187 protein-coding genes, 2 tRNA genes, 1 other RNA gene and 1 riboswitch (2 of these 191 running past the window's edge) are annotated in these 230,686 nt (G+C 48.6%); of the genes, 78 read left to right on the top strand and 112 right to left on the bottom strand.

Annotated elements, in window-relative coordinates:
- Both EL628_RS09660 and EL628_RS09655 read right to left on the bottom strand, forming a co-directional pair.
- Positions 1-558: the beginning of a serine/threonine protein kinase gene (locus tag EL628_RS09660; protein ID WP_161975383.1), read on the bottom strand. It extends 1,074 nt beyond the left edge of the window; only the first 558 of its 1,632 coding nucleotides appear in the window; its start codon is at positions 556-558; the stop codon falls past the left edge of the window.
- Between the two features lie 196 nt (positions 559-754).
- Entirely contained in the window at positions 755-2,350 is a 1,596-nt protein-coding gene (locus EL628_RS09655) for a serine/threonine protein kinase (protein WP_126579745.1), read from the bottom strand.
- Between the two features lie 523 nt (positions 2,351-2,873).
- On the opposite strand from EL628_RS09655, the gene EL628_RS09650 reads away from it, so the two are divergent.
- Both EL628_RS09650 and EL628_RS09645 read left to right on the top strand, forming a co-directional pair.
- The gene (locus EL628_RS09650; protein WP_161975382.1) at positions 2,874-3,671 is read left to right on the top strand and encodes a sensor histidine kinase; all 798 of its coding nucleotides are present in this window, start codon (positions 2,874-2,876) and stop codon (positions 3,669-3,671) included.
- Positions 3,672-3,775: 104 nt separating this feature from the next.
- Entirely contained in the window at positions 3,776-4,432 is a 657-nt protein-coding gene (locus tag EL628_RS09645) for an ATP-dependent Clp protease proteolytic subunit (RefSeq protein WP_126579743.1), read from the top strand.
- 79 nt (positions 4,433-4,511) lie between these two features.
- Here the strand turns inward: EL628_RS09645 and EL628_RS09640 are convergent, their stop codons facing one another.
- The 4 genes from EL628_RS09640 to EL628_RS09625 all read right to left on the bottom strand — a co-directional run bounded on the left by EL628_RS09640 (position 4,512) and on the right by EL628_RS09625 (position 9,394).
- A complete protein-coding gene (locus EL628_RS09640) occupies positions 4,512-6,764 on the bottom strand; it encodes a sodium-translocating pyrophosphatase (protein WP_126579742.1) in 2,253 nt (750 codons plus the stop codon).
- A 214-nt stretch (positions 6,765-6,978) separates the two neighbouring features.
- Positions 6,979-7,245 (bottom strand): hypothetical protein, encoded by a 267-nt coding sequence (locus EL628_RS09635; protein ID WP_126579741.1) that lies wholly within the window; start codon positions 7,243-7,245, stop codon positions 6,979-6,981.
- A 194-nt stretch (positions 7,246-7,439) separates the two neighbouring features.
- Positions 7,440-8,576 carry an AI-2E family transporter gene (locus tag EL628_RS09630; RefSeq protein WP_126579740.1) on the bottom strand — a complete coding sequence of 379 codons (1,137 nt, stop codon included), beginning with the start codon at positions 8,574-8,576 and terminating at the stop codon, positions 7,440-7,442.
- A 221-nt stretch (positions 8,577-8,797) separates the two neighbouring features.
- The gene (locus EL628_RS09625) at positions 8,798-9,394 is read right to left on the bottom strand and encodes an HdeD family acid-resistance protein (protein ID WP_161975381.1); all 597 of its coding nucleotides are present in this window, start codon (positions 9,392-9,394) and stop codon (positions 8,798-8,800) included.
- A 288-nt stretch (positions 9,395-9,682) separates the two neighbouring features.
- Between EL628_RS09625 and EL628_RS09620 the strand changes: the two genes are divergently transcribed.
- The 3 genes from EL628_RS09620 to EL628_RS09610 all read left to right on the top strand — a co-directional run bounded on the left by EL628_RS09620 (position 9,683) and on the right by EL628_RS09610 (position 14,388).
- Entirely contained in the window at positions 9,683-10,501 is an 819-nt protein-coding gene (locus EL628_RS09620; protein WP_161975380.1) for an HNH endonuclease, read from the top strand.
- A 1,254-nt stretch (positions 10,502-11,755) separates the two neighbouring features.
- On the top strand, positions 11,756-13,543 hold the full coding sequence (locus EL628_RS09615; RefSeq protein WP_126579737.1) for a 2-oxoacid:acceptor oxidoreductase subunit alpha: 1,788 nt from the start codon (positions 11,756-11,758) through the stop codon (positions 13,541-13,543).
- A complete protein-coding gene (locus EL628_RS09610) occupies positions 13,540-14,388 on the top strand; it encodes a 2-oxoacid:ferredoxin oxidoreductase subunit beta (protein ID WP_126579736.1) in 849 nt (282 codons plus the stop codon). The genes EL628_RS09615 and EL628_RS09610 overlap by 4 nt, the downstream gene beginning before the upstream one ends.
- A gap of 80 nt (positions 14,389-14,468) precedes the next feature.
- On the opposite strand, the gene EL628_RS09605 is transcribed toward EL628_RS09610, so the two are convergent.
- Positions 14,469-14,702 carry a hypothetical protein gene (locus EL628_RS09605; protein WP_126579735.1) on the bottom strand — a complete coding sequence of 78 codons (234 nt, stop codon included), beginning with the start codon at positions 14,700-14,702 and terminating at the stop codon, positions 14,469-14,471.
- Positions 14,703-15,133: 431 nt separating this feature from the next.
- Positions 15,134-15,385, bottom strand: coding sequence for a hypothetical protein (locus tag EL628_RS09600; RefSeq protein ID WP_126579734.1), 252 nt, complete (start codon positions 15,383-15,385; stop codon positions 15,134-15,136).
- Positions 15,386-15,658: 273 nt separating this feature from the next.
- On the opposite strand from EL628_RS09600, the gene EL628_RS29775 reads away from it, so the two are divergent.
- Positions 15,659-15,829, top strand: coding sequence for a hypothetical protein (locus tag EL628_RS29775; protein WP_161975379.1), 171 nt, complete (start codon positions 15,659-15,661; stop codon positions 15,827-15,829).
- A 152-nt stretch (positions 15,830-15,981) separates the two neighbouring features.
- Here EL628_RS29775 and EL628_RS09595 read toward each other — a convergent pair whose 3' ends face one another.
- From EL628_RS09595 to EL628_RS09580, 4 genes are all read right to left on the bottom strand, one after another.
- Complete coding sequence (locus EL628_RS09595) at positions 15,982-16,737, bottom strand: hypothetical protein (protein WP_126579733.1); 756 nt, start codon at positions 16,735-16,737, stop codon at positions 15,982-15,984.
- A 134-nt stretch (positions 16,738-16,871) separates the two neighbouring features.
- Positions 16,872-17,888 (bottom strand): carbohydrate ABC transporter permease, encoded by a 1,017-nt coding sequence (locus EL628_RS09590; protein ID WP_161975378.1) that lies wholly within the window; start codon positions 17,886-17,888, stop codon positions 16,872-16,874.
- 111 nt (positions 17,889-17,999) lie between these two features.
- Entirely contained in the window at positions 18,000-18,929 is a 930-nt protein-coding gene (locus tag EL628_RS09585; RefSeq protein ID WP_126579731.1) for a carbohydrate ABC transporter permease, read from the bottom strand.
- Between the two features lie 139 nt (positions 18,930-19,068).
- A complete protein-coding gene (locus EL628_RS09580; RefSeq protein WP_126579730.1) occupies positions 19,069-20,787 on the bottom strand; it encodes an ABC transporter substrate-binding protein in 1,719 nt (572 codons plus the stop codon).
- A gap of 726 nt (positions 20,788-21,513) precedes the next feature.
- Here EL628_RS09580 and EL628_RS09575 point away from each other — a divergent pair.
- The 3 genes from EL628_RS09575 (at position 21,514) to EL628_RS09565 (ending at position 26,019) form a co-directional block, all read left to right on the top strand.
- On the top strand, positions 21,514-22,611 hold the full coding sequence (locus tag EL628_RS09575) for a LacI family DNA-binding transcriptional regulator (protein WP_161975377.1): 1,098 nt from the start codon (positions 21,514-21,516) through the stop codon (positions 22,609-22,611).
- A gap of 122 nt (positions 22,612-22,733) precedes the next feature.
- The gene (locus tag EL628_RS09570) at positions 22,734-24,338 is read left to right on the top strand and encodes an alpha-amylase family glycosyl hydrolase (RefSeq protein ID WP_126579728.1); all 1,605 of its coding nucleotides are present in this window, start codon (positions 22,734-22,736) and stop codon (positions 24,336-24,338) included.
- Positions 24,339-24,558: 220 nt separating this feature from the next.
- Positions 24,559-26,019, top strand: a complete 1,461-nt coding sequence (locus tag EL628_RS09565) for a DUF4032 domain-containing protein (RefSeq protein ID WP_126579727.1) — start codon at positions 24,559-24,561, stop codon at positions 26,017-26,019.
- Positions 26,020-26,436: 417 nt separating this feature from the next.
- Here EL628_RS09565 and recA read toward each other — a convergent pair whose 3' ends face one another.
- The 7 genes from recA to tyrS form a co-directional block, all read right to left on the bottom strand.
- Complete coding sequence (recA, locus tag EL628_RS09560) at positions 26,437-27,498, bottom strand: recombinase RecA (RefSeq protein ID WP_245994226.1); 1,062 nt, start codon at positions 27,496-27,498, stop codon at positions 26,437-26,439.
- Positions 27,499-27,999: 501 nt separating this feature from the next.
- Entirely contained in the window at positions 28,000-28,611 is a 612-nt protein-coding gene (gene recR / locus EL628_RS09555; RefSeq protein ID WP_126579725.1) for a recombination mediator RecR, read from the bottom strand.
- A gap of 3 nt (positions 28,612-28,614) precedes the next feature.
- On the bottom strand, positions 28,615-28,917 hold the full coding sequence (locus EL628_RS09550; protein ID WP_126579724.1) for a YbaB/EbfC family nucleoid-associated protein: 303 nt from the start codon (positions 28,915-28,917) through the stop codon (positions 28,615-28,617).
- 10 nt (positions 28,918-28,927) lie between these two features.
- Complete coding sequence (gene dnaX, locus EL628_RS09545; RefSeq protein WP_126579723.1) at positions 28,928-31,234, bottom strand: DNA polymerase III subunit gamma/tau; 2,307 nt, start codon at positions 31,232-31,234, stop codon at positions 28,928-28,930.
- A 117-nt stretch (positions 31,235-31,351) separates the two neighbouring features.
- An RNA gene (gene ffs, locus EL628_RS09540) (signal recognition particle sRNA small type) lies at positions 31,352-31,451 on the bottom strand.
- A 97-nt stretch (positions 31,452-31,548) separates the two neighbouring features.
- Positions 31,549-32,424: an S-methyl-5'-thioadenosine phosphorylase gene (mtnP, locus tag EL628_RS09535; protein WP_126579722.1), complete on the bottom strand. Its 876-nt coding sequence runs from the start codon at positions 32,422-32,424 to the stop codon at positions 31,549-31,551.
- 89 nt (positions 32,425-32,513) lie between these two features.
- A complete protein-coding gene (tyrS, locus tag EL628_RS09530; protein ID WP_126581912.1) occupies positions 32,514-33,665 on the bottom strand; it encodes a tyrosine--tRNA ligase in 1,152 nt (383 codons plus the stop codon).
- A gap of 348 nt (positions 33,666-34,013) precedes the next feature.
- Here tyrS and EL628_RS09525 point away from each other — a divergent pair, with 348 nt between their 5' ends.
- Positions 34,014-34,445, top strand: a complete 432-nt coding sequence (locus EL628_RS09525; RefSeq protein WP_126579721.1) for an Hsp20/alpha crystallin family protein — start codon at positions 34,014-34,016, stop codon at positions 34,443-34,445.
- A gap of 452 nt (positions 34,446-34,897) precedes the next feature.
- Positions 34,898-35,485: a lytic transglycosylase domain-containing protein gene (locus EL628_RS09520; protein WP_218028892.1), complete on the top strand. Its 588-nt coding sequence runs from the start codon at positions 34,898-34,900 to the stop codon at positions 35,483-35,485.
- 86 nt (positions 35,486-35,571) lie between these two features.
- Here EL628_RS09520 and EL628_RS09515 read toward each other — a convergent pair whose 3' ends face one another.
- Complete coding sequence (locus tag EL628_RS09515) at positions 35,572-36,867, bottom strand: dihydroorotase (RefSeq protein WP_126579720.1); 1,296 nt, start codon at positions 36,865-36,867, stop codon at positions 35,572-35,574.
- A gap of 296 nt (positions 36,868-37,163) precedes the next feature.
- Between EL628_RS09515 and EL628_RS09510 the strand changes: the two genes are divergently transcribed.
- The 4 genes from EL628_RS09510 to EL628_RS09495 all read left to right on the top strand — a co-directional run bounded on the left by EL628_RS09510 (position 37,164) and on the right by EL628_RS09495 (position 42,954).
- A complete protein-coding gene (locus EL628_RS09510; RefSeq protein WP_126581910.1) occupies positions 37,164-38,213 on the top strand; it encodes a quinone-dependent dihydroorotate dehydrogenase in 1,050 nt (349 codons plus the stop codon).
- Positions 38,214-38,528: 315 nt separating this feature from the next.
- Positions 38,529-40,145: a hypothetical protein gene (locus EL628_RS09505; RefSeq protein WP_126579719.1), complete on the top strand. Its 1,617-nt coding sequence runs from the start codon at positions 38,529-38,531 to the stop codon at positions 40,143-40,145.
- Between the two features lie 213 nt (positions 40,146-40,358).
- Positions 40,359-40,766 carry an Hsp20/alpha crystallin family protein gene (locus tag EL628_RS09500; RefSeq protein ID WP_126579718.1) on the top strand — a complete coding sequence of 136 codons (408 nt, stop codon included), beginning with the start codon at positions 40,359-40,361 and terminating at the stop codon, positions 40,764-40,766.
- A gap of 271 nt (positions 40,767-41,037) precedes the next feature.
- Complete coding sequence (locus EL628_RS09495) at positions 41,038-42,954, top strand: bifunctional homocysteine S-methyltransferase/methylenetetrahydrofolate reductase (RefSeq protein WP_126579717.1); 1,917 nt, start codon at positions 41,038-41,040, stop codon at positions 42,952-42,954.
- 111 nt (positions 42,955-43,065) lie between these two features.
- Here the strand turns inward: EL628_RS09495 and EL628_RS09490 are convergent, their stop codons facing one another.
- A complete protein-coding gene (locus EL628_RS09490; protein WP_126579716.1) occupies positions 43,066-44,673 on the bottom strand; it encodes a DUF255 domain-containing protein in 1,608 nt (535 codons plus the stop codon).
- A 504-nt stretch (positions 44,674-45,177) separates the two neighbouring features.
- Between EL628_RS09490 and infC the strand changes: the two genes are divergently transcribed.
- On the top strand, positions 45,178-45,858 hold the full coding sequence (infC, locus tag EL628_RS09485; RefSeq protein ID WP_245994038.1) for a translation initiation factor IF-3: 681 nt from the start codon (positions 45,178-45,180) through the stop codon (positions 45,856-45,858).
- Between the two features lie 309 nt (positions 45,859-46,167).
- Positions 46,168-47,586, top strand: coding sequence for a S41 family peptidase (locus EL628_RS09480; protein WP_126579714.1), 1,419 nt, complete (start codon positions 46,168-46,170; stop codon positions 47,584-47,586).
- A 46-nt stretch (positions 47,587-47,632) separates the two neighbouring features.
- On the opposite strand, the gene EL628_RS09475 is transcribed toward EL628_RS09480, so the two are convergent.
- The 3 genes from EL628_RS09475 to glmU are packed head-to-tail and all read right to left on the bottom strand — an operon-like array spanning position 47,633 to position 51,433.
- Entirely contained in the window at positions 47,633-48,556 is a 924-nt protein-coding gene (locus EL628_RS09475; protein ID WP_126579713.1) for a hydroxymethylglutaryl-CoA lyase, read from the bottom strand.
- Between the two features lie 2 nt (positions 48,557-48,558).
- On the bottom strand, positions 48,559-49,992 hold the full coding sequence (locus EL628_RS09470; protein WP_126579712.1) for a hemolysin family protein: 1,434 nt from the start codon (positions 49,990-49,992) through the stop codon (positions 48,559-48,561).
- 16 nt (positions 49,993-50,008) lie between these two features.
- Positions 50,009-51,433, bottom strand: coding sequence for a bifunctional UDP-N-acetylglucosamine diphosphorylase/glucosamine-1-phosphate N-acetyltransferase GlmU (glmU, locus tag EL628_RS09465; RefSeq protein ID WP_126579711.1), 1,425 nt, complete (start codon positions 51,431-51,433; stop codon positions 50,009-50,011).
- Between the two features lie 296 nt (positions 51,434-51,729).
- Here glmU and EL628_RS09460 point away from each other — a divergent pair, with 296 nt between their 5' ends.
- The 6 genes from EL628_RS09460 to EL628_RS09435 all read left to right on the top strand — a co-directional run bounded on the left by EL628_RS09460 (position 51,730) and on the right by EL628_RS09435 (position 60,096).
- Positions 51,730-53,280, top strand: coding sequence for a serine/threonine protein kinase (locus EL628_RS09460; protein ID WP_126579710.1), 1,551 nt, complete (start codon positions 51,730-51,732; stop codon positions 53,278-53,280).
- A 222-nt stretch (positions 53,281-53,502) separates the two neighbouring features.
- Complete coding sequence (locus tag EL628_RS09455; RefSeq protein WP_126579709.1) at positions 53,503-55,110, top strand: carboxyl transferase domain-containing protein; 1,608 nt, start codon at positions 53,503-53,505, stop codon at positions 55,108-55,110.
- A 109-nt stretch (positions 55,111-55,219) separates the two neighbouring features.
- The gene (corA, locus tag EL628_RS09450) at positions 55,220-56,206 is read left to right on the top strand and encodes a magnesium/cobalt transporter CorA (RefSeq protein ID WP_126579708.1); all 987 of its coding nucleotides are present in this window, start codon (positions 55,220-55,222) and stop codon (positions 56,204-56,206) included.
- A gap of 57 nt (positions 56,207-56,263) precedes the next feature.
- Positions 56,264-57,067: an enoyl-CoA hydratase-related protein gene (locus EL628_RS09445; RefSeq protein WP_126579707.1), complete on the top strand. Its 804-nt coding sequence runs from the start codon at positions 56,264-56,266 to the stop codon at positions 57,065-57,067.
- A gap of 69 nt (positions 57,068-57,136) precedes the next feature.
- Entirely contained in the window at positions 57,137-59,140 is a 2,004-nt protein-coding gene (locus tag EL628_RS09440; RefSeq protein ID WP_126579706.1) for an acetyl/propionyl/methylcrotonyl-CoA carboxylase subunit alpha, read from the top strand.
- A 56-nt stretch (positions 59,141-59,196) separates the two neighbouring features.
- On the top strand, positions 59,197-60,096 hold the full coding sequence (locus EL628_RS09435; RefSeq protein WP_126579705.1) for an NAD(P)-dependent oxidoreductase: 900 nt from the start codon (positions 59,197-59,199) through the stop codon (positions 60,094-60,096).
- A gap of 798 nt (positions 60,097-60,894) precedes the next feature.
- On the opposite strand, the gene EL628_RS09430 is transcribed toward EL628_RS09435, so the two are convergent.
- Together EL628_RS09430 and EL628_RS09425 are read right to left on the bottom strand one after the other, a co-directional pair.
- Positions 60,895-62,007: a site-2 protease family protein gene (locus tag EL628_RS09430; RefSeq protein WP_126579704.1), complete on the bottom strand. Its 1,113-nt coding sequence runs from the start codon at positions 62,005-62,007 to the stop codon at positions 60,895-60,897.
- 87 nt (positions 62,008-62,094) lie between these two features.
- The gene (locus EL628_RS09425; protein WP_126579703.1) at positions 62,095-63,336 is read right to left on the bottom strand and encodes a competence/damage-inducible protein A; all 1,242 of its coding nucleotides are present in this window, start codon (positions 63,334-63,336) and stop codon (positions 62,095-62,097) included.
- A gap of 303 nt (positions 63,337-63,639) precedes the next feature.
- On the opposite strand from EL628_RS09425, the gene EL628_RS09420 reads away from it, so the two are divergent.
- Positions 63,640-68,313 (top strand): ribonucleotide reductase barrel domain-containing protein, encoded by a 4,674-nt coding sequence (locus EL628_RS09420; protein ID WP_126579702.1) that lies wholly within the window; start codon positions 63,640-63,642, stop codon positions 68,311-68,313.
- Positions 68,314-68,458: 145 nt separating this feature from the next.
- Here the strand turns inward: EL628_RS09420 and EL628_RS09415 are convergent, their stop codons facing one another.
- The 6 genes from EL628_RS09415 to larE all read right to left on the bottom strand — a co-directional run bounded on the left by EL628_RS09415 (position 68,459) and on the right by larE (position 77,098).
- Positions 68,459-71,659: a DEAD/DEAH box helicase gene (locus EL628_RS09415; RefSeq protein ID WP_126579701.1), complete on the bottom strand. Its 3,201-nt coding sequence runs from the start codon at positions 71,657-71,659 to the stop codon at positions 68,459-68,461.
- The gene (locus EL628_RS09410) at positions 71,656-72,492 is read right to left on the bottom strand and encodes a Hachiman antiphage defense system protein HamA (RefSeq protein WP_126579700.1); all 837 of its coding nucleotides are present in this window, start codon (positions 72,490-72,492) and stop codon (positions 71,656-71,658) included. The genes EL628_RS09415 and EL628_RS09410 overlap by 4 nt, the downstream gene beginning before the upstream one ends.
- Before the next feature lie 386 nt (positions 72,493-72,878).
- On the bottom strand, positions 72,879-74,054 hold the full coding sequence (locus EL628_RS09405; RefSeq protein ID WP_126579699.1) for an aminotransferase class I/II-fold pyridoxal phosphate-dependent enzyme: 1,176 nt from the start codon (positions 74,052-74,054) through the stop codon (positions 72,879-72,881).
- Between the two features lie 195 nt (positions 74,055-74,249).
- The gene (nifS, locus tag EL628_RS09400) at positions 74,250-75,401 is read right to left on the bottom strand and encodes a cysteine desulfurase NifS (protein ID WP_174719957.1); all 1,152 of its coding nucleotides are present in this window, start codon (positions 75,399-75,401) and stop codon (positions 74,250-74,252) included.
- Between the two features lie 116 nt (positions 75,402-75,517).
- Entirely contained in the window at positions 75,518-76,198 is a 681-nt protein-coding gene (locus EL628_RS09395; protein WP_126579697.1) for a hypothetical protein, read from the bottom strand.
- A 12-nt stretch (positions 76,199-76,210) separates the two neighbouring features.
- Positions 76,211-77,098, bottom strand: a complete 888-nt coding sequence (gene larE, locus EL628_RS09390) for an ATP-dependent sacrificial sulfur transferase LarE (RefSeq protein ID WP_245994037.1) — start codon at positions 77,096-77,098, stop codon at positions 76,211-76,213.
- 337 nt (positions 77,099-77,435) lie between these two features.
- On the opposite strand from larE, the gene EL628_RS09385 reads away from it, so the two are divergent.
- The 3 genes from EL628_RS09385 to EL628_RS09375 all read left to right on the top strand — a co-directional run bounded on the left by EL628_RS09385 (position 77,436) and on the right by EL628_RS09375 (position 80,471).
- Positions 77,436-78,095, top strand: coding sequence for a nucleotidyltransferase family protein (locus EL628_RS09385; RefSeq protein ID WP_126579696.1), 660 nt, complete (start codon positions 77,436-77,438; stop codon positions 78,093-78,095).
- Entirely contained in the window at positions 78,092-78,475 is a 384-nt protein-coding gene (locus EL628_RS09380; RefSeq protein ID WP_126579695.1) for a tetratricopeptide repeat protein, read from the top strand. The genes EL628_RS09385 and EL628_RS09380 overlap by 4 nt, the downstream gene beginning before the upstream one ends.
- 118 nt (positions 78,476-78,593) lie before the next feature.
- Positions 78,594-80,471, top strand: coding sequence for an ABC transporter ATP-binding protein (locus tag EL628_RS09375; protein WP_126579694.1), 1,878 nt, complete (start codon positions 78,594-78,596; stop codon positions 80,469-80,471).
- 174 nt (positions 80,472-80,645) lie between these two features.
- Here EL628_RS09375 and tmk read toward each other — a convergent pair whose 3' ends face one another.
- The 4 genes from tmk to EL628_RS09355 form a co-directional block, all read right to left on the bottom strand.
- Positions 80,646-81,308, bottom strand: coding sequence for a dTMP kinase (tmk, locus tag EL628_RS09370; protein WP_126579693.1), 663 nt, complete (start codon positions 81,306-81,308; stop codon positions 80,646-80,648).
- Between the two features lie 5 nt (positions 81,309-81,313).
- Positions 81,314-81,904 (bottom strand): dCTP deaminase, encoded by a 591-nt coding sequence (dcd, locus tag EL628_RS09365; RefSeq protein WP_126579692.1) that lies wholly within the window; start codon positions 81,902-81,904, stop codon positions 81,314-81,316.
- Positions 81,905-82,140: 236 nt separating this feature from the next.
- Entirely contained in the window at positions 82,141-84,216 is a 2,076-nt protein-coding gene (locus EL628_RS09360) for an exonuclease domain-containing protein (protein ID WP_161975375.1), read from the bottom strand.
- Between the two features lie 124 nt (positions 84,217-84,340).
- A complete protein-coding gene (locus EL628_RS09355) occupies positions 84,341-85,792 on the bottom strand; it encodes a glycoside hydrolase family 76 protein (protein WP_126579690.1) in 1,452 nt (483 codons plus the stop codon).
- Between the two features lie 204 nt (positions 85,793-85,996).
- Here EL628_RS09355 and EL628_RS09350 point away from each other — a divergent pair, with 204 nt between their 5' ends.
- On the top strand, positions 85,997-86,851 hold the full coding sequence (locus EL628_RS09350) for an alpha/beta hydrolase family protein (RefSeq protein WP_126579689.1): 855 nt from the start codon (positions 85,997-85,999) through the stop codon (positions 86,849-86,851).
- A 441-nt stretch (positions 86,852-87,292) separates the two neighbouring features.
- On the opposite strand, the gene EL628_RS09345 is transcribed toward EL628_RS09350, so the two are convergent.
- The 6 genes from EL628_RS09345 to EL628_RS09320 all read right to left on the bottom strand — a co-directional run bounded on the left by EL628_RS09345 (position 87,293) and on the right by EL628_RS09320 (position 92,027).
- Positions 87,293-87,937, bottom strand: a complete 645-nt coding sequence (locus EL628_RS09345) for a hypothetical protein (RefSeq protein WP_126579688.1) — start codon at positions 87,935-87,937, stop codon at positions 87,293-87,295.
- Positions 87,938-88,623: 686 nt separating this feature from the next.
- Positions 88,624-89,262, bottom strand: coding sequence for a DUF4291 domain-containing protein (locus EL628_RS09340; RefSeq protein ID WP_126579687.1), 639 nt, complete (start codon positions 89,260-89,262; stop codon positions 88,624-88,626).
- Between the two features lie 15 nt (positions 89,263-89,277).
- Positions 89,278-89,787: a hypothetical protein gene (locus EL628_RS09335; RefSeq protein WP_126579686.1), complete on the bottom strand. Its 510-nt coding sequence runs from the start codon at positions 89,785-89,787 to the stop codon at positions 89,278-89,280.
- A 258-nt stretch (positions 89,788-90,045) separates the two neighbouring features.
- Positions 90,046-90,483 (bottom strand): hypothetical protein, encoded by a 438-nt coding sequence (locus tag EL628_RS09330; protein WP_126579685.1) that lies wholly within the window; start codon positions 90,481-90,483, stop codon positions 90,046-90,048.
- A 37-nt stretch (positions 90,484-90,520) separates the two neighbouring features.
- The gene (locus tag EL628_RS09325; protein ID WP_126579684.1) at positions 90,521-91,204 is read right to left on the bottom strand and encodes a hypothetical protein; all 684 of its coding nucleotides are present in this window, start codon (positions 91,202-91,204) and stop codon (positions 90,521-90,523) included.
- A 583-nt stretch (positions 91,205-91,787) separates the two neighbouring features.
- Complete coding sequence (locus tag EL628_RS09320; protein ID WP_126579683.1) at positions 91,788-92,027, bottom strand: hypothetical protein; 240 nt, start codon at positions 92,025-92,027, stop codon at positions 91,788-91,790.
- 84 nt (positions 92,028-92,111) lie between these two features.
- Between EL628_RS09320 and EL628_RS29760 the strand changes: the two genes are divergently transcribed.
- Positions 92,112-92,270: a hypothetical protein gene (locus EL628_RS29760; RefSeq protein WP_161975374.1), complete on the top strand. Its 159-nt coding sequence runs from the start codon at positions 92,112-92,114 to the stop codon at positions 92,268-92,270.
- A 9-nt stretch (positions 92,271-92,279) separates the two neighbouring features.
- Here the strand turns inward: EL628_RS29760 and EL628_RS09315 are convergent, their stop codons facing one another.
- From EL628_RS09315 to EL628_RS09260, 12 genes are all read right to left on the bottom strand, one after another.
- A complete protein-coding gene (locus EL628_RS09315) occupies positions 92,280-92,924 on the bottom strand; it encodes a hypothetical protein (RefSeq protein ID WP_126579682.1) in 645 nt (214 codons plus the stop codon).
- A 92-nt stretch (positions 92,925-93,016) separates the two neighbouring features.
- Positions 93,017-93,625, bottom strand: a complete 609-nt coding sequence (locus tag EL628_RS09310) for a DUF6585 family protein (RefSeq protein ID WP_126579681.1) — start codon at positions 93,623-93,625, stop codon at positions 93,017-93,019.
- Positions 93,626-93,836: 211 nt separating this feature from the next.
- Positions 93,837-94,391, bottom strand: a complete 555-nt coding sequence (locus EL628_RS09305) for a hypothetical protein (RefSeq protein ID WP_126579680.1) — start codon at positions 94,389-94,391, stop codon at positions 93,837-93,839.
- Between the two features lie 256 nt (positions 94,392-94,647).
- Positions 94,648-95,118, bottom strand: coding sequence for a hypothetical protein (locus tag EL628_RS09300; protein ID WP_126579679.1), 471 nt, complete (start codon positions 95,116-95,118; stop codon positions 94,648-94,650).
- 214 nt (positions 95,119-95,332) lie between these two features.
- Positions 95,333-96,280 (bottom strand): HEAT repeat domain-containing protein, encoded by a 948-nt coding sequence (locus EL628_RS09295; RefSeq protein WP_126579678.1) that lies wholly within the window; start codon positions 96,278-96,280, stop codon positions 95,333-95,335.
- 379 nt (positions 96,281-96,659) lie between these two features.
- Entirely contained in the window at positions 96,660-97,091 is a 432-nt protein-coding gene (locus tag EL628_RS09290) for a hypothetical protein (protein WP_126579677.1), read from the bottom strand.
- 819 nt (positions 97,092-97,910) lie between these two features.
- On the bottom strand, positions 97,911-98,138 hold the full coding sequence (locus EL628_RS09285) for a hypothetical protein (protein ID WP_126579676.1): 228 nt from the start codon (positions 98,136-98,138) through the stop codon (positions 97,911-97,913).
- Between the two features lie 1,128 nt (positions 98,139-99,266).
- Entirely contained in the window at positions 99,267-100,250 is a 984-nt protein-coding gene (locus EL628_RS09280) for a WD40 repeat domain-containing protein (RefSeq protein WP_126579675.1), read from the bottom strand.
- 325 nt (positions 100,251-100,575) lie between these two features.
- Positions 100,576-101,571: a WD40 repeat domain-containing protein gene (locus tag EL628_RS09275; RefSeq protein ID WP_126579674.1), complete on the bottom strand. Its 996-nt coding sequence runs from the start codon at positions 101,569-101,571 to the stop codon at positions 100,576-100,578.
- A gap of 262 nt (positions 101,572-101,833) precedes the next feature.
- A complete protein-coding gene (locus EL628_RS09270) occupies positions 101,834-102,520 on the bottom strand; it encodes a hypothetical protein (protein WP_126579673.1) in 687 nt (228 codons plus the stop codon).
- Positions 102,521-102,632: 112 nt separating this feature from the next.
- Entirely contained in the window at positions 102,633-103,010 is a 378-nt protein-coding gene (locus tag EL628_RS09265) for a hypothetical protein (RefSeq protein WP_126579672.1), read from the bottom strand.
- A gap of 247 nt (positions 103,011-103,257) precedes the next feature.
- Positions 103,258-104,298, bottom strand: a complete 1,041-nt coding sequence (locus tag EL628_RS09260; protein ID WP_126579671.1) for a hypothetical protein — start codon at positions 104,296-104,298, stop codon at positions 103,258-103,260.
- 247 nt (positions 104,299-104,545) lie between these two features.
- On the opposite strand from EL628_RS09260, the gene EL628_RS09255 reads away from it, so the two are divergent.
- Entirely contained in the window at positions 104,546-105,541 is a 996-nt protein-coding gene (locus tag EL628_RS09255; RefSeq protein ID WP_126579670.1) for a HEAT repeat domain-containing protein, read from the top strand.
- A gap of 121 nt (positions 105,542-105,662) precedes the next feature.
- Here EL628_RS09255 and EL628_RS09250 read toward each other — a convergent pair whose 3' ends face one another.
- From EL628_RS09250 to EL628_RS09225, 6 genes are all read right to left on the bottom strand, one after another.
- Positions 105,663-105,950: a hypothetical protein gene (locus tag EL628_RS09250; protein WP_126579669.1), complete on the bottom strand. Its 288-nt coding sequence runs from the start codon at positions 105,948-105,950 to the stop codon at positions 105,663-105,665.
- Between the two features lie 379 nt (positions 105,951-106,329).
- Positions 106,330-108,432: a WD40 repeat domain-containing protein gene (locus EL628_RS09245; RefSeq protein WP_126579668.1), complete on the bottom strand. Its 2,103-nt coding sequence runs from the start codon at positions 108,430-108,432 to the stop codon at positions 106,330-106,332.
- 380 nt (positions 108,433-108,812) lie between these two features.
- On the bottom strand, positions 108,813-109,499 hold the full coding sequence (locus tag EL628_RS09240; RefSeq protein WP_126579667.1) for a hypothetical protein: 687 nt from the start codon (positions 109,497-109,499) through the stop codon (positions 108,813-108,815).
- An 803-nt stretch (positions 109,500-110,302) separates the two neighbouring features.
- Positions 110,303-110,968, bottom strand: coding sequence for a hypothetical protein (locus tag EL628_RS09235; RefSeq protein ID WP_126579666.1), 666 nt, complete (start codon positions 110,966-110,968; stop codon positions 110,303-110,305).
- Positions 110,969-111,157: 189 nt separating this feature from the next.
- Positions 111,158-111,604 carry a BRCT domain-containing protein gene (locus tag EL628_RS09230; protein WP_126579665.1) on the bottom strand — a complete coding sequence of 149 codons (447 nt, stop codon included), beginning with the start codon at positions 111,602-111,604 and terminating at the stop codon, positions 111,158-111,160.
- A 1,154-nt stretch (positions 111,605-112,758) separates the two neighbouring features.
- Positions 112,759-119,640, bottom strand: a complete 6,882-nt coding sequence (locus EL628_RS09225; protein WP_126579664.1) for an RHS repeat domain-containing protein — start codon at positions 119,638-119,640, stop codon at positions 112,759-112,761.
- Between the two features lie 688 nt (positions 119,641-120,328).
- Here EL628_RS09225 and lon point away from each other — a divergent pair.
- The 4 genes from lon to prfB all read left to right on the top strand — a co-directional run bounded on the left by lon (position 120,329) and on the right by prfB (position 126,305).
- Positions 120,329-122,803: an endopeptidase La gene (gene lon / locus EL628_RS09220; protein WP_126579663.1), complete on the top strand. Its 2,475-nt coding sequence runs from the start codon at positions 120,329-120,331 to the stop codon at positions 122,801-122,803.
- Between the two features lie 98 nt (positions 122,804-122,901).
- Positions 122,902-123,681 carry a zinc ribbon domain-containing protein gene (locus EL628_RS09215; RefSeq protein WP_126579662.1) on the top strand — a complete coding sequence of 260 codons (780 nt, stop codon included), beginning with the start codon at positions 122,902-122,904 and terminating at the stop codon, positions 123,679-123,681.
- A 287-nt stretch (positions 123,682-123,968) separates the two neighbouring features.
- Positions 123,969-125,141 carry a hypothetical protein gene (locus EL628_RS09210; protein ID WP_126579661.1) on the top strand — a complete coding sequence of 391 codons (1,173 nt, stop codon included), beginning with the start codon at positions 123,969-123,971 and terminating at the stop codon, positions 125,139-125,141.
- 47 nt (positions 125,142-125,188) lie between these two features.
- Positions 125,189-126,305 (top strand): peptide chain release factor 2 gene (gene prfB / locus EL628_RS09205; protein ID WP_126579660.1). Its coding sequence is split into 2 segments (ribosomal slippage): positions 125,189-125,254 and positions 125,256-126,305, totalling 1,116 coding nucleotides; the frame shifts between segments, so codons are not numbered across the junction.
- 69 nt (positions 126,306-126,374) lie between these two features.
- Here the strand turns inward: prfB and EL628_RS09200 are convergent.
- Positions 126,375-127,382 (bottom strand): sigma-70 family RNA polymerase sigma factor, encoded by a 1,008-nt coding sequence (locus EL628_RS09200; protein ID WP_126579659.1) that lies wholly within the window; start codon positions 127,380-127,382, stop codon positions 126,375-126,377.
- 1,133 nt (positions 127,383-128,515) lie between these two features.
- On the opposite strand from EL628_RS09200, the gene ftsY reads away from it, so the two are divergent.
- The 3 genes from ftsY (at position 128,516) to EL628_RS09180 (ending at position 131,512) form a co-directional block, all read left to right on the top strand.
- Complete coding sequence (gene ftsY / locus EL628_RS09190; protein ID WP_126579658.1) at positions 128,516-129,544, top strand: signal recognition particle-docking protein FtsY; 1,029 nt, start codon at positions 128,516-128,518, stop codon at positions 129,542-129,544.
- Positions 129,545-129,558: 14 nt separating this feature from the next.
- On the top strand, positions 129,559-130,437 hold the full coding sequence (gene accD / locus EL628_RS09185; protein WP_126579657.1) for an acetyl-CoA carboxylase, carboxyltransferase subunit beta: 879 nt from the start codon (positions 129,559-129,561) through the stop codon (positions 130,435-130,437).
- 67 nt (positions 130,438-130,504) lie between these two features.
- Entirely contained in the window at positions 130,505-131,512 is a 1,008-nt protein-coding gene (locus EL628_RS09180) for an acetyl-CoA carboxylase carboxyltransferase subunit alpha (RefSeq protein WP_126579656.1), read from the top strand.
- A gap of 109 nt (positions 131,513-131,621) precedes the next feature.
- Here EL628_RS09180 and dnaK read toward each other — a convergent pair whose 3' ends face one another.
- Positions 131,622-133,523 (bottom strand): molecular chaperone DnaK, encoded by a 1,902-nt coding sequence (gene dnaK, locus EL628_RS09175; protein WP_126579655.1) that lies wholly within the window; start codon positions 133,521-133,523, stop codon positions 131,622-131,624.
- A 331-nt stretch (positions 133,524-133,854) separates the two neighbouring features.
- Positions 133,855-134,226: a MerR family transcriptional regulator gene (locus EL628_RS09170; RefSeq protein ID WP_126579654.1), complete on the bottom strand. Its 372-nt coding sequence runs from the start codon at positions 134,224-134,226 to the stop codon at positions 133,855-133,857.
- Between the two features lie 561 nt (positions 134,227-134,787).
- Here EL628_RS09170 and EL628_RS09165 point away from each other — a divergent pair.
- Positions 134,788-137,808 carry an ATP-binding protein gene (locus EL628_RS09165; protein WP_161975373.1) on the top strand — a complete coding sequence of 1,007 codons (3,021 nt, stop codon included), beginning with the start codon at positions 134,788-134,790 and terminating at the stop codon, positions 137,806-137,808.
- A gap of 90 nt (positions 137,809-137,898) precedes the next feature.
- Positions 137,899-138,300 carry a response regulator gene (locus EL628_RS09160; RefSeq protein WP_126579652.1) on the top strand — a complete coding sequence of 134 codons (402 nt, stop codon included), beginning with the start codon at positions 137,899-137,901 and terminating at the stop codon, positions 138,298-138,300.
- A gap of 81 nt (positions 138,301-138,381) precedes the next feature.
- On the opposite strand, the gene cobT is transcribed toward EL628_RS09160, so the two are convergent.
- The 6 genes from cobT to EL628_RS09130 form a co-directional block, all read right to left on the bottom strand.
- Positions 138,382-139,437, bottom strand: coding sequence for a nicotinate-nucleotide--dimethylbenzimidazole phosphoribosyltransferase (cobT, locus tag EL628_RS09155; RefSeq protein WP_126579651.1), 1,056 nt, complete (start codon positions 139,435-139,437; stop codon positions 138,382-138,384).
- 53 nt (positions 139,438-139,490) lie between these two features.
- A complete protein-coding gene (cobO, locus tag EL628_RS09150) occupies positions 139,491-140,129 on the bottom strand; it encodes a cob(I)yrinic acid a,c-diamide adenosyltransferase (protein WP_126579650.1) in 639 nt (212 codons plus the stop codon).
- Positions 140,130-140,412: 283 nt separating this feature from the next.
- Entirely contained in the window at positions 140,413-141,396 is a 984-nt protein-coding gene (locus EL628_RS09145) for an ABC transporter substrate-binding protein (RefSeq protein WP_126579649.1), read from the bottom strand.
- 120 nt (positions 141,397-141,516) lie between these two features.
- Positions 141,517-141,723: riboswitch (cobalamin riboswitch) on the bottom strand.
- Positions 141,724-141,860: 137 nt separating this feature from the next.
- Positions 141,861-142,526, bottom strand: a complete 666-nt coding sequence (gene cobU, locus EL628_RS09140; protein WP_126579648.1) for a bifunctional adenosylcobinamide kinase/adenosylcobinamide-phosphate guanylyltransferase — start codon at positions 142,524-142,526, stop codon at positions 141,861-141,863.
- Between the two features lie 66 nt (positions 142,527-142,592).
- Positions 142,593-143,504, bottom strand: a complete 912-nt coding sequence (gene cobS / locus EL628_RS09135; protein WP_161975372.1) for an adenosylcobinamide-GDP ribazoletransferase — start codon at positions 143,502-143,504, stop codon at positions 142,593-142,595.
- Between the two features lie 42 nt (positions 143,505-143,546).
- Complete coding sequence (locus EL628_RS09130; RefSeq protein WP_126579646.1) at positions 143,547-144,251, bottom strand: histidine phosphatase family protein; 705 nt, start codon at positions 144,249-144,251, stop codon at positions 143,547-143,549.
- Between the two features lie 872 nt (positions 144,252-145,123).
- Here EL628_RS09130 and EL628_RS09125 point away from each other — a divergent pair.
- The 4 genes from EL628_RS09125 to EL628_RS09110 all read left to right on the top strand — a co-directional run bounded on the left by EL628_RS09125 (position 145,124) and on the right by EL628_RS09110 (position 150,602).
- Positions 145,124-148,060: a sugar-binding protein gene (locus tag EL628_RS09125; RefSeq protein WP_126579645.1), complete on the top strand. Its 2,937-nt coding sequence runs from the start codon at positions 145,124-145,126 to the stop codon at positions 148,058-148,060.
- A gap of 175 nt (positions 148,061-148,235) precedes the next feature.
- Positions 148,236-149,330: a GntR family transcriptional regulator gene (locus EL628_RS09120; protein ID WP_161975371.1), complete on the top strand. Its 1,095-nt coding sequence runs from the start codon at positions 148,236-148,238 to the stop codon at positions 149,328-149,330.
- Positions 149,331-149,645: 315 nt separating this feature from the next.
- Positions 149,646-150,140 (top strand): DUF4395 domain-containing protein, encoded by a 495-nt coding sequence (locus EL628_RS09115; protein ID WP_161975370.1) that lies wholly within the window; start codon positions 149,646-149,648, stop codon positions 150,138-150,140.
- Between the two features lie 6 nt (positions 150,141-150,146).
- Positions 150,147-150,602 (top strand): thioredoxin family protein, encoded by a 456-nt coding sequence (locus EL628_RS09110; RefSeq protein WP_126579642.1) that lies wholly within the window; start codon positions 150,147-150,149, stop codon positions 150,600-150,602.
- Between the two features lie 125 nt (positions 150,603-150,727).
- Here the strand turns inward: EL628_RS09110 and EL628_RS09105 are convergent, their stop codons facing one another.
- Both EL628_RS09105 and EL628_RS09100 read right to left on the bottom strand, forming a co-directional pair.
- Positions 150,728-151,129 carry a VOC family protein gene (locus EL628_RS09105; RefSeq protein ID WP_126579641.1) on the bottom strand — a complete coding sequence of 134 codons (402 nt, stop codon included), beginning with the start codon at positions 151,127-151,129 and terminating at the stop codon, positions 150,728-150,730.
- A 6-nt stretch (positions 151,130-151,135) separates the two neighbouring features.
- Entirely contained in the window at positions 151,136-151,585 is a 450-nt protein-coding gene (locus tag EL628_RS09100) for a DUF8617 domain-containing protein (protein ID WP_126579640.1), read from the bottom strand.
- Between the two features lie 207 nt (positions 151,586-151,792).
- Between EL628_RS09100 and yqeK the strand changes: the two genes are divergently transcribed.
- The 10 genes from yqeK (at position 151,793) to EL628_RS09050 (ending at position 166,184) form a co-directional block, all read left to right on the top strand.
- Complete coding sequence (gene yqeK / locus EL628_RS09095; RefSeq protein WP_126579639.1) at positions 151,793-152,437, top strand: bis(5'-nucleosyl)-tetraphosphatase (symmetrical) YqeK; 645 nt, start codon at positions 151,793-151,795, stop codon at positions 152,435-152,437.
- A gap of 160 nt (positions 152,438-152,597) precedes the next feature.
- Positions 152,598-154,343: an ABC transporter ATP-binding protein gene (locus tag EL628_RS09090; RefSeq protein WP_126579638.1), complete on the top strand. Its 1,746-nt coding sequence runs from the start codon at positions 152,598-152,600 to the stop codon at positions 154,341-154,343.
- A complete protein-coding gene (locus EL628_RS09085) occupies positions 154,340-156,127 on the top strand; it encodes an ABC transporter ATP-binding protein (RefSeq protein WP_126579637.1) in 1,788 nt (595 codons plus the stop codon). Before EL628_RS09090 ends, EL628_RS09085 begins: the two co-directional genes overlap by 4 nt.
- 207 nt (positions 156,128-156,334) lie before the next feature.
- Positions 156,335-157,453: a helix-turn-helix domain-containing protein gene (locus EL628_RS09080; protein ID WP_126579636.1), complete on the top strand. Its 1,119-nt coding sequence runs from the start codon at positions 156,335-156,337 to the stop codon at positions 157,451-157,453.
- Positions 157,454-157,947: 494 nt separating this feature from the next.
- Positions 157,948-160,089 (top strand): molybdopterin oxidoreductase family protein, encoded by a 2,142-nt coding sequence (locus tag EL628_RS09075; protein ID WP_126579635.1) that lies wholly within the window; start codon positions 157,948-157,950, stop codon positions 160,087-160,089.
- The gene (gene nirB / locus EL628_RS09070; protein WP_126579634.1) at positions 160,086-162,554 is read left to right on the top strand and encodes a nitrite reductase large subunit NirB; all 2,469 of its coding nucleotides are present in this window, start codon (positions 160,086-160,088) and stop codon (positions 162,552-162,554) included. Before EL628_RS09075 ends, nirB begins: the two co-directional genes overlap by 4 nt.
- A 2-nt stretch (positions 162,555-162,556) precedes the next feature.
- On the top strand, positions 162,557-162,925 hold the full coding sequence (locus EL628_RS09065; RefSeq protein WP_126579633.1) for a Rieske (2Fe-2S) protein: 369 nt from the start codon (positions 162,557-162,559) through the stop codon (positions 162,923-162,925).
- 66 nt (positions 162,926-162,991) lie between these two features.
- Positions 162,992-163,816, top strand: a complete 825-nt coding sequence (locus tag EL628_RS09060) for a uroporphyrinogen-III synthase (RefSeq protein WP_126579632.1) — start codon at positions 162,992-162,994, stop codon at positions 163,814-163,816.
- Between the two features lie 163 nt (positions 163,817-163,979).
- Positions 163,980-165,197: a nitrate/nitrite transporter gene (locus EL628_RS09055; RefSeq protein ID WP_218028891.1), complete on the top strand. Its 1,218-nt coding sequence runs from the start codon at positions 163,980-163,982 to the stop codon at positions 165,195-165,197.
- 9 nt (positions 165,198-165,206) lie between these two features.
- A complete protein-coding gene (locus EL628_RS09050) occupies positions 165,207-166,184 on the top strand; it encodes a type IV pili methyl-accepting chemotaxis transducer N-terminal domain-containing protein (RefSeq protein ID WP_126579630.1) in 978 nt (325 codons plus the stop codon).
- A gap of 13 nt (positions 166,185-166,197) precedes the next feature.
- Here the strand turns inward: EL628_RS09050 and EL628_RS09045 are convergent, their stop codons facing one another.
- Entirely contained in the window at positions 166,198-167,166 is a 969-nt protein-coding gene (locus tag EL628_RS09045) for a hypothetical protein (protein WP_126579629.1), read from the bottom strand.
- A gap of 558 nt (positions 167,167-167,724) precedes the next feature.
- Positions 167,725-169,152: an IS66 family transposase gene (gene tnpC / locus EL628_RS09040; protein WP_126579628.1), complete on the bottom strand. Its 1,428-nt coding sequence runs from the start codon at positions 169,150-169,152 to the stop codon at positions 167,725-167,727.
- Positions 169,153-169,598: 446 nt separating this feature from the next.
- Here tnpC and EL628_RS09035 point away from each other — a divergent pair, with 446 nt between their 5' ends.
- The 3 genes from EL628_RS09035 (at position 169,599) to EL628_RS09025 (ending at position 172,466) form a co-directional block, all read left to right on the top strand.
- A complete protein-coding gene (locus EL628_RS09035) occupies positions 169,599-170,981 on the top strand; it encodes an MFS transporter (RefSeq protein WP_126579627.1) in 1,383 nt (460 codons plus the stop codon).
- 99 nt (positions 170,982-171,080) lie between these two features.
- Positions 171,081-171,536 (top strand): MerR family transcriptional regulator, encoded by a 456-nt coding sequence (locus EL628_RS30760; RefSeq protein WP_281276526.1) that lies wholly within the window; start codon positions 171,081-171,083, stop codon positions 171,534-171,536.
- An 18-nt stretch (positions 171,537-171,554) separates the two neighbouring features.
- A complete protein-coding gene (locus EL628_RS09025; protein WP_126579626.1) occupies positions 171,555-172,466 on the top strand; it encodes an SDR family NAD(P)-dependent oxidoreductase in 912 nt (303 codons plus the stop codon).
- A gap of 132 nt (positions 172,467-172,598) precedes the next feature.
- Here EL628_RS09025 and EL628_RS09020 read toward each other — a convergent pair whose 3' ends face one another.
- Complete coding sequence (locus EL628_RS09020; RefSeq protein WP_126579625.1) at positions 172,599-173,075, bottom strand: Lrp/AsnC family transcriptional regulator; 477 nt, start codon at positions 173,073-173,075, stop codon at positions 172,599-172,601.
- Positions 173,076-173,199: 124 nt separating this feature from the next.
- On the opposite strand from EL628_RS09020, the gene EL628_RS09015 reads away from it, so the two are divergent.
- Positions 173,200-174,177, top strand: coding sequence for an alpha/beta hydrolase (locus tag EL628_RS09015; RefSeq protein ID WP_126579624.1), 978 nt, complete (start codon positions 173,200-173,202; stop codon positions 174,175-174,177).
- A 661-nt stretch (positions 174,178-174,838) separates the two neighbouring features.
- Here the strand turns inward: EL628_RS09015 and EL628_RS29755 are convergent.
- On the bottom strand, positions 174,839-174,997 hold the full coding sequence (locus EL628_RS29755) for a hypothetical protein (RefSeq protein ID WP_161975369.1): 159 nt from the start codon (positions 174,995-174,997) through the stop codon (positions 174,839-174,841).
- Between the two features lie 130 nt (positions 174,998-175,127).
- Between EL628_RS29755 and EL628_RS09010 the strand changes: the two genes are divergently transcribed.
- Entirely contained in the window at positions 175,128-175,487 is a 360-nt protein-coding gene (locus EL628_RS09010; RefSeq protein WP_126579623.1) for a DoxX family protein, read from the top strand.
- Here the strand turns inward: EL628_RS09010 and EL628_RS09005 are convergent.
- Positions 175,480-175,722: an SRPBCC domain-containing protein gene (locus EL628_RS09005; protein ID WP_126579622.1), complete on the bottom strand. Its 243-nt coding sequence runs from the start codon at positions 175,720-175,722 to the stop codon at positions 175,480-175,482. The two genes, EL628_RS09010 and EL628_RS09005, sit on opposite strands and share 8 nt — an antisense overlap.
- Here EL628_RS09005 and EL628_RS09000 point away from each other — a divergent pair.
- Entirely contained in the window at positions 175,717-176,991 is a 1,275-nt protein-coding gene (locus tag EL628_RS09000; RefSeq protein ID WP_126579621.1) for an MFS transporter, read from the top strand. The two genes, EL628_RS09005 and EL628_RS09000, sit on opposite strands and share 6 nt — an antisense overlap.
- Positions 176,992-177,146: 155 nt before the next feature.
- On the opposite strand, the gene EL628_RS08995 is transcribed toward EL628_RS09000, so the two are convergent.
- From EL628_RS08995 to EL628_RS08955, 9 genes are all read right to left on the bottom strand, one after another.
- Positions 177,147-177,908, bottom strand: a complete 762-nt coding sequence (locus EL628_RS08995) for an SGNH/GDSL hydrolase family protein (protein ID WP_126579620.1) — start codon at positions 177,906-177,908, stop codon at positions 177,147-177,149.
- A 284-nt stretch (positions 177,909-178,192) separates the two neighbouring features.
- On the bottom strand, positions 178,193-178,609 hold the full coding sequence (locus tag EL628_RS08990) for a tautomerase family protein (protein ID WP_126579619.1): 417 nt from the start codon (positions 178,607-178,609) through the stop codon (positions 178,193-178,195).
- Between the two features lie 143 nt (positions 178,610-178,752).
- A complete protein-coding gene (locus tag EL628_RS08985; protein ID WP_126579618.1) occupies positions 178,753-179,361 on the bottom strand; it encodes a nitroreductase family protein in 609 nt (202 codons plus the stop codon).
- A 22-nt stretch (positions 179,362-179,383) separates the two neighbouring features.
- Positions 179,384-180,349 carry an ornithine cyclodeaminase family protein gene (locus EL628_RS08980; protein ID WP_126579617.1) on the bottom strand — a complete coding sequence of 322 codons (966 nt, stop codon included), beginning with the start codon at positions 180,347-180,349 and terminating at the stop codon, positions 179,384-179,386.
- Positions 180,346-181,251 (bottom strand): PhzF family phenazine biosynthesis protein, encoded by a 906-nt coding sequence (locus tag EL628_RS08975; RefSeq protein WP_126579616.1) that lies wholly within the window; start codon positions 181,249-181,251, stop codon positions 180,346-180,348. The genes EL628_RS08980 and EL628_RS08975 overlap by 4 nt, the downstream gene beginning before the upstream one ends.
- Positions 181,248-181,589 carry an ArsR/SmtB family transcription factor gene (locus EL628_RS08970; protein WP_126579615.1) on the bottom strand — a complete coding sequence of 114 codons (342 nt, stop codon included), beginning with the start codon at positions 181,587-181,589 and terminating at the stop codon, positions 181,248-181,250. The genes EL628_RS08975 and EL628_RS08970 overlap by 4 nt, the downstream gene beginning before the upstream one ends.
- A 125-nt stretch (positions 181,590-181,714) precedes the next feature.
- Positions 181,715-182,353, bottom strand: a complete 639-nt coding sequence (locus EL628_RS08965; protein WP_126579614.1) for a CGNR zinc finger domain-containing protein — start codon at positions 182,351-182,353, stop codon at positions 181,715-181,717.
- Between the two features lie 126 nt (positions 182,354-182,479).
- Complete coding sequence (locus EL628_RS08960) at positions 182,480-183,193, bottom strand: class I SAM-dependent methyltransferase (protein WP_161975368.1); 714 nt, start codon at positions 183,191-183,193, stop codon at positions 182,480-182,482.
- A gap of 133 nt (positions 183,194-183,326) precedes the next feature.
- Complete coding sequence (locus EL628_RS08955; protein ID WP_126579612.1) at positions 183,327-183,986, bottom strand: TetR/AcrR family transcriptional regulator; 660 nt, start codon at positions 183,984-183,986, stop codon at positions 183,327-183,329.
- Between the two features lie 295 nt (positions 183,987-184,281).
- Here EL628_RS08955 and EL628_RS08950 point away from each other — a divergent pair, with 295 nt between their 5' ends.
- The 3 genes from EL628_RS08950 (at position 184,282) to EL628_RS08940 (ending at position 187,574) form a co-directional block, all read left to right on the top strand.
- A complete protein-coding gene (locus tag EL628_RS08950) occupies positions 184,282-185,082 on the top strand; it encodes an MBL fold metallo-hydrolase (RefSeq protein ID WP_126579611.1) in 801 nt (266 codons plus the stop codon).
- A 330-nt stretch (positions 185,083-185,412) separates the two neighbouring features.
- Positions 185,413-186,105 (top strand): response regulator transcription factor, encoded by a 693-nt coding sequence (locus EL628_RS08945; RefSeq protein WP_126579610.1) that lies wholly within the window; start codon positions 185,413-185,415, stop codon positions 186,103-186,105.
- Complete coding sequence (locus EL628_RS08940; protein WP_126579609.1) at positions 186,102-187,574, top strand: sensor histidine kinase; 1,473 nt, start codon at positions 186,102-186,104, stop codon at positions 187,572-187,574. The genes EL628_RS08945 and EL628_RS08940 overlap by 4 nt, the downstream gene beginning before the upstream one ends.
- A gap of 434 nt (positions 187,575-188,008) precedes the next feature.
- Here the strand turns inward: EL628_RS08940 and EL628_RS08935 are convergent, their stop codons facing one another.
- The 5 genes from EL628_RS08935 to EL628_RS08915 all read right to left on the bottom strand — a co-directional run bounded on the left by EL628_RS08935 (position 188,009) and on the right by EL628_RS08915 (position 193,070).
- A complete protein-coding gene (locus EL628_RS08935) occupies positions 188,009-188,803 on the bottom strand; it encodes a DUF6220 domain-containing protein (protein ID WP_281276553.1) in 795 nt (264 codons plus the stop codon).
- A gap of 23 nt (positions 188,804-188,826) precedes the next feature.
- Positions 188,827-190,602, bottom strand: coding sequence for an alpha/beta hydrolase (locus EL628_RS08930; RefSeq protein WP_126579607.1), 1,776 nt, complete (start codon positions 190,600-190,602; stop codon positions 188,827-188,829).
- Between the two features lie 118 nt (positions 190,603-190,720).
- Positions 190,721-191,122, bottom strand: coding sequence for a hypothetical protein (locus EL628_RS08925; RefSeq protein WP_126579606.1), 402 nt, complete (start codon positions 191,120-191,122; stop codon positions 190,721-190,723).
- A 70-nt stretch (positions 191,123-191,192) separates the two neighbouring features.
- On the bottom strand, positions 191,193-192,077 hold the full coding sequence (locus tag EL628_RS08920) for a TIGR03621 family F420-dependent LLM class oxidoreductase (RefSeq protein WP_126579605.1): 885 nt from the start codon (positions 192,075-192,077) through the stop codon (positions 191,193-191,195).
- 159 nt (positions 192,078-192,236) lie between these two features.
- Positions 192,237-193,070, bottom strand: a complete 834-nt coding sequence (locus EL628_RS08915; RefSeq protein ID WP_126579604.1) for a phytanoyl-CoA dioxygenase family protein — start codon at positions 193,068-193,070, stop codon at positions 192,237-192,239.
- Positions 193,071-193,234: 164 nt separating this feature from the next.
- Between EL628_RS08915 and EL628_RS08910 the strand changes: the two genes are divergently transcribed.
- Entirely contained in the window at positions 193,235-193,588 is a 354-nt protein-coding gene (locus EL628_RS08910) for a hypothetical protein (protein ID WP_126579603.1), read from the top strand.
- A gap of 145 nt (positions 193,589-193,733) precedes the next feature.
- On the opposite strand, the gene EL628_RS08905 is transcribed toward EL628_RS08910, so the two are convergent.
- The 4 genes from EL628_RS08905 to EL628_RS08890 form a co-directional block, all read right to left on the bottom strand.
- Positions 193,734-193,805: transfer RNA gene (locus tag EL628_RS08905), tRNA-Gly, on the bottom strand.
- A gap of 4 nt (positions 193,806-193,809) precedes the next feature.
- Positions 193,810-193,882 (bottom strand) — tRNA-Pro (locus tag EL628_RS08900).
- 112 nt (positions 193,883-193,994) lie between these two features.
- The gene (locus EL628_RS08895) at positions 193,995-194,450 is read right to left on the bottom strand and encodes a hypothetical protein (protein ID WP_126579602.1); all 456 of its coding nucleotides are present in this window, start codon (positions 194,448-194,450) and stop codon (positions 193,995-193,997) included.
- A gap of 204 nt (positions 194,451-194,654) precedes the next feature.
- The gene (locus tag EL628_RS08890; RefSeq protein WP_126579601.1) at positions 194,655-195,020 is read right to left on the bottom strand and encodes a response regulator; all 366 of its coding nucleotides are present in this window, start codon (positions 195,018-195,020) and stop codon (positions 194,655-194,657) included.
- 207 nt (positions 195,021-195,227) lie between these two features.
- Here EL628_RS08890 and EL628_RS08885 point away from each other — a divergent pair, with 207 nt between their 5' ends.
- Positions 195,228-196,241, top strand: coding sequence for a GAF domain-containing protein (locus EL628_RS08885; protein WP_161975367.1), 1,014 nt, complete (start codon positions 195,228-195,230; stop codon positions 196,239-196,241).
- Between the two features lies 1 nt (position 196,242).
- Here the strand turns inward: EL628_RS08885 and EL628_RS08880 are convergent, their stop codons facing one another.
- Both EL628_RS08880 and EL628_RS08875 read right to left on the bottom strand, forming a co-directional pair.
- Positions 196,243-197,640 carry a sigma-54-dependent transcriptional regulator gene (locus tag EL628_RS08880; protein WP_161975366.1) on the bottom strand — a complete coding sequence of 466 codons (1,398 nt, stop codon included), beginning with the start codon at positions 197,638-197,640 and terminating at the stop codon, positions 196,243-196,245.
- Positions 197,615-200,071 (bottom strand): GAF domain-containing sensor histidine kinase, encoded by a 2,457-nt coding sequence (locus tag EL628_RS08875; RefSeq protein WP_126579598.1) that lies wholly within the window; start codon positions 200,069-200,071, stop codon positions 197,615-197,617. Before EL628_RS08875 ends, EL628_RS08880 begins: the two co-directional genes overlap by 26 nt.
- A gap of 396 nt (positions 200,072-200,467) precedes the next feature.
- Between EL628_RS08875 and EL628_RS08870 the strand changes: the two genes are divergently transcribed.
- Positions 200,468-201,151, top strand: a complete 684-nt coding sequence (locus tag EL628_RS08870; protein ID WP_126579597.1) for a hypothetical protein — start codon at positions 200,468-200,470, stop codon at positions 201,149-201,151.
- A 25-nt stretch (positions 201,152-201,176) separates the two neighbouring features.
- Here the strand turns inward: EL628_RS08870 and EL628_RS08865 are convergent, their stop codons facing one another.
- Both EL628_RS08865 and EL628_RS08860 read right to left on the bottom strand, forming a co-directional pair.
- The gene (locus tag EL628_RS08865; protein WP_126579596.1) at positions 201,177-202,466 is read right to left on the bottom strand and encodes a cytosine deaminase; all 1,290 of its coding nucleotides are present in this window, start codon (positions 202,464-202,466) and stop codon (positions 201,177-201,179) included.
- A 133-nt stretch (positions 202,467-202,599) separates the two neighbouring features.
- Positions 202,600-203,988, bottom strand: a complete 1,389-nt coding sequence (locus EL628_RS08860) for a purine-cytosine permease family protein (protein WP_126579595.1) — start codon at positions 203,986-203,988, stop codon at positions 202,600-202,602.
- 440 nt (positions 203,989-204,428) lie between these two features.
- On the opposite strand from EL628_RS08860, the gene EL628_RS08855 reads away from it, so the two are divergent.
- Entirely contained in the window at positions 204,429-206,528 is a 2,100-nt protein-coding gene (locus EL628_RS08855; protein WP_126579594.1) for a GAF domain-containing protein, read from the top strand.
- 94 nt (positions 206,529-206,622) lie between these two features.
- On the opposite strand, the gene EL628_RS08850 is transcribed toward EL628_RS08855, so the two are convergent.
- The 3 genes from EL628_RS08850 to EL628_RS08840 form a co-directional block, all read right to left on the bottom strand.
- Complete coding sequence (locus EL628_RS08850) at positions 206,623-207,249, bottom strand: TetR/AcrR family transcriptional regulator (protein WP_126579593.1); 627 nt, start codon at positions 207,247-207,249, stop codon at positions 206,623-206,625.
- Between the two features lie 118 nt (positions 207,250-207,367).
- Positions 207,368-208,363, bottom strand: coding sequence for a cation diffusion facilitator family transporter (locus EL628_RS08845; RefSeq protein ID WP_126579592.1), 996 nt, complete (start codon positions 208,361-208,363; stop codon positions 207,368-207,370).
- Entirely contained in the window at positions 208,360-208,791 is a 432-nt protein-coding gene (locus tag EL628_RS08840) for an ArsR/SmtB family transcription factor (RefSeq protein WP_126579591.1), read from the bottom strand. Before EL628_RS08840 ends, EL628_RS08845 begins: the two co-directional genes overlap by 4 nt.
- 157 nt (positions 208,792-208,948) lie before the next feature.
- Between EL628_RS08840 and EL628_RS08835 the strand changes: the two genes are divergently transcribed.
- Positions 208,949-210,928 carry a sensor histidine kinase gene (locus tag EL628_RS08835; protein ID WP_126579590.1) on the top strand — a complete coding sequence of 660 codons (1,980 nt, stop codon included), beginning with the start codon at positions 208,949-208,951 and terminating at the stop codon, positions 210,926-210,928.
- 16 nt (positions 210,929-210,944) lie between these two features.
- Here the strand turns inward: EL628_RS08835 and EL628_RS08830 are convergent, their stop codons facing one another.
- Together EL628_RS08830 and EL628_RS08825 are read right to left on the bottom strand one after the other, a co-directional pair.
- Positions 210,945-211,724: a helix-turn-helix domain-containing protein gene (locus tag EL628_RS08830; protein WP_126579589.1), complete on the bottom strand. Its 780-nt coding sequence runs from the start codon at positions 211,722-211,724 to the stop codon at positions 210,945-210,947.
- A gap of 36 nt (positions 211,725-211,760) precedes the next feature.
- On the bottom strand, positions 211,761-212,744 hold the full coding sequence (locus EL628_RS08825; RefSeq protein WP_126579588.1) for an ROK family protein: 984 nt from the start codon (positions 212,742-212,744) through the stop codon (positions 211,761-211,763).
- A 450-nt stretch (positions 212,745-213,194) separates the two neighbouring features.
- On the opposite strand from EL628_RS08825, the gene EL628_RS08820 reads away from it, so the two are divergent.
- A complete protein-coding gene (locus EL628_RS08820) occupies positions 213,195-213,737 on the top strand; it encodes a hypothetical protein (RefSeq protein WP_126579587.1) in 543 nt (180 codons plus the stop codon).
- Positions 213,738-213,813: 76 nt separating this feature from the next.
- Positions 213,814-214,230 (top strand): PleD family two-component system response regulator, encoded by a 417-nt coding sequence (locus EL628_RS08815; protein ID WP_126579586.1) that lies wholly within the window; start codon positions 213,814-213,816, stop codon positions 214,228-214,230.
- Between the two features lie 232 nt (positions 214,231-214,462).
- Here the strand turns inward: EL628_RS08815 and EL628_RS08810 are convergent, their stop codons facing one another.
- The 4 genes from EL628_RS08810 to EL628_RS08795 form a co-directional block, all read right to left on the bottom strand.
- Positions 214,463-214,672, bottom strand: coding sequence for a hypothetical protein (locus EL628_RS08810; protein ID WP_126579585.1), 210 nt, complete (start codon positions 214,670-214,672; stop codon positions 214,463-214,465).
- A 170-nt stretch (positions 214,673-214,842) separates the two neighbouring features.
- Positions 214,843-215,244, bottom strand: coding sequence for an iron-sulfur cluster insertion protein ErpA (erpA, locus tag EL628_RS08805; RefSeq protein WP_126579584.1), 402 nt, complete (start codon positions 215,242-215,244; stop codon positions 214,843-214,845).
- Between the two features lie 147 nt (positions 215,245-215,391).
- The gene (locus EL628_RS08800) at positions 215,392-217,026 is read right to left on the bottom strand and encodes a S8 family peptidase (RefSeq protein WP_161975365.1); all 1,635 of its coding nucleotides are present in this window, start codon (positions 217,024-217,026) and stop codon (positions 215,392-215,394) included.
- Between the two features lie 468 nt (positions 217,027-217,494).
- A complete protein-coding gene (locus tag EL628_RS08795) occupies positions 217,495-218,115 on the bottom strand; it encodes a CGNR zinc finger domain-containing protein (RefSeq protein WP_161975364.1) in 621 nt (206 codons plus the stop codon).
- Positions 218,116-218,263: 148 nt separating this feature from the next.
- On the opposite strand from EL628_RS08795, the gene EL628_RS08790 reads away from it, so the two are divergent.
- From EL628_RS08790 to EL628_RS08780, 3 genes are read left to right on the top strand one after another with little or no spacing between them, the layout of a single operon-like run.
- Positions 218,264-218,722: a VOC family protein gene (locus EL628_RS08790; protein WP_126579581.1), complete on the top strand. Its 459-nt coding sequence runs from the start codon at positions 218,264-218,266 to the stop codon at positions 218,720-218,722.
- 40 nt (positions 218,723-218,762) lie between these two features.
- Positions 218,763-219,683: a pyridoxamine 5'-phosphate oxidase family protein gene (locus EL628_RS08785; RefSeq protein ID WP_126579580.1), complete on the top strand. Its 921-nt coding sequence runs from the start codon at positions 218,763-218,765 to the stop codon at positions 219,681-219,683.
- Between the two features lie 49 nt (positions 219,684-219,732).
- A complete protein-coding gene (locus tag EL628_RS08780; RefSeq protein ID WP_126579579.1) occupies positions 219,733-220,491 on the top strand; it encodes an MBL fold metallo-hydrolase in 759 nt (252 codons plus the stop codon).
- Between the two features lie 60 nt (positions 220,492-220,551).
- On the opposite strand, the gene EL628_RS08775 is transcribed toward EL628_RS08780, so the two are convergent.
- Genes EL628_RS08775 through EL628_RS08765 form a run of 3 tightly spaced genes read right to left on the bottom strand, consistent with a single transcriptional unit; the run spans position 220,552 to position 221,787 of the window.
- Positions 220,552-220,983 carry an SRPBCC family protein gene (locus EL628_RS08775; protein ID WP_126579578.1) on the bottom strand — a complete coding sequence of 144 codons (432 nt, stop codon included), beginning with the start codon at positions 220,981-220,983 and terminating at the stop codon, positions 220,552-220,554.
- Positions 220,964-221,329, bottom strand: coding sequence for an ArsR/SmtB family transcription factor (locus tag EL628_RS08770; RefSeq protein ID WP_126579577.1), 366 nt, complete (start codon positions 221,327-221,329; stop codon positions 220,964-220,966). The genes EL628_RS08775 and EL628_RS08770 overlap by 20 nt, the downstream gene beginning before the upstream one ends.
- Positions 221,330-221,331: 2 nt before the next feature.
- Complete coding sequence (locus tag EL628_RS08765; RefSeq protein WP_245994034.1) at positions 221,332-221,787, bottom strand: SRPBCC domain-containing protein; 456 nt, start codon at positions 221,785-221,787, stop codon at positions 221,332-221,334.
- Positions 221,788-222,115: 328 nt separating this feature from the next.
- On the opposite strand from EL628_RS08765, the gene EL628_RS08760 reads away from it, so the two are divergent.
- The 4 genes from EL628_RS08760 (at position 222,116) to EL628_RS08745 (ending at position 226,437) form a co-directional block, all read left to right on the top strand.
- Positions 222,116-223,210 carry a M20/M25/M40 family metallo-hydrolase gene (locus EL628_RS08760; protein ID WP_126579576.1) on the top strand — a complete coding sequence of 365 codons (1,095 nt, stop codon included), beginning with the start codon at positions 222,116-222,118 and terminating at the stop codon, positions 223,208-223,210.
- Between the two features lie 118 nt (positions 223,211-223,328).
- Positions 223,329-223,766 (top strand): MarR family winged helix-turn-helix transcriptional regulator, encoded by a 438-nt coding sequence (locus EL628_RS08755; protein ID WP_126579575.1) that lies wholly within the window; start codon positions 223,329-223,331, stop codon positions 223,764-223,766.
- A gap of 181 nt (positions 223,767-223,947) precedes the next feature.
- Complete coding sequence (trxB, locus tag EL628_RS08750; RefSeq protein WP_126579574.1) at positions 223,948-224,898, top strand: thioredoxin-disulfide reductase; 951 nt, start codon at positions 223,948-223,950, stop codon at positions 224,896-224,898.
- Between the two features lie 213 nt (positions 224,899-225,111).
- Positions 225,112-226,437: an MFS transporter gene (locus EL628_RS08745; protein ID WP_126579573.1), complete on the top strand. Its 1,326-nt coding sequence runs from the start codon at positions 225,112-225,114 to the stop codon at positions 226,435-226,437.
- Between the two features lie 138 nt (positions 226,438-226,575).
- Here the strand turns inward: EL628_RS08745 and EL628_RS08740 are convergent, their stop codons facing one another.
- Positions 226,576-227,499 carry a class I fructose-bisphosphate aldolase gene (locus EL628_RS08740; RefSeq protein WP_126579572.1) on the bottom strand — a complete coding sequence of 308 codons (924 nt, stop codon included), beginning with the start codon at positions 227,497-227,499 and terminating at the stop codon, positions 226,576-226,578.
- Between the two features lie 449 nt (positions 227,500-227,948).
- Between EL628_RS08740 and EL628_RS08735 the strand changes: the two genes are divergently transcribed.
- A complete protein-coding gene (locus tag EL628_RS08735) occupies positions 227,949-228,533 on the top strand; it encodes a hypothetical protein (protein WP_126579571.1) in 585 nt (194 codons plus the stop codon).
- Between the two features lie 190 nt (positions 228,534-228,723).
- Here the strand turns inward: EL628_RS08735 and EL628_RS08730 are convergent, their stop codons facing one another.
- Positions 228,724-229,422 carry a DUF4397 domain-containing protein gene (locus EL628_RS08730; RefSeq protein ID WP_161975363.1) on the bottom strand — a complete coding sequence of 233 codons (699 nt, stop codon included), beginning with the start codon at positions 229,420-229,422 and terminating at the stop codon, positions 228,724-228,726.
- 590 nt (positions 229,423-230,012) lie between these two features.
- Between EL628_RS08730 and EL628_RS08725 the strand changes: the two genes are divergently transcribed.
- Positions 230,013-230,686, top strand: partial view of a TolB family protein gene (locus tag EL628_RS08725; RefSeq protein ID WP_126579569.1) — the 5' portion only. It continues 589 nt past the right edge of the window; 674 of the gene's 1,263 nt are visible here — the first part of the coding sequence; it begins with the start codon at positions 230,013-230,015; its stop codon lies beyond the right edge, outside the window.

Raw genomic sequence — 230,686 nt, 5'->3', positions numbered from 1 at the left:
TCCAGGAGAACAACGCCGAATCGCAGTCGTTGTAGCATCCATATCGTATTCTTTGGCAATGCCAAAATCAACCAGTACTGCCCCCTCACCAGTACCAGGAATAATAATATTCGAAGGCTTAATATCTCTGTGAACAATGGGGGGCTCGAGATGGTGCAGATAAGAGACGGCCTCAATAATCGGAGCCATCGTTCCCATGACCATTGAGAGGGATAAACGATGCTCGGGCATCTCTTTTCGCACAATCTCAAGGTTCGGGCCCGCAATATAATCCATCAGAATATAGGCCCGACGCCTCTTCTCATCCTCAAATGTCCGATAAACCGCCGGTAAAGAGGGATGATTCAGGCGCTTTAACAGCTCGCCTTCTAAAGTAAAGCTCTCCCGTTCCCTCTGACTGGCATCAACAATCTCTTTCAGAGCAAAAACATTGCCCTCGAGCCGTGTATCTCGTACAAGATAGACAGCTCCAAAGCCCCCTTTGCCCAAGAGCTCTTCCACACGGTAGCGTCCCTGCACTACACTACCATTCTGTAGCGTCATTTTGACATCTTGCACGTTCTCAAACCTCATCAATATCATTTTTTATGGTTAAAAGTCAAAAAGCTTTTCCTGGTTTTTCGCAAACATAACGGAGACAGACCCAATAGGAGAAGTCTCATCTTATACGTACTATAGAACAACACGGGTGGAAGCTCTATGCAGTTTCAGCATTCGAGCAGGTAGGAAGAGAAGAACATCCGACGGAGAGTATTCAGGGGGAGACGCTCCAGTTGCCATAGCCCCCTTTCGTATAATTGCAATGATTATTCTCCATGCTACAATACGCACCGCTGATACTTCCATCCGCTTGAATCCGCCCCGCAAAGACAAGTGGAAGCATGGTATTTTGTATCGACACACGAAATTGAATCTTCCGGTCATTTCCGACAGTGCCAGTGAATTTCCCATCACTCATCAGATTGAGTCCCGCAGAGAAATATCCGCTGATGAGCGAACCACTCTGTTGAATCAGCGAAAGAGCCATCGTTGAATCACTGGCCGCTGGTGCATCATGAATATTTCCATAATAGCTTGTCTGTAACTGAGGGTAGACCGTCTGGTCTGAAGCAGGCGGAGATGGAGTGAGAGCAGGAGATGGCTGCTTCAACAGCGGTGAGGAAGACGAGGAATGGGTAGGGACAGAGACTGGAGCACGTGAAACTTGCAAATGATGTTTGTCCCACCACGCATTTGTCCCCAGAGCAAGCCCTAGACTTAAAGCAACAAGCATCACGACCAGCATCATTGCAATGAGCGATGTCGTTCGTAACACAACCTGACCGCGTGGGCGAGAGGGCCGAACAAGCAAGGGTGGAAGTGACAAAGGCGTTGCAGGAGCACAAGTGGGCGAAGCAATCAAAGACAAGATATCGCTCTGTTCAAGAGAATGAGCCTGAGTTTCAAGCTCAAGATCAAGGCCAGGATCGGTAATGGGGTCCTCTTTAGGTACTAACGGAAGATGAGGCACATTCTGAAGGGCGTCCCAGAACTCCTCTACCGTCGCAAAACGATCCTGGCTATTTACAGCCATCGCACGCTGAAGGATCTCCGCAACAGCCGGGGGCAACGTAGGTACCACAGCCGTCGCCAGATCAAGAGGATCCGCGCCACGACCACTCAGACGGGTAATTCGATACAAAGCATCAATAGGAACGACTCCCGTTAAAAGCGCGTAAAAGGTCGCCCCCAGTCCATAAATATCGGTCTGTGTGCTGGTCCCATGAACATACTGTTCAGGAGCACCATAACCAGGAGAGCAGTGCCGAATGGCAGTCGTTGTGGAATCCTGATCATATTCCTTCGCGATACCAAAATCAACAAGCACTGCCCCTGCTTCATTGACGAGCGGAACAATAATATTTGACGGCTTGATATCACGATGAATAATCGGTGGCTGCTGGGCATGCAAATACTTCACGGCTTCAATAATCGGGGCCATGAGCTGCATAACCTGGGAAAATGAGAAACGCTGCAACGGTTGACGCTGACGCAGATGCTCTAGATTTGGACCATCGATATAGTCCATTAACATGTACAGACGATTATTTTTTGTATCCTCAAACACACGATAGACATGAGGGAGAGCCGAATGGTCTAAACGTCTTAAAATCTCGCCTTCGAAGGCAAAGCTAGCCCGCTGATGCACATTGGGCTCGACCACTTCTTTCAGGGCAAAGAGATTGCCTTTTACCCGCCGATCCCTTACCCGATACACAGCCCCAAAACCACCCTGGCCGAGTAGCTCCTCTACCGTATAGCGCTCTCTTACCACTTTCCCTCGTGGAAATCTCGTCTGTACTACTCGCATCCCATTACCTCAACTTTACATTGCGCACCTACCTTGATTATATGCGAAAGCAGTGGTGATCAGCAAGATCTACTACAAGATGTTTTTTTATCTCAACCAGATTACAACTTTCTTTCCCACCAGTTCGAATTTTATCGATTTATGATTGTGGAGAGCGGTGAACATGCTCTAATGACAAAACAAAATCATCGTCTTCGTCTATCCGCTCTGTAAACGGTGAAAGAAAAGGTACCTGATCTCTTTATCTCATAAGTCTTCTCTCTCAATAAAGGCTCTCTCCTCCAGGCGTTTTCATAGGGCTACTTTTACCTGACAATGTCTCGACTTGACAACGATGGTACGTATCATAAGAAAGGCAAAACAAAACATACCTTTAACAACTTTTACTACTGTGATCGATTACTTTATGTGGGGTATTGGTGGAATTATGCGAATTTTCTTCTCACAATTGAGGAAACTGACATGGCGCTTCTTTAAGGTGTGTCTAAAGCTTCTCATCATGTTGCTTGGACAAGAGTTGTTTATGAACAAAAAAACCGAGCTAAAAATGCGTACGATCGCCCGTCAAGAATCGCAATTGCGCATAAGTGAATTTGTAAGTACTGTCGGGCATGATATCAAGACTCCTCTGACAAGCATTAAAGGGAACATTCAGTTGCTCCGTCGCCGGCTCAGTACCAATCGGCTCTCAGAACGGCCAACCGAGATCAATCAGGCGCTCACTGAGGCACGAGAGTTGTTAGAACGTACAGATATACAGATCAATCGGCTCACCCAATTTGTCAACAATCTTCTGGAAAGCTCTAAAATCTCCAATAATACTATGGATCTGCTCTTTGAGGTGGGAGAGCTTACAGAGCTTGTGAATGAGGTGCTTACCAATCCACATTATTGCCAGCCCGAGCGAACTATTCACACTCATCTGCCCGCAGAACAGAATATCTTTATCCTGGCCGATGTCAATCGCATTAAACAGGTGATTATTCACTATCTCTCTAATGCCCATAAATATTCAGAGCTTCATCAGCCCATTGATATTACCCTTTCTGAAGATGGAAAGATGGCCTGTATCGCAGTACAGGACTATGGACCTGGTATTGCTGCTCGCGAGCAGCAAAAAATCTGGGAGCGCTACTACCGTATTCCCAATACATTTACCTTCAACGGAAGCGAGGTTGGGCTGGGGCTGGGGCTGCATATTAGTGCTCAGATTATTAAACAGCATCGTGGTCAAGTGGGCCTGACAAGCAAGTTGGGACAAGGCTCAACGTTCTGGTTCAAGATCCCTCTGGCCGAGACAAGCCTGAACCATCTCACATAACTCCAACTCCATCAATGGAACTTGCTATGCAGAACAGTTCAAAAAAGTTGTATACTTTAAGAACTAGATTCAACAAAGTTTCCCTTGATCAGGAGTCGATATTGATGACAAATTTCAACCCACGTGATCCAAAATGGATCAAAGAGTCGCGCGAGTTCCTGGAGCCTCGAGGTATTATTCCTCAAGTGGTGGAGACCTCCGCTCGTGGCACGATTGGCCAGGACCTTTTCTCTCGCCTCTTAAAAGAGCGCATCATCTTTATTGGTACCCCCATCAATGATATGGTGGCCAATAGCGTTGTTGGTCAGCTCCTCTATTTGCAGAGTGAGGATGCCACCAAAGATATTAGCATGTATATCAATAGCCCCGGCGGCGTTATCTATTCCGGTCTGGCTATCTATGATACTATGCAATATCTCCGTCCAGATGTCTCAACAATCTGTATGGGAATGGCCATGAGCATGGGAGCTGTGATCCTGGCGGCTGGCGCCAAAGATAAGCGCTATACGCTGGCCAACTCTACCATTCTGATCCATCAGCCACTTGGTGGTGCCGAGGGTCAGGCGACCGATATTGAGATCACTGCTCGCGAGATTCTCCGTTTACGCCAATCGCTCTACGATATTCTTGCCAAACACACTGGTCAACCCATTGAGCGCATCAAACAGGACTCAGATCGCAACTACTATCTGAGTGCCGAACAGGCCGTCGAATATGGTCTGGTAGACGAAGTTATTACCAAAGAGCAGACCTCTCTGTAACAAGAAGGCAGCTTCAATACAGCAGACGGCGGCACCACTTTGTGATGCCGCCGCTCTCTTGCCTTCTGAGAAGATGAACTTAGTGGTGCAAGAAGTAATAAAGGGGGGCGAGCACCAGGGTGATGGTACTCAATAACTTGATCAAGACATGGAGTGAGGGGCCAGCAGTATCCTTGAAGGGATCACCAACGGTATCGCCAATAACGCTGGCTTTATGGGCTTCGCTCTTCTTTCCAAGTACAATTCCCTGAGGGTCATCGCGTCCCACGACCAATCCTTTGACATCAACCCGCAAGAAACCCGCCTCTATATACTTTTTCGCATTATCCCAGGCTCCCCCACCATTATTGAGGAAGAGAGCCATCACAATACCTCCCATGGTACTGACCATTAACATACCAGCGGCAGCCTGAGGCCCCAGGATAACGCCAACCAGAATGGGCGTGAAAACGGCAATTGCTCCAGGCAAAATCATGGCTCTGAGAGCTCCATTTGTACTGATATCCACACAACGAGCATAATCTGGATCAACACGCTGCGCTGGATCTTCCGCCATGATGTTGGGATTCTCTTCAAATTGGCGTCGAACCTCTTCAATCATACGCTTGGCCGCCGTTCCTACTGCACGAATGGCCAGTGAGCAGAAGAAGAAGATGAGTGTAATCCCAATCAAAGCTGCAATAAAGATTGCAATATTGGCCAGATTGACGCTGTAGACGCTTGCATTGTGGTTGAAACCATACAAGACATCTAGATAGGCACTAAAGAGCAAGAAAGCTGCCAGAGCGGCTGAACCCAGTCCATATCCCTTGGTTAGAGCTTTTGTCGTATTCCCAACACTATCAAGGGCATCGGTTACCGCGCGTACAGACTCAGCCTGACCTCCCATCTCACTGATACCACCTGCGTTATCTGTAATCGGCCCAAACGTATCCATTGCCAGGACATACGCACAGCTCATCAGCATTCCTACCGTTGCAACTGCGGTCCCAAAGATGCCTCCAAGATTGATCTCACCTGTATGCAAGGTATTGGGAATCTGGACCTGGCTACCGCAAAAATACGAGAATCCCAGGGCAATACAGATTGCGAAGACTGGCATGACGACACACTCAAACCCAATGGTAATTCCACTCAGGATCGTGGTCGCAGGGCCAGTAAGGGACGATTCGGCGATCTCACGCACCGGTCGCCACGTTCCGGCAGTGTAATACTGCGTGATAAACACAAAGGCAATACTCAAGACAATTCCTGTACACCCTGCAAAACTATACCAGAGCCAGCCAGGAATCCCGTAGTTCCCTGGAATAGTGTTCCCCAGTAAGAGATAGCATCCAAGAAAGATGCCAACCACGGAGATAGCACAGGTGATATAGTAGCCAAGGTTCAATTGCTGCATTGCAATCTCACTCGGATCACGGCCAGCAGCTTGCTCGGGCTCAATGACACGCTGAGGACGAATGGAGAGAACACCCACTGAAGAAGCAATAATACCAAACGCTCCTAAGACCAGTGGGAAAAGCATCCAACCTATATTGCGCGTGGCAAGGTAGAGGGTTGCGCCCAGAATCATCGTGCCTATATTCTCTGCTGCTGTAGATTCGAAAAGGTCTGCACCACGTCCAGCACAATCACCGACATTATCTCCCACCAGGTCGGCAATAACCGCCGGATTACGAGGATCATCCTCAGGAATACTGGCTTCGACTTTCCCAACAAGGTCAGCTCCAACATCAGCCGCTTTCGTGTAGATACCACCGCCAAGCTGGGCAAAAAGAGCCACAAAACTGGCACCAAACCCAAATCCAACCAATAAAGAGGGCGCGAGATCCGGATTGGTAAAACCGCCAAAGAGCATAAACAGGAGCGTGACGCCCAGGAGAGAGAGTGCCACGACAAGAAAACCTGAGACCGCGCCACCTCGTAAAGCTACAACCAGTGCCTCGCCAAGACTGCGTGTTGCAGCACTGGCCGTTCGACTGTTGGATTGTACTGCGACGTACATTCCAATATACCCTGAGACGCCAGAACAAAAGGCTCCAACGAGAAACGCAGATGCCGTATGCCAGGCCAGATTGATCTTATCTGCCTGTGATCCCTGACCCAATAGCGCCAGGACAATCCCTACGACGATGGCAGCTACAAGCGCTAAAAGCGCAATTGTTCGATATTGTCGATGTAAAAAAGCTGTCGCTCCTGCAAAAATAGCATTCGCGATCTTCTGCATTCCCGGCGTTCCCCTATCTTTTTGCAACACATACCTTACCAGATAGATGGCAAAAAGAACTGCCAGAAGGCTCACTATAACAGGCACCCAGATGTAATTGACCATGAGCTAATCTTCCTCCTACGACAGTTGGCACTTATCAACACTGATTTTCGACCAGGCCATCAACACAGTTCACTGTCCAGGCCCTCCCAGAAAGAGATCTTGCAAGACAGTGACATCGGAACTGTATCGCCAACTAACATATTATCATATAATTTATGATACTTCGCACGCGATCAAAGCGCGGCGGCTTCTTCCACTCCGGGGTATGCAACCTTCAGAGTAGATGTCTCGAAGGGATATCCTGTGCGATCTCGCATAGAGGCATGATCGGGTCTGTATTCACCTTCGTGTGATGCGTCAGCTTTTCCAGTGCCGGTAATGCATCTTTGTTCGAAAGCTGGAGCAGGTTCTCATGAGCATTGATTACGTCAAAGTAAAAGTTCACGACACGGTTAAATAACGCCTGATTAGCAGCAAACCATTCCAGATGGTTCGACTGACAGGTGAACTTTTGCCTCAACGTGATCGTCACCTTTGCCATGCCTGAGAATCCTTTCGATAGAGAAAGAGAACATATTCGCCATTTTTATTTTTCAGGATAGCAAATAGTGTCTCATTTGTCAATTATGTGAAAAATCAGCAAAAAACAATATGGGGCTGAAGCCAGAAGAAACTCGCATTACTGTATGGGTTCAGACCGCAACTGCTTGCGGCGGGTTTTACTTGTCACGGCCACTAAGAGGAAGATTCAGTCGCTTTCTCTGGCGCTTCTTCTGCAAACTGTTCGGGGTGTTCTTGCTTCCAGGAATAATAGGCTGCACCGACAAAAATCTGAAGAATGCCTGCGACCGGGGCCGAAAAAAAGGCTCCTGCCAATCCAAATAGATCTGTACCGACTAATAGCGCCAGAATCGAGATAATCGGATTCAGTCCAACGGCATGGCCAATAATGCGAGGTGCTAAAATCTGTCCATCCAGAATGGCCTGAACAAAAGAGCTCATGATAGCTACAGTCAAGCCAATCTGCCAACCTCGAGTAACAAGGGCCACTACGACAATGATTGTCCCTGAAATATAAGGGCCAATCTGGGGGATAAACTCTAACACAAACACGACCAATGCCAGCAGTACTGCATAGGGAACGCCCAGAAAGAAGAGCCCGAGTCCGATCAAGCCGCTCATCAATGTTCCCAGAAAGAGTTGACCCCGAATAAAGCCGCCCATCGTTCGATCTAAGGTCTGTACAAAGAAACTGATTGATTCTCGATTAGCCCTGGGAGTCCTTGTACGCAACCAGTTTAAAAAACGTGGACCATCAATCACAAAATAAATGCTCAATGTGGTGACGAGAATCGAATCTAAGAAAAGGGTGAACAGATTAACTAAGAGAGGCTGGATATCTCCTACAAGGTGGAGAAAGTAGTTGAGAATCTGCTGGCCCGAACTTTTCAGATCGTCAGAGGTGATCCCAATGCGCTGAAGATAGCGGAGAGCTGGCTGTATATTGCCAAAAAACTGAGGCAGATACTGCTGAATACTCGTTACAAGCCCCAGGAGCTGACCAAAAGCAGTCAATCCAACAACATACAGAAAAAACAATAAGAGGCCAAATACGACAATATAAGTGAGAAAAATAGCCACAAATGTCGGAAGGAAGCGCTTAAGGAGCCCTACCAGGGGATAGATAACATACGCCAGAAGCATTGAAACAATAAAAATCAAGAGAGCATGAGCAATCCGCGAGAAAAACCAGGCCACAACCCCCAGCAGAGCGACACCCCCCAACAAGGTCATGACAATCAAAAAACGCCGGACCCATTGCGCTATATCCGAGGGCTTACCTGAAGGAGGAGAACCAAAGAGAGATGCCATACAGCCCTCTCCTTTCTAACTATAACGCAGCCACAACACGCTCTAAAGCCATCATAGAGTAGAGAAAGTATATGGAGAAAGACAACATGAAGAGATCAACCAAAAGGAGGATCTTTTGCATTGTGTTGAACATTCACGGATAAAGAATCTGCTGATGCTTGGAGAGGAAGGGTCCTGCTCCCCAGCAGGACCTTCTTCTCCAAACATCGCTAGCAACTGTGTCAGGATAAGAATGGGGAGTGAGGCGTATACTGATCTGCGGTCGAAACATAGGCACTACGCACACGAAACGCCGCTGCAATAGCCAGTATGCCACCAACAACAGCAAAGACGCCAAGAACATAAGGGAAGACGGCCAGCGCAATGAGAGGTCGCAGCACCAGGATCAGACCAAAAATGATATTGACTCCGCCTAGCACTCCCATCCCAATACCACCACCCTGAAAGGCATGCCACAGCTTTAATACTCCATTAATCAGGCCTTGAATGCCCAATAAGAGGATTAAAAGCGTTGGAAGAAGAACAAGGCTCCACAGTGGGTTGCGAATGACTGCAAAGCCAGCCAGGATCCCTAAAATGCCCGCAAACAATTTCAAGCCCCAAAACGTCTGATCGACAAACAGACTTACCAGGGCAAGAATGCCGCTAATCAGCCAGTAGAAACCAACCGTCTGGACCAGCACGAGAAGAGTGAGGCCAGGCGAGAACAAGAGCAGAAGTCCAATGATTAAGAGAGCAACTCCCTCTAGGAGCGCCAGCCACCAGGGAGTCCCACCAAACCCCAGTTCATGAGACGAAGAGGTTGATCTTATCATCATCGCACCATCCTTCCAGCCAATAGAACTAATAAACCTTCCCATTCCTCTCCACACACTACCAGATCCACCTCCTAGAATCATCCATCGGAAGGAGGAGAAAACCAGATTTATTCGTTGGAAGAGACATCTATGGTCATTGCATTCCCCATAGACAGAGCAACAAAATAGTCAACAAAAAATGCTTACAGACGTGATAAAATATGCCTATCTATGCTGATTGCTCGTTTACCTGCTTCTATACATACTTTTCTAGAATTCATCTCTCACAATGCAGGGAGGCGCAATCCTATGTTTACATCTGCCCAACTCACTGAAGGGAATCTCTACAGTCGCAATGATCTGAGTACCATCTTCGCTATTACAGATGCAACTATTAATACTGGTATCTTCCAACCTAAAGGTACCCAATCGATCTGGCTCTTTATTACTGAAGAGAAAGCAAAAGACCGACCGCAACTTGTTGACCTGCTTGTTGGAGATACGCTTTACTGGGATGGGCAGCCTCAAGGCGGCAAAGATGCTCTTATTATCGAACACAAGAAAAGAGGTCTGGAGATACTTGTGTTTTATCGTAAGCGGAAAGATGAGTACTTGCCTGGCTATAAATTTAAGTATGAAGGCCGCTTTTCCTATCAAAGTCATTCTGGTGTACACCCCACACAATTTGTGCTGAAGAAGATCGATGATCTCCTCCTCACTGTAGAGAAGGATCTAGAAGCCATCGAGGTTGAGGAAGAAACTCCAACAAAGACTGGAGAAAAATCTTTTACGCCAGGACTCCTCAAAGAAGGGAAACTCATCTCCAGGCTTGTCAACACGCATGAACGCAATCCTCGCTTGCGAGCTGATGCGATCAAGTTTCATGGCACCATCTGCCAGATCTGTGGCTTCTCCTTCACAGAGACGTATGGAGAGCTTGGTGCAGGCTTCATCGAAGTTCATCACTTAAAGCCCGTCAGTTCTTATGAAGGAGAAACACATGTTGACCCACAAGAAGATATGGCCGTTCTCTGTGCAAATTGCCACCGCATGCTGCATCGTAGACCAGATAACCCCTTAACTATAAACGAGTTAAAGAATATCATCAAAAAATGCAAGACACACTAATACCTACTTTTTTATCTACGACATTGAGGGGTGGGTATAAAAGAAGGGACCAGTTCTCAACGAAAAATGAGAACTGGTCCCTTCTTTTGTGGGAAATGGGCCCAGTTGGATTTGAACCAACGACCAATCAGGTAGAGTAGATAGCCAGCGCGCCGCATTGTGTGGTCGACCTATCACAATGTGCGTTTCCAACTGCCCCTCTCCGAACCGTGCATGCACCTTTCAATGCACACGGCTCTCCAGAGATGCGGTTCATCTTCCCAGGGCTAATGCACCATCCGGTACACCCTGGTACATAGCTTCCGCCTTCTCCTGCGTCCCTTCCCCGTGTATCGAGCATTACCTCGATCATTTGAGTACTATGGACGCTCCGTCGCCATGAGACTCTCGTCTTTTAGGCGATCCTCAAGTTCCTACAAGTTCCTGTTCCGTACTTAGGTTCCCCGTTCGTCGGTTTCCGCCCTCGTTGGGCGCGGCTGCAAAGAGGGATGTTCACCAGGTCTCATAACTTTACCCGGTGATCTTTGCACATCGGCAATAACAGGTTCCGATGAAACGTCGGACAAGTCCGCCTCGACTAGGGTTCAAACAGTTTAGTCTTAACCATATACGGCCTAGCTGCCTGTCCTATTGGTCCTCCTGATAGGCCCGCAACAGACTTTTACAACCATGCTAGTTTCCCCTTTGAGTTTCCCCATCAGGTAAGGTTGCGCTTTAGGTACATTCATCCCTGTACCGCCTCATCTTCTGAGGCAAGGGACTTGTAAGCGCATGAGCGCACTTATGAGCCGACTGCTCTAACCGCTGAGCTATGGGCCCTTACTCTTTTATTGTACCACAATCGCTCTGGCTTGTGAAGAGGTTTTATCCACCAACATCCGGGATCTGAGCCGCTCACTCCCATCTTTTTCTCAATCGCTCCTACGAAAAGCTCATCTTTTGATACAAAGGGCCCCTCACTCACAAGCCGATATTTAACCATTCGTAATGATAATACACGCCAATCATAGCTTTTCTTGTCATGGTGACTCTTTCTTCTCTTCTATCACAATCTCAACAAATCTTTCCACTTTCAGCCAGACTATGTGCTATAATACACATAGTCATGACAGTTTATCTCTTCTGGTTAAGAGAGCTTAGTATTTTTATGACTTTTATCCCCATTCCTTTCTTTTAAAAGGGTTCCGCGTTATGTTCTTCATCGTTCACACTAACAGACGCGGATAAGATGTTTTTTCAAGGGGGCATTCAAAGATGAATGAAGTAACTATTCGTATCGGTGGCGAGTCAGGAGAAGGCACGATCTCCGGGGGCGATATTTTAGCCCTTGCCGCTGCCCGCTGGGGGTATCATGTTTATACCTTCAGAACGTTTCCCGCTGAGATTCTTGGCGGCCCTTGTATGTTTCAAGTTCGTATTAGCGACCAGCCCGTCAAATCTATGGGTGACGCCGCCGATGTGCTCATTTGCTTAAATAAAGAGGCCTATGATCGAAACATCTCTGAACTGCGTCATGGTGGTGTCCTGATCTACGATCCCTCCGATTTTGTGCCCGAGGCTGGTGATTGTACTCTGTATGCCGTCCCATTTAATGAGATCGCCCGTAAAGAGATTCAACTCTTCCAGACGAAAAATATGGTGATGCTGGGTGCCATCTGTGGTCTCTTTGGCCCTCCTCTTGAAGCCATTATCCAGGTAGTGCAATCAAAGCTCTCAAAATCACGTAAAGCCAACACCAATCTGATGGAGAAGAATCTCCTGGCATTGGAAGTTGCTCGTACATATGTTAATGAAACTCTCACAAAAACTGATCCATTCCTCCTGGGACCCGTGGTTAAAGCCGATCGTGTGGTCTTGAATGGAAATCAAGCAGTAGTGGCAGGGGCTCTGGCCGCCCAGTGTCGCTACTTTGCTGGCTATCCAATTACGCCCGCCAGCGATATTATGGAGGGCCTGGCCAAAGAGCTTCCACAGGTGGGAGGCACCTTTCTCCAGGCTGAAGACGAAATTGCTGCCCTGGCCTCTGTTCTAGGCGCATCCTTCGGCGGAACTCGCGCAATGACGGCAACCTCTGGCCCTGGCTTTTCACTGATGACTGAGTTGATTGGCCTGGCTTCGATGGCTGAACTGCCAGTGGTGATTGTAGATGCCCAACGCGCTGGCCCCAGTACAGGCATGCCAACAAAGATGGAGCAGTCTGATCTAAGCTTTGCCCTGCATGCTAGCCATGGCGATACTCCTCGTATGGTTGTCGCTCCTGCTAACGTAGCCGACTGCTATGACTTAATTATCCAGGCCTTCAATATGGCCGAACGCTACCAGATGCCAGTCCTGTTCTTGACCGATCAGTCGTTGACGGCTCGCGTAGAGAGCGTTGAACGTGCACTCTTTAAGCCCGCTGAGATTGAGAAACGCGTGCATACCCTACCAGGTCAGGAGCCCGCTGCTAAAAACGCCGCTACAACGCTCAATGGCCATGAACTGGTTGGCGCTGGCGTCGGCGCTGAAAGCTACTCTCGCTATGCCTATACAGAGAGTGGGATCTCGCCCATGAGCATACCAGGTTCAGGCCAGCCATCCTATGTGGCAACCGGGCTTGAACACGATGAACATGGCCATCCCGACTATGAGCCGGAAGATCATGTGGCAATGATGCAGAAACGTTTTCAGAAGCTAAAAACAGCAGCGAATGAGCTTCCCCAACCTGTACGCTATGGTGCGACACAGGCCAGAATTGGGATCATCGGTTGGGGCTCGACCGAGGGGACTATCCAGGAGGCGGTGGATCGTGCGAACGCTCAGGGATATCAAGTAGCCGCTCTTCATCCACGTGTGCTCTCTCCACTACCAGCACAGACCATTCGCGCCTTTATCGATTCTGTCGAGAAAGTTATTGTCCCCGAATGCAACTATTCTGGTCAGCTCGCAAACCTGCTTGGAGCAGAGTTTGGACTCCAGGCCATTAGGGTCAATAAGTATGGTGGTATCCCCTTTACAGCGGCTGAGATCCTACAAGCTATCGAGGAGGTTAGCAAATCATGACACAGACCTTGATCAATCCAACACCAAAAGACTATAAGAGCGAGGTAAAACCTACCTGGTGCCCCGGCTGTGGAGATTTTGGGGTGCTAAATGCAGTCTATCGTGGGATGGCCGGGCTGAAACTTGCTCCTGATCAGACTGTGGTGGTTTCGGGCATCGGCTGCTCTAGCCGTTTCCCTCACTTCCTGAAGACCTTTGGCTTTCATAGCGTTCATGGTCGCGCTCTTCCCGTTGCCCAGGGCTTGAAGATGGCTCGCCCGGATCTCACTGTTCTGGCAGTTGGTGGTGATGGAGATTACTTTAGTATTGGGGCAGGACATCTGCTTCACGCGGCTCTGCGCAATATCGATATTACCGTGGTGGTCATGGACAACGAGATCTATGGACTGACAAAGGGCCAGACCTCGCCTACTTCACCACAGGGGCATGTGACGAAATCAACTCCCTATGGGCTCCTGGCTTCACAGTTTAATCCTATCTCAACGGTGCTTTCCCTCAACGTAAGTTTTGTGGCGCGCGGCTATTCAGCCAGGCCAAAAGAACTGGCAGCTCTGGTTGAGCAAGGCATTCAACATAAGGGCTTCTCATTTATCCATGTCCTGAGCCCATGCCCAACATTCTACCATACCTTTGATGCCTGGGATGCTGCCGTTACGCCCATTAGCGAGGAACATGATCGCTCTGATCGTGGCAAGGCCATGTTGCTGGCAATGGAGACGGAGAAACAATATACTGGCATCTTCTACGAAGAGAAGGAACGTCCAACGATGGACCAGGCGGCCCACCAGCTCGTTCAGCAGTCAAAAGAGTTTGATATCGCAGCATATATGCAGCGTTACGCATAAACTCCATCCATGGCAGGTAGCTTCTCATCTACTTGCCATGGACGAAATCGTTTCTTTGTCGATGAAATGGGGGGGGGCGATTAAAGGTCTGTTTGCAAGGAATCTGGCAAAAGATTAGATACACGAACAGCAGCATTGATGACAGTCTGAGTAAATTGCTCACCACAGAGGCGACAAAATACTCCGCTCTCGTTGTGATAGCTCCCCCCGATTGCTGTGAGCTGACGCTCAGCAGGCTTACCACACCATTCACAGACACTCCCACGGGGCGCAAAATCCACGGAAACAGGTCTCTGAAACTCGTTGTGTTGCATCAAGAAGCCTCCTCAATTGTGCTAATTAGACGCAATGAGTGCAAGCTGTGGCAGCAATCTTCGCCTAATCAACAAAAAGCACATAAGGGGAACTTCGTATCTCGTGGTTTTCCACTCAGCCAGATGAGCAGACATACTCTCCTGGAAATAGAATAGCGCTATGAGGATCAAGAAACATGTTGGACCCTCACACGAATTGACTATCATTCTCTAGCTTGCGAAAAAGCCACAGCGATACGGGTCAAAAACGCAGCTGCGCCGTCGAGCTTCATTGCTCTTATCGTCACGTCCGCCCACAGAAAACGTTGGCAAGTAGAACAACTATAGCATACTTTTGCCTAAATCGCTAGCCGCAACAAGTTAAAGTCGTGCCAGCAGCGCTTATGCCGTCTCCTAAAGTTTTTTTCTCCAAACATGCGTTCAAACTTGAGTTATCCTATCTCAGAGCCGGGTCCTTCTTCTTCAACAGCTGGCAATCGAGATGATGAGATTGAACCAATGATCCAGCCTAGAGCCCCCAACGCGACGGTCAGACCTAACCAGGTCCAGAGCACAATGCTTAAGGCAACATTAAACGAGGCCGCCAGGACTCCACCCAGGATGATACCCAGAGTAAGACCAAGTGTAATGCCTATTAAACAACCAGGATGGGCCAGACTACGGCCACTCAATCGCTTCATCATAATTGGTTGGAATTCCCTTTATCAACTAAATTTGTTCTTCGCTATGGATGATAACGCGTCCACTCCCGTCCGTCAAGCAACTCTCCCCATCTGCCTGACGCTCGTTGAGACTTCACCACCAGGAAAGTCCTGGCTTAGTTAGAGATTGTTGCCGCCATTCTGACTATAATGGTAGTATGGATTGGCTAGCAAGGTCGAGCCTGGATTTCCTGCTCTGGATTTCCTACTATAGAGCTACACCTCGCCGATGCAGAGAAAGGAACACATTTAGAGATGGCACAGGCACCAGTACACCATATCGAGATCGTTGATCAACCCGAGGAAGTGACATCTACCAACAAGGCAAATGCATGGATCACGCTTTCTCTTTTTCTCTTTCTTACAACGCTCGGTATACTCTACCTCATACGCCAACTTAATCCTAAGCAGGATGACTCTTTATAAATAGGAACCCTTTTAGCGCTTTCAACAGCACAGGGTGAAGGAGACAAGAGGGGTCTGACTACAATCATCATACCCACGGGACCTACCCCAGCTGGTGGTAGGTCCCGTGGGTATGATGATTTGTGGTAGTAGGACATCGCTGCGAGAGGGCATCAGATATGTGAAGAAGCCTGTTTATTCAGTGTAATACGACGATGAGCACTACGACGGCGGCTCTCTTTCGTAGCAATGTCTCCATACAAACAGGTCTGCAGGACTACAATAAAGCTAGGGGCGATTAAAAGAAAGCCTCCCACCGAGACAATACCAAAGAGGAGCGTCATCAGGGCCATCAATCCAACCCCTGCCATTATTACTGGATAGCGCCAGAGCAGGCGAAACGAACGTAATCCAATCTGCCACGATTGCTTTTGGGGATCTTCCACAAATAGTGGCCCCCAAAAGATTGAACAGGCAAACACGACCAGTGCTGCATAATAGGTGAGGATCTGTGCTGATAGTACCTGGCTTATCTGACCCAGGATAATAAGCACCGGGCACAGGCCATAGAGAGCATAGAGTGGAAGTAATGCACGCAGACCAGGACGAGTCAGCTCTCGATACTTATCAATGACCAGCTCTTTCGTCAAAAACTCTCCCTGGTACATCTGATAGATCACTCCATACAGCCCCCCAGCCGTTATTGCCATCGAGATCAGACTAGCTACCATCAACACGAGGCGCAACCAGAGCCAGCCCTGTACCCATACCAGCCCGATCAGGAGCGGAACAACCTGCACTGACCAGACCAGATTCAACGCTACGACACGTTCTAAATGATCTTTCGTAAATGCAAATGCATTCACTACCGGATGCAGGTGCGCTCCGTTATCACCTTCAGTATCATCAATATCCGCAAAAAATGGCATCGTCCTCTCCTTCCTGGCTAACCACGCGACGCCTCCACCAGTCTGTCATACAAAGATCACAAAAGGATCTTGTATGACAAAACCGGTCAGCAAAACCCAACCTATACGCGTCCATCTGATCACTCTACTATCGCTTAACGCAGACCGCGAATACGAATACCGCTCAACATATAACGGAAACAGAGGACAAAGAAGAGGAACGTAGGTATTGACTGGAGAATACCAAGGACCATTACACCACTCCAGGTGAGTCCTTGACCAAGATAATGGCGCGCTGTTTCAGCATTTTGTAACGCCTGCGATGGGTCCAGAGCGCCCGACTGATTAAATTGCTTAATCAGTTCATTCACTGCCACTGAAAGAGGCCGCTTTTCAGGAGAGGTAATCACCAGCGATGGCCAGAGGTAGCCATCCCAGATCGCGCCAAACTGTCCGGAGATCACAATCGCAAAGACAGGGATACTCATCGGCATCACGATACGGCGGAAGATATTCAATTCAGAGCCACCATCTACACGAGCAGACTGAATAATCGAATCAGGAATAGTCTGAAAGAAAGCTCGATAGTAGAAGAACCCGCCTGCATTAAAGATCGCTGGCACAATGACAGCCCAGGGAGAATCAGTGAGATCAATCGTTGGAAAAGCATCACCACTTGGCAACGTTGGCACAATCGCAAAAGGGAACGGGAAGTGGCGTACCAACAGATAGCTTGAGACAAGCGAGACGCTACCAGGCAACAGCATGGTTCCAATAAAGAAGATGAAGATCCAGCGTCCTAATGGTCCACGCAGTAATTTTGCACTGGCATAGGCCGCCAATGCCGTCACGGGAGTAGAGAGAATAACGGTCATTCCCGTCATAAACAACGAGTTCCAGAAGAAGCTGACAAAAGTAACATCCGAGCCAACTCCCGTATAGTTGCTACTAATAATCTGGAAAGCGCTACTCCAGGCCTGCAACGTCGGATGCTGAGGCCAGAACGTTGGTGGAGTATGTAACGTCTCCGCCCCCTCTTTCAGAGAGGTGATGATCATAAAGTAAAATGGCACCATGTGCATAAAGATGCCAACGCACAAGACCAGGACAACAGCCCACCATCCAATACGCATCGGGGTCTGCTTGCGTCCAACAGCAGGAAACAGGGCCATCGGATTCTCCTTTCTTAATGTCCACATACGCTCTACAATGAAAATGAAGAACAGTGGGACCAACCAGACAAACTTACAGTCCGTAAATCTGTACTACTCTCTTTTCATCGTTTACGCGTCAGGATCATCTTTAAAGACTAACCGAAACAGCGCTGCCAATCCCATCGAAATCACAAAAGTCAACGTTGAAAGAGCCGCTGCATCGCTAAAGCGGAACTGTTTGATGAGGTCAAAGACATACATCATGCTTGTTCGGCTCTCTGGTGGATTACCGCCGGTCAGAATCTGGGGAGCATCAAAGGGCTGTAAAGCGCCAACAATCGCGAACAGCAACGACAGGTAGATAATCGGGCGAAGACGTGGCAACGTAATCGTCCAGATTTTGCGCCAGAAACCAGCGCCTTCAACCTCAGAAGCCTCGAAGTATGAGGTTGGGATGCCCTGGAGAGTGGCCATATACAACAGGCCAGGACCAAAGAAAAGCACTGAAGGGAAAACGATCCAGAACATAACCAGATGTGGATCACTCAGAAATTTTTGTGGTGGCAGATGTAAGAGATTGACGAAAATATATTGATACAGCCCATAGTGCGGATCATAAAAATATTTCGTCAGAATCAACGAGGTAATGCCACTTAAAGGCAGAAACCATAAGAACATCATCAGATAGACAATCTTCTTAGGCATCTCCATGATAAAGATAGCCACGATGATTGGCAATGCAAAGGTCAATACCAGACCCAGGCCCGAATACACTAACGTGTTGTAATAGGTGTCTGAAACCAGCGTATCCGTTAACAGATGTCTGTAGTTATCAAACCCTACAAACTGGTCCGAGCGGATTAATTTGCCATCTGTAAAGCTCAGGATAAATGACATAACCAGGGGAAACCAGCCCCAGGTAAGTTGGAACAGAATGCCCGGGATCAGAAATGCCCAGGTCTCAATGGTATTACGGCGGCGTAAAGCTTGAGGCAATTGTGCAGCCGCGAGGGAGCTCTTCTCAGTTACAGAAGAGGCTTCGGTAAACTGGCTGGACATGATGAACTTCCTTTATCTGTAGTAGCTTCTTCTCTACCAATGAGAGAGAAAAGAGCGAGAAAATTCTCGCTCTCCCTCTCTCCACCTCAACACACTGTGGAGATCGACAACAGGATGCTTTAGCAACAAATCTTCTTCATTAAGAGATGCGTGGCAACACGTCGTTATGATAGTATTCCTGCCAGACACCAACATAGAAGCTGGTGGAGTTCTCTTTCCAGAATTTATCCAGGGCTGCATAGTACTTACGAGCACCCGCTTTAAAATCATCGGAAGAGAGATCTGATGGCAGTGAAGAAGCCTGCTGGTTGTACGTATCCTCAAACTTCTTCAAGATATCAGGAATAGGATCATTCGTTGTCGATAAACGTGACAGGAAGTCAGCATGGGTATCTTTTGATGGGCCAGTCTTGCCATCAGGTGGGAAGTACATACCATACGCCGGAATAATGGGCTGCTTCGCAACATTGAGGTAGGTCTGGACAAAGTTCTCACCCCAGGCGGCTTCTACCGTGACGTTGGCAGGGACGTCGGGGTTTTTAAAGTAGGTATTGGTCGGTGCAATATAATCGTACGCATCCTTGGGATCTTTCGTCACTTTATAGGTATTGGCACGTACATCGACATAGCCCTGGCCAAAGAACATATACAGATAAAGATCTGTAATTGCATCCAATCCATCGGACTTTAAGTGAGGATCAAAGCTCACCTGTCCCATACCAGGCTGAATAGAACTAGACCAGGCCCCATTCGCCCCATGTGGATATGGTGCATAGCCAATCAGATCATCCAAAGACTTATCTGGATAATTTTTCTGTAGATCAGAGAACTTGGCTGGACCAAAACCACCCAGAGAATAGAAGAAGGAGAAGGCTGGCACCATCAAATATTGGCCAGAGACAAACTGCCCAACAACAGAGCCTTCCCAGTAGGATGGGTCAACAAACACGGTCTTGTCATTAATCATGCTGCGGAACAGACCGATACGATCCTCCCAGGCAGAAGTCCATTTTGTGACATCAATCTTCCAATGCCAGTTGCTTCCCGTCCCTGGATCAGGCACGCTACCAATCAGACCACCGCCACCCTGCACCGGACCACCCGCATCCAGCAGATCAGAGTTCATCAAATACCCACACAGATACGAAGGACCGCCAATCGCAGTGACGCCTTTATTGATATCCTTCAATTTTGCGGCAATGACCTTTACATCTTCCCAGGTCCATCCCTTGGTTGGCTCTGGAATATCGTTCGCGCGGAAGACATCGCGGCGATAGAAGAAACCGCTACCACCACTTAAGAGATCTCCAGGGAACGAGGTATACTTTCCGCCAAGGTTTGCAATCGAGTGCCACAGATCCTTCGCATAAGGGGCGATCAGATCATCAACCTTTTTAGATTTATACACATCAGTCACATCAGCTACCAGGCCCTGCGTCAGTGCTGCCGCCTGGAGCGACGCATCAGCAAAACCACCATAGATAGCAGGTGCCGTGTTACCAAGGATTGCTGCGGTTAAAGCCTGGTCGGTCGAAACATCAATGCCAGTGAACTTTAAGGTGACATTCTTATGGTTGTCTAACCATGTTTGTAAAACGTCCGCTATGACTTTTTTTCGTGGCGTCTTTTTGTCAGCTGCGGTTATGGTTGATGGTAGCGGGGCAAAGGGCCATGTGCCTACTTTAAGGGTCACATTGGCAGCACCAGAAGTACCACCGCAAGCCGCTAGCACTGCTCCACCAGCAACAACAGCACTGGTTGCCGCCATGGTGCGCAGCATCTGACGTCGAGTCAGTGCAGGCCTTGCAAGGATTTCTGAGAAGACTGTGGATGATTCCAGCTTTGTGTCTTCGGACATGATGCGATCTCCTTCTCGTCAACGAGACTAATGGTTGCACAGAAATGGGCATAGGGATACAAAAGCATAACGATACCACTAAGATCCAGGCCAGGTCGCATGAGGTCGACCCGAAGAGTCATTAGTTCGTCTGCTACACCAGCTTCCTCGCTGATGTCTACTAATCTCTTCCAGATAGATATTGAAATTATTTGCGAAACTTATTTCGCTGCCCTAAGAGTACCACTTGTTTTTTTGTTTGTCAAGCATTGATTAAGATCCTTAGATCTTTTTAATATCCCTGCCATGATTTCCTCTATTTCATCCCTATTTGCTCTTTTTCCATTTTTAGCACAAAAGATCCCCGTCTGAATACAAACAAAGTATCCAGATCAAAAAAGAGTAAGATAGAAACAATACAGATGTTTTCAGGCTAGAAGATCTCGCACTCCTTTGTACGTTTTCTCGCATTATCGGAAATGAGTAAATAGGTGTCCAGGTTCTTACTTACCATAACACAATGGTAGTAAAGTTGGTTGTATAAAGGTGGTAGAAAGCCTGACATTTCTTTTCATCTATGGTAATTTTGCTTCCATTTAATTTCATGATCTTTCATATTGCTCAGACACCTCCTTAGCTACACGCTTCTTGACAGTCCTCCTTGCCCATTGTATCCTTGAACAAGAGTTTACCTCTTTACTATGGTGGAGACCTGTACAGTATGTATGCACAAAGGAAGGGATGCTTGTGGAAGATTACAGTCATAAACGCTTCACGATTGCCCAGATCGCTGCGGCCGCTGGCGTCTCTATTGCAACGGTCTCAAAGGTCATTAATCAGCGCTCCGATGTCTCTGCGGCGACACGCGCTCGCGTTGAACGGGTCATTGCAGAACGCGGCTATGTAACAAATCGCATCTCGGTCTCTTTAAAGAAGGAGCGCATGGGATTAGTGAACCTTGTTGTACCATCGCTTCATGCCCCTTCTTGCCTGGAGATTCTTCGTGGCGTCGAAGAGATGTTGCCGCAAGCTCATCTGCGTTTGACTCTCACCTGCGCACATACTGCTGAGAACGATGAACGGCAATGGCTCAATTCGGTGATTGATGGTTCGGTTGAAGGGGTCGTTCTCGTCCTTGCTGAGGAGACTGAACGCTATTGGCATCAGTTACGAACTCAAGGTCTGCCATTTGTCATTATTGATCGCCCCGGCGAGCTCGGCCCGAATAGCCCGTCCGTAAGTACGACTCACTGGGCTGGTGGGCGTGCTGCCGTACAGTATCTGCATTCTTTAGGCCATCGTCACATTGGCTTTATTCTGGATTCTCAGGCGATGAGCTGTACCCGCGATCGTCTCGCAGGCTACCGAGCAGCACTGGAAGAGGCCCGGATTCCATTTAATGCTGACCTGATCCACTATGGCTCAACGACTTTGAATGCTGGGTACGTCGAAACTGGCAAATTGCTTGATCAAGATCACCCCCCTACTGCCTTGCTTACGGAGACTGATGAACAGGCCCTGGGTGCCTATAGAGCGCTTCATGAGCGTGGAATACGTATTCCAGAGGAGGTCAGTGTCATTAGTTTTGAGGAGACTATTCTTGCGCACACGATAACTCCCAGCCTCACTACTATTCGTCAGCCCCTCTATGAGATGGGACGGACCGCCGTTACTATGTTGCAAAACTTGCTCGAGGGCAAAGCACTCAATGGTACGCGCGTTGAATTGGCAACTCCTCTGATAGAGCGCAATTCTTGTGGGCCTCGCCGCCGTTCTCACTCACTTGAAGACTCATCCCCTGACCATCGCCATCAATGGCAAAAAAATCAGATCAAAGGGGCCTGACACTCTCTCCATTTTCAAAATTGCTCCATTGCTGTACAATACGATCTGTTCAGATAGAGAAAACCTGATCCCTCTTGATGACCTTATCCAACAAACCTTTTTTGTGTCAATGGAGTACTCCCATGCAACAGATCCCTTCCTGGTGGCAAACAAGCACGATTTATCAGATCTATCCACGCAGTTTTCAAGATAGTAATGGCGATGGTATTGGCGATCTGCGTGGTATCATCAATCGGCTAGACTATTTCCGCTGGCTGGGGATCGATACCCTCTGGCTCTCTCCCGTCTATCCTTCACCTATGGCGGATTTTGGCTATGATATCGCCAATTATAGTGATATCGATCCAACGTTCGGCACTCTGGCTGATATGGATGATCTTATTCGCGAAGCTCATCAATGCGATCTCAAAATTCTGCTTGATTTTGTACCAAATCATACCTCTGATGAACACGATTGGTTCAAGGAGTCACGCTCTAATCGCACAAATGCCAAACGCGATTGGTATATCTGGCGCGATCCTGCTCCCAATGGAGGCCCTCCGAATAACTGGCTTGCTCACTTTGGGGGAAATGCCTGGGCCTTTGATGAACAGACGGGGCAGTATTATCTTCATCTCTTCCATGAAAAACAGCCAGATCTGAACTGGCGCAATCCTGAAGTTCAACAGGCAATGTATGATGTTCTGCGTTTCTGGTTAAAACGAGGTATCGATGGCTTCCGCGTTGATGTGATCTGGCTTCTCATTAAGGATGGTCAGCTGCGAGACAATCCCCTTAATCCAGACTGGAAAGAAGGAGATTTTCCTATGGATCGTCTCGTAAGCGTTTATTCGCATGATCAGCCTGAGGTACATGAGATCATCCGCGAGATGCGCACGCTCCTGGATTCTTTTGGAGAGCGTGTGCTGATTGGCGAGATTTATCTGCCGGTCCCCCGCCTGATGCAGTATTACGGTGAGAACCTGGATGAAGCTCATCTTCCGTTTAACTTCCAATTTATTGGTCTGGCCGAATGGAATGCTCAGATGATCCGTACGTGCGTGGATGCCTATGAGACGGCCTTGCCTGCAGGTGCCTGGCCCAATTGGGTGCTGGGCAATCACGATAATGCTCGTGTGGTTAGCCGCGCAGGCAAAGAACTGGCTCGTGTCGCGCAGATGTTGCTCTTGACTCTTCGCGGAACACCAACCTGCTATTATGGTGATGAGCTAGGGATGCAGGATGGGATAATTCCACTGGAGATGATCCATGATCCACGTGGCCGCGATAATCCCGCTGATAGCCGCGATCCCGAGCGCACTCCGATGCAGTGGGATGCAACTCCCAACGCGGGCTTCAGCCCCGCTCATGTCCAACCCTGGCTACCTGTTTCTAACGACTATAAGACGATGAATGTTGCTGTTCAGCGCGAGGACAAGCACTCGATGCTTACCCTTACCCGCAGCCTGCTCACCCTACGGAAAAGCATGGCCTCTCTTCATCAGGGCAGCTATCGCTCGCTGGATGCGGTCTCGAGCACTTGCTTCGCCTATATACGCGAACATGCAGGAGAGCGCACATTGATTGTGCTAAACTTTTCTGCCAACGAGCAGACAATCTCTCTCTCTGATCTGGCCCATGGGCAGATCCTGCTCTCAACCCAATTAGATCGCGAGGGGAAGATCAATCTCTCTCACTTCACGCTTCGTGGCTTTGAAGGCTGTTTGATTGCTTTACCCAACGCCTGAGATTTTCTCGCTGACCACCTTTAGAAGCTATCTAACAGTATCTAAAGGTGGCCTATTTTCCCCTCTGTTCGACCAGAGCGGGCAAGATGCGAAAGATGGAGTTATGTCCTGGCATGTTCCAGAATGGCTGGATTCAACGAGGCTTACCGCTGTTCATGCTGGGATGCAGCACAACATAAGTCCAATTACGTGCGAATAGCTATATCTAAGGGAGGGAACTGTGGCAACCCCCACGACCCATTTCTTTATGAGTACCGATGATCAGCGACGATTGGCCGTTCTTCCCTGGCAATTTCCACTCGATGAGTGGGAGCAGCAAGGGGTCCAGCTCTTATTGGTACGCCGTGGCGATTCACGCCATCCCGTTGTCTTTGTAGAGCTACAAGGGGTGCGCTATGCCATTAAAGAGACAACTCCCCGCATGGCCGAGAAAGAGATTCACAATCTCCAGGAGATCGAACGCCGAGGCATTCCCTCTCTTAGCCCCACAGGGTATATCAAAGTTCATGTTCCACCTATTGTCGTTGAGGCTCCTACTATCGCCGGAATGCGTCAGTATATCGATGCAGATCGTGGCTATACGATCACCCGCCTGGCTCCCCGCGTCGTGCCTCATGTCCTATTGTATCGCCTCCCACTCACAAAGCGAACCAAACAACGGCTCTTATCTGCGGTTGCCGTTTTAATGGTTGAGCTGCACGAGCATGGGGTCTATTGGGGCGACCCATCGCTCGCCAATGCCTTAATTCGAATTGATGGAAACGCTATCCTGGCCATTATGGCGGATGCAGAGACAGCCGAGCTGAGGCCTGAAACATTAAGCGAAGGGCTACGTGAACAGGATCTTGCCCAATTTGGTGAATCTCTGGCCTGGCAAGCAGAGGATCTTCGCCAGGCTCGCGGGCTGCCTGAAGATGTTCAGGTCCTCGATGATAGCGACTATCAATATTTTCGCCAGCGGTACCGAATCGTCTGCCGCGAACACGACCGCATTACTCATCCAGACGGCAATGTTCTTTATCAAGCGCATCAGGTGCTCCAACAATTTAATCAGGCCAGCGAGTCATTAATCGGTCTGGCACAACAAACAATGAAACGCGTCAGTGCTGTTCTGCCTGGCTCATATCAGCGGCAGATCTATGAGCTCCTTCATATTACGATACCCCGCAATTATGCCCGACGCTTCTTTAATCTTCTGCTCGGACATCAGGCGATTCTCAGCAATCAAGCGGGATCGAGTATCCGTCTGGAGGAAGCTGCTCAAGATTGGTATGAACGGTATCATCTGCCTACCATTCTGCTGTTGCGTCAACGTCTGACGGTTGATCAAGATCCTATGCGCGCCTACTTTGCAGTTATGGAACATAAATGGAAGTTGAGCCTGAAGGCTGGCTATGAAATCCCTATTGAGGAAGCGCTCCTGGATTGGAGCATGAACAATGCAGATACAGGTGAATTGGGGCAGATTGATCCAGCTACCAGAGCTACCTGGTGGTATCAGCGGGAACCAGTGGCACAGGTTCTAGAACCAGATCTGATCGAAGGTGAAGAGCTCGATCCTCTGCTCTCTACAAAGGAGCGCCCTCTCGTGCATCTGCCACCAGCCGAATTGGAGCAGAAGCTTCCACAAATTCTTGAAAAGAACACAAATACTCTTGAAGAGGATGAAACAGAAGCATAAAATCATTATAGTTATACATGTCATGTAATCAAGAAGGAGAGTATTTTTCTTCTAAGGAGACAAGTTACTTTACAGCGCACCATATATTTTTTCGTTCGTAATATAACATGACAAGTAGGGCGTCTCCTTCCTCAATGGTGGAGTTCCGCTATGCCAGCCCCTCTATAATATCCGTTCCTAGTTTCCATTTTCCCATTAAGCCATGGCGAGGCTCACATTGTGGAATAGGAAGAGAGGAAAGAGACGCCCTACTTGACGTCATTTTATATCCAAATAGTGCAGAATATAATATGACAAGTAGGGCGTCTCCTTCCTCAATGGTGGAGTTCCGCTATGGTAGCCCCTCCATAGTATCCTTTCCAGATAAGCAATAGAGGAGTGAACATGGTGCATTCAGGAGAGCGAAAAGAGAGATGACTACTCTTCAGCCTCAGCTGCCAGTGCTTCTGCTGGCTCTTCTTCTTCCTCTTCCACGCTCTCAATCTCACCAGCTTTGAAGGCCAGCATATTTCCACGAATCTGATCTTCAATCGCTGTAGCCACATCAGTATTCTGGCGCAGGAACTCCTTCGCGTTCTCACGGCCCTGACCCAGGCGAATATCACCAACAGTGAACCATGCGCCGCTCTTCTTCACCAGGCCCATCTCCAGACCCAGATCGATCAAGCCGCCTTCGCGCGAAATACCTTCACTGTACATAATATCGAACTCTGCCGTCTTAAAGGGAGGAGCCACTTTATTCTTAATCACACGCACACGGGTACGGCTACCGACAGCATCCTGCCCCTGCTTAATCGTATCGGTACGGCGAATATCCAGACGAACCGAAGCATAGAACTTCAGAGCCTTACCGCCAGTGGTGGTCTCGGGACTTCCAAACATCACGCCAATCTTCTCGCGCAACTGATTGGTAAAGATAACCGTCGTATGTGAGCTATTGATAGCACCAGTCAATTTACGCAGGGCATGGCTCATCAAACGAGCCTGTAGACCAACATGGGAGTCACCCATATCGCCTTCAATCTCCGCGCGTGGCGTCAGGGCAGCTACAGAGTCAACCACAATGACATCAATCGCGTTACTGCGCACCAGAGAGTCAACAATCTCCAGAGCCTGCTCACCATTATCAGGCTGCGAGATCAGGAGGTTATTCACATCAACGCCCAGACGAGCAGCATACACAGGGTCCAATGCATGTTCAGCATCCACAAATGCCGCATACCCACCGGCCTTCTGGACATTGGCAATAATATGCAGACAGAGGGTTGTCTTACCAGAGGATTCAGGGCCATAGATCTCGGTGATACGGCCACGTGGAATACCACCCACCCCCAACGCCAGATCCAGAGCAATGGAACCAGTAGGGATGGCCTCGATCTGTACCTTCGCAGCATCCCCCAGCTTCATAATCGCACCCTTGCCAAAACGGCGCTCAATCTGTGACAAAGCGAGCTCAATGGCTTTATCGCGCTCACTCATACCCGCTGTGTTCACCGTCGTCGTATTGCGATCTACAGAAGCTTTTTCCTTTTTTACCATGAGTTTTCTCCTACAGGACGATGCGAAACAGAGGATCTCTGCATTCTCACCCCTGCATCTCTCCTTTTTTCAATCTTCACAGAAGAATCTTCTCAAAACACGTTTTTCGTTGAAAGGGGATACGGCATACGTAGGATCGCGTTTCTGTGCTGCCGCACTCTACCCTTGCGCTCTCGTATATGTCTCTATTCTTTCGCAAAGGTTCAGAGTCGGAAATAGGTTCTGCTCCCCCATCCATTTCCCGGAAGTAGAACAAGAGTACCATACTTAGAACAGAGTGTCAAGTTGTAGTGCTTACTGGCTTACCTAAATTCCCATTTCTTGAGTATTAACCCAAGAAATGCATTGAGCCGCTTTTCTCCGTTCTTCTTTAGTATATACTACGGGGGTGAAGATTACAAAGGTCGGCAGAGAAGAAAAAGGGATGCCCGGCAGGCATCCCTAGAGTTCGCGCCGACCTTCAAGAGCTCGGCTCAGCGTTCCTTCATCGGCGTATTCAAGGTCACTCCCTAAAGGAAGCCCACGAGCAAGAGATGTTACCTGAAGATGGGGGAGCCGAAGCTCTTCTTTGATCCCTCGCTTGATAATATCGGCGGTAAAGTCGCCTTCAAAGCCCGGGTTGGTGGCGAGAATCACTTCGCGTGTGCTGCCCTCTGCAAGGCGCTTCAAGAGCTCATCGATACGAATATCTTTACGCCCAACATTATTTAAGGGAGATAGAGCTCCATGCAAGACGTGATACAGTCCTTTATAGACGCCTGTCTTCTCTAATGCCAGCACATCAAGTGGCTCTTCCACTACACAGATGATCTCCTGATCGCGATTGCCGTTACGGCAGATCGAACAGGGATCGGTCTCAGTAATATTAAAACAGCGCGAGCAATAAATAATGCTCTCTTTGACACGCATAATCGCTTCCGATAGACGGCGAGCCTGATCAGTAGGACTGCGCAAGATATAAAAGGTGAGACGTTGAGCCGTCTTTACGCCGACTCCTGGCAGCTTTGAGAACTCTTCGACCAGAGCTGCCACGGGAGGTGCAACATCACTCATAGTTTAGAATAATCCAGGAATCTTCATTCCACCAGTGGCGCTAGTGACCAGCTTCTGCTGAGCTTCCGTTACTTTATCGAAAGCATCCTTTGAAGCGGCTTTCACCATCACCTCTAGCTCTTCAATATCATCCGCACTAAAGGCATCAGCATCAATTTTGACGGCGGTAATCTCATATTTTCCGCTCATGGTAATGCTCACTGCTCCACCACCAGCCGTCCCTGTGAAGAGGGTTGACTCCAGCTCTTCCTGCATCTTCAGCATTTTCTGTTGCATCTTCTGCAACTCTTTCATATTAAAGCCCATTTTTATCTCCTTACTTTGGTTGAATATCTTTTAACTCTGCTCGAAATATGCGTATGACCTCTTTGACAATGGGATCACTCTTGGCTTTCTTTTCGATCGTCTGTTGACGTGATCCTGAGGTCGATCCGGCAAGAGCAGTTGACCCATGACTACTATTCTCTCTCACATTCGCTGTTCTGGCAAGTGGTGAGGCAGGTGTCGCAACAGGGGTCGCTGTCTGCTCTTGCTTGATTGAAACCACTTCTTGCACCAGGGTAGCCTGCGGCTGAGCAGAAGATGTGGTCCGCACAGGCGATGGCGCGGCTGAGCTTATACTACTTGCTGGCCGCTCTGAAACCGATTGCTTTCGCACAGTCGCCATTTCAGTATACGCCGACGCCTGTCCAGACAATGAGTAGATACTATTGGACAGGTTTCCCTGTGGATCTCGCGGCAGTGGCGGAATAACCGCGCCCCCTCCCATCCCACCCGATGAGCCAGGTGGCAAGATTCGCACACGACATTCCTGGTTCAGCTCAACTTTTAAGGCCCAGTTGATAATCTCTTGATACTCATTCTTTTGCAGCGCATTATAGTGGAAATCTGCGATAGCTCGGATGACGACCACCGCCAGATCGCTCTTCCCCTGCACTTCAACAATTGTGTACCCATTTAAGAAGGCTGCAACCTTTGGGCCATCTTTTTTCGTCTTGACGCGGCGTTTGACATATTCCCACCGCTCTCTCACCTCGTCAAGGCTGAGGCCGGGACCAGTATCCAGAGGCTCTGTGACGGGCTCTTGCGGTGGCTCGTTTCCTGGTCTGATCTGTACAGGAGGTGGCTCGTTTCCTGGTCTGATCTGTACAGGAGGTGGCAAGGATTCCAGCACTGAGGGAGCAAAGATTGGCTCATCTTCATCTCGTAGTGGCTGGTCATCCCAGACACTGTCATCCACAAACTCATCCTCGATCAGAATGGGCTCAACGTCCTTCACGACAACTGGCTTACCTTCTTGTTTGATTGGCACTGGTGACGGTTCGCGAGTAGCCTCCGGGCGAGGCACTGGTGATGGTTCGCGAGCAACCTCCGGGCGAGGCGCTGGCGATGATTCAGGAGCAGCCTCCGGGCGAGGTTCAAGTTTTGGTTCGCGAGCCATTACTGGTGCGGGTTGGGGAGGCGGGACAGCTCTGCGCTCTTGCGTTGGAGCTGGCCTGACGCTCGTTGGCACACTTGTAGTGGCTGACCCTCGCCTATGAATCTCGATGCAGGAGAGCAGGGCCAGCTCCAGGCCCAATTGAGGCGTGCCTTGATTTTTCTGCACCAGTTCGTTCTGAGCAAACACACGCGCACATTCGGTCAGCTCTTCTAGCTGAAATTGCTGTGCGAGCTGGCTCATCTCGTTTATCTCATCCTGTGTGTTATCCAGAATCTCTGCAATATTGGCTCCCGCTTTCGACAACATCATAGCTCGCCAATACTCGGCAGTCTGTGTATTCACCTGGCGCAGATCTGCTCCCGCCTCAGCCAACTCATTGATGAGATGGAGCCCCCTGGCACTATTGAGCTCAGCCACGCTCGTAATAAATTTCTGAATCGCTCGTGGATCGGCGACACCTAGCATGGCCTGAACTTGCGTGAGGGCAATACTCTGGCCCGCATAGGCAATGGCCTGATCCAACAGGCTCAGGGCATCGCGCATGCCGCCTGACGCCGCCCGCGCAATCAATTCGGCTGCTCCTTGCTCAAGACTGACCTGCTCCTCACCTGCGACAAATTTCAGATGCTCGACAATCTGACGTGTGGTAATGCGCTTAAAATCAAAGCGCTGACAGCGTGAGAGCACAGTAGGGAGCATCTTATGCACATCGGTGGTTGCCATCACAAAGATAGCGTGAGGAGGGGGTTCTTCCAATGTTTTGAGCAGAGCATTGAAGGCCTCAACGGTCAGCATATGCGCTTCGTCGAGGATATAGATCTTATATTTACCAGTTGAAGGCGGCATCATTACTTTTTCGCGAAGGTCGCGAATACTATCGATACCACGATTCGAGGCAGCATCGATCTCAATCACGTTAAAAGAATTGCCAGCCGTAATTTCGCGACACTGCTCACAGATGTTGCAGGGCTCGCCATGTGTTGCATTGGGACAATTAATTGTTTTTGCTAGCAGGCGTGCTGTACTGGTCTTCCCCGTACCACGGGGGCCAGTGAAGAGGTAAGCGTGCGCGAGATTGCCGCTAGCCAGAGCATTCTTGAGTGTGCGAATGACAGGCTCCTGACCGACGAGATCGCCAAAGGTCTGCGAGCGCCATTTGCGGTAGAGAGATTGTGAGGCCATACTAAAACTCCCGCCTGGTATATCCTCATGACGGGCCACTAGCCCACCGCTGCCAGAAGAAAAATGAAGGTAAAAATTGACATAGAAAACCGATTTTCACCCGGTCCTGCCGGTTAGCGTAATCAGGCAACACTGTGGCACCCAGAGCGGCCTATTTACCGTTGCTTCCTCTCGGTCCTGGCGGGGTTCACAGACATCTGCCGCACAGGACCCAATTACGCCAACCGACAGGACCGGATGAAAATCGGTCCACCTCATTTGGAATGTTCTTTCCGCTTGAGATGGCCTTATTTTACACCTATCCGACCGGGTTGTCAAGAGATATACTTGCTAATTAAGAGCTGATACTTTTCTTTGACATCGGCTGAAATTTTGCTCGGGTCAGTCATGATGGCATTATGCAATGCGCTACCACAGTTACAGGTATGCTGATGCTCTGAGGCTGACAGTTTCTGGGCGACACTTCGGAGGATGCGCTGGGCATTGGCGACGTTGGCGCTCAGATTGGCTACAACCATCTCAACTGTCACGGCTTCAGCGGATTCATGCCAGCAATCATAGTCGGTTGCACAGGCGATGATGGAGTAGCAGAGCTCAGCCTCCCGTGCCAGCTTGGCTTCGGGGAGCGCGGTCATCCCAATGAGATCACAGCCCAGCTTTCGATAGATATTGGACTCCGCCTTCGTTGAGAAGAGTGGCCCCTCCATACAGACATAGGTGCCCCCTGCGTGGACCTTGACATCATCCACTTCCTGCGCCGTTTTCAGCAGCAGTTTGCTTAGATCGGGACAGAAGGGCTCAGCAAACGAACAGTGCGCAACGATTCCCTGCTCAAAAAAGCTGTTGACGCGGCTCTTTGTGCGATCGAAGAGCTGATCGGGAATGATCAGATCGCGAGGCGCAATCTCTTCGCGCAAGCTCCCAACCGCACTGACCGAGATGACCCACTCTACACCCAGGCTTTTCAAGGCCCAGATGTTCGCACGTACTGGCAGTTCGCTGGGACTGATACGGTGACCCCGTCCATGGCGCGGCAGAAAAGCCATCGCTACGCCGTCAACTTTTCCTATTGTAATCACATCGCTCGGGTCACCAAAGGGCGTTGAGACGGCGATCTCCTCAACGTCCGTCATCCCTTCCATATGATAGAGTCCCGTTCCCCCAATAACACCAATGGTTGCATATGGCATGAAGATGCCCTCCTTAGCAGAAAACAAGAGCAGAAAACAAGCACACAAAAAAGCGTTCCAGGTGCACCCAAACGTGCCAGAAGCCTTCTCTAGGCTTTAATGCGCAGATACTGGCGCTTTCCAACCTTAAGGATTGCTCCATTAATCACATCAACGGTAAACTCGCTATCGGTGATCTTCTCGGACTCCCCACTCTCGCCTTTTGCAAAGAGCGAGACACCACCCTGTTTGATCAATTCGCGAGCCTTGTTATTACTGGCAGCCAGACCAGCACTTACGATAACCTCAACGATATTTTTGGGTGCATCCAACTGGTAATCGGGAATATCGGTTGGCAGCTTACGCTCAGAGAATTGGCGCACAAAGGCTTCCTGAGCCTCCTGAGCATCGGCCAACGAATGGAACTCAGTAACGATCTCACGAGCCATACGCAGCTTGATATCGCGCGGATTAATGCTGCCCTCGCTTATCTTCCGATCAAATTCATCCAGCTCTTCATCCTCAACATCGGTCAGGGCTTCAAAGTAGGAGCGCATGGTCTGGTCCGGAAGAGACATCAGTTTCCCGAACATGTCATTAGCGGGCGCAGTCATGGCGATATAATTGTCAAGCGATTTGCCCATCTTCTTGACGCCATCCAGACCCACGATGAGATTAAGGGTCATGATCTGCTGCGGTGACTGACCAAAGATTGGCTGGAGCTCACGCCCCACCAGCAGGTTGAAGGTCTGATCGGTTCCACCTAGCTCAACATCCGAGCGTAGTGCCACTGAGTCATAGCCTTGCAGCAAGGGATACATAAATTCTGAGAGGTAGATCTCGGTCCCACTCTTGTAGCGATTCGAGAAATCTTCGCGCACCAGCATCTGAGCGACGGTCTTGTAACCCAGCAGCTTCAAGGTATCTGCAAGCGTAAACTTGTCAAACCACTCGGTCTGACGGCGAACCTCGGTCTTCTCACGATCAACGATCTTAAAGAATTGATCCAGATAGGTGGCTGCGTTCGAATTGACCTGCTCGGCTGTCAACGCCTTACGGGCTTCGACACGACCACTTGGATCTCCCAGACGAGCCGTCCAGTCACCAATCACTACGACCGTCTTATGGCCTAGCCGCTGAAACTGACGCAGCTTACGGAACACAACCGCATGCCCAATAGTCAGATCATAGTGAGTTGGGTCCACGCCCAGTTTCACTCGCAAGGGCTCGCCTTTATTTCCTTCTAATAGCAAGCGGCGCATGTCCGCTTCCTTCTCCACCAGCGAGACTCCCCGTTTTAACAGGTATTCGATATCTCTCGACGACGGTTGTGGATTCAGCGTCACGACTTCTTTCCTCCATAGCAAATAAAAAGTTTCTTAGCTGCATTCTAACAGAATAGCAAAAAGCCGTCGAGATCCGAAAGCTTGACAACAGCCCTATCAAACTTTCTAACATTCCTCTAATAGTTTGTTTACGTTGCTCTAACAGATCTCGGAGTATAGTATCCACAGAAAGAAAAAACATTCCACATATGGCAGCAATCTAAAAGGTTCTGCTTCACACGACAGAGTAGAGTAGTTAAACTAATACGATAAAGGAGAATAGCAATGGCAAATATGACTCGATACAATCCCTTCTCTGAAGTTGTCACTTTGCGCGATGCGATGGATCGTCTCTTTGAGGAAAGCGTCATTGCTCCTCGCGGTGCAGCCCGTGGCACGGGTGCGAACCTTTATGAGACCAATGAGGGCTTTACCCTGCAAATTCCTATGCCCGGCGTTAAAGCTGAGGATGTAGAGATCACGGTCCAGCAAGAGGTGGTGAGCCTCAAATGGGAGACCCGCTTCCAGACGCCCGAGGGGGCTCAGGTCCATTGGAATGGCTTCCAGGCAGGCAAATATCAGCAGTCCTTTACGCTCCCAGCCCCCATCAACTCTGAGAGTGTTGAGGCCAGCTACACCGATGGCATCCTGACCCTGAACCTGCCTAAAGCAGCTCATGCTCAGGCACGTACGATCAAAATCAATACCACTCGCTAATATTCAGCGACCAGATCCAACACAGAAGCCTCCCGCGTTCACTCTCGGAGGCTTCTTTTCATAATGAGAAATCGCTTTCAGTTACACAACGGCTTTCATAAACCAGAGATAGCTATAGAGCTGTCGAAAGCCAACGGCCACTCCCAATCCCATCATAGCCTGATTATCGCTGCTCGTTCTGAATGATCCCTTTCCCCCTTTACTCCTCATACGCTGAAACAGGTTTAAGCACAACCATGATCTTCGTGAGGTTAATGCAAGACTTTTGGTTGAGAATGTTAGGCCGTCGTGAGCCTGAGCTTCTATACTGTGGGTGTTGAAGAAAACAAAGACGCACGACACGGTCAACACCACCGGTTGGTGCACCGATGACGAAGGATCGCGACAAGCAACTTATCTGCTTATGAAACGATACATTGTTTTGTTCTCACACGAAAGGCAACTTACCACACATGATGACTCCAACTACGCTGCACTACAATCGTCCTGCTACTCAGAAGAAAGCTCCTCGATGGAGTGCAGTAGTTGCTGGTTCTGTCGCTGGTCTCGCGCTCACTGGTTTCATGGGCTTCCAGGCTTTCTTCGGTACCCATTCCCCAACAAGCGCTCCCCCAACGACACAGACGGTTCATCTGAATACTGTTTCAGTGGCAGCCAATAGCTCCTATGAGAGCGTGGCTCGCGCCGCTGCTGTTCGCCATGGCATTAGCCCAGATCTCTTTGTGCGTCAGATTCAGCAAGAGAGTGGCTTTAATCCGAATGCTCGCTCCTCGGTTGGCGCGATCGGTATTGCGCAGTTTATGCCCGGAACGGCTGCGGCCCTGGGTGTGAATCCTTATGATCCCAATTCGGCTCTCGATGGGGCCGCTCGCCATATGGCTGACCTCAGTCGCATGTATGGTGGTAACTATGCCAAAGCGCTGGCCGCCTATAATGCAGGCCCGGGCAATGTGAATGCTGCGGTCAACGCCGGTGGGGCCAACTGGCTCGCGTATACACCTGCTGAGACACAGCACTATGTTCACACAATCATGGGCTAAGCTTATAGCTAGCTACTAACAGACAACCTCTCGCCAGGAACGATCAGAGATGATGGTTCCTGGCTTTTTTTGTGCGCTCCTGGCTCTCAGCGATATCTCACTTGCCTGCCACTACCTGGTTGGACCAGGATCTTTCCATCATCATAGCTCAGTTCACCACGCACAAAGACCTGTTTGACCTTGCCCTTGATTCTGGTGCCCGCAAAAGGGGTCCAGCCACATTTCGAAAGAATGCTTTCATTGGTGATCTCGTACTCCTCCTGGGGATTGACCAGCACGATATCTGCATCTTTGCCAATCTCCAATGCGCCCTTGTTGGCAAGCGCAAAGATGCGAATGGGATTGACGACACAACGCTGCACGATGGCTTCTACTGTCAGTCGCCCTTCGCTCGCTGCATTGAGCAGCAGTGGTAGCATGGTCTGTACTCCGGTCATGCCCGAGGGGGCCTTCTCATATGGCTGGTCTTTCTCTTCACGCGTGTGAGGAGCATGATCGGTCCCAATGGTGTCTATGATATCGAAGTGGCGCCAGAGAGCCTCACGATCTCTGCTACTGCGCAATGGAGGATTGACTTTGCCATAGTTCCCCAGGCGCTGCTGAGCCTCCTCGGTCAGGAATAGATGAAGCGGTGTAACCTCGCAGGTTACGCGCACGCCTTTCTGCCTGGCCTCGTAAATCAACTCAAGTTCACGCTCCGTGGTAGTGTGGGCTATATGCAAGACACGTCCTGTCTTTTCAGCAATGGCCAGGGCCCGGCTCAATGCAATCTGTGCACTCAATGGCGGTCGCGCCTGATTGTGTATCTTGCTTCCCTGAGCTCCAAAATATTTGAGCGATTGCTCGTCTTCAGCATGCACGACCAGGGCCTTCTGGTGCGGAAAGGTGGAGAAATGTTGATAGATGGGTGGAAACTCTGTCACAAGTAAAGAGCCAGTAGAGGAGCCCATGTAGAGCTTCATGGCAGCAACACGGTCTGCCAGATCCGCTGCCTCTTCAATATTGGTATCAGTGGCACCAAAGTACAGGCCGTAATCAACGACGGCTTTGGGGGCAATCTGCGCCAGTTTCTCCTCAAGATGTTCACGACTATCGGTTGGTGGATTGGTATTGGGCATATCAAGAACGGTCGTCACTCCTCCAGCCAGTGCGGCCTGCGTCCCGCTGAGAAAATCTTCTTTATGTGTCCCACCCGGATCACGAAAGTGCACATGACTATCAATCATTCCAGGCAAGACCAGGAGGCCAGTAGCATCGAGAACAGGCTCATCGGCCACTGGCACAAGCTGCTCCCCTATCTCTATTATCTGTTCAGCTTGCGTGCGAATGTCTCGATAGACCGATCCACTTGCCAGCACAACCAGACCATTCCGAATCAACATAAAGAGTAGACTCCTTTTAAGTTTCTATTTCAAGTAGAAAATATGTGCTTCCACCACAGATTGTTTCTTTTCTCATTGCCGGCGAGACTCTCCATCATTATACGCATAGAATCGCTTGTAGAGAAGGCTGCTTTATTGACACGACTCCATGCGAGGTGTACATTTGAAGGGAAACCTTGCTCCTTTTTAGAGAATCGTCTGTGCTGAAAAGCGAAGAGAGAGAGGCTATCACCCATCTGGCTCTCGCCATACTTCGAGTGCACAAACAAGGTTAGCAAAAGAAAGACATTGTGCCAATGTTATTTAAGACCCTCGTTCGTCCGGTAGTTTTTCGTCTCTCTGCCAATGATCCTGAGATTGCTCATCATCTGATTATGCAGCAGCTCGCAGTAGCGTCCCATCTTCCCCTCCTGCTGAAAATTATTGAGGCGGCCAATGGGTATGCCTCTCCCAGGTTGGAGCGTAACCTCTTTGGGCTCCATTTCCCCAATCCTATCGGCCTCGCCGGAGGATTTGATAAGAATGGGCATGGACTGCCAGCTCTGGCCGCGCTTGGCTTCGGCTTTATTGAAGCTGGTACGGTGACACGCTATGCCCAACCCGGCAATCCTCGCCCACGCATCTTTCGCTTCTCTGAAAATGAGGCCCTTATCAATCGCATGGGCTTTCCCAACACTGGAGCCGCTGCCATTGCGGAGCATCTGGCCAGACAGCCAAAACCAGCTATCCCGATTGGCTGGAGTCTTGGCAAATCAAAGGTAACGCCTCAAGAGGAGGCAGTAGCAGACTATCTCTACTCTCTCCATAAGCTCGACCCATTCGCTGATTTCTTTACGGTCAATGTCAGCTCTCCCAATACGCCTGGATTACGCCAGTTACAGGAGAAAGAGCCACTTGATCAATTGCTGCATGCGATTGTAGACGAGACGGCTCTCCTGGCCCAACAGACGGGTCGCACCACCCCGAAAGCGGTCCTGGTCAAGATCGCACCCGATCTGACAGAGGAGCAGATCGACGATGTGATTGATGTCTGCCTCCAGCGCAATGTACAGGGGATTATTGCTACAAACACCACGCTCTCGCGCACAGGTCTGACGCGCCAGAGTGCGGAGACTGGTGGATTAAGTGGTCGTCCACTTCATACCCGCGCCGTTGAAGTAGTGAGCTATCTTTACAAACGTCTTGAGCAGAAACTTCCAATCATTGGTGTTGGCGGCATCTTCGAGCCCGATGACGCCAAACGCATGCTTGATGCCGGTGCCAGCCTGATCCAGATCTACACCAGCTTTATTTATGAAGGTCCTGGCATCATTAAGACGTTAAATAAGAGCCTCGATCACGACTAGATCTCCCATCATTCAGCAGCACGCGCAAACTCATCTAAAATCTCTTTGCCTCTGGAGTGCTGCTGAAGCCATTCAACTCTTGTTTCATACTATCCCTCTTATGATCATGCATGACTTCACTTCATACGCCCGACGACTTTTTGTCTATAAAATAGTCATAGCACTACAAATAGCGTACAATTAGAGTGATGATTTTGCATATAAGTAGTTATAAAAGAGGAATAGCCTGTGAATAAGAGATCTTTTTCGCTTCCCTATTGGCTAACTATACGACAAATATACATACTTGTTGGTACTAGCATACTTATAGTGATCATGATAGCTAGCTCAGGTCTGATGATTGTGACGTTTCAAGCTCATTTGCAGAAAAAATCTAACTTCAACGTTGGTCCAGCTAATCATACGATGGCTACGACACCGCCAATCTCTTCGCTACTCTTTGGAGCCAATCTGACACTCTTCAACGATAAAGATCAGTTTCTTTCGTCTGAGAAGACACGCACACTTTTACAGCAGGAACATATACAGTTATTACGCATCCCAATACGCTCCAAAAATACTGAAGAGCTGGCTCTTAAAGCCGCTCAGAGAGTAAAAGATCTCGGGGCAACGCCCTTAATTGTGCTACAAGGGGCCACTAATCCTCAGGCTTTGCAAGATGATACTCAGGTTGTTAAGGATCTTCTTTCTATCTTTGGAGATCAACAATTATATTTTGAATATGGCGATGCCGATAATCTGGCAGGGGTTTCAGCCACGAATTATGCGCTCTCCTGGAATACGGTTATTCCACAATTGCAGCAGCTTGCTCCAAAGGCCCAGTTTATTGGACCCGATACTGATACCTATGATCCCACCTATCTCACGACATTCCTGCATGTGGCAAACCCACTCCCCTCTGCTGTTAGCTGGCATGAGTATGCATGCACTGATAATGCTTCTACTCAAACGTGTCTTACGCATCTAGCCGATTGGCCCAATCATTTTCAGCAGGCCAGGGTTACGATGAATACACTCATCACACAGATGCTTCCCATCATGATTACCGAGTGGAATTATGCTCCCAATGCGGTCCCCCAGGATGGAAAAGAGAATAACCCGTCTTTTATGAAGAATTTCACGTTACAGGCACTACAAACATTGGCGGATAATGGTATCGCCGCTGCCATGCAGTATGCTGCAACTGATACCGCAGCTTCTCTTGTTGATTCTTCCGAAAACAGTACGACCCAGGGCACTATCATTAAAGGCTTCTATGAACACTGGCAACAAAGCCAGACAAAACAGCCAGTTGCGCTCATTCCCCCTACTGCAACGGCAACTGCCACTCAATCTATAACACCAGCTACCACACCTACACCATCAGCAGGCAGTAGTTCAGGATCAATTCCTCCTCCATCCAATCCAAAACCGGTTCCTCCCTCCACTCAGCCACCATCGCCTCCCACTCAGCCACCGGCTCCCCCAACTCAGCCACCTGTTCCCAGTCTACGCTTCTCATTTGAGGATGGTCAGAGCGATGGCTGGAATAATTTAGCAGGCCAGATTACCTCTGGTGGAAGCTCGCTGGATCAGGCAAAAGATGGGAAACGATCGCTAAAGATGCATTTAAATAATGTTCAACGTGGTCAGTATCCCTATGTTGGCGAGAGTGTCGTAGGAAATCTACCACACACAGGGCAGACGATCTCTCTCTATGTCTATGTTCCGGCAGGAAGCCATGCAACCTCCGCCAAAATTTTTATACAGGACAGTAGTTATACCTGGTTTGCCCCAGGTTTCTCAAACCTGACCCTTGGTCAATGGACACAGCTCTCCTTTACCGTTCCTTCAACTCTTCATGGCGATGTCAACAACCTGGGAGTACAGTTCGACTGCGATGACAATCAACCAGTCAATCAAGTTGCCTATATCGATGCCGTCAGTTGGTAATCAGAAACAATGACACTATAGCTATCATTGTTTCTAACATAATTCTTACACTTCACTTACGTTCCTCTAATGAAAACTGGAGTATAGTATCACCAGATAGAAAAAACAACTGACCTGAAGCACTCAACCCGCCAGGAAGGCTTGAGCTTCTGATCACATAGGAACGTCAGAACATGGTCTAAGCACAGTCATGTTTTAAGGAGAAAAAAAGCTATGGTCACTCTTACTCGCTACAACCCTCAAGTTATCTCTCTGCGCAATGCAATGGCTGAAAATATCATTGCTCCCCGTGGCCGTGGTCTGGGTGTCAACCTCTATGAGACCGCAGAAGGTTTTACGCTTCAATTACCACTGCCTGGCGTTAAAGCTGAAAATGTTGAGATTACGGTCCAGCAAGAGGTGGTGAGCCTCAAATGGGAGACGCAGGTCCAGGCTCCTGAGAAGGCATACACCCATTGGAATGGCTTCCAGTCGGGCAAATATCAGAGATCGTTTACGCTGCCAACGCCGATCAACTCCGAGCGCGTCGAGGCCAGCATCACCGATGGTATCCTGACTGTACATCTGCCCAAAGCGGAGCATGCGAAGGCTCGTACAATCAAAATTACGACCACACACTAACGTTCAACTATAGCTTTCTTACTATAGAAATACCACATGGTGTGACACGATCATTGTCGTCGCCATTGTAGCATACATGCGGAATGAGCCACGCAACTGGCTCGCTACACAGAAAGCAGGAGCTCGCTATGATTTGTCGATAAAATCATAGCGAGCTCCTGCTTTCTGTGTAGCACGATGAGGATAGCTCCATGTATTCCCCAGTCTGCAAAAAGAAGGTACAATAGAATAGAGAATTTTGACATTTTGTGGATGGGAGAAGCGTTTTTCTATGAAGCATCTGGTACTTGAACGACTCCAACAAGGTCCTCTCCTCTGCGATGGAGCAATGGGGACACTCCTCTATGCCCGTGGCATCCCTTACGAACACTGCTTTGATGAGTTCAATCTCTCACAACCTGACGTAATTCAAGGCATCCATAATGAATATATCAGCGCTGGTGCTCAAATCATTGAGACTAATACCTTTGGAGCCAACCGCACGAAATTAGAGGCTTACCATCTTGCTTCCAAAGTCTATGAGATTAATTATAAGGCCGCACGTCTGGCACTGGAGGCTCGAGAGGTCTCAGGCCAACCGGTCTTTGTCGCTGGAGCAGTAGGGCCCAGCGGATTGCTCTTACGCGCTCCTGATCAGCCGCGTTTAAGCGATCTTCGTGCAATCTTTCGTGAGCAGATCGAGGCTCTTCAGACGGGTGGGGTTGAGCTCTTAATCCTGGAAACCTTCTCCAGTCTCCCCGAACTACGTCAGGCCATTCTTGCCGCGAAAGACGTTGGTGGCCTTCCGATCATAGCACAGATGAGCTTCGATGAGGATGGATATACTCTCTCTGGTCAATCAGCCGCACGAGTAGCTACTATTCTAGCCGATCTGGGCGTGGATGTAATGGGGGCTAATTGTAACGTTGGGCCAGCCGCCACACTGGATGCTCTTACAGAGATGATCACCTCTGTCCAGCAGAACCCTGAAATCACGCGTCCCATCCTTTTCTCAGCTCAACCTAACGCTGGTCTGCCCAGACGCATCGATAACCGTTTCTTCTATGTCTCTACTCCAGACTACTTTGCAGACTATGCAACACGTTTTGCTCAGGCTGGAGTACGTTTAATCGGTGGCTGTTGCGGTACAACACCACGCCATATTGCGGCCATGCGCCAGGCATTGGACAAATCTTATGGGCATGATCCACAATTTGCGCTTGAGCTGTCAACAACGCCTCCCAGCGTTCAAACAAATGGGCATCAACCCATTGAAGAAGAGATTATTTTTCCTCATGAAGGGACCAGAACAAGACTGCAAACACAATTAGATGCTGGTGAGTTCATTGTAAGTATCGAGCTTGATCCCCCCAAAGGTCTGAATCCTACGAAGCTTATCGCGGGTGCGGCCCTTTTAAAAGAGGCTGGCGCAGATTGCATCAATATCGCCGATAGCCCTATGGCGAGCGTCCGCATGAGTTGTCTGGCGCTGGCCCGCTTGCTTCATGATCATCTCGATCTAGAGACGATTATCCATTTTACAACGCGTGATCGCAATCTGATGGCCTTACAGGCCGAGCTGTTGGGTGCGCATGCGCTGGGGATTCGCAATATCCTGGCACTCACAGGTGATCCACTCAGAGTTGGGGCTTACCCCAATACAACTGGGGTCTGGGATGTTGATTCCATTGGACTTATTCAGATTCTTCGTGGCATGAATGAGGGGCATGCTTCTTCTGGTTCATCCCTTGGAGCAGGAGCCTCCTTCCATATTGGCTGCGCCCTTAATCTCAATATGACCGATGAAGAGACTGATCTGGAAATTGAGAAGTACCAGCGGAAAATTGCTGCTGGTGCCAATTTTATCATGACACAACCAATCTATGAGTTAGCCCCCCTTGAGCGCTTTCTCAGTCGCGCAGGAAACCCCCCAATCCCATTATTGCTGGGCAATGTCCTTCTGTACAGTTCACGCCACGCGGAATATCTCCATAACGAAGTTCCAGGTATTTCAATTCCTGAGGATATTCGCACACGCATGAAAGAAGCTGGTGAAGACGGCTATGAAGAAGGTATTAAGATCGCTCATGAGTTGCTCACTGAAGCTCGTGATAAGATACAGGGCGTCTATCTTATGCCATCCTATCGTCGCTATGACATTGTCTGTGAACTCATCAGAGCGCTCAAGGCTCCTGGCACTGTAAAATAAGGATTGGAGCGCAAAAACAGAACCACTCAGAGCACTCCCATACGAGCAAACAGACGCAAATTTTATCTATGGACGTTAGCTCGTATAGGAGGGTCCCCGTTGCTCCAATCTCTACAGCCACTGTTTCTCCAATGCTTGCGCAACCACACAGGCATAAAGAGCGCCTTGAATACCAGTACGATGATACTGTTCTAAGCAGCCAGCCAGGACATGAAGTCCGGTCACACGCATTGAGGGACGACGACTATAGACAGCCATACGTAAAAGGCATTCAGCCGCCAGAGCATTCTCACCCAGTGGCTGCTCTCGCTGAGCCATCCGACCGATCGCATCAGCCTGTACAGGAGAATCGTAGAACAGACTATTGGTAGAATCAAAGAGCTCCCGACAGACAAAATGCATAAGCGCAATTGCCGTCTCTAGATACTGCTTCTGGTTCGATACCTCATAGGCATCCAGCAGTGCTCGCGTAAGCCAGACTTGATCTGCCAATTGTCCAGGCAAGCCCCCCTGCCCCTCTAATTCGTAGTGGTAGACGCTCCCTCCAGGATGGATAAGATGAGAACAGAGATAATCCAGTGCCTGCAAAGCAATCGTACGTAGCGAGCTATAGCCTAAGACATGCGAAGCCAGGAGGTAAGCAGAGATCATCTGTGCGTTCCAACTCGTATAGACGGTCGTATCCACCAATGGGCGCTGCCGTGTCGCTCGTGAATAGGGGCCTGGCCCATAGTATGCCTCATCAGCACTCTGGCTCCCACTAAACACGCCCTTCTCAGCTTGCCAGAAGAGCGTATTCAACGATAGGACAAGCTGTCGCGTCAGATCGAACCATTCTCCTTCTTTCGTCTGCTGCGCCAGACCAGCCACAACCCGCAACAGGGCGGCATTCTCCTCCAACATCTTCTCTGTATGAGGCATACTCCAATCACTGGCCGCCGAATAGCGAAAAAAGGCTCCTTCTTCGTTATCCCACAAGCCACCATCGCGCATTTGCGCCAGGGAATAGCGCACCATATCCAGAGCCTCAGGCTGATTCTGTCGTGAAAGAATCAAGAGGAGCTCAAGCGCGTCAGGATGAGAAAATTTAAGATTAGAATGAATACGAAAACCGCCATTCTCTGCATCATAGAGATCGTAAAGAACCTTCGCTGCCTCGCTGGGCACCGTCTCTAATAGTTGTCGAGCCTGTGGCTGAAAAAAGATTGGGCAGGCAATACCAAACTCTGCTGGTGCATTGCGCTGCACTTGTAACATCTGAACCTGCTCGGCTAATTCTTGTTGATGATCACTATAGTAACGGCGAATATAACTGAAATAATACAGCAATCTGGTCGTTGGGACAGAGACTCCACCCCAGAGTACCTCACCATCAGGAGAGAGCAAGGCCACACTGGGCCACCCGTTCTGGTTATAGCGCTGGTTAATATCAGGCCGCAAATCACTATCAACACGAATAGGAATATAATGTTCATTGACCATAGAGATAACGCCCGGATGAGAAAGGGTCGTTTCATCAAAATTGTGGCACCATTGACACCACAGCGATGTAATCACGAGGAAGACCGGTTTCCTGGTCTGCATAGCTTCAGCAAATGCAGCCTGCCCCCAGCCACGCCACTGGATGCGATCAGCCTGGTGTGGTTGGGGCGAGAAACGAAAGACCTCGGGCATCGGGGCAGAGGTTAAAGCATGCCTGACAATACTACTGCCACCCATCGGAGAGCCTCCTTCGCGTCAAACTTTTTCTATTGTGGGGAAGATTGTTACAATGTAGTAAACGCTATTCTGCAATTATACATACCGCTGCATACAAAAGTATACCATAAAAATCATTCTTTGTAGTTATTTATCTTTTAAAAAATGAGTAAGTTCTCACAAAATCTCTCGATCAAGTCAAATTTCTTGAAAAATTTTATGATCTCTTGTACTAGATATCCTTGTAGGGCCAGAGAAGCCCATTCTGGAAATGAAGTGAGGTTGGGCCCGCCCAGGATTTTTGCACGCCCTTGCAAAGAGTCTGTGCACGTAGTATACTTGTACAGTCCGCTTAGTAGAGCATGTCTTCTTGCCTGGAACACCCCTCCGGCCTTGCTTGAACTGCGTTACACAACCATAGCACAAACACAACGCTATGAATACAAATAACTAGTTGCTATTAAAGAGGAGATTGGGCCTATCAATAAGGATTTTCGGGGAAATGATCGTCCACGTGAAACGCGCGTGAACGAACGCATTCGTGCACGTGAAGTACGCTTAATCGATGAGAATGGCGAGATGATGGGGGTTATGCCTCCTATGCGCGCTCTTGATATCGCTCGGGAGCGAGATCTGGATCTCGTTGAGATCTCACCCAACGCGATGCCTCCAGTCTGCAAGTTGATGAACTATGGTCGCTTTAAATATGAGCAGGCGAAAAAAGAGAATGAGGCGCGCAAAAATCAGAAGACGATTACGCTTAAAGAGATTCGTATGCGTCCACGTACAGACGACCATGACGTAGAAGTGAAAACACGTAAGATCCAGGAGTTTCTGGCTGACGGCGATAAAGTTCGCGTCAGTGTCCAATTCCGTGGACCCGATATGCGCCATCCTGACATTGGCCGTAAGCTTTTGGATGGGATCGCTGAAGATTTAAAGGGCATTGCGACCATCGAACGCTCACCTATCATGGAAGGTCGTATGATGTCGATGATTGTTTCTCGCGCCCCAGGCTGGGAGCCTCCGAAAAAACAGGCAGCTCCTACCACCGAGAAGAAAGCTTCCACTGAGCCCACCCAGACGGCTACAGCGAAACCAGATGATGAACCTGCACATGCGCCTGAGGCTGAAGAGGCCGCCGCACAAAACGACGATTCCGCTCAGAATAGTCAGACGCCTGAAGCCGAAGCCCCTCAAGAGTAAACGCGCTGGTACTGCTGTATTGCTTCCCTCTCGTATCCATCTATGGGAAGTCTTTTGAGGAGCCACCAATGCTGTGAAGAATGGAAGCAAGAAAAAAGAGGATCTCGTTCGCCTGAACGAGATCCTCTTTTTTCTTGCTCAGCAATGAATGGGTAACTTTATTTGACTTTTCTTCTATAGGCTACTAAGATAAAGGGACCAGGGACTTTTTAGGACCTTTCCTTGCCCACTTTTATATGCTGCAATCAAACACATAGCACGTTCTCTGAAATATACTTCTGGCTAGATCAGGACAGTAGGGAGTTTCGCGTGAGCAGATACGATGACCCAAGCTGGTATGAACAGCAACACAATCCACAACAGCCTTTATCCTCGCAACAGGTTCCAGATGATTTTGAACACTATCCCTTCCTTCCCAATGGAGCTGGTTCTCCAACAAGAGCATCCCTTGCTCCAACCAGGATCGAACGCTTTCAGCAGTTCATGAAACGAGCCGTTGGGATTCTCGCTCTGGTGGCAGTGGCTTTCTTTGCTGGCTGGTTTGGCCATCAATACTTTGGAAGCTACTTTACACAGGGCGATCAATCTCGCTACTATTCCGACCTCTTTCAGCAGGCCTGGGATCAGGTCGATCAGAATTACGTCGATCGCAAGGCTGTCGATTATAAGAAGATGTCCTACGCCGCTATTACCGCAATGGTTAACTCGCTTCAAGATACTGGCCACTCGCGCTTTATGGATCCACAGACGGTCTCTTCCGAAAATCAACAATTGAGCGGAAAATTTACCGGCATTGGGATCTATCTCCATCAAGATCCTACGACAAAGCAATTAATCATTACGTCTGCGGTGCCTGGGGCCCCCGCTGATAAGGCTGGTATTAAGCCAAATGATATTATTGTTGGGGTCGATGGCAAAAATACGGTGGGCAAAGATGTTGGTGGAGTCAGTGCCTTAATTCAAGGGAAAGAGGGGACGGATGTTACTCTGACCATTCAAAGGCCTGGGGTCGACCACACGCTCGATATTAAGATGACGCGAGCCGAGATCTCTGCTCAGAATGTGATTCTCCACTATATTCCCGAAAGCCACATCGCCCACATTCAAATTACCCAATTTTCGGATGGAGTCTCGAATCAGTTAAAAGATGCGCTGGCAAAGGCAAAGGGTCAGGGTGCAACAAAGATTATCCTTGATATGCGTGATAATCCTGGTGGCTATCTACCCGAAGCCGTTAATACAGCCAGTCTCTTCTTAAAAGATGGGAATGTGCTTCTGGAGCAGGATAACAAAGGCAATCGCACGCCCACGCCTGTCAATGGCAAACCTGTCAATACAACTGATCAGCTTGTCGTACTCGTCAATGAGAATTCAGCCAGTGCAGCTGAGATTGTTACTGGCGCTCTCCAGGATAATAAGCGAGCAACTGTGTTTGGGAAAAAGACCTTTGGGACGGGAACGGTTCTCTCGCAGATTAATCTTAGTGATGGCTCCGCCCTTCTCCTTGGAGTGAGGGAATGGCTAACCCCCAATGGACGCTTTATTCGTCAGGTCCCCAATGATCCTAATTCCGGAGGGATTATCCCGGACCATCCCGTCAATCAGCCAGCTAATGCCATCACTCTTACTCCCAATGAGGAGAATCAGGCAAATATGACGCTGGATCAGATCTTAAGTAGCAATGATGCTCAACTTAAGGCTGCCATTCAGTATCTCCAGGGAAAATAAGAGTTTGAAGGCCTCATGGTCTCAGTTCGACAAAGGCGAAGGCTCGTTATGGTTGAGCCTTCGCCGCTCGATAATATTTACTGGTTGGCTCATGAGTGAGGTATGGTGCAATGATGCTGGTGGCGGCGACAACCTTTGCAAGGTCAATAGTGGCGGCCAGACCCAGACCCTGCAACAGATAGATAAGATCTTCTGTCGCTAGATTCCCTGCCGCTCCTGGCGCATAAGGACAGCCTCCCAGTCCTCCGGCTGAGCTATCAATAATACTCACCCCCATCTGCAGGGCGGTCAGTACGTTCGCTAAAGCCGTTCCGCGCGTATCATGAAAATGAACCCCTATCTGCTCAAGTGGTATGCTCTGGTCGTCCAAAAAAAGATTGAGCAGATCAATAACGGCTCGAGGTGTCGCAACTCCAATCGTATCGCCAAGAGAGAGCTCTTCGACGCCCAATTCGATTAAGGCATGAGCAACGTGTAAGACCTGCTGTGGAGCAATCGCTCCTTCGTAAGGACAACCAAAGGCGGTAGAGATATACCCTCGAACTGCAATGCCGTCTGCTCTTGCTCTCTCAATGACTGGACGAAAATTGGCAAGACTCTCGGCAATGCTGGCATTAATATTATGCCGGGTAAAACTTTCACTGGCTGCTGTAAAAACGGCAATCGAACGTGTGCCTGCTGCCAGTGCACGCTCTAACCCTTTGAGATTAGGAACCAGGGCCGAATACTCAACTCCAGCTTTGCGCTGGATGTTCTGCATAACTTCACTGGCATCACTTAATTGAGGAATCGCATGTGGACTCACAAAAGAGGTGGCTTCAATAACAGAGAGACCAGCATCAGCTAACTGCTCAATAAAGCGCAGTTTGATCGCAGTAGGAATCTGTATCTGTTCATTCTGTAGACCATCGCGTGGACCAACCTCCACGATCTTGACGGCTACAGGCAGGTTGGTCCAGGTTGGCTCCATCGTCAGGCCCCTTTGTACTCTAACTGAGAGGATTGTTCAAGCAATGGCGTGTTCTCCTCCTCCTGAGTCACAATTGTACCAGGAGTTGGCAAAAGCAGAACAGCCGGTGTCTCTTCTACGGTGGACTTACGCTCAACACGGATCTTTGTAATACGTCGTCCCCGGGTGGAGAGAACCGTAAACGTGACATTCTCGAAGGAGATCGTATCACCAATGGTAGGAATTTTGTCTAGCTGTGCATAGACAAAGCCACCTAAGGTCTCGTAATCGGTATCATCGAGCTCCATCTCCAGCATTTGATTGAAGTCGTAGATGCTCATTTTAGCGTCGACGACATACTCGTTCTCGTTGATCTTTTCTGAAAGACTCTCTTCGTGATCATACTCGTCTTTAATATCACCAATGATCTCTTCAACCAGATCTTCGATGGTCACCAGACCTGCAACAGAGCCATATTCATCGACAACCATCGCCATGTGAATGCGATTCTGGCGCAATTCACGCAAGAGATCGTCCAATTTTTTGGTCTCTGGCACAAAGTATGCTGCCCGCACCAGATTACGAATTGGATAGTGTGCATGACCATCCCGCAATTGTTTGAGCATATCCTTGGTATAGAGGATGCCAATAATTTCATCGACTCCAATGGTCTCTTCATAGACTGGAATACGCGAGAAACCACCCTGGAGCGCCAGATCCACAGCCTCAGTGACCGTCGCGGAACTGGACAATGTGACCATGTCAATACGTGGCACCATGACCTCACGAGCAGTGGTATCAGCGAACTCAAAGATGCTATGGATCATCTCGGTCTCTTCTTCCTCCAGAACGCCTTCCTCTTCACCTACGGTTACCAGGAGCCTCAACTCCTCTTCCGTGACAAACGGGCCCCGATGCTTCATCGAGCCACCTAACAGGCGAACAAAAATGGAGGTGATGACGCTCAACGTCCAGACAAGCGGCCTGAGCAACCAGGCAGAGGCTCGTACAGCAGGATAGAGTGTACGCGCCCAGCGCAGGGGATTCTGCACAGCGGCTGTCTTAGGAGAGATCTCACAGAAGATTAACACGACCAATGAGCTAAAGACCGAAGAGAGGAGCTCGCCCCAATTAGACGTGAAACGTAACGCCAGCACCGTTGCCATGCTTGAGGCAACGACGACTGCGACGCTATTAATCACAAGAATGGTTGAAAGAAAGACATTGGGCTCGGCCAAGAGTTGTTCAATCTTAGCTGCCACTTCATCACCTTCTTCAACCAGATTCTTCAGCTTGATTCGACTAATCGAGGTGAGGGCCGTCTCAGCTGCGGAAGCTAAAGCACAGAGGGCAAGGGCAACGACCATAATCGTCAGTTGCCACCCCGTCTGTGCATCAAATTGCGGAATGTGAAAGTCAATACCGGCGGCTAAGCTAGATAAGCCAGGGCCGTCCATAATATACACCTATTCCTTATTCGCCACCTTGTATAGCCGGAGTATCCTCAAGCTCACGCTTGCGCAGAACTTTGGCAGGCACTCCAACCACAACTGTCGCAGGTGGTACATCTTTCGTCACGACAGCTCCCGCTCCCGTATAGGCATCTTCACCAACGGTCACTGGAGCTACCAGTGTCGTATCGCAACCGATAAAGGCCCTATTGCCTATCGTTGTGCGATGTTTCTGTTTTCCATCAAAATTCGAGGTGATGGACCCCGCGGCAAAGTTGACGTGTTCGCCCACCGTTGCATCACCAAGATAGCTAAAGTGGTGCATATCCGTCTCCGCGCCAACGTACGAATTCTTGACCTCTGCGAAGTTCCCCATGCGCACTCCACGAGCGAGATACGCTCCAGGTCGGCAGTGGCTAAAGGGCCCCACACGGACTTCATCTTCCAATATAGCTTCCTCAAGCGCTGAGTTGCGAATGATACAGCGATCCCCAATTAAGGTCTGATCAATCGTCGTTCCCGGTCCAATACGACACCAGGAACCGATCGTGGTCTTACCGGTAATCACAGTCCCCGGCAAAATCACGGTATCACTCCCAATCTGAACGTCAGCATCTATATAGGTATTGGCAGGATCTTGAATCGTCACACCAGCATACATATGCTTTTCTAACACACGCTGGCGGACAATCTGTTCCGCTTCGGCCAATTGTACGCGATTATTAATACCAATGGTCTCTTCCAATTCGCCTTGCACAGTGGCAATTCTTCGCTCCTGTGCTCCAGCGATCGCGATCAGGTCGGTCAAATAGTATTCACCTGAGGCATTTCGTGGTAATGCTTGCAAGGTTGACCAGAGCCAGGCGCGCTGAAAGCAGTAGACTCCAGAGTTGACCTCGCGAATCTCTAACTGCTCGGGCGTTGCTCGCTTGACCTCGACAATCTCGCGCACTTGCCCGTGACTGTCTCGCACAATCCGACCATAATCACTGGGAAGTTCGGTCTGGGCTGTCAGAAATGTAATTGTCGCCTGCGTGCTGAGATGCTCTGTCAGTACACTGGCAAGGATCTCGCTACGCACCAGCGGTGTATCTCCATAACAGACCAGGACCGTCTCCGGCACTGGTTGTAAGGCATCTACAGTCACCTGGGCGGCCAATAAAGCATGACCAGTTCCCAGTTGCTCTTGTTGTACGGCATACAAACAACGTTCACCAAAGGCTGCGGCAATCTGCTCCCCTTCATGGCCCAGTACGACCACTGGACGATGGGAAGTAAGGCTCTCATGCAAAGAAGCGAAGGCAGATGTTGAGGGAATTGCCTCGACAGCAGTGAGGACATGGCCAAGCAATGGAATGCCAGCCAGCTGGTGGAGCATCTTTGGTAACGTTGAACGCATCCGCGTACCCTTGCCTGCGGCAAGCACGACGGTCGCATATGTATTCATCGTTTGTTGTACAAACCTTTTGTTTTTCATCGATCGGTTAGGGTGGAAACTCAACTTGTGTCCAAAGCTTCTCACCATACTTCTGTATACTACACTAAAACTGGTGGGGTTGTCAACGCTCTTTCGCCTTTTCTCTGCTATTATACACAAGAAATATACACAAGAATGTGATAGTGAGTTTTGAGAAATAAGTAATTCCATTGTTATCTATTAAACAAATTTAACGTTTTCTTTATTATAGGGCATCAATCTTTGCTCTCTCGTCTATTGTTAGCTTGCTTAAAGGACTTCAAACTTTGACAAAACAACTTCACGAGGTATTAGATCTTAGCCGCTGGTACCAACGATTATGGGCATCTGGGTCAGATTTCTTGTGGTTTCTGATTCAATTATCATTCCGTGTACGCCTCACTCTGACTATTTTGTCCTTTGCACTCTCGCTTCTTCTCTGCTTGATGCCGTTTCCACATGATTCCCAGCAGGCGTTTCTTCCTTTTCCACTCTTTTTTCTTCCCATTGCTCTGACGATCTGGTCATTTGGGAAATATATGGTGCTTGTGGTTCCTAAAATTGCGCTGCTTCTGGTGGTTGTGCTCTGTATGTGGGCGGCTCAGAGTGTTGTTCCTCCTCATACTTCACTCCTGACGTTCTTGTTCCTATTGCTGATCTTTTTGGGGGAAGCTCTGCTGATCTTCTCTCTGCGGACGCTGTTTATGCGTCGCCGGTCAGGGAAACACCTCATCTCCTCTTCGCAGAGATACTTTAGTCAGAGTCTCCCTCTTTCCCCCCCTCTCTACATCAATGAAGAGACACCTATCGTTGAATATGTGGGCAAGATTTTTGATGATTATCGCTTACTTCGTCTGTTAGGACAGGGCTCGTTTGGAAAGGTCTATCTGGGTGAACATATCCGTCACCATGGGCCAGCTGCGGTGAAGATACTGTATCCAGGGCTGTTACAAGGCAATTACAGACGTTTTATCGATGAGGCCAGTACGGCCTTCCGCCTGCACCATCCTGCGATCGTCGATCTGCTTGGCTTTGGGATCAGCCCTGAAGGGACACCATTTCTGGTGATGGAATATGCTTCCAATCAGACGTTGCGCAAACGTCATCCCAAGGGAGAGCGGTTGTCTTTACAGACGATCTGTTCCTATCTGACAGAGATTGCCCCAGCACTCCAATATGCCCACGAAAGACGTGTGATTCACCGCGATATTAAACCAGAAAATATTCTGCTTGGCTCTCAACAACAATTGCTGTTGAGCGACTTTGGGCTGGCTGTGATCATTCCTCCTGAACGCTCGCTTATGAAATTAGAGGTAGAAGGGACAGTAACCTATATCGCTCCAGAGCAGATTCGCGGTCGCCCACAGCCTGCCAGCGATCAGTATGCTCTCGCAATTATGGTCTATGAATGGCTCTCGGGGTCAGTGCCTTTTACAGGGGGGTCGCTTGAGATTATTCAAGATCATCTATCACAAACCCCGCCATCGCTCCTCATGCAGCGCCCGTCCCTCCCACCAACCGTAGAAAAGGTGGTCTTTCGTGCCCTGGCTAAAAATCCTCAGGAGCGCTTTCCAGATGTGATCTCCTTTGCACATGCCTTTTTAGCAGCTTGCCAGGATGCCTCCCATACAACCAATATGAATGAATGTTTTGCCTATGGCTCACACAAACAGAGGACAAACAGTATTGCTGGCACAGTTATGCTCGAGGAGAAGAGCAAGACGCCTCAAGTCCATCCTTATCAGACTGAGCCTTTGCCCTTGCAGAGCTCCGATCAGTTACCGATGGAGCAAACACTCAAAAAGCCGCTTCGCAGGCAACGCATTCGACGCTATTGAACCTTCGAAGAGCTCTGGTCTCTATCCTGAACTGCCAGTACAGTGAAAAGTTTCCGCTTTGCTCTATTGACAGTTCAGGTCTGCCTAAATGGTGAAAGACTTCTACCTTTCTCTTGACTCTACCAGGACAGAGTGCTATCCTGCACTAGAATAATTGATAGGAACTAGCTTAGATTGTATCGATGCTCCCCCAGCACCGTCGTTGAGAGGATACAAGCAACAATGGCTATCATTGAGACACATATTCAACGCGAGAGCCCCGAATTTCACACAAACTATGCTGCCTCCCAGACGCTCCTTATGCAGCTTCAGCAGCGCCTCCAGCAGGTTCAGCAAGGAGGCGGCGCTGAGGCAATTGCGAAACATCGCAAACGAGGCAAGCTCCTGGCTCGGGAACGCATTCAGCTCCTCTGTGATCCCGATACCCCTTTTCTTGAGCTCTCTCCTCTGGCAGCCTGGGATATGTATGAACAGGAGGCACCTTCCGCTGGTATTATTACGGGCATTGGGCTGATCGCAGGTCAGGAGTGCGTGATCGTTGCAAACGATGCTACCGTGAAGGGGGGAACCTATTATCCAATAACGGTCAAAAAACATCTTCGAGCCCAGGAGATTGCAGAACAAAATCATCTCCCCTGTATCTATCTCGTCGATTCAGGTGGTGCTTTTCTCCCACTCCAGGCCGAGGTCTTTCCCGATCGAGACCATTTTGGCCGCATCTTTTACAATCAGGCACGCATGTCCAGCCAGCACATTCCACAGATCGCGGTGGTTATGGGCTCTTGCACCGCTGGCGGAGCCTATGTGCCAGCCATGAGCGATGAGAGCATTATCGTACAGGGAACTGGAACGATTTTCCTGGGCGGGCCGCCTCTGGTAAAAGCTGCAACAGGCGAGGAGGTCAGTGCCGAAGAGCTCGGAGGGGCCGAGGTCCATTCGCGAACCTCTGGTGTGACTGATCATCTTGCCCTCAATGATGAACATGCCCTGGCCCTCTGTCGCAGTATTGTTACTCATCTCAATCGACGCTCCTATCAGCCATGGGAGGTCCATCCTCCACTCCCACCACGCTACGATCCAGATGAACTATTGGGCATTATCCCCAGCGATAATCGCAAAAACTATGATGTTCATGAAGTTATCGCTCGTCTGGTTGACGATAGCGATTTTCATGAGTTCAAAGCGCTCTATGGGACGACGCTGGTCTGTGGCTTCGCTCGCCTGATGGGGTATCCTGTTGGCATTATTGCCAACAATGGCATCCTGTTTTCGGAGAGTGCGCTCAAGGCAACCCATTTTATTGAGCTCTGTGTTCAGAGACGTACCCCCCTGATCTTTTTACAGAATATTGCTGGTTTTATGGTCGGTCGCCAATATGAGAATGGGGGAATTGCGAAGGATGGGGCAAAAATGGTGATGGCCGTAACAAATGCGCCTGTTCCACGCTTTACGGTCGTTATCGGTGGCTCATTCGGAGCTGGCAATTATGGTATGTGTGGCAGAGCTTACTCTCCACATCAGCTCTGGATGTGGCCCAATGCTCGCATCTCGGTGATGGGTGGACAACAGGCCGCAACCGTCCTGGCAACGGTACGAAAAGAGGGACTGGCGGCTAGAGGCAGATCGATGACTCCAGAGGAAGAGCAGGCGTTTATGCAGCCTATCCTGGATAAATATGAGGTCGAGGGAAATCCTTATTATAGTACAGCCCGGCTCTGGGATGATGGGATTATCGATCCACGCGATACCCGTACAGTGCTTGCCCTTGGCCTGGCCGCCTCTCTTCATGCCCCTATTCCAGAGGCTCCCTTTGGGGTTTTTCGCATGTAACGCTCAGTGTATGTACGCGTCCTGGTAGCTCTACGTATACTAAACGGGACTGTAAAGACTTTCCTCTGCTTCCAACTAAGCATGTACCAGGAGGATCATAGAATTAGCTATGCAACAACTTTTTATCTGGCACAATGGCACCTTGACCGCTGATGCCTCCGTAGAGGAGATTCATACCGCTCTAGAGGACAAACAGGCGGTCATCTGGCTGGATCTTCAGGTTGATGGGAACCTGGCTAAATACCGAGATCTGCTCTCTTCTGTGTTTAAACTCGCTCCAATCACTATCGAATCGATGGAGGAGCAAAAAGAGCGTTCTCGACTGGTTGAGCATCATACGTATTTCAATCTTGTCTTACATGGACTCACTTTTCAGCGAGAGACCGTTGAAGCCTCCACGCCTAAAATTGATATCGCCTTTGGGCACAATTTTTTGATAACGGTCCATCGCGAGGAGATGTCCTGGCTTAGTGGTCTTCTCAATGCCGCCCGTTCTAAAACGACTGAGGAACATCTTCTCGCGAAGGGGGTGCCCCGACTTCTTCATGCTATTCTCGACTCTCTGGTTGATAGCTACTTTCCTATTCTGGATGATATTGATGATCTGATTGATGAGTTAGAGGATGCAGCTGTTGAGAAAGCGAATACGACGGTTCAATCACAGATTTTTAATGCTAAGCGGACGATCGCTACTATGCGACGCGTGATTAGTCCACAGGTTGAGGTCTCTAATGCTCTCATTATGCGCACTGGCGATTTTATTCCAGGCGATGTAGAGCCTTATTTTTCTGATGTTCACGATCATCTTGTACGCACCTTTGAGATCCTGGATTCTTATCGCGATCTGTTGAGTGGCCTGTTGGATGTCTATCTCTCTACAGTCTCCAATAATCTTAATGTGATTATGAAACAGTTAGCGATTATTTCGACCATTTTTCTCCCAATTACCTTTATCACTGGTGTGTTTGGGCAGAATTTTGGTCACTCACCGCTGGTCGAGCACGATAATGGGTATAATTTCTGGTATGTTCTTGGATTTATGCTCATCATTTCGCTTATTCAGATCTGGTACTTCCACCATCGTCGTTGGATCTAATACTTCCACCATCGTCGTTGGATCTAGTGCTTATGCTGTATACATAAGGAGTATAGAATGACCGGGCCAGCTAATCTTTCCTATCTCACTCTTCATTATGCTTTTCAACAGAAGGTCGCCATTGTCACAATGAATCGGCCCGAGGTACGCAATGCCTTCAACGCTCAGTTCATTGCAGAGATGACGCAGCTTCTGACGGAGCTCAGCCTGGATGAAGGCTTGCATGCCGTTGTCCTGGCCGCCAATGGCTCTGCCTTCAGTTCGGGAGCGGATATTCAGATGATGCAGGAGGCTATCTCCTTTAGCAAACAAGAGAATATTCATGAGGCTCAACGCCTGATTGATCTCCTGCAACTGATCTATACCTTTCCCTGCCCTGTGGTAGCACGCATTCAGGGCGATGCTTATGGGGGAGGCTTAGGCCTTATTGCTGCCTGCGATCTGGCTATTGCAGCCGAGGGAGCTCGCTTCGCCTTTAGCGAGGTAAAGCTTGGCATTGCACCTGCTGTGATCGCTCCTTACGTCATACGCAAAATTGGGGAGTCTTATGCGCGTGTACTATTTGTCACAGGTGAACGCTTTAGCGCGACGCGAGCACAGCAGATTGGGCTGATCCATTCCATAGTGCCACCTGATCAACTGGATAACGCTCTCCAGAAGGCACTGACAGAGCTGGCCAGTAGTGCCCCGAAAGCGTTGAGAGCGTGTAAGGTCCTGGCTCTGACTGCTGGTCAGATGGATGATGCTATCGCCTATCACTCAACTGCTGAAACGATTGCTGGTCTACGCGCCAGCCCTGAGGGACAGGAAGGGCTACGTGCATTTCTCGAAAAGCGCCGACCTGATTGGCAGAATGCTTGATGTCCTGGCAGAATACTTTTAAGGGATGAGCTTACCCCGCAGGTCCGTTCGCCTGTCAAAGGAGGATGTATGTTTCGCAAGCTTCTTATCGCCAATCGTGGCGAGATTGCGGTTCGCATTATGGCAACCTGCCGCGAAATGGGGATTCGGACGGTGGCAATCTATTCGGAGGCTGACCAACACGCACGCCATGTCTACGAGGCCGATGAGGCCTATCTTGTGGGCTCTGCCCCTGCCCGTGAAAGCTATCTGTGTGGTGACCGCATTATTCAGATTGCACTGGAGTCTCAGGCCGAGGCTCTCCACCCGGGTTATGGCTTTCTCTCTGAAAATGCTGATTTCGCCGATGCCTGTCGTACGGCTGGTCTGATCTTTGTTGGTCCGACGGCGGAGTCTATGCGCCTCATGGGCTCTAAGATTGCAGCGAAACAATTAGCCCATTCCGCTGGTGTTCCAACTGTACCAGGGTATGTCAGTATTGACAGTGCGGACCAGCAGTCCGCAACGCTTCTCGCTGCCGCTCGCCAGCTTGGCTTTCCGCTGCTGATTAAGGCCTCGGCTGGTGGTGGTGGCAAGGGGATGCGCGCTGTTCATAAGGAAGAGGAGTTTCTCGATCAGTTGGCTGGGGCTCAACGCGAGGCGCTGGCGGCCTTTGGTGAGAGTACGGTCTTTTTGGAACGGCTTCTCATTCAACCGCGCCATATTGAGATTCAGATCCTGGCTGATGCCTATGGTCATAGCATTCATCTTGGCGAACGGGAATGCTCTATCCAGCGCCGCCACCAGAAGATCATTGAAGAGAGTCCCTCGCCGGTTCTCTCTCCAGAACTACGAACAGAGATGGGTCAGGCAGCCCTTCGCATTGTCCAGGCAGCCGGGTATCAGAATGCAGGGACGCTGGAGTTTATGCTCGATACTCAACAGCACTTTTATTTCCTTGAGATGAATACGCGCCTCCAGGTTGAACATCCTGTGACTGAACTGGTGACCGGGCTGGATCTTGTCCGACAACAACTTCTGATTGCCGCCGGGGAGCCACTTGCGATTACGCAGGAACAGGTCAGCCAGCGGGGGCACGCCATTGAAGTCCGGCTCTATGCAGAAGATCCTCTGCAGCAGTATCTCCCCTCCACTGGCACCATTACACGCTTTATCGCACCTTCAGGGCCTGGCATTCGCCTGGATAGCGGGCTCTCCGAACAGGATGAGATTACTCAATACTACGATCCCATGATCGCCAAGTTAATTGTCTCTGCCGAGGATCGCCTCAGTGCCATCAATCGTTTGCAGCAGGCCCTCAAGCGAACTGCAATCTTTGGAGTGACGACGAACCTCCCTCTCTTAATCGCTATCAGCAAACATCCAGCATTTGCGGCTGGCCTGACGAGTACCGATTTCCTGACGCACTATGAAGTCATTGAACAGCTACAAACTCCGCTCGTGCCAGATCAGGTTCTTGCTGCTGCTGCCATCTACGATCTCACATGGCACCAAGCAGCGAACAGCAATCGCTATCACAATCCCTGGCAGAATACCGGCCCATGGCGTCTAGCAGGGAACACACAGACACGCACCTATCATTATCAGGGTGAGCCACAAAAGATCGTTCTGACTCCCCGCATCCAACAATCAGGAAGCTGGCTCGTGCAACGTCCTGATCAGGAGGCGGAAGAGTTCCAGGTGGCAGCAATTAACGCGCACTTTCTGCTCCTGCGTCAGGGAAACAGCAATGCGTCCTTCTTTATCCAGCAGACGGCAACCGAGACACAGATCGCCTTTGAAGGTCACCTCTTTCATCTCCAGCGGCCTCAACCTCCTACCGTAGAGCAGACTGCGTATAGCGGCCTTGCAGTCAGTACGCAGACGGCTCTTACTGCTCCTATGGCGGGGACAATTATTAAGGTTCAGGTGCAGGTTGGTGATATAGTAGAAGCGCGCCAGGTTCTGATGATCCTGGGAGCAATGAAGATGGAGCATGCGATTACGTCATCGCACGCAGGGACGGTTCAACGCATCAACTATCGTGAGGGAGATGTCGTCTCCGGGGGAGCTCTGCTGCTTGAAGTAAGGTAATACCTCTCTCTTCTCTACTATTTGCCGTGGGGCAGATCGTGAAAGGATCTCTATTTATGCAGATAGGTTTTATTGGTATTGGGGTTATGGGGCGTCCGATGACCCTTAATCTCCTCAAAGCTGGTCATGAGGTGACCATTTTTGCGCGCCATCCCGAGAAGCCAGAGGTACAGGAGGTCCTGGCCGCCGGTGCCAGACTCGCTCCCTCTGCTCGGGCTGTGGCCATTGCGTCCGAGATAGTGATTACTATGGTCCCTAACTCAGCTCAGGTAGAAGAGGTTGTGGCTGGCTCACAGGGCATTCTTGAGGGGGCGCGTAAAGGTCTGATCATTGTAGATATGAGCACCATTGCGCCTTCGGTCAGTCGCAGTCTGGCGGAGAAGGCTCAGTCCAAAGGCGTCCATTTCCTGGATGCACCCGTGAGTGGTGGCTCTCAGGGGGCGATCAATGGGACACTGACCATTATGGCTGGTGGCGAGAAAGAGCATTTTGAGCACGTCCGGCCTGTGCTTGAGGCCATGGGAAAAAAGGAGAACATCTTTCATGTGGGCCCGGTCGGTTCAGGTGAGGTGATCAAGCTGGCTAATAATATTCTCGTTGGCACTATCGCTGCTGCGACTGCCGAGGCGCTGGTCCTGGGAGTGAAGGCTGGTGCCGATCTTGAGATGATGACAAAAATTATTGGGGCCAGTACGGGTTCCAGTTGGCAACTCAGCAATCAGTTTCCTCTTCGTGCCTTCAATGGCAGCTTTGAGCCTGGCTTTATGACCGATCTGCTCCACAAAGATCTTGGCCTGGCCCTGGATCTGGCCCACGAGAATGAGGTTCCACTCGCTATGACGACCCTTGCTCAGCAGCTCTATGAAGAGTCACAGCATGCTGGCTATGGACGGAAAGATTATACTTCTCTCCTCAAGGTCATCGAAACGCAGGCCAATGTAGAGGTCCGTAAGTAGGAAGCAAGCCAATAGACCATAAAGAATGGAATCAGACCCGGACACGAAAAAAAGATGGAAGGGTCTGTTTCCTGCTCCACCCCTCCGCTCGGTAAGCCCTCCATTGCTCAATTGGAAACGGTACATGGGGACAGGATGTTATGGAGGGGCGACCATGGTGGAGAGGCACGATTTGGAAGGAGACAAGCTACCTTCCCTACTTGTCTTGTCATCTTTTACTCGATTTCAGGTATAAAAAATGTAAAGTAGGGAAAGTCGCTTGTCTCTTTCCTCTCGTCCCACTCCGCTCTGTGAGCCCCTCCATGGCTCAATGGGAAACGGTAAATGGGGACAGGATGTTATGGAGGGGCTCACATTGTGGAGCTTCGAGATTTGGAAGGAGACAAGCGACCTTCCCTACTTGTATTGTCGCTTCAAGCACAAAACATGGCATTAAACATACCTTGCACTTTTAAGTAGGGAAAGCCGCTTGTCTCTTTCCTCTGCTCCCACTCCGCTCGGTGAGCCCCTCCATGGCTCGAGTGGACAATGGACAATGGGAAACGGTACATGGGGACAGGATGTTATGGAGGGGCTCACATTGTGGAACGGGAAATTCAGGAAGGAGACAAGCGACCTTCCCTACTTGTCTTATCTTATAATGCACTTATTACAGATATTGCGATGTAAAGTAGGGAAAATTGCTTGTCTCTTTCCTCTGCTCCCACTCCACTCTGTTCACCCCTCCATGGCTCAATTCGAAACGATGCTATGGAGGGGTGAACAGAGTGGAGATCCACCATTGACGAGAGAGACAGGCTACCTGATCGGCGCCAGTTGATGGGCAATCGACATTCCCAGATACAACACGCTCGCCAGACTAAAGTAAAGCACCGTCAAAATGACACGTGAACGCATTGGCACATCATAATAAGCATGATAATCGACCTGGGCCTCGGGCTCCTCAGGAGCCAGACCACGCGACCACAACTGCGTGGCAGCAATGACCACAAACATCAGCAACCAGAATGAGAAATTGCCATGATACCAGGACCAGATCTGATATCCTAACAGCAATAAAAAACCCACGATCCAGACACGTCTATCAATGGCTGCCAGCACACGGCCACCATCATATGGGATAATAGGCACGAGATTAAACAGATTCATCAAAAAACCAAAGTAAGCCAGAGCAGCCCACCCCCCTGGCATAGAGGGATGCATCTGTGCAATCCACAGACAGACACCCGAGGCCAGAGCCCCTGCTATCGGACCAGCTATCCCTACTTCGGCCTCGTCCTTTGCATTCTGTGGCATCTGCTTCATTGTCACCATAGCACCCATGAGGGGAATAAAGATCATGCCGCCAATCGGAATCTTTTTCAATTTCATCACAATGGCATGACCCATCTCATGAATAAAGAGCAGTACCACCAGCCCGATTCCGAATGCCCACCCAGAGATGAGAGCATAGGCCGCCATGGAGATCAAAGCACTTAAGCCTAGCATACCAAATTTGGCAAAGAGTACCAGTCCATTGAACTTTGCCAACCAGCCCAGGATCGCAGCTCCTAACCCACCCAATCCCGCTAACCTCTTCCGCTTCTTCCCCGACTGATAGTGTCCTTCTCGGGCCGAATCCCGCTGGACCTCGCCTGCATCATGCGTATACCCCTCCAGACTCTGGGGACCCAGATAGGGCTGCATTAATGGCTCATCCGGCACACCATAATAGGAAAGGTTGGTGTAGTCTACTGCACCAACCGAATCAAAGACAGACCCCTGTTCATTTCCCTCATCCGTTCCAGACTGTTCTGACGACGAGGGAATATTACTATATGAAGATGGGGACATATAATCATCATACTGTTTATAGCTGCGATACGCCTGCTGATCAGAGCGCTCGGTGAGATCATCGGGATACCGATCCACATTCAACCTCAGTTCTGTACAATAGAGATTGTTCTATTTCTTCTCTTATTCTAGCATATAGCAGCTAAAACAACTATCTACAGGGCCCTATTCAGGACTTACAGTACCCGCCAGATAACGCCGTAAGAGATTGAGAGCGGTCAGAACGGCATGGCGTTTGTTGTCTGCACGTCCACCACGCCAGCCCGGCCCCATGCATGTCACGATCCCCTCAGGCCCGGCTACTGCGATATACACCGTCCCAACAGGCTTCTCTTCCTGTTTGTCCGGGCCCGCAACGCCAGTGATTCCAATCCCAAAATCGGTCTTCAGCAGTTGACGCACCGCTGTAGCCATGGCGCGAGCCGTCTCTTCACTAATCACACCATAACGCTCTACAGTCTCCTTTGGTACGCCCATCTGTATTTTAACATCAGTACTATAGGATACAATGCCACCAATAAAGTGCTTTGAGCTGCTCTGAAAATCTGTGATTGTGCTGGCTAGCTGTCCACCGGTCAACGATTCCATGACGCTTAAGGTCTGGCCTCGCTCCTGTAAGGCTTTGCCAATCACACTGGCAAGGGTATCACCCTCGATGCCAAAGACATGCTCGCCCAGGATCTGACGAGCCCGCTCTTCCATCTCGGCGACCAGTTGCAATGCTTCCTCGCTGGTCTGAGCCTTGGCCGTGATACGCACATCAACGGCATCATTTTTGGCATAGGTTGCCAATGTGGGGTTTGTGTTATGGATGAGCTCGCCCAGTTCCTCCTCAACGGCTGCCTCACCCAGACCATAGACGCGCAGCAGACGCGTAAAGATCAGGCCACCAGTAAAGGCGCTGAGCTTCGGCACAACCTCCTCTTCCCACATCCGATACATCTCACGAGGAACTCCAGGCATGGCAACGATGATATGTCCATCTTTCTCAACCCACCAGCCTGGCGCACTCCCAATCGGATTGGCGAGCGCCTGTGCGGATGGGATCAAGGTTGCTTGCTTCACATTGCGCTCGGGCATCGGGCGGCTGGCATGGGTATAGCGAGCGCGGAGATTCGCCTCGAGCTGGGGATCAACCTGCATCTGCTCGCCTAGAAGAGCACTAATGGATTCACGCGTTGCATCATCCTCGGTTGGGCCAATTCCGCCCGTCATAATAATAAGGTCGGAGCGCTGCCAGGCTTTTTGCAATGTTTCGACAATCCGTCCTTGATTATCTCCAACTTGAGAGACAAAATAGAGATCAATGCCTAAAGTGGCTAAACTCTGTGAGAGATACGTCGCATTTGTATCAGTAATATGGCCTAATAATAATTCAGTACCACACGAAATAATTTCGGCTCGCATCAGTTCCTCCTGCCAGGACCGGGACCCATCAAAGATCCCCCTTTGGTACCACCTACCAGACTAGATGGTCATTTGCTTTTTGTATGCAGTGATATCATATCATATTGTCTCTCTCCACAACATGTTGTGCTAGATGTAGGAAAAATATCAATATGTTGTGGTGCAGGGGTTGTTTTTGGCTTTTCTTAGCGGTATACTGAGTGGCAGAACACGAACATAATCCACTGCAAAAATCTGTGCCTGACCGCAGGCACCATGAACACACTATCAATTTCTCATGATGAGAACAAGGAGTAATGACGGATGTTAGAGCAGATTGAGCGCCTTTCCTCTGACGACGATAACGACAACCCCCAAACTATGACACAATTAGAGGGGATTCGTCAAAAAGTTTTCATGGATCGGTACTCTTTGAAAGACCCCGATGGCAACCCACTAGAATTCTACCCCGAACAGCTATGGAAGCGTGTTGCTCGTGGCATTGCAGCCGTCGAACAGACCGAGGAAAAACGTGCGGAGTGGGAAAAACTCTTCTATGAAGCTCTGAATAATTTTCAATTTGTTCCCGGTGGCCGTATCTTAGCTGGTGCTGGCACTGGCCATCAAGTAACTTATTATAACTGTTTCGTGATTCCGTCTCCTGAGGATAGCCGCCAGGGCATTCTCGATAATTTGAAAGTGATGACGGAGATTATGGCTCGTGGTGGTGGTGTGGGTATTAATCTTTCGACGCTACGTCCTCGGGGCTCGTATATTAAGACGGTGAATGGGACGGCCTCTGGCCCCTGCTCATGGGCTCAACTGTATTCGGTGGCAACGGGCGATGTGATCCAGCAGGGTGGCTGCTTTGGTCCCAACGAGCGTATCTCAACCAGTAAGGGTCTGATCCCGGCCAGCGAACTGGCTGACCGTCTGGATGCTGGCGAGAGCTTTGAGGCTCTGACCCACAAGGGCTGGCGTGCCTTCAATTATGTTTTCCGCAACGGCACGAAGGATCTTTACGAGGTAACCACCAGCCGCGGCTATCGCGTTCGGGTGACCCTCGATCATAAGATGGGCGTCCTGCGCAATGGTGAGATTACGACTATCGCTCTACGCGATCTGGCCGAAGGAGATGAGATCCTGCTGCTGCTCGGCGAATACGATGCCGATGCACCAGCTGATAGCGAGCCAGTTCAACTCTCCACTACACCCTATGAACGCTCACTACTGTCAACAACACTCGATGAGCAGGTGACAGTACCCACACAGTTAACTGCCGAACTGGCCTATCTGCTGGGCTTCTCCTATGGTGATGGGCATGTGATGGGCGACAGGGGTCTTTCGCTGAGCGTCGCCAACAACCAGCCAGAGGTACAGGAACGCCTGGTTGCCTCGATTCGCTCGCTCTTTGGAATCGAGCCAGCCGTGAGCGCAGGCGATGATACAAACAATACAAACATTCAGCTTGACTCACGCGTAGTCGTCGAATGGCTCCATGAGAATGGCTTGCTCACACAAAAGGCTGAAACCATCCGCGTCCCCGAAGCTATCTTCCGCTCACCAGCTGATGTAGTGGAAGCCTTTATTGCTGGCTTCTTTGCGACCGATGGCTACGATCGCCGCGCCAACAGTGGCTATGGTATCGACAGCATCAGCCGCGAGCTGCTTGGTGACATTCAGCTTCTGCTGCTCAATCAGGGTGTTGTCTCACATATCACAGTACAACATCGTGCAGCTCAGGGCTGGCAGCCAATCTATCGTCTGATCGTAACAGGTGCACATTTTAAAAAGCGCTTCAGCGCTTTTGTGCAGAGCTTTGAAGATCAGGGCTACAGTGGCCTCCGCAGTCATCAGAGCTTCTTCAAGGGTACGAAAGATCGCGTTTCACCCTATGCTCTGACCCGCGTACGTGAGCGCGTCGCAGCCGCTGGTGGCGTTGCCATGGTCGAGCGCCTTGATGCCCTTCTGGGTGTCCTGCCAGACCCCATCGTCAGCATCGAGCCGCTTGGACCGTCAGAAGTCTTTGACTTTGAGGTCGATGATGTGCACCTTCTGGCAGGAAATGGTCTTTACACTTCAAATTCCCGCAGAGGCGCTTTAATGCTTATGCTCGACGATACCCATCCAGATGTCGAAGAGTTTATTACGGTGAAGCGGACGGCGGGCAAGATTCAACATGCCAATCTCTCGGTCTGTATCTCTGATGCCTTTATGCAGGCGGTCAAAGATGATGCCGATTGGAATCTGACCTGGCAGGGCGAAGTTAAGAAGACGATTCGCGCTCGCTCACTCTGGGATCTGATCTGTACCTCGGCCTGGGAGTCGGCTGAGCCCGGTATGGTCTTTATGGATCGCTATAATAAAGAGTCCAATACCTGGTACTACGAGAATATTCGCTGCGTTAATCCCTGCGTGACTGGCGATACGCTGGTCTATACCGATCAGGGCATGATCCCGGCCAGTGAGCTGGCAGAGATGGGGGCACCGGTCACTGTAGTCTCGCCTGATAGCGAGAATGTTGCTCTTCGTCAGGCCAGCCATGTCTTCTCAACTGGCGTCAAACCAGTCTTCCGTCTCCAGACGGAAGAAGGCTACACCATTCGTCTCACTGAAGACCATAAGGTTCTGACCACCGGAGGCTGGAAAGAGGCGGGCACGCTAAACACTGGAGATAAGATCAAGCTCTTGCATGCTGAAGGCTACTTCGGCACAACTGGCAATGCTGATCTGGGTCGCGTTCTGGGCTGGTTGGTTGGTGATGGCTCGATCAATACTCGTCGTGCGGGTAGTGTCATGCTCTCATTCTTTGGCAAAGAGCAAGCGATTGCACCCCAGTTTGCCGAAGCAGTAAACCGGCTCGTAGCAGCTCCCGAGGGGCAGAGACAATATGTGGTTGGTGCACAAAAAGTTGCAGATCGCGACGAGACCCGCGTGGAGTCGGTGCGGCTCCTACGCCTCATTGATCCCGAACTTCTGAGCAACAAGCTGCAGGTACCACCATCGGTCTTTCGTGGCTCTCATGAGATGCAGAAGGGCTTCCTGTCCGCTCTGTTTACCGCTGATGGTTCAGTACAGGGAAACCTTGAGAAAGGTGCCTCCATTCGTCTGACCTCTGTAAACCAGCAACTGCTAGAAGGTGTGCAGCAGCTTCTACTCAACTTTGGCATCTACTCACGTATCTATACAGAACTCCGTGAGGCTGGCTCGCGCGAGCTGCCGGATGGTAAAGGCGGCAGTGCTTCCTATGAATGCCAGAGCTACCATGATCTGGTCATAACAAAAGGAAGCTTCAGCGCCTTTGCCCATCAGATTAGCTTCCTGACACAGGAAAAGCAGAGCAAGCTGGAAGACCTGGTGGCAGCTTATAAGCGTGGACCATACAAAGAGGACTTCACCGCTACCTTTGTCAGCCTGACAGCAGAAGGCGAAGAGATGGTCTATGACCTTACCGAGCCTGAGGCTCATCTGTTTGTAGCCAACGGCCTGGTAGTTCATAATTGCGGTGAGCAAGGCTTACCTCCCTGGGGCGTCTGTAACCTGGGTGCATTGAACCTCTCAGCCTTTGTCTCCCATGGTGAGATGGATTGGGAGAAGCTGGCACAGATCAGTAAGATCGCTATGCGTTTCCTGGATAATGTGGTCGATGCCAACGAGTACTTTATCGCTGAGAATCGCGAGGCTCAGTTGAGCACACGCCGCACTGGCCTGGGGACAATGGGTCTGGCAGATGCACTGATTAAGATGAAAGTAGCCTATGGCAGCGATGCCTCTCTCCCCATTATTGAGCGCATCTATGCGACGATCCGCGATGCTTCCTATGAGGCTTCGGCAGATAATGCCGCCGAAAAGGGCTCGTTCCCGATGTTCGATCGCGAGAAGTATCTCCAGGGCAAGTTCATCCAGCGCTTACCTCAGCCGATTCAGGAGAAGATCGCCAATCAAGGCATCCGTAATGCGGTTCTGTTAACACAGGCCCCCACCGGTACAACCAGCCTGCTTTCTGGCGCCAGCTCCGGTATTGAGCCAGTCTATGACTTTGCGATGATCCGCCGTGACCGCACTGGTGAACATATCCTGTATCACCATCTGCTCCAGGAGTGGCGCGATGAGCATCCCAATGAGGCAACCCCTGATTACTTTGTCGCCTCTAAGGATCTCACTCCCGAAGAGCATGTCCGCGTCCAGAGTATGATCCAGCGCTACACCGATTCGAGCATCAGTAAGACGGTCAATGCTCCGAATGAGCATACAGTCGAGGATGTGCAGAATCTCTATCGCCTAGCATATGAGATGGGCTGTAAAGGTGTGACCTACTATCGCGATGGCTCTCGCGATGCAGTGCTGACCCGCGTTGAGGATGAGAAGAAGGCAGCTGAAAAAGCGGAGAAGGCGGCGCAGGCCCAGGCTCCGATGTTTGAGCCGGTCACTTCGATTCATCAAGGGATCAAACAGCGTCCGTCTGTGGTTCAGGGCTACACCCGCCAGGTGCGCGCTCCTGAGGGCAAGATCAATATCACGATCAACAGCGATGATCAGGGACCATTCGAGGTCTTTGTGAACGTTGGTAAGGCCGGTAGCGATATTGCCGCACTCTCAGAGGCACTGGGCCGCCTGATCTCGCTCAATCTACAGCTCCTTAGCCCGCTCTCGCAGACGGATCGTGCTCAGGAGATCACGAACCAGTTGCGCGGTATCGGTGGTAGCCGTTCGGTTGGCTTTGGTGTACAGCAGGTTCGCTCGCTGCCCGATGCGGTTGCTCGCGCTCTAGAGATCCATATGGAAGCTCTTAATGAGGCTCCTGAGACGGTGGCTCCGGCTCCAGCGCCAGTCAGCAAGGTTACTGAAGAACCCGTGGCCGAAAGCCATGTCAGTGCTCCAGTCAATCTCAATCAGCTCCGCGTAACGGGCAATCTCTGCCCACAGTGCGGTTGCAACACCATGGTCTATGAAGAAGGTTGCAAAAAGTGCTATAGCTGCGGCCATAGCGAGTGCTAAGCTAATATCCATATGTGGCTGGTGACAACAACACCAGTCACGGGCTGGCATCGCTCAGCCCAATCATCGCGAGAGGCCGAATGCAGTGCATCAGATTGTCTGTGCTGCATTCGGCCTCTCTCTGCTCGAGTGTTTCGAGATATGCTTAGCTCAAGGTCTCCCCAGAGAATTCCTGCCAGATGAGCCTCATATCCCTGGGCGTTAGCGGCGACCCCACGGGGATAATCTGTCGCCATTCTTCATCAGAGAGCCGCGAGACCCATTCGCGTATGACCTCATAGCTCCTGGGCTCCCCTTTCATCTGCTGCCTCCAGATCTGCGCCATCGGATTGGCAACTATCCTTGGTACACCAACCATCCGCAGCCAGATCGCTTCTCGCTGGCGCACTCCAAAGAAGAGCATTGAAGGGATATAGCCCACTGGCTGCCAACCACGCTGTTTCTGGCTTGAGAGGCAGACCGTCTCTAAAGCACCTATCCCCCAGGCAGCCTGACTTAATAAGCGTGAGAACAGATAGCGTGAAAAGTTCATAATCTGCACATCCGGGTCATTCTCATGCGCTCCATAACGCCGGGCCATCTGCTTGAGCGAGACGCCATTTACCCAATCGCGGAGAATGGCTGCAATCTGTTCCGCGCTGTGCGCATAGTCGCTCTCTTTCCCCAGCTGAATCTCTGGGAGATTGGCTATCGCACTGATACGCTCAACCATCGGATGGCTATCCTCTCCAAATAAGCGCTCAGGCTCCCAATTTTCGGCCAGGGTCAGCTCTTCGTTATGATTCTTCCTGGCTAATAGCTCTAACACGGTCGGGGTTGCAAAACCTGTCTGATCAGCCAGCACCAGAATATTCTTATGCTGGCTCAGTTGTTCTAGATAAGAGCGGCAGATCTGCACTAGTTTCTGGGCCGCGACCTTACTCTGCTTCTGCACCTGATAATAGACCAGACTCGAGCGCAAGAGATCCTCAACCTCTTCAGCCAGGTTGCCATTCCCTGAGACTCTCATGGCATGGGCCAGAAATTGCAGCAAGGGCGAAAGCTGTGGATACTCATAGAGCGACTCAACGGTAAACGTCGTGCTGATCTCTTCGGCGCGCACCAGAAGCATCGCCAGACGACTGGAGATCTCCTGCGCTTCGTTCTTGAGAAAATCAACATAGCCCTCCAGCCGATTCTTATCTACCGCTGGAAACGCAACCACACCAACTGAATCAACAAGCGTTCGACCAGCCCGGCCCGCAATATTCCAGAAATCCTGATAGGAAAGATGAGAGCTTCTCCCTTTGCGGAGATCCTCAATGATGACTGTGGTAATGGGAAAGTTCATCCCCTGCGCCAGCGTTGTAGTCCCACAGACCACTTTCACCAGCCCATCTCTGATCAACTTCTCAATCAACCAGCGTGCCTCCAGGGAGAGCCCGCTATGATGATAGGCTACTCCATGTTGTAAGTAGGCCGAGAGGTGCGAATCGGTCCCCAGCTCTGCCTCAAGATAATGGCAGACGGCATCGCGAAATGCGTGAGGCTCCAACTTCGGCATCTCGTTGGCAATCTCTTTCGCTCGCCGGGCAGCAAACACAGGACCATAACAGAGAACCAGGACGGAACCACGCGGCAATAAAGCCTGTACTGTGGCCTTTGTCATCTCATGAACGGTCGTGATACGGGAAGCCGTTCGGCCAATCAGCACCTTCATCCCGGCTCGCACATCGGGGGCATGAGCGGTCGAGACGGTCTCAAACTCTACCGTCCAGTTCCCTTCCGTTTTCACACTTTTGACCGCCCCAATCAGCTTCCGACCAGGCTTCCAATGAATAGAAATGGGGGGCAAGGCCTGCTCCTCTCCCAACCACTGTACCAGCTCTTCATCATTGGGGAGAAAGGGCGAGAGCAAGAGAAAACGCGCCCGCGCTCGATCGCGCTTAATGGTACTGAGTAAGAGCTCTAGCCTCACACCGCGCCCCTCTTCGCTGATATTATGCGCCTCATCAGCAACGACCAGGGAGAGGTTTTGTGTGACTGGATGACCACTACGAATCAGCAGATCAAGCTTCTCTGGCGTGGTCACCAGCACATCAATACGGCTCTTTAAGAGGTGCTCTTCGGTTGGATCAAGCTCAAAGACTGGTACCGTCTGCTCAACACGCAAGAGATGGCGAAAGTCGGCTCGAAAATCCAGTGCGACCTGATTGACCAGTGCGCGCGTCGGAACGACATAGGCGATCGTCCCATGAGGGTTGAGCGCCTTTGTCTGAATAACGGCGAATTTGGCCAGCAAGGTCTTGCCTGCACTGGTTGGCATCTCGACAAGAATGGCGCGATGATAGGAATCCAGAAGATGACGACGCAACGCTTCCTGCTGGCTGGGCCAGAGCTCAATCACAGGCTGATTGCGCGCGGCTGAGGTCAGAGCCTCGACATATTTCTGCACATTCTCACCCAGAAGCCCGACATGGGTCCAGATGGCATTCTGGACCAGCTCGCGACAACCAACCCAGAGCAGATCCGCAATATGGGCCAGAAAGTTCATCTGCCCCTGCTCAAATGCATCCAGCGCTTGCTCATGATGGCGATCCAGCCGTAGATTGATCTTATCCCGTCCCATCTGCCCACTCAGAAGATAATTTCCAGCCAGCACCACAAGCTGAGCAAGATGATAGAAGCCCATCAGCTCAAATGCCGCTGGTGCCTGCTGCTCTTCTGCCAGACCATCCAGATACAGCTCCTCATCTTTGCCCTGCATCTGCTTTAAAGTATCCAGACTGGCAAGTGCATGATGAATATCGTCCCAACCGTTATCTTTGCGCACAAGCCGGATAAAGGCACTCAAGACGTGCGCCGCCACAACCTTACGCCAGTCCTGTTGCCCGGTTGAAAGATCTAATTGATACTGCCGTAGCTCTAATCGTGTCTCAGCCGTTCGCTCGGAGAGCAGACCTGCCACACTTAAGCTAAAAGCGAGCATCAGTTCAGGCAGAATGAGCTCTTGCCCAAACTCAGCTTCCATCAGGTGCAGACCCGATCCTGAAAGATGCCCTGGATCATTCCCCTGCTTCTGCACCGACAGGGAGACCAGCGCTCTCCAACAGGTAAAAGCCAGCAGGAAGTATTCACACAGTTCCCCTTTCTGGCCCTCGTGTTGATTGGTCACATAGTGTTTAAAGGCCCTCAGGCCCTGCTTCTCATAGAGAAAACCATAGCGTGGCAATTTCTCTGGGGTAGGTTGATACGTATCTTCCGTTGGTAAAGCGGCGATCATGCGGGCCAGCGTAGCATGATCGGCTCGTTGTATAAAAAGAGGAACATTCAGCTCCTGTAGCGCGGTTTGTAGGGTCGTACTCAACCGGACACCCCCGTCTTCTCGACAATACTGTACCAGTCCTTAATAAGAGTATTTAAATCATCTGGAACGCAGGCGATTAAGAAACGAATGTCGGCTGGCAGATAGTCGGCTGGCGTCTGACGAAAACTTCCAAAATCGGCCTCAGTATATTTTGTCTTTGGCCGAATCAAGACGTTACAGCTGACAATCCGTAGTTTCTCAATCTGCTGCTCTTCAATATATGTGGCCGCTTCTGCAAGTAGGTCCCCGATGCGCTCATCTTTCGTGAAGCGATAGGCCCGCCAGATCTTCTCTTTTGTGGCATGGCTCATCGCATCGAGATGATGGCGATGCTGCTTACTCAAACAATCATCACTATCATCAACTACACGCGGGGGCGATTTCTGGTCATCAGATACTTTTACTTCACACAATACAATCGTTAAGGGGTCACCACGCTCAATGCCAATGGCATCTATACCACGCCCTGGCAGGTCTTTTAGTTCCCGATAGCTGATGCTCTTGGCGCCAAAGAGCGTATTATACCAGCACTCTAATAATACATAACATAATAACTCGCCAAAATCGCTACGTACGACATTAAAATTTCCAGGCTTATATTTGGGGATACTGGCTTTCGCAATATATCTTTCTAAACGAGTCATATCCATATGAAAGTCACTCTCGGGAGCTTGAATAGGACGACGTGGAAGAATAGATTGTGAGAGTGTTTTCACATACTCTTTTGCCAGTGGAAAAAGCCAATCTACAGTTGAACTACTTCCTGGTTCATAGACCCGATACTGGTGTTTTCCGCTATCGAACTCACCAGCCAGCGCGAAAAGTGTGCTCATGCTGTATGATCCTTGTCCTGTGATCGAGGTGGTATATATTGGTATATATAATGATACAAGGACATCATCATGTCAGCATTATAACGCCTGGTTATGAATTTCGCAACAAATAACTACCTAAAATAGAGGATAAATACGACGGGCAAGACTGGTATTTTATCCACTATTTTAGGTATGGTAGCTTTGAAAATATGAGCTTTTCCCTGTCCATCCACATCTACTCTATCCTAAAATATTCTGTTCCTCAATAATACACCCAATTCCAGAAAAATGTAATCCCTTCGTCGCTCATTTCTGAGATCTCGTGACACAAAAAAGAAGACACCCTGGTCAAACGGTGTCTCCATTTCGGCCAGGGTGTCTATCAATGTGAAATGCGCATGGTCTCAGGAATATTTTTTGACGAAACGATCTATACGCACCAGTGCCTCTTCTAATTTTTCGTAGGCGGTACAATAGGCAACGCGTACATAGCCTTTACCGGCATCTCCAAAGGAGCTTCCAGGCACAACGGCAACTTCTTCTTCGACTAATAAACGCTCTGCAAACTCTTCATCGCTCATGCCGCCTACACCGCTCACATAGGGGAAGGCATAGAAGGCTCCATGAGGCTTACAGGTGGGAAGCCCAATCCGATTCAGGCCTGCGACCAGCATTTTCCCACGGCGTGCATAATCTGCCTGCATGTGCAGGACATCGTCTTCTCCGTGGCGGAGCGCCTCCAGGGCCGCTTCCTGAGCAGCCGTTCCAGCGCACATAATGGTATATTGATGAATCTTACACATCGCTTCTAAGAGATAGGAGGGGGCGGCAACATATCCTACACGCCAGCCCGTCATGGCATAGGCCTTGGAGAAACCATCCAGCAAGATGGTTCGCTCTTGCATTCCGGGAAAAGAGGCAATGCTAAAGTGCTCAATATCATAGACTAGACGGCTATAGACCTCATCAACAGCGACGATGAGATCATATTTGATCGCGATTCTGGCTATTCCTTCCAGCTCTTCACGTGGGATGACGGCTCCTGTTGGATTATTGGGGGTGCCTAACAGGATCAATTTGGTGCGAGGAGTGATAGCAGCTTCGATATCTGCTGCGCGGACGGCAAAATTGTATTCGGCATAGGTCGTAACGGGGACGGCAACACCACCAGAGAAAATAATATCGGCCTCATATGCAACGTAACCAGGGTCAGAAGAGATCACTTCATCGCCAGGATCGATCAGTGTACGCATCACAAGGTCCACACCCTCGCTGACACCCACTGTCACAAGAAGCTGCCTGGCAGGATCATAGGTGAGGCCAGTCCGTCGCTGGAGCATTCGTGCAATCTCTTCACGCAAGGCCAATGTCCCATAATTTGAGGTATATTGGGTCCGTCCAGCCTGAATTGAGGCGATACCTGCCTGACGAATATGCTCTGGCGTGACAAAATCAGGCTCTCCAACGCCCAACGAGATGACATTTGGCATCGTGTTGATAATGTCGAAGAACTTCCGAATCCCTGAGGGTTTGACCTGCTGTACCCGCTGCGACAGCGTACTCCGTTTAATTACGTCCATTCCGTCTACCTCTTTTTCTCTATCCCAGAGCTGATGCCACTCAGAAGACAAGGATTGCCCTGTTCCGGGCACATCCACGATCATCAGATCGTCTGTGCTGATAGTGCGAATATCGTAGATAGTGGCATCTTTGCACACGTACACATTAACCGCTGTCCACACACTTTAACATAAAAACTGGGAAGAGACAATCAATTAAAGTCCTAACCCTCGGAGACGTTTGATCACATCTGGCAACACGGCGAGAACTTTCTCGATATCCTCATCCGTATTCTCTTTTCCTACGGTGAGACGCAGACTTCCATGCGACCACTCAGGCGGGAGTCCCATGGCGACCAGAACATGCGACGGTTCAACGGAACCGGAGGTACAGGCTGAACCAGAGGAGGCGGCGATTCCCAGCAGGTCGAGGTTCAGCAGGATCGATTCGCCCTCAACGCCTTCAAAACAGAAACTGGCGTTATTGGGGAGACGTAAGGTGGGATGGCCTGTCAGGCGGCTGCGGGGAATCTGCAAGATCCCTTCAATCAGACGATCTCGCAGACCTTCGATTCGCGGTGTTGCCTGCTCTAATTCGGCATAGGCCAGTTGGAGTGCCGTGGCAGTCCCTACAATGCCAGCGATATTCTCTGTCCCGGCGCGGCGTCCCCGCTCCTGCGATCCCCCCTGCAATTGTGGAAGAAGACGCATTCCCTGGCGTACGTACAAAATGCCCATACCCTTAGGGCCATAAAACTTATGGGCCGAGAGCGAGAGGAGATCAACGTGGAGATCAGCCACATCAATAGGCAGGGCACCGCCAGCCTGCACTGCATCGACATGAAAGGGGATCTTACGCGCACGACAGATACGCCCAATCTCAGCAATCGGCTGAATAGTTCCCACCTCATTATTGGCATACATCACCGAGACCAGAATCGTCTCATCCGTCAGAGCATTGACAACGTCTTCAGGTCGCACCATCCCATACTCGTCAACTGGCAGGTAGGTCGTATGAAAGCCAAAACGCTCAAGATACTGACACGTATGCAAGACGGCATGGTGTTCCACAGCGGACGTGATGATATGTTTCCCTTTTTTCTGTGAAGCAAAGGCCATACCTTTGATTGCCAGGTTATCGCTCTCCGAGCCACAACCGACAAAGGCAATCTCCGTTGCCCGACAATGCAATAGTTCGGCAACCTGTTCACGCGAACGATCAATTGCCTGCATTGCATGACGTCCCAGCGTATAGATACTGCTGGCATTGCCATATTCTGTCGTAAAGTAGGGAAGCATCACCTCGAGGACGCGTGGATCTAACGCGGTCGTGGCGGCATGGTCAAGGTAGATAGTGCGCTCTGACATGATGTGTTATTCCTGTTTTTCAGCTAATGGGATGAGAGCACAGCGTCGTTGCAAACGTCCATCTCTGTCTGATTTCCGTCTTACTTTTCCTTCAAATTATAGCACAGTGGGGCCGCCTATTCATTTAATAGGCCCCAGTTAAAGGTTGTCTCTGGCTGAACAGTGGGCGAATTATACGCCAGGGTCACCATTGTATGCGATTTTAACTCAATCTGCTTGAAATCCCCTGTATAGGCCTTCCCATTGACATAGACCTGCCAACCAGTCGTACTGGCCAGCTGACTGGGAAATTGTAATTGAGAGAAGTGATCATGCCAGACCTGCAAAAATGTTCCCAGTTTAAATGTATCTGTCTGAGGAGCCTCCATATGAATGATGCCGCTGGTATCATGGGTATGCATCCAATAGATACAGCTCTGATCTGGCGCTATGCCAATATTCTCAGCAACTGGTACCGCTTTGCCATTGATAAAAATAGACAGGTGAGCATGAATGTGATAGGTGAGCTGCTCGCTGCTGGAACAGGCAATGTTATCAATCACTCCGTAAGCAGGGTTGTCGGAGACAGGAGTAATAGCTACCTGTGGAGTTGGCGTCGTCGGAGATTGAGCCGCCGGAGTTGCCACGAAGAAAAAACGGATGTAGAGTACGACAACAAGCACTATTGCAGCCACAATGGCTGTGATAATGGTGGTCAACAGCCGTTTCTGGCGTCGTATGGCTCGTTGACGCTCGGCCTCACGACGACGCAGTTCTTCGCGCCGCCGCTCTTTCTTCGTAGACTGATTGGTCGTCATAAGATAAAGCCCTTACTTTTTATCGAGGTCTTTCTTCTTCTTGAAGAAGCCTTCGTTCATGCTCCCGGAACGATATCCGAGAAGATCCACGGTAACATAGGCATAGCCGATCTTGCGCAAACCATCGGTGACCACACGGCTCATCTCTTCCTCGACCAGGCGCACAATATCCGCTCGTTCGACTTCAATGCGGGCAATTTTATCGTGATGACGCACCCGCAACTGACGAAAACCCAGATCGCGCAGAAACTTTTCTGCCTTATAGACCATCTGAAGCGAGGCTACATCCACCTTGCTGCCATAGGGAATGCGTGAGGAGAAGCAGGCCAGCGCTGGTTTGTCCCAGACGGACATCTGGAGCAGTTTGGCGACGGCACGAATCTCGCGCTTGCCCATACCGGCCTCTTTCAGCGGGCCGCGCACTGCAAACTCTCGCGCCGCGCGCTGGCCCGGGCGAAAATCGCCATCGTCATCTGTGTTGACCCCATAAGCGATATATTCCAGCCCTCGCTCTTTCGCTAATGGTTCGAGATGGGTAAATAGCTCGGTCTTACAAAAATAACAGCGGTTGAGGTCATTTTTGACATACTGCTCATTCTCCAGCTCGTGTGTCTCCAGGGTTACCAGGGGAAGTCCGAGCTGTTGCGCAACGTCCAGGGCCTCTTGCGTCTCCTCTGGAGCATACGCCGGTGAAGAGGCAATGGCTCCCAATGCGCGTTCACCCAGGACATCGTAAGCTACTTTCAGCAAGAGTGCACTATCTACACCACCTGAATAAGCTACGAGAACTGAGCCCATCTCGCGCAAAATCTGTTGGAGATGCTCATATTTTGCCTGAGTCTCGGCATCAAGGGCTGTGTCGCCAACTATAGGCATAGCCGAAGCATTGGTATCTATCATTATGCTCTCCTGAATCTTTCCCTGGTGCATGACAGATCGTGGGAATAATCTTGGTCGACACACACATCACCAGGCCCATGGGGCTCAAACATCATCAACCGACATTATACCATTTTATACAATGCCCGCTCGCTTCTCCCCAGTATGATGGTCCTCAACAATTGAGAACAGATCATCGCATTCTTTTATTTCCATCCAGGTCACTTGCAGCTTTGTGATAATCAATTATAATGAAACTGGTTATCAACGCTACAATCTGTCTATGTATCAAACGAGATCTTACCTGTAGATGACTACCTGGACTGGCGAAACGCTCGTGTGAGAAGTGAAGGAGCCTATGACGATCGCTGCCATTATTTTAGCCGCTGGAAGCTCGAGCCGCATGGGCGAGGGTCGCCATAAACTTTTGCTTCCTCTGGGAGAACGCCCGATCCTTGCTCATGTCCTGGAGAGCACCTGTGTCTCACAGGCAGATCCGATCCTGGTGGTGCTTGGTCATCAAGCACCGCAAATTCGTCAGAGTCTCACCAGTCTCCCAGACCAGAGGAGCATTCACTATCTCGAAAATACGGCCTATCAGCAAGGAATGAGTAGCTCGCTACGCCTGGGAGTGCAGGCCTTATCACAACTGATACAATCAGGCCAGAAGATTGATGGCTGCCTGGTTATCCTGGGCGATCAACCCCTGCTGACGTCGACAATTATTGATACGCTTATTCAATATCATAACGAAACCAAAAAAGCAATTATTGCTCCGCTTTACGCAGGGAAACGGGGGCACCCGGTCCTATTTGCCAGCAGGCTCTTTGCAGAGCTGCAACAGGTCAGTGGCGATGAAGGTGGACGAAGCATTATTGCTCGCCATCAGGACGAGTTGCGTACCATCGAGGTTGGTCCAGGCCCGGCTAATGACGATATCGATACCTGGGAGGCCTATCAAGCCCTCCTCCAACGCTGGCAAAAGCCTGATGCACACGACATTGGAGATCGGAGATGAGTATCTTGGAAGAGAAGACCAAACAGCAGGCACAGTTCTGGCTCGAATATTGCCAGCAACTCTCCGCAACAATTCGCTACGTTGAGGCCTTAAAGGCCGCAGAACGCGCCGTCGCTCTGGATCAGACGAATGCTGAAGCCTGGTATATGAAAGGGACCTGTCTGGCTATGCTCGCACGCTATCCAGAGGCGCTCGCAGATTTTGAGCTCTCTATTCAGCACGATGGACACTATGCTCCTGCCTGGGATGGCAAAGCCTGGGTACTTGGCATTCTTGGACGCAGAGAGGAAGCATTAGCCGCCGTTGAACGCGCTCTTGTCCTTGATCCTACCTCCTATGAGGCCCATAAACGCAAAAAACGTCTCGAAGGCTTTGAGTAGTCCTCGCTTTTCAGGTATCTCCCATTGGAATGCTTGAGATCGTTTGCGTCTTATCTTCTAGCAGACCATTTTTTTCCCTCTCAAGAGCCGTAACATTCTCTGTTCAGAAAGGATATCTATGCCAGATTCCTCTCCTACTCTCAAAAAACCACTTTCAGTAGATAAGACCGATAAAAAAATGTCTGGTACGCTTCGCCTTCGTCGCCTCCTGAGCCTGGCGCAACCCTATGGCTGGAAATTGCTCATCACGATGATTCTGACCGCAATCACCAGCACGCTCTCGCTCGCCTATCCAGCTTTAACTGGTCAGGTGATTGATAGCATTATTCTTGATAAAAATGCCAATGCACTGCACAACATGATCTTTATTCTGCTTGGCCTGGTTGTGATACAGAGCATCCTGAGTTTCTGGCAGAGCTACTGGCTCTCGATGATTGGAGAGCGCGTCGTGATCGATCTCCGGCTCCGCCTCTATACCCATCTGCAGAAGCTCCCATTGGCTTTCTTTCAGAAGAATCGCACTGGTGAACTGCTCAGTCGGCTTACAAACGATGTCACGACCGTTCGCAATGCTGCGACAAATAATCTGACGAGCTTTATACAGAATCTCATTACGCTCCTCCTTGGAATCGCCATTCTTATCACAGGGCCAGATACCTTACTTGCGAAAGCCAATCAACTAAATGGAGCGATCCCTGCTGGTCATCCCTCCTCTGGAGGTGGTGGCGATACTATTTTCTGGATTCTTCTGACCTTGCCGCTCTTCTCTCTGCCTTTTCTTATTGCCGGTCGCTCAATTCGCCGCATCTATAAACAGGAATACGCTGTCTTAGGAGAAGCGACGGCAGCTTCAGAGGAGAGCCTGAGTAATGCAAAGATCGTCAAATCCTTCACACGCGAACAGTATGAGACTGAGCGCTATAGCAAGTTAACCTGGCAACAGTTTGGAGTGGCCAGAAAACGCATCCAATTAATGAGCTTTGTTCGCGCAATCTCGTCTCTCCTTGGGATTGGGGGGATTGCCTTCTTCCTCTGGTTTGCGGGAACCGCTGTGATGGAAGGACATCTCACGATTGGCACTCTCACCACAACGATGCTCTATGTCTTCTTCCTCTCGCGCCCCATTACCAGTGCCAGTGATCTCTTTAGCCAGTATCAGATGGCTCTCGGCTCAACTGAACGCCTCTTTGAGCTCCTGGATACTCCCATTACGCTGACCGATGCGCCTGACGCTGTGCCACTTCCTCCTGTACAAGGGGAGCTTCGCTTTGATAAGGTCTCATTTAGCTATGAGGATGAGCGACCAATCTTAAAAGAGGTCTCGTTTACAGCTCAGGCAGGACAGGTCGTTGCCCTGGTTGGACCGAGTGGAGCCGGGAAGACAACGATTGCGAATCTCATACCACGTTTCTTTGATCTCCAGAGCGGGCAGATTACGATCGATGGCTACGATATTCGGCATGTGCAGATTCAGAGTCTGCGCGAACAGATCGGCATTGTCTTACAGGAACCTGTTCTCTTTGGGGCAACCATCCGTGAGAATATTGCCTATGGTCGCTTAGATGCCACTCTGGAGGAGATTGAAGCAGTTGCACATGCGGCCAATGCCTCTGAATTTATTCGCCAGTTGCCAGAGGGCTATGAAACCCTGGTTGGGGAGCGAGGAGTCAAGCTCTCGGTGGGCCAGCGCCAACGCATTGCCATCGCTCGTGCTCTACTGCGCAATCCACGCATTCTGATCCTCGACGAAGCCACAAGCTCACTCGATAATGAGAGCGAGAGTCTGGTCCAGGAAGCGCTCGATCGCTTAATGCGCGAACGCACAACCATCGTGATCGCCCATCGGCTAAGCACGATCGAAAAAGCCGACCGCATTGTGGTTATTGAGCAAGGCCGCGTCGTCGAACAGGGAACACATGAGGAGCTCTTAGCCTCTCACGGCACCTATTATCGACTCTCAACACGCATTTTTGAAAGTGAAGAGATTGCTCCCTAAGAAGAGATTGTGGAGGGAAGAGGCTCGACGTAGTCCGCCATGGTCCATCATGAATGATAACCGACGTGGTCCGCAGCCATCATAAATGATGAGCCCGCCATCATTCATACAATAAAGCGCTTATGAAATGCAATTTATCGTATGAGAAGGGTCCATCATTTATGGTGAGCGTGACTATACGATTTTGGAATCTTTCATCAAGAGTTGTTCTACCAGAAGGATAATCTCTTGTTGGACCTCTGTAATTGAGCGTGTGGCCTGCACAATCTTTATTCGTTCGGGATGCGTCTGGGCCAGGCATAAAAAGGTCTCACGCAATCGCTGATGAAATACCACGGATTCACGGTCGAAGCGGCTCACCTCGTCCCGCTTCCCACTCTGATCCTGTGCCAGATCGGTCCGTTGCTGCACCTGCTGAGGATCAAGATCCAGAAAGATGGTGAGATCGGGCACATGACCCTGAGTAGCAATCAGGGAGAGCTGTTCAACTCGTGCCGTTCCAACGCCCCGAGCTGCACCCTGATAGGCAATGCTTGAATCAAAACAGCGATCGGTGACCACGAGCTTCCCTTCCGCAAGCGCTGGCAGGATCAGGGTCTCGAAGTGTTGAGCCCGATCAGCCTGAAATAAAAAGGCTTCGGCCAATGGCGTCAATGCCAATTCAGGCTGCTGGAAGAGCAAACGGCGAATCTCAATTCCTAGAGGTGTTCCCCCTGGCTCGCGCGTCCGGATATACGAGAGTTGCCGGGCTCGTAACCACCGTTCAAGCAGATCCATCTGCGTCGTTTTACCAGCTCCATCCAGGCCTTCAAAAGAGATGAGGCGACCTTTACTCATCACCGTTATCTCTCGCGATCCGAACGATAGATCTCATAATCCCAGTCAAAGTGGGGTTTGGGCAACATATCCTCTGGCGACCAGTGCTGATCCTGACCATATTTCCCATGATACTCTTTGATCGTCTCGCCTACATATTCAAAGGTGAGCTGACAGATGCGAAAACCAACGGGGACGATGATCGAGGTCTGCGTATGATTGCTGATCTCCATTGTCCAACGATTGATATACCCAACATCACCGACACCGGCGCAGCGACAGACCGAGAGTCCAGAGCGAGCGACCGTACTGCGTGAATACATTTTCGCCAGATACCCATTATGCCCCCCGATAATCTCCTGTGTATGAGCCAGAATCGTGGTTCCTGGGCGGATAGCAATCTTCCCACCTTCTGCCTTGCGAGGCTCGCCCCAATAGCGCCGAATCTCATCTGGCTGGTCCAGATGCATGACCTCAATATTGGCATCTCCCTGAAAATACCACTCACCCAACCGGCAATCATACGAATTGGGGCCCAGATGGCGCTCGTTGAAGGGCTCAATCACAATATTGCCCTGCTTTAACTCTTCTACAATACGTTTATCGGATAACAGCATAATTCAACAACTCCTCGCGACAGTCTTCCAGTCTTGCTCTTTTAGAAGGGTGTAGCGCCCGAAGACAATAGAATAGAGAGTCGGTCTGATCAGGCATGAGGCTCGGCTATGCAACTGACAGCATCCCGCTTCCACCAGGGCCCACTTCTCCATTATGTGATGATAAATAAGTACCGCCTATTATAGCGCATTTTATTCCTGAGCGATAATTCTCTGGTACTCTCCTGAGAGGACAGCTACATATCGATGGGATCGGTCTCTTCCAGCAAGGCTTCGAGCGGAAGAGTCCGCGCCTCTTCAACCGCTGACCACATCTGCTCGCTTAATTGCTGAATACTACTCTCAGCGCCAAGCACATGCTGAAAAGGGAAAAAGGCTCGATCATCGCTATGGCGGTGAATCCAACGGCTGATGATGTTAATCTGATCTACTTCAGCCTTGCCCACAATAGTGGGCGGTGCTCCCAACTGCGCTGCAACGTCTAAAAAGTTCTTAACCGCTTGCTCCATCACTGTCCGCTCATGTAAAACGCTCGCCTGCTGGACAAGGCGACCATGCCGAATCAAGAAGAGCTCATTATGCCCTTCATTGGCTGAGGGATACACGATAAAGAGGTTGTTGGCTTCTACTGCTCCTGTGATCAGACGCTGACCAATGAGGATCTCGTCGGCGCTATGGATGGCATCTCGCAGCCAGGCCGCCCGCTCAAAATTCAGGTTCTGGGCGGCATCAAACATCTGCCGACGCAGACGTTCAAGCAGATCTTCACTCTCACCACCTAGAAAGGAACAGACCTGCTCAATTACTTTGCGGTAGTCTTCAACGTCTGCTCCGCCGCGACAAGGAGCAGAACAGCGACCAAGGTGGAGTCGTAAGCAGGGATCGGTCGCTTTCGCCTGGGGAGGAAGGCTACGTGTGCAGGTCCGAATGGGGAAGATCTTCTGCACCAGTTCGATCGTGACATCCACCATGCGACGGCTCCGAAAAGGTCCAAAATAGCGGGCCCCATCTGCGGTAACCTCACGTGTCGCGTAGACGCGGGGAAACGGATGTTGAACATCGATCTTGATAAAAGGATAGAGCTCATAGTTGCGTAGCTGTACATTATAGGCTGGCTGCAACTCTTTAATCAGGCGTGACTCTACAAGAAGCGCCTCGAGTTCAGAACCCAGGACGCGCGTCTCGATCTCACGTACGCTCTGCAAGAGCCCATCCATTTTCTTAGTATAGCCCAATGGCTGGCTATAATAAGAAGAGAGACGATCCTTGAGTGACTTTGCTTTACCAACATAGATGACCTGCTTAAACTCATCTTTCATCAGATAGACGCCAGGCCGATTAGGAAAATCTCGTTTCCAGGCCGGATTGAGCAGGAGCGTCCCCGTTGGGCGCGTCATCCCCGAGGCTCCATTCGTCAGTTTGCCATCAGCATCCCAGAGCTTCCCTTTCCCCACGGGCTCCACTTGCTCAATCTCACCACTCCACGCGACGGGCAACTGCACGCGTCGGCGCAGGTGTCCATGGGTGTAAATACCCTGCTTCTGCGCTTCCTCTAAAATTCGCAGAAAGACAGCCGCGGTGACCTCAGCATCCCCCAAAGCACGATGCCGATCATGCACAGGAATATTCAGATGGGTCGCGACCATATCCAGCTTAAAACGCTTTAAGCCTGGCAGAAAGCGGCGCGCCAGCGGAATGGTGTCAAAGCCATCAAGGGGTAAGGATTTGCGCAGAAGTTTTGCTTCATAGCTCAAAAAATTCAGATCGAAGCTCAGGTTATGGCCTACAAGGGTACCGTCGCCCAGAAATTCTAAAAAATTGGCAAAGATCTGTCTGGCAGTGGGAGCCTCATCAACCATATCCTGGGTGATGCCTGTGAATTTGGCAATAAACGGAGGGATACGGCGCTCGGGATTGACCAGGGTCTGAAAGGTATCCACGATCCGTCCACCCTGAACACGAACGGCTGCAATCTCGATCACACGATCGGGCCCTGGCCGCAAGCCCGTTGTCTCAGTATCGACGACAATAAACTCAACATCCTCCAGACGCAGCTTGAGACTTCGCCAGGCCGCCAGTGACCAGAGGATCTGCTCCTCCCCTTCAGGCTCAATAACCGACTCAAACAGGGATGAGCCACGCAAGGTTTTGCGGAGTAAAGTGGTCCAGAGCTGTTTATTGCCATTGGCACCAAACAAATATTCAATCAGTGCCTCTTCAGGAACTGGCTGTCCCTGACTCTCTAACAATTCATATGCACGCCGCACTAATGTTCCCCGCGCTGGTACGGGGCTCCCATCCTCCTGCGCCATTCCACCAATCCTCCTACAATGACCGGATAGAAAACAGAAATATAGGTCACCTGTACGAGAATAGCACGCGCAGGCCCGTTTGACAAGAATACAACCATTTTCTCCACTTACACAGAAAGCCAGATCAGATCTCATAAATTTCAAACTGGTAGATCCGAGCTGCTTTATGCTCAGGACTGCGCTGGGGATTAGTGATGAGCAATGTGAGATAGCGCACCTCTTGTGGCTCAAACTGATGGGTAGTTACGCTGGCAGTATTTCCTGTGACGGAGACTATCGTCTGCCACGAAGTCCCATCCAGGCTGACCTGTATCCCAAAATCACAGGTATTATACATGGGATCTTCACCACCCGCGCCCGCATGATTAAGCACAATTCGCCCAATCATAACTGGCCTTGTCAGATCCAATTGGAGCCAGTAGCGTCCACTGGTGCCCGGAGAACACCATTTGCTATTGTAGAGGACAGTACCATCCACAGCCTTCTCTGGCCCTTCCAGCGGCGAACAGGACGCATCAGCCTGAGTAGGAACAGAGAGAGCCAGATTGGTGAGAAGTGGGCCATCTGCACTAAACGGAATAGCAGCCACCAGTGCATCCAGCGCTGAACTCTGGCGTGCTGCATCAATTCTATCGACAGGTCCACCCCAGTAGAGCCCATACTGATGAGAGGTCGTCTTATTATAGGTTATGATCGCTTCAACATTTTTGACAATAAATTGGCGATAGATGCTCCTGCGATCGACCAGATAGAGCTTGAGCAGATTGCGCAGAAAGACGCCCTTAAATTGGGGTCCATCTGCTCCACAATCTGTACGTTCACACGGTTCCGTCAAAATCCCGTTCTCATTGACAAGATAGTGCAGTGTCGCATTCGCCAGTGCCTCTGCCATCTGGAGATAGCTCTCTTGCTCAGTCATTTTATAGAGATCTACTAATCCGCCCAGTAAGACGCCCTGGTTGTATGTCCAGTTAACGCCACGATTACTTGTACAGCGCTTCGTCAAGCCATCGCTCACCAGATAATCTGGAGTAATCAGGCCACTTTTGGCGAACCAGTTCCAGGTTGCCAGCGCCCAATCTCCATACTGCTGACGCACTGGCGAGCCTGCTGTACGCTCATACAGTCGAGCACCCAGGGCCAGAAAAAGCTCATTTGCAATCGCATTTTTATAGGTGCGCTCCTTTGACCACCAGACTCCGCCACGACATCTGGAGTCCCACCCTTGCTTGATATCCTCAAAGATCGTCTGCGCCATCTGAAGATACCGGACCTCACCGGTCAGATCAAAAGCATTTGTCCAGGTTAACGCCCACCAGCCCTCATCATCATAATAATTATTGAGAAATGAGCCATCTGCATGTTGATTAAAGAAATGTTCAATCACTGAGCGGTATTGCGTACTCCCGGTCAATAATGAGTAATCAATCAAAGTATGCACTGCATTGGCAGCATTCCACCAGCCTGTCGTCTCGAACAGAGCCTTCACGGGATTGTACCAGGCTAACAGAGCCTCAGCTCCAGCCGAAGCGTAGAGGCGATAATTCTTGTTTGGTAACAGCACTTGCGCAGCCATTTCTTCACTACCTTTATTTCATGGATCAGAATAGGGTGAATGCCAACAGGTAGGGACCTCTATCTACACGCTCTCAGTCCCTGCTTCTGCGACACAGCCTTACATATCTTTATCCGCTCTCTCTAGCTATCCACATGACGTACAAAATATGCTACAATTTACAGAAAGTAGGACATATTTTCTAATGAAGAAAGGTTATGAATAATGGCAAGCCAGCATCGTCTGAAAACGACTCCTCGTGTTGTCTATACGCTTCCAGAAATGCAGAACAGTACAGTCCGCAAAAACGTGACCTATAAAACAGTCGAAGACACTGAGCTTCAGCTAGATGTTTACTATCCCGCCTCTCATAGAAAGGGGCAGCGGCTACCAGCTGTGATCCTGATTCATGGCGATGGATCAGTTGAGGATCTGAGGGCTATCAAAGACGGAGGACAGTATGAAGCATGGGGCCAGTTAATCTCTGCTTCTGGCATTATCGCTATTACGGCCAATCATCGCTCAACCGAGGCACTCACAAATGTCGCTGGAGTTGCCAATGATATCGATGACCTCATTACCTATGTACGTGATCATAATGAGAGCCTGCAAATTCATGAAGAGGCGCTGGGTATCTGGATCTGCTCAGCTGGCGGCCCGATGGGGTTACGCGCCGCACTCTATGATACGCCACCATATGTGCGCTGTATCGTCTGCTATTATACGCTCGCCGATCTCAAAACGTATTATGACGGCCTCTATAGCACTACCCGAAATGGATCTGAACAGATTACGCCCCTCTTCACTGAAGACGATTTTGAAGAATTCTCGGCTGTGAGTCTTCTACAACGACGATCTGGGAATGTGCCACCAATCTTTATCGCTCGAGCTGGTCTGGATAACCCTCTCCTCAATGAGAGCCTGGAAGCCTTTGTAAGTGAAGCGATCGCTCAGAATGTCGAAGTTGATTTTATGAACCACCCAACCGGCCAACACGGCTTTGATATCCTCAACGATGATCCCCGCTCTCACGAGATCATTCGCCGCTCGCTAGAATTTATGCAGACCCATCTGCTCTAAGCCAGAGCAAGAGAAGATCTCTCGTCGAGAGAGACCTTCTCTCTTCCACTATCAGGTAAGTAAAGGATATTTATCAGGTAGGTAAGGAGTATTTTCTATCTCACAAAGGTCACTTCGCAATGAATGAGCTTTTGAAACGTATAATTTATGATTGGTCGGCTCGATACGTATGAATAGCCCTACTATTTTAAATAGCGATCATTGAAATAAAAAAGCAAAGTAAAAACACCGCATATTATGAGAGATACTCCCATCATACCAATAATATTTCTCACTATTGAAGGTAAAGGAACGTATCCCCCACTAAGAAAGAAGACTGTACTCAATCCTGTAACAATGTATAGTGTACTTACCAAAAAAGGATGTTTACTATTTCTCATTGATAGGCTCCATGTTGGAAGATCTTGGCTGAAACTCTGATCTCTCAACATCTCTCTTACCCTAAGACAGACGCTGTGATTTAAAGAACGCTTTTTTTCTTTTTTCGTAATCCCGAGCCAGGTTTCGAGCCTGCTCCCATTGCGAAAAATAGCGATCACTTTGAACTTTAAACCACGTATCGTAGCCTCTCGTACCTACGTCTTCAAAGCTTCCACCCAGGATATAGATATATCTCTCCCACTCTACAATCATGAATGCCAGTTCTTGATCTAATTCAAAATAAGGGACATCAATATGTCCATACGGAACGAGAAAATCTGGCCGACTGAGAACTTCTGATGTGTAGCGAGTTGACTTCTCGTAATACTCCAATCCTCCTAATGATCCAAGAGATGGACTAAAAAAGCTGGCTTCAAACTCTAGCTCCTCTTCCTTTTGCAGTTCATAATAAATAGCAGCACTCATTATAACCTCAAAATCATCGATAACTGGAAAAATTTCAGGACGCAGTTGATCTAAATCGACCCGATTCTCTTTAAACGCTCTATATCGTTCCAGACTCACTGGTGATGTAGGGGTATAGGCAAGATGCAGATAATGGTATGGCAATGGTCTTTCGTTCTTCCATATCCCTTGAAATTCTGAGAAGGGATAAGCAGGACCACCTAAAATCTTTTCTCCCCACAATCCATTGGTATAGTTCATCAAAATACCTCCTCTGTTGCTCAAAATGAAGCGATTTTTAGAAAGATACACCCTTGAAACAAGGGAACCTATAGGAGATCCATGTTTAAATCACGACTATCAAAAGATATACCCGCTCTTTGGAGGCGAAGAAGTTGCTCGAGCGTAAAAGATGCGAAGAAATTATTTGTTACTATTCAAAAAGCCATTTCCTAGCGTGGGGAATATGTACTATACGTCCAATAAAATATAATACACACCATGATAAAACCTAGACGTGTTATAGAGAGAGAAGGAGGAAATAATAATTTATACAAGCAGATGATGATTAATAATATGAATAATGTTACCATCGAATAGTATCCGAATCCTGAAAATTTAGCAGGAGATAAGCGATATTGAATCCCATAATTGCAAAAAGCAATTATATAAATAAAATACTCATAAAAAAGCACTGGCCTGTTCTTCGGCTCAAATCTTTCGTCCTTATCCAATGAACCCATCGGGAAATAAATAATTTTCATTACGACCTTAAGAATATTTTTTATGTTCATCGATATCTCTCTCATTTCTAAATATGAAGACTAACTTTCTCGCTTTCAGATAGAAACGCATGAATTTACATTTCTCTTCAAAAAAGGTCTCTAGAGTCATTCTTTGTGCGCTTCTTGTAAGGTTTATGCCCTGTAATGAACATAAACCTTCGTCTAAACCACCATTCCTAATCTCTTTGCTAGCTGGCTATCAAGGATGGGATATATTTTTTCCTGGGGCACAAGCAAATGTTGATAAGGGTATTCTCTGGCAAATTGCGACTGTTGCTTCACAAATGGAGTAATATCCTCTATATCGATGATCCAATCCCTGGCATACTGCTTGAGAACTTCATCTCGTAGCCCTAATTGAAGGGCGCGTCGTTCACATTTTTGCCCTGATGGATCATGATCTGGGTCCCACTGCAAGCGAACAGAAGAGCTTTTTAGAGCTTGCTTCCAGTTCTCCATTGATCCATAGAGAGTCTCAACATAGGTTGAAAGAACAGCTTGCGCGAGAATAGTATCGAAGGCTGAACGCTTGAGGTGAATGGCAAGGACGACTTCCTGTCCCTCTTTGCTGGCCCAGCCGCATCGATACATCATCCATAAAAAGCCTGGCTTGATCCAGCTCATTCTCGACAAGGAAAACTCCCCACCAAAATAATGGTGTCTGGCAGCAAAATGTCCAATGCCTGGACGATACGCTTGATACACGATCACTGAGCTATCAGTATAGTGAGCAAGAATCTGCGAACCCGATTGAGGCCAGCGGTTCGCCTGTACAAGATATGGTTCAGTAATGATATTCATAGGTTTTCAATACGCCTACCTTTGGAATAAATCGCGACCATTCGCTATCCAATAACGTTCCTCTTCTGGTATCTCTGCGACAAAATCATGACGACGACCAATCCAACCATCGGGAACATACATCTCAAAGCTGAATGGTTCAGGAAAAATAGAAGAAAACTGTTTCTTATCGAAGTTTATCAAAAAGCAAGGGATAAAATCCAACATATCATCATATGATTCTTTCAACTCATCCCATTCTAGCATCATTTCTATTAGTTTACTGGTTGGCACGCGCATATCTTCTATGCAAGAGAGAAATTGTGCTGCTGTTTTTTCATTTAAGACGGCAATATCGAAACGTTCTTTATACGGTTCTGGATTAACGTATCTGTTCTTAAGAGGTATACCAATGGATGATAGTTCCGTATACTTTACATAATCCAAAAACCAATATTCTCGATCTGTTATATACCAGGAGAATACATCACGAAAAATGACGCCAACAACAATAATTTGGGCGTATTCTGGGTAAGAATAACCCATCAGCTGATCCTTTCATACTAGTGAGTAGTATATCTCGCACTTTTGGCTTTCAAGACGCGCAACAAGAGGCGGGCGATGATTCCGTAGAAACTTTTTATCTGGTTGCATGAACATTTCTGCCTCCTCATTGGTCTAGAAACGACCGGACGGCCTCAGGCGAAAACCCGGCAGAGGCCTGCCAGATAGATCGTCTCAATGGGCCTCTTCTCAGGAGTCGCTAGCCGTATCCGCAAGAAAAAGTAGAGATCTAGATGTTTCTTAATGAGGCACAAATGCCGCTTCTTTTGCTTCTATAGCAACAAGATCGTTATCACAAAAAAGAAACTCGATAGTTTTATAGATGACGACATGATTTATTTTTCTATCCCTTTCTACATAAATGATAAACCCATTTTCTGTTTCTTGAACATAATTAATATAACTTGTAGGAATCATTTCTAGCACAGGCAGACCCTCTTCTTTTTGAACTTGACTATCGAAAGAGCACAAAGGCTCTTTTCCTACTTTTGGATACATACTCTCAATTTCGCTAAATATCCCATCTAAACTCAACCACAATATGGATCGAAGTCCGAAATAATAGTATTTTTCGGTTTCTGCAATAGGATTACACTTAATATAGTAAACAAAAGAGTCTTTGACAAATTTTGCTTCTATTAACACGTCACTCTCTTGAATCCCTATAAGTTTTGTCATAGATTCTCTCCCTCCTCAATGGAAAAAGACGTATGTTTTATGCAACCGAAATGACAACACTCGTCCTTTCGACCCTCTCTATGGGAGTCCAGTCTTGAATAAACGAGAAAAGCTGGGACCCTGGAATCTTTTGACGGACAGCTTCAGAAGCAATCACATTATCACCAAGTATCCCAATCACCGTATCTTGTACCAGCGGTATCTGAACAACGCGAATATCTTCTATCGTACATCCTTTTTCACCACCTAACACATGCGTTGTAGTAAATCTATGGAACCGAATTGCTTTTTGCCTTTCATCATTTATTATTCCATCCTGCTTGATAGCTTCATCGATAGAATGTCGAACCAAAACTTCTTGCATGCCATTGGCATCACCGACAAGAACCGTGTTGGTTCCCACAGAACAGATTTCAATAGAGTCAGGGAAGCATTGCCAGGTGGTACAGATAAATCCTCCCTGTGGTTCCACATTGGTTGCTCTTGCGGTATCGATAAGGATACGCGGGGTCTGACCTCTCTCATGGCTCTCCAACCAACTGACTTCTTGCAGAACGCGACTGGCAAATGCCAGGCCTGCATGCCTTCCTGTCCACATATTTCCATAGATGGCTCGAACAACAATTCCATGCTCTGCCATATTCACCACAATCCACCTACGAATTGTTTTCTCTACAATAGAGTGTGTGACAATTCTCTGTTTACGTTGCTCTTTGTCCATTTTTACTCAACTCCTGTCCTTTATTAATAGGTCTGGTTAAAGCTATTCGTGAATGAGATTCACCACCGGCATGACAATTGATTATTAAGAAATAATGTTTATACACAAAATAAAAATTTAATAATATATGATCAAACCTTCAATACCTGTGCATATAGCAGAAAAACTTATAGTTGAAAGCATGAACACGACTAATAAAACTGTATCATTTTTTAGTCTTCTTGAAAAAATTACCGATAAACTCATTGCGAACACAATACTTCCCACAATCAGGAGTGTACGAGAAATGATGTGTCTCATCTCTGGTAAAAGGAAGGGAAACCCAATAAAACCAGGAAGAAATAAAGCAAGATACATAAAAGCATTAATAATCCTTTCAATTATACGTTTTATTATTTTGCTTTTTCCATGCATTTTTATTCGCAAGATCAAGGTAAAGACTCCGAGTAAAAAAAAGAGCAGGCTATATAAAAGTAGTGTTACATACATCCGTTATTCCTTTCTGTCAGGCTCTCAGGTGAACAAATGAAAATACGATTATTCTTGAGACTGGTGCTCTTCGCCATCTGTAAAAAGCTACCTATCACACTGCCCAGACCAGACGATTCAGCTCGTCATAACAGAAATTCTGGGTTTCACTTCCTCCTGAGTTACTCTGGTCTGGAACCACTCCATAGGTGCTGTTCACACTCTTGACAGTGCCAACGGGATCATAGCTTCTTAAGGAGCTGAACAGCGTTTCTGTCGCGTTACTTCCACTTTGCCAGGTGGCCGTCGTTCCCGAAGGACGGCGATTCCCATCATAACTAAACTGATCATCCACCAGCGCATTGCCAGTCGTGTCGTCATTTGAAAATGGAGATCGCTTGTCAGACCATGAACGGGCTCAAACGAGAGGGTAGCGAGATTGGCGACACCAGTCGCGTTATTGCTTCATCCTTTTTACCTGGCCTGTTGTACTATCATAGGCCTGCGTAAAGATATAACTACCAGTTCCATTGGCTCTCGTCTGAGTCGTAGTGACCTGATTGGCATCGTTATCGGCTTACTCCTCATTGCCAGTTGAGGAAACGCGTTATTGTTTCTTTCGCTGCTCTTCATACGCTCGTGAGAGCTGCCGGGCATGCTCCCATTGGGAAAAATAGCGATTCTTCTCCACTTTGAACCAATTTTTATATCCTTTCGTGCCAGCTTCCTCATAGGTACCATTCAGGACATAGATATATCCATCTGCCTCCATCACCATAAAAGCATATGATTGCCCAAAATCATAGTAGGGGAATGTGAGTGTTCCCCAAGGAATGACGGTCTCTGCCTGACTCATAATAGCTGTAGTATAGTCCTCATGTGTATAATAGCAGAAACCAGCCAGGTACCCACGAGATGGGCTAAAAAAACAAGCCGTATAGTCGAAATCGTTTTCCTGGTTTTCAGATTCAAAGAGAGGTGCCCGCATCACAACCTCAAAGTCATCAATACAGGGAAAACGCTCGAGCTGCAGTTGAGTAACATCGAACTCATTCTTTTTCAGGATCTGTTCACGCTTTTCTGGGGTAAGAAAGGGAGTCTGTGAATAAATCATGTGATAGTGACGATAAGGGAGCGGAGTTTCGTTATGCCAACGCGGCGGGTACTCCCCCTCAGAATAGGTTGGACCACCTAAAAAAGTGACACCCACAATTTTTCCATGATATTTCATCTGATCTGGTCCTTTCCACATTAAAGAGTGGCTCCTGTTCAGGGGCAGGTGAGAGATTTCCCTCTATCCACTCAATGGTCCTTCTTTCACCAGAGCAAGGATGTTCCTCAAGATCAACGTCGTCTCTGAGAGAGCATGTGCCGGTTCCTCCTGAGCCCCTTTCTTCGATGAAGATCAGGGTTAGCCAGCTGCTGCCTGATGAGATCAACCAGGGCTTCACTATCCTCATAAGCATCATGAAAGGTGAGGGGTTTACGGTTGATACGCTGAAGTTTATACCTCTTTCTCTTTCCTGTCTCTATTTGTAGTGTTCCTATTACTTCATCCCAAAGCGTAACATCTACCGCTTTTAGGGAGATCGCTAACAGACCTTTTGTACAGACAAGGAGAGATGTTGGGATGCTCTGAGCAATCATATTTCTCTTAAGCAGCCAGTTCACACAACCGATCAGACCGGAAATAATACCAGCGAGTCCCAGCAGGAGCCTGAATTGTAGATCTCCGATCTGACCTTGAAATAACGGAGCAAGAAAAAGAAGAACGATTGCAAGGGCGATTAGGATCGAAAAAATGATAAAGTCGAGCAACAGACGCCTATACACCTGCCAGAAACGTATCCATTGTGGAAACATGGTATAGCGTGCAAGCGGTTGACCAACTTGATATTGCTCTGCCAAATCATGGGTTGTCATAGAAAGATCATTTTGCTGTCCAGGCTCCATACGTATCCTCCTGCTTACCTTAGGCATATTGTCCATTTTATTTGTTAGAGCTAGCTATTAAAAAAGTGTGAGAGAAGCCGAGCGCAGTATCTGCCAACCCTCGTCGACCACGACAACACCAGCTACGACGGCTCCTACAGATGAATTGGCAAGAGATAGCATAGCGCATTTGCCATCTCTGATGAAACGCCAGGCCTATACGTTCAAGCTCCTATTGCCGAGTGGCAGATACATTTTTATATGCTTTTATGAATGCGTAACCATCTTTTACTACCAATAACAGCCCTCCTACAATGAGCAAGATCGCTACTGCATATATCGCCACGGTCAGATTATTCTGTCTTGCAGCATTGTTGGCCTGCGTATGATCAACGTTAGCGACACAGTGGTTTCCGCTCAAATGTGTCCCGCTACCACACTGAGATATATCAGCGACACATTGGTTTCCGCTCAAATGTGTCCCATTACCACACGGGAATTCTTGTGTCGAAGTTGGATCAGTAACCATGTAGCGATCGAGGGAACTTTGTGGTGATAGAGAATGACGCTCACTCGTCCAACTTACGGCTCTTCCTACCAGACGCAGATTGCCATCGTAGGTCAACCGATCATCTGGCCAGTTGCTAAAAATACTGCCCATAAGAAGAAAACTTATGATCAATAGGAAAACGAGAGCGAGATGATGTCGACGCGAGAAGAAACGCAAAAAAGCGTGAATGAAAGGACGCACTTTGAGCGATCCACAATCCTTGTGAGCAAACAGCATAAGAAGCCTCCACTTCGGCCAAACGTAGTATCTCCTTACCTGAATAAAACGCCAGGTCAGGAGAAAACTAGAGGTATCCACCCATTTAAAAATCAAGGAAATGCTTTCTTTTTCGGGTTGATTCATCAATAATCAGGAATATACGTATTACCCAGACCCCAATTTGGTGAGCTTTTCTCAGTATTTCTTTTCCAGGGGGTCGCTCAAAAATCAGGGATGACTCATCTCTCTTCTTTTTTCTCTACCTCCTCTAAACCTATAGGAGATCCATGTTTAAATCACAACTATCAAAAGATATACCCGCTCTTTGGAGGCGAAGAAGTTGCTCGAGCGTAAAAAAAGAGGGGGGATCTGTGGGATTCCATCCGATACATGGCCACTTTTGAGCACAAAGGATGGCAAAATCCACGGCAAGGAGATTGCTTGAGGGATTGCTGAGCGGTTCTATGATAAAACAGTGTTGGGGTTTTGCTCCTAACATGGTGGCTATGTGTTCCAGTGTCTCCGGTTCATCCTCTGCTAAACTCCTTAACGCAGTGGGATCGAAAAAGATAATGAGCTGTTGCCCTGTTTTCTCATCATTGAAATAGCCTTCACAAAAACCCTCAAAATCTATTTTTCCTCCAACTGACTGACTTATTGTTCCTCCAACTGACTGAATGAATAGCATAAAGTCTTTTTTGGAGAGCTTTTCTTCACTTGTCACGACAGCTAAATCCGATCCCATAGCTCGTTCCTTTCTTTATTCACCTGCACGTTGACGAAGTAAGTCCATTAGATTATCTGACCCAGTGACGGCGAAAAACCTGCTATTTTGTTCGGGGGTCAATGGTGCTCGAATGGCCCTGAGAACTGGGATTGCTCAAGGCACCTATTGGCCGTTGAGAACGCCATGAGTCTCTGTCAGCGCCCTGGTGCTTTTTCCCTCATGCCTTCCAGTTTTAGTTTGTATCATAGAGCTTCTCATAATCCAGATGATCATTATAGATCTCGTTTCTCCTCAAATTGTCTGAAGCAACGTTGTCTACCAGCGTCTGGCTTTCCTCTTCAGACAATCCATACACCGTCTGCAATACCCCCCTGACTTCTTGTTCCAATTGCTTATTGACGAATACCTCATGAGAGATATCAGCAAATCGTTCGTCCGCTTTGAGAGCCCCCAGAGCCAGATACACCATGGCCAGTCTTCGATACAAACCTGGGAGCGGCATCCCATGGCAGACCCCCATCGCTCCTCTTCTCCCTAAGGTATACATCAGGACATCTTGTATTTCATTATCAGGACCATAGCGTGGATGCTTTTCCCACAGATGAAAGAGGTAACGGCGAAGAATTGGGACTACTTCTGGCGATCCCCAGGTGGCAAAGAACCTCGTCAGGTAGACTTTCTGGTGATCATACCAGTAGAGAACTTCTCTAGGAGGCAAGCCCATCTCATCGACAGGGCACTCAGTGCGGAAATACTCTTCCAGCACGGGTAACGCCCGTTCATTTTTTCGCAAGGCTAAGCAGTTGGCCGAGGCGCAACGCTCAAAGAGATCTGGACTCTCTAAGAATGGCAGTAACACCTCGTCGGCTTCAGGCAGATGGCTATGACCAATGGCAAAGAGAGCAACAAGGCGATCAGCCCCCTGAGCTTCGCGCAGGACCCGGAGAAAGGTCGCGTCCGACAGCCCTCCCCAACGGAGTGCAAAAGCATCCATGGCCTCAAAAATCAACTCATGATAGGGCCGCCAGTGGTTCTCTTTCTCTTCATCCGTCCGATCATCATAGCTGACCCAGATAAAGGCACGAGCAACGTTGCGAGGATAGATGTGACTGAAGTACCCTTCATCATCAGTAAAGGCTTCATCCTTCCATATATCAATGGTGTTACTCCAGATACTCACGGGATGGCTTCTTTCTTTTATGGAGAAGATCTCTCGTTGAGAGAATCTTCTCTATCTGAGCATTTTTCTTCAGCAAGGGTTCAATGAAGGCAGATCGTCTCTCTAATAATTCAGAAGGGCGGAGAAAACAATGCATTTTCTGTCCACACAATCAAACGAACTGTAATTCAAGTTTCGAAAGACGTAGATAGTCCTGGTCTTTTTGGGTCTGGGTCCTGTACCACGACTCTGAGGTAACATCTAATGTTGTTTGTTGCCACGCTCCAAATATTGCTTTTTGCCAACCATCTGAAGACAAGAAGCTATAATGGCTTTCAATACGAGAGACCTCACGTGCGAAAAAATATACATTTTATTCTATATACTAATCATTTTATATCTACATTCTTTTTCTCACTACAATCTGGATCACTTTTATACTGATAACAAAGTGAAAAAAAAGCAGAAGAAAAAGCCCTGAAGACTCTACAATAGTAAGGAATGTGTCAACTACGAATACGCCCTTGGGTTGCAAAAAATGGCGCTCCAATAGAGAGTTAACGGGACTTAATACTTGGAAAGCTACACCCAATCCCATAAGAATGAATAAGTTTTTATACCAGGGAAGAGGCTTGCCTTCCAGATGCTCCTCTCGTTGCACTCGTATTCCAATATATATAAAAAGTACACATCCTATAAGACCCTCTAATGTTGAGAAAAGAATAGCAATAATAAAAAAAAGTCGAATCTGATGAAGATCATAAAGTACGCCTACTATCACTGCACTAAAGAGGACAATAATAAAGTTCCACATCCTCTTTTTTAAAAACATGAGAAAGAATCCTTCCACTTCACTTGTCGCATGATTATCCACCACATCCACCAGCGCATTGCCAGTCGTGTCGTCATTTGAAAATGGAGATCGCTGGTCAGACCATGAACGGGCTCAAACGAGAGGGTAGCGAGATTAGCGACACCAGTCGCGTTATCGCTTCACCCTTTTAACTGGCCTGTTGTACTATCATAGACCTGCGTAAAGATCAATGTCGTCTCTGAGAGAGCATGTACCGGTTCCTCCTGAGCCCCTTTCTTCGATGAAGACCAGGGGGAGGGGCGGCACTCATCCATGTCTTTCTCAAAGCAGAAAAAAGAGGAGGTACTGAATTTAGCAATACAACAATCACGAGAATGAACGCAGTATTTAATAAACCAATTGCACTCGTAAATAGAACCATAAAAATGATATGTATTGGCAAGCCCCAGGGATTCCAGCCTAAAATATAATAGAAAATTAAGAATGAAATATGATAAAATGAAACTAGAAAAAATATTTCGCTCTTATTATTCACAATATCCCTCGGAACAAAATTTTCATTCCTTCGAGAGAAATATTTAACAAACCATATAAATAGACTGCAGACCCCTATGAACATACCATATATGCACATAAACATCAGCATGTTATCACTAACTCTATTGTTTATATTTTTTATTAAAAAAATCCACGGAAAAGTAATTCCTAATAAAAAAGCAACTAAAAACAACAGGAAATGTTTATATTTCTGCAATCTCTGAATGATCATCCTGTATCCCTCCACGGATAGAACCATATGAAGTGGCGAAGAGCTCAAAGAAAGGGGTTCTCCACCAGCTAATGGGATGCGACCAGACCGGTCTTTCCTCTTCTTCTTAAAAATTGAACTGTTTTGAATGAGTAAAGAACGCAATAGGCAATTAAAATCATCAACCAGGCTAAACCGACAAAGTCTGTGAAAAGCTGCCCCCTCGAACTATAAACTTCCCGTAAGGCAACTAAAAACGTAAGTAAAGCACTTATACTTTTTGACACTTTTTCTAGTCTTTGTCCTTTATCAGCCATACTAATTCCCCTTATCATACGATAAATATTATATTAATTTATTTCCTTTAAGAATTGATCAAATCTTTCTAAAAGCTTACTCCTCTCAAATAGAGAGAATGCTTCAAACATCCAGCAAGACATGGCCATGAGATGAGAATAAGAGCAGTTCAGCGATTAGATACAATGCCAGGAGTCGATAGGATGTGATTATAGATGCACGTGCTTCTTTCCTCCAAAGCCTGCTACTGTCCTGTTTTGATTGGCTCTGAGATCAGGCATCGATGGTGCTTTACTTGTTCCCACTCAGTCATCTTGAAGAGATCAAGAAACAACAGGTATACGTACAATCAATGAAGAAAAGAAAAGAGAGAGAGGTGATTGGGATGACTATCTAAAATACGCTTCGTTGCCAGATTTGAGACATCAAAGAACATAAAAGCAGGCTCTTTCTTTTCTCGCAAGGACGTCAGCGATGAATGTCACAAGCGACCTTCAAGCGGTCTGTCTGGATAACCCTATTAATAAGTATAAACTGAAGTATACTTACTATACAAGATAGAAACGCATGAATCTACATTTCTCTTCAAAAAAGGTCTCTAGATTCATTCTTTGTGCGCTTCTTGTAAGGTTTATGCCCTGTAATGAACATAAACCTGAGTCTAAACTACCATTCCTAATCTCTTTGCTAGCTGGCTATCAAGAATGGAATAAATTTTTTCCTGGGGCACAAGCAAATGTTGATGATTGTATTCTCTAATCAGCTGCTTCTGTGCTCTGTTCTATTTTGTCAAAAAAAATTATAAGAAGTAATACAAGCAAAAACACGTGCTTGCCTCTGTTATTCAAAAAAATGCCACTCTGAACTGCGGAATGTGAGAAATAAAGGTATCTTTCACCAAAAGTGAGACAGAACCACGTTGCAGAATTCTGGGATTTACACCGCTGGGAGCGGGCTGGACCTCTCTATCATCAAAGCCCTCGGTGGCACCTATCGGGGCCGAGAGCACCTTCAACAAGGGGACTCGTATCACGTTTGGCCTGCCCCTCGCCAGCGCCAATCCCACACCGCCTACGTTGGCGCATACCCAGCCACAGCTCAGCTCAAAATAGAACTGACCCCATTGCCCGGTGAAAAAATGATCTCACTTACATCTCGACCTTCCATAGTTTGACAGTATAATCGTATTTTTCGAGATCCGACTCAAAAGCACTGGCTCCGCCCGTCGCTAGATAGCCGGTGCTTGACCAGGCTAATCCACCGATAGGATCGGACCAATATGTTACCAGCCCGGGGTGAGCTTCTATTGAAGTGACTTGTTTAAACGTAGTAAGCGACCAGAGATCAACCAATCCATCATTACGACTCACTGCAAGAAATTCCCCGTCTGGAGACAAGGCGATTAACCCATAGCTGGCTTCCTGAGGCTGGGGGCATTTCCCCAGAAGTTGGAAGGTCTGGAGATCATAAAGAACAACTCCATAGCCATCAAAAACGGCCAACTTTTTCCCATCCCTCGACATTTCAATCTCAAGTGCGATAGTCGGCAGAATTTTTTGTAACACCATCATTTGCTGAAGGGGATCAATCTGACAGACATGGGGGGTTCCGATCTCATTGGAGGCCCGAAAAACCAACTGCTTACCATCTGGAGACAAACGAAAATGGCTCACAGTCTCCTCATAGAGATCCGTACGAGTGGAATATGGATTATCATCAAAAGGCTGAGATGGAACAGGGAGAGAAAAACTTTGGCGACTTTTTACGTTCCAGAAAACAATATTTCTTCTAGCCTCGCCTGTAACTAACCAGTTTTGGTCAGCAGAGATAGCACAGTCAGTAGGTGCTGACGAAGGAAAAGTTGTAAGCAATCTTCCATCTTTTGAGGATATAAGCTGCAAAAGATAACTTTCATCACGGAATGCAATAATATTCCCATCTGATGCCAAGTGAAGTAAAAAAGCCTTAAAAAAGAGGGTATTCTCTAATTTCCAATGCCCATGCTTATTATATTGCCATATATAAATAGCATAGCTATCTGATGAAATCAGTATTTTTCCATCTTGAGAAAAACACAAACTTCGCGTTTCATCTTGTTGTTGATTAAATTGTTGAGCTAATATCACCTTCATTATTTTATCTCCTTGGATGCAGTTCAAACCAACGTGATACGAGAGAATAGGTTGACTCTTCAATGACTTATAACATTAATATAATTATGAGTCATCCTGAACTTTTTCAAAAATCCGGGATGACTCATATACAAGATAGAAACGCATGACTTTATATTTCTCTGCAAAAATATCTCTAGATTCATAACCTCCTTTCCACTCTTTACTCTTCGTAAGAGGATTCTCCGTAGCACCTTCTTTTATCTTAATACAGGCTTGCGCATCGCTATCTCTCAGTCTGTTGCGCAAGCCTTTTTGGGGTATGTTCTCCTCTAAAAGGGACGGTTTAGTATTCAATTTTCCAAAGATGAATACTAAAATCCTTGATCTCATATAATGATCCAGCAATCGCAATGATATCGCCACGGGGTGACCATGCGATACACACCACAGACGGCATTTGCTCCATTGAAGGGCCTGGGTGAGAGAGAAAGGTGCACATTAACTGACCTGTTGACACGTCCCAAATGAAGACCTTACTTTCATCATCAACACAGGCAAGCAATCTTCCATCCGGAGAAAATGCCAGGCGGAATGGCGATTCAACAGGAAACGATGCCAACTTCTGTAATGAAGAAATTTCATACAACTCAATTGCAGATTCACTTGAATGAGCAACCGCAATCACTGTTCCTAACGGGGAAATTTGACAATCCTCTGCATCAAAACGAAAGGTTGGGCGTTGAAACACATACCCCTCTGGAACAACCCTTAACAAATCGCTATCAAAACGACAGCGGTAAATAAGTCCATAATAATAAAAAAAGAGAAAATGCTCGTCGGGGGTTAAGCGCATAAGAGCGATATTCTCATATGGACGATCAGTATCTGGAAGGTAATAGCAGCGTGTTTCTAATTGGAATGTTTTCCCATCCCAGATAGACAACCAGCCCTCCTGATCATAGGTCAGGAACTTTTTTTGATCGTGAAAATAGCCATAATAACGGGTCTTCTTGTCGAAAAATGACAGGGTTTGGAGACATGCTCCTGTTGTATCTTGAAGCTCAATGCGATTCAGCGTGGTATTTTCCTTAAGGACCATAAGGTAACGCTGATCCGACTGCATCGCTACAAAGGCACCAGGTAAGGTTCGCGTAAGATGCCAATGACCCTCCTGATCCTCATGCCAAAAACGGCTCGGCCATCCTGTAGCGATAAGGACAGTTCCATCCTGCGAAAAGGTCAAAGCAGAGACATCGTCCTCCTGGTTTTCAAGACGTGCCACCTGATGGGCAACAAGAGGCTTGCGATGATTCCGTAGAAACTTTTCATGTGGTTGCATGGATATTTCTCCCTCTGTTTTAAGAACGATCGACCTCTTTCTCTTTCAGGCATTGTTCATGCTTTTCAGGGATAATACAGGGAATGTGTGAAGAAATCATGTGATAGTGACGATAAGGGAGCGGAGTTTCGTGATACCCCTGCGACAGGCTCTCCCCTCTCAGAAGAGCTTGGACCACCTGAAAGCGTGCCATCCAGATATTTTCTATGATAATTCGTTAAAATCTCAGGAGTATTTTCCAGTTCACAAAAGGACGTATGTTTTATGCAACCGAAATGACAACACTCGTCCTTTCGACCCTCTCTATGGGAGTCCAGTCTTGAATAAACGAGAAAAGCTGGGACCCTGGAATCTTTTGACGGACAGCTTCAGAAGCAATCTCATGATCACTAAGTATTCCAATCACCGTATCTTGTACCAGCGGTATCTGAACAACGCGAATGTCTTCTATCTTACATCCTTTTTCACTTCCTAACACATGTGTTACAGTAAATCTATGGAAGAGATTTGCATATTGTAGTCGCTCTCCTCGTTTTATGGCATCCTGCTTGATAACTTCATCACCAGAATGTCGAACCAAAGCTTCTTGCATGCCATTGGCATCACCAACAAGAACCGCATTGGTTCCTACAGAACAGATTTCAATAGAGTCAGGGAAGCATTGCCAGGTGGTACAGATAAATCCTCCCTGTGGTTCCACATTGGTTGCTCTTGCGGTATCGATAAGGATACGCGGGGTCTGACCTCTCTCATGGCTCTCCAACCAACTGACTTCTTGCAGAACGCGACTGGCAAATGCCAGGCCTGCATGCCTTTCTCTCCACATATTTCCATAGATGGCTCGAACAAAAATTCCATGCTCTGCCATATTCACCACAATCCACCTACGAATTGTTTTCTCCACAATAGATTGTGTGAAAATTCTCTGTTTACGTTGCTCTTTGTCCATTTTTACTCAACTCCTGTCCTTTATTAATAGGTCTGGTTGAAACTATTCACGAATGAGGTTCGCCATCCGGCATGATAATGGAGTGTTCAGAAACGGTACTTCTGAACAGAACTTAATTCAAAAAAAACATCAGACCGACAATACCCAGGCATATAGCAAGCAAACTTATGTTTAAAAATATGAACAGTACTAATGCACTTGTATTACTTTTGAGTTTTCTTGAAAAAGTGACCAATAAAATAATTGCTAACAGAAAAATACCCACAATCAGGAGCGTACGAGAAATGATCTCTCTCCTCTCGGGTGAAAGAACAGACAACCCAATATAACCAGGAAGCAATAAAGCAATAGATATAAAATTATAGCCACACCCTTCAATCCGATCTTTTATTCTTTTGCTTTTTACGTGCTGCATTTTTATGCGCAAGATCAAGGTACAGACTCCGAGGGAAAAAAAGAGCAGGCTATATAAAAGTAGCGTTACATACATCCATCATTCCTTTCTGTCAGGCTCTCAGGTGAACAAATGAAGGCCTGATTATTCTTGAGGCTGGTGCTCTCCGCCATCTGTAAAAAGCCACCAATCACACTGCCCAGACCAGGCGGTTCAGCTCGTCATAACAGAAATTCTGGGTTTCACTTCCTCCTGAGTTACTCTGGTCTGGAACCACTCCATAGGTGCTGTTCACACTCTTCACAATGCCAACGGGATCATAGCTTCGCAAGGAATATAATGCTCAACAAGAAAGAAACAAAAGAGCCCATTCATTTTGGGCAGCAAATAAAATTCTTCGCAAAAGACGATTCCGTAACTCAAGAAAAGCATCCTCCTGTTGCTTTAAACAAAGACTCATTCGCTCTGGGTATTGTCGGAGAAGCTCTGAATGGATAATCATCGTATTTTCTTCTTTAAAAGTGGTTAACTGATCATACAGAAAATAATCCAGGAGGTTTGAGGTGGTATCAATATCCTCCTGACAGGTAACAAGCTGGAAATTAAAAGGAAGCCCACCCTTCAAGGCATCTCTTATACATAACTCAAACACCCCGTGTAAAAAAAGAAGAGGCGCGGAGAGATCACTCTTTGAGAAGACGTTTATTTTTTCGAAAGGATAAAACCAATTCACTCCATTCTCTTGTAACAAAGTGGTAGAATGTTCTAACGTTTTCATTAAATGAGAAGGAAGCACGTTTGCCAGATCATGGGGAAAAGCCTGCATTGATGAATAGAATAGCTCCCAATGACCTGGTATTCTATCAGGATGCTTGATATATTCATACCATGGAGATATTTCGTCATCTCCTATGAGTACAAAATGATGCCTACGAACAATATGTACGTTATCTCTGAGCCTCAGGAAAACGTCTTCCCCTGGACCTAAGGCACAACACAGTGTATAAAAGAGACTGTGATGAAGGATATCGAGTCCAGGAAGGCTCGCTACATCTTCTGTTGTCTCAATGAGTGAAAAGAGGGGATCAAAGAGGCCCCATAAATCGGCTATCTCTGATGTGGGAGGCAGAAAAGGATAGTGATGAAGGAAGGATTGAAACCTTCTGTCATAGAAAGAATGAAAATCTATAAAATAATGAAAATCAAAGGTAGACATCAGTCGTGGGTATCCGATATAGGGCCATCGAGAAAAGTGGGATGTTTGGCTCAAGAGCTTTTTTACTGGGCGAATATTGCCATTCAAAATGTCATTCCATAGCGGAAGAAACTGTTTTGTATAAAAAGTGAGGTTAAAAGGAAGGTAATCTCTTTTTTGAGTGGACATTCATTTCTCCCTATCTATTTACCTTTATCGAGAGTTAATTATATTAAGAGAGTGAGCATTGATAGGCTATTTTAATACTATTATTATACCATATCTTAAAAGAAAACTAGTAGCATCACGCCAGGATAATGTTAACGAATTTGCCAAATCCTGAACCTCCCTTTGGAGAAGCAATTGATAGACTAGAAGTACGTCATTAGAATGATGCCGATAAGTAGATATCCCTATTTTAGGGAGAAGAAAAAATATGAACAATCTTGATACGAACCACATTATTGAAGATATGATCAACACCTTAAACGATCGTACATGGAGAACGCGGCGTCAAGCATCTGATAAGCTCATCAAGATCGGAAAACCCGCTATTTTACCTCTGATGACGGCAATTAGACAACATGCTTTCACAACCTTCACCTTGCCAGAAGCAGTGCGAGCGCTGGGAGGCATTGGAGATGTGCAGGCCGTTGATCTACTTATTGAAGAGTTAGAAAATCAGAATGTCCAGGTTGTTCAAGAGGCAATTAAAGGTCTTGGACTCATTGGTAGTCCGCAGGCAATCCAACCACTGATCAACGTATTTCGGCGCAATTGGGATGATATAGAAACGATCACTGCCCGGCAAGAAGCTGAATCTGCCCTGGCGGCAATTGGGCAACCTGCGTTTCCATCACTCCTGGCTATGCTCACAGATGAAGATGACAATGTACGCGAAGGAGGAGCGTCAGCATTAGCAGAGCTATATGATCCACAAGCAATCGATCCTCTCATCAATGCTTTACAAGATAAAAAGCACCTTGTTCGAGCGCATGCCGCAGATGCTCTAGCAAAGTTAGGAAACAAGCGTGCAATTAAGCCACTGATCGTTCTGCTTGCTGATGATAGTTGGTATGTTCGAACACGAGCCATCTTTGCCTTAGGTCAATTAGGGGGCTCATCCGTGTTCGCTTCACTTACCAACACCCTTGAAGATCAAGATCCCAGAATTCGCAGTGCTGCTGTGTCTGTCTTGGGTCAACTCCAAGATACCCGTATTCATGACGTGCTGCTTAAAGTATTGAGTGATCCAGATGGAAATGTGCGTAGCGATGCAGTTCTGGCATTCGCCAGGAGCGGCGATACACGAGCTCTATCTGCTTTAAGTTGGATACAGCAAAATGATCCTGGCTACTCTGGAGTAAACAGGATCAAAGACACTGCGACTTATGCCATCCAATGTATTCAAGAACGTCATCTGAAAAACTGAGAAATTGGTAGAGCAACATTAAGAGATGGTTGGCGAATTGTTTTCCGAAGCTCAAATCAGATGGGCTCGTTTTTGTATAATTATTTGAGCTTATCCGCTGGATGGTGTGGCTGTACCTTTGTCAATGATACAAGGAGTATTTATTTCCGCCCACAACTACTTCTTTTCCTGTCATAATTAATTTTCCAGTCCATCCACCAGGCAATAGATCTATATCTTTCCCGTAGATGAATATATGGCTAACGACGAACGCTTTCGCCTCATTTGGAAGCTGTTTTCCCTCTTCAAGAAGGTATACCTGGCTCCCAATTTCTATATCATCCAAACATCTTCCAATAACAGTAAGCTCATTTTCGCTTACGCTTGTAATCTTTTCTATTTGGAAGGCCTGCATCATTTTATTTTCCATCTCCTATTTCTTTTCGGTATGTTAACTCTTCTACAAATATTTATTGTTTTTCTGGATTTTTTGAATATCCTCGATGCTAAGAGCACATGGTTTTAGAACATCTTTAGGAGATGAATAAATAGATTCACCTATTATGGAGCCCTATCTATGCATTTTCATCTCTCTTTGTAACTATTCAGACACTGCCATAAAACCTGCTAGCAAGAGGCTCCACTTTTGGGAAGGCTTCACTGGAGAAGTTTGCGCCAGAGTACTTCTGAAGCAGCACAGGTGATGCCAGGGTACATGAAGAGGGACGGTGCCCGCATCACAACCTCAAAGTCATCAATACAGGGAAAACGCTCGAGCTGAAGTTGAGCAACATCGACCTCATTCTCTTTCAGGAATTGATGTCTACTCTCAAAACACAATTGTTTGACCTTTTTCCCTTTCCACCTGCAACAATCATTTTCCCATCCGGAGACCAATTAAGAGCCAACAATGAAGAGGAAATGACAGAAGGATAGTTGAAAATAATTTTCTTCTCAAAAATACTCCATATATCCACCCCATTCCAATACCCGGCTGCAAGATATTGACTATCAGGGGACCAGGCAACTACCTCATCTGTACGGTCCTGCGCTATTGCGATTAAATCCTCTCCCGTTTTCGCATTCCAAACCCGAAACGTGAATTTATAACCAACTGATGCGATCCATTGACCATCAGGAGACCAGACAATGCTTCTTAAACTATCAGGTCTTCTTGCTTCTTGCTCATCATAAAACATCTCCGGAAAAAACGGACGCACCCCTGCTGTATCTTCCATATACGTTTTATAAACAATTGTACATTCCCCAGTAAATGCATTCCAGACATGAACAGAACACTCAGGAGATCCACCACCAGAAACAATCTGTGTTCCATCTGGGGACCAGGCAACGCTCGTGATGATTCCCTGATGCCCTCTATAACACATCCTTAGAGCACCTGTCATAGCATTCCAAACGTGGACTGTCCCATCCCATGATGCCGATGTAACCCATTGACTATCAGGAGACCAAGCAAGGCCGCGGCAAATCCACCCACGATGCTCCCTGTATACTGTTTTCACCTCTCCAGATTGAGTGGACCAAATAAATACTGTGTTGTCACTGCCTCCTGAGGCAATCCATTTCCCATCTGGGGACCAGGCAACAGCAGTAACGCATTCAGTGTGTTCATGAAAGCGCACAAGCGACTGGCCTGTTTTCCAGCTCCAAATCTGTGCTGTCTTATCCGCACCGCTAGAAACAATCTGATCTCCGCTGGGTGACCAGGCGAGGCTCCAGATGGCAGATGTATGTCCTTCATAGCGAACAACACATTCTAAGTCTCTTTGAGCAATTTTTTCTTCCTCTTCCTCTTCCTCTTCCTCTTCCTCTTCCTCTTCCTCTTCCTCTTCCTCTTCCTCTTCCTCTTCCTCTTCCTCTTCCTCTTCCTCTTCCTCTTCCTCTTCCTCTTCCTCTTCCTCTTCCTCTTCCTCTTCCTCTTCCTCTTCCTCTTCCTCTTCCTCTTCCTCTTCCTCTTCCTCTTCCTCTTCCTCACTAATGGTATGAACTAGATTAAGTTCATGTTCCATAATAAAATGTTTGTCAACTAGCCTGGCAATTTGCTCATCAGTTAAGGATGCTTTATATGCACTTCTTACACTAGACTCGTTATTAAAATAGTCCAGACATGCCTGAGCTTCATCGTTGTTTTGTCCAAATTCTGCAATAAGAAAACGTTGTATACGTTCAGAAAGTATTTTATCAGTGACTTTTATTTTCCATTCATCCCTTGGTTTTACCTGGAAAAAACCAAGTGCCATATAAACAAGAGCGATAGCACGGTATGAAGGGATAAAATCAATATGGTCAAGGGCATGAAAAGCCCCCCTTTGCCCAAGGGCATAGCACAACACATCCGTTGCTTCGCCTTCGATGTGCAATCTGGATGACGTTTTTTCTAATTGCCAAAGTTTCTCAACCGCCTGAGTCATTGTCTCAATCAGTGTTGGAGAAGACCACGGTTCGAGAAGTTCGATAACGAGAGGGCGATAAAGATCACAATACAACCATTCATCGATAGCATCATAATCGTTGCGCTCCAAGGTTTTTGTACGCTCGTTGAGAGATAAACCTTCAAGCAGGAGCTTTTCTAAAACGGGATAAGCACGTTCGTCTTGCTTCCTCCCTAAAACTATTGTACTGACCAGGCGCTCAGACACTTTCTTGCTCTGCAAAAAAGGAATAAGCTGTTTGGTAGCATCGATCTTTTCATATGCGCCTAAAGCAACCATAGCACACAGACGATCATCACCAGAGCCCAATTCAAGCGCTCTGGTGAAATGTTCGTAATCCAACCCGCCCCATCTACTCACAAATTTTTCATATTCCTCATCTTTTACTGCATAAGTATATAATAACTCAAATGCAGATTCTACATAATCCTTTACGCAATAAGTATATTTGTCTATCATGATTATTCTCCTAAGCAAATTTATCATTCTTGATTAAATTGCTTGCAAATCACTAAATTAAACTTGAATCGGAAGGCCTTCTCTAGAAAGTGTACGGAAAGTCCTCAGGAACAGGGCCTCCGCCAAAAGCCAAGCCATGAGACGGGTCATGTATGCATAAATCCAGCTTTCACTACTTTGAAGATGAAGCTCATGACCTTTTGTAAACTTGACGATAAAAAATTGAAAAAGACAAAGATACGTTCAAATATCCAAATTTCTGGAACAAATCTATAAAATATTACAATGAGTAAAAAAAGCGTTTCCACTCAAAACACAGATTTGCAAAATTATTAAGACCCCCAATAGATATTCATTCCCACGTGCATGAGGGGCATGTTTTATGCAACCGAAATGACAACACTCGTCCTTTCGACCCTCTCTATGGGAGTCCAATCTTGAATAAACGAGAACAGCTGGAACCCTGGAATCTTTTGACGGACAGCTTCAGAAGCAATCTCATGATCACTAAGTATTCCAATCACCGTATCTTGTACCAGCGGTATCTGAACAACGCGAATGTCTTCTATCATACATCCTTTTTTATCCCCTAACACATGTGTTGCGAAAAACCTATAGAAGTGATAGGCGTCTTTCGGTAGCTCCCCTCGTTTTATGGCATCCTGCTTGATAACTTCATCGATAGAATGTCGAACCAAAACTTCTTGCATGCCATTGGCATCACCGACAAGAACCGTGTTGGTTCCCACAGAACAGATTTCAATAGAGTCAGGGAAGCATTGCCAGGTGGTACAGATAAATCCTCCCTGTGGTTCCACATTGGTTGCTCTTGCGGTATCGATAAGGATACGCGGGGTCTGACCTCTCTCATGGCTCTCCAACCAACTGACTTCTTGCAGAACACGACTGGCAAATGCGAGGCCTGCATGCCTTCCTGTCCACATATTTCCATAGATGGCTCGAACAACAATCCCATGCTCTGCCATATCCACCACAATCCATCCACTAATTGTTTTCTCCACAATAGATTGTGTGATAATTCTCTGTTTACGTTGCTCTTTGTCCATTTTTACTCGACTCCTGTCCTTTATTAATAGGTCTGGTTGAAACTATTCATGAATAAGGTTCCCCACCCGGCATGACAATGGAGTGTTCATAATTAACGTTTATGCAAGAAAAACGAGTTAAGAAAATAATATCATATCTGCAATACCTATGACTATAGCAGTAAAACCTATGTTTAAAAGCTTGAGCATTACGAATAAAATTGTATCACTTTTGAGTTTTCTTGAAAAAATTACTAATAAACTCATTGCAAACAGAAAACTTCCCACAATCAGGAGCGTACGAGAAATGATATGTCTCATCTCTGGCAAAAGGAAGAACAGCCCAGTATAACAAGGAAGAAATAAAGCAAAATACATAAAAGCATAAAGAAATTTCTCAATCAGATCTTTTATTCTTTTGCTTTTTACGTGCTGCATTTTTATGCGCAAGATCAAGGTACAGACTCCGAGTAAAAAAAGAGCAGGCTATATAAAAGTAGTGTTACATACATTCATCATTCCTTTCTGTCAGGCTCTCAGGTGAACAAATGAAGGCCTGATTATTCTTGAGGCTGGTGCTCTCCGCCATCTGTAAAAAGCCACCAATCACACTGCCCAGACCAGACGGTTCAGCTCGTCATAACAGAAATTCTGAGTTTCACTTCCTCCTGAGTTACGCTGGTCTGGAACCACTCCATAGGTGCTGTTCACACTCTTTATATTGCCAACGGGATCATAGCTTCGCAAGGAGCTGAACAACGTTCCTGTCGCGTTGCTTCCACTTTTCTTAGTGGGGTGCTAGCATGCATATTTGAAACGCTTATTCATAAAGAAAGGAGCACACTCGTCCTATTTTTCCGCCCCGGCGGGCAACTCCAGTTATCAATAAAAGAGGAGAGATTTTGTGGTGAAATTTTTTGCTTGATAATATCATAGGCAAGCCTACGCTCAACGATAATGGCTATCTTTGTATCTTGCAATAAAGGTGTGCGAAAAACACGAATATCTTCGATATGACAACCATTTTCATTTCCTAAGATATGTGTTATCGTATTTCTCCATCGCAAATCCCTCTGTGGCTCATCGTAATTCAAAAGGTGATCGACTGAATGCCGAGTAATGGCTTCTTGCATGATACTTGAGTTGCTCATAAGAATAGAGTTGGTCCCTACTGAACAGATCTCAATAAAGTCAGGGAAACATTGCCAGGTAGTGCAGATAAATCCACTCTCTGGTAGAACATTAACGGCTAGCGCAGTATTTATCAGAATACGAGGAGTCTGACCCCTTTCATCTTTCTCCAACGAACTTATTTCTTGGAGGACACGACTAGCAAAAGATATACCTGCACTTCTTTCTGTCCACTTATTTCCGTAGACAGCTCGAGCAATAATCCCACATTCTCCTACATTCATCACAATCCACGTGTCATAATTCATCTCTACAAAGAATTTCCCAATACTATTTGTTCTCTCTAGTTTGTTATGCAACTCCGTAGGACTCCTTATACCAACGCGGCGAGTAGCCACCCATTTAAAAATAAAGGAAACACTTTCTGTTTCGGGTTGACTCATCAATAATCAGGAATATATGTAGAATTCAAGAACGGCGATATAATAACAGTGAGATCATTACAGGGATGCCTCATCTCTCTTCTTTTTTCTCTACCTCCTCTGAACCTATAGGAGATCCATGTTTAAATCACAACTATCAAAAGATATACCCGCTCTTTGGAGACGAAGAAGTTGCTCGAGCGTAAAAAAAGAGGGGGGATCTGTGGGATTCCATCCGATACATGGCCACTTTTGAGCACAAAGGATGGCAAAATCCACGGCAAGGAGATTGCTTGAGGGATTGCTGAGCGGTTCTATGATAAAACAGTGTTGGGGTTTTGCTCCTAACATGGTGGCTATGTGTTCCAGTGTCTCCGGTTCATCCACTGCTAAATCCCGTAACGCAGTGGTATTGAAAAAGATAATGAGCTGTTGCCCTGTTTTCTCGTCATTGAAATAGCCTTCACAAAAAGGATCAAAATCTATTTTTCCTCCAACTGACTGAATGAATAGCATAAAGTCTTTTTTGGAGAGCTTTTCTTCACTTGTCACGACAGCAAAATCCGATCCCATAGCTCGTTCCTTTCTTTATTCACCTGCACGTTGACGAAGCAAGTCCATTCGATTATCTGGCGCAGCGGCGGTAAAAAACCTGCTCTTTCCGCAGCTCAGAGTGGCATTTTTTTTGACTAACAGGGTTCACCAGGTATTTTTGCTAGTAGTACTTCTTTAATCTTTCTGCCAAAATTGCACAGAACGCAGAAATAGCTGGATGAGACCAAAATTTCTTAAATACTGCCTCTCCGTTTTCACGCAAAAGATGCGAGGGAATTATTTTTTACTATTCAAAAATATGTTTATATAACGATTAATGTGCAGTATACATCCAATAAAGCATGATACAGAATAAAATAAAGCATAAACGTGTTATAGAAAAAGATGGAGGAAATAATAATTTATACAAGCAAACAATGATCACTAATATGAATAATATTACCATCGAATAGTATCCGAATCCCACAAATTTAGCAGGAAAGAAGAAAGATTGAATACCACAATTGTAGAAAGCAAGAATGTAAATGAAATACTCATAAAAAAGAACTGGCCTGTTCTTCGGCTCAAATCTTTCGTCCTTATCCAATGAACCCATAGGGAAATACATGATTTTCATTACGATCTTAAGAGTATTTTTTATGTTCATCAGTATCTCTCTCATTTCTAAATATGAAGACTAACACTCTGTCAAGCAGAGATTAATAGGTAAAGATGTTTGAGTTTGATCGATGTACCTTCAGCTGTGAAGCGTCAGTTCATAGTCACCGAAGTTCGATTGCGTCGCGTCGTCCATACGGTGACTGGTTGATGAGCCATGTTGAGCCAACTGCCATGTTTGGGCGTGTAATGAACCTCAAAGCGCTGGCAAAGGCAGCGTACTTCAGCGGTTGGAAAGACCTCGTAGGGCGTTGCCAGCCCGACATTCCGCACCCGTTTTTGATACCCCAGGCTAGAGGCCGATTGATAATGCAGAGCATACAGAAACTCTACAATGTAAATGAGCCTGCCAGTCCGGCAAAAACTTTGACTGCGGAATGTGGGTCACAATACTAAAATTCCCGCTTAAATTTTCACATCTGCTCTCCCCTTTCTTTTTTTGGTGAGATTTCTGTATCTCATTTTAAATTTGCTATCAACAGCTTTGTGGAATATAATTTTACAAATTTTGGACCTTAATAACTTCCCGCAGCTACTTCATCTAACTGAAGCTGATGCCAATCCGCTATAAGATACCCAATACCAAACGCAGCATTTCCAAAATTGATGGAAGCTTGCTTAAAACCGTTAGATAATAAGCTACTTCCTCGTCCTCCTGCTGAGACAATCTGTTCATTTTTTGCCATACTTGCTAAGTTTCCGAAGAAGCTTTTACTTCCATTGATAAGATTTAAAGCTCCCTTTACGGATTGAACTGTAAGAATAAGGTTTGAAACAATATTGATACCATCTAAGATAAGACCAACAATATCTACAAAAATCCTCATCTTAGGATCACCTCCGTCAGAATAGGAAGCTAGAATATTTGACATTCCAGCCTTTATCAAACCTACGACAGTTGTAAACAGATTGAAAACCCACACCTTCATCATTCTAAAGGCAATAATTAAAAATGGATTTGTTAGTTCCTGTGTGGCACCAAGGATACCACCGATAATGATACCTATACCTGCAATAACCTGTCCCCAGCCAATCGCATTGAGTTTAGGGTCTCTAATTTGACCTGGTGTCGGTGCTGTCGGCGGCGGTGGCGGTGTTGACGGTGGCGGTGGCGGTGGCAATGGCGGTGTTGACGGTGGCGGTGTTGACGGTGGCGGTGGCGGTGGCAATGGGCGATCAGGAGTAATCTGTTGCGACTGAGAAGGATTGCTCATCTGGGAAGAATTATAAGCATACCCTCCATCTTCGCTACCACAATCAGCACATGCACGTTTCCCCGTCGGATCAGTGCGGGTTTCGGGATTTGCTCCTACATAGGAATAAGGGTCCATCCCCTGCCCATTTCCCTGAACCGTATCCGCCTCTAAGAACACCCCTACCACTGGATCATAATACCTCGCATTGTAGTAATCTAATCCGGTACTATCATCCCCATACTGTCCCGTGAAGCCCTTCTTGGTCCCTAACGATCCTTTCTGATAGCGGTTGTTCCCATACGGGCCATAAGCCTGATTTCCTAATAGACTCGCACTACTCGCTGTCTGCAAGAAACTGCTGACGACACTGCCCAGACCATCGGTGAGATAGAAGGTGGTATTGGTTCCTTCCAACTTGCCAATCAATCGGCCACCCAGGCTGTAGTAATAGTTGTCATCAAAGCCTTGCCCATTGGCGTGATAGGCATGATCTTCCAGACCAAAGGCGTAGACATACAGAGTGGTGCCACTGCTGGTGGTGCTTCGCCGTAGGACCCGCTGACCACCTGCCCCGTAGGCATACTGCTCGATGCTCGTACTGCCTGCATTCCATTGGGTTAGTTCATCCAAAACATTGTAGGTCAACGTCGAAGTCTGTCCTCCAGTGGTACGGGTAGTGACATTGCCCCAGGCGTCATACTGCGATCCATAGACGCTGCCTGTCAGATTGGAGCAGGTTGTTCCAACTGGATACAGCCCGGTTAATTGATGGGGATGGCTCGCGTCACAGTACAGGTACTGATAATGCCCAGATCCTTTCAATGACCCTTGCCAGAGTTGCCCCAGGTGTGTATAAGCATAAGGTGTACTATAGCTAGCACCACTGATTCCACTGGCAAGAGTTCCTGTGCCACAGGTTCCATTTCCTGCCGCGGGCTGGCTCCCACTATTGCCTGCCCAGACCAGGCGATTGAGCTCGTCATAACAAAAATTCTGAGTCTCTGATCCTCCCGAGTTCGACTGACCTGAAATGGTTGCATAATTGCTAATGACACTACTGACAGTGCCAACAGGATCATAGCTTCTCAAGGAGCTAAACAGCGTTCCTGTCGAGTTGCTCCCACTCTGCCAGGTGGCCGTCGTTCCTGACGGTCTCAGATTGCCATCATAGGTAAATTGATCGTCCACCAACACATTGCCAGTCGTCGTCTGGAAAGTGAGATCGCTGGTAAGACTGTGGACGGGCTCAAACGAGAGGGTGGCGAGATTAGCGACACCAGTCGCGTTATTGCTTAACCCTTTTACCTGGCCTGTTGTACTATCATAGGCCTGCGTAAAGGTATAACCACCAGTTCCATTAGCTCTCGTCTGGGTCGTAGTGACCTGATTGGCATCGTTATAAGCTTGCGTCTCACTATAGGTTGGTAAGGCAGTGGTGACATTCCAGGAGCCAGGAACGCCGATCTGTAACGTGGCCTGAATGGCCCGACCTCGCAGATCATGTTGTACCTTATTGGTCGTCGTGACCACTGAACCATCTGGATACGAGGTCGTATTCACCGTACTGGTGAGTTGACCAATAGGAAAGTCTGTGGTTCCACTCGTTCCCAGAGTACTCACATCATAGGTATTCTGTGCGAGAGGATGGCTTCCTGCACTACAGGTCCCAGTTGCATCCGTCGTTGGAGCCGCATCCTGCACACAGCCCACGCGTCCTAACAGATCATAACTGGCGCCAATTGTGCGTGTCCCTGAAACATCGGTGAGGACACGTCCATCAGCATCATAAGTGTAGGTGTGCGTGCCACGATCCGGATCATTGAGCTGTGTCAATCTGCCCAGATCATCATAGCTGGCGGTCGTGGTGACCTGTGTGATCGTCTGGCCACTCTGGGGAGCCAGGTCGGTCGCGATCACCGCTGTTGGTTGATTGAGCACATTGAACTGGGTCTCGTGTTTGGTTGTGATGTTCTTTGTGATGTCACCTGCCACACTATAGGCCTGCGAGTAGCGACCACGTCCCAGTGCATCACTAAAGGTAACTGTCATGTGGTTGTTGGCATCGGTCGTAGCAACATAGCTATAGGCCTGGCTATCGCCTGATGGGCTGCCCAATCCATACGTTGTGCAGGAGGTCCAGGTGCCAGAAAGATTCGGACAACTGATGCCTGGTTCGGCGCTTGAGCCCTGGATAGGATCACGGACTGCAATCACTCGACCGAGGGGATCATAGGTGGTGATGGTTCCTGCGACTGAGTGACCCTGACTATCGGTTGCCCCATTGGGATCAATCCATCCACTTCCATGCGCGACGAGATACGGCTGACTCTGGAACACCGTATTGTTACTGGGATTATGGACGGTGAATGCGATAATATCATGCGTAGCATCGGGTCCTGGAGAGCGTGTTTCAACGGCCTGTCCTGCGTTGTCATAGAACGTGCGAGTGACAGCTCCACTATACAACGAGGAGTTGGCATCAACCTCATAACAGGGAAGAGTGCTACTCGACGTACACTGTGAATTGGAGTTGGATTGACTGGTATAACTCCCTGTTTCGCCAGGAGATTTGACCTGCACCGTCGTATTCCCATTACTATCGTAGGAATAGCTGGTGCTGGTGGTCTGCCCATTGGCATCGGTGACGCTAACAGGGATCTCGCCCTGTGTATAATCATATGTTTTGCTGGCTGATTGGTTCAGGGCATTTGTTGTACTTGTTGGTAAGGCTGCATAATGATTAGTATCATACGCAACACAAGAGGTATACTTCCCCGACGTCCAACTGCTGGGCAGAATTACAGGTGTCGTTGTGGCTGTACATCCTTTTGTACTGTAGATACTGCTATTAGCAACACCGAATGGATCAACGTTTGCGATACTATTGCCATATTGATCATAGGCGGTATAACTCTTTAAGGCGGTGTTATTTTTGTTGCTCGTATTGCAGTCACTATACTGGGTCTGAGTCGTCGGCCAACCAGCAACGGCATAAGGGCCACCTGATTGCCCTTGATACTGGCTTCCTTCATCATATGTGTTGTCCTGGCATTTCCAGATATGCCCGTTTCCATCGGTTATCTGAGTTTGAGCGACTTTATTCGCATCATAATACGTGACATTATCAGGCGTAACTCGATCACCTGGCATGTATGTCCATGTCTGCGTAATGGAAGGAGCATTGGAGCTTGTGGTCACTTCTTTTTGCAGATTGTGGTAAGAAGATTGACCAAAGGCAAATCCAGAACCAGTATTGCCATTATTGGTTCCCGTATAATCATCATAGGTATAATCATGCTGAACCCAGGGGGCATTGGCATTATTCGTTCCCGTCCCCTCATACCAGGTGGTTCGGCTACTATACATATCAACAACACAGGGTGGATAGACCCCTTGAAGATTTCCAGCACAGGAGTTCCATGTTCCAGACCCGGCATATTTATTGACAGTCTCCTGTAAGATCTGGTTGTTGCGGCTGGCGAGCGTATAAAGGTTGAGAGCTCCTGGAATGCTGGGACCATTCCCCCAATAAAGATCTTCCTGGCGCAGATGCCCCGCATTGTAATTATTTCCATCAAGCTCAGGAGTATACCATCCCTCGGTACTAAAATAGTAATCCGCTGTGAGATGGCCCGCTGGACTCGTTATATACACCGCATCGAAGCCACGAAATTCTGCGTGATAGTAATCAACCCAGTCACCATCAGGAGTTGTGGATGTGCCATTGTATCCTGGAATCCAGGTATACCCAACACATTTCCCCTCTTGCGTGGCTATAGTATTGTTCGGCGGAAGTCCTAATGGATTACACCCATTCTGTTGTGCTGGTAACCAATAGAAGTATCCTGTTGTCGCCAGTGGAATGTCGCTTCCTGAACTATCTTTACCCAGAGATTGCACTTGCGTTACCACCTGTGTACTCCAGGCCAATTGATCTGGGTGGGCAAAGACATTTCCAGCACAACGCGTCGTCCCCAGTGGATCGGTGTCATGATGCGGACAATAAAAAGGATCAAGCCGATCATCAAGAATATCACCCGCTGCATTGGCAGTGTAAGGTGTACCATTCGTATTGCTATAGGCTCGAGAATAAGAGATCGCCTGGCCTATCCCTGTATCATTATCGATATACTTATTGAGATAAGGCCAATTTACATCTGTCTGAAACTGCTGCGAGTTATCATAATAGGTGTTCTGCAAAGGTGATGTATAGCTTAACGCCAGCCCCTTGTGATTGTGTGCAGTCCCATTCTGATAGATCGTTGGCACTACACTCTGTAACAGATGCATCCCAGCACAATATTGTGTTAATTGTGTCATAGGATCGTAGCAGGTTACTGAATTAGAGGAATCTGCATACGTAAGGTTATAACGATAGGCAATATTATGAGAATCTGTGTCTGTTCCTACATAACTAGTGACACGATCAAGTGTCAATGTACTCATGACCGTTGCTGGCTGAACACTTTGATAAGCTAACGGATCATCACAACGAAGTGTCGTCGATTGATTGTTTGAGGCACAATTACGGCTTCCATACGCTTCTGCCCAATCTTCTGGTGCATTCGTTGCGGTATCGGAAATCTGATTAGGAGCATGGTAATGAAAATCAACGGTTCCAGCAGTCAAAGAAAGTGATGTTGCACTTGTTGAGGTTGCATAACCATAGACTACTTGTTTGAGCGCAGCATCGCGAACATTGTTATTATTTACATCCTGAATGTAGGAAATAAACATGGTTTTGACTTGACTGGTATTCTCATATGGTGCCAAAACCTTATTGAGATCCCAACGATATTGGTGGTGGGTCGAATCATTCGTATATTGCAATGAATCATTGGTACACCCAAGGTCGTAGTATGTTCCAGAGGTGTCCCAGATATGAAAACAATTAAGGTTAAACAGGATACGCAAATGGGAAAAGTGTTCAGTCTGATAAAAGCCATCACCTGAATTGCCTAGAATATTTGGAATGAGACGATCACTTACTCCATCAATCCCGCTGAGGAAATACCAGGTTCCTGCACCAGAGGCACTACTGGCAGGATAGTCTTCGGCACTAATAGAGCCAAGGCCTATTGACCAACCATCACCAACTGCATTTGCAGGTGCACGAGCATTATGGCGCTCATTTACACTCTCACTAGAATAATTTAATGCTAACTTAGGAGCAAAGCCGCCTGGACCAGCAGCAACAGAGAGAGGATAGGTATAATTGAGCTGCCCAGAGTTTCCTCCAACAGACGCAAGATGCGGGATAGGAGCCAACGCCTTGGAATCTGATCCACTAGCAACCAGAGGACCATACCCAAGAACGGTTGTCTGAGCTGTGAGAACATGATTCTTTGTATCATTGGTCATTGGTACTATGTATGCATCAGTTTTCTGCTTCGCAGCAGTCGCATCTTTGATCATATCAGGCCAACTGAGCACGACACTATCGGGCGCAATATTGAGGCCTGCTAATTCTGAAGGTTTATAGTGATAACGGATAGTAACAGGATACTTTAAATGCACTCCCTTGAGAGCATGCCCCTGAGAATCTACGACTTGAATCTGATACGTTCCCAGCAAGCTTCGATTCCCAAAGGAATGGCCACTTTGCTGGTTGATCTGGAACATGAGGTTTCCAGAAGGGGTTGTCCCATCGCTTATCTTTGCCTGTGCTACATCCACTGCTCCTCGAGGGAGTTCCACCTCCAGGCGGCCATCACTCCCTTTGACCGTAAGAGGATTGATACCAGCGGTAATTGCTTTTGCTGTAATCCCACTGTTAGCTTGAGAAGTAGTTTTGGCAGTAATTGGTCGATTGATAACAAAAGAATTATCAAGAATATAATCTTGTTCTTTCATCTGAGCAGGTTCTGCACTGGGTGGCTGCTGTACAGATGATGAGGTTGTTAGGGGGGTGTTATTGACATAGGCAACTTTAGTATCTTCAGGCTGCTGCTGCGTAGCAACTGTCCCCGTCTTTAAAAACTGTTGGATCGTCGTATTAGCCTGTGCGACTGTCGGTAGCGGCGCGGCAGCAACACTGGGAAGCATCAACGGCCACTGACCAAAAAGATTGCTGAAGAGAAAGAAGCCCATTGTGAGCGAAAAGGCCCAGGCGAATGGACGAAGGCGAGACGAAGAGCCAGAGGGACGTGAAATAAATGGTCGATCTCTCAGAGATCTGCAATCCTTGCCAAATGAAGACATGTATACTGCTCCAATTTTTCCATAGAGAGATTCTCCTTGCCCGGAGGCAGGAGGAAACAAGAACTACTTTTTGTAGTTCTCTCGTTCCCACTCAGTCATCTTGAAGAGAGCAAGAAACAACAGGTACACGTACAATCAGAGAAGAAAAGAGAGAGGGGTGATTGGGATGACTATCAAAAATACACTTCATTGTCAGATTTAAGACGTCAAAGAAAATAAAAGCAGGCTCTTTCTTTTCTAGCAAGGACGTCAGCGATGAACGTCACAAGCTACCTTCAAGCGGTCTGTCTGGATAACCTTATCAATAAGTATAAACTGAAGTATACTGATTATACAAGATAGAAACGTATGAATTTATATTTCTCTGCAAAAATATCTCTAGATTCATAACCTCCTTTCCACTCTTTACTCTCCGTAAGAGGAATCTTCGTAGCACCTTCTTTTATCTTAGTACAGGCTAGCGCATCGCTATCTATTAAAAACAACGACACCGGTACGCCAAAAGAGGGTAGGCCCAGAATTGGCATGCCCTGGACAAAGGGGCTGTTCGTTGCTTCACTCTATACATTCAGTTATAATGGGACGAACATTTGTCAGTTTTGTAAAAACTCCTAAGATTACCGAAATTATCAGGATTAAGAAGAAATCTTACATCTCTATTTCTACTGAGAGGATACGATCTGCTATTATGGAGAAAGCCACACAGGTTGCCACTCCTGAGCAACTGAACGGCGTTAATGATGCTGTAAACGACCATTTCATCGTGCCTCAAGAGAGTCAGAGGGAGCTTGTTGATCTACCAGTTCTACCCATACGCAACACTGTCTTACTCCCCAACATGGTCGCGCCTCTCCTGGTTGGGCGGGACCCTTCCATCAAAGCGATTGAAGAGGCTGCGAATCTTAATCATCTTATCTTTGCCGTGACACAACGGGAAGAAGAGATGGAAGATCCAGGCATGGAGGATGTCTATGTCATCGGGGTCGAAGGCTTGATCGAACGTGTCCTCAAGCTACCAGATGGAACCGTGAGCATTCTCATTCGAGGTCAACGTCGTCTGCGCCGCGTTGCTTACACGCAACAGACTCCCTACATGCGCGTTCAAGCCGAGGTTATCGCAGAGGAGACGGTCTCAACAACTACGTTAGAAGCCCTGCGCCGGGCGGTTCTGGCACTCTTTGAAAAATGTGTCAAACTGAATACAACGCTCACTGATGAGGTCTTTATCACCGCCATGAACCTCGATCCCATCGGGGCCATGACGGACTATATTATCTCGACCCTCGATGTTTCGATTAGCATTCGACAGAAGTTGCTCGAAACGCTGGATGTTGAAGAGCGTCTGGAACAGCTCAGTATCCTCCTGTCCCAGGAACTGGATATTCTGCAACTCGAGAATCAGATTCACGAACAGGTACAGCAAGAGGTCGATAAATCTCAGCGCGAATATTTCTTACGCGAACAATTAAAGGCCATTCAACGTGAGTTAAGCGAACATGATCCCGCTATGCGCGAAAGCCAGGATCTCCGCGAGAAGATTGCAAAAAGTGGCATGCCCGACACTGTTAAGGTTCGCGCCAATAAAGAGCTGGATCGCCTCAATAGTCTCCCATCGATTGCACCTGATGGAGGGATCATTCGTAGCTATTTGGATTGGCTGGTGACGCTTCCGTGGACGGAAAAGAGCAAGGATCGTCTCAATCTCAAAGAGGCTGCCGCTCTCCTCGACAAACAACATTATGGGCTCGATAAGGTCAAAGAGCGCATTCTTGAATATATCGCTGTCCGCAAATTGGCAAAGAATATGCGTAGCCCTATTCTGTGTTTTGTGGGCCCTCCAGGTGTTGGGAAGACCTCTCTTGGACGCTCGATCGCTCAGGCTTTGAATCGCCGCTTTGTCCGTCTCTCGCTGGGCGGAGTTCACGATGAAGCCGAGATTCGTGGACATCGACGCACCTATGTTGGGGCACTCCCAGGGCGGATTCTCCAGACAATGAAACAGGCGGGAACGATCAATCCGCTCTTTGTGCTGGATGAGATCGATAAGATTGGGTCAGACCTGCGTGGCGATCCCGCCTCTGCTCTCCTTGAGGTCCTGGACCCCGAACAGAATACGGAGTTTTCCGATCACTATCTGGAAGTTCCCTATGACCTGTCTCAGGTGATCTTTGTTACGACCGCCAACGCGCTTCACCCCATCCCCGATGCTCTACGCGATCGCCTGGAGATTATTGAGCTGCCCGGCTATACAGAAGAAGAGAAGATGCAGATCGCTCGCCACTTCTTGATCGCCAGACAGATTGAACAACATGGGCTCAAACCCAGACAGGTTGAACTCACAGACGATGCTGTACGGAAGATTATCCGCGACTATACGGCTGAAGCAGGCGTGCGAAATCTGGAACGCGAGATCGCAACTATTTTGCGCAAAGTGGCCCGCAGGGTAGCCGAAGGCCAGCATGGCAGAACACTCATCGATGCAGAGAATATTGCCACCTATCTGGGCCCCCAACGTCACTACTATGGTCTGGGCGAGGAGCAGGATGAGATTGGTGTTGCCACAGGGGTCGCCTGGACGAGCGCAGGTGGCGATCTGATTACGGTAGAGGCTTCGCTTCTTGAGGGTCGTGGACAGCTCTCTCTTACGGGTCAACTGGGTGAGGTGATGAAAGAGTCAGCTCAAGCGGCACTCTCGTATGCTCGCTCGCGTTCACACCACTTTGCGGTGGAGAAACATTTCTACGAAAAACACGATATTCATCTCCATCTCCCCTCTGGTGGAATTCCTAAAGATGGCCCTTCAGCAGGCGTGACCATGGCTACGGCCCTGATCTCTGCTCTGATACAACATCCAGTCGATCGGACGGTAGCCATGACGGGTGAGATTACCCTGCGGGGACGTGTCCTCCCTGTTGGTGGCATTAAAGAGAAGGTGCTGGCCGCGCATCGTGCACAGATTGCGACGTTTATCCTGCCAAAGAGAAACCTTCAGGACCTGGAGGATATTCCTCAGGAGATTCGGACGTCCCTTCGGTTTATCCCTGTCGAACATATGGATGAAGTGATCGCCGTCGCACTCCACCAATCTATGACAGAGGATGATACAATACAACAGGTAAAAAAGCTTGAAAAAAGAAGACAAGCAAGGCAAATAACACGATAACAATCTCTTTTGATGGTGCTCTGATCTTCATCATCTGCACCATCAAACATACTCCCAATCCCTGGTAACCTACTACCAGGATTTGAAAGGAGAGATATATGATTTTTTGCGGTCAATGTGGCCTTCAATTAGCACCTGGTAGTACACGCTGTCCACGGTGTGGGGCGGTGGTGGATGCGACAAGTAGCACTGCCAATGCGCCCTATGAAGATATCCATACCGATGATGCAACGGTTGCTTCTCCAGCATTTCAACTGCAAAATCCCCCAGGCCGTCCCGGTAATCCACCCCAGCCCTTGATCTTGCGCTCGGGCACCGATAATACCAATACGTATGGCAATCAGGAGGCAACCAGTCGGGTAGAGATGTCCCAGAATTTTGGTCCATCACAGACGGCTTATCCTGGCTATGCTCAGAGTGGAGGAGCCTATCCACCACAGAATGCATACCCTGAGTATGGAGTTGGAGCTGGTGGTAACTATCCTCAACAACAGGGGATGTCGTATCCAGGTATCGCACCAGGCTATGGTCAGCATCCAGGACAATACCAACAACCTTCAGCAGTAAACAATACCCATCACAAAGGGCGCGTGGCTGCTATGAGTATCATCCTGATCGGGCTTTTGCTCGTACTCGGCGCTGTCATCCTCTTTACCTTGCAACAAACGGGAAAACTGGCCTCCACAGGCCCGCAGAACCTCCTTACCCAGACAAGATTAGTTGATACAGTCCAATCATCCACCACTATTCAGGCTCAACAGGCAGAAATACCCGGCAATCGCTATTATCCATATATTCATAATAGTCATACCAAACAGTCCCCTGACACTTCCTCTGTTCAGGGCGTTATCGTTCTCGCAACAGAGGCCATGCATTAGGAAGAGGAAAAGAGAGGGGTCAGCACGCTCAGCGGACGCGACTGCGGTCTGGCCCCTGTCGGGACCACAATCAATTGAGCCCATTCAATTCATTGTGGCTGATGACATGGACCAGACCGCAGTCGCGTCCGAAAACGCGCCCAATACAGCATTTTCCTCTTCCTGACCCTACTTCCTCATGCTGAAAACCCATCTGCATTTCCATTCTGAACATTTTTCTCGTCCAGTACAATAAATTCAAGAAGAATATCTCTTCCTGAATTGATAGATAGAGGAAAAAGAGAGGAATGCAGCAGCCAGAGCGCCGAAGACCCATCGTCACACGCATCTCGCATGAGCCAGCTCGACAAAAATACCGAGACTGGCGCACACGCGGCATCACTCTGCTCCTCGCTCTCTTAACGCTCCTTGCACTCGCTCACTATATTGCGGTTGTTCACTCAGCATTCCCCACTCCCCCAAACGCAACCTGTACCAATCTTATTCGCCACACAGACTATACGAAGTATATTGCATGGCAACCTCTCACCCAGACAATGGGCGCTGTCCAATTTGTTGATGATCTCCTCGATGGCCTCCCTGCTGCACTGATCCCTGTGACCGACAATAGTCCTCAACATCTCCTGGATATCTACATCTATGGCTGCGTTCTACAGCATCAAACGCCCACACTCACGCTGATCTTTAAGCAACAGGGCCTCATTCAAGGTACGGCCACAATTACTCAGACCCATACGCTCAGCATCAGCCACCTCGACGTTACGCTGGCACCTGAGGCGGCGGCCCTCTTGCTCCCACTACAACAAAATGTCTTTCAGGAATATCGCTGGTCCGCAGGCATGTTTCAACAGATCAGCTTTCCTGGACTCTATCCTGTCACAAGCCGTAGCGAGGCCGAAGCACTCCAGGATCAATCAAACAATGGTCAGATTCAGCCCTATACCGATCCTGTCACGACCACCGAACAGATGACTGAAGACATACTCGGCTGGTCTGCTAATCAGGTACAGGGAAGCCTGCAAGATAGCGATGAAAAGACTGCCCATGTTCGGGTTCAACAGGGGAATACCTCACTTATCGTTACGCTCGAACGGCTCATTCAGCAGAATGATCGAGGACTCTGGTTTGTCACGACGGCTCAATCGTCAGGCATAACTCTCAATCTCAACAGCCTGGAGAAGATGCCCCTGACCTCTCCAGGTTCGCTCTCGGGACAGCTAACGCTCCCAGCAGATAGTGATCCCTCAACACTCACAGTAACAACGACCGTGTTTAGCCATACCCTCTCTCATCTCCCGATGCTCACCAGTGCATTTCAGGTTCATACCGATGGAAGCTTGAATGGAACCTTTACCTATACAAACACAGTCCCTAATCAACCAGGCCTGTTGCTTCTCACCATACCATCCACAGATAAGACACCTGCGTGGATTTTCTTATGTGGAGTTATCCTCGGCTAGCGCTAAGAGATGTACAACAACTGGAAAAACATGGTAAAATAGGCGCCATGAATGAAATAATTAATCGCATCGAACGCCTTCAGAGACACGTCCAGAAAACCATGGTGCGTCTTTGACCTGGCGAGTAAAGCCGAACAAATCATAAAACTTGAGGCCGAAAGTATGGCCCCCGACTTCTGGTCGGATAATCGCAAAGCACAGTCTCAAATGCAGCAGCTCAATGCTTTGCGCGAAGAGATCTCAACCTGGGAGGGACTTGCTACACAGCTCTCCGACCTGCATGGTTTAGCCGAATTACTGGATGAGGAGCCAGACGAAGAGATGCAGGCAGAGGTAGCTCAATCGCTTCCCCCCATCGAAGAGCAGATCGAGAAGCTCCAGTTTGCGCTCATGCTCAGTGGCGAGCACGATGAACGCGACGCTATCGTCAGTATTCATGCTGGTAGCGGAGGTGTCGATGCTCAGGACTGGGCAGAGATGCTCCTTCGCATGTATCTTCGCTGGGCCGAACAACATCGCTTTCGTACAGAGATCTACGATTATAGCGAAGGTGAAGAGGCTGGCTTGAAAAGCACAACTGTCGAGATCCGTGGCCGCTATGCCTTTGGCTATCTTCGCTCTGAGGCTGGCACTCATCGCCTCATCCGTCTCTCGCCCTTCGATGCCGCTCATCGTCGGCAGACCTCTTTTGCAAAGGTTGAGGTTATCCCCGATGTCGAGAGTAGCATTGAGATTACTATTCGCCCAGAAGATATTGAGGTGGATACCTATCGCTCAACAGGAGCTGGCGGCCAGCACGTGAATAAAACCGACTCAGCCGTCCGTATGCGCCATATTCCCAGTGGCATCGTCGTTACCTGCCAGAATGAACGCTCACAGATCCAGAATCGTGAGGTGGCGATGAAACTACTCAAAGCTCGCCTCTATGAGATAGAGCTCAAAAAACGCGAGGAGGAGACGGCGCGACTCAAAGGCGAACATGTCCAGGCCGACTTTGGGACGCAGATCCGTTCTGTGACGGTCCATCCCTATAGTATTGTCAAGGATCATCGCACAAACTTTGAAATGGGCGATACCGAACGCTACCTTTCAGGCGATGTCGATCCCTTTATCTATGCCTACCTACAGGATAAGGCGGGAGGAGTCGCCTCCTTAGAAGAATAGGCACCATCGTTCTGTGTGCCACAAACAAGATCTTGTTTGTGGCACACAGAACGATGGTGACGCTCAACCTTAGACGCGAGCCAGTTCGCGCACGCCTTCATAACGATCGGGATAGCGCAATTTCCGGAGGGCCTTTACTTCAATCTGGCGAATACGTTCGCGGGTAAGATGAAAAAGCGTACTGACTTCATCCAATGAGAGCGAATGACCATCCTTTAGCCCATAACGCATCTCAATAATAGTGCGCTCACGTGGATTTAAGACATTCAGTGCCTGATCAATATGCTCCCGCAACAACTGATGGGCTGCCTGGTCAACCTGAATAGGGGTATTCTGGTCTTCAATCGTATCGGCGAGATGGTATTCTTCATCATCTGCCATCGGCGCATCGAGCGAGATAGGCTGTTCCGCAGCACTCAGCAGTTCCACAATGCGCTCGCGAGGCAGCCCAACTTCGGCGGCAATCTGCTCGGGCAATGGCTCAATTCCCTGATCTTGATACAAACGACGAGCAATCCGTTTAATCTTATAGATAAGCTCAACCACATGCACAGGAATATGAATGCTCCGCGAATGCTCAGCAATTGCTCGGCTAATCGCCTGCCGCACCCACCAGGTAGCATATGTACTAAAACGGAACCCCCGGCGATAATCAAATTTCTGCGTCGCCCTCATCAACCCGATATTGCCTTCTTGAATAAGATCCAACAGGGGCAGACCTTGATTAGAATACCGTTTAGCAATGCTCACGACCAGGCGTAAATTCGCCTCGATCAAACGCTGGCGCGCACGCAGATCTCCCCGCGAGACCCGTTCGGCCAGGAGCAGCTCTTGTTCAGCCGTGAGGAGAGGGTACATACCAATCTCTTTTAAATATTGCTTGACCGAATCATCAACGGCCATCCGCTGATCTTCTTCTTCCTCTTCATACTCATCTTCATATTCATAGCAGAAATCTTTGGCCTCTCCACTACTATCCAAATCACAGGACTCAACCTTCGCTGCACGATGTTTCTTCTCCGTTACAGACTTTCCCGCTCCCTCACCACGCACAGCTCTGATTGTTTTTGCGACCATTCTTTCATACTCCTTCATCTCACAGTGTGCATATCTTACAGGTATTCTCCAGGCCTCTATCTCTCTGGAGTCAACATGCACATCCCTCATATCTTCAAAAAATCGATCCCATATTCTTTTTTGCAATTCTCGTGCCAATACATTGCCAGGGGACCCTCTGCGAGCCATTTTCTATAATCAATCTGAAAAATTGCCTCATCAGGAGCACAACTGCATGGAGAATAAGAGGAAGGAAATAAGAGAATAGGACAAAAGTCATGGACAAATAGTGGTGAAAGAAAGTTAAAAAAAGTGAAGATATTTCCAGAGCTGTGGAAAATTCCTCAGGGCCATCACAGCATATTATTTGCATATCTGCATACTTGACGATAGTTGTTTCACCTGTTATGCTGAAGGTACGATGCCAGACTATTCCTTCTCCTCCTTTTCAGCTCGTGATCGCAGCAGCATAGTTGAGCTTTTTCTCGCTCGGATAGATGAAGAATTCTTCACTTACCTGCTGACAGGGAAAAGAAGTTATGGTATGATAGGTAGGGCATGGATTATACCTGCTGTGGGGACGCGGATGCAGCGGCGGAGGCTCCCCCTCGGCTTACTCACAAGCTAAGCCTCGCTTGTTCACCTGAAACAAGCGCATATTACCTCCAGAGAGAAGGAAGGAGGCGATTTCGTGGAAAATGCATTTCCCCGGTGTCGCAAATGTAGTGAAGGTGATCTGGTTCCGCTTTCGGATTTCGGTAGCCAGGGAGCTTCCATCGAGTACAAAGCATGGGTTTGCACCAACCCTTCGTGCCTGTACAATATAAAAATCCGTAACGGTGACATTATAATTAATGAACCGATCAGTGATGGCTCTCTCCATACGTACCGCAGCGGTCGCCAATAGGGAGTGGGGCTTCACACAACATCCGTACAGACTGGAACGGCCAGTCCCGTCCCCCAAACTGTACAAAGGAGGCAAAAGGTAGTGCACACATTTCTCCTTTTGCCTCTCTTACGTAGAGGGGTAATCACTTTCTCTTCCTTGAAAGGGTGGTTATTTGCCCTCTATTTCTTGTTGTAGACATGCTCATCCCTCTCGCTCTTCTGAAGCGACTGTGGAACGATAAAGACTAAAAGGAGTCAAAGCTGACGTGCTCAATCGATTCTTTGGGCAAAAACCGAAAGAAGATCCGGATGAAAAACTAAGACGCGAGTCGCAGTCCCAGGCAGCTCCTGAGCCCGTCTCTGAGCCCGCCGCGGAGCCACCCGCCGTCGTAGAACAACGTTCGAACTTCTTAAGCCGCACACGCCAACTCTTCAGCCGGTTGGGCAATACGGTCCAGGACACTGATCTTATTACTGATGAGTTATGGGATGATCTCACTGAGGCGCTGCTCACTGCCGATGTAGGTCCCAGTACCTCTTTAGGGCTGATCGAACGCTTGCAACAACGAGCTGCCAATGAGCAGATGCGCACTGGCGCTCAGGTTCAGATGGCTCTCCGCGAAGAGCTCAGCGATCTCCTCGGCGAGACTTCACCCCTACGCCTGTCGAAAAAATCTCCTCTGACCGTTTTTCTTGTGATTGGCGTCAATGGATCTGGCAAGACAACCAGTATCGCAAAGATGGCGAATCTTCTCAAATTACAGGGTCACAAGGTGATGCTGGCCGCCGCCGATACGTTTCGTGCCGCTGCCATCGATCAAATTCAGGAATGGGGACGCCGTATCGATGTTCCTGTCATCAGTCAAAATCAGGGCTCTGATCCCGCTGCGGTGGTCTATGATGCACTTCAAGCTGCTACCAGCCGTGGCTATGATATCCTTATTGTCGATACTGCTGGCCGTCTACAAACCAAGTTCAACCTGATGGAAGAGTTAAAGAAGATTAATCGTATTATTCAGAAATTCGTTCCTGATGGTCCCCACGAGTTGTTAATGGTCATCGATGCTCCTACGGGACAGAATGCATTGCTGCAGGCACGCCAATTTGCCGCCGATATCGGGTTAACTGGTGTCATTATTACCAAAATGGATGGCACTGCCAAGGGCGGCTTTGCTTTCGCTGTCACCGATGACCTGGGAGTGCCCATCAAATTTATCGGGATTGGTGAAAAGGTCGGAGATCTGATCCCTTTTGAGCCACAACAATTTGTAGCTGCACTCTTCGCTCATGATTAATCGAGAGGTTCTTTATGGTTAAAGAAGCGTCTGTTCCTTTGACCGGGCAGGCAAGCTCCACGAAAGAGACGCAGCCCGCTCTGCCCGCAATCGGAAATGTTGCCGAGAAATGCCCGAAGTGTAAGGAGATCCTCTATCGGCGGGATCTGGAGAAAAATTTAAAGGTCTGTTCACGCTGCAATTATCATTTTAAATTAACCGCTCATGAGCGCATCGCCCTTCTGGTCGATCAGGGGAGCTTTAGCGAGCAGGATGCAGATATTATCTCTGTCGATCCACTTCAATTTCGTGTACAGCCTCCTTCTCATCCAGATCAACGTACCTATGCCGAAAAACTTCAGGCTGAACGTCAAAAAGCCGGTCTGAATGAGGGGGTGGTGATCGGACATGCCACTATCGAAACACACCCTCTGGCTCTGGCTGTGATGGATTTTCATTTTATGGGCGGTAGTATGGGCTCAGGAGTCGGCGAGAAGATTACGCGTGCCATTGAGATCGGAATCGAACGCAAGATTCCTGTCTTGATCGCCTCTACTTCCGGCGGCGCTCGCATGCAAGAGGGGCTATACTCACTTATGCAAATGGCTAAAACCTCCGCCGCTCTGGCAAAGCTCGGCGAAGCTGGATTGCCTTATTTTAGTCTCTTAACCGATCCCACGACTGGTGGGGTCTCCGCTAGCTTTGCTATGCTTGGCGATGTGATCCTGGCTGAGCCAGGTGCCCTCATCTGCTTTACCGGGCCGCGCGTGATCGAGCAGTTTATGCATATTAAGCTTCCCGAAGGGACCGTCAATTCTGAGTTCGCTCTCCAGCATGGCATGATCGATGCAGTGGTCCATCGGCGCGATTTGCGACAAACGCTCGCTCAACTTCTCCATTTATATTCTAAATAACGCTTGCTCGCAGTTGAAGACGCTCGCGTTTCACTGCTCTTGCATAGCTCTAATAGAAGGATTTGCGATGGCCTACGATCTGGAATTTGAAAAACCATTGGCTGAGCTCGATAAGAAAATCTCAGCCTTGCAGCGCAAAGGGGACCGCTTAAAACCTGATGAGGTCTCACAGCTCCAGGAGCTCGAACGCGAACTCCGCCAACGCACCGAAGAGATTTATAAGAATCTCTCGAGTTGGCAAACGGTCGCTGTGGCTCGCCATAAGGATCGACCCTATTCCGCTGATTATATCCGTCTACTGTTTGACGATTTCTTTGAATTGCATGGCGATCGCTCGTTTGGCGATGACCACGCGATTATGGCCGGTCCGGCAAAATTGGGCGATGAGACTGTGATGTTGCTCTGCCACCAGAAGGGCCGGGATATGAAGGAGAAGCAGTTCCGCAATCTGGGAATGTCTCATCCCGAGGGATATCGGAAAGCCTGCCGCTTGATGCAACAGGCTGAAAAATTTCATATCCCCATTATTAGTCTGATCGATGCCTCGGGCGCTTCGGTCGCTCTGGTGGATGAGGAGCGCGGTCAGGCTGAGGCGATTGCTTCTAGCCTCTATATTATGTCTCGCATCAATGTGCCCATTATTGCGGTGGTAATTGGAGAAGGCGGTAGTGGTGGCGCTCTCGCTATCAGCGTTGCCGATCGCATTCTTATGCTCGAACATAGCATCTATACGGTGGCCGCTCCTGAAGCCGCTGCTTCTATTCTCTGGCGCGATTCCGCTTACGCTGCTCAAGCGGCTGAGGGGATGCGCATTCGAGCCAGCGATCTCAAAGAGCTGGGCCTGATTGATGAGATTGTCCCCGAACCTCTCGGTGCCGCTCATCGCAATTATGCGCAGATGTGCCAGACGCTAAAACAAGCGCTCCAGGCAAATCTGGCTGAGATTAAGCAGCTCTCTCCTGAGGTTCGTCTAGAACAGCGCTATCAGAAGTTCCGCTCGATCGGCCAGTTTGGCCGCCTGGAACCAGCTCAAGATGCTCTTCCCTCTGAGAATAGTCTTAATACAATTCAATAATTCTTTTCTATATGAAAAAATCCTCCTCTGATCGAAAGTTTCTCGATCAGAGGAGGATTGCTTCTGGCAACCTTAGCGTCTCTGAACGCTTCTGTTCATGCTGACTGGACTAGACTTCGCGGAACTCTCCTTCTACTGTCCCCTCCTCGGTTGGACCTCGACCGCTTGCAGGCTCTTGCGTATGGCCCCCTTCGGTACTTTGTCCCTGACCCTGGCTATAGACTTCTTGCCCGATCCTCTGCATACTGTTTTCTAATTCACTGCTGGCACGACTGAGCCGGAAGGCATCGTTAGCGGTGATTGCCTCTCGCACTGCCTTGATCTTCTCTTCGATCTCGGTTCGCAGGGCTGGTGAGATCTTCTCGCCAACATCTTTGAGGGTTCTCTCTGACTGATAGGCCAGGCTATCCGCCTTGTTGCGCTGCTCAATCTCTTCTTTACGTCGTCGATCTTCTTGAGCATGAATTTCTCCTTCACGCACCAGTCGCTCAACCTCGTCTTTCGAGAGGCCACTGGAGGCTGTAATGGTGATCTTCTGCTCTCGTCCACTGGCTTTATCTCTGGCGGTAACACTCAGAATACCATTGGCATCGATATCAAAGGTAACTTCAATCTGTGGCAGTCCACGAGGAGCCGGTGGAATCCCATCAAGATGGAAATGCCCAAGGCTCTTATTGTCACGCGCCAGCTCTCGCTCTCCCTGCAAGACGTGAATCTCTACTGAAGGCTGATTATCTTCGGCTGTACTGAACAGCTCGCTCTTACGGGCTGGAATGGTCGTGTTTCGCTCAATCAGTCGCGTCATGACTCCACCCAGCGTCTCAACGCCCAGCGAGAGCGGCGTTACGTCCAGCAGCAAGACATCTTTGACATCTCCCTGTAAGACGCCAGCCTGAATCGCTGCTCCAATGGCTACGACCTCATCAGGGTTCACGCCTTTATGCGGTTCCTTATTAAAGAGGTTCTTGACCATTTCGACGACCGCTGGCATACGCGTCTGACCACCAACCAGAACCACTTCATTGACCTCCGATGCCTTCAGACCTGCATCCTGTAAGGCTTTAAGCACTGGTTCTTTGGTGCGCTCAATGAGATCTCCTACCAGTTGCTCTAGTCTGGCACGCGTCAAAGACATGACCAGATGCTTTGGACCATTTGAGTCCGCAGTGATAAAGGGCAGATTGATCTCGGTCTGCATCGAGGACGAAAGTTCAATCTTTGCTCGCTCCGCCGCCTCTTTTAAACGTTGAACCGCCATGCGATCGTTGCGCAGGTCGATGCCTTGCTCTCGCTTGAACTCTTCGGCAATCCAGTCAATCACACGCTGGTCAAAGTCATCGCCACCCAGGTGCGTATCCCCATTGGTCGAGCGCACTTCAAAGACACCTTCTCCAAGCTGTAAGATGGAGATATCAAAGGTTCCACCACCCAGGTCATAGACGGCAATCGTCTCGTCATGCTTTTTATCTAGACCATAGGCAAGCGAGGCTGCGGTTGGCTCGTTGATGATGCGCAAAACTTCAAGCCCTGCAATCTTTCCTGCGTCTTTTGTAGCCTGTCGCTGGGTATCGTTAAAGTAGGCAGGAACGGTAATCACAGCCTGTGTAATCGTCTCGCCCAGACGCGCCTCAGCATCAGCCTTCAATTTCTGCAAAATCATCGCTGAGACTTCTGGTGGGCTGTATTCACGACCAGCAATCGTTACACGCACATCGCCGTTGGTGGCCTGGGATATCTTGTAGGGGACGGATTTCAATGTGCGCTGAACTTCACTATCACTATATTTACGCCCCATTAAACGCTTAATGGAGAAAATGGTGTTCTCTGGATTGGTGACGGCCTGTCGCTTTGCTACCTGACCCACCAGCCTCTCGCCACTTTTGGTAATCGCTACCACGGATGGGGTCAGACGCGAACCCTCGTTGTTCTCTAAAACTGTTGGCTCACCTGCTTCAATCACTGCTACCACAGAGTTCGTGGTACCAAGATCTATCCCAATTACTTTTGCCATCTATTTCATTCTCCTTCTTACAAACCGTAAGGCAGAAGGCAGTCTTGTCTTTCTACCATGCCAACATACCGACGTTACAATAGAGAGAGCGGGCACTCCATTTGTGGCTCTGTCTCAGTGCCCAGTCACCTTACATCGATATTATGCATGACTTTACAAAAATTGTCAAGTCATTTGCAGCAAAAAACCTGTTCCTCTAACACAATTCTAACTATTGATCTATCGTTCAGCTTAGAAGTGAATGGCGGATAGAGAGCAGGGAGGCAAAACAGGCACAAAAAAAGAGAAGGGTGTCTTACAAACATCCTTCTCCCCTTTTATACAGTACAGGCTACTTCCTGGCTGAATTATCCTCTCTATTTATGCGCACATACTCGCGTTCCAGGCTCATGCGTATCTCGAGCATCTCTTGCTGGAGGCTAAATACTTGTTGACGCATCTGGAGAATATAGCGAATACCAACAACGTTTATTCCTTGCTCAGCCAGTTCGGCAATCTCTTGCAGAATGGTCAGGTTTTCATCAGAATAGAGCCGATTCTTGCCATCATGGCGGGCAGGGTCCAGGAGTCCAGCTTCTTCATAACGGCGCAACGTCTGAGGAGGGATCCCGATCAGACGCGAGACCACTCCAATTGAGTATTTTGGTATCCTTCGATGTTCCTCGCTCTCAAATGCGTTCCCAGTTCGTGAGACGTTCCCCATCCTTTTTAACCTCCTTCCTTATCCTTGATTATTCTCTCGCTTACACTTCACGTCTGGCTCATCCCTACCACGCCTTTTTGCCACTGCAAGCTCACTGGTCTCATTTTAGAGTACATTTTCTTACATTTTTTGTCAAGTTACTTGAAGCCAGACGTAAGGAGAAAGCCAGAATCTCTGCTCTTCCGCTTTTCCCTTTGCGCTCTCTTTAATCACCAGTGAATAGGCCGTAATTACCAGCGCTCAACCGCCATTCTCTGCATAACGTAGTAATGGTATGTGCTTATTGAGAAAGGTAAGACTGTGCAGATCACCTGCCTTCTCAATAAAGGAAGCATTATCAGTCGAGCAACGGTAAGAGTGCCCCCTGATTGCGAGCTATCTGTGACTGGTTAGCCATTTTCTAAACAGAGCAGAACATGGTATACTAGCAGCAACTTATTGGGCCATTTCGCTATTATTCTCCCAACACATCAGACCCTTCTCTCTGTATTGCTCTTTCCAGGTATACAAAGAGGAAGGAGAAAGAACTTTTATCTGGCCAAGAAAAAGATGATCGTAACCATGAAAAATCAGATGCTTATTTCTCCACAACAACAGAAACAACGTCTCATTGAACAACTGAAAAGACGTCTTATTCGCACTATTAGCCTTCTTATGTTCTGTTTTGTCTTGACGTCCGTCATTGGGATCTTTGCTATTGTCACTCAAAGGCAGCTTGGAGAACAGAAGGTTGCAATACATAGTGATGTGAATGTCCTTCTTCAGGCTATGATTGATCAAGAAACCGGGTTACGCGGTTATATTACGACCAATAACGAGATTTTTCTTGAGCCGCTCACGAATGGACGCTCACAATATGCCTCAACGCTCCAGCATATTAAAGAAGAAACAGCAGGTTCTAACTTTCAGTCTACAAGCACAGTCTTAACTGAGGTTGATGATAAAGCCTTACAATGGACCAACCGCTTTGCTAACCCTCAAATCGATACAATGCACAGTGGAAATCTTGCCGCAGCTCGCGATGCTCAGCTCAATACTGAAGGGAAAATGCTGTTTGATGATTTCCGCCGCTCAGTTGCTCGTCTTCAGACTGTAACCGATAATGATCTTACAAATCTTCAGACACAGATCAATCTTGTCGATTTTGGCTGTCTGGTTGGGGCAATTGTGCTTACAGTTGTCGCTATCCTCTGGCTCTGGCGCACGTTTAACTTCTTTGTTATGGCACAAAAACAACAACTGGGAGAACTACGCGATGCCGCAGCAGCCTTCGGAGCCGGTGATTTCTCTACCCGCGTCCAAAATATTACCGATACCGATCTCTACGAAGTAGGCCATACCTTCAATACGATGGCTGATCAGCTCAACGAACAGCACATCGCCCTTCAGGATCGCGATATCTTAGAACAGGTTACTCAGCTTAATACTATCCTGACGGATAGTCTCGACCTCAACGAATTAATGGCGGCCTTTTTAAAACATGCGCTCCCTCTGCTGGATCTTCAAGTAGGTGCTTTTTATCTCTATAATCAAGAGAAGCAGCTTCTACAGCTCTCTTCATCTCAAGGATTAGATAGAGCGCAACTACAGCAGAACTTTACTTTGGGAGAAGGGCTGGTTGGACGCTCTGCACAGGAACGCAAACCACTCTTCATTAGCCAATCCAAAACAACACAGACTGGCTCCTTCCAGTTAAAAACGCTCCTTGGTCAGGTCGTTCCAGCTAGTATGTATCATCTCCCTCTTATCCAGGGGAATGAGCTCCTGGGAGTGCTGGTAATTGGTTCGCTCTATCCCATGAGGGAACAGACACGCAATGTCTTTGCTGTACTGGGCAGTAATATCAGTTCGTCCATCAGTAATGCCCAATCCTATGCGCATATCCGCACACAAGCTCAACAATTAGCCGAACAGTCTCAAGCACAGGCTCGCGCCAATTACTCACTCCGGCAGCAACGAGATGAGCTCACGGCACTGAATGCTGCACTTGAAGAGGCGAATCGGGCGCGGAGCCGTTTCCTCTCAACGATGTCTCACGAACTTCGCACTCCCCTGACCTCGATCATTGGTTTTAGTCAGATGCTGCTACGCTCATCGGCAAAATCTCCATTGAATGACCGTCAGACAAGTAATGTCGATCGTATTCTCAAAAATGCGCAACATCTTCTCACTTTAATTAACGATGTGCTTGATCTGGCAAAGGTTGAGGCTGGTCGCATGGATGTCAATGCGACGGAGACCAATCTCCAGGAACTCCTGACATCGCTGGTTGAAGAGACACGTTCCATGGCTCTTGAGCGCCGCACACGTGTGCATATTGAGGTCTCCGATGAGGTACGTACCATCGAGACCGATCCCATGAAGTTACGACAGATCGTGCTGAATCTGCTCTCTAATGCGCTCAAGTTTACAGAAAAAGGCCTGGTAACCATTGGGGCTACACTCCGCACTACAAGTGCCACTGGCGGTCGTTCCGAAGCTCAACAGGTTGCAATCTCTGTGAAAGATACGGGCATTGGCATTCCACCAGATCAACAATCAAAGATTTTTGAAGCCTTCTACCAGATAGATAATAGCAATACACGTAGCTATAGCGGCACTGGACTGGGGCTCTCGATCGTGCGCGAATTTACGACTCTGCTGGGAGGACGGGTTGAGATTGAGAGTGAGCCTGGCGTAGGCACAACATTTACGATCCTGCTCCCACTTCACGCTCGCGACCGTCAATCTCTTCAAGAAGTGCGCTTAAATACGCTCCATCCAGCCTCACAACGCCAGACAAGCGAGCCGCGCACAACGCTGTCGGATGAGGAGGATGGCCGTCTGGTGGTTGCCATCGACGATAATCCCGATGTGCTTCAGTTGATCTCGGCTTCGCTTGAACAATCCCCCTATCGGGTCGTAGGTGTTCAAGATTCGACACAGGCTTTGAAGGTTATCGAAGAGTTACATCCTCATGCCATTACGCTCGATATTATGATGCCAAAAGTGAATGGCTGGCAGATTCTTCATCAGCTCAAATCAAATCCCGCTACAGCTGCGATTCCTGTGATCCTCTTAACGGTCCTTGAGGATCGCTCCGCTGGCTATGTACTTGGGGCTGATGAGTATCTCGTGAAACCGGTTGCACGCGATGCTCTCCTGTCAACGTTACAACAGTTGACCACTGCAACTTTGCTGCCACAGGTAGAGGCCATCGAACAAACAATCGGGTCAACCTCTGTAGCACCTGAAGAGCAGGAGCTACCTCATCCATTCAAACATATTATGCTCGTTCATAACGAACAGAATATACAGGAACTGGTCGATCGCCTCGTACAAGAGACTGGATACCATGTATCAACTATCAACAACGGACAGGATGTTATAATGATGATTGAGAAAGCTTCTCCCGATCTTCTAATGCTCTTTGTTCAATTAGAACAACAACATAACAATACATCCACCCTTGTTGTCGAAAGTCAGTCTCACCTGGACCAGACAATGGCTGAGAAAGGAGAAGAGAACGCTGAGACGAATACTATCAGCTCAGAGGGGCCTTCTTCTCAAGATACCGCTAATCAGCCTTATCAAGAACAATAAACAGCCCCATAGATACGAGAGGTCTCTGTTTTTTTTCCCTCTCTATTCTCTACAAACCCTATACGGCATAGCGAAGGAGCTTCACATTCTATGAGCAATGATTCTCAAGCAGGAAGAAAGCGCATCTTAATTGTAGATGATAGCGAAGATATGCGCGATCTCCTGGCACAGATCCTCGAAGAGGCCGAGGAGTATGAACTACTCTTTGCGGAAAATGGAGCTCAAGCCCTCCATGTCTCAACAAGCAATCAGCCAGACCTTATTTTGATGGATATGTCTCTCCCTGGAATGAGTGGCTGGGATGTTGTGGCTCAGATGCGAAAAATGCCTGAATTTCTCTTCACACCAATTATTGCTGTAACCGCTCATGTTTCGCCAGAGGATCAGGACCGCGCTCTGGCGATTGGTTGTAATACCCATCTGGGGAAACCTTTTGATGTGGTTGTCGTACTCGATACCATTGCGGAGCTTCTAGAGGCAAACACTCGTTAATTAATGCTTCTCATCCAAAGAGTACAGCAGTGGTTCTCAAGATAGCCTGCTATCATGGAGAACCACTGCTGTACTCTTTTCTTATCCTTCTTTCTCGCTCACACCAGCTTCGCCAAAGGTGGACATTCCGTTATGAGTTGCCAGTGCCGCATCGAGGAGATGAAAGGCCAGTACAGCTCCCGTTCCTTCTCCCAGACGCAGATGAAGATCTAACAGAGGCTCAAGCGCTAATGCCTCTACAATCAGGCGATGACCACGCTCAACTGAGATATGACCCGCAAATAGATAGTCCCGACTGGTTGGACAGTACGTAACCGCAACAAGTGCAGCCGCCCCCGAGATAAAACCATCAATAACAACGGCCATCTTTCGCTCTGCCGCACCCAGAATGACGCCAACCAGGCCTGCAATCTCTAAGCCTCCAACCTTTGCTAACACGTCTAGCGGGTCGCTTCTATCAGGTTGATTTGTTGCCAGAGCCTGCTCGATGATCCGAATCTTCTGTGCAAGCTGTTGATCGTTAATGCCTGTACCTCGCCCCGTTACTTCGGCAACGTCCCTGCCCAGCAGTGCTGCCGTGAGTGCGCTGGCTGCCGTGGTGTTGCCAATCCCCATCTCTCCCGTTGCAACGACATTTGTGCCGCTTTCGGCCAGGCGCGTTACTATTTCATAACCAACGGCAATTGCCTGCAAAGCTTCCTCATGGGTCATTGCAGCCCCACGGGCCATGTTCGCTGTTCCCCAACGAATCTTTCGAGAGATTAACCGCTGATCAGAGAGTTCAGATGCTACACCTATATCTACAACAACGACTTCTGCCTGTGCCTGCTTACTTAAGGCATTGATGGCAGCCCCTCCCGCCAGAAAATTCAGGACCATTTGTGGTGTGACTTCAGCAGGATAGGCGCTCACTCCTTCGGCTGTTACTCCATGATCGGCTGCCATGACGACAACGGCCTTCTGTAAGCGCGGTGGCTTGACCTGACCGGTAATACCTGCCAGTTGTAGGGCGATCTCCTCTAACCTGCCCAGACTGCCCGCTGGCTTCGTTAGCTGTAATTGTCGCTGGCGGGCCTCTTCGACTACCTGTGCATTTATTGGCTGGATGGCCTCACGTATACTTTGTAAATCGAGCATATTGCTATCTCTTTCTTCTCTATTCCTGCCATGGAGAATATTGTCCACAAGAGCTAAAAATCAATCCCTTTCTGGGCCATAATTCCTTCTTTGTAGGGGTGTTTAATTTCGCGCATCTCGGTGACAAGGTCAGCGAAGTCGATCAATGCCTGAGGTGCATCCCGTCCCGTTAATACAACATGGAGTTCCGGGCTCCGATGACGCAAGACAGTAAGGATCTCGTCGAGATTTAACCAGCCATAATTAATTGCATAGGTGATCTCATCCATAATGACAACATCATACTTGCCGCTCTCGATCTTTTCACGGCAAAGCTGCCAGCATGTCTGGGCCAGGGCTCGATCGTGTTCAAGATCCTGGCTCAGCCACGTAAAGCCATCACCCAGTGGAATAATCTCTATCCCCATTCGTTGAGCAGCTTTAATCTCGCCCCAATTGCCTGTCTGTGATTTCAAAAATTGCAGCATGACACCACTCATATTCTGACCCCAGGAGCGCATCAATACGCCCAGGGCTGCGCTGGTTTTGCCTTTCCCATTGCCCGTGTTGACAATGACTAATCCCTTTCGACCTGGTTTGCGATGGGCACGTGCTTCTGCCAGCCCTTCTCGAATCTTTGCTCTCCCCTCCTCGGTCAATTCATAGACTTCATGCTCAGCAGAGACCTCTTCCACATTTCTTTGCTCTTCCATAGGTATGGCTCCTTGTATTTCTTTTTTACCGCTAGAAACTTGACGATCTTTCCCCTGACTGGAAAAAATATTATGCGACTTAAGAGCTATCTTGACGATCTTTCCCACGACTGAAAAATATTATAGGGCTCTAAGCTAAATTGTAAGACCTTCCGCATCCCTGGATGCGGTACTGGAAAAGAGCCAGGAGAGGCACTACTACCGTTCTCTTTAAGCCTCTTCAGGACTGACACAGTCTGAATGGAGTTGTCAGTAGACAGCCCCATTCAGATCCGACAAACAGCTAGACAGTTGCAGTACAATAATCTGGCAATTTCTCAGTGAACTTATCGGGATGAATCGTCTGAGCCAGACAGCGTAGCCCCTCTACCAGACGAGGGCCAGGGCGCTGCATAATATTGGCATTTATGCGATAGACGTGCAGATCTTTGACGGCTGCAATCCCCCCCCAGTTGGGACGTTTTAAAACACCCTGTGGATCTCCACCATACATGGGATCTTCCGTCAACACAATATATTGAGGATTCGCTCCAATAATCGCTTCTTCACTCACTTGTGGATAGCCTGCATCCGCATGGAAAATGTTCGTGCCGTTGGCATCTTGCAGCATTTCATCTCCAAATGAATCGCCTCCAAAGACATAAGGCTTCCCCGGCGTACTATCATCAATCTCTAATAATACTCTGGGAGTACTGGCCCCTTTGACCGCAGCCTTAATCTTCTGCACCTGCTGCTCCAGATCTTTCACCAGAGCCATTGCCTTACTTTCTGTATGAGTCAACTGGCCCACAAGATGAATCTGTTCGATTGATTTTGCAAAGTTTGCTGATGGCAACGAGATAACGTGTAGACCAACCTGGCCAAGCTTTGTATCATACTCTTTGGTAATCTTTCCCGCGCTCAGGATAAGATCAGGGTGCAAAGCTACAATAGCCTCTACATTATAGCTTCCATTGATATCGGAGATCTTCTGAATCTTCGCCATCTCAGCGGGATAATCGGTATTATAATCTACGCCAACAACGCGATCTTGCAGGCCCAATGCTGCCAGCGTCTCGCTTACACTGGGAGCTAAAGCGATAATGCGCTGAGGGGCCGCTTGCGGAATAACTATTGGCGTGCCATAGGCATCAACGCCAGGATCTGCCGTCACCTGCGGCGTTGTAGTGGTGGAAGATGGAGTCTCTGTTCCACAGGCCACCAGCGTGAAGAGACAACACATCAGGAAGATAAGAGCTAAACGAGAGGAGATGACATGGGTGCGCATCTGGTAATCCTTCCGTAATAAACGCCCGCCGTCACCCCGCGAAAATGGAGATCAACCAGAGAGACACACAGAGATAGTGAGTACCAACCTCGGGTGCTCGCTCCTTTTACGCGAAGGATCATGAGCTATGAGTATCAGGCAGGTCTCCTGGCTTCTGGCTTCTTTCCCATCTTGCCTTCCCATTCCTCTTCCGGAACAGTGGCTTTTACACTCAGTTTGAGGAGATGGCAACACTCCAGTTACAGTAGCGCGACTGCGTCGGATTTCCACCGACTTCCCTATTCTGTTGAGAGAGGTCCCTCAACCACCTGATAGATAGAAAAAACTTGAGAATATTCTCAACGGTAGTATACAGAGAATTTCCAGAGACTGTCAATTGCATCCCTTTTATCATGTAGGCTCTTACACTCACTTCTGCAAAGTTCCAGAAAGGTTCTAGAACCTTTCTCTAGCCTGAAATATTTCTAAATGAAAAATAAGCTCGCCTCTTCATGCAAACGCTTAATATCTACGCCTAATCCAGCTATCATGAAGTAGACCTGGGTCGCCTCTGTTGCCAGACGCTGGTTGATTCGTCCCAGTATATCTCGATAGAGACGCCCGAGTGCATAGGCGGGCACAATTCCCAGGCCAACCTCATTACTAATGGCAATAAGTGTCTTCCCATCTTCGAGTGTGGATAACGTCTGTAGCAAGGCTTCGATCTCTCTTCCTCCACGCTCACTATACTCTGCACTGTCTATAAACGCTTCTTCATCCTGCGGTAGATCAGGCTGGGCAAAAAGCCAGTTGGAGAGCCAGACCGTCACACAATCAAGCAGGATAATATCGGCTGAGGCAGCCGCCTGACGTACTGCCGTAGAGAGATCTAGAGGCTCTTCAATGGTCAACCAATGGGGCGGACGCTCAGCTTGATGACGCTGGATACGTTGCTGCATCTCTTCATCACCAGCGGTCGCGGTGGCAATAAAAGCCACCGTACCTTCACTGCTCTCCGCTAGCCGTTCGGCAAATGCACTTTTCCCGCTCCGAGCTCCACCCAGAATAAGAATCAGGCGAGCATTTGCACCGGTCTGCTGCTTCTCTGAAGCAGTCTGTTGAGTATGACGACGTATCGACGGGTTAGACATCTCAAAAAAACTTTCTACAACTGAATCGCAAGACAGAATAACGCTCTTAGCATACCATGCTCACAGCTAGAAATGGAGGAGAACCAGCAGGAGGAGAAGCCCAACTTCGGTGACTTCTGCAATCGCTCCATAGCTATCACCAGTTAAACCACCCAATTTCCTCGTCATCCAGAGTGCCAGTAACACCGCCAATAAACAGCCACCAAGCCAGAGATACAGACCAATCAATTTGCCAATCAGCAGCACAAGGAAGAGAGCACTGACACCTGCGATTATCAGATGGGTTCGCGTCACGGTCTGTTTTGTCGCTGCCCCCAATCCCGTCGTGCGGGCGCTTGGAGCGAGATAGATCGCCAGGACCATTGACCAGCGAGAGATGGGAAGAACTAGCACAAAGGCCAGTGGCAAAAGCGTATGGCTCAGACTGGCCACCAACGAAAATTTCAGGAGGAGCAGTGAGACACCGCCCAGGACACCAAAACTTCCCACCCGGCTATCGCGCATGATCTCCAGCTTGCGCTCCCTCGTCGTCCCCCCAAAGATTCCATCGCAGGAGTCCATCAATCCATCAAGATGCAGGCCACCCGTTAAGAGAATAAGCGCAACCACAAGCAGCGCTGATAGAGCTAACGATGGCAACCACGGCTCCAACAGCAAGGTCGCCAGGTACAGGATGCCCCCCAGCAGCAATCCCACCCACGGAAAGTAGGCACTTCCAATGATCAGCCGTGGCTCGGGCAGATCCACTTCAAACAACTGAGCACTACCGGGAATAGGGATCGTCGAGAGAAAACGGATGGCGGCTACTAATTCTCTACACTGATCGATCACATGATCCATTATCTGGCCTTTAGACACAACACCTCGCCCGGTAGCATAGTCCTCATCTTCATCTTCATATTCGTACTCGTACTCATAATCATGATAGTCGTCGTCTTCATCATCGATAGCTGAAATATAGTTTTGTTGATCTGGCATTAGCATGCAATCTTTCTACAATAATTTTCACTCAAATTCTGTTTAGGATTGATCACTCTTATCTAATAGACCACTATGATAATTACTAACAATAAGCGAGGCGCTTGCAATGGGATCAACTCCATCTGGATAAAAATCAATGGCGGTAAGCGAGGCGTTATCGACACGAAACTGCCATTGTCGCTCAAATGGGATCTTCAGCACGAGACAGACCAGAACGCGCACGACGCCTCCATGACAGACAAGAGCCAGGTCTCCCTGCTGCTCCTTTCGAGAATGAAGCAGTTCGCGAAAAACGGTTTGAATACGTTGTGCGAAGTCAGCAAACGCCTCTCCATTTGGCGGGACAGCATTCAATCGATCGGTGAAGAAGGCTCGCGGCTCGCCATAACGCTCGGTAATCTGATCATACGTCATCCCTTCCCAATCGCCAAAGGAGATCTCGCGCCAGGCTGGGAGCGTCTGCACTACTAACGGTTCTGGCTGATGCTGCGCAATAAGCTCAGCCGTTCTCCGGGCCCGCACAAGGTCACTGGCATAAAGGGCTGTTAATGACTGATCTTTGAGCTGCTCGGCTGCCCATAAAGCCTGTTTTTGTCCTTTCAAAGACAGATCAATATCCGAGGAACCGCAAAAACGCTGTTCAGCATTCCAGAAGGTCTCTCCATGGCGTACAACCCACAAGCGCTGCTTTCTCAACGCTCCCTGCCGCACTATTGATGTCTGCTGAGCTTCTTTCTCTTCCATGTCCAATCCTTTTTTCGCATCACAAATAAGTTCATCAAAAAATTATCATGTCTGACTCCATTCTGCCAACATACAGCCAAATATTGATCATTGGTACTAGCAGCTACGCAGGTGAGAGCTCTTAATAGCAAACAAGCTTTAATCTCTGGACACAAAAGTGAAGAGTATTGCATAGCTCTGATCGTCGGATCAGCCTGAAGCATTGCCATGGAGAGCACAGAACCCACAACCTGGCCACTCGTGAGAATTATCAGAAGAGATATAAGACACAAAGAGGAGAACTCATCGCCTTGTACTAGCACACAAAAGAGGGTTTCGCCTTCTTTTTATCACCATTTTATGGAAATGGACCGCTCAATTGAGGTTACAAACAAACTAGCAAACACTGCTTGCTCTTATCATGATGGCGCAGTCCTACGCTCGAGAAGAGCGCTAATGCCTGTATCAATCCGCTCATTCCACCTGTTCTTCTGAAGAGTATGACTCCGACCGAACCTGGCAGCTTCGCCTAAAAACGCTCTTCCCTCCCCAACCTCTTGACAATCTCTCATTTTCCCTTTTATACTTGTACTAGCACACAGACATAAGATAGCCTCACCGATAGGGTAAAAACAGACGATTCACCAAGGTCGTGGATTCTTTGTGGCCCTCTAAACAGTCGTCCTGTTGTCATTTAGTGCTGATGACAACACATCACGGAAGATGCTGCTCCCATACACAACTGGAATCTACTGAACGGACTGGCAAGCAACGTATCGAGAAAGGAGTATTTTTTTATTCGCGTGCAGGCATCTTCATCAACAAATGGAAACATTTTCAACATCTTTTCACTGTAGAAGAGACGGCTTTTTTTTCTTGCTAAGGAGCAAAACATGTTTTTCCACAAGAGCACTGCCAACCGATCTGAGAAGCTCATTCTTCAGCATAACATGCAGGTTATCTCAGTGATGACCATGATTGGGTTACTGACGATCTCGCTTGTGGGTATCTTGCATAGCAGCGGAGTCGCTCATGCGGATGCCCCAACGATTACGGTCAATAAAAATGTTCAGTTTCAGACCATCGAAGGTATGGGAACATTTGGCAACAAGTATCCTGACTACTTCGGTACTCCTGAGTCTGGTAGGTGGGATGATGCTTTCTTAACCTACTACGTTGGCACACTTGGTGCCTCGATGAACCGTGAAGCGATGGAACCAGGCTATGAAGTCACGCAAGGAACCTATGATGCAAGCGTGATGACAACCGAGACAGATTACGTCAAAGCCTTAGAAGCTAAAGCCAGTGCCCTGGGCCTCCCTCCTGTGAAGATCATTCTCTCGTTGTGGACTCCACCTGCCTGGATGAAACAAAATGGCAGTTTGAGTAATAGCAACAGCCAGCCTAATCAGTTAATCGATAGCGACGCAACACGGCAGGCATACGCTGATTTTGTCATCCATTATATCAACGACTTCCACCGTTTAAGCGGCGTCTATCCTTATGCCTTCAGCCTCCAAAACGAGCCTGAGCTCTCGTTAAGCTATGTCTCCTGCTACTATACAGCCCCCAATCTGGCAAAATTGCTGGCTGTGGTCGGACCAGCTCTCAAACAGGCCAATATTCCAACCAGACTTTTCTATCCCGAGGATGTCTCCAATCCTGGTATGCTTGGCAATTACTTAAGCAGTGCCGAGCAAAATTCTGCCGCTCAGCCGTATCTCACAACATTTGCGGTCCATGGCTATTCTTCCAATGGCGTAAATCCAGCCGCAGATGCAAATACATTCTGGCAGGGCATCTACAATTCGACGGCTCCTTATAACCTGCCCGTCTGGATGACTGAAACGTCAGGCTACGATCCCACTGCCTGGAGTGCCGCTCTCCAGCTCGGGACTGATATGTATAGTGCCTTAAAGTATGGACATCTGAGCGCCTGGACGTGGTGGCTCAATAGCGATAGTGATGATTCGAAACAGGGCCTGCTTGATAACAGCCTGAATCCTACGTCGCGCTCCGCAGTCTCGGAACAGTACTTCCACTATATTCGCCCTGGCGCAGTCATGGTCGATTCAACCTCTACAGATGCAAATATCCAGACGGTCGCCTTTAATGATTCAAGCAACCATACTATGACGGTTGTGCTCATTAATAGCGGCACTTCGGACAAGACTATGTCGCTCAGTTTTCAGGGTCAGAATATTCCTTCTTCATTTACTGCGTATCGCACTTCTGCAAATGAGCAGGTAGTGAATGCAGGAACGGTCTCTGGGAGTGTGATGCTTCCAGCCAGTAGTATCACCACGCTGACTGGCTCCTTCAGCGGTAATGATGCCCAGCAGGCAGCCTCTATTCTCACGCAGCCACAGAGCCAGACTGTGAGTGCTGGACAGGTGGTCACGTTGAGTGTTCAGGCTGGTGGAACACCCCCTTTTACCTATCAATGGCAACGCAATGGGATCGATATCCCTAATGCGGTTGGGCCACAATATACGTTCAGTTCGACCTCGGCTGATAATGGAGCTCAATTTACGGTGACCGTCAAGAATGGCCTGGGGCAGGCTACGAGTCAGGCGGCGACTATTACCATTGGTGCGTTTAATGGTGCGACGATTGCCCATGCCTCGAATACTGTGACTGGCTCCTCAGATGCTATCTGGAATACGGCTCCAAGCTATACACTCAGTCAGTCTGAGGGATCACCACAATATGGTTTCTCTGGGAGTTTCCAATCAGCCTGGGATGCGACAAATCTCTATCTCCTGGTAAAGCTCAACGATGCAAATTATACCAGTGATAGTGATGCCATCGAGGTCTATGTTGATGGCAACAATGATAAGAGCACTTCTTACGATTCAACTGATTATCAGATTGCTCTTGATCAAAGTACCTATTCAATGAAGATCTATCAGAATGGCACGCAGACAAATCCTCCTGTATTCCCAAGCTATGGACAGGCCGATGGAACCGGAACGTATTCGCAATTTATTGCAATTCCCTGGTCCGATCTGGGACAGACACCGGCTGCTAATGGTCTGGTAGGCTTTGATGTGGCGATCATTCAGGGATCAACCAGTAGCAAAACGTTCTGGCACGCCTCTAGCAATGACGATTGGCACAATCCCAGTCTCTTTGGCACAGGTCAGTTGAGCAGTGATAACGGCGGCGGAACAGGTTCAACGCCAACACCTGGACCGACTCCCACACCACCCCCCACTGCAACGCCAACGCCAGGCACCACTCCCACACCGACCCCTACTCCTGGAGGTGGCGGAACATTACCATCCCCCTGGCAGAATCAGGATATTGGTTCAGTTGGGAGCACCGGTTCCTCGTCATACGCCAATAGCACCTTTGCGGTCAATGGATCTGGCAGTGATATTGGCGGCACTACTGATGCTTTCCAGTATGCCTATCAGAGTCTGAATGGAGATGGCACGATCGTTGCACGTGTCGCAAGCATGAGCTATCCAAATGGCTATGCACGTGCAGGGGTAATGATCCGTGAATCCCTTCAGGCAGATTCAGCCTTCGCGTATGTAGCTCTGACTGCCTGTTGTGGCTCTGTGACCGAAGCCCGCACCAGCACAGGCGGTTCTAGCTCCTGGAATCCGCTCAATACTGGTAGCGTTCCAGGCTGGGTAAAACTGGTTCGCTCAGGCAATACATTTACGAGCTATACCTCAACGAATGGAACAGGCTGGACATTGGTTGATACCCAGACTATCTCTATGGCGAACACTGTCGATATCGGTCTAGCAGTGGTCTCCTACAACAATACGCTTCTGGAAAACAGTACATTTGACAATGTCAGCGTGACCCATCCTTAAGTGTTGATCGCTATCGTTTTCACTACCAACTGTGATCGTAGAGGGTTCGTGCCCCCTACGATCACCACGAAGCTTCATCAAAACCTTGACAGAAAAATAGGGGCTTACTATACTTGTGCTAGTACACAAAAAGATGAGGCGAAACATCTGCATCAGGAGCAGGGGAAGGATAGCCGTGGCAACGATAAGACCCTCGCGCGAAGATACGAAACTCGAAGAGCTGAGTAAACGTTTGCGTGATCTGGCCTATGAAAAAGGGCCTGGAGCACAGTTACCAACTGTACGCAGCCTCTGTGAAATGTTGGGCACCACTCGCGTGACAATTGGAGAGGTACTCAATATGCTCGAGGCAGAAAATATCCTCTATCGTAAAGATCGCCAGGGTATCTTTGTTTCGCCAACAATTCATCACAAATCCATCTGTATCCTGTTTGACTCAACCAACTTACGAGGCCCCTCAATCCCACCTTTCTGGCCTCTTCTCTGGGTCCGTCTTGAAGAAGAGGCTCAACGACGCGCTTCTCTGCGTGAAGAAACCTATACGTTTCATGTCATAACTCCGCTACAGAATGAACAAGATTCTGTTCGAGAAGATATTATGAAACTGCTTCAACATGGTATGGCCCATGGCATCCTGGGAGTTGGCCTGCGTTCAGTGACGCGTGAATGGCTTGAAACGCTGCCCGTACCTTACGTAGCTTTTGCAGGTCCCTCCTGCTGGATCGTGCAGCTCGATGGGACAGAGCTTGGACGGCAAGCTACAACGACGCTCGTTCAGCAGGGCTGCAAACAGATCGGCTTCTGGATGTATCAGACTGATCTCCAGTACTTAAATGAGTTCCAGAGTTTTCGCCGCACACTGACGAAACTAAAAGCTCCTTTTTATCCGGAGCTCATTCAACAGCCACATCTCTTTTTATCACACACTCCCAGTCTACAAGAACAGGGCTATATGCTTGCACGAGAGGTCTTTGGACCACTCAATCGTATGAAACCCGATGGTCTCTTTATCGGCAACGATATGCTGACTGATGGGGCTATGGCGGCCTTTGAAGAGATGAATATTCGTGTTGGCGAAGATGTCAAAATAGTAACCCATGGCAATGTTGGCTCACCTGTCCTCTTTGGACGTACAAAAAAAATGACCATCTTTGATTATGATGTTGATGATATTGTCCACACACTATTCTATATGCTGGATAGCCTCATGGCAGGTCAAAAACCCTCTGAAGAGGTCGCCTGGATCAAGCCAAAACTCCGAAGCAGATGATGGGATCTTCTCTTCAATACCTCTTCATTCCCAGGGCTCACATGCTACTTATTTTTAAGATTTAGTTGATCAATTTTGTCAAATATAGTATGATATGTATGTGAAGTGGGTCCAAAGAGGGAAACAAAAGAGGCGACGGTTATAGAGGAGCTGCTCAATAGAGTTATTGTATATCACCACTTCTCAGTCCATATTTTGAAAGCATTGTGCTCCACACGAGCGAGCGTTCTCATCTCCAGAAAGGGGGAGCGTGCTTCCGTTCGCCTGATCGCGACGTCCCTTATGACACAGGCCAGAGGTATCCGCACGCAAACAATGAATATGTCATCACCAGCTACCCAGTTGAATCTGCCCCGCGTCGATACGAATCTGGGCAAGTTTACTCAAGGAAGCACTGTACTGCTAACGGCATTAGCCTTTTTACTCAATCTACCTATCCTTGTTCCTATCACAGCCTTTATCATGGCATGGGCAGTGCTCTTTCCAGCAGCAAATCCCTATCGCTGGCTCTACAAGGGTCTTATCATACCTTCAGGTCTCTTAAAACCACGAATTGTTGAGGACGATCCCAATCCGCACCGCTTCGCGCAAGGGGTTGGAGTTGTCTTCCTCCTGGCTGCCAGCATTGTCCTTTTTTTCACGCCCCTCATAGCACTTGGCTGGGCGCTTGATATCATTGTCTTTGTATTGGCAAGCATCAATCTAACGATAGGCTTCTGCGCCGGATGTTTTGTCTATTATCATCTAGGGCGTGCGGGATTACTTCCCAAAGTGCGTTACGAGGGCAGTTTTCACTGGCGAGGGGTATAAAAGGATATGCAAGACATCGGGATACGTCTGGGAATACTCGTTCTGATATGTGTGGTTGTCTGGCTCCTTATCCAGGTCAGTCGGCGTTTCATCGAAGCCCAACGCCAGCAGGCGCTGGCGGCAACTCCCTATCTCCACCCTGGCCTTGAGCGCATTGGAGATCACCAGCAATCAGAGGCGTCACAGGTGCGCATACTGGCCTTTAGTAGTGAGGATTGTCGCCAGTGCCACCAGTTACAAGCGCCCGCATTGCAACGCGTCCTGGAGGCACGTGGGTCTACAGTGAGTGTGATCGACGTGGATGCAACGACTGAGCACGATCTCGTTCAGACCTATCATGTGATGACGGTCCCCAGTACTGTTATCCTGGACGCAGCAGGCCATGCGCAGGCAATCAACTACGGCTTTGCTCACACACAACGTCTCCTCACGCAGATTGACAAGGTGCTCACACAGAAATAATCTCTTGACCAGAAGGGCGGGCTTGCATCAAAGCTCGTCCTTCTGTGATCTGGTTGACACTCTAATCGATGACCCCTCATCTGGTAAACTTTTCCTTAACAACAAAGGCAGAAAACCTAGACGGTCTAATTGGCTGGAGACAATTGTAAGAAGACCAGAGTATTGCCATACAGATCTTTCCCATGCGCCTCAATTCCATAGCTCATCCTGGTAGGCGGCAGAGATAGCTCAACCCCCTGGATGCGTAGTTGCTCAAAGGTGGCCTGGCAATCATCAACCTGAAACACAATGGTTGGGTCTTTCCCTACCAATTCATTATGGCGTTGGCGCTCTTCTCCTTCAAACCAGTCGGATGGTTGCAAGACAAATTCCAGCACTGGATCGTCTTTAGGAGCAACAGTGACCCAACGACGGTCTGCTCCCATGGATCGATCGTCACGTTTTTCAAAACCGAGCCGTTGAGTATAGAAATGAAGCGCTTCCTCCTGATTCTGGACGCGAATAGTGACACGTAAAGTTCTGATCATGGCCTCTTATTCTCCCTCTTTTTCAGTCAGCTCTTCGTAAACAGCTTCTATATATGCTTTCTTTTTATCATCATCAGCTTTCAGAACGCCTCTCATGGAGCCTTCCGGAAGATAGGGAATGTAATGATTCATATCACGATGTGATTGTAGCCATATCCTTCCACAATTTTCACATTCGTACAAAGTATGACTACGAGTTGCAAATAAGCCTCCAAACATTGTAGCTACGCTGTCTTCGAGGGAAAAAGGTTCTATTCTATTTTCTTCCCCATGAACTACCTTAAAAAATTCCTGGTGCTTGCCTTGATCAAGGGCTATTTGCAAATCATGCAGATACGTGTAAAATCTTTCGAACGACTGATTTGTATCTGCATCTAAGAAAAAATATGCTTTATACGGCAAATAATCCGTTTGGTCCCTAATAATGTAACCACAATGACAGAGAAACTTGGACACAGCATTACACTCCTCCGAAATGCTACTCTATAGCGAAAGAAGCTATAAAGTTACACGAAGTAGTAGAGAGCTCAAATTGAGGTACATTCAGTCACCCTCAAAATTCCCTGGCTAAGGGGTATAAATAATAAAACCCCAATCTAAGATTATGTATAATACAATAATACTATATATCCCTATACAACAAGAGTGAGGAATGTTAAAAGCATGCCAGAACGCCCAATTGCTCCATCTCATGAGATCCTCGCCCACCTCCTCGGGGATCTTCAATTAACCGGCAACCTCTCACAAGATGTGCCCGCTTTCTTGCACCAGCATCACCACCCTGCTACTGCACTCCATTGCCAACAAGTCGCTGCCATGGCCCGCCATGTTGCTACGTCAGCTTCAGTGGATCTTGTCCAGGCGGAAATAGCTGGCTGGCTCCACGATGTGAGCGCTATCATTCCTCCTAAAGAACGTGTTCACATCGCACGTAGCCTCGGACTTGAGGTCTTTGCAGAAGAAGATCGTTGTCCAATGATTGTTCACCAGAAGCTCTCACGGCTGATGGCTCAAGAGATCTTTGGGGTCAGGAATGTTCTGATCCTGGATGCCATCGGCTGCCATACCACCCTGCGTCCTAAACCTACCGCGCTCGATAAAGTACTCTTTGTTGCAGATAAACTGGCCTGGGACCAGCCTGGCATTCCGCCCTATGCACACGATCTTCAAGCGGCCCTGACCCAGTCGCTCGATCAAGCGACGAGCTTCTTTCTCTCCTATCTCTGGTCGCGCCGCGACACACTTCTTGTGATTCATCCCTGGCTTCAAGCTGCCGTATACGATCTATGTGGAAGCGACTCCAAATAAGGCGATTTTTGATCCGGAAGAAAGCCTGATACCCAATGGGCAACAAGAGGTCAAAGGTCGTACATAGTATAAGAAGAGGAATGATATTCGGAATAGTCTGCGTACTTTTAGGTTATCAACTGGGATAGCAGGTCCATTTAGTAAGAAGGTAACGAGATTGATGAAAGTAACGGCAAAACGTTATTGGCAGTTTCTACGTATCTATGTAATTGCTCCTCAATGGCCCAGAGTGCTTCTTCTCGCGGTACTTCTTATTTGCTTAATCTCATTACGCATTCTTAATCCACTGGTTCTGGGTGCATTTATAAACATGGTTGGACATACTTCTCTCCGTACTCTTATGAACCAGGGTATTCTCTTTCTTTGCATTGCCTTTGCACAACAAATTGTCGGGCTTATAGAGGCGTATGTCGCAGAAAACACCGCCTGGATTGCGACGAACAAGCTACGGTCGGCATTAACGTATCACTGTCTCAACCTCGATTTCACTTTCCATCATCAACATACCCCAGGGGAGCTGATAGAACGCATTGATGGCGATGTGAATATGCTTCGTAACTTTTTCTCCCGTTTTGTTGTCTCTTTACTTGGCAATATCCTCCTTGTCTGTGGAGTCCTTCTCTATTTACTCACGATCGACTGGCGATTAGGATTGTTTTTAACTATCTGCACAATAGGTGTTTTATATGCTCTTATGCGTGTGAGAAATATCGGTGTTCCATTTTGGAGAAACGTAAGACAGGCCACATCTGACTTCTTTGGGTTTCTGGAGGAACATCTCGTCGGAACGGAAGAGTTAAAAGCAAATGGGGCAGTTTCTTATGCTCTGCAGCGCTTTTATTTCTATGCCCGCACGATACGGCGTGCCACCTGGCGTGCCGAAGCGATTACGACAGTGACAAATTCAACATCACGCTTTCTCTTTGTCATAAGCACTGGTTTATCCTTTGCTATGATCCTCTACTTATTTAGTCATCACCTCATTGATGTTGGAACTGCCTATATTATTTATCGTTTAACCGATATGGTTATTCGCCCAAAAGAGGAGATTAACCGTCAATTGCTTGATTTCCAACAGGCAACTGTGGGGTTAGAGCGTATTGTGCTGTTACTTGATCGAAGCAACACAATTGCTGATGGAGATATGCCCCTCCATCTTTCCACAGCACCTTCTCTCGCATTTGAGCACGTGAATTTCTCCTACGCTGAAACAGTCCCCGTCCTCCAAGATGTGACGTTTCAGTTGCCTGCTGGCAAAGCCCTCGGTATAGTAGGGAGAACAGGAAGTGGAAAAACAACAGTCACACGCCTTTTATTTCGTCTCTATGTTCCCATCTCAGGGACAATTCGCATTGGAGATCATGATCTTCGCACTATAAAGCAAGCAGATATCTGTCAGGCGATAGGGCTGGTGACGCAAGAAGTGCAATTGTTTCATGCAACTGTTCGCGATAATCTGACGTTGTTCAATCCAACTATTCCCGATCAACACCTCATACAGGCAATCACTGAAGTAGGGCTTGGTCCCTGGCTTTTGTCTTTACCCCAAGGACTTGATACACTCCTTACCCCTCAAGGAGATGGTTTGTCAGCCGGGGAGGCACAATTATTGGCGTTAGTCCGTGTCTTCGTGAAGAATGTACAGGTAGTTATTCTTGATGAGGCTTCATCTCGCCTTGATCCTGCTACCGAACACTCTCTAGATCAAGCATTTGCCCATTTACTTGCTGGCCGAACAACGATCGTTATTGCTCATCATTTAAAAACTCTCGAACAGGTAGATTTTGTTTTGATCTTAGAGAAAGGGATGATTCGTGAATTTGGAGCACGAGAGACATTGGCCAAAGAGCCAACATCCTATTTTAACTCTTTAAGGCGAACTGGTCTTGAAGAGGTGCTTGCATGAACGTATGGCGAAGCCTCTGGCGTTTAATTACCTTCCGTCGTGGTTTGTATCTGCTTGATATGCTGCTGTTTGGCGGATTATTTTACGTGCTTCCCCTCGTGCCCGGGTTGATTATGAAGCAGCTTTTTGATGTGCTGGATGGCCATGCGACCGTTGGTCTTAATGTATGGAGCCTTATTGCGTTGCTCGTCGGCGCTGAACTGGGACGTATTTCGGTGCTCTTTGCAGGAACGCTTATCGATGCGCTCTTTACATTCTATGCGACAACCTTGCTTCGTCTTAATCTTTTCACCCGTCTTCTGCAAAAACCTGGGGCCGATGCACTGCCTGCATCTGCCGGTGAGGCATTGAGCCGTTTCCGTGATGATGTTGGTGCCATTGTAGGAGTGCTTCCTAGTACGATTGATCTTGTTGGACAGATCGTCGTCACAATAACGGCGTTCATTGTGCTCGGTTCTATTCATTTCTTCTTGACGCTCGTTATCTTTTTACCCATGGTTTTTGTCCTTATCCTTGTGAATTTCCTGGGTGATTTCATTCGCAAGTATCGTCGTGCAAACCAGAAAGCTATTGGTGACATTACAGGTCTATTGGGCGAGGTATTTGGCGCTGTGCTGGCAATCAAGGTTGCGAACACTGCCCAGTATGTGACGGCCCATTTTGATACGTTAAACAATAAGCGGAGGAAAGCAGCATTAAATGACCTGTTCATCTCTCGTGGTATCAGTTCTATCAATGCAAATGCCGCCAATATTGGAGTTGGTTGTCTTTTGCTCCTCGCAGCCCAGGCTATGAATGCCGGGACATTTTCGGTTGGATCATTTACTCTTTTTGTTTCCTATCTTACATGGATATCCCAGGTCACAACGATTTCCGGCGATTTTATTGCTCAGTACAAGCAAACGCAAGTCTCTCTCGAACGATTACATGAACTCCTTCCACAAGATTCTGCTGATGTACTGGTTAAACACCGATCATTGTATCTTCGGGGTTCGCTCCCCATACTAGCGCTTCCTGTCTGTACAGAAAGTGATGCTTTGTCCACGTTACACATTCGTCACGTATCGTATACCTATTCTTCATCACAAAAGGGGATTGAAGATATTAACCTTACGCTTCAGCGAGGAACGTTTACTGTTATTACAGGACGCCTCGGAGCTGGGAAAACAACGTTGCTCCGTGTCCTACAAGGTCTTCTTCCTTATGATAGCGGACAAATGTATTGGAATGGCCAGCAAGTAAAAGATCCAGCGAGTTTTTTTATCCCCCCACATAGCGGCTATACATCGCAGGTTCCACGTCTCTTCAGTTTAACGCTGAAAGAGAATCTCCTGCTGGGATTACCAGAAGATCAGGTCGACCTTGCATCAGCTCTTCGTCTTGCGGTACTTGCAGAAGATGTCCAACATTTTGAGAAGGGTCTTGATACCTTTGTTGGACCACGAGGGGTAAAACTTTCGGGGGGACAGGTTCAACGCGCAGCCCTGGCTCGCATGTTTGTCCGAAATGGATCGCTTCTGATTATTGATGATGTCTCGAGTGCCTTAGATGTCGAAACTGAGCAGCATCTGTGGAAACAGCTTCGTACACAGGAACAGGTCACTTGTTTGACCGTCTCCCATCGACGACAAATTTTGTCACAAGCCGATCACATCATTGTGCTCAAAGATGGAAAGATAGAGGCAGAAGGCACATTAGACTATTTACTTGAGCACAGTGAGGAGATGAACAAGCTGTGGCATGGAAGACTTCATCAAGAAGTGTCTCAAGATCTTCAGGATTAATTCCTCAGGTCTTCTACGGCATTGCAGCGAACAACAGTCTCCTGGACATCGTTCCCAAACAGCAGCTCGGGCTCACAGTCTCATCTCTCAGTTGACCCTTTTATTCTATGGTATAATTTCTTAACACATCTTTTCAGCATGAACGGAGCAAGCTCTTTGTACTTGCTTCTCTAGCATTGCATAGCGTAGGCCCGAGGAGGAAGACAGTTGACAACTCGACCCTTAAAATATCCCCCTTCCGCCGTTGGTCAAGTTATCCGGGCACATCGCAAAGCACGTGGACTGACACAGAAACAGCTCGCAAGCGAATTGGGAGTAGAAGCCCGCACACTGCGCATGTATGAGAATGGCGAACGCACGCTTGAAAATATATCGGACCTGCGCCGTATCGCGAACCTGTTAGAAATCGATCCTGTAGAGCTCGGACTTGCAGCCTCAAGACACCATATTTCTACCGTTGCACAGGTACAGGAAGGTATTGAACGGGCCGCAATGCTGATTTCACAGGCCTGCTTTATAGAAGCACAGTCCACCATCGATACATTTTTTCGCAATGTCATCCATCATACAAACAATAATGATATCGCTTTTCTGAGTGCGCTTGCTCAGGCACACTGTGTAGCTGGTCAAACTCATGCGATCACACGCAGGACACGCGAAGCAGAGTACATCCTTATTCACTTTCAGAAGATGGCACAGATCGCTGAGGCTATTAATGATCTGGGTCTGCTCTCGGTTGCCTATGCTTATCAAGCTGATATAAAACGCCGTCGTGGTGAAAAGGCACAGGCAATTCATCTACTGGAGCAGCTAGCTGAGTCCATTCCGCCTGCCAACATACCAGCACGTGGCCTGAATGCCCTCCTGTTAAGCAGAGCATATGCCAGTAATGAGGACTACACCAGTTTTGAGCGCGAAATTGGCCGGGCCGAGGAGCTTGCGCATACTCATCTTACTCCCAATCCCCCTTTTCTCTTTTTTAGCCTGGGTTTCGTCTATGAAGAATGTGTGGCTATCTATGCCAGGATGGGAAAGCATGAAAAGAGCCAGAAGTATCTTCAACTCGCGCAACAATTTTTACCATCCAACAACCTGTGCAATATGCTATTAACGATCGATCGTGCCGAAATGATGATCTGTTGTGGTGATATTCTTCAGGCCATGCCCCTACTCATCGAAGTTGCACATCTCGCGCAGATGTACAGCCACCAGCATCTCATTGAACGCCTTTACCGTTTACAATACTATCTTGATGACCAATCATTACTCATGCGCCAGGCCAGTCGTAACCTGGGCGAACTATTACATGGATCTGGCGAATACTAATTCTCTCCATTTTTTCCACTGATTCTCTCTCCATTTTTTCCAAAAGAGGAAAAAAACTATCCCCTTCACAGTCTCTCAACCTCAAAGCCTGTTGTGCATTTTGACGAATACCTTAGATGCTCGATACTAAAAAACTTCTGACCAGAACCAAAAAACACTGTATCAGGCTCAATTTTCCTCTATTTTTGTGCATAGTGCACAAATTCCAGTACATAAGAGCGCCAATTAGAGAAAATCGACCAGGAGGAATCAAATTTTCCCCTCTATTCCAGAATGTTTATGTGCATAGTATACTATGAACAAGGCGATAGAACATGTATCCCTGAGCAGTGTTGCTAATGGTATTCCTCTGACGAAACGGGCTTCATCAAGTAACGATGCTGTGACTCCTGATGGCTTTCCTGGATGGCAAAGATGCCTTATGTGGTACATAACCTCCATAAAAGATACAGAGTGGGAAATAGCTTTTCCCCTCTATCAGGAAGGAAACGGCGATGCACAGTACTGCTTCACAACACACGCACAGCTCGTCCGCATCAAGCGGAGTAGCTACTCATTGCCCATATTGTGCCTTCCAGTGTGGTATGTATGTGCAGGGGACACGTGCAAAAGCCACGGTAACTGGCAATGCCACATTTCCAGTGAATAAAGGCGGCCTCTGTGTTAAGGGATGGACATCCACCGCTACCCTTGCCCATCCCGATCGCCTGCTTGCCCCCCTTATTCGCAACACTGCGGGTGAGTTCGTGGAGGCAACATGGGATGAGGCATTAGAGCGGTGTGCAGCAGCATTTCAAGAGGTACAGGAACGCCATGGCATCAATGCAGTGGGCGTGTTTGGAGGGGGATCACTCACGAATGAAAAAGCCTATCTGCTGGGGAAATTTGCACGAGTCGCACTGAGAACCTCACATATTGATTACAACGGACGCTTTTGTATGTCTTCCGCCGCAGCAGCTGCCCAGAAAGCCTTTGGCCTGGATCGTGGGCTGCCCTTCCCGGTAGCAGATATTGCCAGGACTGACGTACTCTTACTACTTGGTAGCAATATTGCCGAGACCATGCCTCCCATGATGCAATACATTGAGGCGCAACGGGCCAATGGTGGAAAGCTGATTGTTACTGACCCACGTTACACACCAACCGCACGAGCTGCCTCGCTGCATCTTGCACTTACCCCTGGCTCGGATGCGGTGTTGGCAAATGGGCTCTTGCATATCTTGATCCGAGATGGCCTGCTTGACCATTCCTATATTTTAGAGCGGACCGAAGGCTTTGAACGCGTAAGAGCGATGGCTGCGGCTTACTGGCCAGGACGTGTGGAACAACTGACAGGGGTACCAGAGTCTCAACTGAGTGAGGCTGCTCATCTGCTCGGTACGGCCACATCAGCCATGATCTTATCTGCACGTGGCGTCGAGCAGCAGAGTCAGGGTGTGAACAATACACTGGCTTATATCAATCTGGCACTTGCTCTGGGCTTAGTTGGCCGTCCCTACAGCGGATATGGTTCGCTGACCGGTCAGGGCAATGGTCAGGGAGGCCGTGAACATGGTCAGAAGGCCGATCAGCTTCCCGGTTATCGCAGTATCAATGATTTTGCAGCACGTAGCCATATTGCACAGGTATGGAATATTGCTGAAAGCGATCTACCCGGTCCCGGCAAGTCCGCCTACGAAATGCTTGACCAGATTGGTACCAACGATGGCATCCACGCATTGTTTGTGATGGGATCGAACATTGTAGTATCGGCTCCTCGTGCACAGCATATACAGCAACGTCTCCAATCGCTGGAGACGCTGGTGGTCGCTGATTTCTTTCTCTCAGAGACGGCTCAGATGGCCGACATTGTCTTGCCCATAACGCAATGGGCCGAGGAAGAGGGCACTATGACCAACCTGGAAGGTCGTGTGCTTCTACGCCAACGTGCCTTTGATCCACCTCCAGGAGTACGAAGCGATATGCATTTATTATGTGACCTGGCTAGCCGATTGGGCAAAGGACAATTCTTCAACTATCGCCAGGAGGGTATGGCTGAAGAGGTCTTTGCGGAATTGTGCCGCGCCAGTGCCGGGGGGATCGCCGACTATAGCGGCATGACCTATGAAAAAATTCGAGCCGGGGTCTTCTGGCCCTGTCCCTCATTGGATCACCCGGGTACACCACGCCTGTTTCAGCAGAGTTTCCCTACACCAACAGGGAAGGCTCGCTTTCACGCTATTCGTCATCAGCAGCCAGCTGAGACAATTGATAGTGAGTATCCCCTGTATTTGACCACCGGGCGCGTCCTTTCCCAGTATCAATCGGGGACGCAGACGCGGCGGATTGAACAGTTATGTGCGAATATGCCCGCTGCACAAGTGGAAATGCATCCAGGTGTTGCTCAACGCTATAACCTCACTACAGGTGATCAGGTAATCCTGGCAACACGACGAGGGAGTGCCACCTTCGCTGTAAAGGTGACTCCCGATATTCGCGAAGATACTATCTTTGCACCTTTCCATTGGAGTGGTAAGCAATCCATCAATCGTCTCACTCATCCCGCACTAGATCCTATCAGTCGTATGCCCGAGTTCAAGATCTGTGCGGTTCGTATCGTTCTACCAGGAGCATTGCAGGAGGAAGAAGAAGTATGACGCACAAGCAGAGGCTCGTAATCATTGGAAATGGTATGGCTGGCGCTCGTCTGGTCGAAGAGGTATTAGCGCGTCAGGGGAGCAACCTTTTTGAGATTATCATGTTTGGCGCTGAACCTTATGGGAACTACAATCGTATTCTGCTTTCTGGTGTGCTGGCAGGGACGCACGATCCCAAAGATATCTTTATCAATCCTCTCTCCTGGTATGAAGAAAACAATATCACTCTCCATGCAGGTAAGCATGTAAGTGCAATTGATCCTGTGTCTAAAGTTGTGCTTGCTGGAGATGATCTGGTTGAACCCTATGATAAGTTAGTTATTGCCACAGGCAGTAAACCGTTCGTGCCTGCCTTAGAGAATCTCTCTGGCGAGCAAAGCGGATTGAAGGATGGCATCTTTGTCTTTCGCACGATGGACGATTGTCAGGAGATGGTTGAATATGCCTCACACGCACGCAAAGCGGTCATTGTTGGTGGCGGATTACTGGGACTCGAAGCAGCGCGTGGGTTACTTAATCGCGGCCTTGAAGTGCATGTAGCGCATGTCACGACGCATCTTATGAATGTCCAGCTTGATCCTTCCGCGGGCAAAATCTTGCAGAAATCATTGGAAAGCATGGGGGTTCATCTCCATTTAAAAAAGCGGGCCAGTTCTGTACTCGGGAACGGCCATGTCACAGGCCTCGCATTTCAAGATGGCTCTCTACTAGACTGCGATATGCTTGTTATCTCAACAGGCATTCGTCCGAACATCGAGCTGGCCTGCCAGAGTGGACTGGCCGTCGACCAGGGCATTCTCGTGGAAGATGATCTCTCCTGTAAAGGCATGAGGAATATCTACGCCCTTGGGGAATGTATCCAGCATCGCGGACAGACCTATGGCCTCGTCTCCCCCATCTGGGAACAGGCCCAGGTACTTGCTGAACGTCTCGTTGACGAAGCCTCACAAGCACTGTACCAGGGTTCTCAGGTCTCGACAAAATTAAAAGTAATGGGCGTAGAACTGGCGATTATGGGTGAGAAAGACCCCTATAGTGAGGACGACGAAGTCGTAACCTACGCCGAACCAGGCAAAGGTATCTACAAGAAGCTCATTATCCATGACAACCGCCTGGTAGGAGCTACTCTCATGGGTGATGGCCAGGCCGCTCCTAGAGTTTTACAACTTTTTGATCGCAAGGCCCCTCTACCTGAGAATCGTGCAGAGCTACTCTTCTCGCTCGCAGGAGAGAGCAAAGCGACCAGCGTAGCGGATTTACCTGATAGTGCACAGATCTGTAACTGCAATGGCGTCACAAAAGGAAAAATTATCGCAGGAGTAAAGGCCGGGAAGCGCAGCTTAAAAGTGCTTTGTGACTTTACACGCGCTGGTACCGGATGTGGTGCCTGCAAATCCCAGGTGCAGGAAATTCTCGAGCAGGCTGCTGGAGATCAACTGGTCGAAGATCCCTCGATCCACTACTACGTACCAGGAGTAGCGCTGACCAAGCCAGAACTGATCAAAGCGATCAGAGAACAGAACCTGCGAAGTGTCTCTGCCGTATTTATGGCGCTTGCTCATGGCAAAGAGGATCCTGCCAGCAAACTCGGTCTGGCTTCACTGCTCAAGATTATCTGGGGCAAAGATTATGAAGACGAGCGCGATGCTCGCTTCATTAATGATCGTGTACACGCCAATATTCAGCATGATGGCACATTCAGTGTTGTGCCGCGTATCTACGGCGGAGTAACATCCGCAGAGGAATTGCGGCGAATTGCGGACGTGGCTGAAAAATATCGTGTACCGATGGTAAAGATTACTGGTGGGCAGCGTATCGATCTGCTTGGTATCGAAAAAGAACAATTGCCGCAGGTCTGGCAGGATCTGGGTATGCCTTCAGGGCATGCCTATACCAAATCGTTTCGTACCTGCAAGACCTGCGTAGGCACTGATTTTTGTCGCTTCGGTGTCGGTGACAGTACTGCTCTGGGTATTAAGATAGAAAAGCGCTTCCAGGGCATCGAATCCCCCCATAAAATGAAGCTGGCGGTCTCTGGCTGTCCCCGCAATTGTGCTGAAGCAACGATAAAAGATCTGGGAGCCGTCGCCATCGAGGGCGGGAAGTGGGAGATCTTTATTGGGGGTGCTGCAGGAGCCTCAGTACGCAAGGGAGACGTGTTGTGTATAGTAGACTCACAGGAAAAAGTATTGCAGTACATGGGAAGATTTATGCAATATTACCGCGAGAATGCCAGATACCTGGAACGTACCTATGGCCTTGTCCAGCGCATGGGCATTGAACGGCTGCGCCAGATTCTCATTGATGATGTTGACGGTATATGTGAGCGGCTGGACAGGGATATGCAGGCAGCGGTAGAGGCCTATAAAGATCCCTGGCAGGAGGCTATTATGCCACATACACCAGGGCAGTTCACAAGTGTGGTGGAGACTATCAGCAGCGTGACGAAAGTAGAGGCACTGTAATCATGAGTACGCTCGAAAAGGAGAAACAGTCTCCTGAAACCGTGGCTCCAACTGTTCGCGCGATCTACAATCTTGGTCCGGTTGAATGTATTCCTCCTGGAGAGGGGCGGGCATTTCAGGTCGGGAATAGAAAAGTCGTCGTCTTTCGCTCACGTGATGGCAATATCTATGCGACCCAACCGGACTGCCCGCACCGGGGAGGGCCGCTCGCGGATGGGCTTGTTGGTCCAGCTAAAGTGATCTGCCCACTACACAGTTTTGCCTTTAACCTGGCAACAGGGCAACCTATCGAAAACACCTGTAACCCTTTGCAGACATATCCTGCCTCTTTAAGCGATACTGGTGATATTCTACTGACAATTGATAGATAAACAGGGGCCAGATTCAGGCATGCTACTCATCTGTCGCGTACCTGAATGAGGAAAGGATGAGAGAGAATGAGCAGTTTCAATGGAACACGGATTGCCCTATTAGAGGCCCGCATGAGTGGCGAGATTGCCAACATGATACGCCGCTCTGGCGGAGAGCCAGTGTGTGCACCAGCTCTCCGTGAGTCTGCATTGGAAAACACAGAAGAGATAGTGACCTTTATCGACCACATGGCACATGCGGAGTTGCAAGTGGTGGTTTTTTTCACGGGCGTCGGCGTCGATACGCTCTTCCGTGTTGCGCGGGAACTGGGTCGCGCAGAGGAACTGCTCACAGCATTGCAGAACGTCACTGTTGTCTGTCGCGGCCCCAAGCCAGGTGCGGCGCTCAAACGTTTACAGATACCGATAACCGCGAGTGCGAGCGAACCCTACACAACGCATGAGCTATTGGAGGCAATGAAAGCGCTCCCACTGCAAAACACCAGAGTGGCGGTCGTGCACTATGGAGAGCGCAATACACAGGTCATACACTATTTACAGGCAAGAGGCGCGAGCATCAAAGAGCTGATGCTCTATGAATGGCTCTTGCCCGACGATATTGTGCCATTACGTGCACTGGTCGCGGACATTCTAGCGCTGCATATAGATGCCGTTGTCTTTACCAGCCAGGTGCAGATACGCCACCTGTTTCTCGTGGCGAAGGAGAGCCTCTCACAGGAAGAACTGGCTCAAGCGTTGAATACACGGACAGTCGTGGCGTCAATAGGACCAACCTGTACAGCTACCCTGCGCGAATTTGGGGTGATACCGCGTGTAGAGCCACAGCATCCCAAAATTGGTCATCTTATCAAAGCCTTGACAGATTATTTAGAGGGACTCAACAGCAATTAACGCTTAGTATTTTTCTACGTTAAACGCTGAAGAGATAGATATCATACTACACGTTTTTTAGTGCTTATTCAGGTAGAACAGAGTAGACGTTCATGAAAGGGTTTCACCACCCTGTCTAAAACCTTTATGTTCAGAGTAGACATCATCGTCAGGAGATATGAAAGTGCAGACATCTACACGTACGAACAAGGGCTCAGCCTTAACTGTATTTGCATCGTTCCTTCATTTTGACCTGTGCTTCACACTATGGGTATTGCTTGGCTCTCTAAGCATCTTTATCACAAAAGATCTCAGACTCAATAGTGCACAACAAGGTTTGATGGTTGCCATTCCTACGCTGAGTGGCTCATTGATGCGTATCGTCATGGGTATTTTAAGCGACCGTTTCGGTGGCAAGCGTAGTGGCACAGCTATGCTCTTTTTCCTCTTCATTCCCCTGTTTCTGGCCTGGCTGTTGCCAATAAACTTTGCTGGTATTATTGCTATCGGATTGATGTTGGGGGTTGCAGGCTCATCATTTGCTGTTGCTCTCCCTCTTGCCAGCCACTGGTATCCACCTTCTCGTCAGGGTCTCATCATGGGAATTACCGCTGCTGGCAATATCGGCACCGTAGTGGCAAATCTCGCGGCGCCATCGCTAGCAAAGTCTTATGGCTGGCATGCGGTTATGGGACTGTCGATACTCCCACTTGCCATTGTGCTGGTAATCTTCGTACTTCTGGCAAAAGATAGCCCTGATCGTCCTGTTGGCGTAGACTTGAGCCGCTATATAAGCGTACTGCGTAGTGGAGATATATGGTGGTTCTGTCTGTTCTATAGCGTCACATTTGGTGGCTTCGTCGGTCTCAGCACCTTCCTCCCTCTCTTCCTCAAGAATCAGTACACAACATTCAATCCCATCACCGCTGGTCTGTTTACCGCTCTGGCTGCCTTCCTTGGCAGCACGTTCCGACCGCTGGGGGGCTTCCTTGCGGATAAAATTGGGGGTGGGCGTATACTTACTGCATTGCTGATTGGGATTGGCATCATCTATCTCGCAATCTCGCTTTTGCCTGCTATTGGGGTAATGATCTGGCTCTTCCTCCTGATAATGATCTGCCTCGGTATGGGGAATGGAGCAGTCTTTCAACTGGTACCACTACGTTTCCGGCGTGAGATTGGTATTGCCACCGGACTGGTGGGGGCGTTTGGGGGAGTTGGTGGTTTCTTCCTGCCAACCTTGCTAGGGAGCATCAAGCAGATCAGTGGATCATACGGCTCTGGTCTGGTCATACTGGCCATCATTGCCTTTATCGCCCTTGTCGCTTTGCGGATCTTCCTGGCTGCCCAGCGGGAATGGTCAGTAGCTCCTTCTGTGATAGTTGAAGGTGAGACAGCGTAGTAATAAAGTATGTACAGGTGGTCTCAGAAACGACATCCTACGCGTCGTCTCACGATGCTCTATATCACGGCTCTCAGTACCATTGCTTTGTTAGCTGTGTTTGGTCAGGTGATGATTCAAGCTGCGCTACAACAGCAGTCGAGTGACGCACTGGTTATTAATATCGCTGGTCGTCAGCGCATGCTGAGCCAGCGTTTAACAAAAGCCGCCCTGGCACTTGCAGTATTTACGGACACGCAAGATAGTCAGCAAAACTCGAATGAACTACAGGTGGTTGCGTTACTCTGGCAGCATAGTCAACAAGGTTTACAGTATGGTGATGAGTCATTGGGCTTGCCCGGCCATAATAGCCCGGCGGTACAACACTTATTCGCTACAATTGAACCTGCCTATCAGGCTATACTCCGAGCATCCAACACACTGCTCACTCTTGTCAAAACAGGAGGTGCCAATTCACAGGCGGCACCTCCTTCTACCCTGTTGCCTGAGATCCGTATCATTCTCGCTAACCAGGCTCCATTCCTGATTGGCATGGACGAAATTGTCACACAGTATCAACGAGAGGCTGAAAATCATGTCGCTGAACTTAAGGAGATTGAGTTCATCTTATTTGGCCTCACCCTGCTTGTTCTCCTTCTGGAAGGCCTCTTCATCTTCCGTCCTGCCGTTGCCCAGCTACGACAGACCCTCATCGATCTCATACAGGCCAATGAACGTGCAACCAGAGAAGAAGTGACACGCAAACGGGCTGAACGCATTCTGGCGCTGAATAACGCACTTGCGGCGCGGCAGCAGGATGCACCGCATGCTCGTATTGTTGCTATGGGCCATTATCAGGTACGTGACAAAGATGGCAACTATTATAATGTCCATCAACAAGAGATTCATGGTCAGCAGGTCTTTGTCTGTGAATGCCACCAATATCAACAGCAAAAGATCTGTGCACACTCGCTGGGGGCTTCCGCTCTGCACTATATCTCTAACTAATTGAGGGAAGGCTTCAGGAGGGAAGCCGGGCCAATTCTTCCGCAATCTGGCTACATACGTGCTGTTGGGCCTCTAAATAACTGATGATACGATTGGTGCTGAAAACTGTCTTTAATGTTGCTGCGATGCGCTGTGGGAAGGCTGCAAGATATGGTTGTTGTTCCTGGAATGCTGGCATTGTTTGGAGCATAATCTGTGCAGGTTCATAAAAAGTATCGGGGGAAAAGGCTAAGGTGAGCATAGCTCGATAATTTTCTATAAGCTCAATCCGTACCTGAGAAGAAAAATAGTCAGCCTGTGTGCTCGCCAGGAGAAAACAACCAGCAACACGGTTACTGTAGGTAATCGGAAGTGCGGCTGCGCTTACTGCATACTCTGGTAAGTTTACCGCCAGTTGTTGCTCTTGAGTACTGTTCGTCACCACCTGCATCGAGCCAGAAGATACCACAGCTCCTGCCAGGGATTCTGCACCGAGAAATCTTGTTTTCACCTGTACTTGCTCACACCAGGGTGTGCTTCCCAGGCTGATAGACTCACGTAAGCAGAAGATCGTTCCTGCCTGTGAGGGCATACATTGTACGATGCTTAGAGAGATACCAAGATGATCAGGATCGAGCTGCTGTAATGCTTCGGATAGTACAGCGACACATATAGACCAGAAGCGTGATTGTTCTGGAACGGTTGCTGACAATTCAAGCAGATGGGCGGAAAAAGCCATCAAAGAGGCTTGTGTTGGCGCATCATCGCGTTCCTCGTCAAAATCCTCAAACTCTTCAGCAATTAATGTGCGCAGCAACATCTGCCGCTGAGGCAGGGCCTTCAGTAAAGCATGCAGTTGTCCCACATCAGGAGACTGGGTATTTCTACTCCATGCGAGAAGCGTTTCACTATCAACCATTGTTATGCGGGCGATCCGTCTCTGTTCTCGCGGCTTCTTAAGCAAAACTGCGAGCAGCTCGCGCCATGTCTGATATTCTTGCATGCCCTGCTTCCTGCGATCCATCTCAGGGAGACATCGCTCTGTGTCTATCGCGTTGTATATTTTCTATTACTTACTATTATATACTATTTTGGGTTCCTGTCCACTTTAAATATCATGAGAACCTCGGGGTTATTGCAAGCAGCGCGGGATTTCCAACAAAGGCAATTTGAAGAAAAAAAGTTGTGTGTTGTCATTCATCTTTCACCACTCTGATGCTCCCTCTTACTTTATATCAAAATATCGTCTATCAAGATATCACCGCAAATGAATTCATAGTGATAGAGGAGAATTTCTGCTGTATTCCACTGTCTTGGAATGAGAACACTCGTCTTTCCGCCCCTCTTTAAGGATTTTCAGGATTGAATAAGCAAGCAAAGAGTGGGCGGGCAGAAACGCAACTGGACCGAAGAATAAACAAAAATCGATACAAGGGCTGATCAAATAGACCACTTATACAAGTTAAAAAAGCACTTTCTATTCAGAATCACAGAAGAATCTGCTATAATATTTGTATGAATAAAATTTACTATAGAATATTAGTAACTACTCAGGTAGAAGCTAGAAAGTAGGAGAGATGGGATGATCAACCAGAGCCATCTCCAGAAGAGGAAGAAGTGCATAGCCTTGTTTGGTCATGGTCGAAACGTACGAGCGGATGCGGCAAAACACGCTGGCACCTTCCTGGCTGCGAAAACAGCCAGACACCTTTTGCTGCACTTTCATCATTCGAATATCGCGCTCGGCCAAACTGTTATCAAAGGGAACATCAAAGTCTGTCATGAAGGCAAGAACCCACGTTTGCTGATCCCGCAGTCGGGTCAACAATCGGCGCACCACGCTTTGCTTTTTTCTCCCTCGTTTGACTGGACCAGTGTGGGGTTGCTGAGGATTGAGCAGATCAGCTTGCCGAAGCCAGGCACGATAGAGGGCTTCAAACTCGGCACGCACCGGAGGCGACAAGGCGCTGTGCCCACGCGATTGAGCATCGTGCACGGCGTCTTTGATGTGCAGCAGCAGATCGATCATCTCAGCCGCCCATGCCTGCTGGTGTTCTTCTGCCAGAAACGTCAATTCCCGCAGATGATGAACATTGCACAGGGCATGTTGGCACAGGTAGCCCTGGTAAGAAGCCCAGCCATCGTGAACACTGATCCCACGAAAATGAGGCACAATTCCAATGGAATCCATGGCTTCTCGGCCTCGTTTTTCATGCACGCCAAAGTGGGTCAATGTCTTGGTACAAGCCACATGCATCCACTGTCTTGTTCCAGCCACATACAAACCGGTTTCGTCTTGATGCATGACCTTTGCTCGTCGCAACGCCGTTTTGATCTGCTCTTCGATTGGTTCAATCGCCTGAGCACAGCGTGCCATCCAGTTGTGCAACGATCCACACGAGATCGTAACGCCCAAGAGGTCCTTCATCACTTGACAGACCCGCTCATTGGGCAGCAACTGGACCTGCGAGAGATAGACAGCGATGGCCTGGATGGTGGAGCCGTATTGCACCGCAGCACTGACCTGCTCAGGAAAGGGAGCGGTCGTCTGAGAATGGCAACGGGGACAGCATTTGGTCTGAGCTTGATGCTCCCAAATCTGCACGGCGCTTGTGGGAAGATCAATGACCTGCCGACGCGTGATGGCGAGGATGGGTTGGGTGGTCAAATCCTGCTGGCAGTCCCAGCAGAGATCAGGTGGATGGACAATGATGTGATCAGGAGTGGCACTCATCATCAGATGCTTGCCAGGATGCCCTTTTTGTCCTCCTGAAGGTTTCTCGCTTTTGGGGCGCAAACTTTTGGGTTGGCGAACAAAACGGTCAGAAGAGGGCGGCAAATGACTATTGTGGCTGTCTTTTGCCAACCGCTGCTCCAGTTCTTGGATGCGTTGTTGCAGTTGCTCAATCGTTTGGACCGCTTGCTGCAGTGCCGCTTCCAACTGCGCAATCTGCTGATCTTTCTGCTGTATCTGTTGATCTTTGTCCATACCTACACTGTACCTGATGGGCCAAGCAAATGCAATTCTTTAGTCCACCTGAGTAGTTACGAATATTATATGCAAGCTCGGTGAATGCAGGTGTAATTCAATATAATACGCTACAATACAAGAAATTAATTTCTCCCAATGTTATATGTAGAGTTCAGTAGACAGAATATTGATTCAGGTTTTATTCTCATGGCATGAAAAGGAAAGGAGGAAGACAGGTAAACAAGAAAAATGTCATTCTCTATTTCAAAGCTAGCTACAAGAGGGGAAGCCTGGGGAGGGTGAGAAATACTCCTACATCGCTGTCTAATAGATGAATTTCTATATATTCACCATCAACTATTAGAGGCTTAGGAAACTTAAATAGATCATTAGAAGGCTAACGCTTATGTGTCTTTTTCTTATTTTAAGACGATTTTGTCAGTTTCTAAAGAAAGGATTTCTTCATGAAGACAACAAACGCTAAGCTAGTAGATCGGATCTTAAAATCAGAGCTGTTAATTAATCGTAATTATGCCTTTCTCTTTACAGGCCAAATTATCTCACAGATTGGTGATCAGATATCAACGTATACTCTTGTTTTATGGATTGTCACAATTATAGCTGATGGACAATCCTGGGCCCCCTTGGCTATGAGTGGAGTTCTCGTGATATCTATGGTCCCAAGTCTCTTAGTAGGGCCACTTGCAGGAGTATTTGTTGATCGTTGGGACAATCGCTTAACCATGATACGTATGGATGTCATACGCGCATTGCTTTCATTCTCCCTGGTGTTTTTCACTGGAATTATTCCCTGGCCTTTTTTTACATCTGGACACCCTCCTCTGCTTGTCCAACTTGGAGCAATCTATGTTGTAACTTTTTTGAATAGCATCTGTTCTCAATTTTTTAGCCCGGCAAATATGGGCTTATTGGCCAAAATCGTCCCTCAAGAAAGTCGACCTAAAGCGGCTGGTCTGTCCCAAACAATGCAGGCCTTCGCTGCGATTGTTGGACCACCTTTAGCTGCACCACTATTATTTACCATGGGCCTTCAATGGGCGTTACTTTTTGATGCATTTACCTTTTGCATTTCGTTCTTCACTATCTGGGTTATCAACACCCCAATTGTGACACAAGAGAAAGTAGTCAATAGCACTTTGTGGAATGAGTTTACAGAGGGACTCCGTTTTTCTTTTGGAAATCATCTTATTCGGACAATCATTATTGCTTCTTTTATAGCTACATTTGGTGCAGGCGCTTTCGATGCACTCTACATTTTCTTCCTTCCCAACAATCTATACACTCCTGTTTCGTTCGCAGGATTTGTTGGAGCAGCGCTAGGAGGAGGTATGATTGGAGGAGCTTTCGTTGGAGGAAAATTTGCATCGAAAATTGGTCTAAAACGGCTTTTATATCTGTCTCTGGCAGGATTGGGTTTGTGTGTCATTATAATGTCACGTATGACCTCTTTTATTCCTGCCTTGCCATTATTTTTTATATTTGGCGCATTACTAGCAGCGATGCGGGTAGCTGCTAGCCCATTGTTGCTCAATGAAACACCACCAAAACTGATTGGTCGGGTTATATCAGTTCTTACCCCTCTCTCCCTCTTTGCTTCATTGTTTTCAGCAATTTCAGCTGGTTATGTTGCGAGCGTGCTCTTAGCAAAAGTGCATTTTCAGATAGCAGGAATATACTTTCGATCTTTAGACAGTATATTCATAGTAATAGGCTTACTATTTTTATCAGCCTCTTTGTATGCTTACTATGCATTGCATCAAAGGCGAAGCATGGTTTCTAAAGTTAGAAAACCCATTGAAACAGTTACAATAGAAGATAGCTTATAAAAAATATTTTTATTAAAGAAGGCAGACTCTTTTCCATAAGGCAACCATCTTTGTCATGTCCCTTGACTTAAAGCGCTTTAAGTTGTCTATACTAACACCATGAGAAATGCATCAACCATATCAAAGTCAGACTCATTCACAATTCAAGAATTGTCTCAACAGAGTGGTCTGCCCGAACCTACACTTCGATACTACGAGAAGATCGGCCTCATACAACCTGTTCCGAGGGATCCGAGCAGTGGTCACAGGCGGTATCCTGCCACTACCGTAAGCGTGGTCAATGCACTCGCCTGTCTTCGCGCCAGTGGCCTCTCTATAGAGGATATGCGAACATATCTGCACTTGCTCGAACAAGGAACGCAGAGCGCTGCACAACAAAAGGAACTCTTTCAGACGCATGCAAGAGAACTCGAACGTGAAATCGAACAATTGCAGATCAGAAAACAGTACCTTGAGGAGAAAGTTGCCTATTGGGATGCTTTGGAGCGTGGAGACACCGAGGCGGCCCAACACATAACTGAAGAAATTCATCGTATCGCTGCAAAGCTTCTATAACAATCAAAAGGAACGATTATGGAACGAATTACAACCCCCTTTGAATTTTCCTCTACTGCTGATGAAGTGGCTGAAGGCATTGATTTGTTGGGCAAACAGGTGGTGATTACCGGAGGCGCATCGGGGATCGGCCTGGAAACGGCACGAACGCTAGCCCACATTGGAGCCGAGGTGACGCTTGCCGTACGAAATACCGATACAGGCAAGCAGGCAGTAGCAGACATCATCGCCACTACAGGAAACCAGAATGTGCATGTCGCCCAACTCGACATAGCTGATCGGGCATCAATCTCCGAGTTTGTTGCCAAGTGGACCAGACCACTGGATGTCCTCATCAATAACGCCGGAGTTATGGCAATACCAGAACAGCGTACACCTGAAGGCTGGGAAATGCAGTTCACCACCAATTACCTGGGACACTTTGCCCTGACTCTTGGTCTTCACAACGCACTGGCTGCGACAGGGAACGCACGCATTGTCATGGTCAGTTCCTCTGGACATCTGATCTCGCCTGTGGTTTTCGACGATATTCACTTTGCCTACCGTCCCTATGATCCACTCCTTGCGTATGGGCAGTCCAAAACTGCGACTATCCTCTTCGCAGTCGGAGCCACAGCCCACTGGAAAAGCGATGGCATCACGACCAATGCATTGATGCCAGGGGCGATTTCTACCAATCTCCAACGTCACGTTGGAGGTCTTCGGACCCCACCAGAGAGACGGAAAACGCCACAGCAGGGAGCTGCAACTTCTGTCTTATTGGCCACATCGCCGCTCCTTCAGGGCATGAGTGGACGATACTTCGAGGACTGTAATGAGGCTCTCATGGTAACGAATGGTAATGGCTATGTGAGTGGCGTGGCGCCCTATGCTCTCAACTCCGAGAATGCTCATCGCCTCTGGGAAACATCATTACACCTCCTTGCCTGATAGGTCTGTTCTCTCTACAATATACTTCAGCCTGGCAACCTGACTATCCAATACTCTCCATCACACAGGAACTTGTGACACATGGCGAACAAAAAACCTCGTTCAGTGCCGATAGAGTGTCTGGTTGTTTGTCTAGCTCTCCCTGCTGGTTGCTTCTTGTTTGATGGGTTCTCCAGAGAGTGGTGTGGATAAGACAATTGATGTGGTGACGGGTCCATACTTCATCAGAGAATTCAAGACCCTCTCCAGATGGGAAATCGAGGAGACGGCAAGCTTGAACAGAAAGCTCTCATTTCCCGTCACCTTATGGCATTCAAGCAATTCAGGGATCCCTGCAATGAGTTCATGTATGGCTGTTTCTGTCATTGGTGGGGTCGTGATGCGGCTAAAGGCCAGAATAGGTAAACCAACCAGCGCAGAATTGATCCGAGCTCCATATCCGGTAATCACTCCTGCTTCTTCAAGCTTGCGCACCCGTTCGGCCACGGCTGGAGCGGAGAGCCCAACACGTCGTCCAAGCTCGGGAAAGGACAGCCGCGCATCCTTTTGGAGTTCGGAGAGAATGTGCCATCCAGTCTCATCGAGCAGATATTCATCTTTTAAAGCCATCGGAAATTGCTCCTTGTTTTTTGAAAGCATTTTACCATATCACTTTTGAAAAATGATGTACGTATCCCTTTTCTCCTGATACACTATTTCCAGTTACAGGACCGTTACGTTTTGAGAGGAACCTATGCACAACCAACTCGATCCCCAGGCCAGAGCGCTGCTAAGCCAATGGGCAGCAGATGCAGCAAACAGACCACTGCCAGATCGTCCACTTATCATACCTGAGCAAATTGCGGCCAGCCGTATCAGCTTTCATCGGCTCGATCCTCTGGCAGGAGAGCCGGAGCCAGTCTTCCACATTGGGCAACACCTCCTATCTGGTCCAGGCGGCCCTCTTCCTGTTCGCATCTATCAACCCTGTGACGCAACGGATTTACCCGTTCTCATCTATTTGCATGGAGGTGGCTGTACCATCGGCGATCTGGATACCGTTGATCGGCCATTGCGTGCGCTCGCAAATCGTTCTGGTTGGTTGATTGTCTCTGTAGACTATCGCCTTGCTCCTGAACATCCTTTTCCTGCGGCCTGGGAGGATGCCTACGCCGTTACTCAATGGGTTGCGACCCATGCGTCATCTATCAATGCTGATGCCCGTTTGCTTGCCATTGGTGGAGATAGCGCTGGTGGCTTACTTGCGACTGCGGTCACCATCATGGCCCGCGAACGGGGTGGGCCCGCTATCGCTTTGCAGATCCTGATCAATCCCAGTACTTGCGGATGTACGGACTTTGATACATATTCCTGGCAGAAGTACGATGGCATTGTGCTCCATCGATCAGAGGTGAAACGTGATTTTGATCTCACCTATGGCGACCAGGACCGCAATCATCCCTGGATCTCTCCCCTGAATGTAAGGGATTTGACGCACCTTCCTTCGGCACTCATCCTCACTGCAGAATGTGATCCATTACGCGACGAAGGTGAAGCATACGCCAACCGTCTCAAGCAGGACGGAGTGAGTGTCACTTTGACGAGATATCCCGGCATGATCCATGGCTTCTTCGGCTTTGCAGGAGTGCTCGATGCTGGAAGAGCAGCGATTGACCAGATATCCCAGACGCTGCAAGTTGTTGTGAAGAACACGAATCTCCCATACATATAAGAAGAATACATTGGGTCATAGAAATGAATACTTGACTGGCCTCTACAAATGCTTTCTTGTTACGATAGGAATATACAACGCATCAGGCCCTCTCAACAATTAGAGTTTTGTCATCTGTAAAGAAGGCTAATGTGTTTTTAGTGGAATAGGCTTGCCAGATCATTGATTGAGTGTATGATGATGCAGCTCCAAAGTGATCCCAAACGTCTTAGGACAAAACGAGGAACGCTGGCAATAGCCAAAAGAGCAGTTTGCAGAAGAGATGGTCATGACTCCCGAGTATAATGGACGCATCGTACCGCTCTTCATGCGCATGCCACTTTCATGGGTAGTATACACGTTTTCCTCCTATCCATGAAAGTGGCTCTTCCACACTTTCCGCGCTAAGCTGTACCATAATGGGAAGATCATTTTCACAAGAAGGCCTCGGAAGTGGCTTCGCCCTCAAACTGTATACCTGATACTTCTCGATAGCACGGAAAGTACGGAAGAACCATAAAAGCGAGGCAGGCCGAGTTTCGAGACAGTCCAGGCTTCAGGCTATCAGGGACAGGTTGTGCGTACCCGCACTGTCATTCTCCAGGCGCATACGAATCAGTTTCTCGGCACATTTGGTAGAGGGATTACCCATGAGAAATTTCTAGCCTGACTCGCTTCCAGACTACTGAGCTTTTGCCAGCTCCCGCAGATGGTGCGCCGTGTGCAAGGCGAGTTCTTGCAAAACATCGCCTACTGTACCTAAACCACCACGCGATTGAGTGTCCTGTGCCAGCAATTCCGGAATGAGTCGAGCAACAAGCGTACGAGGTTTTTGCTTCAACCTGGAGTAAACCCCAAAACCGGACAGGGATTGAAGTCAACTTTTCCTGTTGAACTTTATTGAATATGGTATATTTATTCAGTATAATACAATATTAGCCTTATTTTAATTATTTGAAAGGCACATAACTATGAACATAGCTCTTCTCATTTTAGAAGGCATCACAGGTATTGCTTTTGGGCTAAACGGCCTCCTAAAGATTTTACGCAAAGGGCCTTCGGTCGCTCATTTTGAAGGATTTCGCTATCCTCGCTGGTTTTTAGTCACCGTTGGTTTTATGGAATTGCTTGTCGGAGTGGGAATGCTTGCTGGTTTTTGGGTTCCATTCCTTCTTCTACTCGGTTCTATCTTGCTTATTATCGTAATGGTAGGCGCTATCTTTACTCACCTTGTGCGTAAAAGAGATACGTTCATTCCCGATGTTTTTCCTGCAACTATCGGCCTGATCATCGCTATCGTCCTCACAACATTTACAGCACTCTCTATTTAAGAGTGTGATCTTGACCCGCTCCTGGAGAGGATAAGAAGAGATGTGGCTTCTCATCCTCCACAATTGCCAGTAGGACTTCAAAGTCCTTGCCCCGAATCAGTCTGCCTTTTCCTCCTGGTCGCACGTCTATTTCTGCCTGACTCCCAAACCACTGGTCGCTATATTCAGGCTTTGTGATGACGTTCCATACTCTTGGTTTCCACTTTTGCGCTCTGCATTGAGAAATTATATGCAACTAAAAGTTGCACATAATGCCTATTTAAATGATATCAATGCTCGGAAAAAAGGGAACAACGACATGCAGCAACCTCTCACCAATCACACGTCATGGACATCTCGGTCTCAAGCGTTACGAACCCGCCTACTGCCACTTTATATCGCTGCTTTTTCGCAGGGGCTGGTGCTCTGGGCACCCATAGAGAAAGTGTTTCTCCGGAGTCTTGGGTTTAATCAGGCCACCATTGGCCTGATGGTCGCTTGCTACGGCAGTCTGATCCCTCTCTTTGATCTCGCCTCAGGACTTCTTGCTGATCGTTGGAGCCGCAAGGGCATCCTCATGCTATCCTCGCTCGCTACCATGATCAATGCCCTGCTCGGGGGGCTCAGCTACAATATCCCGACCTACCTGGTCAGCACCCTCTTCTTCGGGGTCTCGGTCGCCCTGGCGTCGGGCACCTACGAGTCCATACTGTACGACATACTGCTGGAAGAGACGGGGCATGGGCTCGCCTTTGCCCAACGTCTGAGCCATGTCAAGCAACTCAATAGCCTGGCCTTACTCCTCAGTGCGCTCGCTGGTGGGCTGGTGGCCGTGCTGCTTTCACCTCGGCTGGCGTATTTTGCCACGATTCCGCTGGGGATTATTTCCCTGGTCGCACTACTCACCTTCCAGGAACCTCATCTGCATCACACCGAGAAACGCACCTCATTCGTCAGTCATGTGCGAGCTATTTCGCAGATCCTCTTCCAGCGAGGAAAATTTCTGCGCACCATCTCTATCTTACTTGCCACCTCACTCCTTCTCTCGGCAGTCTTCGAGTTTGGGCCGCTCTGGCAGTTAGCCCTGGCTGCTCCGGTCGGGCTTTACGGGATAGCCAATGCGGCGGTGCTCTCAGCAGGAGGAGCAGGCTCCTGGCTTGCAGCTCGACTGACATTCACGAAGTCGACCAATGTCGTGGGGATGGCCGGGTTACTGGTAGCGTCGAGCCTGGCGCTGGTCGTCGTGAGAAACGCTATGATTGTTATTCTGGCCCAGGGGATATTGGTTGCAGGAGGAGTCGCGGTCAATACGATTTTTACCCGCATGCTGCACGACTCTCTCCCCTCAGAAGTACGCACAGGAGCAGCCTCGGGGGTCAGTGCCCTCTCCTCGCTCGCCTTTGTGCTCTTCGCACTCCTCTTTGGGGAAATAATCCAGCACGCTGGTATCTTTCACGCCGGGTGGATGGTGGTTGGGGTAACGCTCCTCGCAGGTGCACTGTTAGTCAAAGGTGCTCACCAGTGAGTGTAGTAAACACCTTCTCTTCTCACCTCAAGAGACTGGAGAAGCCCTGGTCAAACTTGAATGCGTTGAAGCCGACGAGTATGCGAGAGCACTTGGGCAAAGACCGCCACTTCTCCCAAAAAGGCAGGAATGGAGGGAACAGATTCCGGCGTGATCTAGATCGTGACCAGGGAATGCAGCATACAGGTTCCAGGTCCTTCTTGCCTGCCGACAGATGCTTGAGAGTACAAGCTGGCGATTACATGATGAAATTGCCTCCATCCACGGTTAGATACGCACCTACCCACATCGGTCGATGAATGGCACTGCTCAACGAGACAGATACCCGAAAACGCAACCTGCGTATGCTCCACACCTAACTGCTCACCAGCCAACCAGCCATAAGCGGAGAGAGAAGACTTTGAGTCAGTCAGACCAGAAGTAATCGAGTCACCCACAAATTCAATAATAGTAGGAGAAACAGTCGGAGCAACTGTTGTAGCTCCGGCATCTAAGACCAGTCCCTGAAACTGAATCTGATCCCACTCGGACTTCGCGGCAACCCTTAAGGAGTGAGTTCCTGCTGACAAAGGAGTTGGGGTCAGATTAACCGTGCCATTGGCACCTCCATAATAGACATCGCCACCATTATCAATACTGGCATAGATATTTGCCGAACCAGCGAGCTTCATACTCACTGTAGTTCCCGTAAAACTGGTTTTAAGATAAGCACCACCCCAGTAACTGGTAGCCAGATCAGCGGAACTGGTGTCCCAGCGACCAATATACGTAATATCCGGGTCAGTAGGTGAACCATCACCGATAGCGGCATGTGCATGCGGCAAAACAAAAGTAATGCCCGTCAATGTTAAAGACAGGAGTAATCCTGTCACCACCGTCGAACACAAAAAGAACCGCCTGAAAAGCTTCTTGTGCATTGTCATTCCTTTGACTTCTTCCTAGAATACAAATAAAACAAATTTTACGTGTATTCTAAACTCACAACCATTGAGAGTTGTAAGGGAACATCCCTGTAATTTGCTGGTAGCCCTTACGATTTTTCTCATACAAAGAGAAGTGAGAGAGCAAATATCAATTTACTCTCCCTTTCTAAAAGGATACATCAAATGAAAGGTATTTGTCGAGTAGCGTAGTGGTGATCATTTTCTTCTAAAAATGCACATCTTAATCGGGGGTTCATGACAAATGTATCTGCACAGTCCTATTTTCTTAGACCGGTTTCCTCCTTGAGGCGTTTGAGCAACTGGGCTTCACCATTGCCAACAGACCAATCTGCAGGGGAGTTCTCGACAAGCGTGATAAACACATCCTCAGCACGGAGCCCAGGATTTCTCGTGAGATTTTCTGCGATCCGGTGATAGAGATCTTGCTTCATTTCGGAAGTTCGTCCCTGCACAAACGTAATCTGGATGAACACAATCCCTTCGGTGCGAGCATTGTCCACCAGGTAATGCTCGTCATAGATCAGATTAGCAAGGTCATGTTCAGTGATCACCTGGAAGCGGTCAGCATTGGGAATGCCAATGGCGTCAACCAGTGCTTTGTGAACACCATCAGCGATAGCATGGCGGTAAGCAATGGATGTCCCTTGACGAAGTGAGATGTGAACAAATGGCATATATTCTTCCTTTCATAGCTTTATATACTTTGCATAGATACTCTAAATCACTATCAGCCTCATCTTTAGACAATCGAAAGCGGGCAGAATGCTTAGCCAATCGAAAGCGGGCAGAATGCCTTAGACGATAATTCTTTTTACTCTCACTGAGCACTGCTTCCCCAAGATTCCCAGTGGATCCGTTCTCTCTCTGGCATCCTCCGGCTTTTGAGACGGGGAGAAGGAGGATATGGTCCAGGATGACCAATTGGAATAACCCCTACTGGCGTCACCTCTTCTGGAATCTGGAGCAGATCCCAAAGAACCTGCCTGTTTTTGACAGATACCTCAACGAAGGCCGCTGCCAATCCCTCATTGACAACCGCAAGCAGCAACAACATGATTGCACATCCTATGTCCATGTGCCAGAAGGGATAGGGCCATTCTTCCTCAGAACCATCCTCAAGCACCTTGTCTGGTTCCTGATAGCGGCGGTGGTACGCAGCCTCGCTGATGCAGGGAATAACTAGAGCAGGAGCTGTTGAGAGAAATGCATATTGTCCGTTTGAATAGGCCTCTTCGTCTAGCAGCGCGCTGATTTGTTTTCTCATATCTGGCTGGGTGATGACGACAAAAGACTGTCCCTGGGTGAAACCAGCACTAGGAGCTTTGAGGGCTGCACTGAGCACCCGCTGAAGGGCAGAAGGATCAATAGGATCAGCCGTCAAATGCCGTACCATGCGACGTTTGGAAAGAATTTCGGAAAAATCCACCTGTGTTCCCTTTCTCTATCATTCATAGTAACTCAAGTTTTTTGAGCGATACTTCAGCTGCGATCAGATCCTGGACTCCGATTCCTATATATTTGGCAATGGTGATATCGCTACAGGAAATGCGTCCAGGCTTCTGATTTGCTAGTACCTCACCAACTTCACCACATATCTCTGTTAGCATGTACTCGCCAGTTTGCAGTGCTGCATATACATCACCATTGGCTGCCGTGGTTTCGCGAGAGTCGACAAATACCCGCGCACGCTTCAATGCAGTTGCGTCGAGCTCGCACTTGGTAGCATCGTCCGCGCCTACAGCGGTAATGTGCTGTCCTGCATGCAGCCATTCCCCACGCACAAGGGGAGTTCGTGCTGCAGTTGCAGTAATGAGCACATCGGCACAGCGCACGGTGCTTTCAAGATCATGCGAAACGACGATCTTCACGTCCGGCAGAAGAGGCTGTAAGTCAGCTTTGAGTCTGGCTGCACTCTCGGCATTTCTCGCCCAGATCGTCAGGGTCGTGTAGCGACGTTCATGGTATAGCGCTTGTGCCTGCCAGAAGGCCTGCACTCCAGCCCCCAGTATGGCAGCAGACTGGATAGAGGCAGGCGCAAGCATTCGGGCCGCAAGTGCGCCCGCTGCGGCAGTGCGAATGTCGGAGAGATAGTGCTCCTCATTGAGAAGCGCCAGTGTATGACCAGTCCGGCTGTCAAATACACCAATGAACCCTCCCTGTGCCTGTCCTCGCTCACTATTGACTGCGAACCAGGGCGAGATCTTGACCACAAAGACGGCATGCCCACGGAGCGTACCCGTCTTGACATAGACATCGCCCAACTCAGGACGCTCGGCGGGAAATAGCACTGTCAACCTGTTGTCAGCAAGTCCAGCACTCGATTCCTGGAAAGCCTGCGAGATTGGTTCGATCAGATCATCAAAGCGCACAGCAGCGCGTAATTCACTGGCACTTACGATACGAACGTCGTTCATTGTTCCCTCGCAGTCGTTTCTTGCTCCTGCAACGCTCCTGTAGGCAGTACCTCCAGGGCGCCATGCCCTAATAGCACAACATCTCCCCCAACCTTGACCGTCTGGATCGCTTCAGATGTACCCTCAGGTTGCACACAAAGCGTACTCGGGCGGCCAATGAAGCGCCCCTGGTTGAGAATGAAGCGTTCACCAGCACGCGTCAGCCTATGGCGTAGGCGATAGGCTCCAATAGTACCTGCCGCGCTCCCAGTTGCGACATCTTCTACAGTACCGTCATTGCTCCAGTGCCGTATCTCAAGTGCAGCTTCATCGAACAGGACCGCGAACTGGGCTCTCACTCTGCGCAGCATTTCGGTGATGTCACTGAGAATACGGGCATGCTGAAGCACTCCTGGTCTGACTGGTATGATCAGGTAACGCAATCCTGTGCTGACTACTTCAAGCGGAAGAGTAGGATGGAGATCGCCTGATGTGAGACCAAACGCACGAGCGAATAGGTCACGTTCTGTCACCATACCCAGGAATTCAGGCACTCCTTGATTGAGCAGACCAGTATATCCATATTCAGTTTGCTCTGTGGCGATACTTACGACCTTTTCAGTCAGTTTGAACTGCCAGGTCTGGGGAGAGGTACGCCCTGATAGATGATGCAGTATGGCCGCAGCACCAATAATGGGATGTCCCGCGAATGGCAACTCCTCGAACAGGTCGAAGACGCGAGCGTGGACTGTGTTCGCGTCTTTCCCCGGCTCAAGAAAAATCGCTTCCAAATGGCGCAACTCCTGAGTGATTGAGAGCATCTGGCTGGTATGCAAGCCAGATGCAGTAGGGAATACGGGCAAACCGTTGCCACGATATGGAACGCGACTGAACACATTCACGTGAAAGTATTCAAGACTCATGGGATCTCCTTCAAGAGGTGCGATTGTAACTGCTGGAGGTAGCGCTGGAACGCTTGCTCGTCACGCCGATAGAATGTCCATCCTTTCTTGCGCCTGGCGTTTAACAGTCCAGCCTCAGTTAAAAGAGTGAGATGACGTGAAGCTGTGGCGGCAGTGATACCCAACTTCTCCCGGATGAAATCTGCGCACACGCCGTCTCTGATGAGATCACCATCGACCTGCGGTGGGAAATTTGCGACGGGATCTTTGAGCAACTCAAGGATCGTAAGCCGCGTCTCGCTGGCGAGTGCCTTGAGTATACTCAGATCTTCTTTATTCAGTATTATGTTATTTAGCATATTAGCTAAATAACATAATCTGCCGAGTTTGTCAAGGTGTTCCTCATCCATACCAGGGATGGTAGGGGTCTCAAAAAGAATGCTTCCCTTTCTTTATACAGAAGAATAGAGAAGCCATTTCACAGTTATGGCGCGTTCTTCGTTTGTCTGTAGTTTTGCAGTGACCGCGCACGATTTGAACAAGCAATGCTACACCAATGGCGAGTAGCACTTTTGGTCGTATCGTAAAAAAGCACCATACACCTCTTGTTCTGACAGGCATGCAATCGGCCCAGTTCTTGCTTCGTCAATAAATCCATCGCGGCCCATGCAATGGAAAAGAGCACTTCACTTCCCTGGAGGTCCCGCATGCGGTAGTGTGCCGAAAAATTCCCTTCTGGCCCAATTTCGAGCATGTAAGATCCCAGGCGCAGCAAGCTATTCAGTTCTTCTATCTGGTTCTCATGTGCCTGATGGTGTACTACAATGGTTTCAAACAGGTCACGGAGCATCTGTCGCAGCCTGCGGAGAGCCGAGACCTGTTGCTCACTCCATGCCCTGCTTTCCTGGTGTTGAATGGTTTGTGAATACATTTGTTGTGCCATCTCCCACCACTGAGTGGCATCGACAGGGGTTAGTAATCTATCCGCTCTTTTCCCTCGCACTATGTATTCCGTATTAACCAGATCCAGTGCGAGGTTGCCACCCAGAAAGATGAACGGGTTGCGTTCATCAGACGTCTCCTTCTGATTACTAGCGTTCTGGTGCCTTTTGCTTTCCTTCACTCGCCCTCCTTTCTCTGCTTCGGCACACTTCTGAAGCCCTCTTCAATTTCTATGATTAAAGCTAATCAGGCCCCGTTGCTCCTATGAAAAAAACGTGCAAGCCGAAAAAATCGCCATTCTGTCTGGCTACTGCTTGAAGCCATATCCTAGATAGGTCACCGCTGGTTTCTCACCTCGTTTTCCTACCTTCATCTGGACGCGCTTGCCTGCTTCATCAGCATTGAGCATCCCTTGTTTGTATGCTCTCACTGCGCCAAGAAGCTGTGAGAGGCTTTCTGGTTTGAATTCAACACACTCCTGGTTGTCAAGCTCATACTTGTGCATAAGGTGCTTCAGCTTTCGAGGTGGGACCAGGCGATGGGGGGAGTAGCGGTGTGGTGGCATAATAGCGCTCCAGGACCATCGCTGAAAAAGAAACAGATACACCAATCTGCTCAAGATCGTTCTGTTGACAGTATCATACAGGAATATTCCCCCTGGTTTTAAGACTCGCGACGCTTCTGCTATTATCCCCTCCATGTTATTTGTCACTTCGAGCAGATCAGAACAGTAGATGATATCAAAAGAAGCATCGGCATAAGGAAGGTGTTCAGCATTTCCTATCAGGGCGTCAATGGTCACGTTTTCCAACTTTGCCTGGTCCCTGGCGAAAGCAATTGCAGCCTCAGAACTATCCATGACTGTCACATGAAACCCTTGCTGTGCCAGTTCTTGCGCAAAGAGCCCTCGTCGTCCACCAAGATGGAGCACTTTCTGCTCATTTGGATTGAGATGAAGTGTGTTCGTGATGATTGACTGAAAATATTTCGTGCGAACAGAAAAGAGAGATTGTTCTCTCATTGCTAATCCTTCCCATTCAGAAGGGCTTTTTTTACCCAAAACATCCTGTTTTTTGCCCATTCTATTTTCCTTTCACAAACAGTGGCTTTCATAGGGGAAGATAAAACACCTTCCTCACTGTGACCTGGGGGTGTCAGGGAAGCATTCCCTTAATCTGCAAGTCGAAGGCTGCCCGTAGCTGATCAAGAACATCCAGATCTGAAAGAAGGATATTCCCTAACCAGGCAGTCACCGCTGCAAAATAGAGGGCATAAAAGCTATGAGCAGCCAGATGTGGATTGATATTCTGATTAATTGCTCCGCGTTCCTGTGCTTGTTGTATCAGATGTGCTAATTGAGTGACGAAATGCTCGTTCAGAGGGTCAAACGATCGATGATCATTCTGCTCACTCACGTAAAAAAGAAGCTCCTTCAAGAAGAAACGAGCGTTCGCCAGGTCTCGTTCGTAAAAGCGGAAGAAGGAACTAAAGATATGCATAAGCCCATCCAACAAAAGCCCATCTTCAGGCAGCGTGGCAAACACACTGGCGATGATCTCTTTGAGAGCATCAGTGTAGATAAGAATCAGAAGTTCTGCTTTATCCTTGACATACAGGAAAAGAGTGCCCGTACCGATCTGAGCCAATTCAGCAATTTCACGAGTAGTCGTTGCCTCATACCCTTTCTGTTCAAATAAGGATTTTGCCGCCTGCTTAATAGACGCAAAGGTGCGTTGTTTGTTCTGCTCTCGCAAACGTCGTACGGCCATACCTGTGACGATACCATCCTCTCCTACTAAAATGACTGTGATCATTTATTGACTATGATCATAATATAACACGGATAGTGGGGAAGTCAAAGGCTCTACAAGACGATGGATAGTTTTTGCTATAAATTGATGTGCTTTTCATTGAACTCTCGATGGAAGAGATTGGGAGCGACTGGATGGCGACTTCCCGCATGTCTATATGAATACTGATAGGTATGTTGACAAGTCCATTTTACTCTACTATACTAACCCCGCTTTATATACGCATCAAAATGATAAAAGATACGTATATTTTTAGGAACCATTCGACTTTCACTCATCCCTACGAAGGAGAGAGATCATGATTCAAGCACCCACTATTCCTGTCCGTATCACGCATATTGGCGGGCCTACAGTCCTTATTGAGATAGGGCCACTTCGCATCCTCACTGATCCTACATTCGACCCGGCTGGCACGAGGTATGTTGATGGCCCATATGAATTAGTGAAAAAGACCGATCCGGCACGTTTCCCCTCCGAGATTGGAGAAGTTCACACTGTCCTACTGAGCCACGATCAACATATCGATAATCTTGACTCGGCGGGACGTGCCTTTCTATCACAGGTCAAACAGGTCTTGACCACTCCCGTTGGAGCACAGCGTTTGGAAAAGAATGCTCAAGGCGTGCCTACCTGGGAGACGGTCACTCTTTCGGGAATTAATCATCTGCATGTTCGTGTGACGAGCACGCCAGCCCGACATGGTCCACCAGAACTGGAAGACGCCATGGGCGATGTGACTGGATGGATACTGGAATGGGAAGGACAGCAACATGGTGCGCTCTACGTGTCAGGAGATACGGTTCTCTTCGAGGCACTACACGAGATTCCTCAGCGTTTCCAGGTGGGAACAGTACTGCTTCACTTCGGCGCAGCTGCTGATCCCGAAGTGTTGGGACCAGTTCACCTCACCTTCAGCGCAGGTGAAGGATCACTGTTCGCAAAAGCTCTTGGAAAGGCGATGGTCATTCCGATTCATTACGAGGGGTGGGCACATTTGAGTGAGGGTCGTGCCGAGATTGAAGAAGCGTTCGCAAAAGCTGGGCTAGAAGATCAATTGTGCTTCCTTCCCTTTGGCCAATCTGTCCGCATTGACGTATGATCCATTGACATAGTTGAGGCGCTGGCGAAAGAGAAGGTTCCGTTTGCTCAATGAGCACGAGGACAGCTCCATACGACACTCTCGTATGCTGGATCAACCTGCTTTAGAGCAACCGAGTATCATTGAGGATATTGTCAACTTGTTCGGAGAAATGAACTATATTGTCTCCGATCAGAGGAACAGATTGCGACTTTTTGTCATCATTCTGTCATCTTGACATGCCATAATGAGGGTACAATGGAACGGCTCATCATGGAAGATAAGGCGTGCATATAAAACGCAGCCCATATGCACGCTCTACAAACCCTTTTCGAGGAGCAAACTTTTACAATGCGTATTCTTGTGGTAGAAGACAATTACAGACTTAGCGAATCGTTGAAAACAAACCTCGTCAATGAGAGGTATAGTGTTGACACAGCCTATGATGGTCAGGAGGGACAGGATCTTGCTGAACTCACTCCGTATGACCTGATTATTCTGGATATCCTTCTGCCCAAAAAGGATGGACTGGAGGTCTGTCGCGAACTGCGCCGCCGCCGTGTTCAGACACCAATCCTGCTCCTGACGGCACGCGATACGATCGATGATCGAGTACGAGGATTAGATTGTGGAGCCGATGATTACCTGGTCAAACCCTTTGCTATGAGCGAACTGCTGGCTCGCCTGCGTGCCCTGCTGAGACGCCAGCAACCCTATAAAAGCTCACGCCTGGAGATAGGCAGCTTATTTGTTGATCCGGCTACGCATACAGTAGAGCGAGAAGGACGCTCTATAGATCTGACACCCAAAGAATATGCTCTCCTCGAATACTTTATGTATCATCCTGGACAGGTAGTAACACGGAATATGATTGAACAGCACATCTGGAACTATGACTTTGAATGCAATTCCAACGTTATTGATGTCTATGTACGCCGCCTGCGTCGCAAGATTGATCATCCTTTTGCCACCAACCTCCTGACAACTATCCGTGGTATTGGCTACTGCCTTTCGGCTCCGAACACGAGACAGGAGGCGCAATGAAATATCAAACGACTCGCGTGCCCTTTTTCTCCAGTGTACGGGTACGCCTGACCCTGTGGTATTTAGCCATTATCAGCTTTATTCTCTTTCTCTTCGGGGGTAGCCTGTATGCCACACAGACGTTTCTTAGCCCCAGCACCGCTGAAAGCCGGGTGGAAACGCAACTCTATCAGGATACTCAATACCTGCGTGAGACCTATAAACCGCTCCTCTTACAGCACATCTCACCTCTTTCACAGCAACTAAAAATCTCCCAAAATGAAGTCGTACTCCTGTTACGCCCAGATCACACAATTCTGGATAAACGTGGGACTCCCCTTCCCACAGATACCATAAAACTGCTTCAGGAGCGTGTAGATAGCAACCAGGCTCTATTTGACCTTAGCCTATCTCAACTATCACATACAGGGAATTGGCAAGGCAACACCTCTACGTATCGCTTCCTGGTGACGCCTCTTCTAGAACATGACGCTCGGATTGCTACTCTGGTGCTTGGGCAAGCGAAAGAACACCCCATACAGTTAATGTCTATCTGGCTCTTCCATGCTACCATGGGCCTACTGGTCGCAGCGATAGGAGGCTACTGGCTAGCTGGCAAGGCCCTTCAACCAGTGAAGATGATCACACGTACGGCCAATGAAATTAATGCGACGGACCTACGTCGTCGCCTGCATTTGCCACGCAGAGACGAGTTTGGTGAGCTGGCAGCAACCTTTGACCAGATGCTAGCTCGCCTGGAGGCCGCATTCAAACGACAAAACCAGTTTGCCGCTGACGCTAGCCACGAACTGCGTACACCTCTCACCATTATTAACCTGGAGATTAATCAGGCTCTGACACAATCCCAGACCCCTGAGGTGTATCGCAACACCCTGGAACGTATCCAGGCCGAGAATGAGCAGATGACAAGCATCGTCAATAGCTTGCTCCTCCTCGCACGGGCCGACACAGGTGAGTTTACCTTCTATAAAGAAGAGGTAGATTTAAGCGATATCGCCCTTGCAAGCGTTGAACGCCTGTTACCATTGGCACAACAGCATAAGATCAACCTCGCTACAGGTGACTTACCAGAACTCCTGGTAGAGGGAGATAGCGAGCACTTAAGCCGGATGCTCATGAATATTGTAGAAAACGCCATTAAATATACCAGTGGGGTGGGGACACACGTCTATGTAGAACTGACCGTTGAAAAAGCCTGGGGGATTATTCGTGTTCAGGATGATGGACCTGGCATTGATAACGATCATCTCCCCTACCTGTTTGATCGCTTCTACCGGGTAGATAAAGCGCGTACACGCAGTCAGGAAGAGAGGCAGACACATGTTATCCAGCCAGGTGGGACCGGTCTGGGGCTCTCTATCGCTCAGTGGATAGCTCATAGCCATGGAGGCGAAGTTTACATCCAGAGCACACCTGGAGAGGGCTCACTCTTCGAAGTTCGTCTACCACTCATTGCTCAGGTCGTATAGGTCACCAGGATGCGTCCTTCCCCGCTATGCATGATACTTTCCTCATGAATGTTCAATGTGCATTGTGTTTTTCTGTATCTGCAACAACAGTATAGTGGGTAGAGATGACGACACTATGAACATTCTTGCCCTTTTTTGTCATCTCACTGCTCATCCTGAGAATCACATCAAACACATAGGCAAGATTATAAAGGACTCAGGGGAAGTCCTGCTAGTATGGGCCCGGTACTCCTCGACGAAAGCCAGTTCACGCAGGTAGAACGCACGCGCCGCTAAGTGAGTACCGGGTTAATGAGGAACAAAGCGGCGACGCACATCTACATATGGGGCATGCGAGCAATAAGGGGGGGTTCACCCAGACATCCTGGAACATCTTAACCAGGAACAAGCTCGATGCTCAACCTAAACCTGTCCTTTTGGCGTATTAAGGCAGATCAGGAAATTGGTCGTTCCTGCGCTGTGATGAATTTACGGGACGTTTGGGGAATCCACTGCAACGCGACACAGGACAGTACCATCAGGGTCATGAGAATCTGGACAAAAACGGCATAGATTCGTTGATTGGGAGCCAGGACTGCCGGGACATCCGTCGGCGAGAGCCATTCGTAACATATTTCCAGAACCGCCAGGCCAGCTACAACGCTACTTGCTATGCGTACCCAGTTTTTGCCTGTGCGAATCAGGAAAGCAAGGCAGGCAGCACAGGTGCCAAAGAAGATATGTGCCCCTACGACGATCACCTGGATCGAGAACACTGACCCATCAATCTCACGCTGCGAAAAATCAGGGTTTAGCGCTTTGACCGCATTGACAACATCATTGCGGTTGAGGAAAAAGAGCGTGAGGACACTCACGCTGATAAACGTATACAGGAGGTAGCCTCCGGTTGCTAGATTGATCTCCAGCGGCACCCGATGACGTGTTCTCCTGTTATGAAGTGCTTGTGCTGTCAGTGCTTGTTCCATTTCGGGACTCTTCTTCTCCATCATTTGCCATCCTTGAATGATCAGGATCACGTTCAGACCAAACAGCAGCATGGCATTAGACGGATGCAATGCGGCCAGAAACGGAACGCTTCTGGAGAAACCAGCCAGTATCACCTGGATCAGAGTCAGCACGAAAAGCCCAGCACTCCAGATGGTTATTTTGCCAGGCAATCGTGCCAACAAGGCCGCTAATGGTAACAGCAGCGTGAGTAGCAACAATAGCAGTCCCAGTACGCTGTGTATTGCTCTTCCCCAGGCTGTGCTTATTAATTTCCTCTTTCCTGATGCTTCCGTATAAATTTCGTGATATGTTTGATGGCTAATTGTGCCTCAGGTAACGCATTGTTTGGAGATAACCTGGTAGTATCAGTTGTAAAAAGGGGCCAGGCATGCCACATTCCAGGCCAAATCTCCTGTTTGACCTCGACTCCAGCCCGGCGTAACCGATCTGCCATGAGCACCGTATCTCGCTTCGCGAACTCCTCAGTCCCTGCCAATAGAAAGGTTGGAGGCAAGCCATGGACATCCGCATAGAGCGGCGAGACTAGTGGATGATGGGGATCTACCGCGCCATGATTGGTATAGGACGCATATGCTTTTGAAACATTGTCTCCTAGCAGAGGATCAGGCTCGGCTCTGGTCAGATCGCATGCTGGCGAGATGGCGACCAGAGCCGCTGGTAGCTCCTCATGGCTCTCGCGTAATGCCAGGGCTGTGGTGAGCGTCAGATTTCCACCGGCCGATTCTCCAGCGATAATGATCTGTGAGGCGGCGAATCCCTGCTTGCGCAGCCACTTGTATGCTGTCATACAATCCTGCAGGCCAGCAGGGAAAGGATGTTCAGGTGCCAGACGATATTGAGGCATGAGAACATATGCTCCGGTCTGTTGAGAGAGTTGCGCAGTAAAGAAAAAATGCACCCCACGTGCAACATCCATGAAACGGCCCCCAGGCAGGTAGAGGATGACTTTGTTCTTTGTGGCTCCTCTGGCGGAGACGAACTGCGCCGGGACTCCGTCTGCATTAACGCGTTCAAAAGAGATGGCAAATGGGAAGGAGAGCCGCTGAGTGTTGACAGTTGTTCTCAATGGGGCCGAGTTTCCTGGAAAGAGTCGCACAAAGATGACTGAGAGCAGAAAGTAGAAGGACGCGATCAGGCTTGGTTCCCCAGGAACACCGTCACTTTCACTCTGGGGTGCGTTGCCAATCGTCAAGCCGGTGCGTGCCAGCACAAAAGCGCTCCCAGCAGTTCCCACACCTACGCGGGCGAAGGATCGTAAAACGTTGCGGCGCTTGATATGCGTTTCGTTGATCTGCAGATGTTTCCTGGCAAATTTTGGAGCTTTTATCAACTTATGCACGTTTTTATCCTGGCGAAAGCACCAGACACCGAACAGCCAGAGCCAGAGCAGCCAGAAGGAACTTCCTGGGACTGCCAGCATGTTCAGTATCCCTGCAACTCCATAGAGCCCTGATGGGACCGGTATGAGTGCGTTGAGTCCCCAGAGCAGCGAACGCAAGCAGGTCAACAAAAGACCAATGGCTCCGAGGTACCCAATTGCTTGATACGCTCGCAATTGCCTGACCAGGATCACTGTCCAGGACAGCAGGAGGAGTGGCGCACCGATCTCGGTCAATAGAAAGAGAGCGAAGGCAAGGATGAAGACTACAGATGAGACCGTTGTACTCCAGAGCAGCACAAGCAATAATCCGAGTCCACTGCCTGTGGCCCAGGATATCCCTGCGAGACGTCCGACAATGTTCACACGTCTGCTCCCATTTTCCTCCAGAAATGCTGCCAATAACCGTGAAACAGCGATGAGAAGCATGGAACATACAGCAAACGCGAGAGAGGCCAGGCATACAGTAAGGACCTCTTGTAAACCAGCCGGTTTTGCCAGTGGGGCTTGCATCAGAAGAAGAGCCGGGTAATTCAGCGTTGTCTGAACGGTAAAACTGGTGAGCGTGAGGAGAAAAGCCAGGAGCAATACGATGCTCCCTACCCTTCGTGTCGTGGTCAGACGTGTCCATTGAGCAATCATTTTATGTCACCTGTTATAGACTATTAACAATAATATTAGTCCTTATATGTTCTGATTTTTATACTCTTTCTCTCGTATCTGCAAAGTATCGTTCCAGCAGAAAAACAGACCAGATCTGTTAGTGCACGGACTGCGGTTCAGTAACAGGACTGGTACGGCGCTGTTTAAGCACCGCGTAACGAGCACTCATCGTTCCGGCCAGAGCCATGGCACCAATGCCAACCAGCATATGTGCAGTACGTATCAGCCAGTGGAGATCACCAATGAGCAGAGTGAATTGTGTGACGCCAAAGATTGGTACAAACAGGGCATATACAACACCTGCAATCCCCCAGACCCTCATGCCTCTGGTCATAAGCGCGAGAATACTCATAACCAGTAACGTCAGAGCGACGGCCAGGCCGAACAGCATATGAATGCCAATTACATTCATCTGAGCAATCCAGGATAGTAGGCCAAGGAGTAGCGCGCCTAAACCAGCGATACCAATAATGATCTGAATAATTCGTGTTGTGCGCATGACAAAAAACCTCCTGATAATCATAGTGGGTGAAGAGTAAGACGTTTTTTTCTTTTGCTCGCAGTGTGCTTTACTTACCGTTTAAGCGCGCTACGACAGGGGCAAAATTCTCTAGTTGGCCATCAAAAATATGAATATAAGAAAATCCATAACGCTCCCGATGAGCGAGAAGGTGCTCAATCGCCTGATCTGTAGTCATCGTCCTCATAGGCATACGCATGCCAGAAGGGGAGAAAACAGGAGCGGAATTGTCACTAAGAGAGATCTCATAAGCAGGTTGAGCCAATTCAATGTGAGAAAAACGCTCTCCGGCGGCCTCACGTATCCAGTCTATTTTTTCCTCCATCGGCACATCTGTGGGATCAACACCCTGTAGCCCCATTCTCATGGCTGGAGCGATAATATCAGCTTCGCGAGCGGCGATCGTGAGCATACGTTTGCCAGCGGTGCCCATAAGAATGGGAGGATGTGGCTGCCGGACCGCCATTGGTAGTGCCTTGATGCCAGTAACGGTGTAGTACTTGCCGGAAAAGTTTACTTCTTCAGCAGTAAAGTATTGTTTGATAAGAGCAAGAGCTTCTTCCAGGCGGCTCACACGTGTACCAGCGTTCTCGAAGGTCAGGCCCATCTGCTCATATTCGCCCCCACCGACTCCTGCACCAAGGCCGAGTTCAAAACGTCCACCTGAGAAAGCGTCCAGGGTAGCGACGGCCTTCGCCAGAAGCAGTGGGTGATGATAATCGTTAGAGAAGACATAACTGCCAACATGTAATGTGGTTGTTACTGCAACGGCCATAGTCAGGGCCGGAAAGAGAGCAAAACCACCCATGGAGGGACGATCAGGCATCAACAAAGTGGCATAGCCAAGCTCCTCAATTCGTCGAGCCTGAGCCATCCACGATCGTTCAGACATCAGGCCGCTGCTCTGCACGCCAAAGCGAAATGGTTTATGCATGGTACTTTCCTTATGAATGTTCAATATAAATGTTCAATGGGCATTGTGTTTTTCTGTATCTGCAACAACAGTGTAGCGGATAGAGATGACTGAACTATGAACATTCTTGCCTTTTTTTGTCATCAAATTGTCATCTTACTCCTTTCGCGATCTGTAGGCCTACAGATCGTCGCCCAGGGACCAGTCTTTGGCCCAGCGCTGGTCGATCTCATCGTCGACGCACTGAAAACGAATATCCGTCGAGAGTCTGGTCCTGAGCAGCGGATCGTTGTTCAAGGTCGCAGCGTGGATCATGTAAGGGCTGTGGATCACCATATCGCCAGCTTCATAGTCCGCGACCAACCAGCGCGTGTTGAAGCGCTCGGCCATCTCGGCAAGGTTTGTGCTGACCCAGCCATTGGCGCGCATATTGCGGTTATAGGCGCTGATGCGCTCTTCAGAAGGCAGTTCGGCGTTCTTTGCGCGAAATTCAGCCTCCAACTGGCGTCCCGCCGCGTCGGAATGTTCAAGGTAGATCAGCCCGCCCATCTCGACCGGGATATCGTCCAATGGAATCCAGCTCGTGCAGAGCCTATCAGTGCCGGAGCGCAGGTAGATCAGATCGTAATGTCCGCCGGTGCAGTGATCCTCTCCAGGAATGTTAAAGCGGAGCATCTTGCGTCGGTGCAGGTAGGGTGGGCCCTGGAGAAACTCCTTGTAGAAGTTCCAGAGATGCGGCATAGTACAGAACTCTTCATACTCGCGCGAGGTAATGATCTCGAAATACGCCTGGAGTCCGCGCTCGGCAATGGTTTCAAAAAAGAAGTCGCGGAATTTCAGCACCATGTCTCGCTTGAAAAAGCCTTTCAGCCAGAGGTAGCCCTGCTGATGGTAGGTTTCGCGCAATTGCTCCATCGGGAGATTCGCCGTTCTCGGTTCGAGCCACCCCAATCTCTCCGACGTCATGGCTAACGTATAGCCGTTGCTGACCAGTGGCTCGTTGAGGCTTCTCATCGTAGCTTGTTCCTTTCAACATACCTATTCTGCCTGGAGGCGCTGTTCGGAAAATGTCTGTACAACAATGAATCGCGCCCTCTCTGTCCTTTCCCTGAGTATAGGGCTGCCAGATGACAGCAGCATGAATATGCCCGGCTTCTTTTGTCATTAATCTGTCATCGGTGCTTCTGCCTCGCTCCTGCTCAAGAGCGGCAGGCGTCCTCATCCTGGCAACGCTCTACCTTCAGCAATGGTGGCTCTTTCGGTTAACGTTTGCCCTGGGTCGCCTTCCATCGTTTCCCGAAGCTCCGTTTGTTGCTCTGTGGGAGGATCGTCACCTCCCCCCACCCCGCTCTGGCTACGGACGCGACGGACTTCTGGCATTACAAGACTATCAACAGCAACACTACGGCCTCCCCCTCAACGTGCTTGATGACTGGCAGAATCACATCAATCATCTGCTGCTCCAGGAGGAAACCGCTCATCGAGAACTCTCTGATGATGTCGGGGAGGCATTGCTCCAACGAAGCGCCTAAGGAGGAAAAACGGGGATGAGTATGCGACAACGCGTCGGGGAGTATTGTTCCAAAAACACATTCATCCCCTTGCTGACCTGATGAGGGGGTGCTTCGTGTGAAGCGGCCTCTCAAGGGCCTGCAAGGGGATGATAGACACAAAAAAAGCGGGAGACGAGATTCGAACTCGCGACAGCCTGCTTGGAAGGCAGGAACTCTACCACTGAGTTACTCCCGCAGAGTCGGGGTGCGCGGACTCGAACCGCGGACCTCCTGGTCCCAAACCAGGCGCGCTACCAACTGCGCCACACCCCGTCGCTTAACGTATCTGAACTATATCATGGATCCTTTTCTTTGTCAACACCTTTTTGATGAATTCTGCAAAAACCCGGGAAACTGTTCACCCAGACTGGCTTCCATCCTTGCTCTACCTCCCCGGGTTCTTGCGTCGATACTGTAATTTGAGTTTGAATAGATTCCATTGCGTCCGAAACCAGCTGGCCGGATCTCGACGAATCGGAGTGATGGTGACATTGCCATAACGAACCGATCGGGGGCGTCGCGGCTGAAGCACATAATGCGAAAGAGCAACCACTGTTATGCAGATAAGAGAGGCTATACCAAGTACTAGTGAAAATATATCTGCCCTCACTGCGTATTCATAGCCACCTGCTATCAGAGCCAGAATGATGCCCACACCCAGAAATTTTTCTGAGGGGGTCAGGTTCGTCACCCAGGTTAAGAATGTGTGAGGAGGACGTACGCCTGGATTTGGCTTTCTCGTCGCTCGCTCCGTATACTTCTGACCTGGGGCAGGCCGGGAATTCGGCTCCTCCAGGTTGCGCAGAATCTCTTCGATCTCACGTTCATATCTGTTTGGCATAGCCGCTCTGCTTCCTTGTTCTCGTCAAGACGACTAGAGAAGAGGGGGTCCATTCTTCATGATACCTGACATCTCCTCAAAATACCTTCCTCAGAGTACTCCTAGCATTATTTTAAGACCTGGATCAATATTAGTCTAGTATTTTCTGTGCCAATTTGAAAGGTCAAGCACTCTCTTTTCTTTTATCAATCTTGTGGTACTTTTCTAGTCCATTAATGTCTGCACTTTTTCCACCAGTTCAAGTGGATGAAATGGTTTCGTCAGATGATAAGCGGCTCCGAGGTCTGCGCTAATGCGTTCATAAATATCTTCGACATGTCCTGTAATAATCATTACAGGAATATGGCTTGTCGATGGATGATTACGTACCTTCCTCAGGAGCGCATAGCCATCCGTCCCCGGCATCGTCACGTCAAGAATGATGAGATCTGGTAACTGCATAGCCAGGTGCTGCTGCAACTGCTGACCGTTTGCTGCTCCCTCAACCATATATCCATGACGTACGAGCACAAAGGCTACAATATCACGAATCTCTTTATCGTCATCTACTACCAGTATCCGTTTGGCCATAGCTTCCTTCTGCTCACCCTTCTCACATTCTAGGCCCTCTCTTATGATACAGATTTTATGTCAGAAGTACAACTGGCTCGATCCATATTTTCTCACTCTTTTTCCCTTCAATTGCAATTGTTAACTGTTGACTGCTGACTTTCCCTCTGCTATCATATGCGGCAGAGATTGACAATCAATACTTTAGTTATAAAGAGGTGGAAAGACATGGTCACCCCTCAGCCCTCCTGGCCCGGTATCTTACAGGGTATCATCAAATCACCCAATGAACGTCAACGCCTGGCTACTGCCCTTGGTGTCACCAATATGACACTCAGTCGTTGGGCCAGCGGTGAATCAAAACCGCAACGTCTCCATTTGATTCATCTCCTTCAGGTGGTCCATCCCAATCACCGCCAGGAGCTCCTGGATGCTCTTGAGCAGCTTTATCCTGAGATTCAAACCTGGCTCACTGAGGATACGTCCTCACAGATTCCATCCGATTTCTTCGCTCAGGTGCTCAATATTCGTACAACTACAACCGAAAGTCTGCGCTTCTGGCGGATCAGCGAGATGGTGCTGAAACAAGCCCTGCTTCTCCTTGATCCTAATCGCCTGGGGATGGCCGTCAAATTAGTTCAATGTATGCCACCCTCACCCATTGATGACAAGATCCGTAGTCTCCGCGAACGCGCTGGGAAGGGCACCCCTCCCTGGACTGCCGATCTGGAACACGATGTGCTCTTTCTCGGTCTAGAATCTCTCTCCGGGTATGCTGTCGAAGTTCGCCATATTGTGAGTGATGATGATCTACGCCAGGGAAAGACGTTTCCTGCTGTTCAAGATGAATATGAGGTCAGTGCCGCTGCCCATCCCATCCGCTTTGAAGGACGCGTTGCTGGCTGCCTCTTAGCTTCGAGTACTCAGCCTGGTTATTTCTCTCAACAGCGGTTGAATCTGCTCGCGACTTTCAGTGATCTTATCTCTCTGGCCTTTGAAAAATCCGATTTCTATCCTACGGAACAGATTGAACTACGTGTCATGCCAAAACCTGAGGTTCAACGCCCTATCCTGACCGATTTCCGTCAACGCGTTACGGCCAAATTTCTTCAAGTTCAACAAAAACAGCTACAATTCACCAATGCAGAGATCGAGCTACAGGCCTGGCAGGATCTCGAAAATGAGCTCCTCGCCTTCCAGAACGCTTCGTTCGAACAGGAGAAACCTTTCTCACCTGCATAATTCATTCAATACTATGCTTACGCATAAGGTAGCGCAACTGATCGTACTTTCCAAAGCCCAGAAGCTCCGCTGCGCGGGTTCGGTTATGTTGCGCTGTCTCCAATGCCCAACGAAGCAGATGCTGCTCAAAACGAGCTGTTACCTCTTCAAATGAAACTGGCTCAATTGGACGCTGATTTAACCACTGCTCCCAGGGATCAAGAGACTGAATGTCTCGCACCTCCACTGATCCTACTATCTCACGAGGTAGATGCACCGGCAGAATCTCATCACTTGTGCTCAGAATCATCGCCCGCTCAATTACGTTTTTTAATTCGCGAATATTTCCTGGCCAGCTATATCTTAATAAAAATTGCTGGGCTTCAGGGACGATGCGACGCACATTTCTCCCCATTGTACGATTAAAATCATCAATAAACCGTGTGGCAAATAAGAGGATATCGCCTGGTCGTTCACGCAATGGTGGAAGATGAATGGTTAAGACGGCAAGACGAAAAAAAAGGTCTGAACGAAAGGAACCTGCCCCTTTGGCCTGTTCAAGGTCACGATTGGTCGCTGCTAAAACGCGCACATTGATATGGACTTCCTTACTTCCTCCCAGACGAAAAAATTTTCGCGTCTCTAAAACTCGTAAGAGCTTGGCCTGCATATCTAATGGCATCTCGCCAACTTCGTCTAAGAATAATGTTCCTCCTTCTGCCAATTCTAGCAGCCCTCTCTTCTGCTTTTTGGCGTCGGTAAATGCGTAGGGCTCATATCCAAAGAGCTCACTCTCTAGAAGGTTCTGAGCAATCGCTGCGCAGTTTAACGCATGAAAAGGTCCTGATGCGCGACCACTCTGCTCATGGATGGCATGAGCAATCACTTCTTTGCCTGTTCCACTTTCACCCGTAATCAAGACGGAGACGTCGCGGGGTGCTACTCGTGCTACGATGTCAAACACATCACGCATACGCTCACTCTGTCCTACGACGTAGTGAAAATGATACTTATTGCTCAATTCCTGCCGCAAAACTCGTAGTTCACGCGCCATTGCGCTGGTCTCCAGCGCCCTCTGAACAACCAGGAGCAGCTCTGCGAGATCAAAACCTTTGAGAAGATAATCTGCCGCTCCCAGTTTCATAGCCGCAACGGCAGTCTGAACGTCCCCATATGCCGTAAGCATTACGACGGGTACATCCGGGTCAAGCTTACGAATCTGAGCAAGTACCTCTAATCCACCCTGCCTGGGAAGCCGTAGATCCAACAGGACAAGGTCAATGGTGTTTTTTTGTAGCTCCATCAGGCCTGTCTCACCATCTGCTGCCGTAAAGACCTCATAATTATTCTTTTTGAGAAAACGCGCAAATTGATGGGGCAGATACGGCTCGTCATCAATAATGAGAATTGTCAGACTCATTGTGCCTCTCTCCTTCCTTCTCGCCTCCTTCGGCCCTCTGTAACGCCTGCATATATGCATCTGTGAGAAGGGGGAGCCGCATCACTACGGTAGCTCCATATCCCAGATGACTTTCAATTAATAGGTACCCACCATGATCTTCGACAAGACGACGTGAGATGGCCAGTCCCAGACCAATACCATGAGCTTTAGTTGTATAAAAAGGCTGAAAGATATGTTGAAGCTGGTCCGGTGTCATCCCAACTCCAGTATCACTGATGACACACTCTAACCACTGCTGAACAGAAGCCTCTTTCGATACATGCGAACCGGGAGCATTGATAGCGTAGGCCCGCCCTTGCAGATCGCTCCGTTGACGAATAGCATAGGTGGCTGCTATGCTTCGACAGGAAAGCGTTAAAATTCCACCATCGGACATGGCCTGGAGCGCATTCAGACAGAGATTGAGTAAGACCTGCTCGATCTGCCCTCGATCAATCCAGGCTGGCACAAGTTCGTCATAGACCTGATGCACGGCAATGCCTGCCGCATGAAAACGAGGCTGTAACATACTTAAGACCAGTTGACAGATATCCGGAAAGGAACAGCGCGTTCGATGCAGTTGTCCGTTTTTGGCGAAGAGAAGCAGGTCTCTGACGATAGTATCAAGACGCTCAACTTCCTTTAAAATCACAGCTATCGATTGCTGTACCCAGGCTGCTCCTTCATCTCCACTCTCAATGGGTCCACCCGCTTTGCTGGGTTCACTATCTTCACCTGGGAGCTCTTCGGCCAGAAGATCAACTTGTAACATCTGGATAGAGGTCTTAATTGAGGCCAATGGGTTGCGAACTTCATGCGCAACTCCAGCTGCCATCTCGCCCAGTGAGGCAAGGCGATCTAAACGGCGCTTCTCTTCCTCCAATCGATGCATCGAGGTCATATCTGTAAAGGCGACAAGCATCCCAATTCGCTCACCAAGGTCATTACATAATGGATTGATTGTTACTTCAAGCACCAGTTCTCGATCATAACGATCTTCTATCGTTACAGTCCCTTGCTGTACTTCGCCTGTGTATGTTGATGTATACAGAAGTTCCTGGGGCTGACCAGGCGTTTTAGGTGGCTGTGCATAGGGTAATGAAGAGAAAGTTGAGCGCAGGTCCAGAAATTTATGCAACGATTGCCCCAAAACTTCAAAGGATGAATATCCAAGCACCGCTTCAGCCGCATGGTTAAAGGTTTGAATACGCCCCTCCAGGTCTGTAGTGATTAATCCACTTGGAATGCTCTCTAAGATCAGTTCTTTGAGGCGCTGATCATCCAAAACCTGCCGCAAAAGCTTGCGAGCCTCATTACGCGCTTCGACAACCTCATCCATTAAGTGCATATTCTCTAAGGCGGCTCCCGCTTGACTGGCAAGTACCTGCAGTAGCGTCAGTTCGGTCTGCCTCAACTTCCAGGGTCTGTACATTCCGCCAACAATAATTCCTAATATCTTTGACTCGTTCGCTTCTTCGCTCAATCGGCCACTCCCATGCGGGAACGACGCTGATCCAGAACGCCCAAAACTTCGTGCACTGAGCAGAGGAATCGCAAAAAAGGTCTTGATCTCGATTGGTAATTCAAGCAGATAGCCATTCTCATATCCATCGTTCTCTTGCCCCATCCGCTCAAGAATCAAAGGGGAGCTCTGATCTTGAAAACGCTGAAAGAGTCTCTCGCATAAGATGGGTGTTAACCAATCTCCTTTTCCCTCCAATGGTGTAGGACCCAATAATTCGCAGAGATCCGCCGAGGCGATCTCTCTCACACGCTGTGTAACGATGCTGCGAATACGCTCAACTTCATACAGCGAACAATGAATCTGGCTACTAATGCTGTTAAGTAACGATAACTCGTGAATCCGCATCCTATCATGCTCCAATAGACGAGTGTTCTCTAATAGGAGGGCGACAATCCCTGCCGCAGCTTCTAACAGAGGAAGATCGTCGGCGCTCCAGATCCCTGGCACTGGATCTTCTCTTCCTTCCTCTTCAGAGCCTTCTAACGATCCACGCAGGGCACTCAATACGCCTATGCACTGTTGACGATAAAGCAAGGGGACCATGATGCTCTTGACTTGATTCACGGGCTGGCAGACTGGACGTCGTTCACGCCAGGCACGTGCTTCAGGAATATCACTACTCAGACGCACTGGATTAATATGAGCCACTGCAAGGAGAGCCGCTGACCAGCCTGGTTTCTCTCCAAACGATGCGGATGCCAGCTGTAATGTCTCGTCTACGCGCTGGTAGAGCAAGACACACTGACAGTTGAGTAAAAGCGTCAATCTTCGGGGAATACTGTCGCGCAAGGTACGATAATCTGTGATCGCACTCAATTCATTGAGTAAAGCTGTCAGTATTTCTGGTGTACTACGTTGTTCATGTCTTTGCCCCACATCCATCATCACATGTACCTCTCATACCTCCCTCTCCACACATTCACCACAACCGCTGACCAACAAGGAGGCAGTATTGATCGGATCATATCCACTATACCAGATATGACTAGAATTTGCATCATTTCATCCTTTTTCTGAATACTTTGTCATTTTACTACGAGACAACAAAAGAAGGAACTCTTCTGCTATCTCTTATATAGGATGTATTTTTAAATACACAAGAAGAAAAAGAGAGGTCGATGAATAAAAAGGATGGCATCTCTCTGCAGACCCAACCCACCCGATCAATACACCAGGGATCACACAAACGTGTTGATGAATAGGGATGCCATTTGGAGGATCAATTCGTTAAGATTATCAGGAAATGTATCATTTCTAGTTTAAAAGGATAGTTACAAACACATGAATCAAACCCAACAGCCATCCGATGCTGATGTTTCTCATATGCAGCAGAAGAAACTTCCATTTACGGCACGCTTGATCGCTATTGGCGGCACGTTGTTGATCGGGGTGGTCTTCCTGTTCTTACCTGCCAGGCTCACTCTGGGGCCCAATTGGCTCCCGCTCGCCTTTGAAATTGTTCTTGTCCTGCCCGTTATTCTGAGCCACCTCTTTCAAAGGCCGCTCTCTGCAAAAGTAAATCGGTCTCTATCTTTTATTCTGTTAGGAGGTGTAACCCTGGCGCTGGTGATTGGGGTCACGTTACTGATCTCAACGCTGCCTCATAGGAGCGAGGCACAGGCTATCTCTTTGTTGCGCACCGGGGCTCTCCTCTGGATTGCAAATATCCTTGTCTTTGCGTTGTGGTATTGGGAGATAGATGGGGGAGGTCCCATTGCTCGCCATCATGCTGGACATCGAGCAGCCGATTTTCTTTTTCCACAGCAGGCCAGTGGCAATAGTGTTGAGAACTGGGCACCAAACTTTGTCGATTATGTTTTTCTTGCGTTTACCGGCGCAACGGCTCTTAGCCCCGCTGATACGTTTCCACTTACCAGGCCAGCCAAGGTGTTGATGATGATTGAGGCTTTGCTTGCTATGACTATCCTGGCAGTGCTGATTGGGCGAGCGGTCAATATTCTTTAGACTCGCCCAATCCTCATACTCACTCCTAGTATGGACGATAGGTAACCGCTGTACCTTCGTTCTCTCCCACTCGACGAACGATGCTCTGTGCTGGCGCGGTACTGGCAACTTCATGCCCTGCCTTGAAGACATGTAAACGTGCGGGCAAGAGACGCAATGCCTCAAACGCTGACGGAGCATCCAGGAGCAAGAAATCCGCAGGTTTCCCTTCGTCAATCCCATAGCGATCCTGCACGCGAAGGGTACGGGCAGCTCTATTGGTGATAAGCTCAAAGATCTCTTGAATCTCTTCATAGCCGCTCATATGACATAAGAATAACGCTTGCTGGGCTGCTGCCAACATATCGCCACGCCCGAGAGGAAACCAGGGGTCCATGATTGAATCATGACCTAGCGAGACGTTTACTCCCCCGGCCAGGAGCTCCTTCACACGTGTCACACCACGACGTTTGGGATAACTATCAAAACGGCCCTGCAATACGATATTATCAAATGGATTGGCAATGACGTTCATCTGAGCCTGTGCCAGTAGACGGATGAGTTTAAAGCTATATGCATTATCATAGGAGCCCATCGCTGTACAATGACTGGCAGTCACACGCCCTTGCCAGCCCTGCATCAGGGTGTCTGCCGCCATCACTTCTGTAAAGCGAGAGTGAGGATCATCAGTCTCATCACAATGACAATCAATGTCTCGCTGAAACTCTTTGGCCAGCTCAAAGACATAATGGACATCCTCTACTCCCATGTCCCGTGTCCATTCATAGTGCGGAATCCCTCCCACAATATCACAGCCCAGCTCCATCGCTTTGCGCATAAGCTCTCTCCCACCCGGAAATGAGAGGATACCATCCTGCGGAAATGCGACAAGTTGAAGCTCACAGATATCGCGCACCTCTTCCCGTACTTCGAGTAACGCTCGCAAAGCGGTCAGCTTCGGATCACAGACATCTACATGGCTCCGAATATAGCCTGTTCCTTGTGCAACTTCCCAACGGATCGCTTCTAACGCACGTCGCTTGACATCCTCATGGGTTAGATCCGGCTTGCGCTCACTCCAGATCTGAATTCCCTCTAAGAGCGTTCCTGTCTCGTTATAGCGCGGCTGACCCACCGTCAATACTGCATCCAGATGGACATGTGCATCAATAAAAGGAGGGGAGAGCAGATGTCCAGCAGCATCTATCTCTCTTCGGGCTGACCCATTCAGCAACTCTGGCGCAATACGGACAAAACGACCATCCTGAATAGCAATGTCTACCAGACCCTGCCGGTTGGGCAATTGGGCATGGCGAATGAGTAGATCATATGGCATGACAGACCTCAGTTTCACTTCACTACTACGTTCTTTTCCTTAGAGAAAAACGCATTCCTCCCAAAAAAGGACGGGGAGTATTACCAATAATCGGTAATACTCCCTATCATTGTCACTCGAGACAGATCGCAGACTAGCGGCCAGCTGTACGTCGCTCAACCGAACGTAAAATCACGTAGACAACCGCTGCAAAAACAACACCTAGCTCGAAGCCAATATCAATTCCATACTTACCACCCAACCAGTAAGCAATCGGCCCAACAAACAGTAATTGAGCAGCTCCCAGATAGACACCAACTAATCCAGCAGCCATCGCAATGAGTGCAGCCCAACCTTGAGGTAACTTGCTCGCTGTATTCCAGTCATCAACGTTGTAGCTACCACGACGGAAGAAGAAGTGCTCAATCACCAGAATAATGGCCCAGGGACCCAACCAATAGGCAATGAGCAACAAGAAGTTCTCTAACGTGCCATTGTAGTTGGCGGAAGCAGGAATAGCGATGGCAATATAGATCACAGCTCCAATCAACGTCCAGACAGCACGATTGACATACTGGAAGGAACGCCCAAGAACCTGCATGGTCAGACCCAGGCTGTAGTCGTTAGGAATGTTATTTGCGATAACGCTCAATGCCAGCAGAACCAGCAGAAGCTTTCCAGCAACACCCCAGGGCTGCAATACTGCTGACAACAGATCGCCAGCGCCATTGCCTTTGTAGCCAGTGGTCAGAGCCATTCCCATAATCTCTAACAAAATACAAGGAATCGTTACGCCCAGGAACGTTAGCCAGAACACGCGTGCCGCAGAGGTCTCTTCAGGCTGGTTCACGGTATAGTCAGATGCATATGAGCTCCAACCAGTTGCAAACCCGTATACCGCTCCACCAAAGGAGACAAACGAAGCAATCGTGGCAAAGCTATAAGCAGGAGGTGGTACAATCGTAACATGCGGTCCTGCAATCACCATCAGAATGACAAAAATTAATGCCATGGGAATCCAGGCATAGCGCTCATACGCATGAACAAACTTGTATCCATAAATGCTGACAATGGTTGTGACAATAGCAATAACAATAATACCGACCCAGGATGGTATCGCTCCGTTACTGAGAGCAGAGACAAGCTGCCCGCCTACAATCACATTGACTGCTGACCAACCAATACAGGCTGCAATATTGAAGAGAGCCATAACAATGGCCCCAACCCAACCAAAGGAGAAGCGCGAGATAGTCATCTGACGCAGACCGAGCTTTGGTCCTAATGTAGAGAAAAATGCCACAGGCAAAACGCCCAAAATATTGAAAAGAAGAATTGCTAAAATACTCTGCCAGAAGCCCAGGCCAAAGACTGGAACCGCTAGAGCCCCTACAGCAACGGTGGAAATAACAAGATTTGCGGAAAGCCAGGTGGTGAAATTATCAAAAATACGAACATGAGTACGCGATTTGGGCGACACTCGCTCGATACCACGTGTCTCAATACCCAATTCTTGTTCGGCCGTCACGACGGTCTCTGTTGCCATTGACGATACCCCCTTTAAGGAGACGAAAAATAAGAGAAAACTAAAATGATGTACCAAAGAATAAGTACACAAAAAAACGCTGCACGAAAAAACGTACAGCGGTGTACGGTGAAAATAAACAGGTTATACTCTTGTATAATACCCAAAAAAATAAACTTGTCAAGATTCCGCAGAAACTGAAGAGGAAACTCTAGACGTAGCGACAGAAAATGGGTACAATGGCTGGTAATAGTTATGGATGTTGTATCCATACCCATTGAACCCACTCAGGGCGACCAACGTTGTACCGCTCAGGCATAATGTTGGTCGCTCGTCTCACATTGTAGCGAACTTGTACACACAGGGATGGTTGAATCTCTTTGTACCACCGTTCCAACGACTGCAACAGTGGTGTCCAGGTACTCAAACCTGTGCTATCTGATGTTAGATCAGGAGGTTGCATGTCTTACAAGGCCAGTACCAATCATCAGCTTTCCTCTTATTCCCCGCAGGATGCAGGTAAGCAATCATTCGAAGATCTACAAACAGAACTTTCTACACTACACCGTGAGATCGAAATGCGTACACAGGAGAACGCTTTACTCAATGAAGTGATCTCAACAGTTGGTTCTACACTCCGGCTTGAGGAAGTGTTACGCCATCTGGTGGACACTGTCGTCCGCGCAACTTCTTGTCAAATGGCTTTTATTTATTTGTATGACAAAGACAAAGAACGCCTGATTCTCGCCAGTACCAATGAGAAGTATCAACATCTTGTGGGTAAAATCACGCTTTCGCTGGGTGAAGGCATTGCTGGCTGGGTCGCGCTCCATCGCAAACCCGTCTTTCTCAAGGAAGAGGCTCTGGAAGATCCCCGCTTCTGCTATTTTCCTGAACTGGAAGAGGAAAAGTTTCAGTCGATTATGACGGTGCCTATCATTGCGAAAAATCGACACCTCATTGGGGTCATTACTGTGCAAGCAGTTGCTCCACACGAATTTACTGAACAACACCATAGCTTTATCAGTAATACCGCTGCGCTCGTTGCCAGCGCGATCGAAAATGCTCAACTCTACGAAAACACGCAGCGCAAACTGAGTATTTTAACCTCTCTCTCTGTCCTCAGCCAGACAATTAGTTCTGGTCTCTATCTCGATGATATGCTCCGCTCACTGGCAACATTGACTGTGCAGATTATGGAGGTTGATCTCTGCGTTATTATGCTCATGGATCAGGCACGCGAACGGGATCTGGAGGCACCAAGGCAGAATGGTAGAAGGCTCACTGTACGTGCGACGGCCCCTAGCATGAACAATGAACGCGCCCATTTTCACCCTATTGAGGTCGATCGTCAGACGCTCGAACGCCTGCGCGAGCTCAATGAGTCTGCGGTTCAGGGTATTGAGGATCAGAATGCCGAACATGAGGCCGATACACTCGCAATTGAACGTTTAAATCCTCTCAAAGATACGCAGTATCGCACGCTCATCTCTGCGCCATTGATTGCGGGAACAGAACAATTAGGACTGATCAACTGTTATTCGAATAAGCATCGCCGCTTCTCCTCTGAAGATCAGACCCTCTTAACCACGATTGCGAACCAGGCCGCTATCGCTATTAAAAATAGTTACCTCGTCAATCAGTTAGCTCAAAAGAATCTCGTTAAGGGCTTCTTCGATGATCTGATGCTTGGGACAGGTGATTCTGAGGATTCACTGCGCCAACGCGCACATTTTCTGGGCTGCGATCTGACACGCCCACATGCAGCAGTGATGATTGAGATCGCCCATGTTGATACCCGCTGGGATGAAAGCGCTCAGTCACCCAAAGGTCAGAAGGCTCGTTCATCTGGTCCTCTGCCTTCTCATGAGAACAGTAGCCTTGCCCAGGGTATCTCACTGCAATCTGCATACAAACGTATGAGTGGCATTGTGCGTCGGCGCATTCAGGATAATTTTTCTGGTTCGGTTTTCTACGAACACGAAAATCTCTTAACCTGCATTATTCCGCTCTCTAAAGATCCCACTGGCACACGACTGAAGAGCTGGCTAGATGATCTGGCTCATCAGATGCACAATGAGTACGATGTCTATCTCTCGATTGGCATCGGCAATACCTGCCAGCATATTATTGACTATCGACGCGGCTTTGCTGAAGCGAATGAGGCTCTTCAAATGGGGCAGAATCTGCATGAGCCAAAGGCCAATGAGAGCAAACGTCAGCCCATTGTGACTCATTTTAACGATCTAGGGGTTTATCGTTATCTCTACAAGATTGCGCACATGGATGATCTGCGCGATGTCTATCAGGATCAGATTGCACGCATCGATAGCTACGATCGGCGCAAGAATACTGATCTTCTTGATACGCTGGAGACCTATCTGGAATGCGCAGGAAATCTCACGAAAACGTCCGATCGTCTCTTTGTACATCGTAATACCTTAATCCAGCGTCTCGAACGCTTGCAATCTCTCTGCGATATCGACCTGCAAGAACGCAGCAACTGGCTCACCTTACAGGTTGCAATCAAGGTCTATAAGCTACGCAGCAGCGGTGCCTGATGCTCAACTATGCCACATTGTGTTGGTAACTATCATTATGCGAACGCACCTGGATGATAGTTATCTCCACAATGTGGCACACCGTGACGCGGCCTTACTTGATGACAATGCCTTTGAAAAATATACGGCTAATATAATACACAAGAACATCTGGAGGTAGCTGTTCTACAGTAATCAAGCGCTCAAATTTCTGAGGAGAGAGGAGGCTGACAAAGGAGCTGACCATAATCCCTGTGGGAATACTTGCATCGAATTCACCAGAAGCTTTGCCCTCTTCGAGAATGACGCTAATTTTCTCCGCCAGGGCCTGCCAGATCGAACGCAAGCATTCGCCTTTTTCAGCAAAAATACGGCGCATATCAACGCTATTTAAGATAGATGATAAGAGTTGTGTGCGATTACTAAAGATACCAGTGTAGGCAAAAGAGAGCAATGCTGTTAGTTTCTCGCTGGCGCTGGTCTGGGAAGCAATTGCGGTATCAAACCCTTGCAAAAAGGTCTGCATATCGCGGGCAAAAATGGCGATCACCAGATCTTCTTTGCTGGGAAAGTGCAGGTAGACGGTTCCTTTTGCTATCCCAACCCGTGTTGCAATCTCTTCCATCGATGTCTCATAATATCCTTTTTCCAGCAAGACCTCTTCAGCAACCTTTAAAATAAGGTCTTCACGCTGCTGACGCTGCTTCTCCTTGAGAGTCTGCTGAAGATGCGTCGTTGCCATCGCTCCTCCTATATAACGCTCTTTCCTGATGTTTGTGGTAGCCAGACTATTCTAAGGGACACTTTTAGCAAAGTCAAGTAAAGATGACACAATATGCCTTCATACGCACCTTCACCATTTAAATGACCTGGCTGGCATGCTCATGCTCTTCATCACAAACATGCACATGTTTTGCCTGTACGCTACCTTTAAAGCTACAATAGAGGCTTTCAACCGTACAGCAAGGTCCTTCTGAGGGGCACTCAAACTGAATGGTGGCATGGTGAATATGATATTTCTCAGTTAACATGCTTCTTAATGCATTCAAAATTGAGGAACTTGCACTAAAGGGAAGGTTAGCTATCTGAACATGGCTGGAAAGAGCTGGCATGCCACTAGTAATACTCCAGACGTGAAGATCATGGACATCTTCAACTCCTTCCACGGCTTTCATGTCGGCCACTAAATCGGTCAGTGAGATGCCACGAGGAGTCGCTTCCAGGAGAATATCAATTGTTTCACGCAGAATATGCCAGGCTCCGAAGGCGACGACTAAAGCAATTGCGACAGAAAGAATGGGGTCAATGATACTCCAGCCAGTCAACACTATAAGTCCGCCTGCAACGATAACCCCTACAGAGGCAGCAACGTCCCCAAAGACATGCAGGCTAGCAGCGCGAACATTCAGATTATGGTTCTCTTTGCGTAGCCCAAAACCAATAAAGAGATTGATTACGATCGCGACGAGAGCAGAACCAAACATAATGAATGGATTGACTGGCTCAGGATGCTGAAAACGCTGAATAGCTTCCCAGATGATAAAGAGCGCAATAACGATCAGCGAAAAGGCGTTTAATAGGGCTGCAAGAATACCAACGCGATGATAACCGAATGTTTTTCCTTCGTTGGATGGCCGCTCCGCCTGAACAGCGGCAAACCAGGCCAGTCCTAGCGCGAAAAGATCGGTCAATGTATGACTGGCATCAGAAAGCAAGGCCAGTGAGTGGGCAAAAAAACCACCAATACATCCAGCCAGCAGAATAATCATCGTCAAGAAGAAGGCCAGACGCAGACTTTTCTTTGCCATCCCCGATGTATGATCGTGATGGGAATGTCCAGCATGTGTATGGGTCACGCTGACACCTCGACTTCCTGTTTAAAACACGTTGCTGAGCCCTCACATGTATGTTCAATGCTCATCTTAAGCAGTTGGCGAATATGCTCATCAACCAGCCGATAATAGACAATACGGCCAGCTTTGCGCATTGTCACAATATGCTGGTTCCGTAATACCCGAAGTTGGTGAGAGATGGTAGTGTCGTCTCGCCCCAATCCAGTAGCCAGATCACAGACACAGAGCTCTCCTTCAGGGGCATTCAATAAGGCATGAACAACTTGCAAACGTGTGGGATCACTGAGGACAGAGAACAACGCGGCTATACGCTCCACATCCTGAGCGGGAAGCAATGATCGGCGCACTGCTTGCATATGTTCAATATGGACGACGCGCTCGGCACATACTTCCTGCTGCACTACGACAATCTCTTCCATCTGTGTAGCCATAGGATGTCTTTCCCTTTCCTGTATACCTGCACACACATGCAACTATTTCCTATTACTATACCACGGCACTTCCTCCTTTTCAAGGTGCTCGCCTCTCTTATTCAGGAGGACTATCCTCTATAACAGGTCGGCTATTCTTGCCAGAGGAGGATGAAAAATGTTAGACTGGTGTGTGCCTACTGGATCTCTTTTGACGAAACAAACGACTGAAGCCTGGTGGCAGCGCATGCGCCCACCTTTTATGGCTGGCTATCTTGTAGTGACCCTTCTCCTAATCTGCATCAGTGGATTGGGGCATCTGCGCTTGCTATCTGAAGTTGGCTCTCTCTTTGGTGGCTTTACCTGGGTGCTAGACCCTGATACAAATGGTGAGATTGTCATTATTTCGACTCCTCCCCAGCTCCCCCCTTTTGCTCTCTCTGCCCAATCGTTGACCAATACGACCCATATCGTGGCCGTTAATCGTATCCCTGGCCGGGAGGGTATCCAACGAGCATATGCACATGGAAAACCACAGGAGCTTATTACATATACAGCTACCTCGGACAATGGACGATCTATGATCATTATTCGCCCTGCAGTCATCTTTACAGCGGACATGTGGTGGCAGACATATGGCCTGACGTTTCTGGCCGGTCTAAGCTGGCTGGTAGTGGGCGCTTTTCTCCTGATGACTTCAACCGAATGGTCCGGTGCGGTGGAAGGAATTACGCTGTTGCCTCCGGCTATGCTCCTTCTTCTCTATAGCCACTGGGGCAATATTCAGCAAGCGAACACGCCCGATCTCGTGATTCAACTCCTCTGGATTCCCGCCTTTGCGCTCCTCGGCTCAACCTTTATTCACCTGAGCCTTACCTATCGGCCTGAGGCGCTCGGGCAGGTGCGTACACCGCATATAGCTCTGGATGGTCTTCCGTATCTCCCTTTGATTGCCCTGTTTCTGTATGAATGGCTCTCACTATTGTTGCTTGGCCATGTTCCCATGCGCCCAAACATTATTATCAGTCTGGGCTATGGGGCTCTTGGTGGTCTGATCAGTCTGACTATTGGCGCTCGCTCTCTCCTGCGGATCCTCTTTCACAATTCGCCATGGCGACGCTCTACAGCCGTTCACCCGATTCCAGATCATATCCGCCATCGCCTGGGGGATCTCCTGACGCTCTGGATTGGAGGGGTCGGCCTCGGTTTCTGCCTGGGCGTCTTACCCATTTTATTGACGGGTCAGACACTGCTGCCGCTCCCAATCTTCTATATTCTGGCAACCGTCTATCCACTTATCCTTCTCTATGCGATCCGCTCATTACGCCTGATGGAACAGCTCCATCTCACGCTCGAACAACGTGAACAGGCACTATTAGAGCAACAACGTACGGCTGAAGAGCTGCTGAATACCAATAAAGAGCTCAGTCAGGCGACGTCGTTGCTCCTCCATGCCGATACCCATCTCCGCTCACTTCTATCGCAACGCATCCATGATCAGCCAAAACAACAGGCTCTGCGTATTCGCTCTCTGCTGGGCTACTGGCAACATAAATTAGCATTGGAGGCCGAACGCGATCCCAGCAAACAGACCACTATGACGCCCATTATTAAGGCTCTTGGCACTATTCGGCATATCAGCGAGGAGTTAGAAGGAGATCTCCGTGGACTCCAACTTCTTGTGGAGGATGTCTATCAGCGACGCAGTATGGGGCTTAAGTTTCACCTGGATAAGCTTATTCAGGAGGATCTTCCTGCACTCCATCCAGAATCTCCTCTGAAAATACAAACCGATCTCTGGTCCCTCGATGTGCTAAGTCCGGACCTGGAACAGAGCGTTGAAGGTATGCAGATAGCAGAGGCAATCTCCTATACGATCACTCAATCCCTGCTCAATATTTACAATCACGCTGGCTGCGACTTTGCTACAGTCTCTACAAGTTACGCGCATAATGTTCTAGAGGTTGAGATTCGCGATACAGGCAAAGGCTTCTCTCCAGAGGCTGTTTCACCAGAAAAAACGACTCTTTTCAAGGCACAATTGAAAGCACGTGAGGCTGGGGGAGAGCTGATCATCTCCTCACATCCTCGCCCTGAACCAGAGCATGGGACAACCGTTACCCTCAGAATCCCATTGCCACCTCATGTGCAGAAGTAGTTGAGATCATATGCCCTCAAGTCTGAAGCGTTGGATCCTGCCGCAGACCCGCATAAGCCTCATAGGCATGAGCCAGTAGAACACGCCGCCCTGGATCACTCGGGGCTCCCTCAATCACAAAGAATGTATACAGCTCGCTCACAAGATTCTCAACAGGGCCGATGTTAGGCTTACCGCTCGTACTTAAAAACCCCATTCTCAGCGCAATATCGTCATTGCTTAAACCAATAGCGATCAAAGAGGCACACTCTTCTTGTCTGGGAGTCAGTCGCTGCCCCCGTAAACGCTTCAGTAGATAGTTTAAAACTTCAGGGTCAATAAAAGATTCATTGCGCATCACCACAGACGTCGCAATATTGTTGATGTAATCGGGGTCCATATTATTGAATAGCGCATAACCATGCAGGCCGCTTGAATGCCCAGTCCGACGGTTACTCGCCCGTGGTGTGCCTCGACGAGTATATTCGTGCCGAAATACTTCCGCAGCAAGCGTCCAGCTAGGATCTTGCGTGTAAATGACGACCCGCAATCCTGGCGCAATCTCTAACATTGCACGCCCCAGCTCGACCCCATTGCTATTCCCCAGACGTAGATCAGAGAAGACCAGCCACCCTGCCAGAGCCGTATTCCCACTTTGACTGGCGCTTAACGCTTCGATTAATCGCAGAGCAGTTGTGCTATCACCAGCCTGGGCATGCAAACGGAGAGAGGGTGTCTCCTCAATAAATTCACAAACACCCCGTCTTTTTACTGGCGTATCATCAACTACAATCACAGGAATTGGCATAGTTATCATATATTTATTATACCGCTCAGCTGCTCAACTCTTCAATTAGTAGAACAATGGTGTCACCGCACCAATAAGAGCGACATCACTCCCTAAATGAGAGGACATCACCTTGAGCCGCTCTCTCACGGGCGATAAGACAGAAGTAGCACCAGCAGACACAGCTCCCACTGGCTCAAGAGGCTGTAGTGCGATGAGACATGGATCAATATGCTGCATCCCTCCACCTAAAACCAGCACGTCTGGTTCATATAAGGTGCTATACCTGGTCACCGCTGCGCTCAGCCAGCGCCCTATCTCCAGAAACACTTGTAAGGCGACTCCATCACCACGCCTGGCTTCCTCTGCTAACAATTGCGGACTAAAACATTCATTATTGAGCATACGCTGAAGCAGGCTCGTCTCTTCACCACGGTTAAGGGCACGCTTAAACATTTTCTGAATGGCATCAAGTGAGAGGAGAGTATTAATACACCCTCGCTTACCACAGCTACAACGTGGACCCGTGGGAGATAGAGGAAGGTGGCAGACATGCCCAACGTGCTGTTGCCTGGAGCTGACAAGTTCTCCATCGACAATAAAAGCTGCCCCAATAACGGCGTTTAAGGTTAAATAGAGGAGCCTTTGCGCTCCCTGGCCAGCCCCAAAACGATATTCACCAAGAACTGCGGCATCTACGTCGGCATGAATCTGCACTGGGAGGCGATAACGCTTCTCTAATAACTCAAATAGGGGGAAATCATTCAATGATGGAAGGAGAGAGATCTGCTGGGGGCGACGAGTTGAGCTCTCCAGTGCTCCTGGAACGCTTACTCCAATTCCACATACAGCCAGACCCTCCATGCGAGCACATGAGAGCTGGGTTTCGATGGCTCGAAGGGCTGGTTCAAGGGTTGCCATGGCCGGACGCCCGCGCAAGGTCTTTGCTTGACTCCGCTGGCGTACACGCCCGTGACGATCAATCAGGGCGACTGTTGTTTTCCCACTGCCGATCTCAACACCCACCCCCACACACCGGTCTATACTCATTGGCCAGTGTCCTGCGTTCCTCTATTCTATTCTAGTATTTAGCTAGAACATACGTTCCTACTATAACAACCTTACAGCAATAGAGATGAGAACGATAACACATCTTATATAATTGAGTATAGCTGGTCTTGCGAACATTTGTCAAGGAGAGACGATTAATCTGCATACATGAAATTGAATTTCTTTCTCCCTTTCTGACTATAAAAGATGTGATTACGGACGTTTCTCCGCAATACCATCACTACAAGGCACTTTTTTTCGCTTACAATCGCCAGGCTCCTGCCTGATGCAAGGAGCATTTTCAGAGCTTGCCCCTTGTAGCTCCTTTACAGAAAAGTGTAAGCTATAGGGATAGCGGTACTGTTTTTGTGTTCACCAGCTTTCAACTGAACAAAGAAGATACAATCTGTAGTCTGTCAGATATATTCAGATATACAAGGAGTGATTATCATGCCCTGGATGCGACGATCAGATAAAGAGCCACAACAACCACCTGCCCCACCACGGCCAGTTAAGGCTCCAATCATTGGGCAAGGCCATGGTTTGAGCGAGCTTGAGGGGCAACATGTGCAACAACTTATTCGTGAGGAGCAGCATTCTGCTCGTGCGCTCTCCATTCCTGCGGAGGATCTGTCCCAGGAAGCCACAACGAAAATGTCGCCAGAGACGGCTCGTGTCATTGCCGTGAGCCATGTCCGCGATATCCTGAACCTCTTTAATCGTGACTTCCTCTATGGTCAGGGACGCTTTGATGAGTACAATAGTGGCATGCTGCTCAAATGGGGAGATGGCTATTCTCGACGCCATATCTGGATCACTGTTGAGAATGGAAACCTGATTTTTGAGACAAGCCACGCCAAGAAATGCGATAAGCCCTATTGCAATGGCACGCATCATGTGCTCACTCCAGACCTGTATACAAATGTAGAGCTCATTAATCAGGAATTAGGCGATCGTTTTCGCCGTCCTGTCTATGAAAGCACCGAAGATTAACCTGAGAAGCGATCACGAATAACGACGAGAGTGATCGCTTCTCTTTGTCCTTAAAATCCTCTGAAAGGCACAGACAATGCCAACAGCTATTTTAGCGTTAGAGCGCGATCTCTTCTTTTCCGTGAAGATCCGCGATACGCTCCGTCACCACGATATGCTGGTCACAACGGTGCGCACCCTCCCTGGCTTTGAACAGGCTCTCAGTGTCGCATCTGGCGAACTACCAGCCTTAGTAATCATCAATATTGCATCCAAAGGAGTAGATTGGGAGGCTGCCATTCGTGAGGCACGAGCCAGACAAGTACCAGTACTGACCTTTGGCTCCCATATGGATCTGGAGGCGCGCCAGAAAGCACTGGATGCTGGAGCTCAGAAAGTGGTTGCTAATTCTAAATTTACCCGCGATATGCCCGCTCTGATCCAACGCCTGCTCGCCAATCCAACCCCTCCGCTTAACGTAGCCGCTGATGATGAAGATTTTCATGAGGATTGAGGCATCGTCTATTTCACACGAACATCTCCTTTTCATCTTCGTCTCTGTCTGTAGAGACATGATGCTTCGGGACTAGATAGAAAGATGGATAGAAAGATGGCGACATTCTATAACCATCATGATGGCCATAGAACGTCGCCATTCACCTCTGTCACCCTCGAAAGAGAGGGCGGCGCCAATAATCTTGTAGAGAAACGCCATCACGATGGCTGTAATGGCTCCTGCGAATCTCTTAACTGGCCTGATATAGAACAATATAGTGAGCCAGGCGATGTTGAACAGGGATCAGCGCAAGACTATAACCGGGGACATGGAGCTCCAGGGCAGGCTGTTGACGTCGATAAGACCAATGGGCAGGTAAAAAACGATGGTGAGCACGCAGGCTGGGAGGAGTATAAGGGCGAGAGTGATGATTTGGTCGATGGGCAATCCGTCCGCTCATGCAATCTCCTTTTGAATAGAGGAAGCACAACAACGAAAGATAAAAAAAATCTTCTGACCATGTCGAAAAGGTTCTCCACTCCATGAAAAACGGTCCCGCCCACAGGCCAGAAGAAGTATATATTTGGATAAGCCGCTACAGATAAGCACCCTTGAGAGGGTAGCTCATCCTTAGTGACCGCAACCGCAACCGCGAGCCTCGCCACCGCCATCGGCAGTTTTGAAGGAATGCCCACAACCGCAGCTTGAGACAGCATTAGGATTGTTGACGGTAAAGCCAGCACCCATCAGGCTATCAACATAGTCGACTTCGCTGCCATTGATATAGGTGACGCTCATATCATCGACAAGAAGATTGAAATCACCCATCGAAATGACGGTGTCACCTTCCTGTTCCTCATCAAGGGTCATACCATACTGGAGACCAGAGCAACCACCACCAGCAACAAAGACGCGCAGGCCAAGGCTGGGATCATTCTCCTGCTTGAGCAGCTCACGAACTTTTTCTGAGGCAGCGGGAGTCATACTAATAATCTGGGTCTCAATCGCAGCCTGCTGGTTCTGCTCAATCATAATTTTTCACCTCTCCAAAAAGGGGTTGACTGCTCAGCCCCCTTGATTGTCCATTAGATTTGACGGTGTTTCAATGGTGTTTCTATAACTAACACTTGCAATTATTATAAACTACAAAAAGTGAAGCGTCAAGAAATACTGCTCTTTCTACAGTCCGAACCGTTGTTGAACTCGTATAATATTCGCCAGCAGGTTCGGTGCATCGGGGGGCGCACCAAACAGATTCTCGCTCCGCCTCTCTTGTCCCAGCGCAAAACGGGCAATAATGTTGGACGCAGACCAGCCCTGTGACAGGAGATGTGCCCCCAGAGCACTGATAATCGGAGTGGCAAATGAGGTTCCAGACCAATCAGCCCAACCAGTAGTATTGGCCTCGCCCATGGGAAATGTAGGTGAGATAAAGATGCCTCGTACTGCATCCGGAAGCGCATCACTTCCGGTTGCCCCATACCCATCTCCTCCAAATGTGGCCACCCCTGCATCGTTTGGGGGCATACTGGCAGCATTGGCGAAGTTAGCTGGCGCATAGCTGCTATTGACGGCTGTGACGCTCAAAACGCTCTCGTAACGGGCCGGGGCACGTGGAGGCCGAGGAGCTTGACCCTGTTGATTGGCCAGCATTGAGTCATTTCCTGCTGCTGCAACAATCAGAACGCCATGAGCGGCCAGACTCTCAAACAGGAGCCGCAAGCCCTCTTCTATATGTGTTAAAACTCTCATCGCCCCCATAAGTTGATTGGTCGGCCACTGGCGATGATCAAACCAGATATAGGGGAGACGCCTGATATCTGGCAGGGTAATCAGGCTGAGATTGATCACCAATCGACGAATAGAACCTGCGACGATCTCTCGCTCGAGATCCGTTAAGGCCGCGTATAAAGCATAGAGATCACCACCGCCAAAGTCGTTGAGAATACGGATCAGCCGTATCTGGGCACGAGGGGCTACATCGCGTACCAGACCTGCCACGGTGAGGCCATGATCAGGGACGACATAATAGCGCGCATCTCCAGCCTGATCACGCCCACTACAGACATCGTTGGTAAGAGGATAGCGATCATACTCAATCTGAAATGAGCCATCTTCATTCCGCAATTCATTGGCGATACGCTGCAATAACCAGTTACGCCGCAACTCTGGTCGCGTCGCGGCTCCCCGGATTCGATCAGGATGCTGGCCCGTATCCAGAACGGCTACCAGTACATCTTCCGCTCCCTTTGAGTCAAGTGAAATATGTTGATCTACAAATTTTATGCGCCAACCATGCAAAATATGTGCCGGGGTAGCCGATTCCAGTTGCGGCGCCGGGCGCGGTGGCAGAGCCGGTCCGCCTTGCGCATAATACTGCGGCGCAGCGGTTACCAGCCAGTTGGGCATTGCAGAGACAACATGCAGGCCAGTCTGGGCAAGGTGCTCCAGGTGCCCCTGTAGATAGGAAAGAGCCATCGGAACAGCATCCTGCACCTCGTTATCAAGATGCCTGGTATGAAAAAATAAGGCCATCAATGGCTGTTTACGCTGCAAGCCAAAGAGGAACGAGCGTCGGCGTACCGGGGGCATAGATGGAGTAACACGCCAACGACCTGCCTTGCCATACGACTCAAGGGTCAGACGATAAGGAGCTAGAAAGAGGTTTAATTGCGTTCGAATCTGCTCTCCTAATAACTCCTGAGTATCCTCAAGCGGCAGTCGAGGCAAACGAACGACTACAACCATCTCGCCTGGCAACCAATGATAGAGCTCATCGGGCACGCCCATGAACTCTGCCGAACTACGTGACATGCACAAAAATCCCCCTCCACGCAGAGTGGTGTGTATTAGAAACGTTCTTTGAAAGCATTGCGAATCAATGACATTCCTTGAATATCCTGCGATTACCCTGCGATCTTTGCTAGCGTATGGCGATGCCACGTTCCAGCAACACGCAATCCCCGAGACGAGCTTTAGCAGGCTTCCCTTTCTTACGGGAAAAGGCGAGATATAATAAACAATTCTTGACGGCGTTTCTGTCCCCACAGGCATTTTTAGAGAGTAGGTCTACTAACCAGACATTATAACATGCCTCTCTTTTCCTGTAACACGAGCCTGACTTTAGGTTAGGAGCATACTCAGGAGTTGTCTAGTATTGCTCAGGAATGATAGCTATCGTTAAGCACTTCTGCTGTCATATGTGCTGTATTCTTCTACAGAGATCTTCGCAATGCAGTAACGATGCCCCAACAGATCCCATTTCCTGCACACCACAGTCCCCTACTCGCCAATAACAGTCCTCTTCGTCTCGCGATACCTCTGCATCGAGCGGGCGCGATCCATACAACCCAGGCTACACCAGCGACGTGTAGCGCTTTTGGTGCTGTCATAAAAGAACAGAATACAGCGCTCATTATCACACTGGTGCAGGCGTTTATGCTCACCCTGCACAATTAAACGTATAGCCGAAAGGGCAATCGGTAAGAGTACGAGGCCATGCCGCGCATCTGTGGTATACGCTCCCAGGAACAGGTCGCCCTCCTTGCTCACCTCCAACACAGAATAGTTAGTACGCAAAATACGATTTAACTGGTTTACATCTATCTGTTGTGGTATCTCGCCGTCGATTAAAGCACGAAAGATGCCACGCAATGAGGCACGTAATGTCTTGACGCTTGTCAATAACTCATTATCATAGATGGTCGTGTCCGCACTCCCCCTGCGCACCTCATCGAAGGCTGGATGACGCTGACAGGTCTCGTTCCACCACCGGGCAACATCCTGAGGTGTCTGTAAAAGGTCCAGGGGGTTGCCACGCTTCATAATCTCGGTATTCACCAGGTTCAGGGCCAGATTTTCTCCATCCAGCAGAAAGGGTGGATCACTCAACACTTTGCTCATACTCAATTTCCTCCTTACCATATTATCCAATACTATAGCGCTATTGACAAGGATAATTTCCTGGGGTATGCTGCAATTATCCAATTCAAAACAAATTTAGATATGGATATTTCACAAAGCAGCGTGTTCTGGTAGGAGGAACCACACAATGTCAGCAGTAAACACCCCCGCATTTCAGACCGGTCATATCGGCATCAACGTCACCAATATCGAGAAATCCAAACAGTTTTATCAGAGCGTATTTGGCTTTACGGTAAGCTGGGAGGCCGATGAGCCGGGACATTGTGCGTTTCTCTCCGATGGTCAGAAGCTGATTCTGACGCTATGGGAGCAAAGTGAAGGCACTTTTGCAAAAGATCGCCCGGGCCTGCACCACCTGTCATTCAGAGTGAATAGCATTGAGGATGTCCGTTTCTTTGAGAATAAACTGAAGCTCCTGGACGCCAATCTGTTATATCAGGGGATCGTACCTCATGGTGAAGGTCAGGATTCTGGCGGTATCTTCTTTACTGATCCCGATGGCATACGTCTGGAGATCTATAGCCCTGTCAGAGCCAGTGAGTATCCCGCGCCGGTCGCTTCTGCACCTACATGCGGCTTCTTTTAGTCTTCAATCCGCTTCATAGTAAGAAAGCAGAGGTTTCCAGATGCTGGATTATCACAATGGAGAACTTGAGGTACAGGCCCTGGCTGGCTTGCCACCCAGAAGTTCACGCCAGAATAAAAGCATCCATCCGACATTGCCATCCGTTGCTCAGACCTTTTTACAAGATCAACGCATGATTATTCTCGCAGCAGCGGATCAGGCAGGGTACATCTGGGCCTCGATCCTGGCTGGCAAGCGCGGTTTTTTACAGGCACCCGATGAGCAGACGGTGGTCATTCAAGCAGTTCCGGCTCCGTGCGATCCACTCTTCGGGCAACTGCACGTTGGAGATCCCTTAGGAACGATCACGCTCGATTTTGCCACACGTCGCCGGATGCGGGTCAATGGACAGATCACGCAGATACAGAGGGAGATCGTCATGCGTACAGAACAGGTCTATTCTAACTGTCCTAAATATATTCAAATGCGTACGTTGCCTGCTATAAATGATGCACAGCCTGAACATCACTCAGCAATACCCGAACACATACGCGGTACAGTACTCACCAATGCTCAGCACGCCTGGATCGAGGCGGCTGATACATTCTTTATCGCAACGAGCCATCCGGAAGGGGGAGCCGATGCTTCACATCGTGGCGGAGCTCCTGGCTTTGTCCGGGTTGAAAACGCCAACCGACTGGTCTTTCCAGACTACTCTGGGAACCGTATGTATCAGACCCTGGGCAATATCAAGAAGGAGCCTCACACTGGCCTCCTCTTCATTGACTTCGAACGGGGAAATACACTCCAACTTACTGGCGAGGCCCGCATCATCTGGGATAAAGCACGAATCGCAACCTTTGCGGGCGCTGAACGCCTGATAGAGTTCGTAATCACTGACAGCATCGAGACCCGAAACGCGATTCAACTACACTGGCAATTTGTAGAATATTCACCAACCTTACCACGCGCTCGCGCCTGAACAGAATATCCCATGCACTCTCTCTCATTTTTATTTCAGGAGAACTATCATGCACTTGCAACGTCTAACCTGGGCTGGCCTCAAACTCGAGGTTGGCAAGACGACACTCTTTATCGACGCGATTGAGGATGCCCCTGATTGGAATAGCGGCGGCCAACCAGTTATCCCACTCTCAGCCCAGACCAGTGAGCGCCACGCGGTGATTACACATGCACATACCGATCATTTTGATCCTACGGCCGTATATAAAGCACTAGGTGATCGGGGCAGTGTGCTCTGCCATAGCTCTGTAGCTCATACACTGCCCCAACATAAACTGCGTATTCAGGAGGCCACGTTATATGAGCCAATCCTTCTGAACTGGCTCACTGCTGATATCATGGCGCTTGCTGTACCAGCAGCCGATGGCTGGGGCGATCCTCAGGTCTCATGGATTATCGATGGTGGCGGCAAACGCATTATTCACTGCGGCGATACGATCTGGCATGGGCACTGGTGGAATATCAAACGTCAATATGGCCCCTTTGATCTGGCCTTTATGCCTATTAATGGTGTGACCTACCAGCGGGGCCGTTTCAGCGGGAGCACGATTCCAGCAACAATGACTCCAGAACAGGCAGTTACCGCAGCAAAAATTTTGGGAGCCAGGCGTGTCTGCCCCATCCACTATGGGATGTATGATGATCCTGGCCACTATGTCTCAATTCCCAATGCTCTGGAGCTCTTTCTGGAGATCGCCCGGAAACAACAGATCGAAACCCTTGTCCTGGAACCTGGTGAATGGGTTGACTGGCAACATGCTCTCTAAAGCATCGTATGGTTTCAGACTGGTCCTTTGTTGAAAGTGTGGACCAGCCTGAAACTTCTCTTATCCTCTTGGTCCCGGTGGGAGACATGTCCCTGTTTCAATCCAGGATGTTAAATCTTTCAGATGACTATCCCACGCAGGGCTAATCGTGGCATACATCTCCCAGTGTTCTCCTTCACCAATACCACTGTGAGTAAGCAGCACCAATGTACCATCTTTTTCTTTTGTTAACTCAAAGGTAAGGGTTGTCGGAGTAGGAGAACATGCTTCCCAGGTAAAACTGAATAATTGAGATGGCTTTACTGCTACTACTTTCCCGTGCTCTCCCATACCGGGAGCCCATTCGGTATGCACCTCCCCCCCAGGTTTCAATTCGATATCAGCTTTGTATACAAACCAGCGTTCTAATTCTTGCTTTTCGGTAATGGCTTTAAAGACTCTTTCTATAGATGCATGAATAAATTGCTCTTTTTTAATTGTTTTTGTCTTCATTTTTACTCTTTCCTTCTCGATGAAGTGTTTCAGCAATCTGTTTGATCTTTTGTAACCGTTCATCCCAGAGCGTTGCAGTCCGCGATAGTTCCTGGGCTGCAACACTGAGTCCTTCTGATGAGAGACTAAAACGTACCTCTTTGCTCAATTTGCGCTCATTGACAAGGCCTGCCTTTTTTAGAACAGCAATATGTTTACTTACCGCCTGGCGGCTAAATGGTACTTCATCTGCCAGCTTGCTTGCGGTAGCTTCGCCTTTAAGAAGCAGAATCTCGATGAGCTTCCGTCGGCTCGGTTCAGCAATAGCAAACCAGAGCTCTTCATTAAAAGGTTCAGGTGACGACATATCTATGCCTTTGTTGAGATATTCTGGGCACAACGCTGTAAGTTGGACAGAAACTCACCCCAGCCCGAGGTATGATTGACAATGAGTGTCGCTTTCTGTTCAGCAGTAATCTCAAGCTTCTCAAAACCGCTTTCTGTTAAGCATACCTTTGTCTCATCGTTATTTTCTATAAGCTTGAACTCAACCAGAGTTTGCTGGTGGGTTGCCCTGGTTTCCTCATCTGGTGCGACCCACAAAAATGAGAAACGATACGGTTTCTCTACCGCTACAATTTCCAGAGAAGCTTCAACGTTCTCTCCCCAGACCAGTCTGCCCTTTCCTCCCTGTCGCACATCTATCTCTACCTGACTACCAAACCATTGGCTAATGTATTCAGGCTTTGTGATAACCTCCCAGACTGTTGCTATCGGTGCCTGAATGCTGATTTCTCGCTCAATCTTATCCGCAATCTTATCCATTATAGAAACACTCCTGACACTATATAACGACACCAATTATTTTCTAGTAGAGCTTAGATGTGCAACATTTTGTTGCACATCTAAGTATATTGTAATGAAAAAGAAGAAGATTGTCAAGAGAAAAACAGGCTATTTAGCGCATTCTGATTCTTAAACAAAGAGATGATTCTTAAACAAAGAGATGATACATGAAGAAAGAGCGAGGGATGGACAACAAGATGAGGAGCAAGATAAAGGGCTGGCCAGATCTGCTATATGAGCGGCTTGTAACCGAAAAGATCGTCTACTACGTTTTACAATTGAGTATTTTTGAAAGGGATATGTTCTGATGTTTATTTATTCTGATCGCTTATGCCAGACCCTGATCGATCTTGTGCGGATTCCCAGCACTTCTGGACATGAAGAGTATGTCCGCAGCTATATCGAGCGTCACCTGACCAGTCTGGGCCTCACATCGCGCGTTGATGTGAGCGGGAATCTCATCGCCACGCTCGACGGTGAAGGGCCTGCACTCCTCTTAAACGCTCATATGGATCGTGTTTCTCCTGGCCTGGGCCATGAGCCTATTCTTCGCAATGGGGTCCTCTATAGTGATGGCACGACGAATCTGGGTGCAGATGATGCCGCAGGGATCGCTATTATCCTCGAAGTGCTTCGTCGCACGGTTGAACAATCGCTTCCACATCCTCCTCTCGTCGTCGTTTTTACGGTACAAGAAGAGGTAGGGCTCTGTGGCGCACGTAGCTTTGATGCAGAGATGCTCCAGGTGACCGATGGGATCGTCTTTGACAATGCCTTTGAGGCTGGCGTTGTGGTCTCTAAAGCAGCCGCCCACGAAGCCTTTGATATCAAAATCACTGGCCGCACAGGCCATCCTGGCAAAGAGATTACTGGAACGGTTGACGCTCTGGAGATCTTCCGTCAGACTCCTTACCCTCACGGCTCACTCGCTAGCGATCTGACACGCATCAACATTGGCCGCATTGTCGCGGGCCATGCCCGTAATGCTATCCCCGGGACGGTTACAATCGAGGGCGAGCTTCGCAGCTTTGAACCTCTCTCCGTCTATCAACACTACAAACAGGCTCTGATCAATGCCTTTGATGAGACTGCAGAACGGTTGGGAGGTCGGGCTGAGATCACCTTTACAACCTACTCAACTGGCTATGCCCTCAATCCCGATGAACCCTTACTCAATATCTATCAAGCTGCCCTTGCTCAACGTGGCGCAGTCCTGGAGATGAAACCAACCTTTATTGGCAGCGATACCAGCGGCTTCCGCCCGGCCATTCGCACCTTTACCGTCTCGACTGGTGTCGTTGACGAGCATACCACCGATGAACATATCGCCCTGGCTCCTCTGGAACAATTAGTTATGGATACCCTCTTTGTTCTCCATCTCTGGCGCAACCAACAGTTCTAAACGACCACTTTATGGTAAAAGAAGAGGGGCATCCATTGCAGGAATGCCCCTCTTCTTTTACAATAGAGGCACCCAATAGACCAATCAAGATGCACTACCAGTAAAGGGAAAAAGCTCTATGTCAGGACTTACCGATGATTGTACGACGACAATCGTGGAGACATACACATTTATAGCGAAAGCACTTCAGCGCTCAGTTGCACCACACTGGCTCCAGCTCGAGGTAAGCATGGCACAGGTGAAAGTGCTCTTTGTCCTGTATCATAAAGGAGCCAGTACGATTAGCGCCATTGCGGAAAATCTTGAGATCGGGCTCCCTACTGCCAGTCATCTTGTTGAACGTCTCGTACGTGCCAATCTTGTACAGCGATCAGAGGGCCCCACCGATCGGCGCCAGATCCTGGCCAGTCTCACTCCCCAGGGTGAGCTTCTGATTGGCCAGCTTCAATATGAGCGACAAGAACAGCTACGCCAATGGGTGGCACAGCTCACCGGCGAAGAACGTCAGGCTTTAGCTACCGGCCTTCAGGCCCTCTCGCATGTGGTCAATTGGTAAAACTGACCAGTACTCAGTGCTCAATCGCTCTATTTCCTGGATTGCAGATACCACAACCTTTGCGCACGAACGTACTCATTCAAGACCGCTGCCAGGATGGCATAAAATAACCCTGCTTTGTGTTATCAATTGCAAAGAGAAAAAACAAACGCGCACGTATCTTTAAGCGAGGAACGATATAATGGAAAAAGTCTATGGTGTGATTATTATTGGTTCAGGTCCAGCAGGCTATACCGCAGCTATCTATGCTGGCCGCTCCAATCTGTCCGTCCTGGTTCTGCAGGGCTATGAGACAGGTGGGCAGTTGATGCAGACAAGCGAGGTCGAGAACTTCCCTGGCTTTGAAGAGGGCATTATGGGCCCGGAGATGATGGAGAAATTCGAGAAACAGGCGCTCCGCTTTGGGGCAGAGCTGATCCCAGAAGATGTTACCTCGGTTGATTTTACACAACGTCCTTTTGTGGTCCGCACCGACTCAGCAGAATATCGCTCACAGGCTGTTATTATCGCGACTGGGGCCAGTGCACAATGGCTGGGACTGCCCAATGAGACACGTCTGAAAGGCCGTGGCGTGACGGCTTGCGCAACCTGCGATGGCTTCTTCTTTAAAGGAAAAGATGTAGTGGTCATTGGTGGTGGCGATACCGCAATGGAAGAGGCAACGTTCCTGACACGCTATGTCAATCATGTAACCTTGATTCATCGCCGCGATACCTTCCGCGCCAGCAAAATCATGCAGGATCGCGCTCTGAATAATCCCAAGATTGATGCGCTGATGGAGAGTGAGGTCGTTGATGTAGTTGGGGATGCGGCTATCACCGCTGTCCGTGTGCGTAATACACGGACCGGCGAGGAGAGTACGCTGGAAACACAGGGACTGTTCCTGGCAATTGGCCATCGCCCTAATACCGAGCTGTTCAAAGGCATTATTGATATGGATGAGACGGGATATATCATCCCTAAAGAACATACGATGACCAATATCCCTGGCGTCTTTGTCGCTGGCGATGTCAGTGATCATCGCTATCGCCAGGCCATTACTGCCGCAGGCGAGGGCTGTCGCGCAGCTATCGATCTGGAGCGCTGGCTGGAATCTCAAGGCGAAGAGGTTGGCATCGAAAACTGGAACTAATACCTTAAAATAAAGCATTTTCATTTAAGAGATCCACAGGGATGTGGATCTCTTTTTCTCTCTACACACTTTGCAGACCTCTATCTTGCGCTCCAGGTGAACTCTTCTCTATAATAAGACCATCAAATAAGGCTATCGAATAAAGCTATCAATATACGTTCGTACATACGCATATGCTGGCATGTGTTATCAACAGAGAGGAAATGTAAGTCAATGGAGATTTCAGAAGCACCTGGGGTGGCTTCCCCCCCTACATCCCAGCCCCTGCAACCTGTCTCAATCTGGCGCCAGATCAATCTCAATGTGTTCTGGATGGCAAATCAGTTTCACTGGCAGGCGCTCTCTTCAATTGTACTCCCAAGTATGGTGGCAAAACTCCTGGATCCTCAGCAACAGAATATCAATCTCGCGCTGGTCATTGCATGGGGCACGCTGGCCGCCGTCTTCGTCAATCCACTCGCAGGAGCTCTCTCCGACTATCTTCCCTTTCGGCTGGGACGTCGACGCCCTTTTATGCTCATTGGCACGATCCTCAATCTCATTGTCTTAGTAGTTTTCGCCTTCACTCCCAATCTAGACCGCTCCATTCTTCTCTTTATGCTGGCAATTCTCTACTTTTTATTACAATGTAGCAACAATTTTGCCAATTCACCCTGGAGTGCCATTATCGCTGATCAAGTCCCTGTCCAACAACGCGGCTTCACCGCTGGTTTAAATGGGCTCGCTCTCCTGCTAGGCACTGCCCTGGGCTCGATTGTGGCTGGCAGTATTGTAAATAAGCATGATGCTCTGCCTGTCTATAAGAATGAGATTACGCTGATTTTTCTGATTGTGGCGGTTGTTCAGATGCTCTTTGTTGCCTATACGATCCTGACTGTCAAGGAAACTCCCCTTCCTCCCGAACAATACAGCCCTATTCGCTTTGGTCCTTTTTTTCGCAAGTTTTTCTTTAAGCCATCCCAATATCCTGATCTCTCCTGGGTTCTGTTAGCTCGGCTTCTGGTTATGCTGGGGATCTGGGCCATCTTTTACTTCCTGCAATATTATGCCGATGAGGTACTCAATGTCTCTGGAGAGAAATTTATTGGTCAGATTTTTCTCCCTCTCCTTCTCGTCGTGGCACTTCCCACTTCGGTGCTGGCTGGCTGGCTCTCCGATCGTTGGAGCCGCAAAAAACTGGTCTACATCTCAGGCATTACGATGACACTGGTCTGCCTGCTCTTTATCTTCTGGCAAAATACAACGGGGGCACTCATTGCAGCGGCCTTCTTTGGGATCGGGTATGGAGCATATACCAGTGTTGACTGGGCCCTGGTCACTGATACTCTTCCCCCAACCGATGAGGCCGGGAAATTTCTAGGGCTCTGGTCTGCTATGGGAATCCTCCCTCAGGTGGTTGGCATTAGCCTTGGTGGCATCCTGCTTCAACTTCTCCAGGGCTTTCCCAATCATCTCGGCTATACCATTCTCTTCTCGGTAACGGTCTTCTACTTTATTCTCGGCACAATCGTGATTAGCCGTGTGAAAAGTGTTCGCTAGCGGATACAACTAGCGGCAATTTTCAACAAGCTTCTCACATCCAGACAGCACAAAGAGAGGCATTTCTTCGCAGGTCCGCTGCCAGGAAATGCCTCTCTTTGTAAAAATTTAGCCTCTTCTATGCTAAGAGCGCTACGCTTATTTCACTGAACCTTCATAGATGCCCATAATTGTCCCCAGGAACTTTTCAGCATCCTCTTTTTTACGCTGGAAGGAGTTTCGTCCCATGATTGAGCCAAAACCACCACCATCGCGGATCGCACGAGCTTCTGTGAAGACTTGCTCGTCAGCTGAGGTTGCACCACCTGAGAAGATGACAATACGACGACCATTGAATGAACTCTGGACAACGTGCTTGACGCGATCTGCCAGTGTTGAGATGGGAATCTCGTATTTCTGATAGACCTTCTGCGCCTCTGGCAATTCAACTTTCTCGCTTGGTAACTTCACTTTGATAATATCTGCACCTAACTGGGCGGCAATCTGAGCTGCATAGGCAACAACATCAACTGCTGTCTCACCCTCTTTGCTCAAAGCACTACCGCGAGGATAGGACCAGACAACAACAGCCAGACCTGCAGTCTTGGCCTCAAGGATCAGGTCTCGTAGCTGCTGGTACATCTCTGTGCGCTCGCTTGATCCCGGGTAGATAGTGAAACCTACTGCGACACAACCCAGGCGGAGCGCATCGTCCACACCGGCTGTGACTGCCGAAATTGGATCGCGCTCGTCGTTCAAGATATCATGATTGTTGCACTTGAGAATTAAGGGAATCTCGCCAGCAAAATCCGCTGCACCAGCCTCTAAGAAGCCCAAAGGGGCAGCATAGGCGTTGCACCCTGCATCAATCGCCAGTTGAAAATGGTAACGAGGATCATAGCCAGCTGGATTAGGAGCAAAACTTCGCGCTGGACCATGTTCGAAACCCTGGTCTACTGGCAAGATAACTAGCTTCCCTGTACCAGCCAATCGACCATGATTAAGCATACGTGCAAGGTTTGTTCGAACCCCTGGATTCTCGCTGCCGTACCAGCTTAGAATTTCACGAATACGATCGTTCATTTTATGTGTTCCTTTTCATTCATCATCTCTTGATGTGACCGCACTTTATGCGGTGATCTTCTTCTTTATTGTATCACGAGCGAGACTCCACGGCCATGGACAGCGCGACGGCAGGGTTTTTTATGTATATTTATACCAGCAAAATCTAACTACTATACTGGCAAAATATAGCTACCTGAAAGTAGCTATCAGGCCCTTCAACGAAGAGCATACCCTTCCATAGATCCGGGTTAAAAAGCCTTTCTCCTCTCCTTTTGCTATGCAAATGATCATTTTACAATCGTTCTCTTTGTTAAAGAGAAGAAAGAAAGAAATAGGCTATGGCGGCTCAGCCATTGTTACCTGGTATCCTCTGAAACGTCTTTATTTATACCCATGGTAGAGCATGTCTCAAGCTAGATAGCAATGTGCTACCAATATAGTTATTTCAAGGAGATTAATGGGATAAGATGAGCAATTTTGAGCTACTTATGCAAGAAATCAGTAAGCAGCAGAGCTTGATGAATGCTTTACAGGCTGAAAATACTGCCTTGCGTGAACAGATTGATGATCTACGTAGCGGTCGAGGGATCTTTCTTGAGCTTCAAGGCCAACGCTTCCCGCTGTACGTTCCTGCAGATCAGACACAACAAACACCGATGACAAGTACTACTGCAAGTACTCCTCAGGATGCGTTGTCACAAGAGCTTTCTTCTTCTTTCCCTGTGGTAGAGAGCAATGGAGAGGGTGAAAACTATGCCCAGGTTGAGGCTCTTGAGCATGTAGAGGAAGCACCAACTGCACCGCTGGTACTTCCTCTAAGAGAAGAAATCCCTCATGTCCCTACCTCACCACTTCCGGTGATCACTGAAACTACTCCCGCACCAGCTCCTTCTACGTTCCTGGAAGAGATGCTGATTAGTGAATTTGAACAGGCACTGACTTCACCTCCTCCTCCTCACAATAGCTCCGAGGAGAAAAAGGAAGCAGTCAGCAATGAAGAACAGATGGCCAGCCTCCGCCGAGAATTAATGGGCAGCTACATCTTAGAGTAGAAGATAGCCCGTATCCTCTTCTTTGAGTTACGAGCTATCTTCTCTTCCTGCTCACCTCATCTGCCGCTCTTCCTTTTTCTGGCCTCAAGTAGGCTTGAGCCAGAGCGTGTGGTCCAGACTGCTTGCGCCATCTCTCTTATGATGCCGCAGCATAGAGGACCCACGAGTAAGGAGGAACTCTAACTACCTTCTATATCCCTTTGGCTGAGGCAAGCACGAACTTTAAGGCTGGCGTACCCTTATAGAGACCAAGGGCAAACACGCTGTTGACCGTTCCTTGCTTCAATGTCGCAGCAACTGGTACCGTGGCATTTACGCTTGTGGCTGTCACGTCAAAGGTATAAGAGCCGGCTGGAACGGGCAGATAGGCACTTGCCTTAGGATAGGTCAATCCGGTAATGACTGTTTTTCCACCCACAGCAACGTTCACCGGGCCCGCATTTGGCGATAAGTGGTAAACACGGACCTTTGGCTCTCCACCGGTCAGGCGATTATCATCTACAAAGGCTGACAATGAGAAACCACTTGATCTGGTTCCCAGGGCTGCAACGGTATAGTACATACCTGGATCCACTGAGACAGATTGTGTAATGGCAGCTCCCCCGACTCCTTTTCCAGTTGGAGCAACCTGAAGCTTGTGGGCACCTGCCGCTAATGGCACATAATCAGTGACGGTGCTGAAGACGAAATTTGTCAAAATTGATTTTCCGTCAACAAACACATCAACATTTCCTGCATCCGGCGATGCGTGCACTACACGTACAAATGCATTCGCTTGAGGCGCGGCAGATGTGTGGCTCATTCCTCCAGGCCATAACAGCCACACCCCTAGCAGGAATGCAAACACAGATACAACCCACGATAGTCGACCTTGTAAAGGGAGTTTCATATGGTATTTCGCTCCTTTGTACTCCTGTACAGTCAGGATTACTCCTACTCTCGGTCCTTGCTTCTTACAGCCACCAGTAATCAGGCGTGCTGTACAGACAACACGAAGACATACCATCATGCCTGGATGCTGTATAAAGCGACAATCTTATTTATTCCAGCCCCGACAATTTTGTATGTTAGCTCTCTGATGAGAATGCTCAGCTTCTCCAGGCTGTAGAAGAAAAAGTTGAGCTTTTCGCTTTTCTAGCTACATACTACAGACGTCTCACATCCTCATATTGGTCTCAATAGTTAACCATTCCACAATCTATTTCATTCCTTTGCCCATGGGTTCTCTCACATAAAGTAGGACCGTAAGCTCTCGTAAGCTTTCTATAAACTCAACAAAAAGATACCCTCTTTGGACCTTTTCCACGTCCTCTCTAAGAGGAGAAGAGCGGGGAAGCGGGGAAATGACTCGCTGAAAGGAAGAGGTATTCAGCCCTCTTGCTTTTGTATACTGTCACAGATTTCATACTGAACATTGAATTCTTGTCTCTTCCTGCCTCTAAAACTGGTCCGATAAAATCATTTCAATAGGGGAGTAGAATGATGAATTCATACGACAAGGATCGTCAGTCACAACTTTCTACACACAAATCGCCAGCTCAGTGTTCTGAGAGGGAGACTTATCATCCGATTTTGGAGAAAAGACTCTCCCATTTTTTTCAACAACAGACTGAACAAATTCATTTTACTCCTGAGTTACGCTCCCAGATCTTGCGCAAAATTCATGCACCTGGCTTCCCGCAGTCGAGATGGCTCACCACTTGCAGTCTCGCTCTAGCGGCTTCTCTCATACTCTGTGCTCTCTTCACCTTTCGCCCTGTTCCTATCTCTGCTCCTTCGTCGGTAGTCTATCAGGTTGGACCAGTGGAGGCTGTATCGCCAGAGCTTCATAATGGTGGCAAACTTATCTCGCTTGATCCAACTGAACACCATCTGCTTTATCAAGCAGCACATCAACCAGGTGTGATGTACACCACTGATCTAGCAGATCCTATTGCACATAATACGCTGGTCATGCACGATGCCATCACTGCTGCCTGGGCCCCCAATGGTTCTGCGCTGGTGGCGACCGTCGCCACTGATACAACTGCGCTCCCTTTACTGGCAATGATTCCAACTGGACAGTATATGTCTCCACTCAAGCCTGAGGCTCTGGCAGCAACCTGGGCTCCCTCACAGACCCAACCTATCACCTATATGCTTCAGCAGGCAGG

It is taken from the genome of Tengunoibacter tsumagoiensis, assembly GCF_003967535.1.
Lineage (GTDB): Bacteria > Chloroflexota > Ktedonobacteria > Ktedonobacterales > Ktedonobacteraceae > Tengunoibacter > Tengunoibacter tsumagoiensis.
This window is presented reverse-complemented; position numbering and strand designations above follow the sequence as displayed.

Coding starts and splice junctions, on each gene's coding strand:
- EL628_RS08940 (WP_126579609.1), top strand. CDS start 186,102: ATGAAATATCAAACGACTCGCGTGCCCTTTTTCTCCAGTGTACGGGTA.
- erpA (WP_126579584.1), bottom strand. CDS start 215,244: ATGATTGAGCAGAACCAGCAGGCTGCGATTGAGACCCAGATTATTAGT.
- EL628_RS08865 (WP_126579596.1), bottom strand. CDS start 202,466: ATGCCATATGATCTACTCATTCGCCATGCCCAATTGCCCAACCGGCAG.
- EL628_RS09210 (WP_126579661.1), top strand. CDS start 123,969: ATGCAGCAGCCAGAGCGCCGAAGACCCATCGTCACACGCATCTCGCAT.
- EL628_RS08740 (WP_126579572.1), bottom strand. CDS start 227,499: ATGAACGATCGTATTCGTGAAATTCTAAGCTGGTACGGCAGCGAGAAT.
- EL628_RS09345 (WP_126579688.1), bottom strand. CDS start 87,937: ATGAACTATACCAATGGATTGTGGGGAGAAAAGATTTTAGGTGGTCCT.
- EL628_RS08895 (WP_126579602.1), bottom strand. CDS start 194,450: ATGCCAAACAGATATGAACGTGAGATCGAAGAGATTCTGCGCAACCTG.
- EL628_RS09125 (WP_126579645.1), top strand. CDS start 145,124: ATGTTTTTCCACAAGAGCACTGCCAACCGATCTGAGAAGCTCATTCTT.
- EL628_RS09250 (WP_126579669.1), bottom strand. CDS start 105,950: ATGGAAAATAAAATGATGCAGGCCTTCCAAATAGAAAAGATTACAAGC.
- EL628_RS09145 (WP_126579649.1), bottom strand. CDS start 141,396: ATGCGCACCCATGTCATCTCCTCTCGTTTAGCTCTTATCTTCCTGATG.
- EL628_RS09590 (WP_161975378.1), bottom strand. CDS start 17,888: ATGGCCCTGTTTCCTGCTGTTGGACGCAAGCAGACCCCGATGCGTATT.
- EL628_RS08835 (WP_126579590.1), top strand. CDS start 208,949: ATGTTAGACTGGTGTGTGCCTACTGGATCTCTTTTGACGAAACAAACG.
- cobT (WP_126579651.1), bottom strand. CDS start 139,437: ATGCTCGATTTACAAAGTATACGTGAGGCCATCCAGCCAATAAATGCA.
- EL628_RS08770 (WP_126579577.1), bottom strand. CDS start 221,329: ATGTCGTCACCTGAACCTTTTAATGAAGAGCTCTGGTTTGCTATTGCT.
- EL628_RS09025 (WP_126579626.1), top strand. CDS start 171,555: ATGGAACGAATTACAACCCCCTTTGAATTTTCCTCTACTGCTGATGAA.
- dcd (WP_126579692.1), bottom strand. CDS start 81,904: ATGCTGTTATCCGATAAACGTATTGTAGAAGAGTTAAAGCAGGGCAAT.
- EL628_RS09260 (WP_126579671.1), bottom strand. CDS start 104,298: ATGTCCACTCAAAAAAGAGATTACCTTCCTTTTAACCTCACTTTTTAT.
- EL628_RS09500 (WP_126579718.1), top strand. CDS start 40,359: ATGGTCACTCTTACTCGCTACAACCCTCAAGTTATCTCTCTGCGCAAT.
- EL628_RS08830 (WP_126579589.1), bottom strand. CDS start 211,724: ATGATAACTATGCCAATTCCTGTGATTGTAGTTGATGATACGCCAGTA.
- EL628_RS08840 (WP_126579591.1), bottom strand. CDS start 208,791: ATGGCTACACAGATGGAAGAGATTGTCGTAGTGCAGCAGGAAGTATGT.
- EL628_RS09075 (WP_126579635.1), top strand. CDS start 157,948: ATGCACAGTACTGCTTCACAACACACGCACAGCTCGTCCGCATCAAGC.
- EL628_RS08970 (WP_126579615.1), bottom strand. CDS start 181,589: ATGCTAAATAACATAATACTGAATAAAGAAGATCTGAGTATACTCAAG.
- EL628_RS09105 (WP_126579641.1), bottom strand. CDS start 151,129: ATGATCAGAACTTTACGTGTCACTATTCGCGTCCAGAATCAGGAGGAA.
- EL628_RS09060 (WP_126579632.1), top strand. CDS start 162,992: ATGAGCAGTTTCAATGGAACACGGATTGCCCTATTAGAGGCCCGCATG.
- EL628_RS09515 (WP_126579720.1), bottom strand. CDS start 36,867: ATGTTGATTCGGAATGGTCTGGTTGTGCTGGCAAGTGGATCGGTCTAT.
- EL628_RS08890 (WP_126579601.1), bottom strand. CDS start 195,020: ATGGCCAAACGGATACTGGTAGTAGATGACGATAAAGAGATTCGTGAT.
- cobU (WP_126579648.1), bottom strand. CDS start 142,526: ATGTCTAACCCGTCGATACGTCGTCATACTCAACAGACTGCTTCAGAG.
- EL628_RS09035 (WP_126579627.1), top strand. CDS start 169,599: ATGAAGACAACAAACGCTAAGCTAGTAGATCGGATCTTAAAATCAGAG.
- EL628_RS08950 (WP_126579611.1), top strand. CDS start 184,282: ATGATTCAAGCACCCACTATTCCTGTCCGTATCACGCATATTGGCGGG.
- EL628_RS09310 (WP_126579681.1), bottom strand. CDS start 93,625: ATGGAGCCTGGACAGCAAAATGATCTTTCTATGACAACCCATGATTTG.
- EL628_RS09160 (WP_126579652.1), top strand. CDS start 137,899: ATGAGCAATGATTCTCAAGCAGGAAGAAAGCGCATCTTAATTGTAGAT.
- EL628_RS09225 (WP_126579664.1), bottom strand. CDS start 119,640: ATGTCTTCATTTGGCAAGGATTGCAGATCTCTGAGAGATCGACCATTT.
- cobO (WP_126579650.1), bottom strand. CDS start 140,129: ATGGAAGAGCAAAGAAATGTGGAAGAGGTCTCTGCTGAGCATGAAGTC.
- EL628_RS09645 (WP_126579743.1), top strand. CDS start 3,776: ATGACAAATTTCAACCCACGTGATCCAAAATGGATCAAAGAGTCGCGC.
- EL628_RS09650 (WP_161975382.1), top strand. CDS start 2,874: ATGAACAAAAAAACCGAGCTAAAAATGCGTACGATCGCCCGTCAAGAA.
- EL628_RS09420 (WP_126579702.1), top strand. CDS start 63,640: ATGTTAGAGCAGATTGAGCGCCTTTCCTCTGACGACGATAACGACAAC.
- EL628_RS30760 (WP_281276526.1), top strand. CDS start 171,081: ATGAGAAATGCATCAACCATATCAAAGTCAGACTCATTCACAATTCAA.
- EL628_RS08980 (WP_126579617.1), bottom strand. CDS start 180,349: ATGAACGACGTTCGTATCGTAAGTGCCAGTGAATTACGCGCTGCTGTG.
- EL628_RS09045 (WP_126579629.1), bottom strand. CDS start 167,166: ATGCAAGAATATCAGACATGGCGCGAGCTGCTCGCAGTTTTGCTTAAG.
- EL628_RS09200 (WP_126579659.1), bottom strand. CDS start 127,382: ATGGTCGCAAAAACAATCAGAGCTGTGCGTGGTGAGGGAGCGGGAAAG.
- EL628_RS09290 (WP_126579677.1), bottom strand. CDS start 97,091: ATGTTTTTAAAAAAGAGGATGTGGAACTTTATTATTGTCCTCTTTAGT.
- EL628_RS09335 (WP_126579686.1), bottom strand. CDS start 89,787: ATGGGTTATTCTTACCCAGAATACGCCCAAATTATTGTTGTTGGCGTC.
- corA (WP_126579708.1), top strand. CDS start 55,220: ATGCAACAACTTTTTATCTGGCACAATGGCACCTTGACCGCTGATGCC.
- EL628_RS08765 (WP_245994034.1), bottom strand. CDS start 221,787: ATGGATAAGATTGCGGATAAGATTGAGCGAGAAATCAGCATTCAGGCA.
- EL628_RS09580 (WP_126579730.1), bottom strand. CDS start 20,787: ATGTCCGAAGACACAAAGCTGGAATCATCCACAGTCTTCTCAGAAATC.
- EL628_RS08930 (WP_126579607.1), bottom strand. CDS start 190,602: ATGATTGCTCAATGGACACGTCTGACCACGACACGAAGGGTAGGGAGC.
- EL628_RS08775 (WP_126579578.1), bottom strand. CDS start 220,983: ATGAAGACAAAAACAATTAAAAAAGAGCAATTTATTCATGCATCTATA.
- EL628_RS09170 (WP_126579654.1), bottom strand. CDS start 134,226: ATGGGGAACGTCTCACGAACTGGGAACGCATTTGAGAGCGAGGAACAT.
- EL628_RS09615 (WP_126579737.1), top strand. CDS start 11,756: ATGAATGAAGTAACTATTCGTATCGGTGGCGAGTCAGGAGAAGGCACG.
- EL628_RS08855 (WP_126579594.1), top strand. CDS start 204,429: ATGTCTTACAAGGCCAGTACCAATCATCAGCTTTCCTCTTATTCCCCG.
- accD (WP_126579657.1), top strand. CDS start 129,559: ATGGTTAAAGAAGCGTCTGTTCCTTTGACCGGGCAGGCAAGCTCCACG.
- EL628_RS08920 (WP_126579605.1), bottom strand. CDS start 192,077: ATGCATAAACCATTTCGCTTTGGCGTGCAGAGCAGCGGCCTGATGTCT.
- EL628_RS09440 (WP_126579706.1), top strand. CDS start 57,137: ATGTTTCGCAAGCTTCTTATCGCCAATCGTGGCGAGATTGCGGTTCGC.
- EL628_RS08790 (WP_126579581.1), top strand. CDS start 218,264: ATGTCAGCAGTAAACACCCCCGCATTTCAGACCGGTCATATCGGCATC.
- tyrS (WP_126581912.1), bottom strand. CDS start 33,665: ATGCGCCGCTTGCTATTAGAAGGAAATAAAGGCGAGCCCTTGCGAGTG.
- EL628_RS08820 (WP_126579587.1), top strand. CDS start 213,195: ATGCCCTGGATGCGACGATCAGATAAAGAGCCACAACAACCACCTGCC.
- EL628_RS09495 (WP_126579717.1), top strand. CDS start 41,038: ATGAAGCATCTGGTACTTGAACGACTCCAACAAGGTCCTCTCCTCTGC.
- EL628_RS08875 (WP_126579598.1), bottom strand. CDS start 200,071: ATGATGGATGTGGGGCAAAGACATGAACAACGTAGTACACCAGAAATA.
- EL628_RS08860 (WP_126579595.1), bottom strand. CDS start 203,988: ATGGCAACAGAGACCGTCGTGACGGCCGAACAAGAATTGGGTATTGAG.
- EL628_RS09395 (WP_126579697.1), bottom strand. CDS start 76,198: ATGACGACCAATCAGTCTACGAAGAAAGAGCGGCGGCGCGAAGAACTG.
- EL628_RS09230 (WP_126579665.1), bottom strand. CDS start 111,604: ATGGGATCGGATTTTGCTGTCGTGACAAGTGAAGAAAAGCTCTCCAAA.
- EL628_RS09165 (WP_161975373.1), top strand. CDS start 134,788: ATGAAAAATCAGATGCTTATTTCTCCACAACAACAGAAACAACGTCTC.
- EL628_RS09385 (WP_126579696.1), top strand. CDS start 77,436: ATGACGATCGCTGCCATTATTTTAGCCGCTGGAAGCTCGAGCCGCATG.
- EL628_RS09265 (WP_126579672.1), bottom strand. CDS start 103,010: ATGTATGTAACGCTACTTTTATATAGCCTGCTCTTTTTTTCCCTCGGA.
- EL628_RS09375 (WP_126579694.1), top strand. CDS start 78,594: ATGCCAGATTCCTCTCCTACTCTCAAAAAACCACTTTCAGTAGATAAG.
- EL628_RS09340 (WP_126579687.1), bottom strand. CDS start 89,262: ATGAATATCATTACTGAACCATATCTTGTACAGGCGAACCGCTGGCCT.
- EL628_RS09350 (WP_126579689.1), top strand. CDS start 85,997: ATGGCAAGCCAGCATCGTCTGAAAACGACTCCTCGTGTTGTCTATACG.
- EL628_RS08780 (WP_126579579.1), top strand. CDS start 219,733: ATGCACTTGCAACGTCTAACCTGGGCTGGCCTCAAACTCGAGGTTGGC.
- EL628_RS09360 (WP_161975375.1), bottom strand. CDS start 84,216: ATGGCGCAGGAGGATGGGAGCCCCGTACCAGCGCGGGGAACATTAGTG.
- EL628_RS09510 (WP_126581910.1), top strand. CDS start 37,164: ATGTTATTTAAGACCCTCGTTCGTCCGGTAGTTTTTCGTCTCTCTGCC.
- EL628_RS09525 (WP_126579721.1), top strand. CDS start 34,014: ATGGCAAATATGACTCGATACAATCCCTTCTCTGAAGTTGTCACTTTG.
- EL628_RS08960 (WP_161975368.1), bottom strand. CDS start 183,193: ATGAGAGAACAATCTCTCTTTTCTGTTCGCACGAAATATTTTCAGTCA.
- dnaX (WP_126579723.1), bottom strand. CDS start 31,234: ATGGCCTCACAATCTCTCTACCGCAAATGGCGCTCGCAGACCTTTGGC.
- EL628_RS09640 (WP_126579742.1), bottom strand. CDS start 6,764: ATGGTCAATTACATCTGGGTGCCTGTTATAGTGAGCCTTCTGGCAGTT.
- EL628_RS08870 (WP_126579597.1), top strand. CDS start 200,468: ATGAATCAAACCCAACAGCCATCCGATGCTGATGTTTCTCATATGCAG.
- lon (WP_126579663.1), top strand. CDS start 120,329: ATGGAGAAAGCCACACAGGTTGCCACTCCTGAGCAACTGAACGGCGTT.
- EL628_RS08800 (WP_161975365.1), bottom strand. CDS start 217,026: ATGTCACGTAGTTCGGCAGAGTTCATGGGCGTGCCCGATGAGCTCTAT.
- EL628_RS09610 (WP_126579736.1), top strand. CDS start 13,540: ATGACACAGACCTTGATCAATCCAACACCAAAAGACTATAAGAGCGAG.
- EL628_RS09115 (WP_161975370.1), top strand. CDS start 149,646: ATGAATATGTCATCACCAGCTACCCAGTTGAATCTGCCCCGCGTCGAT.
- EL628_RS08885 (WP_161975367.1), top strand. CDS start 195,228: ATGGTCACCCCTCAGCCCTCCTGGCCCGGTATCTTACAGGGTATCATC.
- EL628_RS09435 (WP_126579705.1), top strand. CDS start 59,197: ATGCAGATAGGTTTTATTGGTATTGGGGTTATGGGGCGTCCGATGACC.
- EL628_RS09380 (WP_126579695.1), top strand. CDS start 78,092: ATGAGTATCTTGGAAGAGAAGACCAAACAGCAGGCACAGTTCTGGCTC.
- EL628_RS09570 (WP_126579728.1), top strand. CDS start 22,734: ATGCAACAGATCCCTTCCTGGTGGCAAACAAGCACGATTTATCAGATC.
- EL628_RS08795 (WP_161975364.1), bottom strand. CDS start 218,115: ATGAGCAAAGTGTTGAGTGATCCACCCTTTCTGCTGGATGGAGAAAAT.
- EL628_RS08755 (WP_126579575.1), top strand. CDS start 223,329: ATGTCAGGACTTACCGATGATTGTACGACGACAATCGTGGAGACATAC.
- EL628_RS09325 (WP_126579684.1), bottom strand. CDS start 91,204: ATGGACAAAGAGCAACGTAAACAGAGAATTGTCACACACTCTATTGTA.
- EL628_RS09505 (WP_126579719.1), top strand. CDS start 38,529: ATGATAGCTAGCTCAGGTCTGATGATTGTGACGTTTCAAGCTCATTTG.
- EL628_RS09620 (WP_161975380.1), top strand. CDS start 9,683: ATGTTTACATCTGCCCAACTCACTGAAGGGAATCTCTACAGTCGCAAT.
- EL628_RS08945 (WP_126579610.1), top strand. CDS start 185,413: ATGCGTATTCTTGTGGTAGAAGACAATTACAGACTTAGCGAATCGTTG.
- EL628_RS09625 (WP_161975381.1), bottom strand. CDS start 9,394: ATGATGATAAGATCAACCTCTTCGTCTCATGAACTGGGGTTTGGTGGG.
- EL628_RS08815 (WP_126579586.1), top strand. CDS start 213,814: ATGCCAACAGCTATTTTAGCGTTAGAGCGCGATCTCTTCTTTTCCGTG.
- EL628_RS08955 (WP_126579612.1), bottom strand. CDS start 183,986: ATGATCACAGTCATTTTAGTAGGAGAGGATGGTATCGTCACAGGTATG.
- EL628_RS09445 (WP_126579707.1), top strand. CDS start 56,264: ATGACCGGGCCAGCTAATCTTTCCTATCTCACTCTTCATTATGCTTTT.
- EL628_RS09245 (WP_126579668.1), bottom strand. CDS start 108,432: ATGATAGACAAATATACTTATTGCGTAAAGGATTATGTAGAATCTGCA.
- EL628_RS08745 (WP_126579573.1), top strand. CDS start 225,112: ATGGAGATTTCAGAAGCACCTGGGGTGGCTTCCCCCCCTACATCCCAG.
- EL628_RS09315 (WP_126579682.1), bottom strand. CDS start 92,924: ATGTGGAAAGGACCAGATCAGATGAAATATCATGGAAAAATTGTGGGT.
- EL628_RS09000 (WP_126579621.1), top strand. CDS start 175,717: ATGCAACTAAAAGTTGCACATAATGCCTATTTAAATGATATCAATGCT.
- EL628_RS09635 (WP_126579741.1), bottom strand. CDS start 7,245: ATGGCAAAGGTGACGATCACGTTGAGGCAAAAGTTCACCTGTCAGTCG.
- EL628_RS08850 (WP_126579593.1), bottom strand. CDS start 207,249: ATGGCAACGACGCATCTTCAGCAGACTCTCAAGGAGAAGCAGCGTCAG.
- EL628_RS09595 (WP_126579733.1), bottom strand. CDS start 16,737: ATGCCATTTTTTGCGGATATTGATGATACTGAAGGTGATAACGGAGCG.
- EL628_RS09085 (WP_126579637.1), top strand. CDS start 154,340: ATGAACGTATGGCGAAGCCTCTGGCGTTTAATTACCTTCCGTCGTGGT.
- glmU (WP_126579711.1), bottom strand. CDS start 51,433: ATGAATACATATGCGACCGTCGTGCTTGCCGCAGGCAAGGGTACGCGG.
- EL628_RS09270 (WP_126579673.1), bottom strand. CDS start 102,520: ATGGACAAAGAGCAACGTAAACAGAGAATTTTCACACAATCTATTGTG.
- EL628_RS09330 (WP_126579685.1), bottom strand. CDS start 90,483: ATGACAAAACTTATAGGGATTCAAGAGAGTGACGTGTTAATAGAAGCA.
- EL628_RS09280 (WP_126579675.1), bottom strand. CDS start 100,250: ATGAAGGTGATATTAGCTCAACAATTTAATCAACAACAAGATGAAACG.
- EL628_RS09110 (WP_126579642.1), top strand. CDS start 150,147: ATGCAAGACATCGGGATACGTCTGGGAATACTCGTTCTGATATGTGTG.
- yqeK (WP_126579639.1), top strand. CDS start 151,793: ATGCCAGAACGCCCAATTGCTCCATCTCATGAGATCCTCGCCCACCTC.
- nirB (WP_126579634.1), top strand. CDS start 160,086: ATGACGCACAAGCAGAGGCTCGTAATCATTGGAAATGGTATGGCTGGC.
- trxB (WP_126579574.1), top strand. CDS start 223,948: ATGGAAAAAGTCTATGGTGTGATTATTATTGGTTCAGGTCCAGCAGGC.
- EL628_RS08995 (WP_126579620.1), bottom strand. CDS start 177,908: ATGCACAAGAAGCTTTTCAGGCGGTTCTTTTTGTGTTCGACGGTGGTG.
- EL628_RS09305 (WP_126579680.1), bottom strand. CDS start 94,391: ATGCTGTTTGCTCACAAGGATTGTGGATCGCTCAAAGTGCGTCCTTTC.
- EL628_RS08810 (WP_126579585.1), bottom strand. CDS start 214,672: ATGAGCGGACGGATTGCCCATCGACCAAATCATCACTCTCGCCCTTAT.
- EL628_RS09550 (WP_126579724.1), bottom strand. CDS start 28,917: ATGGGCTTTAATATGAAAGAGTTGCAGAAGATGCAACAGAAAATGCTG.
- EL628_RS09130 (WP_126579646.1), bottom strand. CDS start 144,251: ATGGAAGAGAAAGAAGCTCAGCAGACATCAATAGTGCGGCAGGGAGCG.
- EL628_RS09475 (WP_126579713.1), bottom strand. CDS start 48,556: ATGGAGCCAACCTGGACCAACCTGCCTGTAGCCGTCAAGATCGTGGAG.
- EL628_RS09255 (WP_126579670.1), top strand. CDS start 104,546: ATGAACAATCTTGATACGAACCACATTATTGAAGATATGATCAACACC.
- EL628_RS09300 (WP_126579679.1), bottom strand. CDS start 95,118: ATGGGATCGGATTTAGCTGTCGTGACAAGTGAAGAAAAGCTCTCCAAA.
- EL628_RS29775 (WP_161975379.1), top strand. CDS start 15,659: ATGGCACAGGCACCAGTACACCATATCGAGATCGTTGATCAACCCGAG.
- EL628_RS09285 (WP_126579676.1), bottom strand. CDS start 98,138: ATGGCTGATAAAGGACAAAGACTAGAAAAAGTGTCAAAAAGTATAAGT.
- dnaK (WP_126579655.1), bottom strand. CDS start 133,523: ATGGCAAAAGTAATTGGGATAGATCTTGGTACCACGAACTCTGTGGTA.
- cobS (WP_161975372.1), bottom strand. CDS start 143,504: ATGCCAGATCAACAAAACTATATTTCAGCTATCGATGATGAAGACGAC.
- EL628_RS09065 (WP_126579633.1), top strand. CDS start 162,557: ATGAGTACGCTCGAAAAGGAGAAACAGTCTCCTGAAACCGTGGCTCCA.
- recR (WP_126579725.1), bottom strand. CDS start 28,611: ATGAGTGATGTTGCACCTCCCGTGGCAGCTCTGGTCGAAGAGTTCTCA.
- EL628_RS09630 (WP_126579740.1), bottom strand. CDS start 8,576: ATGGCATCTCTCTTTGGTTCTCCTCCTTCAGGTAAGCCCTCGGATATA.
- EL628_RS08760 (WP_126579576.1), top strand. CDS start 222,116: ATGTTTATTTATTCTGATCGCTTATGCCAGACCCTGATCGATCTTGTG.
- EL628_RS09405 (WP_126579699.1), bottom strand. CDS start 74,054: ATGGACGTAATTAAACGGAGTACGCTGTCGCAGCGGGTACAGCAGGTC.
- nifS (WP_174719957.1), bottom strand. CDS start 75,401: ATGTCAGAGCGCACTATCTACCTTGACCATGCCGCCACGACCGCGTTA.
- EL628_RS08825 (WP_126579588.1), bottom strand. CDS start 212,744: ATGAGTATAGACCGGTGTGTGGGGGTGGGTGTTGAGATCGGCAGTGGG.
- EL628_RS08730 (WP_161975363.1), bottom strand. CDS start 229,422: ATGAAACTCCCTTTACAAGGTCGACTATCGTGGGTTGTATCTGTGTTT.
- EL628_RS09010 (WP_126579623.1), top strand. CDS start 175,128: ATGAACATAGCTCTTCTCATTTTAGAAGGCATCACAGGTATTGCTTTT.
- EL628_RS09470 (WP_126579712.1), bottom strand. CDS start 49,992: ATGGACGGCCCTGGCTTATCTAGCTTAGCCGCCGGTATTGACTTTCAC.
- EL628_RS09490 (WP_126579716.1), bottom strand. CDS start 44,673: ATGGGTGGCAGTAGTATTGTCAGGCATGCTTTAACCTCTGCCCCGATG.
- recA (WP_245994226.1), bottom strand. CDS start 27,498: ATGAGTGAGCGCGATAAAGCCATTGAGCTCGCTTTGTCACAGATTGAG.
- EL628_RS09355 (WP_126579690.1), bottom strand. CDS start 85,792: ATGGCTGCGCAAGTGCTGTTACCAAACAAGAATTATCGCCTCTACGCT.
- EL628_RS09425 (WP_126579703.1), bottom strand. CDS start 63,336: ATGCGAGCCGAAATTATTTCGTGTGGTACTGAATTATTATTAGGCCAT.
- EL628_RS09015 (WP_126579624.1), top strand. CDS start 173,200: ATGCACAACCAACTCGATCCCCAGGCCAGAGCGCTGCTAAGCCAATGG.
- EL628_RS08735 (WP_126579571.1), top strand. CDS start 227,949: ATGAGCAATTTTGAGCTACTTATGCAAGAAATCAGTAAGCAGCAGAGC.
- tnpC (WP_126579628.1), bottom strand. CDS start 169,152: ATGGACAAAGATCAACAGATACAGCAGAAAGATCAGCAGATTGCGCAG.
- EL628_RS08785 (WP_126579580.1), top strand. CDS start 218,763: ATGCTGGATTATCACAATGGAGAACTTGAGGTACAGGCCCTGGCTGGC.
- EL628_RS09240 (WP_126579667.1), bottom strand. CDS start 109,499: ATGGACAAAGAGCAACGTAAACAGAGAATTATCACACAATCTATTGTG.
- EL628_RS09020 (WP_126579625.1), bottom strand. CDS start 173,075: ATGGCTTTAAAAGATGAATATCTGCTCGATGAGACTGGATGGCACATT.
- EL628_RS08880 (WP_161975366.1), bottom strand. CDS start 197,640: ATGAGTCTGACAATTCTCATTATTGATGACGAGCCGTATCTGCCCCAT.
- EL628_RS09275 (WP_126579674.1), bottom strand. CDS start 101,571: ATGCAACCACATGAAAAGTTTCTACGGAATCATCGCAAGCCTCTTGTT.
- EL628_RS09180 (WP_126579656.1), top strand. CDS start 130,505: ATGGCCTACGATCTGGAATTTGAAAAACCATTGGCTGAGCTCGATAAG.
- EL628_RS09090 (WP_126579638.1), top strand. CDS start 152,598: ATGAAAGTAACGGCAAAACGTTATTGGCAGTTTCTACGTATCTATGTA.
- EL628_RS09520 (WP_218028892.1), top strand. CDS start 34,898: ATGATGACTCCAACTACGCTGCACTACAATCGTCCTGCTACTCAGAAG.
- EL628_RS09605 (WP_126579735.1), bottom strand. CDS start 14,702: ATGCAACACAACGAGTTTCAGAGACCTGTTTCCGTGGATTTTGCGCCC.
- EL628_RS09600 (WP_126579734.1), bottom strand. CDS start 15,385: ATGATGAAGCGATTGAGTGGCCGTAGTCTGGCCCATCCTGGTTGTTTA.
- EL628_RS08915 (WP_126579604.1), bottom strand. CDS start 193,070: ATGAGAAGCCTCAACGAGCCACTGGTCAGCAACGGCTATACGTTAGCC.
- EL628_RS08925 (WP_126579606.1), bottom strand. CDS start 191,122: ATGCGCACAACACGAATTATTCAGATCATTATTGGTATCGCTGGTTTA.
- EL628_RS09655 (WP_126579745.1), bottom strand. CDS start 2,350: ATGCGAGTAGTACAGACGAGATTTCCACGAGGGAAAGTGGTAAGAGAG.
- EL628_RS09455 (WP_126579709.1), top strand. CDS start 53,503: ATGGCTATCATTGAGACACATATTCAACGCGAGAGCCCCGAATTTCAC.
- EL628_RS08975 (WP_126579616.1), bottom strand. CDS start 181,251: ATGAGTCTTGAATACTTTCACGTGAATGTGTTCAGTCGCGTTCCATAT.
- larE (WP_245994037.1), bottom strand. CDS start 77,098: ATGATAGATACCAATGCTTCGGCTATGCCTATAGTTGGCGACACAGCC.
- EL628_RS09050 (WP_126579630.1), top strand. CDS start 165,207: ATGTACAGGTGGTCTCAGAAACGACATCCTACGCGTCGTCTCACGATG.
- EL628_RS09215 (WP_126579662.1), top strand. CDS start 122,902: ATGATTTTTTGCGGTCAATGTGGCCTTCAATTAGCACCTGGTAGTACA.
- EL628_RS09410 (WP_126579700.1), bottom strand. CDS start 72,492: ATGAGCACACTTTTCGCGCTGGCTGGTGAGTTCGATAGCGGAAAACAC.
- mtnP (WP_126579722.1), bottom strand. CDS start 32,424: ATGCCATATGCAACCATTGGTGTTATTGGGGGAACGGGACTCTATCAT.
- EL628_RS08990 (WP_126579619.1), bottom strand. CDS start 178,609: ATGCCATTTGTTCACATCTCACTTCGTCAAGGGACATCCATTGCTTAC.
- tmk (WP_126579693.1), bottom strand. CDS start 81,308: ATGAGTAAAGGTCGCCTCATCTCTTTTGAAGGCCTGGATGGAGCTGGT.
- EL628_RS09585 (WP_126579731.1), bottom strand. CDS start 18,929: ATGTCCAGCCAGTTTACCGAAGCCTCTTCTGTAACTGAGAAGAGCTCC.